159 protein-coding genes, 2 rRNA genes, 2 other RNA genes, 3 pseudogenes and 1 riboswitch (1 of these 167 cut by a window edge) are annotated in these 169,840 nt (G+C 46.2%); of the genes and pseudogenes, 61 read left to right on the plus strand and 105 right to left on the minus strand.

The features are described from left to right. From nhaD to tkt, 6 genes are all read right to left on the minus strand, one after another. Positions 1–3: the 5' end (the start) of a sodium:proton antiporter NhaD gene (nhaD, locus tag L5M40_RS08950; RefSeq protein WP_173246601.1), read on the minus strand. The gene continues 1,467 nt to the left of window position 1, outside the view; the window shows 3 of its 1,470 coding nt (coding positions 1–3); the start codon lies at positions 1–3; its stop codon lies beyond the left edge, outside the window. A 231-nt stretch (positions 4–234) separates the two neighbouring features. Next, positions 235–972 carry a YdiY family protein gene (locus L5M40_RS08955; RefSeq protein WP_028761626.1) on the minus strand — a complete coding sequence of 246 codons (738 nt, stop codon included), beginning with the start codon at positions 970–972 and terminating at the stop codon, positions 235–237. Between the two features lie 205 nt (positions 973–1,177). Beyond that, positions 1,178–2,245, minus strand: a complete 1,068-nt coding sequence (gene fba / locus L5M40_RS08960) for a class II fructose-bisphosphate aldolase (protein WP_028761627.1) — start codon at positions 2,243–2,245, stop codon at positions 1,178–1,180. Positions 2,246–2,466: 221 nt separating this feature from the next. Then, complete coding sequence (locus L5M40_RS08965) at positions 2,467–3,642, minus strand: phosphoglycerate kinase (RefSeq protein ID WP_219254533.1); 1,176 nt, start codon at positions 3,640–3,642, stop codon at positions 2,467–2,469. A gap of 134 nt (positions 3,643–3,776) precedes the next feature. After that, a complete protein-coding gene (epd, locus tag L5M40_RS08970) occupies positions 3,777–4,793 on the minus strand; it encodes an erythrose-4-phosphate dehydrogenase (RefSeq protein WP_105250098.1) in 1,017 nt (338 codons plus the stop codon). A gap of 116 nt (positions 4,794–4,909) precedes the next feature. Then, complete coding sequence (gene tkt, locus L5M40_RS08975) at positions 4,910–6,904, minus strand: transketolase (protein WP_212599761.1); 1,995 nt, start codon at positions 6,902–6,904, stop codon at positions 4,910–4,912. Positions 6,905–7,349: 445 nt separating this feature from the next. Here tkt and metK point away from each other — a divergent pair, with 445 nt between their 5' ends. The 3 genes and pseudogenes from metK to L5M40_RS08990 form a co-directional block, all read left to right on the plus strand. Next, positions 7,350–8,501 carry a methionine adenosyltransferase gene (gene metK / locus L5M40_RS08980; protein WP_028761631.1) on the plus strand — a complete coding sequence of 384 codons (1,152 nt, stop codon included), beginning with the start codon at positions 7,350–7,352 and terminating at the stop codon, positions 8,499–8,501. A 155-nt stretch (positions 8,502–8,656) separates the two neighbouring features. Next, positions 8,657–9,142: a hypothetical protein gene (locus L5M40_RS08985; protein WP_219254527.1), complete on the plus strand. Its 486-nt coding sequence runs from the start codon at positions 8,657–8,659 to the stop codon at positions 9,140–9,142. Positions 9,143–9,219: 77 nt separating this feature from the next. Beyond that, positions 9,220–9,548, plus strand: a pseudogene (locus L5M40_RS08990) (transposase); the annotation flags it as partial. Positions 9,549–9,654: 106 nt separating this feature from the next. Here L5M40_RS08990 and L5M40_RS08995 read toward each other — a convergent pair. After that, entirely contained in the window at positions 9,655–12,069 is a 2,415-nt protein-coding gene (locus L5M40_RS08995; protein WP_263256523.1) for a TonB-dependent receptor domain-containing protein, read from the minus strand. Positions 12,070–12,227: 158 nt separating this feature from the next. Between L5M40_RS08995 and L5M40_RS09000 the strand changes: the two are divergent. Together L5M40_RS09000 and L5M40_RS09005 are read left to right on the plus strand one after the other, a co-directional pair. Then, a pseudogene (locus L5M40_RS09000) lies at positions 12,228–12,632 on the plus strand (GNAT family N-acetyltransferase). A gap of 97 nt (positions 12,633–12,729) precedes the next feature. Continuing rightward, positions 12,730–13,842 (plus strand): hypothetical protein, encoded by a 1,113-nt coding sequence (locus tag L5M40_RS09005; RefSeq protein ID WP_263145247.1) that lies wholly within the window; start codon positions 12,730–12,732, stop codon positions 13,840–13,842. Positions 13,843–14,103: 261 nt separating this feature from the next. On the opposite strand, the gene L5M40_RS09010 is transcribed toward L5M40_RS09005, so the two are convergent. Together L5M40_RS09010 and L5M40_RS09015 are read right to left on the minus strand one after the other, a co-directional pair. Continuing rightward, complete coding sequence (locus L5M40_RS09010; RefSeq protein ID WP_263256524.1) at positions 14,104–14,454, minus strand: hypothetical protein; 351 nt, start codon at positions 14,452–14,454, stop codon at positions 14,104–14,106. Between the two features lie 80 nt (positions 14,455–14,534). After that, the gene (locus L5M40_RS09015) at positions 14,535–15,077 is read right to left on the minus strand and encodes a GNAT family N-acetyltransferase (protein ID WP_263145251.1); all 543 of its coding nucleotides are present in this window, start codon (positions 15,075–15,077) and stop codon (positions 14,535–14,537) included. Positions 15,078–15,245: 168 nt separating this feature from the next. Here L5M40_RS09015 and L5M40_RS09020 point away from each other — a divergent pair, with 168 nt between their 5' ends. Continuing rightward, entirely contained in the window at positions 15,246–16,262 is a 1,017-nt protein-coding gene (locus tag L5M40_RS09020) for a GGDEF domain-containing protein (protein WP_263256525.1), read from the plus strand. A 36-nt stretch (positions 16,263–16,298) separates the two neighbouring features. Here the strand turns inward: L5M40_RS09020 and L5M40_RS09025 are convergent, their stop codons facing one another. Beyond that, positions 16,299–16,529, minus strand: coding sequence for a hypothetical protein (locus L5M40_RS09025; protein WP_028759411.1), 231 nt, complete (start codon positions 16,527–16,529; stop codon positions 16,299–16,301). 71 nt (positions 16,530–16,600) lie between these two features. Between L5M40_RS09025 and L5M40_RS09030 the strand changes: the two genes are divergently transcribed. Beyond that, complete coding sequence (locus L5M40_RS09030; RefSeq protein WP_113939802.1) at positions 16,601–17,017, plus strand: META domain-containing protein; 417 nt, start codon at positions 16,601–16,603, stop codon at positions 17,015–17,017. A gap of 73 nt (positions 17,018–17,090) precedes the next feature. Here the strand turns inward: L5M40_RS09030 and L5M40_RS09035 are convergent, their stop codons facing one another. Together L5M40_RS09035 and L5M40_RS09040 are read right to left on the minus strand one after the other, a co-directional pair. After that, positions 17,091–18,425, minus strand: a complete 1,335-nt coding sequence (locus L5M40_RS09035) for a dicarboxylate/amino acid:cation symporter (protein ID WP_105250105.1) — start codon at positions 18,423–18,425, stop codon at positions 17,091–17,093. Between the two features lie 209 nt (positions 18,426–18,634). After that, on the minus strand, positions 18,635–18,931 hold the full coding sequence (locus L5M40_RS09040) for a hypothetical protein (RefSeq protein ID WP_113939800.1): 297 nt from the start codon (positions 18,929–18,931) through the stop codon (positions 18,635–18,637). A 213-nt stretch (positions 18,932–19,144) separates the two neighbouring features. Here L5M40_RS09040 and L5M40_RS09045 point away from each other — a divergent pair, with 213 nt between their 5' ends. Further along, positions 19,145–19,588, plus strand: a complete 444-nt coding sequence (locus tag L5M40_RS09045; protein WP_105250107.1) for a GNAT family N-acetyltransferase — start codon at positions 19,145–19,147, stop codon at positions 19,586–19,588. A gap of 109 nt (positions 19,589–19,697) precedes the next feature. Here L5M40_RS09045 and L5M40_RS09050 read toward each other — a convergent pair whose 3' ends face one another. Together L5M40_RS09050 and L5M40_RS09055 are read right to left on the minus strand one after the other, a co-directional pair. Further along, positions 19,698–20,993 carry an aromatic amino acid transport family protein gene (locus L5M40_RS09050; RefSeq protein ID WP_028761640.1) on the minus strand — a complete coding sequence of 432 codons (1,296 nt, stop codon included), beginning with the start codon at positions 20,991–20,993 and terminating at the stop codon, positions 19,698–19,700. A 451-nt stretch (positions 20,994–21,444) separates the two neighbouring features. Then, positions 21,445–24,009 carry an acylase gene (locus L5M40_RS09055; RefSeq protein ID WP_263256527.1) on the minus strand — a complete coding sequence of 855 codons (2,565 nt, stop codon included), beginning with the start codon at positions 24,007–24,009 and terminating at the stop codon, positions 21,445–21,447. A gap of 258 nt (positions 24,010–24,267) precedes the next feature. Between L5M40_RS09055 and yjjX the strand changes: the two genes are divergently transcribed. The 4 genes from yjjX (at position 24,268) to L5M40_RS09075 (ending at position 29,167) form a co-directional block, all read left to right on the plus strand. Further along, entirely contained in the window at positions 24,268–24,831 is a 564-nt protein-coding gene (yjjX, locus tag L5M40_RS09060) for an inosine/xanthosine triphosphatase (RefSeq protein WP_168824836.1), read from the plus strand. Position 24,832: 1 nt separating this feature from the next. Next, the gene (locus L5M40_RS09065) at positions 24,833–25,882 is read left to right on the plus strand and encodes a bifunctional helix-turn-helix transcriptional regulator/GNAT family N-acetyltransferase (RefSeq protein ID WP_263256529.1); all 1,050 of its coding nucleotides are present in this window, start codon (positions 24,833–24,835) and stop codon (positions 25,880–25,882) included. A gap of 241 nt (positions 25,883–26,123) precedes the next feature. Further along, the gene (locus L5M40_RS09070) at positions 26,124–28,586 is read left to right on the plus strand and encodes an ankyrin repeat domain-containing protein (protein ID WP_263256531.1); all 2,463 of its coding nucleotides are present in this window, start codon (positions 26,124–26,126) and stop codon (positions 28,584–28,586) included. A gap of 161 nt (positions 28,587–28,747) precedes the next feature. Next, positions 28,748–29,167: a hypothetical protein gene (locus L5M40_RS09075; RefSeq protein WP_263145267.1), complete on the plus strand. Its 420-nt coding sequence runs from the start codon at positions 28,748–28,750 to the stop codon at positions 29,165–29,167. A gap of 140 nt (positions 29,168–29,307) precedes the next feature. Here the strand turns inward: L5M40_RS09075 and L5M40_RS09080 are convergent, their stop codons facing one another. Beyond that, complete coding sequence (locus L5M40_RS09080; RefSeq protein WP_263145269.1) at positions 29,308–30,513, minus strand: serine hydrolase domain-containing protein; 1,206 nt, start codon at positions 30,511–30,513, stop codon at positions 29,308–29,310. Positions 30,514–30,765: 252 nt separating this feature from the next. Beyond that, a complete protein-coding gene (locus L5M40_RS09085) occupies positions 30,766–31,083 on the minus strand; it encodes a hypothetical protein (RefSeq protein WP_263176497.1) in 318 nt (105 codons plus the stop codon). Positions 31,084–31,249: 166 nt separating this feature from the next. Between L5M40_RS09085 and L5M40_RS09090 the strand changes: the two genes are divergently transcribed. Next, positions 31,250–31,567 (plus strand): ankyrin repeat domain-containing protein, encoded by a 318-nt coding sequence (locus L5M40_RS09090; RefSeq protein ID WP_263176494.1) that lies wholly within the window; start codon positions 31,250–31,252, stop codon positions 31,565–31,567. Between the two features lie 119 nt (positions 31,568–31,686). Here the strand turns inward: L5M40_RS09090 and nqrF are convergent, their stop codons facing one another. The 6 genes from nqrF to L5M40_RS09120 form a co-directional block, all read right to left on the minus strand. Then, on the minus strand, positions 31,687–32,904 hold the full coding sequence (gene nqrF / locus L5M40_RS09095) for an NADH:ubiquinone reductase (Na(+)-transporting) subunit F (RefSeq protein WP_105250115.1): 1,218 nt from the start codon (positions 32,902–32,904) through the stop codon (positions 31,687–31,689). A 77-nt stretch (positions 32,905–32,981) separates the two neighbouring features. Continuing rightward, the gene (nqrE, locus tag L5M40_RS09100; RefSeq protein ID WP_105250116.1) at positions 32,982–33,590 is read right to left on the minus strand and encodes an NADH:ubiquinone reductase (Na(+)-transporting) subunit E; all 609 of its coding nucleotides are present in this window, start codon (positions 33,588–33,590) and stop codon (positions 32,982–32,984) included. Positions 33,591–33,599: 9 nt separating this feature from the next. Next, complete coding sequence (locus L5M40_RS09105) at positions 33,600–34,220, minus strand: NADH:ubiquinone reductase (Na(+)-transporting) subunit D (protein ID WP_028761892.1); 621 nt, start codon at positions 34,218–34,220, stop codon at positions 33,600–33,602. After that, positions 34,217–35,023: a Na(+)-translocating NADH-quinone reductase subunit C gene (locus L5M40_RS09110; protein ID WP_105250117.1), complete on the minus strand. Its 807-nt coding sequence runs from the start codon at positions 35,021–35,023 to the stop codon at positions 34,217–34,219. Before L5M40_RS09110 ends, L5M40_RS09105 begins: the two co-directional genes overlap by 4 nt. Next, the gene (locus tag L5M40_RS09115; protein ID WP_263256533.1) at positions 35,013–36,245 is read right to left on the minus strand and encodes an NADH:ubiquinone reductase (Na(+)-transporting) subunit B; all 1,233 of its coding nucleotides are present in this window, start codon (positions 36,243–36,245) and stop codon (positions 35,013–35,015) included. Before L5M40_RS09115 ends, L5M40_RS09110 begins: the two co-directional genes overlap by 11 nt. After that, a complete protein-coding gene (locus tag L5M40_RS09120) occupies positions 36,245–37,618 on the minus strand; it encodes a Na(+)-translocating NADH-quinone reductase subunit A (RefSeq protein ID WP_105250119.1) in 1,374 nt (457 codons plus the stop codon). Before L5M40_RS09120 ends, L5M40_RS09115 begins: the two co-directional genes overlap by 1 nt. A 454-nt stretch (positions 37,619–38,072) precedes the next feature. Here L5M40_RS09120 and L5M40_RS09125 point away from each other — a divergent pair, with 454 nt between their 5' ends. The 4 genes from L5M40_RS09125 (at position 38,073) to L5M40_RS09140 (ending at position 41,135) form a co-directional block, all read left to right on the plus strand. Further along, positions 38,073–39,113: an NADP(H)-dependent aldo-keto reductase gene (locus L5M40_RS09125; protein ID WP_105250120.1), complete on the plus strand. Its 1,041-nt coding sequence runs from the start codon at positions 38,073–38,075 to the stop codon at positions 39,111–39,113. A 107-nt stretch (positions 39,114–39,220) separates the two neighbouring features. Further along, positions 39,221–39,649 carry a hypothetical protein gene (locus tag L5M40_RS09130; RefSeq protein WP_173246641.1) on the plus strand — a complete coding sequence of 143 codons (429 nt, stop codon included), beginning with the start codon at positions 39,221–39,223 and terminating at the stop codon, positions 39,647–39,649. A gap of 232 nt (positions 39,650–39,881) precedes the next feature. Beyond that, positions 39,882–40,655: an outer membrane protein OmpV gene (gene ompV / locus L5M40_RS09135; RefSeq protein ID WP_317629585.1), complete on the plus strand. Its 774-nt coding sequence runs from the start codon at positions 39,882–39,884 to the stop codon at positions 40,653–40,655. 21 nt (positions 40,656–40,676) lie between these two features. Then, positions 40,677–41,135: a CC0125/CC1285 family lipoprotein gene (locus tag L5M40_RS09140; protein ID WP_028761861.1), complete on the plus strand. Its 459-nt coding sequence runs from the start codon at positions 40,677–40,679 to the stop codon at positions 41,133–41,135. A gap of 258 nt (positions 41,136–41,393) precedes the next feature. Here L5M40_RS09140 and L5M40_RS09145 read toward each other — a convergent pair whose 3' ends face one another. From L5M40_RS09145 to L5M40_RS09165, 5 genes are all read right to left on the minus strand, one after another. Next, a complete protein-coding gene (locus L5M40_RS09145; protein WP_263176490.1) occupies positions 41,394–42,686 on the minus strand; it encodes an ATP-binding protein in 1,293 nt (430 codons plus the stop codon). Next, positions 42,683–43,387 carry a response regulator transcription factor gene (locus tag L5M40_RS09150; RefSeq protein WP_105250123.1) on the minus strand — a complete coding sequence of 235 codons (705 nt, stop codon included), beginning with the start codon at positions 43,385–43,387 and terminating at the stop codon, positions 42,683–42,685. Before L5M40_RS09150 ends, L5M40_RS09145 begins: the two co-directional genes overlap by 4 nt. Before the next feature lies 1 nt (position 43,388). Then, complete coding sequence (locus L5M40_RS09155; protein ID WP_219254491.1) at positions 43,389–43,778, minus strand: DUF3019 domain-containing protein; 390 nt, start codon at positions 43,776–43,778, stop codon at positions 43,389–43,391. 9 nt (positions 43,779–43,787) lie between these two features. Further along, the gene (locus tag L5M40_RS09160; RefSeq protein WP_317629670.1) at positions 43,788–44,627 is read right to left on the minus strand and encodes a MipA/OmpV family protein; all 840 of its coding nucleotides are present in this window, start codon (positions 44,625–44,627) and stop codon (positions 43,788–43,790) included. A gap of 280 nt (positions 44,628–44,907) precedes the next feature. Continuing rightward, entirely contained in the window at positions 44,908–46,608 is a 1,701-nt protein-coding gene (locus tag L5M40_RS09165; RefSeq protein ID WP_263176486.1) for a methyl-accepting chemotaxis protein, read from the minus strand. A gap of 346 nt (positions 46,609–46,954) precedes the next feature. On the opposite strand from L5M40_RS09165, the gene L5M40_RS09170 reads away from it, so the two are divergent. The 4 genes from L5M40_RS09170 to L5M40_RS09185 all read left to right on the plus strand — a co-directional run bounded on the left by L5M40_RS09170 (position 46,955) and on the right by L5M40_RS09185 (position 51,413). Beyond that, positions 46,955–48,304 carry an aminotransferase class V-fold PLP-dependent enzyme gene (locus tag L5M40_RS09170; RefSeq protein WP_219254487.1) on the plus strand — a complete coding sequence of 450 codons (1,350 nt, stop codon included), beginning with the start codon at positions 46,955–46,957 and terminating at the stop codon, positions 48,302–48,304. Between the two features lie 69 nt (positions 48,305–48,373). After that, positions 48,374–48,814, plus strand: coding sequence for a SufE family protein (locus tag L5M40_RS09175; protein ID WP_219234442.1), 441 nt, complete (start codon positions 48,374–48,376; stop codon positions 48,812–48,814). A gap of 176 nt (positions 48,815–48,990) precedes the next feature. Beyond that, positions 48,991–50,157 (plus strand): dipeptidase, encoded by a 1,167-nt coding sequence (locus L5M40_RS09180; protein ID WP_263176484.1) that lies wholly within the window; start codon positions 48,991–48,993, stop codon positions 50,155–50,157. Positions 50,158–50,240: 83 nt separating this feature from the next. After that, positions 50,241–51,413, plus strand: coding sequence for an AAA family ATPase (locus tag L5M40_RS09185; RefSeq protein ID WP_263176483.1), 1,173 nt, complete (start codon positions 50,241–50,243; stop codon positions 51,411–51,413). A gap of 19 nt (positions 51,414–51,432) precedes the next feature. Here L5M40_RS09185 and L5M40_RS09190 read toward each other — a convergent pair whose 3' ends face one another. Together L5M40_RS09190 and L5M40_RS09195 are read right to left on the minus strand one after the other, a co-directional pair. Continuing rightward, entirely contained in the window at positions 51,433–51,675 is a 243-nt protein-coding gene (locus L5M40_RS09190) for a cupin domain-containing protein (protein ID WP_317629671.1), read from the minus strand. 207 nt (positions 51,676–51,882) lie between these two features. Continuing rightward, on the minus strand, positions 51,883–52,011 hold the full coding sequence (locus tag L5M40_RS09195; RefSeq protein ID WP_263256535.1) for a cupin: 129 nt from the start codon (positions 52,009–52,011) through the stop codon (positions 51,883–51,885). A 180-nt stretch (positions 52,012–52,191) separates the two neighbouring features. On the opposite strand from L5M40_RS09195, the gene L5M40_RS09200 reads away from it, so the two are divergent. Continuing rightward, entirely contained in the window at positions 52,192–54,588 is a 2,397-nt protein-coding gene (locus L5M40_RS09200) for a toxin-antitoxin system YwqK family antitoxin (protein WP_263256537.1), read from the plus strand. 179 nt (positions 54,589–54,767) lie between these two features. On the opposite strand, the gene L5M40_RS09205 is transcribed toward L5M40_RS09200, so the two are convergent. Continuing rightward, positions 54,768–55,142, minus strand: a complete 375-nt coding sequence (locus L5M40_RS09205; RefSeq protein WP_105250128.1) for a PH domain-containing protein — start codon at positions 55,140–55,142, stop codon at positions 54,768–54,770. A 200-nt stretch (positions 55,143–55,342) separates the two neighbouring features. Further along, positions 55,343–57,259, minus strand: coding sequence for a peptidase U32 family protein (locus L5M40_RS09210; RefSeq protein ID WP_263256539.1), 1,917 nt, complete (start codon positions 57,257–57,259; stop codon positions 55,343–55,345). Between the two features lie 203 nt (positions 57,260–57,462). On the opposite strand from L5M40_RS09210, the gene rluA reads away from it, so the two are divergent. From rluA to L5M40_RS09225, 3 genes are all read left to right on the plus strand, one after another. Further along, a complete protein-coding gene (gene rluA, locus L5M40_RS09215) occupies positions 57,463–58,140 on the plus strand; it encodes a bifunctional tRNA pseudouridine(32) synthase/23S rRNA pseudouridine(746) synthase RluA (protein ID WP_113939779.1) in 678 nt (225 codons plus the stop codon). 95 nt (positions 58,141–58,235) lie between these two features. Beyond that, positions 58,236–58,697: a transcriptional regulator AsnC gene (asnC, locus tag L5M40_RS09220; RefSeq protein ID WP_006080290.1), complete on the plus strand. Its 462-nt coding sequence runs from the start codon at positions 58,236–58,238 to the stop codon at positions 58,695–58,697. Positions 58,698–58,903: 206 nt separating this feature from the next. Next, positions 58,904–62,767: a S8 family serine peptidase gene (locus L5M40_RS09225; protein ID WP_263176476.1), complete on the plus strand. Its 3,864-nt coding sequence runs from the start codon at positions 58,904–58,906 to the stop codon at positions 62,765–62,767. Positions 62,768–62,835: 68 nt separating this feature from the next. Here the strand turns inward: L5M40_RS09225 and L5M40_RS09230 are convergent, their stop codons facing one another. The 9 genes from L5M40_RS09230 to L5M40_RS09270 form a co-directional block, all read right to left on the minus strand. Next, positions 62,836–63,606, minus strand: a complete 771-nt coding sequence (locus L5M40_RS09230; RefSeq protein ID WP_006080287.1) for an ABC transporter permease — start codon at positions 63,604–63,606, stop codon at positions 62,836–62,838. After that, on the minus strand, positions 63,603–64,541 hold the full coding sequence (locus L5M40_RS09235) for an ABC transporter ATP-binding protein (protein ID WP_028761727.1): 939 nt from the start codon (positions 64,539–64,541) through the stop codon (positions 63,603–63,605). The genes L5M40_RS09230 and L5M40_RS09235 overlap by 4 nt, the downstream gene beginning before the upstream one ends. 202 nt (positions 64,542–64,743) lie before the next feature. Continuing rightward, positions 64,744–65,274, minus strand: a complete 531-nt coding sequence (gene hpt, locus L5M40_RS09240) for a hypoxanthine phosphoribosyltransferase (RefSeq protein ID WP_028761726.1) — start codon at positions 65,272–65,274, stop codon at positions 64,744–64,746. 7 nt (positions 65,275–65,281) lie between these two features. Next, on the minus strand, positions 65,282–65,941 hold the full coding sequence (locus tag L5M40_RS09245) for a flavin prenyltransferase UbiX (RefSeq protein ID WP_028761725.1): 660 nt from the start codon (positions 65,939–65,941) through the stop codon (positions 65,282–65,284). A gap of 1 nt (position 65,942) precedes the next feature. Next, on the minus strand, positions 65,943–67,337 hold the full coding sequence (gene mpl, locus L5M40_RS09250) for a UDP-N-acetylmuramate:L-alanyl-gamma-D-glutamyl-meso-diaminopimelate ligase (RefSeq protein ID WP_263176475.1): 1,395 nt from the start codon (positions 67,335–67,337) through the stop codon (positions 65,943–65,945). 447 nt (positions 67,338–67,784) lie between these two features. Further along, complete coding sequence (locus L5M40_RS09255) at positions 67,785–68,423, minus strand: hypothetical protein (RefSeq protein ID WP_263176474.1); 639 nt, start codon at positions 68,421–68,423, stop codon at positions 67,785–67,787. Between the two features lie 169 nt (positions 68,424–68,592). Continuing rightward, positions 68,593–69,459 (minus strand): sterol desaturase family protein, encoded by an 867-nt coding sequence (locus tag L5M40_RS09260; RefSeq protein ID WP_212599734.1) that lies wholly within the window; start codon positions 69,457–69,459, stop codon positions 68,593–68,595. 131 nt (positions 69,460–69,590) lie between these two features. After that, positions 69,591–70,622 (minus strand): DUF2804 domain-containing protein, encoded by a 1,032-nt coding sequence (locus L5M40_RS09265; RefSeq protein ID WP_263176473.1) that lies wholly within the window; start codon positions 70,620–70,622, stop codon positions 69,591–69,593. A 215-nt stretch (positions 70,623–70,837) separates the two neighbouring features. Beyond that, complete coding sequence (locus L5M40_RS09270) at positions 70,838–71,362, minus strand: porin family protein (RefSeq protein ID WP_411569010.1); 525 nt, start codon at positions 71,360–71,362, stop codon at positions 70,838–70,840. Between the two features lie 227 nt (positions 71,363–71,589). On the opposite strand from L5M40_RS09270, the gene L5M40_RS09275 reads away from it, so the two are divergent. The 4 genes from L5M40_RS09275 (at position 71,590) to L5M40_RS09290 (ending at position 74,863) form a co-directional block, all read left to right on the plus strand. Further along, on the plus strand, positions 71,590–72,156 hold the full coding sequence (locus L5M40_RS09275; RefSeq protein ID WP_105250136.1) for a YajG family lipoprotein: 567 nt from the start codon (positions 71,590–71,592) through the stop codon (positions 72,154–72,156). A gap of 29 nt (positions 72,157–72,185) precedes the next feature. Next, on the plus strand, positions 72,186–72,770 hold the full coding sequence (locus L5M40_RS09280) for a peptidylprolyl isomerase (protein WP_028761870.1): 585 nt from the start codon (positions 72,186–72,188) through the stop codon (positions 72,768–72,770). A 73-nt stretch (positions 72,771–72,843) separates the two neighbouring features. Continuing rightward, positions 72,844–73,164 (plus strand): hypothetical protein, encoded by a 321-nt coding sequence (locus L5M40_RS09285; protein WP_028761869.1) that lies wholly within the window; start codon positions 72,844–72,846, stop codon positions 73,162–73,164. Between the two features lie 283 nt (positions 73,165–73,447). After that, entirely contained in the window at positions 73,448–74,863 is a 1,416-nt protein-coding gene (locus L5M40_RS09290; RefSeq protein ID WP_263176471.1) for an AmpG family muropeptide MFS transporter, read from the plus strand. 121 nt (positions 74,864–74,984) lie between these two features. Here the strand turns inward: L5M40_RS09290 and L5M40_RS09295 are convergent, their stop codons facing one another. Beyond that, positions 74,985–75,470 carry a YajQ family cyclic di-GMP-binding protein gene (locus L5M40_RS09295; RefSeq protein ID WP_006080274.1) on the minus strand — a complete coding sequence of 162 codons (486 nt, stop codon included), beginning with the start codon at positions 75,468–75,470 and terminating at the stop codon, positions 74,985–74,987. A 155-nt stretch (positions 75,471–75,625) separates the two neighbouring features. Between L5M40_RS09295 and L5M40_RS09300 the strand changes: the two genes are divergently transcribed. From L5M40_RS09300 to L5M40_RS09315, 4 genes are all read left to right on the plus strand, one after another. Beyond that, positions 75,626–75,988 (plus strand): VanZ family protein, encoded by a 363-nt coding sequence (locus L5M40_RS09300; protein WP_105250138.1) that lies wholly within the window; start codon positions 75,626–75,628, stop codon positions 75,986–75,988. 50 nt (positions 75,989–76,038) lie between these two features. Then, entirely contained in the window at positions 76,039–76,995 is a 957-nt protein-coding gene (locus L5M40_RS09305) for a ketopantoate reductase family protein (RefSeq protein WP_263139571.1), read from the plus strand. A 350-nt stretch (positions 76,996–77,345) separates the two neighbouring features. Continuing rightward, positions 77,346–77,684, plus strand: a complete 339-nt coding sequence (locus L5M40_RS09310; RefSeq protein ID WP_105250140.1) for a P-II family nitrogen regulator — start codon at positions 77,346–77,348, stop codon at positions 77,682–77,684. Further along, the gene (locus L5M40_RS09315) at positions 77,681–78,994 is read left to right on the plus strand and encodes an ammonium transporter (RefSeq protein WP_263176470.1); all 1,314 of its coding nucleotides are present in this window, start codon (positions 77,681–77,683) and stop codon (positions 78,992–78,994) included. The genes L5M40_RS09310 and L5M40_RS09315 overlap by 4 nt, the downstream gene beginning before the upstream one ends. Before the next feature lie 89 nt (positions 78,995–79,083). Here L5M40_RS09315 and L5M40_RS09320 read toward each other — a convergent pair whose 3' ends face one another. From L5M40_RS09320 to L5M40_RS09345, 6 genes are all read right to left on the minus strand, one after another. Next, a complete protein-coding gene (locus L5M40_RS09320) occupies positions 79,084–80,604 on the minus strand; it encodes an EAL domain-containing protein (RefSeq protein WP_263176469.1) in 1,521 nt (506 codons plus the stop codon). A 160-nt stretch (positions 80,605–80,764) separates the two neighbouring features. Then, a complete protein-coding gene (locus L5M40_RS09325; protein ID WP_263176466.1) occupies positions 80,765–81,637 on the minus strand; it encodes a DMT family transporter in 873 nt (290 codons plus the stop codon). Between the two features lie 188 nt (positions 81,638–81,825). After that, on the minus strand, positions 81,826–82,674 hold the full coding sequence (gene kdsA, locus L5M40_RS09330) for a 3-deoxy-8-phosphooctulonate synthase (protein WP_105250144.1): 849 nt from the start codon (positions 82,672–82,674) through the stop codon (positions 81,826–81,828). Between the two features lie 58 nt (positions 82,675–82,732). Next, the gene (locus tag L5M40_RS09335; protein WP_105250145.1) at positions 82,733–83,980 is read right to left on the minus strand and encodes a DUF819 domain-containing protein; all 1,248 of its coding nucleotides are present in this window, start codon (positions 83,978–83,980) and stop codon (positions 82,733–82,735) included. A gap of 156 nt (positions 83,981–84,136) precedes the next feature. Further along, complete coding sequence (locus tag L5M40_RS09340; RefSeq protein ID WP_168824767.1) at positions 84,137–84,925, minus strand: SirB1 family protein; 789 nt, start codon at positions 84,923–84,925, stop codon at positions 84,137–84,139. Then, entirely contained in the window at positions 84,925–85,320 is a 396-nt protein-coding gene (locus L5M40_RS09345) for a SirB2 family protein (protein ID WP_006080263.1), read from the minus strand. The genes L5M40_RS09340 and L5M40_RS09345 overlap by 1 nt, the downstream gene beginning before the upstream one ends. Before the next feature lie 119 nt (positions 85,321–85,439). On the opposite strand from L5M40_RS09345, the gene L5M40_RS09350 reads away from it, so the two are divergent. After that, positions 85,440–85,853, plus strand: coding sequence for a GNAT family N-acetyltransferase (locus tag L5M40_RS09350; RefSeq protein ID WP_113939757.1), 414 nt, complete (start codon positions 85,440–85,442; stop codon positions 85,851–85,853). 203 nt (positions 85,854–86,056) lie between these two features. Here L5M40_RS09350 and L5M40_RS09355 read toward each other — a convergent pair whose 3' ends face one another. Continuing rightward, positions 86,057–86,260: a YheV family putative zinc ribbon protein gene (locus L5M40_RS09355; RefSeq protein ID WP_012088350.1), complete on the minus strand. Its 204-nt coding sequence runs from the start codon at positions 86,258–86,260 to the stop codon at positions 86,057–86,059. 253 nt (positions 86,261–86,513) lie between these two features. Between L5M40_RS09355 and L5M40_RS09360 the strand changes: the two genes are divergently transcribed. After that, entirely contained in the window at positions 86,514–88,427 is a 1,914-nt protein-coding gene (locus tag L5M40_RS09360) for an ABC transporter ATP-binding protein (protein ID WP_263143086.1), read from the plus strand. A 54-nt stretch (positions 88,428–88,481) separates the two neighbouring features. After that, positions 88,482–88,943, plus strand: a complete 462-nt coding sequence (locus L5M40_RS09365; protein WP_212600455.1) for a TIGR02444 family protein — start codon at positions 88,482–88,484, stop codon at positions 88,941–88,943. A gap of 79 nt (positions 88,944–89,022) precedes the next feature. Here L5M40_RS09365 and L5M40_RS09370 read toward each other — a convergent pair whose 3' ends face one another. The 3 genes from L5M40_RS09370 to L5M40_RS09380 all read right to left on the minus strand — a co-directional run bounded on the left by L5M40_RS09370 (position 89,023) and on the right by L5M40_RS09380 (position 91,656). After that, positions 89,023–89,433: a GFA family protein gene (locus tag L5M40_RS09370; protein WP_263143085.1), complete on the minus strand. Its 411-nt coding sequence runs from the start codon at positions 89,431–89,433 to the stop codon at positions 89,023–89,025. 51 nt (positions 89,434–89,484) lie between these two features. Further along, positions 89,485–91,080 carry a GMC family oxidoreductase gene (locus L5M40_RS09375; RefSeq protein WP_263143083.1) on the minus strand — a complete coding sequence of 532 codons (1,596 nt, stop codon included), beginning with the start codon at positions 91,078–91,080 and terminating at the stop codon, positions 89,485–89,487. 69 nt (positions 91,081–91,149) lie between these two features. Continuing rightward, complete coding sequence (locus L5M40_RS09380; protein WP_105251529.1) at positions 91,150–91,656, minus strand: TAT leader-containing periplasmic protein; 507 nt, start codon at positions 91,654–91,656, stop codon at positions 91,150–91,152. Between the two features lie 188 nt (positions 91,657–91,844). Here L5M40_RS09380 and L5M40_RS09385 point away from each other — a divergent pair, with 188 nt between their 5' ends. From L5M40_RS09385 to L5M40_RS09395, 3 genes are all read left to right on the plus strand, one after another. Continuing rightward, the gene (locus tag L5M40_RS09385) at positions 91,845–92,888 is read left to right on the plus strand and encodes a hydrolase (protein ID WP_263198122.1); all 1,044 of its coding nucleotides are present in this window, start codon (positions 91,845–91,847) and stop codon (positions 92,886–92,888) included. Beyond that, on the plus strand, positions 92,872–93,117 hold the full coding sequence (locus L5M40_RS09390) for a YheU family protein (RefSeq protein WP_263256540.1): 246 nt from the start codon (positions 92,872–92,874) through the stop codon (positions 93,115–93,117). The genes L5M40_RS09385 and L5M40_RS09390 overlap by 17 nt, the downstream gene beginning before the upstream one ends. Before the next feature lie 90 nt (positions 93,118–93,207). Next, positions 93,208–94,095: a phosphoribulokinase gene (locus L5M40_RS09395; protein WP_011847692.1), complete on the plus strand. Its 888-nt coding sequence runs from the start codon at positions 93,208–93,210 to the stop codon at positions 94,093–94,095. Positions 94,096–94,598: 503 nt separating this feature from the next. On the opposite strand, the gene L5M40_RS09400 is transcribed toward L5M40_RS09395, so the two are convergent. Further along, positions 94,599–95,108, minus strand: coding sequence for a GNAT family N-acetyltransferase (locus L5M40_RS09400; protein ID WP_263176515.1), 510 nt, complete (start codon positions 95,106–95,108; stop codon positions 94,599–94,601). A 177-nt stretch (positions 95,109–95,285) separates the two neighbouring features. Further along, positions 95,286–96,578: an aminopeptidase PepB gene (pepB, locus tag L5M40_RS09405; protein ID WP_198572876.1), complete on the minus strand. Its 1,293-nt coding sequence runs from the start codon at positions 96,576–96,578 to the stop codon at positions 95,286–95,288. A 201-nt stretch (positions 96,579–96,779) separates the two neighbouring features. On the opposite strand from pepB, the gene sfsA reads away from it, so the two are divergent. The 10 genes and pseudogenes from sfsA (at position 96,780) to L5M40_RS09455 (ending at position 106,352) form a co-directional block, all read left to right on the plus strand. Further along, complete coding sequence (gene sfsA / locus L5M40_RS09410) at positions 96,780–97,484, plus strand: DNA/RNA nuclease SfsA (protein ID WP_263176453.1); 705 nt, start codon at positions 96,780–96,782, stop codon at positions 97,482–97,484. A gap of 163 nt (positions 97,485–97,647) precedes the next feature. Continuing rightward, the gene (dksA, locus tag L5M40_RS09415) at positions 97,648–98,091 is read left to right on the plus strand and encodes an RNA polymerase-binding protein DksA (protein ID WP_006082967.1); all 444 of its coding nucleotides are present in this window, start codon (positions 97,648–97,650) and stop codon (positions 98,089–98,091) included. Between the two features lie 169 nt (positions 98,092–98,260). Then, positions 98,261–99,175 carry a tRNA glutamyl-Q(34) synthetase GluQRS gene (gene gluQRS, locus L5M40_RS09420; RefSeq protein WP_263256542.1) on the plus strand — a complete coding sequence of 305 codons (915 nt, stop codon included), beginning with the start codon at positions 98,261–98,263 and terminating at the stop codon, positions 99,173–99,175. Between the two features lie 19 nt (positions 99,176–99,194). Next, positions 99,195–100,736 (plus strand): polynucleotide adenylyltransferase PcnB, encoded by a 1,542-nt coding sequence (locus tag L5M40_RS09425; RefSeq protein WP_263176451.1) that lies wholly within the window; start codon positions 99,195–99,197, stop codon positions 100,734–100,736. Continuing rightward, positions 100,736–101,218: a 2-amino-4-hydroxy-6-hydroxymethyldihydropteridine diphosphokinase gene (folK, locus tag L5M40_RS09430; protein WP_263176450.1), complete on the plus strand. Its 483-nt coding sequence runs from the start codon at positions 100,736–100,738 to the stop codon at positions 101,216–101,218. Before L5M40_RS09425 ends, folK begins: the two co-directional genes overlap by 1 nt. Before the next feature lie 56 nt (positions 101,219–101,274). Further along, complete coding sequence (gene panB / locus L5M40_RS09435; RefSeq protein WP_028761774.1) at positions 101,275–102,072, plus strand: 3-methyl-2-oxobutanoate hydroxymethyltransferase; 798 nt, start codon at positions 101,275–101,277, stop codon at positions 102,070–102,072. 24 nt (positions 102,073–102,096) lie between these two features. Next, a complete protein-coding gene (gene panC, locus L5M40_RS09440; protein WP_173246722.1) occupies positions 102,097–102,942 on the plus strand; it encodes a pantoate--beta-alanine ligase in 846 nt (281 codons plus the stop codon). Between the two features lie 389 nt (positions 102,943–103,331). Then, positions 103,332–103,859, plus strand: a pseudogene (locus L5M40_RS09445) (DUF4124 domain-containing protein). Positions 103,860–104,412: 553 nt separating this feature from the next. After that, a complete protein-coding gene (locus tag L5M40_RS09450) occupies positions 104,413–104,832 on the plus strand; it encodes a curlin (protein WP_105251518.1) in 420 nt (139 codons plus the stop codon). Between the two features lie 14 nt (positions 104,833–104,846). Beyond that, positions 104,847–106,352: a curlin gene (locus tag L5M40_RS09455; RefSeq protein WP_263176449.1), complete on the plus strand. Its 1,506-nt coding sequence runs from the start codon at positions 104,847–104,849 to the stop codon at positions 106,350–106,352. A 174-nt stretch (positions 106,353–106,526) separates the two neighbouring features. Here the strand turns inward: L5M40_RS09455 and L5M40_RS09460 are convergent, their stop codons facing one another. Both L5M40_RS09460 and L5M40_RS09465 read right to left on the minus strand, forming a co-directional pair. Next, positions 106,527–107,192, minus strand: coding sequence for a helix-turn-helix transcriptional regulator (locus L5M40_RS09460; protein WP_014611267.1), 666 nt, complete (start codon positions 107,190–107,192; stop codon positions 106,527–106,529). Positions 107,193–107,586: 394 nt separating this feature from the next. Then, positions 107,587–108,195, minus strand: a complete 609-nt coding sequence (locus tag L5M40_RS09465) for a DUF2238 domain-containing protein (protein ID WP_105251516.1) — start codon at positions 108,193–108,195, stop codon at positions 107,587–107,589. A gap of 154 nt (positions 108,196–108,349) precedes the next feature. Between L5M40_RS09465 and serA the strand changes: the two genes are divergently transcribed. Then, the gene (gene serA, locus L5M40_RS09470; RefSeq protein ID WP_105251515.1) at positions 108,350–109,579 is read left to right on the plus strand and encodes a phosphoglycerate dehydrogenase; all 1,230 of its coding nucleotides are present in this window, start codon (positions 108,350–108,352) and stop codon (positions 109,577–109,579) included. A 154-nt stretch (positions 109,580–109,733) separates the two neighbouring features. Beyond that, entirely contained in the window at positions 109,734–110,696 is a 963-nt protein-coding gene (gene ygfZ, locus L5M40_RS09475) for a tRNA-modifying protein YgfZ (RefSeq protein ID WP_263256544.1), read from the plus strand. A 754-nt stretch (positions 110,697–111,450) separates the two neighbouring features. Here the strand turns inward: ygfZ and L5M40_RS09480 are convergent. The 14 genes from L5M40_RS09480 to L5M40_RS09545 form a co-directional block, all read right to left on the minus strand. Then, the gene (locus tag L5M40_RS09480; protein WP_076500504.1) at positions 111,451–111,672 is read right to left on the minus strand and encodes a hypothetical protein; all 222 of its coding nucleotides are present in this window, start codon (positions 111,670–111,672) and stop codon (positions 111,451–111,453) included. Then, positions 111,669–113,459 (minus strand): hypothetical protein, encoded by a 1,791-nt coding sequence (locus tag L5M40_RS09485; protein ID WP_263256546.1) that lies wholly within the window; start codon positions 113,457–113,459, stop codon positions 111,669–111,671. Before L5M40_RS09485 ends, L5M40_RS09480 begins: the two co-directional genes overlap by 4 nt. Next, positions 113,459–113,758, minus strand: a complete 300-nt coding sequence (locus tag L5M40_RS09490) for a hypothetical protein (protein ID WP_263256549.1) — start codon at positions 113,756–113,758, stop codon at positions 113,459–113,461. The genes L5M40_RS09485 and L5M40_RS09490 overlap by 1 nt, the downstream gene beginning before the upstream one ends. Further along, positions 113,751–114,698, minus strand: a complete 948-nt coding sequence (locus L5M40_RS09495; protein ID WP_263256551.1) for a hypothetical protein — start codon at positions 114,696–114,698, stop codon at positions 113,751–113,753. The genes L5M40_RS09490 and L5M40_RS09495 overlap by 8 nt, the downstream gene beginning before the upstream one ends. An 11-nt stretch (positions 114,699–114,709) precedes the next feature. Then, on the minus strand, positions 114,710–117,184 hold the full coding sequence (locus tag L5M40_RS09500) for a hypothetical protein (protein WP_263256552.1): 2,475 nt from the start codon (positions 117,182–117,184) through the stop codon (positions 114,710–114,712). 12 nt (positions 117,185–117,196) lie between these two features. Further along, positions 117,197–117,562 (minus strand): hypothetical protein, encoded by a 366-nt coding sequence (locus L5M40_RS09505; RefSeq protein ID WP_263256554.1) that lies wholly within the window; start codon positions 117,560–117,562, stop codon positions 117,197–117,199. Then, positions 117,559–121,593 carry a tape measure protein gene (locus L5M40_RS09510; protein ID WP_263256556.1) on the minus strand — a complete coding sequence of 1,345 codons (4,035 nt, stop codon included), beginning with the start codon at positions 121,591–121,593 and terminating at the stop codon, positions 117,559–117,561. The genes L5M40_RS09505 and L5M40_RS09510 overlap by 4 nt, the downstream gene beginning before the upstream one ends. Before the next feature lie 119 nt (positions 121,594–121,712). After that, entirely contained in the window at positions 121,713–122,459 is a 747-nt protein-coding gene (locus L5M40_RS09515) for a hypothetical protein (protein WP_263256557.1), read from the minus strand. Between the two features lie 28 nt (positions 122,460–122,487). Then, positions 122,488–122,931 (minus strand): hypothetical protein, encoded by a 444-nt coding sequence (locus L5M40_RS09520; protein ID WP_263256558.1) that lies wholly within the window; start codon positions 122,929–122,931, stop codon positions 122,488–122,490. Then, positions 122,931–123,371: a gp436 family protein gene (locus L5M40_RS09525; RefSeq protein WP_263256559.1), complete on the minus strand. Its 441-nt coding sequence runs from the start codon at positions 123,369–123,371 to the stop codon at positions 122,931–122,933. The genes L5M40_RS09520 and L5M40_RS09525 overlap by 1 nt, the downstream gene beginning before the upstream one ends. Before the next feature lie 2 nt (positions 123,372–123,373). Continuing rightward, positions 123,374–123,868, minus strand: coding sequence for an HI1506-related protein (locus L5M40_RS09530; RefSeq protein WP_263256560.1), 495 nt, complete (start codon positions 123,866–123,868; stop codon positions 123,374–123,376). Between the two features lie 82 nt (positions 123,869–123,950). Further along, positions 123,951–124,871 carry a Mu-like prophage major head subunit gpT family protein gene (locus tag L5M40_RS09535; protein WP_063884385.1) on the minus strand — a complete coding sequence of 307 codons (921 nt, stop codon included), beginning with the start codon at positions 124,869–124,871 and terminating at the stop codon, positions 123,951–123,953. Then, positions 124,871–126,037: a phage protease gene (locus tag L5M40_RS09540; RefSeq protein ID WP_263256562.1), complete on the minus strand. Its 1,167-nt coding sequence runs from the start codon at positions 126,035–126,037 to the stop codon at positions 124,871–124,873. The genes L5M40_RS09535 and L5M40_RS09540 overlap by 1 nt, the downstream gene beginning before the upstream one ends. 79 nt (positions 126,038–126,116) lie before the next feature. After that, entirely contained in the window at positions 126,117–127,133 is a 1,017-nt protein-coding gene (locus L5M40_RS09545; protein ID WP_263256564.1) for a hypothetical protein, read from the minus strand. A 221-nt stretch (positions 127,134–127,354) separates the two neighbouring features. Between L5M40_RS09545 and L5M40_RS09550 the strand changes: the two genes are divergently transcribed. Next, positions 127,355–128,215, plus strand: a complete 861-nt coding sequence (locus tag L5M40_RS09550) for a hypothetical protein (RefSeq protein WP_263256566.1) — start codon at positions 127,355–127,357, stop codon at positions 128,213–128,215. Here the strand turns inward: L5M40_RS09550 and L5M40_RS09555 are convergent, their stop codons facing one another. The 18 genes from L5M40_RS09555 to L5M40_RS09640 all read right to left on the minus strand — a co-directional run bounded on the left by L5M40_RS09555 (position 128,216) and on the right by L5M40_RS09640 (position 138,939). Next, a complete protein-coding gene (locus L5M40_RS09555; protein ID WP_263256568.1) occupies positions 128,216–128,671 on the minus strand; it encodes a phage virion morphogenesis protein in 456 nt (151 codons plus the stop codon). A gap of 9 nt (positions 128,672–128,680) precedes the next feature. Further along, entirely contained in the window at positions 128,681–129,985 is a 1,305-nt protein-coding gene (locus tag L5M40_RS09560) for a phage minor head protein (protein WP_263256570.1), read from the minus strand. Beyond that, the gene (locus tag L5M40_RS09565; RefSeq protein WP_263256572.1) at positions 129,978–131,594 is read right to left on the minus strand and encodes a DUF935 domain-containing protein; all 1,617 of its coding nucleotides are present in this window, start codon (positions 131,592–131,594) and stop codon (positions 129,978–129,980) included. Before L5M40_RS09565 ends, L5M40_RS09560 begins: the two co-directional genes overlap by 8 nt. Beyond that, positions 131,594–133,234 carry a hypothetical protein gene (locus L5M40_RS09570; RefSeq protein WP_263256574.1) on the minus strand — a complete coding sequence of 547 codons (1,641 nt, stop codon included), beginning with the start codon at positions 133,232–133,234 and terminating at the stop codon, positions 131,594–131,596. Before L5M40_RS09570 ends, L5M40_RS09565 begins: the two co-directional genes overlap by 1 nt. Continuing rightward, complete coding sequence (locus L5M40_RS09575) at positions 133,234–133,803, minus strand: DUF3486 family protein (protein ID WP_006087223.1); 570 nt, start codon at positions 133,801–133,803, stop codon at positions 133,234–133,236. The genes L5M40_RS09570 and L5M40_RS09575 overlap by 1 nt, the downstream gene beginning before the upstream one ends. Further along, a complete protein-coding gene (locus tag L5M40_RS09580) occupies positions 133,793–134,047 on the minus strand; it encodes a hypothetical protein (RefSeq protein ID WP_263256575.1) in 255 nt (84 codons plus the stop codon). Before L5M40_RS09580 ends, L5M40_RS09575 begins: the two co-directional genes overlap by 11 nt. A 2-nt stretch (positions 134,048–134,049) precedes the next feature. Then, positions 134,050–134,346, minus strand: a complete 297-nt coding sequence (locus L5M40_RS09585; protein ID WP_006087224.1) for a hypothetical protein — start codon at positions 134,344–134,346, stop codon at positions 134,050–134,052. Then, entirely contained in the window at positions 134,346–134,681 is a 336-nt protein-coding gene (locus tag L5M40_RS09590) for a DUF2730 domain-containing protein (protein WP_263174116.1), read from the minus strand. Before L5M40_RS09590 ends, L5M40_RS09585 begins: the two co-directional genes overlap by 1 nt. Beyond that, positions 134,678–134,902 (minus strand): hypothetical protein, encoded by a 225-nt coding sequence (locus L5M40_RS09595; protein WP_263256576.1) that lies wholly within the window; start codon positions 134,900–134,902, stop codon positions 134,678–134,680. Before L5M40_RS09595 ends, L5M40_RS09590 begins: the two co-directional genes overlap by 4 nt. A gap of 96 nt (positions 134,903–134,998) precedes the next feature. Next, positions 134,999–135,568: a hypothetical protein gene (locus L5M40_RS09600; RefSeq protein WP_263256578.1), complete on the minus strand. Its 570-nt coding sequence runs from the start codon at positions 135,566–135,568 to the stop codon at positions 134,999–135,001. Beyond that, entirely contained in the window at positions 135,565–136,134 is a 570-nt protein-coding gene (locus tag L5M40_RS09605; RefSeq protein WP_263256579.1) for a lysozyme, read from the minus strand. The genes L5M40_RS09600 and L5M40_RS09605 overlap by 4 nt, the downstream gene beginning before the upstream one ends. Next, a complete protein-coding gene (locus L5M40_RS09610; RefSeq protein ID WP_263256581.1) occupies positions 136,124–136,432 on the minus strand; it encodes a hypothetical protein in 309 nt (102 codons plus the stop codon). The genes L5M40_RS09605 and L5M40_RS09610 overlap by 11 nt, the downstream gene beginning before the upstream one ends. A gap of 79 nt (positions 136,433–136,511) precedes the next feature. Next, on the minus strand, positions 136,512–136,955 hold the full coding sequence (locus tag L5M40_RS09615; RefSeq protein WP_263178258.1) for a hypothetical protein: 444 nt from the start codon (positions 136,953–136,955) through the stop codon (positions 136,512–136,514). 114 nt (positions 136,956–137,069) lie between these two features. Further along, positions 137,070–137,504 carry a Mor transcription activator family protein gene (locus L5M40_RS09620; RefSeq protein ID WP_063884370.1) on the minus strand — a complete coding sequence of 145 codons (435 nt, stop codon included), beginning with the start codon at positions 137,502–137,504 and terminating at the stop codon, positions 137,070–137,072. Further along, entirely contained in the window at positions 137,494–138,024 is a 531-nt protein-coding gene (locus L5M40_RS09625) for a hypothetical protein (protein WP_263256583.1), read from the minus strand. Before L5M40_RS09625 ends, L5M40_RS09620 begins: the two co-directional genes overlap by 11 nt. Next, entirely contained in the window at positions 138,021–138,635 is a 615-nt protein-coding gene (locus L5M40_RS09630; protein WP_263256584.1) for a gp16 family protein, read from the minus strand. Before L5M40_RS09630 ends, L5M40_RS09625 begins: the two co-directional genes overlap by 4 nt. Further along, entirely contained in the window at positions 138,629–138,850 is a 222-nt protein-coding gene (locus L5M40_RS09635) for a hypothetical protein (protein ID WP_131524992.1), read from the minus strand. The genes L5M40_RS09630 and L5M40_RS09635 overlap by 7 nt, the downstream gene beginning before the upstream one ends. A gap of 28 nt (positions 138,851–138,878) precedes the next feature. Next, positions 138,879–138,939: hammerhead ribozyme type II (locus tag L5M40_RS09640), an RNA gene on the minus strand. A gap of 76 nt (positions 138,940–139,015) precedes the next feature. Here L5M40_RS09640 and L5M40_RS09645 point away from each other — a divergent pair. Continuing rightward, positions 139,016–139,375, plus strand: a complete 360-nt coding sequence (locus tag L5M40_RS09645) for a hypothetical protein (protein WP_263256586.1) — start codon at positions 139,016–139,018, stop codon at positions 139,373–139,375. A gap of 7 nt (positions 139,376–139,382) precedes the next feature. Here L5M40_RS09645 and L5M40_RS09650 read toward each other — a convergent pair. The 10 genes from L5M40_RS09650 to L5M40_RS09695 all read right to left on the minus strand — a co-directional run bounded on the left by L5M40_RS09650 (position 139,383) and on the right by L5M40_RS09695 (position 145,157). Next, positions 139,383–139,455: hammerhead ribozyme type II (locus tag L5M40_RS09650), an RNA gene on the minus strand. Between the two features lie 11 nt (positions 139,456–139,466). Beyond that, complete coding sequence (locus L5M40_RS09655; RefSeq protein ID WP_131525304.1) at positions 139,467–139,766, minus strand: hypothetical protein; 300 nt, start codon at positions 139,764–139,766, stop codon at positions 139,467–139,469. A 19-nt stretch (positions 139,767–139,785) separates the two neighbouring features. Next, positions 139,786–140,424: a DUF3164 family protein gene (locus L5M40_RS09660; RefSeq protein WP_263256587.1), complete on the minus strand. Its 639-nt coding sequence runs from the start codon at positions 140,422–140,424 to the stop codon at positions 139,786–139,788. A 13-nt stretch (positions 140,425–140,437) separates the two neighbouring features. Then, on the minus strand, positions 140,438–140,716 hold the full coding sequence (locus L5M40_RS09665; RefSeq protein WP_173247647.1) for a hypothetical protein: 279 nt from the start codon (positions 140,714–140,716) through the stop codon (positions 140,438–140,440). 11 nt (positions 140,717–140,727) lie between these two features. Then, positions 140,728–140,973, minus strand: coding sequence for a hypothetical protein (locus L5M40_RS09670; protein ID WP_263256590.1), 246 nt, complete (start codon positions 140,971–140,973; stop codon positions 140,728–140,730). A gap of 2 nt (positions 140,974–140,975) precedes the next feature. Beyond that, positions 140,976–141,188, minus strand: a complete 213-nt coding sequence (locus L5M40_RS09675; RefSeq protein ID WP_131525301.1) for a hypothetical protein — start codon at positions 141,186–141,188, stop codon at positions 140,976–140,978. Positions 141,189–141,230: 42 nt separating this feature from the next. Further along, positions 141,231–142,196 (minus strand): AAA family ATPase, encoded by a 966-nt coding sequence (locus L5M40_RS09680; protein ID WP_263256592.1) that lies wholly within the window; start codon positions 142,194–142,196, stop codon positions 141,231–141,233. Between the two features lie 58 nt (positions 142,197–142,254). After that, positions 142,255–144,252 (minus strand): transposase domain-containing protein, encoded by a 1,998-nt coding sequence (locus tag L5M40_RS09685; RefSeq protein WP_263256593.1) that lies wholly within the window; start codon positions 144,250–144,252, stop codon positions 142,255–142,257. Then, on the minus strand, positions 144,249–144,734 hold the full coding sequence (locus tag L5M40_RS09690; protein WP_131525295.1) for a hypothetical protein: 486 nt from the start codon (positions 144,732–144,734) through the stop codon (positions 144,249–144,251). The genes L5M40_RS09685 and L5M40_RS09690 overlap by 4 nt, the downstream gene beginning before the upstream one ends. A 120-nt stretch (positions 144,735–144,854) precedes the next feature. Then, a complete protein-coding gene (locus L5M40_RS09695) occupies positions 144,855–145,157 on the minus strand; it encodes a transcriptional regulator (RefSeq protein ID WP_263256595.1) in 303 nt (100 codons plus the stop codon). 160 nt (positions 145,158–145,317) lie between these two features. Between L5M40_RS09695 and L5M40_RS09700 the strand changes: the two genes are divergently transcribed. Further along, positions 145,318–146,079: an XRE family transcriptional regulator gene (locus tag L5M40_RS09700; RefSeq protein WP_263256597.1), complete on the plus strand. Its 762-nt coding sequence runs from the start codon at positions 145,318–145,320 to the stop codon at positions 146,077–146,079. 242 nt (positions 146,080–146,321) lie between these two features. Here the strand turns inward: L5M40_RS09700 and L5M40_RS09705 are convergent, their stop codons facing one another. From L5M40_RS09705 to L5M40_RS09715, 3 genes are all read right to left on the minus strand, one after another. After that, positions 146,322–147,305 carry a two-component system response regulator gene (locus L5M40_RS09705; RefSeq protein ID WP_263256599.1) on the minus strand — a complete coding sequence of 328 codons (984 nt, stop codon included), beginning with the start codon at positions 147,303–147,305 and terminating at the stop codon, positions 146,322–146,324. Between the two features lie 48 nt (positions 147,306–147,353). After that, positions 147,354–152,681 (minus strand): PAS domain S-box protein, encoded by a 5,328-nt coding sequence (locus L5M40_RS09710; protein ID WP_263256601.1) that lies wholly within the window; start codon positions 152,679–152,681, stop codon positions 147,354–147,356. A gap of 144 nt (positions 152,682–152,825) precedes the next feature. Beyond that, positions 152,826–154,184 (minus strand): alanine/glycine:cation symporter family protein, encoded by a 1,359-nt coding sequence (locus L5M40_RS09715; RefSeq protein WP_263256603.1) that lies wholly within the window; start codon positions 154,182–154,184, stop codon positions 152,826–152,828. A gap of 250 nt (positions 154,185–154,434) precedes the next feature. After that, positions 154,435–154,564, minus strand: a riboswitch (glycine riboswitch). A 448-nt stretch (positions 154,565–155,012) separates the two neighbouring features. On the opposite strand from L5M40_RS09715, the gene L5M40_RS09720 reads away from it, so the two are divergent. From L5M40_RS09720 to napB, 6 genes are all read left to right on the plus strand, one after another. Then, positions 155,013–155,687, plus strand: a complete 675-nt coding sequence (locus L5M40_RS09720) for an ABC transporter ATP-binding protein (RefSeq protein ID WP_168822486.1) — start codon at positions 155,013–155,015, stop codon at positions 155,685–155,687. Beyond that, complete coding sequence (locus L5M40_RS09725; protein WP_263256605.1) at positions 155,677–158,331, plus strand: ABC transporter permease; 2,655 nt, start codon at positions 155,677–155,679, stop codon at positions 158,329–158,331. Before L5M40_RS09720 ends, L5M40_RS09725 begins: the two co-directional genes overlap by 11 nt. Beyond that, positions 158,331–159,530, plus strand: a complete 1,200-nt coding sequence (locus L5M40_RS09730; RefSeq protein ID WP_263177511.1) for a lipocalin-like domain-containing protein — start codon at positions 158,331–158,333, stop codon at positions 159,528–159,530. Before L5M40_RS09725 ends, L5M40_RS09730 begins: the two co-directional genes overlap by 1 nt. 438 nt (positions 159,531–159,968) lie before the next feature. After that, positions 159,969–160,238, plus strand: coding sequence for a chaperone NapD (locus L5M40_RS09735; RefSeq protein ID WP_198572888.1), 270 nt, complete (start codon positions 159,969–159,971; stop codon positions 160,236–160,238). Continuing rightward, entirely contained in the window at positions 160,235–162,730 is a 2,496-nt protein-coding gene (gene napA, locus L5M40_RS09740) for a nitrate reductase catalytic subunit NapA (protein ID WP_263177512.1), read from the plus strand. The genes L5M40_RS09735 and napA overlap by 4 nt, the downstream gene beginning before the upstream one ends. After that, positions 162,727–163,158 (plus strand): nitrate reductase cytochrome c-type subunit NapB, encoded by a 432-nt coding sequence (napB, locus tag L5M40_RS09745; protein ID WP_263172570.1) that lies wholly within the window; start codon positions 162,727–162,729, stop codon positions 163,156–163,158. Before napA ends, napB begins: the two co-directional genes overlap by 4 nt. 268 nt (positions 163,159–163,426) lie before the next feature. Here the strand turns inward: napB and L5M40_RS09750 are convergent, their stop codons facing one another. Next, positions 163,427–163,579 carry a hypothetical protein gene (locus tag L5M40_RS09750; RefSeq protein WP_081729124.1) on the minus strand — a complete coding sequence of 51 codons (153 nt, stop codon included), beginning with the start codon at positions 163,577–163,579 and terminating at the stop codon, positions 163,427–163,429. Positions 163,580–163,672: 93 nt separating this feature from the next. Here L5M40_RS09750 and L5M40_RS09755 point away from each other — a divergent pair, with 93 nt between their 5' ends. Next, complete coding sequence (locus L5M40_RS09755) at positions 163,673–164,560, plus strand: LysR family transcriptional regulator (RefSeq protein ID WP_105251505.1); 888 nt, start codon at positions 163,673–163,675, stop codon at positions 164,558–164,560. Between the two features lie 145 nt (positions 164,561–164,705). Here L5M40_RS09755 and fusA read toward each other — a convergent pair whose 3' ends face one another. The 4 genes from fusA to L5M40_RS09775 all read right to left on the minus strand — a co-directional run. After that, positions 164,706–166,799 carry an elongation factor G gene (gene fusA, locus L5M40_RS09760; RefSeq protein ID WP_107402610.1) on the minus strand — a complete coding sequence of 698 codons (2,094 nt, stop codon included), beginning with the start codon at positions 166,797–166,799 and terminating at the stop codon, positions 164,706–164,708. A 440-nt stretch (positions 166,800–167,239) separates the two neighbouring features. Further along, a complete protein-coding gene (locus tag L5M40_RS09765) occupies positions 167,240–168,694 on the minus strand; it encodes a diguanylate cyclase (protein ID WP_263165007.1) in 1,455 nt (484 codons plus the stop codon). A 703-nt stretch (positions 168,695–169,397) separates the two neighbouring features. Continuing rightward, positions 169,398–169,513 (minus strand): 5S ribosomal RNA (rrf, locus tag L5M40_RS09770). Positions 169,514–169,701: 188 nt separating this feature from the next. After that, a 23S ribosomal RNA gene (locus L5M40_RS09775) occupies positions 169,702–169,840 on the minus strand; the annotation flags it as partial.

Below are 169,840 nucleotides of genomic sequence, written 5' to 3' on the forward strand. Positions count from 1 at the left end.
CATTAAAGTTCATCTCTACGTAGGAAATTAGTCGAAAATTACCATAGCTTCGGCATAGTAAATGTTGATAAAACGCAACTTTCTATGCATTACCCTATAACCAAAGGCGTTTAAAACATTAATTTTTGTATAACTACAGCGATAACTAATAAAGAAACATTTAACTTAGTCTAAAAAGAGCCAATAAAAAAGCACCTCAAAGGTGCTTTTTAGTTTCTAATCAGCGTCACTGCATTAGAAGGAATATAACAAGGTCATATTGGTTTCTGTATCTGTACTTTTCTTATTATCCAACGGCTCGCTGTTGTAACGCACAATAATGGCAAACTTCATTGCTAATGCGCCGATAATATTCGCCGTTAACGAAGTTTCAGAACGGGCATCGAGCTTATCACCGTAATCGGCAACGAAACGTTGTTGGAATTTAGAGGTGTCAGTGATTTCGGTTTCAAAGTTGATCACACCGTGAGCAACGACGCTGTCATTGGTATCATGGCCTTCAATAAGTGCTTGCTCTGTATCAAGACGCTGATAGATATAACCTGGACCGACTTCGACATCTAAAAAGGTCTTACTAGTATCATAGAATCTATAACCATAACCCGCTGCGCCAGATAGTGTGTAATCATAACCTGTGAACGGATCAACTTCATAATTACCGTTAGCAAACAAGTAGCTACGATCTGTCATCTTGTAGTTACCTTGTGCGCCCGCTAAATAGCGTTTCGCGGTAACAGAACCTGTATCCTCTTTATATAAACCTTCGAGTAAGTACTGATTCTCCCAATCGCCAAGCTCATGCTTAAGATTTAAGCGCCCTTTGAATGATGAGGTTTCAGTGTTACCTGTGGTTAAGGTTGCACCAAGCTCAGCTTCACCTGCGAATGTCTCATCGCCTTTTACAAAATCGGCCCCAGCTGTCGCCATAAAAGGTGCAGTCATTAATAGTGCTGCGGTCAGTACTTTCTTCATGTTTATCCGTTCCTGTTCCGTTAAATCCAATCCCTATAAATATCTGTTCGTCCCAGCGATGCTGAATAAGCACATATTAATAAGGGTTAGTATTTTCCCCTGAAAATCTGCGCGATATTAACATTTACGATTAAAAAATGAAAATTGCAGCTATTTTAAGTATAAAAAAACCCGCTTTAGCGGGTTTTTATCTCAGCGATAACGCTTACATATTGATCTTAGGATCTAACGCGCCAGACTGATACGCTTTATACATTGCTTGTAAAGACAATGGCTTAATCTTAGATGCTTGACCTGCACAGCCGAAAGCTTCATAGCGAACCGTACAGATATCGGCCATGGCTTCCATTGATGCTTTCAGGAATTTACGTGGATCAAATTCACTTGGGTGTTCAGCTAAGAATTTACGAACGGCACCCGTTGATGCTAAACGTAAGTCGGTATCAATGTTGACTTTACGTACACCATGTTTGATACCTTCTACGATTTCTTCTAATGGTACGCCGTAGGTTTCTGGGATCTGACCACCATATTGATTGATGATCTTTAGCCACTCTTGTGGCACAGAAGATGACCCGTGCATCACTAAGTGAGTGTTAGGAATACGCGCATGAATTTCTTTGATGCGGTCGATACGCAGTACATCGCCTGTCGGTTTACGACTGAACTTATATGCACCATGGCTAGTACCGATAGCAATCGCGAGTGCATCAACATGGGTATCGGCAACGAAACGCGCCGCTTCTTCAGGGCTAGTCAGCATTTGATCGTGACTTAAAATACCTGATGCACCAACACCATCTTCTTCGCCAGCTTGGCCAGTTTCTAAGCTGCCTAAACAGCCGATTTCACCTTCAACTGACACACCACACGCATGGGCAAATGCCACTGTACGACGGGTAACATCAACGTTGTACTCGTACGATGCAGGCGTTTTGCCGTCAGCCATCAAAGAGCCGTCCATCATGACTGATGACATGCCTAATTGGATAGAACGCTGACAAATATCAGGATCGGTACCGTGGTCTTGGTGAATACACACCGGAATATCTGGATACTGCTCAAGAGCTGCTGCCATCAAATATTTTAAGAACTGTGGGCGAGCGTATTTACGTGCGCCAGCAGAAGCTTGCACTATCACAGGGCTGTCTGTTGCTTCAGCGGCCTGCATGATGGCACGCATCTGCTCTAAGTTGTTAACGTTAAACGCAGGCACACCGTATCCATGTTCTGCTGCGTGATCAAGTAGTTGTCGTAGGGAAATTAACGCCATTTTTTAACTCCAATAATAGGGTGATATCTATCACCGAGGTCGCTATCGTTTGGATGGATTTTTATACCCGCATTCAACTCTGTACCTTAAATAAACAACTTAAATTAAGTACCTTAGATGAATACGGGCGGTTTTTTTATAATTTTTTACTTTTATCAAAGCTTTGATGTTATCAGAGCTTATCGCGGCGTCTTATGCGCCGCGTTTTTTAAAACTTAATATTAAGCGCCGCGCTTTTCTAACATAGCCACAGCCGGTAATTCTTTACCTTCGAGGAACTCGAGGAAAGCACCGCCGCCAGTCGAAATGTAAGACACTTTATCGGCAATGCCGTACTTATCAACCGCAGCCAAAGTGTCACCACCGCCTGCGATAGAGAACGCTTTTGAATCAGCAATCGCTTGGGCGATACGCTTAGTACCTTCACCAAATTGGTCGAATTCGAACACGCCCACAGGGCCGTTCCATACGATAGTGCCTGCAGATTCGATGATTTTAGCCAGTGCTTCAGCGCTATCTGGACCAATATCGAAAATCATTTCGCCATCAGCGACTTCGCTAACCGATTTTAACGTTGCCGCTGCTGTTGGACTAAACTCGCCCGCAACGACCACATCGGTCGGCACAGGAATATCGGCGCCACGGCTCTTAGCATTAGCCACTAAACGCTTAGCTTCGTCGATCAAATCCGCCTCATACAGCGATTTACCGACATTGTAGCCCGCCGCCGCAATGAAAGTATTGGCAATACCGCCGCCAACCACTAACTGATCGACTATGCCTGAAAGACTTTCTAGCACGGTTAGCTTAGTCGACACTTTAGAGCCACCGACAATCGCCACCATAGGACGCGCAGGATTATCTAATGCCTTGCCTAAGGCATCTAATTCTTGTGCCAGTAATGGACCGGCACAGGCGATTGGGGCAAACATGCCCACGCCATGGGTCGATGCTTGGGCACGATGTGCTGTACCGAAGGCGTCCATCACATAGACATCACACAGCGCCGCCATTTTTTTCGATAAGGCTTCGTTGTTCTTACCTTCACCCACGTTGAAACGCACGTTTTCGAACACAACCACTTCACCCACGGCAACGTCAACGCCATCTAAATAGTCGGTCGCTAAACGCACAGGACAAGACAGGGCTTTTGCCAAATAATCGACCACAGGTTGCATAGAATATTCGGGATTGTATTCGCCTTCGGTCGGACGACCTAAATGCGACATCACCATCACAGCCGCACCTTTTTCAAGGGCCAACTCGATAGTCGGTAGAGAGGCGCGCAGACGTGCGTCACTGGTGACGACGCCGTTGCTGACAGGGACATTGAGATCTTCGCGGATAAGCACGCGCTTACCTTGTAGATCCAGATCTGACATATTGATAATTGCCATGGTAACGCTTCCTTTTATAATCAAAAAACAAACTGTTTCACACATAGCCGGTATGAATTGACTGCCGCTCGGCGCTCGACATCCCGTCGAATTGACATAAATTCAGTGACCCACAAGTGAATAATCTACTTTTATCAGCCTCGCTTGGCCGCAATCATCGCCAAACTCGTATCTAACATACGATTGGCAAAACCCCACTCGTTATCGCACCACAGGAGTAACTTCACCAACTGACCGGCGCTCACGCGGGTCTGGGTACCATCGACAATACTGGAGCGCGGATCATGGTTGAAATCACATGAGACTAAGGGCTCATCAGTATAGCCTAAGATGCCGTTAAATCGCCCATTGGCGGCTGATTCAAGCACCTGATTGACTGTGGCAATATCGACGGTTTTTTCTAAGGTCACGGACAAATCGATGGCGGTCACGTTGATGGTGGGCACGCGCACCGAAATCGCTTCAAACTTATTTTTCATGTGCGGCAAGATCCGCTCAATACCGCGGGCAAGCTTAGTGTCGACAGGGATAATCGATTGGCCAGCGGCGCGGGTACGACGCAAATCATCATGATAAGCATCAATCACTTGCTGATCGTTCATCGCCGAATGGATAGTGGTAATGGCACCGCTTTTAACGCCAAAGTGGCGATCGAGCACATCGATCACAGGCACGATACAGTTTGTGGTGCAAGAAGCGTTGGAAACCACTGTGTGTTCGGCGCGGAGTAAATCGTGATTCACACCATAGACAATCGTGCCATCGACATCCGCTGAGGATGGATGGCTTATCAGCACTTGTTTAGCGCCAGCATGAATATGGGCTTCGCAGCTTTGACGATCAACTAATACGCCTGTGGCCTCATAGACAATGTCTATGTCCATCTCGTGCCAAGGGAGTTTTGCCGGATCGGGCTCGTGGAGAATTTTTATCGCATCGTCGCCAATCAGCATATGATCATCAACAAGCTTCACTTTATGCGCAAACCGACCGTGGGTTGTGTCGTACTGGGTCAGATGAATAATGGCTTCAGGTTTAGCTAATTCATTAATCGCGACAATCTGCATTTGCTGCCGTTTTCCAGACTCATATAAAGCTCGGAGAATAGAGCGGCCGATACGGCCATAACCATTGATAGCGACTCGGATCATTGAGGTCTCAATTTCCTCTTAATACAAAAACGGCCTGCAAACGATTGCAGGCCGCATTATACAGATTAACACTTAAAAAGTTTAACCTTTTGTATTGAATCTAATCCCTTGAGCCATTAGCCCAATGATTTTGCAGCATTCAGCACATTTTCAACGGTGAAACCGAAGTGATTCAATAGCACGTTACCCGGTGCAGACTCACCAAATGTGGTCATGCCTACAACTGTGCCTTCAAACCCGACGTACTTGTACCAGAAATCGGTATGCGCCGCTTCAATAGCCACACGTTTAGTCACAGCACGTGGTAATACAGATTCTTTATAAGCAGCATCTTGCTTATCGAACTCAGTTGTCGATGGCATAGAGACTACGCGAACGTGTTTGCCTTGCTCAGTCAGTGCAGCGGCTGCATCCATTGCCAATTGTACTTCGCTACCAGTTGCGATCAGGATCAGTTCTGGTGTACCCGCACAGTCTTGCAGTACATAAGCACCTTTAGCCACGTTGGCTAATTGCTCAGCGGTACGCGCTTGCGCTTTCAGGTTTTGACGGCTGAAGATCAGTGACGTAGGTGCATTACGGCGCTCAATCGCAGCTTTCCAAGAAACTGCCGTTTCTGCCGCATCACATGGACGCCATACGGCCATATTTGGCGTCATACGCAGGTTAGCTAATTGCTCAACTGGTTGATGCGTTGGGCCATCTTCACCTTGACCGATAGAGTCATGGGTATAAACGAAGATGTTTTGAATACCCATCAGCGCCGACATACGGACTGCGTTACGAGCATATTCCATGAACATCATGAAAGTTGCGCCGTAGTTGATGAAACCACCATGCAGCGAAGCACCGTTCATAATGCCGCTCATGCCGAATTCACGCACGCCGTAGTAAATGTAGTTACCAGCTGGGTCGTCTTGAATACCTTTAGAACCTGACCACAGTGTCAAGTTAGAACCCGCTAAGTCAGCAGAGCCGCCTAACAGTTCAGGCAACATAGCGCCAAATGCACCGATAGCATTTTGTGAGGCTTTACGGCTCGCAATGCCTTCGGCTTTGTCCTGTGATGCTTGCACGAATGCCTGCGCTTTTTCTTCGAAATCAGCCGGTAATTCACCTTTCAGAACGCGACGCTCATATTCAGCAGCCAGTTCTGGGTGAGCAGCGCGATATGCTGCAAACTTCTCGTTCCACGCTGCTTCACGGGCCGCACCAGCTTCTTTGGCATCCCAACCGGCATAAACATCGCTTGGGATTTCAAATGGTGCATGTGGCCAGCCAAGGAATTCACGGGCGGCTGCGATTTCTGCATCGCCTAGTGGCGCGCCGTGACAATCGTGGCTGCCAGATTTGTTGGGGGAACCAAAACCGATAATGGTTTTGCAGCAAATCATTGTTGGTTTATCGGTAACGGCTTTAGCCGCTTCGATAGCAGCACGGATTGCCGCGCTATCGTGACCGTCAACACCGGCAATCACATGCCAGCCGTAAGCTTCAAAACGTTTTGGCGTATCATCGGTGAACCAGCCTTCAACATGGCCATCGATAGAAATACCGTTATCATCCCAAAATGCGACCAGTTTACCTAAACCTAAAGTACCGGCTAATGAACAGGCTTCGTGGGAAATACCTTCCATCAAACAGCCATCGCCGAGGAAGCAGTAAGTGTAGTGATCAACGATATCGTGACCATCACGGTTAAACTGTGCCGCTAAGGTTTTCTCAGCAATCGCCATACCGACAGCGTTGCTGATGCCCGCACCGAGTGGACCCGTTGTGGTTTCAACACCTGGGGTGTAACCGTATTCTGGGTGACCCGGTGTTTTAGAATGCAATTGACGGAACTGTTTTAGCTCTTCAATTGGTAATTCATAACCAGTCAGGTGAAGTAAAGAGTAAATCAGCATTGAACCGTGACCGTTGGAGAGGATAAAACGATCTCTATCTACCCATTTCGGATTGTTCGGGTTGTGCTTAAGGAAATCATTCCACAGCACTTCAGCAATATCTGCCATACCCATTGGGGCGCCGGGATGGCCTGAATTTGCTTTTTGAACTGCATCCATACTTAACGCACGGATTGCGTTTGCGAGTACTTTACGGGAAGACATGCTCTCTCCTGCTTGTTTGTGGGGTCTAGCGGGCAATTTGGATGCATATTTTCCCCTACATGCCAGTGTGACGCAAACTAAAATTGCCATTCACTCAGCAAAAGATGGCCGAATATGTACCCAAACAACCTGAAGATGCAGGATTCAGGTAGCTTGAGTATATAAGTCGCAGAAACAACCCTGTCACTTTGCTGGCGTTTACTTGAGAGGACATAGCAAGGATCACTTGTAATGGAGAAATAAATTTCTCAAAAACATAGCAAACTTAATACAATGAAATATAAGAAAAATAACCTATTTATGACTGAGCGTAGTCGTTTTCAGGTCACAATCTGAGAGGATTTTTTATTATCGGGGGTGATCGGCAATCGGATTTAAACTAAAATAGCCGTCTAGATGTAGATGCTTCTACACGTTTGAATGCTAACGACGAGATTTTCCTACTATGGCAAAGCACTTGTTTACTTCTGAGTCGGTCTCAGAAGGTCATCCCGATAAGATTGCAGATCAGATTTCTGATGCTGTGCTAGATGCAATTCTGGCTCAAGATCCAAAAGCACGCGTAGCGTGTGAAACTTATGTCAAAACCGGCATGGTATTAGTCGGTGGCGAAGTCACTACCTCTGCCTGGGTTGATATTGAAGAAATCACCCGTAAAACGGTGCGTGAAATTGGTTATACCCATTCAGATATGGGATTTGATGCAGACTCGTGCGCAGTATTAAACGCCATTGGTAAGCAATCACCCGACATCAATCAAGGTGTAGACCGCGCAGACCCTGCAGAGCAAGGTGCTGGCGATCAAGGGTTAATGTTTGGTTATGCCAACAACGAAACTGACATTCTGATGCCTGCACCTATCACCTATGCTCACGCATTAGTGAAACGTCAGTCTGAAGTGCGTAAAAATGGCACGCTACCTTGGTTACGCCCAGATGCGAAAAGCCAAGTCACTTTTGCCTATGATGATGGCAAAATTGTCGGTATCGATGCAGTTGTGTTATCGACTCAACACAGAGATGACGTTTCACAAGCCGACTTAATTGAAGGCGTGATGGAAACCATCATCAAGCCTGTATTACCGGCTCAATGGTTAAACAAAGACACTAAGTTCTTTATCAACCCAACTGGCCGTTTTGTTATCGGTGGTCCAGTAGGCGATTGCGGCTTAACGGGTCGTAAGATCATCGTTGACACCTACGGCGGCATGGCCCGTCATGGTGGTGGCGCATTCTCTGGTAAAGATCCATCAAAAGTGGATCGTAGCGCGGCATATGCTGCACGTTATGTGGCAAAAAACATAGTTGCAGCAGGTCTTGCTGATCGCTGTGAAATCCAAGTGTCTTACGCAATTGGTGTGGCAGAGCCGACCTCTATCAGCATCGAGACCTTCGGTACCGGTAAAGTATCTGAAGAAGTGCTGATCAAGTTAGTACGTCAACACTTTGAACTGCGCCCATACGGTTTAACGGCCATGCTAGATTTAGCACGTCCAATTTATCAAGCGACCGCCGCTTATGGCCACTTTGGTCGCAGCGAATTCCCATGGGAAGCTACTGATAAAGCCGAAATATTGCGCGCTGACGCGGGTCTATAGTCTTAATTCATTTCAATTTTTACACTTAAGACCCATAAAAAACCGCTACCCAGCGGTTTTTTTATGCCTGACATTTGGTTAGATTAATAGTGCTAAGACAAATATGGCAAGATAAAAAGCAGCATATACACAGACCATTAGAGTGCACTGATCCCATGACCGATAACGCCATCTTATTACAGCAACTTCAATCTTGTGCATGGGCAGCCAACGTAGGTCTGCCAGAGGAAACAGCAAAGACATACGGTACATTAGAGGAGATCGCCGCTTTTCTTGAATCCGATCCTGAAGCCTTTTTTGAAACACCTTACGAAATCCACTATGAAAGCCTGTGTGTAACTGATCATGACTTGGCAAATTCGTTAAAAACAAAGGCAGTAGTAAATGATGTGCATGCTTGGATTTCTGACAGCGAAGTCGATGAAATTTCTAAGTCAGCTTACCTCTCCACTTGGAAAATTATTCCCGTTGCAGAAATATGCGCGCTGACATCCGATGACGCTAATACGCTCGCAACACTGCTACTAGCTGACGTTAAACTTTCAGCCTTTACGAGTGAACGCCTATTTTGGTATCTCTGTGGAAGAATACCCTTTGGTTATATTGGTACTTACCCAAACGGGCAATGGCTGATACTTTAGACTTATACGCTAGCACCTTTAATGTTTCTGACTTCATCTAGGATCTATTGAGCTTTCGAGAATGATTTTTAGAGAGCATGCCAAGATTGATACTAACCAATGCACGCAGGGAAACGCTATTTCATTTAATGAACAGCACAGGCCATGTTTATGATAAACCTGAACATAGACAAACATTCGAAGGCATTCTTTACCGCCTTCTAGCAGGCCCCCCTTAGCAAGATTGACCCAAAGAGTTGGGCCATTGGAGTACGGTTTTTAGAGGGTTTCATTTATGGTCTAAAAAGACATTCAGGCCTATTTACTCAAAGCTTTAGTGAAAATGGCCGACACAGAATGGGTCTTTATTGATGGCTCGATAGTGCGGACTCACCAGCACAGTGCAGGTGCACTGAGTAATGAGAGTTACCCTATTGTTTAATTGATAGTGGATACCTTTATCAAACGGGTAACTCTCAGTTTTATCTATCGCCCATGAATATCAAATAATGGCTAATGCACAGGGTATTCGTTTAGAAACGTACATTCATACCAACCCAGAAGTTACGGGCCTTATCTTTGTTATTAAAATCATCAACGTAAGATGCTGTGTATCCGTTTTGGCCATTGTCGTCAGAGACACAAGTGGTGCTAGTGTCACTACATTCGGTGAAGACAATATCGTATGAAGTAAAATCTTTATCAAACAAGTTATTTACTCGCATGTTGAAGGTGACAAACTCACTCGCCTGATAAGAACCACCAAGATGGAACACGTTATAACCTTTATAGTAGAGTGCAGCATCATTAATGATATCCCAAGAGCGATAACGTTTAGCACGGTATTCTGAGGTCAAGAATACGTTAAATGAGTCGGTCAACTCCCATTTTAATGTCGCGTTTGCCATATGCTTGGCACTGTTCCCGAGTGGACGGCCTTGCTCTGCACCGCTTTTCTGCTCGCTATCTGTGTAGGTATAATTAGCATTTAACGTTAAGGCATCTAGAATTTCCCAACGTCCCGCGAGCTCAGCACCTTGAATAGTAACTTTATCTATGTTGACTGTTTTGCTACTGACTGCATAACCTAAATCAGCATATTCACCCGCATCGGAACATTCTATGCTCGTACCTTTACCACAGGGTTGTGAAGCAATCTTATCGTCAAAGTCATTTTTAAAGATAGTGACGTTAAAATTATGGCCATCTGGATGGGACCAATACAGGGCGACTTCGCTGGACACACTGGTTTCAGCTTCGAGATCTGGGTTACCAAATTGCGGTGAGGTTCCTTGGCCACCAAAGCCAACGACACCATCATACAATTGTGTGGTTTTAGGTGTTTTAAAACCTGTGCTCACCCCACCCTTTACAGTCCACTCATTATTAATGGTGTAAACGCCGTATAGGCGTGGGCTGAGTTGGTTGCCAAATATTTCATGATCATCATGACGTAAACCCGCAGTAACAGATAAATCAGAAGTCATGCTCCATGTATCTTCAGCAAAAACAGACCACATATTATGTTCTTGTACTGCGCCCGGCGTACCTTCTTCCATACCAAATACACCGTCTTTCAACTCACCACGAATCACCTGCGCACCCGTCACTGCGACATGATTTCCTGCAGCTTCAAATGGAATATCGAGTTTCATATCAAGCGTATATTGATTACTTGCCATTTCGCGTTTAGGTCTAGGCAGGAAAGTGGATTCAGCAATCGCTTTACGTTCGGCTTCAGTCATGCCGATGTAATCCCCTTTACCATCAATCATCTGCAGTAGTAATACTCGCTCAGCAGTGGTAAATGGCAGTGTGCGGCCATTATTTTGTGTGTCGACATAGGATAGTGACACAAAGCTTGTACCAAAATCCCAAGCACCTTCATGGGTTAACGCCCAAGCATCACGGGTAAATTTTTGAGTCTCGCTGTAACCCGCTCGCGGATTTGATCGTCTTGCCCATTCACCACCGCTGGCTAGACAAGCAGCCTCACGGGAACCTACGCCGCCTTTACAGAAGTTACTGGCAATCCAGAGACTATCGATATTATCAACAGTGCCAAGCGGATACTCGCGTTCACCGTTATCATTGATCAGTGGCGTATTATCATAATCTTGAGATGAGGAATCTAAATCAAACCAAATTTTGTGATGTTCATTTAACGTCCAATTTAAACTACCACCTAACATATGATTTTCGTTATCGACGGTTTTACCGCCACCACCAAAACCGAGTGAACGAGTGCGTACTTCTCCATTAGGATAATCTACTGGTGCGTACTCTGGTGTAGACCCCATTCGATCATAGATACTGCCATTAATAGATAACCCAAGAACGCCTTTAATGAGGGGACCCATCACGCTGAAATCGGTAGTGATATCTTCACCATAGGCATCATTGGTTTGATGAGTTCGGCTGTGAGTGATAGAGCCAGACCATTCGTCGCCCACTTTTTTAGTGATGATGTTCACTACACCACCTAGAGCATCTGCACCGTATAACGTTGATGCTGGCCCACGAATAACTTCAATTCGATCAATAGCATCAAGTGGTGGTACATGACCAAATTGATTGCCACCAAAACTGTTTGGATAAATATCACCATGGTTATTCTGACGCTTACCATCGACAAGGATTAAGGTATAGTCAGATCCCATACCGCGTAGACTGATGGTACCTTGCCCTGTTTTATCACGGGTTTCACCAATATCAACCCCTTCCAAGTCACGCACTGCATCTAGGAGAGTGGTATAAGGTTTTATCATCAAATCTTCTTGGGTGATAACAGAAATACTGGCAGGTGCATCAACCAATTTCTGTTCATATCCAGAGGCAGTAACAACCATAACTTCCATTTTTCTGTCGGGAGCCTCTTCGGCTTGGACAAAATTACCCGTAAATACAGCGGTAATGGCAACTGCCAAGCAAGTTTGACGAAATAACATAAACCTCTCCTGTTTAGTAAACTTAGTTTACAAATGTAACCCATAAATGATTTCGCGAATGATAATGATTAACATTAGTGAGATCAATCAAAAGTTGAATACAACAGAAATAACATTTACGTTTATAAAGTAATCACATTCCAGAAAGAGTTTTTGACATGAACTTTGAAGTTATGAGTGAAGAAAATATCGCGATTGTGGATGCGCTGGTAGACGGCGTTCGGCAATATAATGCTGGGCTCTTAGGACCCGAGAAATCAGTACCTTTGACTGTCATTGCACGTGATGAAGCTGGCAAGTTGATTGGTGGTGTGGGTGGTCGAACTATCTATAAAAACTTCTTAATCAATGTCGTCTGAGTTGATGAGCAAACCAGAGGCACAGGGCTTGGGCGTAAACTGATGGCACTTGCAGAAGCAGAGGCGAAACAACGCAGTTGCCTAGTAGCCCAAGTGGATACCTTATCGATTCAAGCCCCAGTATTCTATGAGAAACAAGGTTTTGAGATCATAGGCACAGTCACCACGACACCTGAGCGCTACTTTATGGTGAAAAAGTATTGATAATTGGTAAAAGTACTATTGATAAAAATGCACAAATAATATCAATGACTATAAACAGACGAATAAAATAGATTTACTCTATAAAAAAGGAAATTAAATGAAGTTATTTCTTTCCACAATAATATCTTTTCTTATGTTTGGCTGCATGTCTTATACTTCATCGATACCAGAAGGGTATACAGGAGAGCTTGCTACAATTGATGATAGTTTTCAAAGACTAAGTCGAAGTAAAGCAAGTTTTTATTATATAAAGCTAATCGATGGAGAACCTATCCATAATAGCTTAACAGCATCTTCAGCGGCTTCTAATGGAAAAGGCTCGCAATTGATTGCAATGGGCGCATCAAGGTCGATTCCAATCAAACCCATAAACTTATATCTCATCGGCCAAGTCCATCACTCCGCTCCAATCGGATATATTTTTAGCTCAACCTCAAACTATATCATTGAGGGAGAAGTTAATTTTACACCGAAGAAAAACGAAAAATATCTTATTAATGGGAGTTTAAGTGAAGATTACTCTGCGGTATGGATAGAGGATATTAACGGAAATGTTGTATCAAAAGTTATTGAGAAAAGAGGCCTATCTCATGTTTCAATAATTGACTCAGGTCTTCAACCCAAAAAGATAGAACTTTCAAAAAAAGAATTATTCCTCAAATTGGCTAGCGGAGAAAGTGAAAACTTGGTTGTTTCAAAACTAGGCAAGCCGGACAAGATTACCAAATATGGTGGAAATTTCCTGATAGAAAAACCACCTAGCGTAACCTATCAGTATGAAGGCCTTGGAAGTATCCAGTTTAGTGCACAAAAGTCAGCAGCTCTCTTTATCGAACGAGTGACCCCAAACATTGAATGGTCAGATGATATATCATCAATAAAAATGCAGTTAAACAGCACAGGAGCAACATTACAGAGTTTAGCCAAAGGCTATTATCAACAAGATCATATCAAAATAGAGGTGCTAGATTTATTTGCTGAAAAAATCTGGACTGAGAAAAAGAATGAAGATCCCTACGTGATCGATGCTGTTTCTTGGCTTTGTAAAGTGTTAGCCAAAAGCAATAACTCACGCTACAGGTCAATATTACAAAACATTGCAACTGAGGCAAACGAAAATAAACTACGAAAACATGCCAAAAATAGCTTAGACCTATTACCAGTCACGGATGTTGATCAATTCATTCCAACGGAAAATAAATTTTACTGAAAATGAATTAAAACGTGTTTGTGCCTAGTGTTAACTAGGCTTTTATATTAAAAATTGTAAATACTAAACCTTATTTTAGTACAATCTCACTTCAATTTTATATTGAGTTAATTGGCAGTGATTCTATGTAGTTTAATTATGTCGTCAGCAAACATAGACTTACCACAGACTTCTTTGGGGGGAATGTTAAAAGTAGCAATCCAAGACAAGCTGCTGAAAACCTGTTCACCTTTAGTGGCGACCTGAAGGTCAAGTATGAATTTAGCAATGATCGAAATGGGCATTTTGCATGCAGAGTAGACCGATCTGCTCTTGGGATAAAATAGCGCATTCTAACGCGCTTTTGGAGTTTACACGGCTAAGTTCCTTATCGGTCAGTCGCGTAATCACCGTCGAATAGGCATTGGTTCGACCACAATCGAGCCAAATATTCCCCACTTGTACCCAATAATGCTGCACTTGCCCTGAATCGGAGATAAACTCGACTTCAAATCCCCTCGCCTCACATTCATGGTGAGCGCACTCAGATAGGACCAATCTCAAGTTGTCCCAAGCCGATAAATTGACTTCGGCATAGGCCGTTAATAGTGACTCAACAAATTGTACATGCATGTATTTATCTCCGTTATTTAACCTGAACTCGGGTTATTTACACAGTAGAGATTGAATCCTTAATTTCTATCATCGAACAACTAAGCTTGGGTCTTTGCCGCCATTAAATAATAATCTCTTGCCGAAACGGTGAAAAAATCCACAACCTGCATGTGCGCTTTACCCGAGTGAGCGGCAAAGGAACGTTCATTATCTTCAGCAATAAAGGTCAACATATAGCTAAAATGCGGAGCAACTTGGCGACGAATTTCATGGACTAATGCCTCGAAAATCCCTTGCCCACGGTAGGCTTGCTGCACCCATATCGGCCCGTATTGGCAAGAATTGACCTTAGTTAATTTAGGTCCATCCCAATCGAGTTGCCCCAAACGATTCAACAAAGTGCGGTAAATGGGCCAATGTTCGAAAAAAACCCAACGGCCTGCAATCACGTAACCGACGATCTGCTGCTCAACCTGCGCCACTACAATCCAATGGTGCTGCACTAATTCGCTCAATTCACTGTGGGAAAAAGCTTGCCCTTGTAACCCCATACTGGCGGAAGCTAATTCATCATTAAGATGTTTTTTCTCTAGCATCGCTAATAAATCAACATCTTGAGGTAAGGCTAGTCTAATTTTCACAGTGTTCTCACAGCATTATTTCGGCTTTGGGCCCAATTTCAGCCCACCAGTATACTCGGTTGGGTTAATAGGCACAGCAAGAACAAGGCAATATTTAGGGCTTTGATTTGCTAAATATCCTTTTATTTCCCAAACTTAATGGATATTTAGCCATAGTTAGGCGTTTGTATGTTGCCAGAAACCATTAATCCCAACTTGAGTTTACTTGATACCGATAATCAACAAGTCAATCTCACACGCTGGATGCACCAATGTGAGCTCATCAAAAGCTATTACAACGCCAACACGGTTTTCATATTCCAAAAAATCAGTGCAGGGTTTGAAATCATCGTCAGTTCAATCACTGAAACACCGCAATTTACCGCAGGCACTTTATATCCCCCAGCACTCGAACTCTTCAAACAGATACAAAACAGCCAACCTGATGGTTTATATCAAAACCTCGGCAGCTTTATGTTAGAGGATTTACCAAGGGATTTTGATGGTATTCAGCATATTCTCTCACGTCCTATCGCTTGGCCGGATGGTAGCCAATTTGGTGCCCTGTGTGTACTCAACCCGCATATAACAGAGCCACTAGTCAATGCCGCTATGCTCGAACCATTTCAGATTTTACTGCAACAGGAATTATCTCTGCTGTGTCAGAACCATAGAATTGAATCCCTTTCGATGCGCGACCAAGAAACCGGCATGCTCAATCATTATGGTTTTTTGATGATGGCGCCAAGACAGCTCAATTTAGGCCGCCGCTTTGGTGCCCATGCAGGCATCATCTTCTTTGAATTACTGAGTCCGGATAACACGCCCATCCCCCTCGAAGATAATCACCACAGGCTGTTAGGCAAGTTGATCCAAGATACGATACGGACCGCCGACGTTGCCGCCCACTACAACACCACTCAATTTGTGGTACTGGCCTTTGTGGATGGTGAACGAGATATTCAACATATTATGAAGCGGGTAGAAAAACAGTTAGAACAGCAAAACCACCAGCTTAAACTCGATGCGAGTTACAGTTTCTTCACTCCAGAATCCAGCGCTAAGCTTGCACCTATGATGGAACTCGCGCGGGGCAAACTCGATTCAATGCGCCCACCTGTACCACAAGCCGCAGACACGCCAGTAGAACCCGCCATTGACTCAAGCTTGTACGATAATCCCGCCGCAGATTCGGCAGAGCTTTGATTTAATGAAATTTAGGCTTAATTAGGCAGTACAAAATTACTTGGAATGCTCATCTTGGCGCTTCGCCCATTGGATAAACAGCACCACAGGATAGGGCGACATTAAGACCAACCCTAAACCAATCAGACTTGAGATCAATAACATGCCGCTTATCTCTAGACTCCATTGCGTCAACATATAAAACCCAAGTCCACAAACTAGCATCAATACACCTAACCAATGTAAAAACTTCAACAAATTCAGAGTACTTTTAAATGAGCCTGTCATATAAACCCCTTTAGATCTTACGAAAAACTTGTCACACTATGGCCATAATCATGGAAAAAGGAACCGCAACGATGTTAAAACAAACATTCATCTTAGGTGCATTACTCTTAGGCATCACAGCCTGCCAAAGTGCCGATATAGCTCCAAATGATACCATTCCATTAGAAGGCCGCTGGCACATTGAAATGGTCCAAGGCCAACCGACTATCGATTACAGCCCAGCGCAAATCACCTTTGAGGCCGAAGGTAAATTACATGGCAACAACAGCTGCAATAACTTTTTCGGTCAATATACTCAGCAAGGCGAAGAGCTTAAGCTATCTCCTGCCGGTAGCACAATGAAAGCCTGTGTGGATGCCCTAATGCAGCAAGAGCACAAAGTGATGCAAGCTATGCCATTAGTTACCAAAGCAAAATTAGTGCAAGGCCGACTTACCTTACTTAACAGCGACGACAAGCCAGTGTTAGTGTTAAGCCAAATGAAGTAACCATAAAACTTGTCAGCATAAAAAAACCGCCAATGGCGGTTTTTTTAGTTAACGAACCAGCAATAAAAGCTCCCTATGCTTTGACACTCTTAGCCGCTGCAATTTCGAGGGCGATATTCTGTTCGGCGATTACGGCGCTTTGATCTATGTCGGCATTATAATGCGCCATATCCAACTCATCTTCAGACTTTGCAATGACAGTCGTCGCCACTAAGTCACCGGAGACGTTTACCACAGTACGCACCATATCTAAAATACGGTCAATTCCCGCAATCAATGCCACCCCTTCTAAGGGAAGCCCTACGGTTGTGAGTACTAACGTCAACATCACTAAACCCGCACCGGGCACACCCGCAGTACCAATAGAGGCCAACGTCGCCGTTAAAATAATGGTGAGATAATCGACGACAGTCAGGTCGATACCAAACGCCTGTGCCACAAACAGTACTGTGACCCCTTGGTATAATGCTGTGCCATCCATATTGATTGTGGTGCCTAGCGGTAATACGAAGCTAGAGATCTTCTTATGAACCCCCAAATTTTCACTCGCACACTTCATACTCACAGGGAGCGTGCCCGCAGAGCTCGATGTGGTAAACGCCACTAACATGGCATTGCTAATCCCTTTAAAAAACTGCAGCGGGCTTAACTTTGCAAATCCGCGCAGTAAAAAACTATAGAATCCAAGCACATGAATAATACAGCCAAGATACACAGCAATAATAACTTTGATCAGTGGCCAGAGCATATCAATCCCATACTCCCCCGCTACCCAAGCCATTAGACCAAATACACCGTAGGGTGCGAGCTTCATCACCATGTCGGCCATTTTATACATGGCCTCAGCTAAACTTTCGAACACTTTAATTGCAGGTTTTCCATGCTCGCCAATCAGCACTAAGGCGATACCTAAAACAATCGCAAATACTATAACTTGCAAAATTTGCCCGCTTGCTAAAGCCGCAATAGGGTTCGTCGGCACTATGTCGATCAAAGTATCGACTAAAGAAGGTATTTCTTTGGCAGTTTGAGTCGCGCCTTCTGCCAATGACAAACCTAAACCAGCACCAGGTTGAAGAACATAACCGACAATTAAACCGATAGTGATCGCGATAGCCGTGGTAAAGAGATAAAACGCAAAAGATTTAAAACCAATACGCCCCATCTTGTTCGTATCTTGCATCGAAGTGACGCCCACAATCAGTGAGCAAAACACCAATGGCACAATCAGCATCTTAATGGAATTAACAAACAAGGTGCCTATCGGCTTTAAGTGAGTCGCTTGCTCGCCGAAGATGATGCCCACTAAAATACCTAGCACCATACCGATAACAATTTGCAGCCACAGCGGCACTGACATCCAGCGAGACCAAACACGGCCTAATGCTGACGACTTTTGTTTTGTCATATTGATAACCTTGAATTCGAAACTATGATGGGGCAAAGACCAAAACTAACGCGCTAGTTTCTCAGTCTAAATGGGGCAATCGCCGAGTCTAGCAGAGGGGTTTTAATCGAGGGATGATCTGGGTCACGTTGAGCTAAACCGCCTTAAAAACAGTAATATTAACCAAACCAACTTTGTTAAATTGGCCGCTGAGATGTTAGTTTTCCTGCTTAAGCATCAAAATATTCTGTGACTTTTTTTGGTGCTATTTGCTGACGATAAAGCGACGCAGGCGGTTGCTCACGCTCAATCAAATAACTCCAATAATCGTCATCAAAACCACTGAAAATAAAGTCGGACTTACCGTTAGCTTTTAAGACCAACCACCACCAAACTAAACCCCATAAACCGAAGCTCAACAGCGTTAAAATAAAATGCAGACGATGATTTATCTGTTCATCAGCAGCAATATCATAGACGGGTAAAATCTTAAGTTTATAGCGGCGAGTAGACTTAATAAATCCCATCATTAACTCACTTAGTTCAGCGAAAGGACACTAGAGATAAGCCTAGCAGATAAGACTTTAGTCGTACAAATATCCACAGTAATAAATAATATCAGTGCCTAACCTGCCACTGCCAAACTCGTTATCCCTCGTCGTTCCATGATAAAGTGAATCACAAAATGTTGTTTACTAAACAAGAGCGGTATTGCCAAATAACCGCCTAGGAGTTGTAGTATGTTGATTCGTAAAGCTAAGGCTCAAGACCTAATCGCCTTAGTGCAGTTTAATCAGGCCATGGCCCAAGAAACCGAAGGCCTAGCCTTAGATGAAGCGACACTGACTCGAGGTGTGGGCACGCTACTTGAGAGCCCGCAAAAAGGGTTTTACCTGGTCGCTGAAATCGCAGGTGAGCTAGTCGGCTCGCTCATGGTGACATTTGAATGGAGCGATTGGCGTGCGAAGGATTATTACTGGATCCAGAGTGTGTATATTCGCCCGAAAAATCGTCGCCAAGGCATCTATGCCAAACTCTACAGCGAAGTCAAACAACTGGCCGAAGCCAATGGTGGTGCCGCAAGCTTCCGTTTATATGTCGAGCAAGAAAATCTCGCCGCACAGCAGACCTATCAAGCGTTAGGGATGAAGCAGAGTTACTACTTAATGTACGAAGAAAAATAAGCGATTCAAATCTTATACGTAATAAAAAAGGATCGGGCCAATGGCACGATCCTTTTCTTTTTACGACTCACGATTCACATTCAAACCGCATTCCTACTAAGATTAAAACTTAACGAAAGAAGCCAAACAGAATAGCCGTCATTGCCAATAAACCCGCTATAACCACGAAGATATTGCTGATGCGACCACGGTGCGCTTTTAATGCTGGCACTTTGTATACAGCATACATAGGCATCAAGTACAGGATAGCCGCGATAATTGGGCCACCTAAAGCTTCAATCATATTCAAAATACTTGGGTTTTTGATTGCCACGGCCCAAATCGTCACAAACATAAACACCAGAATAAATTTGTTGATTTTTTGCTCTGAAATGCCTTTTTTATTCGTGTCTAACTGCTTAACAATAATCCCCTTCATGCCTTCTGTCGCGCCCATGTAATGGCCAAAGAAAGAAGACACAATCGCGATAAAGGCGATTAATGGACCAAAGTAGCTCACAAAACCACTTGAATGCACGTTGGCAAGATAAGACAAAATCGGTAGATTCTGAGCTTTCGCTTCGGCCAATTGTGCTGGCGATAATGACAACACACAAGAGAACACAAACAACATCACAAAGCCCACTAACATCATGGAAGTATTACGTAAAATAACATCAGCTTTGCGAGAAGCATTCGCGCCATGGTCACGTTTCAATGACACAGAAAACTGTGAAATCGCTGGAGAATGGTTAAAGGCAAACACTAAAACTGGAATCGTTAACCAAACTGTGCCTAAAAATGCACCCGCTTCTGGTACAACGAGTAAAGCATCCATTTTCCATTCAGGGATCAGGTAGATAGACATAAAGGCCAAAATACCCACCAGCGGATACACCAGCAATTGTGTCACTTTGAGCATGAATTTCTCACCTGCGACCATTACAGCCATCATACCGAGGATCAATACACCCGATAGAATGAAGCGTGGTGGCGATGCCATGCCTAACTGATTGACGATAAAACTATCGACAGTGTTGGTAATACCCACACCGTAAATTAATACAATCGGGTAGATAGCAAAGAAATACAGTACGGTAATGGCTTTACCCGCGCCAACACCAAAATGCTCTTCAACTACTTGAGTAATGTCGCTACCAGGAATGCTTGATGAACAAACAAAACGAGATAAACCACGGTGGGCAAGATAGGTCATAGGACCGATGATCACAGCCATTAACACAAGAGGCCAAAAGCCGCCCATGCCCGCATTGATAGGTAAAAATAAAATTCCAGCGCCAACGGCAGTGCCGAACAAACTCAACATCCAAGTCGTGTCTTGGCGAGTCCAAGGTAAGTGTTTCGTTGAATCTAGATTCTGTGTGCTTTGAGGTGTTCCAAGAACACTGGTCGCATCTTTTTGCATATAAAAGTTACCTTACGGTGTGACTAGCATAATAAATTCGCGCTAAGGATAACCAAAAAAAGCCCATAAAAGTTGATCTGACACGGCTTTATGTAAGGGAATTTCATAATAAACTGATATTGAGATCTAGATCGCTGATTTAATGTAATAAGTTTTCAATGCAGCATCAAAACATATACATAAAAAGCCACTTAAAAATACAAGATATTCACCTCAAGCTAAATCCAGTGACATTGCATAAGCGCCGAGAAAAACAGCTAACCGGGCATATGTCACAAAAATCAACAAAACGAGACGCACCACTACACACTCGCACCTAAGGTAGATCGAGATCACAGTCGTTAATGTTAAATTTTTACAAATCGCTATCAGTCGCAAACACGCATAAAAAACGGCTCATCCGGATTCAACTCCGAAGTGAGCCGCTAACGATTAAAGCGCAAAATCTGACTTATGGTTTTTGTAGTGTCAGCTCAGTCGTCGACACTACAGCAGGGGCTATGTCAGCCTCTTTGAACAACAAAGGACGGAAGCTTTTAGCACTCGAGTACAAGATACTTTGATCGGCAAACGCAGGCGTTAAGATATTACTCGACTCAGAGTAAGTTAAAATCCCCCGCGCCACAGGCCCCTCATCGGTAAAGTTCACCGCCATCATCCAACTTGAACCATAACGCACTTGGTATCCTTTCGCCGTTAAGCCAGAACTCATCGCCTTGCCTGTGACTACATCCATCACAGCAGCGTATTTGTGCTGCGGGATCAAAGTGTCATCACCCGACAAACTGGTTGAAAACACGTTGAATCCACCTTCAGCATTATGGCTACCCGGCCAAGGTAAACGCGACCCACTTGGCGTTCCATCTGGCAGCGATTTCTCCACAAATTGCACATCCCCTAATGGCGCATCTAAGGCAAAGCCTGCGGCCTCAAGGTTAAGCGCACTGTGCGCCAAGGCCTTTAAGGCACTGCCATCCGTAGTCAAGGTTTTAGGTGTCGTTGCCGCATTAGCGGGATCGAATCCTTGGGTCAACATGGTTTTTTGGCTGAATAGATGGGCAAATTCACGTAGTAAAGCACCACCTTTACTGTCGTTATCTTGCTTACCGTTCCACGCCTTTAATGCCGCACAAGCCAAAGAGACATCCTTAGATAAACTTGCCGACACCACCACAGGTGTACTGCCTTGGGCATCACACTGGGCAATCAAGTCAGGCAGCACTAACTCGGCGAGATAACTGCGATTCGACAGCACAGCCGCTTCGAGTTCTTCCAAGCTGAACTTGCCATCAGCCCCCGCGGCGTCCTGCATTAAGCTCAAGCCCATCCGTGTACGTAGTGATAGCTGTCCAGCCTCTGCGCCGTACATAGGCGAGAAGTAAGTCAGCGGTTCATTCAAGTTGGTCGACCAAAAGGAGTCATTGGAGTTTTGCACAAAGTCGCTGCGCTCAAGCTTGGGCGCACGCTCATAGGGCGTAGGAGCATCGAAGCTAAACAGTGAAGTGTTACCGGGTAAAATCGTAAATCCGGCTTTTGCCTTAGCCGCTTTAATATCCGGTGAGGTTTTTAACAACACGACTGCCGATTCGGATAATCCTGGCACAGTTGAGTCGTCGATATAGAAAGCATTGCCCTCTTTATCGGCGTACATAGTGTTATTGAAGATGACACCATCGTAGTCCTTAAATGCCTGTTGGAACTCTTCTTTGTTCGTCGCCATGTTCATGGCTAACCAATGGTCAACAGGGTCCATAGTCCCCATATTGGCATCTTGGATCATAAAGGCACTGCCATCATCCCAACCGAAAGGCGCTAAAGCGGGAGGAGCTTCGACCATAGGGCCTTTGGCCGTAGTATAAATATCTTTCTCGGCGACCAGCATGCCCGCAGGACCTGCATTCACTAGAACCGATACTGTCTCTTTGGTGATAGGCATAGGTTTACCATCAAACAAATACTGCATCCGATCACCTGAGACTAACTCAAGGTTATACATCACAAAATGCTCAGCGGTAGAGAAGGTATGAGTCCAAGCGAGATCTTTATTGAAACCAATATTAATCGGTCCAGGCATACCCACTAACGAGCCGCCCATCATATCTAAATGCCCTGGGATCGTAATATGGGATTGCCAAAAACGCAGGTTACCCGTATGCGGGAAATGCGGATTACCTAGCACCATGCCCTTACCATTTTCAGTTTTATCCTTGCCTAAACCCCAACCATTTGAACCTAAATCGCGGGGATTAGTCTCTGGTGTCGTGATACGAGCCGCGCGGGCAATCAACTTAGACTGCATATCGGCCACAAACGCAGTTTGGTCTTGGCTAGGCGCAGGCCCAACGATACGCGGCATGTATTCCTGTGCATCTCCTGGGTTAGCGTAAAAAATCAGATCGAGAAAGTTAGCTGCGCCCGGTAATAAGGCGATAGAAAACAAATAAGTCACCACATCTTCTGGCACTATGGGTTTCACCCAAGGCTGACCGCCACAGAAAGGTTCTGCCGTTTGTGTGCCCGCTTCGACATCAGCAAGATATTGGTTATAACCAGAGGTAAAACCTTGGATAAGTGCCCGAGAGTTTTCACTAAATTTCGGCCATTTTTCTTCGGCTTGCGCTCTGATCTTTAACGCTTTATAGGCAAAATCTGAGATAAGGTTACCATTATCTTCCGCCGTAGGTTGACCCGTAGTGAAGTCAATCGACGCATGGGGGCCAAAGTACATAGAACGCTGTGAGTTCGCCTTGATAAAACCATCGGCTAATACACATAAGTTGTCCTGTGCCTGCGCATAACCGCTACCAAAACCTAAACTTTCTAAGTTGTCAGCTTGGATATGCGGCACGCCATAGGTCGTACGGCGAATACTGGCTTTGAGTAAACCATTGGGGGCAAAAGCTTGCAGTTGAGTTTCAGGTTCGGTAGGCGTAGTGCTATCTTCGCTATCGTTACAGCCAGTCAGTATTACACCGCAGGCCATTCCCATAGCAATCACGAGTTTGTTGAATTTCATTATTATTATCTCTTGGTTTTGGTTCCTTCAATGACATAGCCTTACTGCCTATTCCAGCCCAAATTACTGAAGGAGCAATAGTTGCATGTCGCTTCCTAGTCCCTAAGGCTGGCTATTGCCTCCCCTACTGTTGGCTTTTTTACTGAGCTTCGCCGACGACTGTGGCAGAATAGAAAACCCAAACGCTTAGACACCTCAGACCATTTAAGCAATGATTCAAACGAGCGTCCACATTAAAATCCAAAATAAATAACTTATATGCAACAAAACATTATTAAGATAAAAGTGGGTTCTAAAAACCCTGTAAAAATCAACGCGGCAACTAATGCCATGGCACAACTGTTCCCTGACAGCATTATAGAAGCCTGCGGTATGGATGCGCCTTCAGGTGTTGCGGCGCAGCCAATGACAGATCTCGACACTCGCCAAGGGGCGATCAATCGGGTGCGCTATTGTCAACAGCAGGACCCGCAAGAGACTAAAGCCGACTACTATTTTGCGATGGAAGGCGGTGTCGATTGTTTCGACTTTGGCCCAGCCACATTCGCCTATATCGCTATTGGCCATAAAGACCAGCTTGCCATTGGCCGCAGTGCAATTTTACCTTTACCAATGCAAGTTTATCGGGCATTAGAAGCGGGAGAAGAACTCGGGGATGTCATGGATAGGTTGTTCAATACAATCAATATTAAGCAAAAAGGCGGTGCCATAGGTTTACTAACCCACGGCCATGCGACCCGTGAAAGTAATTACACCCAAGCGATTATTCTCGCCATGGCGCCATTATTGAATCCTGATATTTACACAGCAGATTGTTATTAATATGTTGCAAGAGGAGTTAAAGCCCGCTAACTTAGTTGTGACATGCAACCAAACCTATTCGACTATGGCTCAAACAGACGCACCATTGGCTCAAGATCCCGCGAAGCCTGTGACTCAAACTAAGCAAACGACTGAGTCAGGCTCATCCGCCCAACTCAGGCATTTGTCTCGCTATCTGGTGAGAAATTTAGGCATGCTCAACGCCGCCTTTGGGGATTTACCCCTTTCTCCCGTGCAAGCCCATGCCCTGTTTGAGATAGGCAAGCAGCCCCTGACCATCAAAGAGCTTGCCTGCAAACTCAGCATAGATAAGTCCAATGCGAGCCGCGCTATCAAGCATTTGATCGATAAACATCTTGCCCAGAGTCAGGTACATCCACGGGACAGTCGCTGCTTAGTTGTGCAACTGACACCTGCGGGTAAGAAGTTACTCGTTAAATTGGATACTCAGCAGAATCAATTATTCCAAGGGATCTTAGCCCAACTGACTCCATTGCAAACTTCACAAATCGAAGAGGCCCTCGTGTTATATAACCAAGCCGTACATAACGCCAAGCAGCAAAGTGGTTGCCACATTCGCCAAGCCACAGCCCAAGATGATGCCGCAATTGCCAAAGTCATCCGCGATGTTTCGGCCGAATACGGCTTAACCGCGGATAAAGGCTATAGCGTGGCAGACCCGACCTTAGATTGCCTAAGCCAGATTTACTCCCAAGCGGGCGCCAACTATTGGATTATTGAATTAGAGGGCCGCATTTTAGGCGGCGCCGGTATTGCGCCTTTAGCTAACAATGATGGCGTCTGCGAACTGCAAAAAATGTACTTTATGCCAGAAATCCGCGGCAAAGGACTCGCAAAACGCGTAGCGTTAATGGCACTCGATTTCGCCCGCGAAACGGGTTATCAAAGCTGCTATTTAGAAACCACCGCTGTACTAAATGAAGCCGTAAAACTCTATGAGAAATTGGGCTTTGTGCATCTGTCGGCTCCCCTAGGGAACACAGGCCACGACGCCTGCGAAATGCCGATGATGCTAGATCTTAATCAATAGGATATGAAGCAGAATTCCAATCAAAGTAACAATGCCAAACATGTCATCATGCAACTTGTTTGGCATTATCAATTTGTATCAAAAAATGTTATTCAAACAGGATCATTTTAATTATCAGTCTTAGGGCATAGTTTTTCTTAACTTAAATGCATTAAAATATGTCAATTTTACCCCACTCAATTTTTAATAAATTGAAAGGTGTTTGATACCATTTTGTTAACGGCATTAAATAGGGAACATTATGCTCAGTTGGATTTTTAGTGATAAGAAAATCACACTTCGGGAAATATGCCTAGATAACACGCTTTCGACCTCGGCTAAAATAAAGAAAGTTGATCAATTTCTTGCCGATAGTGGAGATCTCAACTTTATTGATCTCAATATTTCGCCCTGCAATATATTAGTTCCACTATCTTGCAGCCCTCAGTCCGATTTAGTGCTTATAAAATACTTGCTCAGCAAAGGCGCTAAAATAGAATGTAATGGTTTCAGTGCCTTGCATTCGGCTATTGAATATAACAACTCAGAACTCGTTACCCTATACCTAGACTCTAGTGCCAATCTTTACTTTCAAAATCAATATAATAATTGCTGGCTCAACTACCTATTTCATCCTAATCCGCAATATATCTATCAAGACCATCAACGTAGAGACATGATCGACCTTCTACTTGCAGCTAACTTAGATATCAATAAACCGGTGAGCTTTTGGACTAATGGTGAATTAAATAATCCACTAGAAATATTATATGATGAACGTAATAAAGATCTGTTCCTGCATATCATTAATAAAGATATCCCATTAGACATTGGCAAATTAAGCCTGATTGAAAACATTATTTCTTCGAGCGAATTTTGGGGAGTAGAAACATTTTCTCCCTTAGTTAAACGCTTCCCTGCATTTAAAAAGTCACGCTATATTATGGCCAACGATAGCAGCTTCTGGGATGATGCCAATTTACTCGAACTATGCGTTTACGCCAAAGCGCAAGACTACACTGAATACCTGTTAGACCATTATCCGCAGCTCAAAGCCGACTCCCACGCTAAAAGTTTGGTCTATGCAGCATTGACCTCAGAATTTGACCTTAGGATTATCGAAAAACTGATTAAGGCCACCGTCGATATCAATCGCATCTATAGGATGACACCGCCTGATGCCGACCATTCACCTTTACTCAACCAATATATTAATAATGCCCAATTTACCGATCCGAATAAACGGAGCTACATCTACCAAGCCCTTGAACTGTTGCTCAAATATGGCGCTAATCCAAATGCCGAATTTGTGAATACGGGTAAACCCTATGAGATGTTAGTCTGGTCGAATTTACGACTATTGGTTTATCCAATGGTCGAAAAGAAAACCTTTCTGCCCGAGTTTTTCGATCTGTTCCTGCAATATGGTATGGATATCAATAAAAAATTTGGTGCGGTGGATGAACCGACCTTACTGACTATCTGCCAGCGTGGTTCAGGGAAAGAAGATCAAGCAACGCTTATCCAAGTGATGGAATATCTGCTCACCAAGGGGCTGGATTTAAGCCTCACCAATATCTATAACACTAACTATGTGTCTGCGGCGGCCATCTCCTGTCGAAGCCAACTACTTGAATGGCTCATTCACCAAGGCGGGGATATTTTTACCCATTGTGGCCACGATAATTCGCCCATTCTACACAAGGCGATTTCGACCTACTGGTGGGATGAAATTACCGGCCATATGCGGCGAAAAACCGTAGAACTATTACTGCGCCATGGAGCAAAGTTAGAAGAATTCTCGGTGGATGAGCAATTTACGCCATTAATGTGCGCCAGTTACTACGGCGCGCAGTCCTGCGTAGAGGCGCTACTCGAACATGGCGCCAACCCCAATGCCATCAATGGTGAAGACACCACTCCTGCCCTTTGCGCTGTGATAGGCGGCAGTTCAATCGAGTTCCCCCGCTTTGAATCAACGGCGGTGCGGATCTTAAGACTTTTGCAGCAATATGGCGCCGACTTAACCGTGACCAATAGCTTAGGCAATAGCCCGCTAATAGCGGCTATTGAGCAAGAATATAAAGAGATTTTCGAAGCGCTGCTGCAAATAGCCTCCTACAGTGAAACTCAGCTTGAGCAAGCACTCAGCAAAGCCCTGCCGCAAAGCTATTTCCAGCGCCGCCTGCTACAAACACTGGGGCGCGAGATACCGCCAGCCCCCACAACCATAGCCCACAATCGCGCAATACCAGCAACAGCTTCGAGCAATGCCGATCCTATGACGGCCAATCCGCAAGCATCTGAGGTGAATGTGACACCTGCGCCCGTCAAGCAAACCAAATTAGAGGTGAGTAATGCGGCGGCAAATCGAGATCAAATCCCAACGCTATTCGATCTCAAAACCAAAGTGCAGAGCTTTTTTAAACTGATCGCCACCGATCCGACGATCACAGTTGAACAACTCAATTCGGTGAGAGTCCTTATTGATCAATTGATAGAAAAACTCGACAACTTTAGCTTTTTCCGCAATCAAGCGACAAAGGCCGAATTTGAGGAAGGTGTTCAGGAATATATCGATGAAACCGTCGAAGAAATTAACGGAATTATCGAGGATGATTATCCAGCGCTTACCGAAGCCTTAGTCGATTCAGTTTGGACGATTTTGCAGTACTTTAGGGTTGATATTGATATCGAGACCGCACTTAGAAAGCGCTTTTGGTAACTGTAAGTCACAGATTAACGTCTCTTTGTTAGGGACGTTAATCATTAAAATAGAGTTTGAATTCTCTGTTAGCTAACAAACTTACACCCTTAACTAAAGAAAATGGCTCTTTAAAAGACACAAGTGCCGATAAAATCTATTCAATGAGGAGATTCAACCATATGAAACATCAAGTACTATTTGGTATAAAATCAACAAGTAAAGATGAAAAAACAATTCATAATAAACTCAAAGAATTTCTAGCATTAATAGATAGAAAAACATCTACAGCTAAGAACCCTACTATGCTTGAGAGTTTTTTACCATTCAGGATAAAACATTACCATTGGAATCTAAATAAAGAGACAGGCACATTCATTAAATTATTTCCCAATGTAGATCTTGATGCAAATACTTTCGCACCATCAAAACCAGAATGCAGCTGGTTATTGAGTATCATTTTCCACCAAGATTTTCCTGGATACGAAAGAATTAAATCCGAAGATTATATAATTAGCTTGTTAGACTCATTGAACTATGAATATGAAATGATATATGAAACAGATAGTCGTGATTCAATTAAATATGGCGACATTAAGTAGTAAAAGACTATATTTATTCCCTTAACGCGGGAGATAGTAGCCATTATCTCCCGCAGAAACTATATCTTAGAAATCTTTTAAGTACTAAAGTACCATGCTTAATATCAGCATAAGGGCACTTATGTCAGTAGTCAGTTTACTCAAATCACTGGTGCAAGTGATGTTTTAACAAGCAGTAACTGGCTACGAATGATTTGACGTATCTGATTATGCAGTTCAAATACTCGAGCGCGATCATTAAGATTTAGCGATAGATTTTCCAGCATCACCAGATCCAAATTAAATTCAGGATAATGAAGTGTCATCGACATATAGCCAGATAAATAGCCCGTATGACTGTATTCGACGAGACCATCGTCCTTATTGATCCTCACCCCATAGCCATAGCGCATATTCGGCCATAAGAATTGGATCTCGGTATACGCCGTTGTCATCCGTTGATAACTCTTTGCACTCATCAACTTGCCAGAGTGTAATAGATGCTGAAAGGCGGCATAAGCTGGCACTGAAGCAATCAATCCCCCGGCAGGTAACAAAGCTTCATCAAGCACTAAGTCAGCAGGGGCAATCACCTTGCTTTCCTGTAAACCTACGGCGAGTGAAGGCACTTTGGCGTGAATCGCCTCAATACTGCCAAGCTCAGCGCTCAAGCCATTAAGCTGGTATCGCGTTGCAAACTGCGCCACTTGCTCGGCAAAGGATTGGTGATTGACCTTCTCAAGCACTTGCCCTAAAAGTGAATAACCGAAGTTGGAGTATTCAAATTGGCTACCCGGCTCGAATCGATTAGCCTTACCCAGTTTATCGACACCCGATGTATGCGTCAGCAGTTGGTGCAGCGTAATCCGCTCGTCATATCGACTGGTATTCAATGCATCCGCACTTAGATTTGCCCACGCCACAGTGCCTTTTAGCGCCTTATTCCTCCCATCTGCATCACCAAAAAGATAATGATTAAGCGATAGGTTTAAGTCGAGTTTCCCCGCATCGACCGCCTGCAATATCAAGGTTGCGGTGATTTGTTTAGAAAGTGATGCCATCACAAAGCGCGAATCTTGACTAATACCTTCCCCCTTTTGCAGTTCAAGCTGCGGCTTGCCCTCCTCAAGCAGGATAACACTGCCACTAAATGGCTGCGGCGAATCCTTTATCGCGGCTTGGATTAAGGTCTTAATCTCCGCCACCTTCGATACTGAAGATGCGGTTTGGCTTTCAACGGCAATAGAGTTACTGCCTTGCCCGATTTGCTCTTGTTCAGCACCTGTTTCTAATAACAAACCAAAACTATTGGCACTTGGGAATAATAAAAAACCAGTCAACAGGGTACTGATAACACTCAAACGCATGGGTTATCCTTAACGTAATTAACAAATAATGCTGCCTGCTAGAAAAAAGCAAGCTTATCACAAGCGCTTTTTATGGATAATACAATTTAATCTTTACAATTGAATTATAAAGGAAATATTCCATATAAAAATGACACAACAAAGTGATACCTAGGGCGACGAAGCTAATCCGAACAGTATAAACCAAGTGGCAGTCTTCCCCAGTTTGTAGACTGAATATCTCAAGTTGCAGCGAATACACATTCAAAATGGCTATAAAACGACAATAGTAATAATTATCGCACCTAACATATATAAGCCTGCAGAAAGTGATATCGATTTTAGTGGGCTAAACTCCTCAACTTCCAACGTCTGTATATCTTCAATTTTGACTAGTTGCCCTTCTCCCTCGATATGCTGTTCCGTTGCACTTTCGACTTGAAATTCCATTTGTTCGCCAGATATTGTGGTGACTTTGACCTTTTCACCTATGTAGCTGGATACCGATTGAGAATCCAATTTAACTTCATTGAGTGAAGAGCATGCGCAGAGGGAGAAACAGATAAGTGATACTACTGCTAACTTTTTCAAACAAGCCTCCTATCCTACAACTATAACATCCATGATAAGTTGTACCTGTAGACATAAGCATTTAGGTATAAGCTACTCAGCTTACAGAGTTTCGCCTACAAGTTACAGAAACCTAGACTAAATCCACTTAAATTAAATCCTTTGGATGAGGTTAAATAGCTATCAAATGAGCACTGAACTCATCGATGCGGTTAAAGCCAAAGATACGCTTGCTGTTAAGCGCATTATTGCAAATGACGCTAATCTTGAAGGCGTGGACAATGGCGGGATGACGGCACTCTTGCATGCCTGTGAGTTGCAGTCTTTTGAACTGCTCAAATTATTGGTGGATGCGGGGGCCAATGTGAATCATCCAAACTCGCAGGGGTATCATCCGCTCGATATTGCTTACTGGCAGGGTGAGTTCCGCATGGGATGCTATACCGCTGAGAGTGAGCGCATGGTGAGCTATTTAACCCACCACGGCGGCAAATCTTTTAGCTAGGTGAGGTGCTAAATAGCATCAAGATGCGAAAGCTAAAAACTGCAAAATGATAAAAAGCCCTATAAACAAAAATCGCGTTAAGCTGGGCCTAACGCGATTTTTTATTACTCACTTACAACCTAATCACCAAAGTCATCGAGTAGGATATTTTCTGGTTCAACGCCTAGGCTTTCAAGCATCTTAATCACTGAAGAGTTCATGATTGGAGGACCACACATGTAGTACTCGCAGTCTTCTGGTGCCTTATGATTTTTAAGATAATTCTCATAAATCACATTATGAATAAAGCCAGTGTAGCCAGTCCAATTATCCTCAGGCAATGGCTCAGATAACGCCACATGCCAAACGAAGTTGTCATTCTCGGCCGCTAGAGCATCGAAATCCGCTTGATAAAACACTTCACGGGTCGAACGAGCACCGTACCAGAAGCTCATTTTACGTGTGGTTTTCTTACTCTTAAGCTGATCGAAAATGTGTGAACGCATAGGTGCCATGCCGGCACCGCCACCGATAAACACCATTTCCGCATCGGTTTCCTTCACAAAGAACTCACCGAATGGCCCTGAAATGGTCACTGTATCGCCCGCTTTCAGGTTGAAGATGTAAGATGACATCTTGCCCGCTGGCACATTGGCCGATGGCGGCGTCGCAATCCGCACGTTCAGCATAATGCGGCCCTTTTCATCGGGATAGTTGGCCATAGAGTAAGCGCGCAACACTTCTTCATTAACGGTAGAGACAATGTCAAACAGGCCGTATTTGTCCCAATCGCCACGGTATTTTTCAGGAATATCAAAGTCAGCGTATTTCACCACATGGGCTGGTGCTTCAATTTGAATATAACCCCCCGCTTTAAAGCGAACATCTTCACCTTCGGGTAACTCAAGCAATAGCTCTTTGATAAAAGTTGCCTTGTTATCATTAGAGATCACCTGACATTGCCACTTCTTCACCCCAAAGATTTCTTCGTCGAGCTCAAGTTCCATATCGGTTTTCACTGAGACTTGGCAGGCGAGACGACAACCTTCTTTAGCCTCTTTCTTGGTGATATGGCCCATTTCAGTCGGCAGAATGTCACCGCCGCCCGATTTGATTTTCACTCGGCACTGACCACAGGTTCCGCCGCCACCACAGGCAGACGGAATAAAAATACTCTGACTCGCCAAAGCGCCGAGTAACTTGTCACCCGCGGCAACTTGAATGCTTTTTTCGGCATCTTCGTTGATGCTGATCGTCACTTCACCCGTAGCCACTAATTTCTTTTTGGCGATTAGAATCACTATCACCAATAGACAGACCACTAGCGTGAACATGCCTATGCCAATTGCCATTTCCATCGTATTACCCTTTTCTAGCTCTTTTCTAAAAAGAATCTGGTTTCACTTTCTCAATTCTTGGCTCGCCTACTGTAGCGTTACAGCGAGATCCCTGAGAAAGACATAAAGCCCAGCGCCATCAAGCCTGTAGTAATAAAGGTGATACCAATACCTTGTAAGCCTTCGGGAATCGCGTTGAATTTCATTCTTTCGCGCAGTCCCGCCAGCAGTACAATCGCCACTGCCCAACCAAGACCCGAGCCCATCGCAAACACCACTGACTCACCGAAGTTGTAATCACGGTTCGCCATAAAGATCACCCCAGCAAAAATCGCGCAGTTCACTGTGAGCAAAGGTAAGAAGATCCCAAGGGAGTCATACAGACTAGGAATGTACTTATCCAAAAACATTTCAAGGATTTGCACTAACGCCGCAATCACACCAATGAAAGTGATCAGTTGCAGGTAACTTAAATCGATACCGGGTAATCCCGCCCAAGACAGAGCGCCAGGTGCGAGCACTTTGACGTAAATCAGCTGGTTTAACGGCACGGCTAAGGTCATCACCACAATCACGGCAACGCCTAAACCAAAGGCGGTTGACACCTTTTTAGACACGGCCAAGAAAGTACACATACCCAAGAAGAACGACAGCGCCATGTTGTCGATAAAAGTGGCCTGCAAAAATAGATTTATATAGTGTTCCATATCTGCTCCTTAACCCCGTTTCCGCTGGATCACATTGATAGTCCAGATCAACACACCAATCAGGAAGAAGGCGCTCGGTGGTAACTTGAACATCTCGTTTGGCAAGTACCAGCCACCATTTTCGATGGTGGTGAACACAGGGTGACCGAATAAATTACCCGTCCCTAACAGCTCGCGTACAAAGGCGACACTGATCAAAATCAAACCATAGCCTGTCGCATTACCGAGCGCATCGACGACCGCTAAATGCGGTGGATACTTCATGGCGAAAGCTTCTGCACGGCCCATGATGATACAGTTAGTGATAATTAACCCAACGAATACAGAAAGTTGCTTAGATAACTCATAGGCTACATCCTGCAGAACCATGTCGACGATAATCACTAAGGAGGCGATAACCGTCATCTGCGCGATAATCCGCACACTGGTCGGGATAAAGTTACGGATGGCAGAGATAATCAGGTTAGAAAACACCAACACAAAGGTCACTGCCAGTGTCATCACCACAGCGGTTTGCATTGAGTTACTGACCGCCAGTGCCGAACATACGCCCAGCACTTGCATCGCGACGGGGTTATTGGCAAACACTGGCCCCGTTAACATGTCACGCATGGATAAAGTGTTGCTCATTTTGCCTCTCCCAACTCACCTTGCAATTCACCCTGCGTGGCCGTCGCTTTCAGCTGATTGAAGAAGGTTTGAAAGCCCTCAACGCCAAACCAAAACTCCATTGCGCGCTGCACGCCGCGGCCCGTCATGGTCGCGCCACTCACCGCATCGACACCATGAATATCGCCTTCTTTAGCGCCGCCTTTCACAAGACGTATCGAAAACTTGCCTTTTTCATCAAACAATTGCTTACCCTTCCATAGTGACACCCACTTAGGATCAGTTAAAAAATCGCCGATACCTGGGGTTTCACCGTGTTCGTACACGACGAGCCCTTTAATGGTGTTGAAATCGGGTTCAACCGCCACATAACCGTAGATCATCGACCACAGACCTTTGCCATAGAAAGGCACAACCACGCTGTCTAACTTGCCGTTGGCATCGAGCACTTTAAACACGCGGGCATCGTTCGCACGGGTTTTAATCTTGGCAATATCTTTTTTCGGCGCACTTGAAGTCTCAGGATTAATTGCCGCCATACGCTCATCGAAATCGAGGACGTTAGCGTCTGAGTCCACCTTGCCTGTATCTAAGTTGATCAATAATGGCTTAACGGATTTAGCGAAAATTTCTCTAAACTCATTGCCCTGACCTAAGTTCACATCGGCGGCCATCAACACATAGCGCTGTACTTCGTCACGTTTTTTGGCAACTTTACGTTCTTTCAATATGCCTGCAGTGCCTGTGATCATAAAAGAGCACAGGAGGCAGAGCGTGATGGTGAAGATCATGGTCCCCACCACAGTATCTTTCTTAAATACCATGACGTTTTAATCTCCGTTTGATGTTGGCGCGGGCCACCAGATAATCGAACAGCGGCGCCCAAAGGTTGGCGAACAGAATGGCTAACATCACGCCCTCAGGCATTTTGGGGTTAGCGACACGGATAAGCACAGTCATAAAACCAATCAAAGCACCGTAGGCAAACTTGCCTTGGCGAGTGTACGAAGTGGTTACAGGATCGGTGGCCATAAACATCATTGCTAGCGCAAAACCGCCAGTGACAAGATGCCAAGTCCACGGCATTGCCATCATTTGATTGCTGCTAGAACCGATGTAATTACACAGCGTTGCTGTCGCTATCATGCCCAGCAATACACCGAGCACAATGCGCCAATCCGCTAAGCGGCTGATCAGCAATAATGAACCGCCGATCAAAATCGCTAAGGTACTGGTTTCGCCAATCGCGCCCACGGTAAAGCCAAAAAAGTTGTTCCACCAGTTAGGATCGCTAAAGGCGCTAAACCAAGAGTAATCAGCAAAACTCAACTTGCCCGCTGCGGTTTGTGCCAGCGCCGTTGCACCAGAGAAACCATCAACGGCAACGAGCTGTTTAATGGTTGAAACTTCAGATGGATAGGCGAAGTAGATAAAAGCCAAGCCCGCCAGCGCAGGGTTAAGGAAGTTATATCCCATGCCGCCAAACAGCTCTTTAGCCACAACCACACCAAAGGAAATCCCCATGGCCACCAGCCACAACGGTGTCGATACTGGCAAGATTAAGGTAAACAGCAGGGCCGTCACGAAGAAGCCTTCGTGCAACTCTTGACCACGAACCCGCGCAAACACCACTTCCCAAAACAAACTGGTGAGCAGTGCTGTCAGGTAAATCGGCAGATAAAAACTAAGACCATAGAGGAATAAACCTAATATCCCAGTGTCTTGGCTAAGGCTGACAAACAGGGTATTAAAGATTTCTAACTTCCAAATATCTGGTGTCGATAATCCTCCCGCGAGCGCAAGCTGTGCCTGTAGGCCAATGTTATATAGACCGAATAAAATGGCGGGCAGTAAACACAAACCGACTAGCGTCATGGTACGTTTCACGTCAATCGCGTCACGCACATGCACTTGGCCCTTAGTGCTACGACCATTGGCAATGACGAGTGAGCGCAAAAAGCCCTTCATCGACTTACCCGTTGCGTAGTACTCTTGTTGTAAATCAGAGGCGTCCTGTAAATCAGGTTTTTTCACTTGTTTGGTCATTAACCTTCCCTCTCAATAACATCTAGACAGGCACGTAATTCTTTACCAAAGTCATATTTGCCGGGACATACGAAGGTACACAGCGCCAGATCTTCTTCATCTAACTCCAATGCACCTAAGGCTTGCGCCTCGTCGGTATCACGCACCACTAAGTCTCGAACGAGTAAGGTGGGTAAAATATCCAGGGGCATCACGCGATCTAACTGACCAAAAGCCATCATGGCGCGAGCTGAACCGCCCTGATGAGTCGTAAACTCGAACAATTTAGTCGCACCAAACAGACGTGATGTTACGGCACGAGTGATGGAGAATTTGTCAGAACCACCGCGCACCCAAGGGAGAACATGGTGCTGCGAATCTTCGCTCAACACTGATACTTGGTTGTGGAATCGGCCTAAAAAGTCATGTACGCCCGCCGCGGTATGGCCAGATAACACAGATCCCGATACCACGCGGTTATGGCCAGGTTTGATTTCATCACTCACTAAGGCACTTAGCTCAGCGCCCAACTGAGTGCGCAGTAAACGCGGGTTCAGCACGCTCGGGCCACCTAAGGCGACGATGCGGTCGGTATACAACTCACCAGTTTGGAATAACTTGCCATAGGCAATCACATCTTGATAACCGATATGCCATACCTGACGTTCTAAACTCACTGGCAAAGTAAAGTGAATATGAGTGCCCACTAAACCCGCAGGATGAACACCATCAAAACGGCGCACCTCAAGTTGTGGTAATGCTTCTTTAACAATCGCTTCGCCCTTATCCTGGCACAGGTAAACCTTGCCTTCGGTTAAACGGCTCAACACCAGCAAGCCAGCTTTAAAAGCCTCAGTTTGCTCGGCGATAATCAAACGGGGATCAGCGGCCAGTGGATTAGTATCGATAGCGGTGACGAAAATACCTGCTGGCGTGCTATCGAGCGCAGGCACGCGCGAGAAAGGCCGAGTACGCAGGGCAGTCCATAGACCACTCTTCACCAACTGGTCTTGAACGGTTGGCCGAGGGAGAGCGGCGATGTCTTGATGGATATCGAAAGAAATCTGCCCATCGCGGTTTTCACCGTCATCGCAACGAATGACGACTGATTGTAGAATTCGACGCTCGCCGCGGTTAATCGCTACGACTTGGCCACTAGCGGGTGCAGTGAACAAGACTCCTGGCGTTTTTTTGTCTTCAAATAGGGCTTGGCCCTTTTGAACAAAATCACCCTCTTCGACCAACATCGTCGGCTTAAGCCCAACGAACTCTTCTCCCAGAACAGCCACTTGGGATGGCTTAGCACCGAGTTCAATGACCTGTCGCGGCTCACCAACAATCGGCAAGTCGAGGCCTTTTTTGATCGTTACAATTTGGTTTGAAAAATCTGCCATCACAAATATCAACCATGAAAAATTTTTAGATAAATTTAGGGTAGAGATTTGTTAACGCAGATTCCGATATTGGCGTCACATTCCGCTGCAAATTCGTAAGTTAGATACGTAAATTTACGCAATTTTGTGACACAGATTCACATCCTTACTTACTGTAATCTGCAAATGTAGTTTTATAACAATTTATTCATAAATACGTCATTACTGATTTAGTAGTACCTAAGGTTTACAAAAATAAGCCAAAATCTCCATTTCAGTGCAGTAAAGCGCTAAAACCGTTAAAAGAGCAACTCAGCGAACAAACTTCAGCCAATGGCATGCCTCAAAATGGGGCAGGATGGCTAAACTTGCTGGCTATTTTTAGCGCACTAACATTTCAACCTATGGTTTAACCTTTGCTTTACAGCAAAAGCTTGGTAGCCTCAAACTAAGAGAGTTTCCGTAGGAGAAATAGATGGAATACAGACGCATACCGCATTCTAATCTTGAGGTCAGTAAAATTTGTTTGGGCACTATGACTTGGGGCGAACAAAATACCCAAGCCGAAGCGTTTGCACAGCTGGACTACGCCATAGGCAATGGCATCAACTTTATCGATACGGCGGAAATGTATCCCGTACCACCTAAGCCGGAAACCCAAGGGGAAACCGAGCGTATCCTAGGGCAATATATTAAGGCCCGCGGTAACCGAGACGACTTAGTGATCGCCACTAAAATTGCCGCACCGGGGGGTAAAAGTGATTACATTCGCAAAAATATGGCGCTGGACTGGAACAACATCCACCAAGCGGTCGATGCATCTTTAGCACGCCTCCAAATAGACACTATCGACCTTTATCAAATCCATTGGCCTGACCGTAATACCAACTTCTTTGGTGAACTGTTTTACGATCAACAAGAGCATGAACATCAAACACCGATACTTGAAACCCTAGAAGCGCTCGCCGAAGTGATCCGCCAAGGTAAAGTGCGCTATATCGGTGTGTCGAACGAAACGCCTTGGGGCTTGATGAAGTACCTGCAACTCGCCGAAAAACATGGCTTGCCGCGTATTGTGAGTGTGCAAAATCCCTATAACTTGCTTAATCGCAGTTTCGAAGTCGGCATGAGCGAAATCAGTCACCGCGAAAACTTGCCATTACTGGCCTATTCGCCACTGGCCTTTGGCGCCTTGACGGGAAAATATTGCAACGACCAATGGCCTGAAGGCGCGCGCCTGACCTTGTTTAAGCGTTTCGCCCGCTATACAGGTTCGCAAATGGCTCTGGAGGCGACAAAAGCCTATGTCGATTTGGCCCGCGAGTTCAAACTCACGCCCGCACAAATGGCGTTAGCTTTTGTTAACTCACGTAAGTTTGTCGGCTCCAATATCATAGGCGCCACCGACTTATATCAACTGAAAGAAAACATCGACAGTTTAAAAGTCACCTTATCACCAGAGCTATTAGTGCGATTAAACCAACTGTCCGATCAATTTAGATTACCTTGCCCTTAGTCGATAATCGGGTTAAATAGTGGAACTATGGCATCAGGTAAATGCACCTGATGCTATAGGCTTTTCAGCGGTAGAATCACACCTCAATTGATTAAATGGACCTTATCATGTTCTATATACTTTTTTGGCTAATGCTATGTTTTGTCACTGCAATTATAGCTTCCAGTAAAAACAGATCAGCCGTTTTATGGTTCTTCATCTCATTTATTGTGAGTCCATTGATTGGCATTATTTGCGTTGCTTGTATGCCTGCAATCACGAAAAATGAGGCTCAAGCACACACAAATGAAAATGTTCAAGAAGATAAATCACTTTATCGTGACTGCCCAGAATGCGCTGAAGAAATAAAATGCGCAGCCCGAAGGTGTAAACATTGTGGCTCAGAGGTAGTTCCGCAGGAAATCCCCCAAGTAGAACATGCTGCAATCTTAGATGAAAATGCTGACGGTCAGCCATGCAGTATCTGTAAAAGTAGAAGAACGCATGACCTATATAACGGTGTCGCTATTTGTAATCAGTGTAAAGTTTGGAATTAGTCTGCTACTTGGTTAATTCGATGACCTAATAGCATCAAGAAACGCTCTTGATGCTATCAATTTTAAAAATTAATAATCTTAAAACCTTATTACAAACCTAATCCCTCCTCGTTTAATAAGAGATTCCCCTCCTTTCAAACCTTATCTAGGTTACATTCGGATACAGAGTCCTTTTAAGAAGTGAAATATAGTGGCATCACAGTCACTAGACAGATGTCTTAAGGATAAAAAAATGAAAAAACTTTGCTTTGTAATCACAAGTGTTTTGATGTCAAGCCACGCTCTTGCTGAAAGCAATACCTACATTCGTAACGGTAATATCTATAGTCATCAAGATCAGTTCTTTGCTGGCGCAGGTGTTGCTACTGGTAGTCAGTTTTATAAGGGTCAAGATCACCAGACAGGTGCCTACCTCAATGGCGGCTACCACGGTGAAGACTTCAACGCCGATCTGTCCGGCATCAACTACCGCTTTTTAGGCACGAACGATAGTGCCGTTAATTTCAGTATCTTTGCCGTTGCCAATCCTGGCTTTGATGCCGATGATGCGGATATTTTAACGGGCATGAAGGATCGCAAATTCAGTGGCGATCTGGGTTTAAACGCCGACATTAATTTAGGAAATGGCACGTTATCGACCAAATTCCAACACGATGTCACCAATATTTATGATGGTTTTCAGGCTGATATCACCTATTACCATCCAATAAATGTAGGCTTCGGTGATCTGGTGCCTTATGCGGGTGTGCACTACTTCAGTAAAGACTTCGCAAACTACTACACAGGTGTGACGTCATCTGAAGCTACGGCGCAGCGCCCTGCCTATCAAGCCGACGGCACCTTTGCCTATAAGCTAGGCTACGCTTTGGTTATTCCAGTCACTAAGCATTTAGATATTACTCAAGCCACAGGTTACTCGCACATAGGTGCCAACATGGCAGACTCTCCGCTAATAGACAGTAACAACCAGTGGGTTACTACCCTTGGCGTGAACTATAGCTTCTAAACAACCTGACGAGACAAGACCATGACACTTATCAGAAAAACGTTTTTATGTGCTGGATTAGCTCTGATGCTTTCAGCTTGTGCCACTTCCTACGATACCGAAAAGCAATTTTGGTCTTTCGGTAAAGGATTTGAAACCGCACAGATTGCACCCGATAGCTGGCAGATAAGCTTTGTTGGCAATACCAACACTGACCGCGCATTGGCCCGAAAGTACGTCATGCGTAAGTCAGCAGAGTTATGCAAACAAGCGGGTTATAACTACTTCACTTTTACTCACGAACAAACCGATCGTGATGCAATTGGTCAGTTTGGAGTAGGAGCGAGCGCGAGTAAGGATATCTTATGGGGGAGTTCGACGATGAATCAAGAAACCTCTGTCATGGTCGAAGTCACAGGTTTACATAGCAAGCCAGAAAATGCGAGTTCCCGCATCTATGAAACAGATTACATACTTAACAATGTCAATGTGAAAAGTTAATTGCTCATCAAAAATGCACCAGTCTAGATCCTCGTTAGGTATCAAGGCTGGTGCGTTTTATTTAAAATCCCCCTGTTCAGCACCAATTCGTTAGGTACTCATTCGTATAGTGAGTTGAGTCATTCTGCCTCTATCTCTAAATCAACACCGCAGTTAGATGACGCAGATTTAGCCGCATTGCTCGCTTCAGCTCATGTTAAAGAAACAGACAAAAACGACTCAAACCTCGCATTACACCAATCGTATTAAACCCCAACTTTAAGCTTCAGCCTTGAATTTTAGTGACATGCGAGCCCCACCCAAGTCAGGAGCACGGCCAATACGTAATGGGGACCCCATCCAACAACCAATTCTATCGACAATCGCCAGCCCCATGCCATGGCCGGAATTTCCGCGGCTGTGCTGACCACGCACAAAAGGTTTAATCACTTGAGCAGATTCCTGTTCATCTATGCCAGGGCCATCATCGTCAACGTGTAACCACGCAATCCCATCTTCCAATGCCAACATCAACCGGATATTGGCACGGCCAAAACGCAGCGCATTACTGAGCAAGTTATTCACCTGCATTGACAAGTACTTAGGATCTGTTTTGATGATCAACGGTATTGGGCAGGTGATGAGTTCCACTGAAAACCCTGAGTATACTTGGCCTTGATACTTTTCCAGCAACCAAGTATTAAGCTCAATAGGTTGCCAATCAGGTTGGATATTCGCCTCATCGAGGCGGGCATAGCTGAGCAGTGTCATGACCAACTCTTCCATAGTGTCCAGATCGCGGTTCAATCGCTGAAAATACTTCACCCTAAGTTGTTCGCTTTGGGTTTCTTCTAACGCCGCGATACCAAATCGCAGCCGCGCAATCGGAGTTTTTAAATCATGGGAAACTGCCCGACTAAGCAATTTATTGTCATCGATTAATTGCTGGATGCGATCTGCCATACGATTGAATTCACTTTCTATTGTGCCTATGTAGGACGCTTTACTGACCACAATTCGCTGCTGTAATTCTCCCATACCAAATGCTTGAGTCACCTTACTGAGATTAACCAATTGGCGGATTAAAGGAGACACCCACACCAACAAAATCACCACCACACCGCCATAAAAAAGCATGGTATACAGCTTATTCGCGTTAAAACTCACATCGGCTGGCGTCACTATCTGGGTATTGATATTCAGCACCTGACCCGTTTTAGGCAATAAATAGTGCAAAGAGATGCCATCATCGGACTCCAACAGTAATGATTCCCCTGAATAAAACTCTGTTTTTAGGGCTGAGGGTAAGACAAAATCCGCTTCATTCACCAAAGACAATTGATCTGCATTTCGCTGATTCCAGTTGTCTATAAACGCATGATTGGGGGCGGGATCGTTATCTAACGTTTGCGCCAGTGAACCGCCCAGCAGTTTTAATGCCGCGAGGTGAGTTGCTGGGCTAGGCGTTTCATTATCAGGATCAATAAGTGTTGCAAACTCACTTATCGACCAGCCTAGGCTGGCAATGGCCACCAGCACGACCAGCACCAGAGAAGTCATTAACTTCTTCATAAAGCTTGCTCGGCCTCATCGCGGCAAAACAAATATCCCTTGCCACGAATGGTTTTGACTTTATAGGGCTGACTCAACGCTTCCTGCAACTTCTTGCGTAAGCGCGATATGCGAATATCCACCGAGCGGTCTAGGCCATCGTATTCAATGCCCCGCAGTTGAGCCACCAATTCATTGCGGCTCACTATCGTACCCGCCTTCAATGCCAGCAGCCACAAGACATCAAACTCATTGGCATTCAAATCCAGCGGCTGTTTATCAATGGTGACTGATTTTGCCGTCGCATTTAACACTAAAGAATCAAACACTAATTGCTGCTTTTGCTCCTCATCACTCACTCGGCGTAACAGGGCCTTTATCCGCGCTAACAGCACCTGTGGTCGAATCGGCTTAGTGAGGTAATCATCAGCCCCAGCATCTAACCCGCGGATTTCATCGCCGTCCTCAACGCAAGCCGTCATAAATAAAATGGGCCCAGTATAAAATGCCCTGGCCTCCTTACACACATCGAAGCCATTCTTAACGGGCATCATCACGTCGAGTAGCACTAAGTCAGGCATCTCATCGGCTATCATCTCTAAGGCAAAATCACCTTGGCTAGCCACTGTGACTCCGTAACCGTGATCCAGTAAATAATCACTGATCCACTCTGCCAGTGAGGTATCGTCCTCTACGACTAAGATATGCTTTGCAACTGACATATTAGAATAACCTCCAACCGGACTGACTCTGTTTAGGGGCCTTATAAACCCATGTCACGACCACTTTAACTTGCGCGAGCGGTTGCACATCATCATTACGGATAAGACTAAAAGTCGCCGTTTTATCCCCTTCAAAACTATATTGATATTCTTGCAAAGCTTTGCCAGTCCAACAGGTTAACTGGTGCTGACGGTCAGTCAGTATGAGGCAGTATTCGCCGCTCGCGGGTGTCTGCCATCGGAACAATACATCTTGATAGCAAGTCTGCCCTTTATGCAGTGCAATGCAGCGTTCTGGGGTTGCGGTAAAAATAACGGCATCATCCTGACTCCAAGCCAAAAAAGGCGCGCTCAGCATCACTACCGCTAACAATTGATAGAATCGGTTCATGCCCTCCTCCTAAAACACATAGCTAAGAGAAGCATTAAAATACGATGTATAACTCGCTTGATTGAAGGGACTCTCGGTCACTTCTTGGGATAACACATTGAAGCGATACATGGCCCGAAAGACAAAATTTTCACTCAGCGGATAGGCAACTCCTAACTCCATGCCGTAACTGAAAGAGCTATCTGGCCGATACTCAGGAAAGCGTTCAGTGGCTTCTTCCTTACTGATCCCAAAAAGATAGCGATTCAAGGTGGCAGATGAGTAACCTACGCTCCCCAATACGTGAAAATTCCAATTACGAACCTGCCAGGACTTACCCAATCTGGCAGAACTTTGAATACCTTGATCATCATAATAATCAGATACTAACCTATACTGAAAAACATAGTTATCGCCCCAATAACGTGTGGCACGAAAACCGGCACCAACATAGAGAGAATCTTCCGATAGTAGATAGGCATTGCGGCCAGCTTCATCCAGCGTACTGGGATCCACATCAGGACGGGACCAAGAACCTTGTAAGTTAGCCAATAGCAGTTCTAATGACCAATCCTCTGAGCTCCAAAGATTAAACCCCAGATTAATGCCATCTTGAGATTGATGGATCATCTCAACAAACAGCCCTTTGTACTGGTACATGCCACTGACTAACAGCGACAACTGTGCAGAACCAGAATCCGTTTGCCGAACATCGACTTGATTAATCCCGTAAACACTCATGCCCAGCTCAAAATCACCGCCGTCTGCAAGGCGATTAGCTCCTCCAGTAACACTGCTCGCAATATCTGATGCTACAGCGGTTCTAGGAAGAATGCTCAGCGTTAACACAAGAAGCCAAAGAATACGCATGCCCATTTAATTCACATTTTTAGTCGTTATTTAGCGCTACATATTACAACAGTTTGTTGCAAGTCACTGCACAACCAGTATCATTTTTACGGCAATGGTGTGTCGGATAACAAGAGAGACCTATATCCCAAACAACTTGAATCCTGCATCTTCAAATTGTTTGGGGATATACACACCTCACATTGAGTTAAGGCACAAATGAGGCTCAAGCTAAGATGAAGTGGTGCAGTTAAGTTAACCGCTGTCAGTCGTTGGCACACTGAATTATGGGCTAATGCATTTAAACAACTCGCACCTTAAACTGCTGCATCGTTTCCCTCAATGAATTCGCCTGCTTAGACAGTGACTCGCTGGCTTTAGCTGTTTCGTTAGCGCTGCTGAGTACCAACTCACCCGAATCACGAATCGCATTAATGCGCTCACTAATATCTTCGGCGGTCACGGCTTGCTCCTCACTGGCGGTCGCGACTTGAGTATTAGCCTGAGTCAGTTCAGTCAACGCATCTAAAATCTCAAATAAGTGCTGCTTGGCTTGATTAACGAGCAGTGATGACTCACTGATTTGCTTATCGTTATTGGCGAAGGATTCGACTGAGGATTTGGCATCTTTCACGAGTGTTTGGATAAGATCGCTGATCTCCTGCGTGGCCGTTTGACTGCGCGTTGCCAATGCCCGCACTTCTTCGGCAACGACAGCAAAACCACGACCTTGATCTCCCGCCCGCGCCGCTTCAATCGATGCATTCAAAGCTAATAAGTTCGTCTGCCCAGCTATCGCATCGACCACAGAAACAAAGTTGAGGATTTTTCCCGTACTCGCCTGAACCTGTTGAATAAGTTGATTCGAATACTGGGCGCTGGCAACCAACTGCTTCGAGATTTTTTCGCTCGCATCGACAACCTCACAACTTTCTTTCACTTTATGCTCAGCTTGTCCCGCTGAATACGAAGCAGTTTCTGCACTACTCGCCACTTCAGTGATCGTTGCTGCCATTTGGGTCATAGAGGCGGCGACTTGGTCAGTGTTATCCTGCTGCCTCAACATGGCCTCACGATTATTCTCGGCCACCGCATTAAGCTCAGTCACCATAGAGGCAATTTCTTCACTTCGAGCAATCACTTGGCCAACAGTTTTACTTAAAGTCCACGCCATTTGATTCATACTGACGGTAAGTTCGCCTAATTCATCCTTGGAATCGACGCGCAGCTCTTGGTTAAAGTTGCCCTTTTCCATCATGGCGGCAGAATTACGTAACCGATTGATAGATTTGACCATGTATTGACTGCAAGCGATGCCAATTAATAATCCTATGACTAAAGACACTATCGAAATAATCGTTAAGCCATAAATGGCCCTAAGCTCTTCTTCCTCTGTTACAGAAACTGCAGCTTGAGTCATCAACGCTAAACGTTCTACGAATTGACTTAGCTCAGCATTAAACACATTTTGCGCTTCCTCTAAAGATTCAACCCGCTTAGCTAAAGCGGTATGGTCTTCTTTTTGCTGAATTCCCGAAATAACGGTGCCAAGCAGGACTTTATAATCTGCAAAATGTTGAATGATCGTGTCAATATCTTGATTTAGCTGCTGTGTTTTCTCACGTACTTGAGGAGTTTTAGCGTTTTTTAATGCCTCTCCAAGCATGGTTTGAGTCGAGAGCAACTCCTGGCTAATGTCTTCATTGTGCTGAACAACATCCGCAATAAAAGCCGCTAGAATGAGTGGGCTGGATACGGCGTCAACATCCGCGGCACGAAACGCTTTTTCTAGAATGACAGAGCTTTCAAGCTGCTTAATGGTGATGTCAGTCGATAGCCTGACTAATGGAATATTCTCTTCTGCAATGCCATGAATTTCCTCCGATACACGCTGCATCTTCAACAGACTAAATCCAGACAAAATCAAGATCAGTACTAACATCACCCCAACGAGGGCGATCATCTTATGTTTAATCCGTAAGTCTTTTAAAAACTTCACCATAAAACTACTCTCCAGCAAACACTGACAACGAAGGACGTCCAATTTAGGATAGTCGGAGTTTTAACTTTAGGTGGATGAATTGAGCCTAAAGTATTAGCTGAATTTAAAAGAGAAACTTAAACATTAGAAAAATCGCATCATAGCTAAGCTCAATGATACGTTAGAGTCTAAAACCGTTTAAGGCGTGCGAAATATCTATTAGGCAACAGTTTGAACAGACCTTGGTGAAATTAGGCGTTCAATAACACTGTCCGATACCAACGCCTCAACAAACCGCTAAAACTTGCATTCACATGGCAGATCACAGAAGATCCCTTGGCCTTTTTCATTGCCCTTAGCCTCACCCATGACTCAACCTGCATCGCCTACGCCAAATACTGTGACTAACACAGCGACGAATACAATGGCAGACATTGAAACATCCCATGCCTCGGCGAGTGCTATGCCTGATACCACAGTGACACTTTGCTCATCAGAGGCATATCAGCTAAATGCTCAGATCCGGTCGCAATTCCCAGCGTTAAATCAAATGCTTGATGGTTATCCCCTATGTTATCTCGACACAGCAGCCACCAGCCAGAAGCCGCAAATGGTGTTAGATGCCATGGCGCAGTTTTACGCTAATGACAATGCGAATGTACACCGTGCTGCACATCAGTTATCAGCGCGTTCGACCTTAAGCTATGAAAACGTGCGCGATCAGTTGCAACAATTTTTGAAGGCAAAACGCCGCGAAGAAATCATTTTTACCCACGGCACCACAGAATCAATCAACTTAGTCGCCTTTGGACTGACTGCCCAATTAAGCGCTGGCGATGTGATATTAATCGACGCAGCCGCTCACCACGCCAATATCGTGCCTTGGCAGGAACTGGCGAAACGCACAGGGGCAATGATTAAACCAATCCCGCTCTGTCAGGATTGCCGCTTAGATATCAACGCATATAAAACCTTGCTCGAGTTAAAGCCTAAAATCGTCGCCCTATGCCATGTTTCCAACGCCCTAGGTACAGTCAATCCCGTGGCTCAGCTAGTGCAGTTAGCGAAAAAACATGGTGCTATCACCTTAGTTGATGGCGCACAGGCAGTGGCGCATTTAACGCTGGATGTGACTGAAATCGATTGTGATTTTTACGTCTTCTCGGGGCATAAAATGTATGGTCCCACTGGTGTGGGTATACTTTACGGCCGTTTCGACGCGTTAGATAATCTCGCGCCACTATTAACTGGCGGCGAGATGATTAAACACGTGAGTTTTGAAGCGACAGAATTTGGCAACTTGCCGAATCGCTTAGAGGCGGGCACACCGCCGATTGCTGAAGTCATAGGTTTGGGTGCGGCCATTACATTTTTACAAACCGAACTCATGCCGCAGGTTCAAGCTTATGAAGCTGAACTAGTTAACTATTTACAAAGCCAATTGCGCGCGCTCGGTGAAGTGCATTTATACGGCGCCTTTGATGACAATATCGGTGTAGTCGCGTTTAATCTTGCCGGTGAACATCACCAAGATGTAGGCATTTTGCTGGACCAACAAGGGGTTGCCGTTCGTTGTGGCCATCATTGTGCCATGCCATTAATGCAGAGCCTGAATCTTAAGGGCTGTTGCCGTGCCTCTATCGGTATCTACACCAATAAAGACGATATCGACCGCTTTATTGCCGCGTTAGCCTCGGTAAAAGACTTGCTGCTGTAATCCAGCATTTAGCCACTGATCTACGCCACTCATACGATGCTCAAAATAAGTTAGACAGGATTTAGCCCTATGACAGATTCAATCATGCCAAATGAGGCCGATTTTCACTATTTAGTGCAAGATGCCGAAACCTTACTGGCGCGTTTTACCAATGCCCCTAACTGGCAGGAAAGATATCGCCAAATTATGTTGCTAGGGAAAGACTTACCAAGTTTAAGCCCTGAGCTTCGCATCGAGGCCGCTCAAGTAAAAGGCTGCGAGAGTGATGCGTGGATTTACCATCTAAAACAGGCTGGCAAACACTATTATTTAGCCGACAGCGATGCCCGCATCGTTAAGGGATTGATTGGATTATTGCTTGGCGCCTGCCATGGTAAAAGCCGCGCTGAAATCCAAGCATTTGATCCTACAGCTTACTTCAAACAATTGGGCCTAGAAGGTCAGCTCAGCCCATCGCGCACCAACGGCCTTAACTCACTGGCAAAAGCAATGGTTGAAGCCACTCGATAATCATAACCCGAGGGTTTTCATTTACTGCGACAAGCGATAATTGAAACCACTAGGCAACAACAAATAATCACAACTCTAGCTCAGGGGCAAAGGCCAAAAAAGGGATTTAATCAAAGACTTCTACGCCCTAAAAAGGTATAAAGAAGTTACATTTGCGTTATTGATAGGAACCGAGCATGCCCATCAAGGCAGTCAATCACTACCGTCGTACACTCCTTAAAGGTCTTGGCGCAGCAACTCTGTTAAGTCCACTCGCCAGTTTACCTAGCTTTGCCGCCGCACAGAGGCGGATATATGTCGATGGTTTATCTTTCCTTCCCGATGACTTAAGTGATGTAACTGCCGCTAAGCTCGATGCCTATCTTTGCGATATTTCGGCTATTGAGACCATAGAACAAGCCGATGGCACTCAAAACTACAAACGCACCTATAAAGCTTGCATGGAAAGCATTAAGCAGGCCGCTAAACGGGTGAGCGATCATCCCGATATTTTACTGCAAGGTCTGAGGGGGCGAGATATTCAACGTGCCCGCGACAGCCAGCGCACTGCGGTATACTTTCAAATCCAAGGCGCAGATTGTGTCGAAGAAGACAGCGAAGCTAACCAGTGGGCGCGGGTAGATGAGTTTCATCAACAAGGGCTACGCGTATTGCAACTCACCCACCATTACGGCAATACCTTTGCTGGTGGCGCCTTAGATAATGATGCCAGTGGCGGACTCAATAAACCACTCACGGCCCACGGGCACGAGCTTATCGCCAAACTCAATCACGCCAATATCTTAGTCGATGTGAGTCACTCCAGCGCTCAAACCGCTTTAGATGTCGCAAAAATCACTAAATCACCCATAGTGCAAAGCCACGGCGCAGCGCGCGGTATAGTAAACCATGCCCGTTGTTCCCCCGATGAAGTGATCCGCGCCATCGGCGATAGCGGCGGCGTATTCGGCGTATTTATGATGAGTTTCTGGCTTACCAATAATGCCGTGCCCACGATTGATGATTATATTCGACAACTGGAATACGTTATGCGTGTTGGTGGAGTGGACTGCGTGGCAATCGCGAATGACTTCCCGCTCCGTGGCCAAGAAAACCTACTGGCACGGGGTAATGACAACGCCAAAGGCATTAAAGAATATCAAGAATGGTGGTACAGCCTGAGGGCGAAAGGCGTGCTAGGTTTTGATGCAGAGCCAAGGCATGTAGTGATCCCCGAGCTGAATCATATCGACCGCATGAGCCGTATCGACGATGCCTTAGCCAAGGCGCGCTTTAAATCTACTGACCGCGACCGTTTTATGGGTGGTAACTGGCAAAGAGTGCTCAACAAAGTACTACTGTAAATGCCATTGTTTTATCGTCATGTTTAATTTACTTTGTCGATAAATTTACTGGCTTATCAGCTTGTTTCAGTCTTGGATATTCTATGCTGACCACACTCGCTATTTTCAATTATCGCTCTCTGCGTGAAATCGTCTTGCCCCTAGGACAACTCAATTTGATCACTGGGGCGAATGGCAGTGGTAAATCGAATCTATACAAGGCACTACGTTTACTCGCACAAACGGCGCAAGGCGGCGTTGTCAATGCTTTAGCCCAAGAAGGCGGACTCGATTCCAGCTTTTGGGCGGGACCAGAAAACCCCACCAAAAGTATGCTAGCAGGCGACACCGCCATTGAAGCCACCGTCAGGCAAGCGCCAAAACGCCTAAAGCTTGGATTTGCTGGCGAAGATTTTAGCTATCTTATTGAACTCGGTTTACCCAAACCCGACGCCACTACGCTGTTTGGCTTAGATCCACAAATCAAGCGCGAAGCCATTTGGAACGGGCCTAAGTATCGACCCTCAACAGTATTGGTTGAGCGCCGTGGTCCTATGGTGAAGAGTCGCAGTGCTGACGGACAAGGCTGGATAACCTTAGGCGCACACCTGCAAACCGGCGACAGTATTTTTACGGAACTTGCCGATCCAGAGCGCAGCCCTGAAGTGCTAAAACTTCGCGACAGTATCCGCGCATGGCGCTTTTACGATCACTTCAGAACCGATGCAGAAGCGCCAGCCCGTCGTCCACAATTAGGTACAGCCACGCCAGTATTGCACCACGATGGGCGCGACCTTGCATCAGCAATTCAAACCATTTTTGAGATAGGTGATAAAACGGCTTTTGATCATGCGGTGAGCGATGCGTTTCCCGGTGCTGAGGTTCGCATTGAACCCCAAGCGGGCGGCATTTTAGTGCTCGCATTTCATCAGCATGGTTTATTAAGGCCACTCAATGCCAGTGAATTGTCGGATGGCACTCTGCGCTATTTGCTGTTAATCGCCGCCCTACTGACCCCAAGACCGCCAGAGCTTATGGTGTTAAATGAGCCAGAAACTAGCCTACATCCCGACTTATTACCTGCGCTTGCACGCTTAATCGCTAAGGTGTCGGAAGAGTGCCAGTTGTGGGTGGTTTCCCATGCTAATCGGCTTATTAATGCCTTAAGCCAATTTGAACACTGCAATACCTTGGCCTTAGACAAAGCCTTAGGCCAAACGCAGATCCAAGGCCAAGACTTACTCAATACGCCCAGTTGGCTATGGCAGAATCGTTAACCTGTAGCCTTAACCCTAATCAATCGTAAAATACCGCAAGCCATAGGGTTTCTGAACTTATAGAAGTCGAAGCGACTCGATGTTTTTGATGGGGCGAAATAGTTAAATAGTCACCTGGAGTTAGCGTAACGGGTTCACCTTGTTCAAATTCGAGTGTCGCCTCGCCTTTGAGCAGCATCACCCATTCATGTTGAGTTTGATCGTACCATTGAGCTTCGGGTAGATACCCAAACCACCTGAAGATGCAGGATTCAGCGGGAATTTAACGCACTTTAGGCAAGGCGGCTATTTGCAGACCTAGTGGACTAAGTTAAAAATAGCCAACACGGCATAAAGTGCGTTAAAACCCGCCGGGACGGAGCGCTTAGGGCACTCCACTTCCGTGTTGCATCAATTCAGAAGGTGACCGACATTCTGTCATTGATGCGCCTTGAATTGAAGCACCCTAAGCGCTCTGAAACTCGTATCTTCAGGTAGCTTGGGTATATTGCCCATTGGAAACGATGCGTTCTATGGTCACAGTGTCATTACCCGCCAGTTTTTCAAACACTTCGGCCGATAAATCTGTGGGTAATTTTGTAAAAAAGTTATCAAGCATTTTGTCTTTATTCCTCTGCTTTTATTAATGTGCCACTCTGATTAAACGGTATTTTGAGCAATCAAGCATTGAGAAACGAATCCATAAACCGCTATGATATGCGCACAAAAATACTCAGTTACCATGAGTATTCCTCAGATAAGCTTATTGTTTTACATATGGATATGGAGATTTTCCCCAATGTCGTTGTTTCGCGCACTCAAAGCCAAGTTATTTCCCTCAAACCAAACTAGCCGCGATCCAAAAGACATTCATCTTCAAACTGAATCACAAACACTCAGCCAAGAACAAGATTTAACGCAGGAACCGTCAGTTGCTGCGCCGCTATTCCAGCGTCATTTCAGCTTAAAAATTCATGCGACAAAGGCAGACGCGACTTCTTGCGAAGAAAATGCCGACCACGGCTTAACTCTCTATCACTACGATACGCCCCAAGTCATAGAACTCTTGGGCTGGGAAAACGCCAATGAATGCTGCGACTTCCACCATACCGAATTCGACCGCCTCGAAATCAGCAATCAATTCCCTTTCCCCGAGCAGCACTTTTGGCTCGACAAGGTAAAAGTGTGCAGTATCACCCCCAAAAAGAACAGCCAAATAAAGGCGTTGTGGCAAGTTGAGCTTAACAATCTCGATGCATTATTGATAAGCCACTTTACCCTCGATGCAGACAATATAGTGCAAGGCGATATTCAAGATTACGCCAGCCTAACAGGCCAACTGCACCGCACTTTTCACCAACTCAATACCGAATATGGTGCGGGTATACTTAGAATCATCACCCAAAGCCCAGGGCTTACCCAAGCCGTCGATTCAAACTATTTTGGCGAACGTAATGGCGTGACCCGCCAATTCAATGCCCTAGGTACCCTGTTATTTGAAGGCAACTTTATTAATGATCAGCAACTTGGAACACAAACGTGGTACGACCATGAGGGCAAGATCAATCAAATAGAAGATCGCCATCCCCAAGGTCAATTTATTCAATACTTTTATGGCAATGGTCAGCTTAAAGAAACCGCCGAACAAGATAGCAATGGATATTATATCAATACGTTAACTCGCTACTATGAATCTGGACAAATACAGCTGATCCGGCCCTTAGTGCAAGATGTTATCCACGGAATTGAAAAACAATATTACCCTGATGGTTCACTAGAAGCTGAAAGATATTACAACCAAGGCTATGAATATGAAGCCGTTTGGTATCATCCCAATGGAGCGATTAAACAAAAAGTGTTTAACGATGTGACGGGCAAAGTCATTGAAGAGTTTTACGACTCAGGTAAGCCTGCATGGCGTGAACCCTTCAATACCGAAGGCCAATTACATGGCGAACATGTAAAATGGTATCCCAATGGTCAACTTGAAGAAAAAATCTATTTTGAGGATGGTAAAGAACAAGGCATGGCCCTTTGGTATCATGACAATGGTCAACTCGCCCTTGAGATCTATCTTGAAAAGGGACTCAGGGAAGGTCTATTTAGAAGCTATTATAAAAGTGGCGTGCTTTCGGCCGAAGGCCAATATAAAAATAACCTCTCGGTAGCCCCTTTTATTGAATACCACGAAAACCAGCAAATTCAGATGTACTTACCGCACACAGAGGGCAACCGTGATGGCACTGCTCGCTGGTTTTATGAAGATGGCACGATACGTACAATTTCTGAATATGAAGTTAGTGATGGCCAAGGCTACCTCAAAGAGTCCAGCTTTTATAATAACAAAGGGATCCTCGAATCCTATCAGAGTCACTCGAATACCCGCTGCGGCTATAATCTTGATAATAATCAAAGGGAATACTATCAAGAAGGTATCGCCGATACTCGCATCGAATACTATGAAGATGGCGCCATTCGCTGGTTACTCACCCGTACGCAAGGGGATTTATTTAGCTCTAAATCCTTATCCCCTCAAGGTTTAATTTTAGAAACTGGCACAATCCAAATTACTAATGGTCGTTACCTCGATATCGGCCATTGGCAACGTTTTACGCCCCAAGGAAAAGTGTACCGCGAAGCCTGGCTAGATGAACAAGGCCAACTGATAGAAAGCCGTCACTACTTTGATTTTCATGAAAATATAGCAACTCAGGAAGATGAAGAACCTGAATGGGATAGCCCAGAAAATCCTAGTTATGATTATGATGAAGACGATGCTGATGGGCAAAGTAACGGACCAAATAACCGTACGGATAACAGCGAACATCATGCTCGCAATAGTAGCAATAACGCATATTTATCTCGTCAGAAGTATCACGCACCCAATGGCAATACCGCGACAAAACAGCGAGAAGATAAAACAATAGCAGATGTCGCCACTCACACCGAAGAACCCATATTGGCTTATCATTTAAAATTTGATGATGAAAGCAAACTTTATGTAATGAAACGCTATCATCCCAATCGCCAGATTGCCGAAGAAGGTAATTTACAAATTCAGGGACAAGAGCAATTCTGGGTCGGCATCCACAATCAATACGATGAGCAAGGCAAACTCAAGCTTTCCGAAACCTATACTATGGCGGGCGAACCGATAGAGCACTCCACTAGCACAAGTAGGATAGTGTTAAATTAATCAAGCAGATTTGAATCACACTCGATAGCGAGGATAGGTAAGCCCAGATAAAACTTGGCTTACCTTACTCACATTAACCGTCAGCTTGCGATAACAATTCCAAGCTTGATAGCACTAAATGAATCTAAGTCGCAGCACTAAAACTTAAGCCACGGCACTAAAACTAAAGTGCAAAAAAACTAAAGTGCAAAAGTGGCGATGGTCTTTTGAATACCCACGACATCCGTGCCACGCTTGAGTTCTTTGACTAAAGGTTCACTCTGGCCTGAGATCCAAATTTTAAGCTCTGCATCCATATCAAAATGCCCTGTCGTTTCCACTTCAAAATGGGTAATAGATTTATAAGGTATTGAATGGTAAGTAACCTTCTTGCCTGTAAGTCCCTGCTTATCAATTAAGATCAGGCGTTTATTGGTGAAAATAAACAAATCACGGATCACTTTGTAGGCGAGTTTTAATTCTTCTTGAATGCCCATGATAGGCCTTAATTCCTCGGCTAATTCCTGCAAATCAACCTCAGCAGCATTACCGAGTAAACCGTCTAACAATCCCATTTTAACATCCCTTATTATTGATATTATTTTCAATAAGATATCTGCTCATTACCGCATGTGCAATATAAGGCTTTGATGAAAATATGAGAGTGACGCTGGTGAGAGCAACATCAATGAGAGGTAGGCTGGTGTAGGTGCGTGGATGTAGCTGAATAGGTGCTAGGAGCATTGCACTCGGGCAATGCTCCTAATGACAAATATTAAAGGTGCTTCTGGCCTCGCACTTGACGGTTTTCGCCGACTACCATCATTTCGCATTTAGGGCAGTCGAATACCAACTTGAGCACATCATTGCCGATTTCAAGCACCATAGGATCGGCCTTGATCCCTGGCACTTCCTTCGGACACAGATTGAAGTTAAAGCGTAGGCAATGCTTAGTGATCATCAATGGCACATCTTCGGTAACGCCATTTTTCTCATAGGTATCTTGAATTTCAATCACGCCGTGGCGTTGATAAAAATCCTTGGCCTTTTCGTTGGCAACGTTGCCTAAGTAACTCAAATGCTTGACGGGATAGACTGCATCTTGATTATGCTTCCACGGCAGTGGACGCACATAGCCTTGCACACGGGCAGCCTCTAAGGCGGCCACACCATCACGGCGCAGACCATTGAGCACAGATGCGGGCAAGAACCAAGCTTGGGCCGTATCGATACTGATGCTACGGGCAACAAAGTCGGTACTGCCTAGCTTACCCAGTTGAGTACGGGTATTTTGTAAGGTCTTATCGACATCAGTCGCAGGCGTCTTCTCGACCACTAAATTCACTGTGGCTGTAAGGCCATAGATATCGGTCAATGTCAGTGCGAGTCCGTCTTGGGTGTCACTCAACCGTAAATCGACGCCGATAATCCGTTTAGAAGATTCTTTAGATAACAGGGCTTCGAAGGCTTGGTTATGGTTACGGTACAAAGTCATGCCGACTTTTAAATCCTTTGGTACCTGCAATATATGCAGTTTTAACCCTTCGGCACGGTTAACCCGCAGGCCTTGCAGCTTGTCATCGGACTGCTTTGCCATGGCAAAATTCGCGGGGAAAAACGCTAAGCCATCGCCGTTATTAAACTCATGGGTCGAACTCACTTGGATAAAGTCTTTACCTATGCTGACCACTTTACCGACTTCTTCGCCTATGTATTTGGGCGAGCGAAAATCTTTAATTCCTTGGCTACGTTCGTTAACAAAGTAATCTGTGCTGCCACGGTTAAAGGTCTTTTCTGGATCGGGGATAAAAGAATGTTCACAGCGGCCGTGGGACGAAGCCTTAAACTCAGGGCGACGCGCCATAATCGCATCCAGCTTTTGGCGATAATGCGCGGTGACGTTTTTAACATAACTTAAATCTTTTAGGCGACCTTCTATCTTAAACGAGCGAATGCCCGCATCGATTAGCGCTTCGAGGTTTTCGGTTTGGTTATTGTCTTTTAAAGACAATAAGTGTTCATTCTGCGCTAACACATCGCCTTGACGGGTTTTAAGATTGCCCGGCAGACGGCACATTTGCGAGCATTCACCGCGGTTAGCACTGCGGTTACTAAAGGAATGGCTCAAATTACACAAACCACTGTAAGCCACGCACAAAGCACCGTGGATAAAGAATTCGAGCTGCATATTAGTATGCGCGGCGACATCACGGATTTGGCTTAAGCCTAATTCACGGGCGAGCACCACCTGAGAAAAACCAACTTGCTCTAAGAACGCCACTTTTTCTGGACTGCGATTATCCATTTGGGTACTGGCATGCAGGGCAATCGGCGGCAAATTGAGCTGCAATACACCCATGTCCTGCACAATCAGCGCGTCAGCACCCGCTTCGTACAATTGCCAAATGAGTTTTTCGGCGTCGGCCAGTTCGTTATCCATCAAAATGGTATTGAGGGCGACGAATACCTGAGCATGATATTGATGAGCATAAGTACACAGGCGCGCGATATCTTCAACACTGTTACCCGCCGTTGCCCGCGCACCAAATGCAGGACCACCTATGTATACCGCATCGGCACCATGGCGTATGGCTTCGATACCGTAGTCAGCATTTTTTGCAGGCGCCAATAACTCAAGACGGTTATGGACGTGAGAAAGATTCTCGGGAGTGTATATCTCTGGCTGGCTCATGGCTTCACAGACTCAAAATGATCATTAACGAAAAGGACGGGAGTATAACAAAAACTCAAATACAGCTCTATCAGCAAATCATCAACTAATCCGCTTTACTTTTGTCAGCGAGGATAATGGCCCAGCCGATCTTTGGGCCTCACACTTGCACCCTCAAGCCGGGCAGAGTATCTTTGCCCCGCATTGACGAATAGGCACTATTTATGACTGATTTTATTTACCAACCACCGACCACTCCTTGGCTCGATATTCTTTATCAAGATAAAGACATTATCGTCATCAACAAACCTTCAGGATTGTTGTCTGTGCCTGGTCGCGACCCCGCCCATTACGACAGTGTCTATGCTCGAGTAAAAGCTGAGCATCCCCATTGCCAAATCGTCCATCGCCTCGATATGGCGACCTCAGGCGTGATAGTTGTCGCCCTGATTCGTAGCGCAGAGCGGGAATTAAAACGTCAGTTCCACGATAGAGAAACCAGCAAGACCTATTATGCAAGGGTCGCAGGCCATGTCAAAAATGACACTGGCAGCGTTGATTATCCACTGATCTGCGACTGGCCAAATCGCCCTAAACAGAAAGTCGATCATCTTGTTGGCAAACCGTCTTTGACTCACTACCAAGTAATGAGCCGCGCCAAACGCTCAACGCTGGTTAAACTGACGCCAATCACAGGCCGCTCACACCAATTACGGGTGCATATGATGGCGCTAGGTCATCCGATCTTAGGCGATGGTTTTTATGCCGACTCACTGGCAAAATCCTTAGCGCCTCGACTATTACTACATGCAGCAGAGCTCACCATCAAACATCCCTACTCGGGTGTCAGTATGACTTTTAGCGCAAAAGTCCCTTTTTGTGAGCCTTTGGGCGAACAATGATCACTAAAATCAAATAATACGGGCAAAATCGGTAGCAATTCCCCATAAAAAAACGTAACTTTATGACAATTCACTACGTTATAGAGAGTTTATTTATGGATACCGCATTTCAGCGCGATCAACTCGATAATCATATCCTCGAAGCCCTAATGCAGGATGCCCGCACACCCTTTGCCGAACTCGCTAAACGCTTTAGCGTGAGCGCCGGCACTATCCATGTTCGGGTAGAAAAAATGAAGCAAGCGGGGATCATTACAGGTGCGCAGATCACGGTAAACCCTAAAGCCTTAGGCTATGACGTTTGCTGTTTTATCGGTATCAACCTTAAAAGTGCTGGCGATTACCCCGCAGCTATCGCCAAACTCAACGCTCTCGAAGAAGTCGTCGAAGCCTATTACACCACAGGCAACTACAGTATTTTCGTCAAGGTCATGTGCCAATCCATCGACGGCTTGCAACACGTGCTCATCAATCGCATCCAATCTATCGATGAAATCCAGTCGACGGAAACCTTGATCAGCCTACAAAACCCAATCGTCAGAGCGGTTAAACCTTAAACAGGAAAAACAGCAAACACCTACAAACAACATAACAAATACCAAAGTGTGATTAACATCTTTTTTACCGCAAAAGTGTTAACCATACGATACTTTTGTGTTACAACTTCATTGCTACCGCCAAAGAGCGCAGCAGAAACTATAACAATTCAGCTACAGGCACGTTTAATAAAGTGCTGAAAGCATTAATTGACAAGGAAGAAGTTGTGAAGACAAAACTATCGATCGCTATCTCCGCTGCACTACTCTCAAGCGCAGCTATTGCTAACAGTGAATTTACATTTAAACCTTACTCTCCAGAAATAAGCGCGCATGATAAATATACTAAACCGCAAACATCAGCCACTAACCTCGATGCTCCACAACGTTTTATTGTTGAGATGGAATCTCCTGCACTAGCTAAGTATAGAGGCGGCATCGGCAACTTCGCAGCAACAGCTTTAAATTCGAAAAAAGAAAAACTAGATATTCAATCTACTAATGTCAAAAGCTATTCAAGTCACCTAGCTAAAGAGCAAAACGCTTTTGCTAGCAATTTAGCTAAAATTGCGCCAAATGCAAAAGTGGAACGTCATTTCCAAACACTTTTTAACGGTATAACAGTTGTTGGCCAAGGACTAAGTGTTGAAAAAATAGCCAAAATGCCTGGAGTGAAAGCAGTATACCCAGAGGCTATATATGAAACTAACATGGATGCATCACACCAAGTGATTAATACCCCAGCTATGTGGGAAGCCGTTTCCGGCATGGCTAATGCGGGCAAAGGAATGAAAGTTGCTATTATTGATGGCGGCATTCGTCCGGAAAACCCCATGTTTACCGATGCAGGCTTCACAGCACCCAGCGGTAGTCGACCATCGGATGACTACTGCTCGACTGTCGATGCTTCATTCTGTAACAACAAGCTGATCGTTGCGCGTTGGTCACAGCCAACATCACCTGTGTGTCCTAATGAATACATGAGTCCACTTAGCTATGGTGGTCACGGAACTCACGTTGCAGGTACCGCTGTCGGTAACAAGATATCAACTACTTATAAAGATATTCCCGTTCAACTATCTGGTGTAGCACCAGCAGCTTACCTTATGGTCTACAAGGCTCTTTACAGTAAGCCTGATTGCACAGGCGGAACCGGCTCTAACATCATGTTAATGGAAGCCTTAGAGCATGCTGTTAATGATGGTGCAGATGTAATCAACAACTCATGGGGGGGGAGTGCTGGTAGTGATCCAGCTAGCAGCCCATACAAAACCATGTTTGAAGCTGCAGAAGCTGCGGGGGTTGTTGTAGTTAGCGCTGCCGGTAACGATGGTAATGGTCCTCAAACTATCGGCTGCCCTGCTTGTATTGAATCAGGAATAACTGTTGCTAACACTACAACAGGGCGTTTTTTCGCTAATAGCTTTAATACCGGTGGTGATGATTTACTTGCTATCCCAAGTTCTGATGCAGTGCTTTCAGAAGATATTACCGCTCCAGTGATTGCGGCCGTTAATTTAGATGCTGAAAATGCCAATGGTTGTGATGCCTTTGCTGCGGATTCGTTCAAAGATGGCATTGCATTGATTTCTCGCGGAACATGTAACTTCTCATTAAAAGCCACAAACGCAAAAGCTGCAGGCGCTAAAGCCCTTGTAGTTTATAACAATGCGGCAGGTGCACCAACGACTATGTCTATGCCTGGTGAACCATTCCCTGCTGTCATGATTACGAAAGATGCAGGTTTAGCCGTAATTGAAGCCATGGGAGATGCTGCAACAACAGGTACGATAGTTGCAAAAACTAAACGTATCATGGTTTCTGAACTTGCTGATAACCTAAATAGCACCAGTTCACGCGGTCCTGATGGCAACCAAAATATTCTTAAACCGGATATTGCAGCACCTGGTACCAACATTCTGTCAGCTTTTTCTCCTGATGATGGTGGTGAAGACTTTAATATGATCTCTGGCACCAGTATGGCAAGCCCGCACGTAGCAGGTGCTGCAGCTATGATGCGTCAATTACATCCAGATTGGTCTGCAAACGATATTAAAACTGCTTTAACATCAACAGCTAAATTTGATGATATTTTAGATGATGATGCAACAACACCAGCCACACCATTTGGTATGGGTGCTGGACGCATGGATTTAGATGCTGCAGCCAAAGCTATATTAACGTTCGACAAACCATCCATCGCATCAGACTCTTGTGTTGGTCCATGTACTTTCACTCGAACGGTATATAACAAGAGTGACGCAAAAACATCTTGGAACTTATCAACTTCATCCGATAGTACAGGTATAACAGTATCACCTTCTAGCTTAGAACTTGCCGCAGGAGCCTCTGCCACGTTTACTGTAACCGTTGACTCAACTTTCGCAGAATATGGTGAGTGGATTTTTGGTAATGTAATGATAAGCAGCACCGAAGGACTGCAAGATGCTCACTTACCTTTGGCTGTGTTAGCTAAAGAGTCAAGTGATGCCTCACTGATTTCGACTATGAGCAAGAAAACCGAACTTAACGCAACCGATGCGATTCCAATATCAGTTGTGATTAACAATAACTCATTTGACAGTACAGTGACTATTACAGCGCAAGCACCAGAAGGCACGAAACTAACATCGAAAGATGATGTAAAAGTTAGCTTAGCTGGCGCGACGCAAAATGGTTTACAAATCAACGAAGATATAGGCAACATTACTTGGGTTGGGTCACTGAATCTTCCTAAAATGACGACAACTAAGGGCTCAGCTGGTTTCCCAAGCATAGTGAGTCTAGGGGTCAAACCAATTACTTGTCCAGAAGGTTGTGATGAACAAGCGTTCACCTTTACTGTGCCTAGCTTTAAATACAATGGGGTTAGCTATTCCAGCATCACTATGTCTGACAATGGTCTAGCGATTGTTGGAGGTGGAAGTGCAAGTGGTACATTTGCGAACAAAAAGCTACCTGATGGCAGCAACCCAAATAACATTTTAGCGCCCTTCTGGTCAGATTTTGATTTATCAGATAAATCTGCTGGCGATACTGGAGGTGGTGACTTAGCCGTTGGTGTATTCACAGATGATGATGGAGTTAAATGGTTAGCTTTAGAGTGGAATAAAGGCCAACTCTATGGTGATACATCAAATACACCTTATACGTTTAGCATTTGGATTAAGACAGGTAATACTGAAGAGGTTGTATTCAATTACATAAATATTCCAAATATGCCTTCAAACGTCACTATCGGCGCTGAAAATATAGGCGGAACAATTGGAACAACTTACCACTTTAATGGTGAAGGTGATTCGGTTGTAACAGGTAATACATTGACGCTGAAAAACACAACGGCAGGTAATGTTACTATCGACTATCTGGCTAAAGCGACAGAATTCTCCTTTGGCACTGGCGATATGGCAGAAGCTACAGAAGAAACCTCAATAGAAATTGATTTGCTCGCAAATGATATCAATCCAGATCAAAAAGTTGCTCGCGCATCAATCACAGGCAATGGCATAACCGCCAATGCACAACGTGTTTTGGATATTGCTCCTGTAGGTACATTGTCTAAAGCAACTGTAGTAGACGCACCTGCCAATGGTGCTGTCACTATCAGTGAAGCTGGCATTGCGACTTATCAGCCTAAGAAAGACTTCTTTGGCACCGATAGCTTCACTTACAGCGTCGAAGATGCCGATGGCAACGTATCAAAAGCGACTAAAGTGACTGTGACAGTTGCTAATGTCAATGATGCACCAACTGTCGCCCCAACAGGAGAAACCTTGCCTACAGGCCAAAAAATCACCGTCATGTCAAATGCTAAAGATGTCGATGGCGATGCACTCACCTATATTTGGACACAGACATCAGGTCCTACAGTGACTTTTGATCCTGCAGCAAAAAATATTAGCTTTACCCCAAAAGAGCAGGGAACCTATACATTTACTGTTATTGCGAATGATGGCACATTAAACAGTAATACTGGTGAAGTGACTGCGGTTGCTGCACCAAATAAAAATACAGACAATGGAGGAGGTTCACTCGGTTGGTTAACCGCCTTATTGTTACCACTTGCGGCAATGCGTCGTCGTATGAAGTAACGAGTTGTTGACAGTAAAAAGGGAGCCTTAATGGCTCCCTTTTTCTATTACGCTCTAAAGAAATATGTCTAGGAACGCAGGCCTATTCCGCGCGAGACTAAGTAATACGCTAAGGTCCAAAGTGCGACACAGAAACCGATCATAATGGCGATGGATAATGGCACGCTGATATCGGCAAAGCCTAAAAAGCCGTAGCGGAACACGTTGATCATATAGACCACAGGGTTAAGTGCCGACACGCCTTGCCAAAATGGGGGCAAGAGTGACAGGGAATAAAATACGCCGCCAAGGTAAGTTAATGGGGTAAGCACAAAGGTGGGGATGATACTGATATCGTCGAAGCTTTTGGCAAAAACAGCGTTAATTAAGCCACCCAATGAGAATAGCACTGAGGTTAAAAATACCGTCATCACCACTAAACCTGCGTGATGTAAGCTAATGTCGACAAAGAACATGGCCACTAACGTCACTATCAGGCCAACACACAAACCGCGCGCCACGCCGCCGCCTACGTAGCCAGCAATCAGCACATAATGGGGCACAGGTGCCACCATCAGCTCTTCTAAATTACGTTGAAACTTGGCACTGTAAAATGAGCTAGCAACATTCGAGTAAGAGTTAGTGATCACCGACATCATGATCAAACCAGGGGCGATAAACTCCATATAAGATACGCCGCCCATTTCTCCAATCCGGCTGCCGACTAAGTTACCAAAAATCAAAAAATACAAGGTCATGGTAATCGCTGGCGGGACTAAGGTCTGGATCCAAATTCGCGTAAAGCGATTGATCTCTTTACTTAAAATACTTTTAAAGGCAATAAAGTAGAGCTGATTCATGCGGAGGCTCCCTGAGTTTTCTTCACGAGTTCGACGAAGAGTTCTTCTAACCGATTAGACTTGTTACGCATCGATAGCACTTCAATATTAGCTGCGCTCAATTGGCTAAAAACATCGTTAAGATTATGCTCTTTCGCTACATCCACCTCTAAGGTATGAGAGTCGGTTAAGCGACAAGCCATGCCATCGAGCACGGGGGCCGTTTCAGTATCGCGACGAAGATCGAGAATAAACGTCTCCATATTCAGCTTACTCAGCAACGCCTTCATGCTAGTGCATTCCACTAAAATACCTTTATCAATAATGCCGATATTACGGCAAAGCATTTCCGCTTCTTCAAGGTAATGAGTGGTCAGGATGATCGTCACGCCCTGCTGGTTTATTTGTTTGAGAAACTCCCACATAGAGCGGCGCAGTTCAATATCCACACCTGCGGTAGGTTCATCTAAAATCAATAATTTAGGTTCGTGCATCAGCGCGCGCGCAATCATTAACCGTCGCTTCATGCCGCCGGATAATTCCCGCGAAGGGCTATTGCGCTTTTCCCACAGATCCAGTTGACTTAAGTATTTTTTGGCACGCTCAAGGGCGATAGGTTTTGGCACACCATAGTAACCCGCTTGATTCACCACAATTTGCAGCACGGTTTCAAACTGGTTGAAGTTAAACTCTTGTGGCACTAAACCAATGCAGAGTTTGGCGTGTTCTAGCTGCTTATCGATATCATAATCAAAGACTTTGACCGTACCTGAACTCTTCTGCACTAAGGAGCTAATAATACCAATCGTGGTGGATTTACCAGCACCATTGGGGCCGAGCAAGGCAAAGAAATCCCCTTGATTGACGGTAAGGCTGATGCCTTTAACCGCTTCTACGCCGCCTTTATAGGTTTTTTTAAGCCCTTCGAGTACTAGAGCATGGGTAATATTCGCCATATTTGTACCGATCCTTACACATTAGAAAGTAATAAGATGGTGCTAAAAAACACAATTACAATGATGGGTTGCAGAACTAAAGCAAAAAAATAGCTAATTGATTGAAAAAAAATCTTTAATGATTCTATCATTTATATTTTTTATATAGCCGCAAAAAGCAAAACTCCCGCCTGCTGCGGGAGTTTTAAACTGTATCGGACACTTAATCGAGTGGTACGACTTTGGCGATATAAGGTAGATTGCGATACTGCTCGGCATAATCAATACCATAACCTACGATAAACTCATCAGGGATAGTAAAACCGATAAAATCGACCTTCACATCCACTTCACGACGCTCAGGTTTATCCAACAGGGTGCACAGTGCAAGACTCTTAGGCTCCCGCAGTAACAACATCTCGCGCACTTTGCTTAAGGTGTTACCTGAGTCAATCAAGTCTTCCACAATCAGCACATCGCGACCGGCGATATCTGATTGCACATCTTTCAGCACTTTCACATCCCGTGAGCTGGTCATAGTATTGCCATAACTGGAAACCGACATAAAATCGATTTCAACATGGCCTTTAATGCGGCGACACAGGTCTGCCATAAAGACCACTGAGCCTTTTAACAAGCCGACCATCAGCAGACGTTCACTGTGGGCATAATGGGCATTGATTAGCTCGGCCATTTGATCCAATTTCTGGCTTATCTCTTCAGCAGAGATCATCACTTCGGTGGTGTGTTTCATATAAGTCTCAATTGTCGAGGTCGCGGTTAGACTGTTTGTCATAACCCCAGCGACTCGTTAATGCATGGTCAACGCCCAAATGATCGAGAATTCGAGCGACCATGAAGTCTACCAGATCTTCTACCGATTTGGGATTGTGATAAAAGCCGGGTGCAGCGGGCATAATGGTCGCGCCGAGGCGAGAAAGGCTTAACATATGCTCTAAGTGTATGGCACTAAAAGGAGTTTCCCTCGGTACTAGGATAAGCTGACCGCGCTCTTTAATCACCACATCGGCGGCGCGTTCGAGTAAATTATTACTCATTCCGGTAGCAACTGCCGCTAACGTCCCCGTTGAGCAAGGACAAATCACCATTTGTTTAGGTGCAGCGCTACCCGATGCAGGCGGCGAAAACCACTCATCTTTGCCTAATACCACTAACTCGCCAGCAATAATCACGCCTTTTTCGTGCAGCAAAGCCAACAGCTGGGCATGGGCTTTGTCACTGTTGGCGCTTAACTGTAAGCCGTGTTCCGTCGCCAATACCACTCGAGCGGCACTGGAGATCATCAAAAACACTTGATAACCCGATACCAACAGACACTCGAGTAGCTTAAGTCCATAGGGAGCACCAGAGGCGCCCGTCCAAGCTAAGCTAATCGCCTTAGTCGACTTTGCGTAGGCCATCTTAGCTAACCTGCTCTACAGTTGAAGCCTGTTCTAATGCGGCCAGCAGCTTCTTATGTAACCCACCAAAACCACCGTTACTCATCACCACTATGGTGTCGCCTGCTTTGGCGGTTGCTGCGACTTTGGCGACCACATCATCAATTTGATGTAACACAGTCACAGGGATCACCGCCGCTTCCATAGCTTCTTTCATATTCCAGTCAATGGTATCGGCTTGATATAAAAAGGCTTCGTCGGCTTGCATCATAGAAAAAGCTAAAGTGTCTTTATGGACACCGCTCTTCATGGTATTTGAGCGCGGCTCAAGTACCACAGTAATCTTGCTCTGCCCAACCTTAGCCCGCATGCCTTTTAACGTGGTCGCAATAGCCGTCGGATGATGGGCAAAATCGTCATATACGCTCACACCGTTAACGGTTCCGAGTAATTCGAGTCGACGCTTAGGTGGCATAAACTTAGCTAAAGCTTCAATTGCAGCACTCGGCTTAACGCCAACGTGACGCGCGGCAGCAATGGCCATCATGGCGTTTTCAATATTGTGCTGACCAATCAAATCCCATTCGAGAATACCTTGAGACTCGCCATCAAAAAATACTTCAAAGCGATGGCAATCATCACTTAACGCTTTGCCATACCAACCGCTGGTCGATTCGGTTAAATGATAGGTTTCTTGCTCACTCCAACAACCCATATCAATCGTTTGCTTAACGGCATGGGAATCGGCGGGCCAAATGATCTTGCCTTCACCAGGAACGGTGCGAACTAAGTGGTTAAACTGTTTTTGAATCGCAGCCAGATCGGCAAAAATATCGGCATGATCGAACTCAAGATTGTTGATCACTAAGGTACGCGGATGATAATGCACGAATTTCGAACGTTTATCGAAGAAGGCACTGTCGTATTCGTCGGCCTCAACGACAAAGAAAGCGGTCTTGCCTAAACGTGCCGACACACCAAAGTTTTGCGGTACGCCACCGATTAGGAACCCAGGCTCATAACCACAATCATCTAAAATCCAAGCTAACATGCTAGAAGTCGAGGTTTTACCGTGAGTGCCAGACACTGCCAGCACCCAACGCTCTGGCAAAATATGATCGGCTAAAAACTGCGGGCCAGAGGTATAAGGGATGCCAATGTTCAACACAGCTTCCACACAAGGATTACCCCGGCTCATGGCATTACCAATGACAACTAAGTCAGGATAGTGCCCAGCGTCACCCAGCTGGCTAGGATCAAAACCTTGAATAAGCTCAATGCCTTGGTCCTCTAGTTGCGTGCTCATTGGAGGATAGACATTGGCATCCGAGCCCGTCACTCTGTGCCCTTTGGCCCTAGCCAATAACGCTAGACCACCCATGAAGGTTCCACAAATTCCTAAAATATGTACGTGCATACCGCTCGCTCTGATGTGTTGAATTCACCGCCATTCTAATCCATCGGGCGACAGATTGGCAGGTAACAATCGGTGAAAAGCACTGCAATCGCAAATGACAGTTTTTAAATCCGTGGATTTCACATTCAAGTTGCAGAACTGAGATTTTTAGATAACAGGTCAACTAACACAAGGCCGAAAACTGTCGCAATGCAGGGTACTATACCCAAACAACCTGAAGATGCAGGATTCAGCGGGAGTTTAACGCACTTTAGGCAAGGCGGTTATTTGCAGACCTAGCGAGCTAAGTTAAAAATAACCAACGCAGCATAAAGTGCGTTAAAACCCGCCGGAACGGAGCGCCTAGGGCACTTCACTTCCGTGTTGCATCAATTCAAAAGGTGGCCGACATTCTGTCATTGATGCGCCTTGAATTGAAGCACCCTAGGCGCTCTGAAACTCGTATCTTCAGGTTGCTTGGGTATAGCGTAAGTCACGGTAGAGCTGAGCGTGCTGGCTACGGTGCCGACTAAATAAGAATTGACGTAACGCTTCACGCTCTTCAGTTTCGGCCTGAAACTTAACGAAAGCCAGACCTTTCTCGCTACGAATAGGCTCGATATCGACGCGCATAGTCTCGCCATTGGGCAATTGTAATTGCAGATCTTTACTGCCTAACAATTGCTTAAATTGCTGCTGTGATTTAGCACGGATGGCCATGCCAGAACTGGATAACGAGGCAACAGACCATTGCTCACCTTGATCGTGGTCGAATATCCACACATCATCGGCTTGAGTTAACCGCCAACTGCGCTCCACTCCCGAGGCATCGAGAACCTCAGGCACACCTAAAGTGGGTTGAAACTGACCAAAGTCATCCACTTTCATCAGTAGCGGAAACCAGAGTTTATAGGGCCCGACTTCGGCCAATAAAGTGAGTTTTGCCTTACCGAGAATCGAGGCGATAACTTGCGGTACTTCAGTTGTGACTGTGAGCACTGCCTTGACTAGGGGATCGTTAGTCAAGGCAGTGCCCACACGAGTCGGCGAAAAAAGTTCGCTAAAACAAGCAAGCTCCTCCGCGGATAATCGAGGTTCATCCATCATGATAAGTCCTCCCGAGTTAAATTCCTTACCCCAAAAAGTACCACCAAAGTATGGGATTGTACATTTTTACACCAAAACAGTGGCAAAAAACGGAATATAGGCTAGCAAGGCTAAATTCAAGACTCTATTAGCCATTTGCGCTATTTAACTTGGAAAATGCAGTGAATTGTTATTCCTCGCTTTTTAAACTGCTGGAAGGTGGAGCAAACAAGATACGTAGTCGTTGTTTAACACTCAAACCTGTCGCGGTAACCTCTGCAAACATGTCTCGCCATTCACTAAAAGTCACTTTAAAGGGATTAAAACTATTCACTGGCTTAGTAATGCCGTAAATCACAGTCTCTACCTCGGGCTCAAAAGTGCCAAACAGCTTGTCCCAAATAATCAGCACACCCGCATAGTTTTTATCTATATATTGGGGATTACGACCGTGGTGCACCCTGTGATGTGATGGAGTATTGAAGACCCATTCCAGCGGTCCGAGTGATTTAATCGCTTGGGTATGCACAAAAAATTGTAATCCCAGATTGAGTAATACCACAAACACCACCCAGTTTGGATCGAAACCTATAACCACCAGCGGTAGCCAAAATACCCACATGCCTGCAAAGGGATACATTAAACTCTGACGAAACGCAGTGCTAAAATTCATATTCTCAGAGCTATGGTGCACCACGTGAGCCGCCCACATCCAGCGGACTCTGTGGCTCGCCCTGTGGAACCAGTAATAACAAAAGTCCTGCGCGACCATCAAGGCAATAAAGCTCAATGGGCCCATTTCAATATCGAATAACTTCCAACCAAACATCGCCAGATACAGCTTAGCGATCAGCAAACCAGTGAGTAAATCAGCACCTTGATGCATGGCCGCGAGGCTGAAATTACACAGCACTTCTTGGCCGCGATAACGTGCACTTAACGGTAGCCTTTGTCTTTTATCGCCAAAGTACCATTCCAGCAAAATACACGCGAAAAACAAAGGTGCGAGCACTAGCAGTAACAGCTCTGGGTGCTGGATCAGCGAGGAGATATCCATATAAGATCATCCTGTTCTATTTTTATTTTATGGTTATTTTTATTGTTACTTTTATAAAAATTCTGACTGCATTCTATAAACCGCATTCAACGCCACAACGCAGGCAGCTGCGGTCCGTTAGTCGCCGTTAGCTACCAACGGGCATAATGATCTTCGGCGAGTCCTAGAACATTATTTAACTGGTAACTGTGCCCTTGATTATCGGTAATCGTGCCACTGAAATGACCGATGAATTGGCGGAAATTACTCTTAAGCAAGAGCAAATTACGCTTTTCACTGCGACAATTGCGCGCCGCAAACTGCAAATCCACTTGGCCATTTTGACTGTAGACTCGCCAAACCTCGGCGCCGAGCGTGGCATGGCGATCAAACTCAAATTGCACTGGCCCAAGCAAATGACGCTCACCATTAATCCAAAAGACATTTTCAGTAGCCCCAGTTTCATTGACACCCGCCGCTAAATTAAGTCCCATAATGCCCTCATGGATCCGCGCGTTAATTGACGCCCAGCGCCAACTGGTATCACGGCGCATGTAACCCGCCGAAAAGTCATAACCTGCTAAAGCTTGATTCAGCGGCTGCGGCTCATGACCCACAGTCAAACTACCTTTAACGGTCAAACCATTATGCTTTTGTGTGTAAGTCCAGCCGTTGTATCCAGTAGGACTACACATGGCCATAGGCAAACTTGAGGGGGCTGAGTGTAAAGTCACATCGGCTTGAATGTTTTTAGTATCAATTATTAACCGCCAACCGCCCTCTACAATCTCAAAGCTTAACTGCGCCCCTTTACGGCCAATACTACTTCGGCCCTCGGCTGGCGATGGCGTAATTTGATAGCCAAACCTCAAAGGTTTTAACCAATCAAGCTGGGTGAGTGTGTTGGTTTTTATATCGTATAAATAACAAAAAGCACTGCCGACGTAGGTAATATCGGCAAGCGCGATGCCGAGGACATAACGCGGCGTGACCAAAGAGACGAACTGAAATTGTTTATAATCGAAATGCTTAGCCCACGCTGAAGCAGGTTTATCCATGGTATCGAAATAGGCAAAGTCCGCTAAACCTAAGGTTTTGACTATGCCATCGAAATGACCAAAATGGGGTAACCCCTTCGGATTGATCAAGTTATCTGGGGCGATTTGCGTTGCTATCGTTAACATGACTAAGCCTTACAAAAAAGACGCGGGAGCATCTATGCTCTCTCATTCTAAACATCGAATTTTTACTCTAACCTGTCCCCCATTGCATTAAAAGAGTGCAAGGACAAAATGTTGTCATTTTGTTGCCAGCCAGTATTCGGTTTAATGTTTTAAATTCCTTGTTTGTAAAACGATTAAAGCGCCTAAAGGCGCTTTAATCGTTGGATAAGGAGAGATTAGAATCGGTAACTAATACCAAAGTTGATCCCCTGTAATTCAAGCTCTTTCATCGGGATATATTGGTATTCCAAATTCAAACCAAATCCTGACTTAAATCGATATTGCCAGCCTGCAGCGCCATAAAAACCGACATCATCCGAGTCCATATCTTGTTTATCTATCTCATAGCTGACTTGAGTGTAAGCAGCGCCTAATTTGGCATACAGGCTGTTACCACGAGACAAAGCATATTCAGCGTAAGCGGCGGTTCTAACACCTTGGTAACGTAAATCTTTTATCTCACTGATGACGCTAACAAGCGCACTCGCCATCCCACCTGAACCCGCTAAATAACCCGCCTCAAACCCAAAATGCTCGTTGAGCATATAGCGGTAATATAAGTCGCTGGTTAAGGTGTCACCCGCATCATATTTACCGTTCTTAGTTTCAAATTCTTGGGTACCGTAACCTAAACTACCACCCAGTATATGGACAGAATCGCCCGCGAGCGCATTGGAGCTCATCATGCCTGACGCCAGCATCAGGCCAACAAATAACGAAGTGAATGATATTTTTTCCATATTTAACCTGCCTTCCATGCCTTGTAACTATGCGAATAAATGATGTGAATGCACAGAAAACACGGATGTGAATAATGAGCACAAGATATTAGCAATAAAAGCTGTACCTCAACTGAATCACGGTGTTCTGTGGCATCAAAAGTGATTTCTGGTATGCTGTAGCCACTTTTACTTGTACGAGAGATCCCATGAAACGGCTATTACTGACCTTGACTTTCCCCCTGCTGTTCGCGGGCTGTGCCAGCCAAAATCCGACTCATATGGCTTTCAGCCCTCAAGTGCCCAATATCAGCCAACAAACGGCGCAACTTGTACCTATAGCTCTTGAAACGGTAGATACACGCACAGTCGATTATGTTGCTCGTTTTATTGAAGAAGGGACAAAAACACGTTTAGTTGGCCCGAGCGAACCGCCTAAACTGTTACTTGATGAAGTATTCCGCGCAGGTTTTGCTCAAGCGGGCTACCAAATCGACCCAAGCGCAACTAATTCAGTGCAAATTCAATTAGAAGAATTGCAAATGGATATCACTAAAAAGACCTTTGGCTATGAGGCAAAACACAGTGTGTTAATCGCAGTTCAAGCCAAAAACTCCACCCAAGAGCTGGTTAAACGCTATAAAGCCAAAGGCACTTTAAAAGGTCCTTTAACACCCGATTTTGCAACTTTAGAACTGGATATGAACAAATTGCTCGGCCAACTTACCGGCGAGATTCTAAACGATCCTGAGCTTAATCAGTTTCTACAAAAATAACAGCGTCAGTTTATTATAAGGAAATCAATATGCTCCGTTGGATATCAGCCCTCTTACTCATCTTTATGAGTCATCATAGCCTCGCACTCGACATTCAGGCCGATACCTTGTATCCCAGAGTCGAATTTGATACTAGCTTAGGCAAAATAGTGGTCGAGCTAGATAGAACTCGTGCACCAATCACTGTCGATAACTTTTTAACTCATGTCGTTAAAGGCGAATACGACAACACAATATTTCACCGCGTGATCAGTGACTTTGTGGTGCAAGGCGGCGGACTCACCCCCAAGTATGAAGAGCTCCCCGAGGGTAAGCCGATAGTCAACGAATCAGGAAATGGCCTAACAAATAGCATGGGCACTATCGCCATGGCACGTGAAAACGAGCCGCACTCAGCCACTCGTCAGTTCTACTTTAACGTAGCCGACAACACTAAACTCGATCCCTCTAAACGTCGTTGGGGTTATGCCGTATTTGGTGAAGTGATTGAAGGTAAAACCGTCCTCGAAGCTATGGCTGTCGTTGAGACAGGAACTAACACTAAGCTCAATTGGCCCGATGTTCCTGTTACCCCTATCATATTGAAAAAAGCCAAATTATTACCAAAACAGTAATCAAAATATAATTTCGAGCAAAAGCGCTAATTTTGCATCTATACTGTGATAGTAAACAGAAAGGAGGCAAACGATGACGGCAACTGAGTTCATCGATAATAAAGCGCCCCAACTCGCCTTCTATGGAAAAGCGTTTTTGAGTGAAGAACTCGACTTCCATGAAGTGCAACTTTACTTATGGGACACGTTAGAAGAATGGCAGCAACTGAATTCGACTGGCGAAGCGCAAACTGAAACTGAAAAAGTGTTTTGGCACTTGCTCCACAGCTTTAACAGGTGGCCTGACTGTGTGATCCGCGGTAATCAATATCTGCGTAAGCAAGTAAATGATTGCTGTGACTACCTGAGTTTAGGCGGCCGAGTGCCGCAGGGATGCATCGGGATAAGACCTTAAGTTCAGCATTCCTATCGATAAAAAATGGCCCTGTAATAGGGCCTTTTTATTTCGTAAACCAATTCCTCGTGTGTACATTATTACGCTCTCCTTACTATCAAGATCAATGCTAGCGATAAAGATAAGCGATAAACTTTTAGCTACAAGCAGTTAACTCTCGAGCCATATTCAACCATCTTATAGTGCTAAACGGGACTCCAAAGTAAAAGGAATACCATTAGCCCTTGAACCCTATGGCACCTTACCCGTAAGCTAAGCGGATTAAACACTTAGACTCATGCCTATGTCCGCAACAGGTTTTATTCAACGTACACTCGATGCCCTCAGTGTCTATTATCACAAGCGGGTTTTGATCCTGTTATTACTGGGTTTTTCTGCTGGTCTACCATTAATGCTGGTATTTTCAACGTTATCCTTTTGGTTGCGTGAAGCTGGTGTTGATCGCACTTCAATCGGTTATTTCAGCTGGATAGCCTTAGCCTATGCGTTTAAATGGGCTTGGTCACCCTTAGTCGATCGGCTTTCATTGCCGCTGCTAACTCGATTTCTAGGCCGCCGCCGTAGCTGGATGCTGTTCGCTCAGTTGTTATTGGTTGGTGCCATCTTAGGCATGTCTTTTAGTGACCCTCTCAAAGATCTCGAGCGCTTGGCACTGTTCGCATTAATGGTCGCCTTTGCCTCAGCCACTCAAGATATTGTTATTGATGCCTTTCGGATTGAATCAGCCCCAGAAAAGATGCAAGCCGCACTAGCAGCGGCCTATCAAGTGGGTTATCGCAGCGCCATGATTATCGCCACCGCAGGCGCACTCACCATAGCGGCTTGGGTTGAACCCGGTAACACGGCATACAACTTAGTGGCATGGCAAACGTCTTACCTGATTATGGCAGGATTGATGTCTGTTGGGATTTTGACCACACTTTTTAGCCGCGAACCCGAAGTCGATACCCGCGCCGCCGATGCCACTGAATTAGCGCTAAAACAACGCTTAAGTGCCCGTTATCCAAGAATTATCGCAGCGGGCATATCTTGGGTATATACGGCCAGTATTTTACCCTTTATCGACTTTTTCAAACGCTATGGCCGCAGCGCTATCCTCATCTTATTACTGATTTCTTGCTACCGGATCTCGGATATTGTGATGGGGATTATGGCGAACGTCTTTTATGTGGACATGGGATTCACTAAGGAAGAAATTGCCTATTTGAGTAAAATCTATGGCCTGATCATGACCTTAGTCGGCGCAGCCTTCGGCGGTGTTTTGTTAGCCCGCTTCGGAACTATGAAAATCCTTTTCCTCGGTGCCTTACTGGTTGCCGTAACCAATCTGCTATTTGCGTGGCAGGCAGTGATTGGCTACAACGTGCCCTTTTTAACCTTTGCTATTTCCGTGGATAACTTCAGCGCTGGGATAGCCACGGCGGCATTTATTGCCTATCTCTCGAGTCTCACCAGCAACGGCTACAGTGCAACGCAATATGCCTTACTGTCTTCGATTATGTTGCTTTTCCCTAAATTTATCGCGGGCTTCTCGGGGGCTTATGTCGACGCATTTGGCTATGTGAACTTCTTTGTCGCCGCCAGTGTTATTGGCTTTCCGGTGTTGTTTTTGGTTATCTTAGTCAACAAGTATGCGCCGCACCCAAGCACATCATTAATGGATGATTCGTCAAAAAGTGCACCAACAAAATCGGATTAAGGTCTCATAGCACTTATGTCATCAATATAAAAAAGCCCTCACACCTTAGTGTGAGGGCTTTTACATTTAAAGACGAAATGGCAAACGCGATACTGCATCACGTTAAACCAATTCTGCTCGATTAATCTTTAAAGTTATCAAATTGGAAAGGCTGGCCTAACTCAGACTCACGTGCCAACGCCATGACAGCTTGTAAATCGTCACGTTTTTTACCTGTAACTCGTACTTTCTCGCCCTGAATAGACGCTTGCACTTTAAGTTTGCTGTCTTTAATTAGCTTGACCAGTTTTTTAGCAATTAAGGTTTCTATACCTTCTTTAAACTTCACTTTTAGGGAGAAGGTTTTACCGCTGTGGATGGCTTTCTCATCGACTTCCATCGAAGACGGATCCACATTACGTTTGCTCAGTTGCATACGTAAAATGTCCACTAATTGTTGGCATTGGAAGTCATCTTCAGCGGTTAACGTGACCACATGGTCCTTATATTCCACGTCAGCCGTTTTACCGCGAAAATCGAAACGTGTCGCCAGCTCACGCTTAGTATTATCAACCGCATTACGCAGTTCAACTTCATTCACTTCTGACACAATATCCATTGAAGGCATAGTTTTTATGTCCCATATCAAATTAATATGCAGCTAGTTTACCCACACACAGGCCTAAGTTGAAGGTAAAGCCTAGAATAAAAGCGTAATCATGGGTGACTTTAGCCACACATTTTCCTATCATTGCCCCACTCTAAGCTAATACAAACATATTTGTGATAACTAAAAATACCCTATTTAAGCTGGCTTTAGCCGTAGCCTTTGTCGTGATCAGTTATCTGGTATTTTCCAGACCAACCTATTCGCAAAGTATTCCGAATATCGACAAGGTAGGCCATCTTGGGAGCTTTTTTTGCCTCTCCTATCTCACCTATCTTGCTTTCAAACCTAAGTGGTATTGGTTATCTCTCACACTGGCAAGCTACGCCATTTTAATTGAGTTGGTGCAATCACGTTTGCCCTACCGTAGCGCTTCTGTGGGTGACGTTATTGCCGACTTTTCGGGTATTGCACTGTTTTACTTTTGCAATTGGGCCTATGGCAAATACTTCCGCGCAGCGCAATTGCGAGAAGATTAACTCAGGTGCTTCAAACTGGTACTGATGACCGATACCTTAAGGCTACAGATATGACTCATGCTGTGAACATAAATCGCGTGGTGGATATTGCGATTTTAGGTGCTGGTGCCGTTGGGCAGCTTATTTGCCACCAACTGACTACAGCAGGCATGAGTGTTGGTCTTATCGGCCGCGATTCAATTGCATCTATACAGCAGACACTTAGCGTCACTCCATTAGCGCCGGCCAATGATAATCAACAGAAAACACAAGCACTCCAGTATTCTGTGCCTATCTTAGCGGCCAATGCGCTCGATAATATTCGCCTCGTGATTGTCTGCGTCAAAGCCTATCAAGTGCTCGATGCACTTTTGCCCTTACTTAACCAACTGCCCAGACAATGCCACATTTTGTTGTTACACAATGGCATGGGACCTCATTTAGCCCTAGCGCCGCTAATTGATGCGCAAGCTGATGGCAGAGGGCTAAGCCTAGGGACAACTTCCCAAGGGGTGTTACGTCAAGCCAGTTGGCAAATTAGGCAAACGGGACAAGGGCTAACTCAATTTGGGCATTTTACAGGTACAGAGCTCACTGAGCATTATCGCAATGCTTTACTGACGGCTATCCCCAACAGTGAATGGGTGGATGCCATTGTGCCTTGTCTATGGCAGAAACTCGCCGTTAATGCCGCAATTAATCCGCTTACAGCACTATATCAATGTCCTAATGGCACACTCGCCGAGCCAGATTTTAGTGACATGATTAAAGGCATTCTCGACGAGTTAGTCACGGTTGCCACACTCGAGGGTGTGCCTCTAGATAAACAATTGTTACACGACAGGGTCTATCAGGTGATCCGACTCACTGCGAGGAATTTCTCATCGATGCACCAAGATATTGCACACCAAAGACGAACTGAAATAGATCAAATTAATGGTTATATCTGTGAGCGTGCACAAGCGCACGGTTTAAGTGCACCAGTTAATGCTGACCTCTGGGCGCGCGTCAAACAGCTAGAAGCTTAAGCAAGAAAACTCACATCACAAAACTAAATATAACATTATGTTTAATTTATATAATTTTTAATTTTTTGCTAAATCCCCACTTTTTATTTACCGTATTAAAACGCGAATTCCCCTAGTGCCATACTCACTCGGCTTTTGCCGCACTCATGCTAGTCAAGCAAATTTACCTTGCACCAACAATACGCACCAAATCAGGGCAGATTAACTTTGCCTTGCACTGTTTTGCACCAAAATTTTAAGCTATTTCGGTGCATTTTAATGTTAACGCAATGATAATAAATGCTTTGTCTATATGGCCTAATTCCTGCTTTACTCCAATAAATTGAGTCTGCAGCTTGTTGGAGAGAAAATTGAAACTGGTCACCGCAATCATTAAACCGTTCAAATTAGACGATGTACGTGAAGCCTTAACTCAGCTCAGCGTCCATGGCATGACAGTCACTGAAGTACGCGGTTTTGGCCGCCAAAAGGGCCATACGGAATTGTATCGTGGAGCTGAATATGCAGTGGACTTTTTACCTAAGATTAAACTCGAAGTTGCCATTCATTCCGATCAAGAAGATGCCGTTATTGATGCCATTATTGCTGCAGCCCATACGGGCAAAGTGGGTGATGGCAAAATCTTTGTGACTTCGTTAGAACAAGTGGTGCGCATTCGCACTTCGGAAGAAGGAGTTGATGCCCTATGATGCTAGTGAGCTTCAGACTCAGTATTAAATACCTATTGATATTATTCAGTATATTGGCGACGAATGCCGTCGCCGATGATGGTCAATTTAGCGCTGCAAATACAGCGTGGATCTTAAGCTCATCCGCATTAGTGTTGTTGATGACCCTGCCAGGATTAGCCTTGTTTTACGGCGGTTTAGTTCGCAGTAAAAACGTGCTTTCAATATTGATGCAATGCTTCTCTATTGCCGCCCTAGTGTCAGTTTTATGGTTCGGGCTAGGTTATTCACTCGCATTCGACACAGGTAACAGTTTCATCGGTGGCTTAGACAAAGCACTACTGTCAGGTATTGGTCGCGATAGTCTTAGCGGGGATATTCCCGAGCCGCTGTTTATGCTATTTCAAATGACCTTTGCCATCATAACGCCAGCTTTAATCATCGGTGGTTTTGCCGAGCGAATGAAGTTTTCAGCTGTGCTTATCTTTTCAGGTGCTTGGTTATTACTGGTTTATGCGCCGATCACCCACTGGGTTTGGGGCGGTGGCTGGTTAGCACAGCTAGGACTGTATGATTTCGCGGGCGGAACCGTGGTGCATATCACCGCAGGGGTTGCTGCGCTCGTGGCCGCTAAAGTGCTAGGTCCACGCAAAGGATTTTTAAACTCGGCGATTATGCCGCACAACCTGACGATGACAGTCACAGGTGCGGGCATGCTGTGGGTGGGTTGGTTCGGTTTTAACGGCGGCAGTGCGCTAGGCGCTAACGGCACCGCAGCCATGGCGATTCTAGCCACTCATCTCGCCGCTTCTATGGGCGCGATGACATGGGCGGCAATTGAGTGGATTAAGTTTGGCAAACCCAGCGCCCTTGGCATAGTCACAGGCATGGTAGCGGGCTTAGGCACTATCACTCCCGCCTCTGGTTATGTTGGCCCAGCAGGCGCCTTAGTCATAGGTTTACTCGGTGGAATCGTGTGTTTTTACTCAACGGTTTATATCAAACAGAAACTTAAAATCGATGACTCCTTAGACGTTTTCCCCGTGCACGGTGTCGGCGGTATTCTCGGTACCCTTTTGGCAGGAGTCTTTAGCTCGACCCAATTCGGCGTCTTTAGCGGCTACGGTTTTGCGGCAGTGAACGACACTATGATAGACCAACTTGGGGTACAGATTATCGGGGTTGCGGCGACATTCACTTATACTGCAGTGGTCACTTGGTTGCTGTTTGTGATCATCCGTAAGCTACTTGGCGGCCTTCGCGTCAGCACAGAACAAGAGGTTAACGGCTTAGATTTATCGGAACACGAAGAAACGGGTTATAGCCTTTAATCAGAACCTCGAGCCAGAACCTTTAGTTAAGACAGTTGAATAGCCATAAGGGTACCAAGGCGCCCTTATGGCTGACTTACATCATGATGCTACTTTTTGAAATGTTCGACTAACCATAACTTTAAATCCCCCAACTTCATCGGCTTAGCAAAGAGATAACCTTGTAAAAAATGGACTTGGCGACTGGTCAAATAATCTGCCTGCTCCTGGGTTTCAACCCCTTCAGCCACCACCACATAATTCATCTTATGAGAGAGCTCAATAATGGTATCGAGCACGTGGGAAGTCACGGAATCCTGCCCTATGGTATCGATGAAGCATTTATCGATTTTCAAGTAATCTAATGGCATGGTTTGTAACAAAGATAAGGTTGTTTGCCCAGTACCAAAGTCATCGATAGCCACTAAAATCCCCAACTGGCGTAAGCTTTCAATGCGCTGGCAAATATCCGGCGTTAATAATTGCCGTTCGGTGATTTCGATTAAAGGCTTAACGCCAATACGATCCAAAGAATCCCGCAGATGAATAAATTTCGACTCGATATCATTTTGGGTAAAATGCTCTGGCGCCACGTTGAACGCGACTCTAAAGCCCGATTCAACCTTCATATTAGCAAAATCTTTTAATGCCTTTTCGAAGATATAATTGGTCAATGGAACAATCAGCTTGCTCTCTTCGGCGATAGGAATAAACAAATCAGGCCGCACTAAGCCCATTTGTGGGTGCTGCCAACGCACTAATGCCTCGACTCCTTTGGCCTTGCCGTCCTCAGTACAGATCACAGGTTGATAAACCAAAAAGAACTCTTCGTTCTCTATCCCGCTACGAATATCATCAGCAAGGGAGTGACGAGATAACCGTGAATAGAGCACAAACAAGATAGAACCCGTAATCAAAATAATGCTAAAGGGTAATGAGATGGCAAAAAATATCCAAAAAAAATGCCTAAAAAAAGCAGGTGACATTTCTAGTAACACCGAAAAACGATGATCCTCAGAATCTAAAGTCATTACCTCATTTTTGATAAACTCGAGTGATTCAGGAATCGTTTTACCATTGATGGATAAAGCGACATTGATAACTGCGCTAGGAAACACATCGGGCTGTACAAAGGAATCTAATAAATATTGTCCTTCAATAATGACAGCAGCGCCGTGTTTAGATTTAGGGTCCCATTTAGATGACACTATCGCGGGCACCTCAGGCATAAAAGGCGTGCCCGTAATAATAAACTGGTTAGATATTTCAAGATTTTCGGTAGCACTAACAATGCTCAGGGGAGTATCAATATCACCGGTTTTAGAAGAGCAATAAACATGTTGTGAATCATATATTAAAGCCGAGCGAAAGTAGGGTTGGAACAACATATAGTTGTATAACTCTTGACACTCAGAATCCTTCAATGCCAATGCATAATGGCTGATTTCATTAGCATGGGACACCAAAGTATCAATATGACTCACATAAATAGCCCCCACACCTTTGACTTTATCTTCAACAAAATACTGTGCAGAGAGATAACTTGCGACAGCAGCAATTCCAATTGGAAACAATATGACTGCCAGCCATTGCCATAATGACAGATTTAATTTTGCTAACTTTTTTCGCATATATCCTTAACTCGCACAGCGCTCGGTTAAAAATGGTATCAAAATCTATGGAGCAAGACGTGTGTATATTTGTATCTCAGCGAATGTTTGCTTGATATAAACACACTGAATCGAGTTCTATTTTAGTCTAAAAAACCATCACACCTTCTATTAATTTAGTCTATTCCCACATCACCAAAATAGCGGCGATAGCGATCAAGACTAACCCTAGCATATCTTTTATCTTTACTTTTTCCTTCAGCCAAAAGGTGGCAATCAAGATCATAAAGAAAACTTCAACTTGACCTAAGGTTTTAACATAGGGCACAGCCTGCAACGACATAGCACTAAACCAACCGATAGAACCTAAACAACTGGCGGTGCTTGTCAGTAAAGTCAACTTAGGTCGTTGCCATAATGCTATCAGCGTAAATTTATCCTTAAGCAACAAATAACTGACTAACAGCAAAGTTTGTAGGCCTATCACAAATAGCAACACCCAAGCTGCGCTATGGGGGAAACCAATATTCAAACATAAACTCGCTTCTCGTACCCAAAGCGATGTCAGCGCAAACGAAGTACCACAGGCTAAACCAATCAATACCGTATTGAGCGACAGACTTCGCAGGCCTTGTTTGGCACTCATGAGAAAAATTGCCACACCACCCAACAACACTCCCGACCAACCTAAAAGGGATAAATGCGTCCCAAAAAACACTGTGCCTAAGATCGCCGCGACCACAGCTTCACTCTTGGCTAGCCCAGCACCAACGGCAAAGTTCTGTTGCTTGAACAATTTCACCATCAAGCCCGTCGCGAGGATTTGCATCGCCGATGCTCCGAGAATAAAACCGATAAAACGATCGCTAAAATCGGGGATTCCGACATCCTGCCAAAGATATAAGCTCGCCAGATACACGGCGGCAATCGGCCCAGCCCAAATAAAACGCGCTAAGGTCACGCCCGCAACACTCACTTCTTTACTCAGCTGGCTTTGAAACGCATTACGCCAAGCCTGCATAAATGCCGCCAGCAAAGTGAGTAAGATCCACATAAAGGTATTCCGTAAAGAATCTGGTCGGCTATAAAAACAAGATTGTTAGGCAAAGCCCATCATAAAACATTAATGTTTCAGATAGCTACGGGGCTATACCAATCACATTCCTCGACTGAAAAACAAAAGCCCCGAACGAGTCGAGGCTTTAGGATTAAGTCACTAATTCATTAAATCTTAGCTTGCGATTACTTACTGGTATCGATTGGCTCGAAGGATTTAACCAAATCGTCGATCGCTTTCATTTGCTTCAGATAATTTTCTAACTGATGCAAAGGCAGCGCACATGGGCCATCACACTTAGCGTTATCAGGATCGGGGTGCGCCTCAATGAATAGACCCGCTAAACCCAGCGCCATACCACTGCGCGCTAACTCGGTCGCCTGTGCACGACGTCCACCCGCTGAATCTGCACGACCACCAGGGCGCTGCAGCGCATGAGTCGCATCGAAAATCACCGGATAGCCAGATTGCTTCATCTCGTCCATACCCAACATATCAACGACTAAGTTGTTATATCCAAAGCTTGAACCACGTTCACACAGGATGATCTCGTCATTACCCGCTTCGTTAAACTTAGTGATGATATGGCGCATTTCATGTGGTGCTAAAAACTGTGGCTTTTTCACATTGATGATAGCGCCAGTTTTTGCCATCGCGACAACCAAATCAGTCTGGCGTGCTAGAAATGCAGGTAACTGAATAATATCAACTACTTCTGCCACTGGCGCACACTGATGCACTTCATGCACATCGGTGATCAAAGGTAAATTAAAGGTCTTTTTAATCTCTTCAAAAATCTTTAAGCCTTCCTCCATACCTGGACCGCGGTAAGAGTTGATCGAAGAACGATTCGCCTTATCAAAAGACGCCTTAAATATATAAGGGATCCCCAACTTTTGAGTCACTTCGGCGTAGGTTTCAGCAATCGACATAGCGAGATCGCGAGACTCAAGCACGTTCATGCCACCAAACAACACGAAAGGTTTATCGTTGGCAATCTCGATTGAACCTAGGTTTATGATTTTATTACTCATCGCAACTTCTCTCTAAAATGCTGGAACCTTTCCCAGCGGTGAATAGGAGCTAAGGCGGTTATACCGCAACTAACTGTAAAATTTGACCACAAATCCATGCCATATAGGTTCCTAACGCATAACCTAATACGGCTAACAGTACGCCCACGGGTGCTAAAGCGGGGTGAAATGCCGCCGCAACTACAGGGGCTGACGCAGCGCCACCCACATTCGCTTGGCTGCCTACGGCCATATAAAATAACGGGGCTTTAATCAGCTTAGCCACCAATAACATAAAGCTTGCGTGAACTATCATCCACACAATACCAATTAAAAAGTACAATGGCGTATCGAGCACCTTACTCACATCCATATGTAGACCAATGGTCGCAACTAAGATGTAAAGGAAGGCTGAAGCCACTTTTGATGCCCCCGCCGCCTCTAAATGACGCACTGGGCTGAATGACATCGCCAAACCAATCGTTGTGACTATCACCACTAACCAGAAGAATTTAGAGGTTAAACTGTAATCTGCGGTCCAAGGATAGTTCACTTCAAAAAATGGCCCCAGAAAATCAGCGGCAATATGAGCAATACCTGTGATACCAAAGCCTACAGCGACAATCAGCATAAGATCGCGCAGATTAGGAATGCGTGCATTTTCAGCGTGATACTTTTCAACTTTATCTTTTAACGCTTCAATAGCAGAAGTATCCGCACCGGTTTTAGCATCGATCTCTTTCGCTTTTGAGGCCAGAAACAGCAGTACTGCCATCCAAATATTGGCGACTATCACATCGACTGTCACCATCACAGAGAAAATATTACCGCCCACGTCATAAATCTCTTTCATTGCAGCTTGGTTTGCGCCGCCACCAATCCAGCTCCCCGCTAAGGTCGTCATACCACGCCATACCGCATCGGGGCCATCGACCCCAATTAAAGAAGGTTCAATAACCGACACCAGCAACAAGGCGATAGGGCCGCCGATAACGATACCGACAGTGCCAGTTAAAAACATGATCAAAGCTTTCGGCCCTAAACTTAAAATAGCTTTTAAATCAACGCTTAAAATCAATAAGACTAAACAAGCTGGCAGCAAATAACGGGATGCTACAAAATACAGTTGTGAGGTATTACCATCGATTACCCCAAAGGTATTCAATAACGATGGCAAGAAATAGCACAATAAAAGGGCGGGAATAAAACGATAAAACTTCTGCCAAAAAGGATGACTACTGCTACTGGTATAAAATACAAAACCTAGAATTGTCGCGAGTATTCCTAACGCCGTGGCATCGTTCGTCACTAAAGCCGTGCTTGTCATGCTAATTTCTCCCTGTTGATACAGTTATTATTTTTATTAGAGACTTAACTTTTAAGTCCCTGGGTCAAACTTCCATCTGCCCAGTGTTATTATTTTTGCGGATTGAATTCGTTAATAAAAGTTGAATAAATAAGAAGAGCCCCGAAAGGCTCTGCTTTAGTGATAAACCTCGGCGTGTTCGTTTAATTCTTTGAGCTGCATCTTCACTATCTCGATCACGGGATCGTGAGGACTATTATCAACAAAATGCTGCAGATCGGCGGCGGCCACATTAATACAACCCAACTGCTGTGCAATAAATGCCCGCTCACGATTCAAATGTACATCGTCAACATGCCATTGCAACAGCAGACTGCAACACTCCATCGCTGCCTCAAATTGATGCGACACTATGCAACCCGCCTTAAGCTCATGCAGCATACGCGTCAGCAGTTTTTTCACCGTTGCAGGCTTTAAGTAACTTGCCTTAAGCTCAGCAGCATTACCTAACTCGCCGCGCACTAACACGTGCAACTGGTGACGGGTGAGTTCCTTGCCCGTTAAAGGATCCAAATAACTCACTTCACCGCCAATCTTACAACGCAGCACCGTATTGCCAGGTAGCAATATGGGTTCGAATTCAAGATCTAACTGCTTCGCAAGCAACATCAATACCGTCGCCAGCGTAGTACTATTACCTTGGCGACTAATTAAGCAAGTACCTAAATCTGCCGCCTCGGTACTGAAGTAGTTCTCACGAACACAAAAACCTAAATCCTCGTAAAACCAATGCAACAGCGCATTAAAACGCTGTTGTTGATCAACCAAGTAATGAGTTAATACGGCTCCCGCCATTTCAAACCAAGCCCATTTAGCGGCTTCAAGTTTAGAAAATCCAAGGTGCGCACCTACATCCAATGCCGACTCGGGCAATGAAATGCCATCTTGCAGAGTGTAGTTACCCATTAACCCAATAATACCGCTTGTTTAAAATGAGCCAATTTAGCAGCATAAACCAACCAACCTATCGCGCCTAAGTAAGCAAACACTTTGAACAATTTGTTTCTGTTCGCTTTTATGGCAATGGCGCCTAGGACAATGTAAGCAACTACAGCACCGATTTTTTCGGTCATCCAAGGATCCACAAAAGGAAATTGCTGGATCATAAAACACAAAGTTAAGCCCGACAGCAGTAGGAAAGTGTCGATAACATGGGGCGCTATCTTGAGCAGCTTCTTCTCCATCAGAGCCGATTGGCGCAGATGCAGGACAAAGCGCACGGTAAGCAGTAACACGCTCAACGCGATAAAGGTAAAATGCAGATGTTTAACCGCAGGATATAGACTGTAAAAAGTTTCCATTACGATACTTATGGCCAGTGACAAAGGCGCTAGTTTACCCTAATCCTTGGCGGCATACCAATGCCTATCAGCCTAGATATTCAGAGCTAACATCATAAAAAATCAAACGAGAAGTGACGATGAATTTAAGCTTAATTAACGATGAATCAACCGAGTTCGCCGACGCTATAAAACAAAAAATTGTCGAGTTCAACCAAGTCCAATGGCAGGGGCTTAGCCGTAAAAATCTCGGCCTCAAATTACAAGATACCGAAGGTAAACTGTTAGCGGGAATAAGCGGCAAAACCTTCGGCAATTGGTTGTTAATCGATTATCTGTGGGTCGATGATTCTTTAAGACTCCAAAGTATAGGCACGCACTTATTGTTAGCCGCAGAAAGCCAAGCAAAAGAACGCGGCTGCCAATTTGCCCTACTCGATACCTTAGATTTTCAAGCTAAGCCCTTTTATGAGCGCCACGACTATCGCGTGCAGTGGATACAACAAGCCTACCCAGAAACCGGCAGTAAATTCTTTATGGTAAAAGTCTTGTGATGTTTAAGGTAAGCGGTCATAACCGTACCCAATGCTTAGGCTACCATTTCTGATATCTAACTCAGACCGTTTCAATGAACTTGAGCTAATTGCGAGTGGTTAATGATTTGCGCACCTTTTACTCGCAAAGCTACAAACGGAAAAATAAGACATAGGACAGGGCGTCCTCAGCCGAAGCAACCCAATTGAATTAAATCTTCAACCTAATCCGGTTTAAACACGCCGATCACAGCACCGGTGGCTTTTTCTGTGACCTTTTCATCGGTTTGCTGTTCACGGTAATCACACTCTGTGCATTCAACGGTTTCGATGCCGTTTTCCTTGTAGAGTAAAATGCTGTCTTTGGCGCTACATTTTGGGCACTTAGCACCGGCTACGAAACGCTTTTTGATTTTAGTGTTTGTCATAATAGATAAAGGACCAGATAGCAGGGCCAAGGGACTCGGCCGAAGAAATTGCCGCTATTTTGCCACACTGATGATTGAATACCAGTGTTACCTGAAAGTATGAGGTCTTAGGTCGATGTGATGCGATTCGCTAAAGATCATCCTGAAAAGTCGAATAATTGTCCGAGTTATCGGGTCAGGCTGTGGTTTGATACAGGGTTGTACGCTATTATCTGTGCCCTGACGAATTCACGTTCTAACCAAGTTGTAGTCAATGATCAGCATCAACCAAGCGCAATTAATCCGTGGCAGCAAAACCCTGCTAGATGAGACCTCTCTCACGATTTATCCCGGCCATAAGGTCGGTTTAGTCGGTGCTAACGGCACAGGCAAATCTTCACTGCTCGCATTAATTTTAGGTCACTTAAGCCTAGATAAAGGTGAATTTAGTCTGCCTTCTGGCTGGCAAATTGCCACTGTGGCCCAAGAAACCCCTGCGCTCGACGTCTCGGCACTGGAATATGTGATCGATGGCGATAGCGAATATCGTCAATTAGAAGCCCTATTACACAAGGCCCAAGAAGATAACGACGGCAATGCCATCGCACTCTTACACGGCAAAATCGACGCTATCGGTGGTTATGCGATTCATTCGCGCGCGGGTTCATTGTTAGCGGGTCTGGGCTTTAGTGAAGCCGAGCAAAGCAATCCAGTAAAAAGCTTTTCGGGTGGTTGGCGTATGCGCCTCAACTTAGCCCAAGCGCTGCTGTGCCGCTCTGACTTATTGCTCCTCGACGAACCGACCAACCACTTGGACTTAGATACCATGTACTGGCTCGAAGGTTGGATTAAGTCCTATCAAGGCACGCTGATTTTAATCAGCCATGATAGGGACTTTATCGATGAAATCGTTGATGAAATCGTCCACGTTGAAAATCAAAAACTCAATTTCTACAAAGGCAATTACAGTGCCTTTGAGCGCATTCGTGCCGAACGTATGTCGCAACAACAGGTTGCCTTCGAACGCCAACAAAAAGAACGTGCGCACATGCAGTCCTTCGTTGACCGTTTCCGTTACAAGGCAAGTAAAGCCAAACAAGCGCAGAGCCGCTTAAAGGCACTAGAGCGCATGACTGAGTTGTTGCCGTCTCAAGCCGATAGCCCCTTTTATATGGAGTTTCGTGCTCCAGAAGCCCTACCCAATCCGCTGATTAAGATGGAGCAAGTCGCTATCGGTTATAGCGATAAGCCAATCCTGAGCAAGGTGCATTTAAACTTAGTACCGGGTGCGCGCATTGGTTTACTCGGCCGTAACGGCGCGGGTAAATCGACATTAATTAAGCTGTTATCGGGTCAATTATCGCCAATGACAGGTTTGTATGAACCTAACCCTGGCGTCAATATCGGTTACTTTGCCCAGCATCAAATCGAATTTTTGCGCCTCGACGATACGCCGATGCAGCATTTAGTACGTCTGGCACCCAATGCCAGAGAGCAAGAGCTACGCAACTTCTTAGGCGGTTTTGGTTTTAACGGCGATATGGCGCTTTCACCTGTGCGCCCCTTTTCTGGCGGCGAGAAAGCCCGTTTAGTGTTAGCGCTATTAGTTTGGCAACGCCCTAACCTATTGCTGCTCGATGAACCCACCAACCATTTAGACTTAGAGATGCGCCACGCCCTGACAATGGCATTGCAAACCTTTGAAGGCGCTATGGTTGTCGTCTCGCATGATAGGCATTTACTGCGTTTAACCTGTAGTGATTATTATCTGGTCGATCAAGGTGAAGTACGTGCCTTCGACGGTGACTTAGACGATTATCACCAATGGTTGCTCGATGCGGCGAAAGCCAACTCGAATCAAAACAGCACCAGCGACGAGATCAAACCTGCCGCCGATAAAAAACAGCAAAAACGCCTCGAGGCCGAGATCCGCCAAAAGGTATCGCCGCTCAAGCGCAAACAAACTAAGTTAGAAACCGAGCAACAAAAGCTGAGCGAACGCCTCGCCGAGCTAGAGCACTTGCTGGCCGATAGCGAATTGTATGATCAAGATAACAAAGCCAAGCTAACCTCGGTATTAACCGAGCGAACGAGCTTGACGCAAACCTTAGAAGACAGTGAAATGCAATGGCTCGAGTTGCAAGAAGAGATAGATGCAATGGAGCAAGAGGTCATGGAGCAACAATAACTCCAGCGTTCTTTTACATAAAAGTCAGTAGCAGCGGCAATACAAGGAAATAGTATGGCGGTTTTAACCCAGTTCGACAGTCAACTCTGGCAATGGTGTGATATGAGCTATGCGCAAAACAAAGCGCTCTGTCTCGAATTGCAAAATAGCTGTCAGGTGAACGTCAATCTACTGCTACTGGCACAATATTTAGATATCACTATGGATGTGTCTGGGCCGCAGCAATACAGCACGGACCAATGGCAAGCACTGATGACTGCCGTAGGTGAATGGGATGAAAGGTTTCTCACGCCCTATCGCAAATTACGTAAACTCGCTAAATCCAGCCTGAATGAGCAAGAGTATCAGCAGATGCTCGCCGTTGAGCTGATGATGGAACGTAAAGCGCAGCGAACCATCTTAAATAAACTCAATGAACTCAGCCCAAACGGCCAAGCGACAAATCTAGTGAGCTACTTAAGCCTGTTTGGACTCAGTGACATTGACGCCAACGAAATCGGCCTCATTGCGCCCTGATCTAAGTTAATCAAGTTAAAACAAGCTCAACCATGTTAGCTCAAACTCAATCAAATTAACGCTATGATCATCTGAGCCGCTAACAGCTGCGGCCTTGCGGATAGCGTTCACAGTCATCCTCGATCACCAACCAGTTCAGCTGACTCTCAGTATAAATATGGTACTTAGGCTGAACTTGATTAGCATCGTCCAGACTCGCTATGCTCAAGGTCAAATAATCGGGATATTGAGTATGTCGGTAAGTTAACGATGTACCGCATTGGTCACAAAATCCACGGCGAATAAACTCAGACGATGCAAACTCAGTCACCTGACCTTTAAGCCAAATCACTTGGCTGAGTTTAAAATCCATCCAAGCCCCAAATGCAGAGCCCGTGCTTTTTTGGCACGAACGGCAGTGGCAATAATCCGCATCAAAGGGTTCACCTTCAATCTGATAACGAATCGCGCCGCATAAGCAACCACCTTCCCGTAATATGTTTTCAGACATTCACACCCCATCAAGCTTTATCAAGCTAAGCTGCATTTTGATAAGATAACATCAGGCTTTACCGTCAGTGAGCTTCTGTGCGAGTGCGGTGGCATTACGCGCCGTGATGCCATAAATCGACAGCTGCGGGTTAGCGCCAAGGCTGGTCGGGAAGATAGACCCATCCATTACAGATAAATTCTCTAAATAGTGCGACTGACCATAACTGTTGACCATAGAAAGCTTTTCATCTTCGCCGAAGGGACAACCGCCCATCACGTGCGCCGATGCGACGATAGTGCGCAGTGGCGCGAGTGACATCTGCGCAATGCTCTCTTTAGCGTCTTTCCACGAAGATAAGTAAGGCATACCATCGCTGATCGGCAACACTTTTAAGGCGCCCGCCGAGAATTGTAACTCCGCCATGCTGGCAAAAGCGCGTCTCGCGGCCCGCCAAAAGGCATCGGTCAGCGGATAATCTAAAGCAAAACCCTTATCCGTTAAGTGTACTTCACCGCCTTGACTGTCGGTATGATAGCCATCGCGAATCAAAGCGATAGTCACTTGTAACTGATTGAATTGTGACATTAATTCAGCATGGATCGTACCATAACCTAAGGTTTTAGAGGCAATTAAAATCGGGTGCACCGGCGGCACTTCGAGTTTATAACCCAGCTCACCATCGGCGCCATTGTTCCATACAAATTCATCGGAATAGATAGATTGCGGCGCACCGCTATGGCCATTGATCGAATCGGCAAATACGCCGCCAGATAACAAAGTAGGATGTAAAAAGGTGCGTTTACCCAAAAGTTGGTGGGGATCGGGCACTTGCGAACGCATCAAAATCGTCGGTGTATGGATAGCACCCGCACTCAAAATATAATGTTTAGCCTTAAATAACAGCTCAACGTCAGTGGGTCGTAAATTCACATCCAACGCCTGCGCCTTTAACGCAAACACTTGACCATTATGGTGCTCAATCTTAGTCACTTTAGCGCGACTGATCAGCTGCGCACCTTTCTCAAGTGCCGCGGGAATCGTGGTGACTAGCATAGATTGCTTCGCATTGACCGGACAACCCATGCCGCAATAGCCGGTATTCCAACAACCCGCCACATTGCGTTTAATCACTGTGTATTCCCAGCCAAGATTGATACAACCTTGCTTCAGGGCGGCATTATTGCGATTAGGCTCATAATTCCATTCATGAATGTTGAGCCGTTGTTCCATTTGCTCAAACCAAGGATCTAAACTCTCGCGATTAAGCCCAACAACCGATTTATGTTGCGCCCAAAAGGCTAACGCCTCGGTCGGAGTGCGAATAGAAGTGGTCCAGTTAACTGTGGTTGAGCCACCGACTGCGCGGCCTTGAAAAATGCCAATCGCCTTATCGGCGGTTTTCATCGCCGCAGCTTGTTGATACAAGTTGGGGTAAGCGACCCGCTCTTCCATATTAAAATCGCTGGAGGATTTTAGCGGTCCCGCCTCAATCATGATCACGCTCAGCCCTGCTTGGGTAAGGATTTCAGCCGCCACACCGCCGCCAGCACCTGTGCCGACAATAATCACATCGGCTTCAAACTGCTGGTTTTCTTGCAATTGGCTCGCATCAGTGTGCAACCAACCAGAGTTTAAACCATTCACTATAGGATCTATGATTGCCAACTTGAGTGCTCCACTGTCGCGGGTAAGATGCTTATTATTCGGCGTTTGATTAGGTTAAAAATGGACTCGCTATTTGAACAGTTCAGGCTTGGCATAATGCAGGCGGCTCCAGTGCTCAGGACAAGCGTAGTAACTTGCCATTACTAATTCCCGCAATCCAAGATAAGCCGTTTGTAACAAAGCAAAATAACTGTGGCGCCAGGTTTCTAACATATCAGTTAACTCGGCGGGAGAGCGCATCAATAGCGGCGTCATGCTCGAGGTGAGTACCAGTAAACCAAGACGATTTTCGAGCATATCGAGCAGTTCAAATAACTCGGTTTGCTGCTCATCGGGTAACACAGCAATCGACTGTTTGATGGCATCTAAAGTGCGGTTTTGCGCCGCCAACTTATGGATGGCCACATCAGGCAAGGCGCCGTCGAGCATCACAGGCAAAAGCACGCTAAACAACAAACGATAATCTTTGCCTTCGCTATCCTCGGGCAAACTAAACTCAGGAGAATAGAGATTAACCCCTAAGGCTAACGCCGCCGTACCGGCAAACGCACCCATTATAAAGGTTCGTCGCTTCATCTCTATCTCCTAATTATCAACCTAAATGTCGGCCTAAATATCAGCATAAAAAACAATTGTGCTACAATGGCCGCGAGTTTATACCCAAGCGACCTCAAAATACGAATTTCAGCATTTTGAGTTGGTTTGGGTATAAATTAAACACACGTTTTAATTTTCAGCAATAGCCGATACCAAGATAAACATCTATGCCAAATTCCTTTATGCCACCTTGGTGGGCCAAGAGTCCCCATATACAAACGATTTTACCCGTATTCACTAAAGTGGCCAAACCAGCATTACAGCGGCAGCGCTTAGAGTTACCTGATGGCGATTTTATCGATTTAGATTGGCAGGATGTTCCACAGTCTGGCAAACCGATCGTGGTGATCATCCACGGCTTAGAAGGAAGTGCTCAGTCCCATTATGCGCGGCGGATACTGCAAGCCTGTAAGGAACAGCAACTCGCTGCCGTCGTGCATCATCACAGAAGTTGTTCGGGTGAGGCCAATCGCCTCGCCCGCAGTTATCACAGTGGCGATACGGACGATTTACAGTTTAGTCTATCGACACTGAAAAGCGCGTATCCGCAATCGCCCTTATTAGCCGTAGGTTACAGTTTAGGCGGCAATGTGCTGACTAAGTATCAAGGCGAATATCAGGATGATAGTTTATTAGCCCGCGCTGTGGTTGTCTCTGCGCCGCTGCAATTGTCAGCCTGTGCTAAACGCTTGGAAAATGGCTTTTCAAAGGTGTATCAAAGTTATTTAATCAAACAGTTGCAACAGAAGATAAGCCATAAACTGAATGATCCCGACTTAGCCATCTCTATGCCGCTAAGCCAGTTGCAGGTCGACCGTTTAAATACCTTCTATGATTTTGACGATAAAGTCACAGCGCCATTACACGGCTTTGACGGCGTCGACGATTACTATACGCGTGCAAGTGGCTTACCCTTTGTCAGCCGTATAACTAAACCGACGCTCATCATACATGCTAAGGACGATCCCTTTATGACCGATGAAGTGATCCCCCAATCGAGTCAATTGTCGGGCTATGTGGAATACGAACTGCATCCCTATGGCGGTCATGTTGGCTTTATCGAAGGCGGTACACCTTGGAAACCGCGCTTCTATCTTGAGCGACGGATTTTACACTTTTTACTCGGCGATCAAAGTGTTGACCCACTTAGCGTAGACCCCATCAACGGCGACAATATTCTCCAAGGAAGCACCGATGCTCATTCCCTATGAAACCCTGTTACAACTCCCGCAGGAAACGCTGGCCAATCTGATCCGCGAATATCTCTTCGGTCAAGTGGAGGATGGCAGCTTTGCCAGTCTCGATGAGCAGGAACTTGCTCAAGCTATAATCCAATGTCAACAAGCACTTAAGCAAGGTAAGCTGAAATTAGAGTACAGTGAAGACGATGAATCCTTCGCCATACGTTCAGCGGAACAAATAGCACAGCAGCAAGATTGACCAGTCCTACCTCTGTACCGTATAAATAGTACTCGCGTTTTTATCGCTTACCCATAAGCGGCTCTTTTGGTTCCTAGCTAGGTAGAAAAAATGTCAGCAAAACATCCCATTATTGCAGTTACAGGCTCATCAGGCGCGGGAACCACCACCACCACCACCGCCTTTAGCCATATTTTTCGCCAACTCGGGATCAACGCCGCCTTTGTCGAAGGCGACAGTTTTCATCATTTTACCCGCGCCGAAATGGAAGTCATGATCCGCAAATCCCAAGCTGAAAACCGCAATCTTAGCTATTTTGGCCCAGAGGCTAATAACTTTGCTCGTTTAGAACAATGCTTTCGCGATTACAGCACCACAGGCCAAGGTGAAACCCGCAGCTATTTACACACCTTCGATGAGGCAGTGCCTTTTAACCAGATGCCCGGCACTTTTACTCAATGGCGACCACTACCTGAAAATACCGATATGCTCTACTACGAAGGCTTACATGGCGGTGTGGTTACTGGTGATGCCAATGTCGCCCAGCATGTGGACTTGCTGATCGGCATGGTGCCCATAGTCAACTTAGAATGGATCCAAAAAATTATCCGCGATACTTCGGAACGTGGCCACAGCCGTGAAAAAGTCATGGGATCAATTGTGCGCAGTATGGACGACTATATTAAGCACATGACGCCACAGTTCTCCCGTACTCACATTAACTTTCAGCGAGTACCGACGGTCGATACCTCTAACCCATTTAGTGCCAAAGATATTCCGAGCTTAGACGAGAGCTTTGTGGTGATCCGCTTCCGCGGTATCAATAATGTCGACTTCCCCTATTACCTCAATATGATCCAAGGTTCATTTATGTCACGGGTCAACACACTCGTCGTCCCCGGCGGCAAAATGTCGCTGGCGATGGAGCTGATCCTCACGCCTTTGATTAAAGATTTGATGGAAAAACGTCAACAACTTAATACCCCAGAAGCGAACTGAAACCTTGAGGATTTGTGGGCAAGTTTGACTAAAGGCTAAGGAAATAAAGTCTTTTTTGGCAATGGATTAAGTTTTATTTAAGCCACTAGCGCTAATCTTGTCGGCATCGGGATTTCAGGCGAAAGAACGATAGTTGGCATACTCTTGGGAGTTAATTCCCCCATCTTGATCTGTTGATTTCCTTGAGTATGTCAGCAACCTTTTAACGTAACTTTAAGTCTTCAGAGTTAATTCCACATCTATGCTTGATCTGTTGATTCCCTCGAATATGTCAGCAACCTCTCAGAAAATAGGCTCTAGATTCTAGGAAAACAGAACGTTCGTAAACTCACTCACAGAACGCTGCACTTACCGAAAGGGCAAAGCCTGTTCCGTAAATCGTGAGTCACAAAGTGACGTTCTGTAGCAGTTTGCTGCATGCCGTTATCCGTAGCCGCAACGCGACGTTCTAGCAGTTGCGAAGCAACGCCTTAGATTCTAGCAGCAGCGTTTTTTGCGGCGCCCTAGCAGACCAAAGACCGTCCTAGATTTTTATACATCACCATGCACTCTAAGGCTATTCCTCTGGGCGAACAGTAGATAGATTCCTCCTCTAAACCCTCACCACCAAAACCACAGTGGCGATAGAAATCCACCGCATTTAAAGTTGATTCTAATCTGAGCTGGGCAATCCCCTGATTAAAAGCCATAGTTTCAATAAATTGCAGCAGCACTTTACCAACTCCTAACCCCATAGCATCGGGGGAAACAAACAAGGCTTCTAACTGGGCATAGGGTTCATCCAACATGGCAGTGCCGACCACAGTCTTAAGCTGCGACTCGTTAGAGGACAACTCTGCCACATAAAAATGTGCATCGACGATACGACTAAATTGCTCGGTCAGTTCGCCCTCGGTCCAAATCACCAGATCGCCCGCATCATAAAATCCGGCGCAGCCTTTATTAATGGCAGCATTGCGGATATCCCAGCAGGCCTGAGCATCCACTTTCGTTGCTTTTCGTATAGTTATCATCATGTTTTCCAATTAAAAATGCTCAGCCATAACATGCCATGAAGCCGCTAAAACGCCAAGTAAACGAGTGTTCTAATCTTTCAACCAATAAAAAACCGCCCGTAGGCGGTTTTAATCAAAGCTACAGAATCTTAATGGATCTTAGCTAACATATCTGATTTAGTCTTAGCGCTAGGCTTAGCCTTTAATCAATTCACTAATAGTCAATACGCCGTGAGTCGTTGCACCCGCGCCCCACATGGCAGAAGCTGAATCTTCAAAAGCGCCAGCTAAATCAACGTGTAACCATTTAGCTTCGGGTGACACAAAACGCCATAAGAAACCAGCGGCATTGGAAGCACCACCTGCACCGCCGCCTTTCATTGCGCGGCTGTTTGCGGTGTCAGCATAGGCAGATGGACACATTTCTTTGTGCCAAGGATCCAGCGGCAGCGGCCATACGCGCTCGGCAACGCTAGTGGCTTTTTGCTGTGCCAGTTGTAACACATCCGCCTGTGGCGAGAAAATCGCGTTGTAGTTAGAACCCACCGCCATCACAGCGGCGCCTGTAAGGGTCGCTGCATCGATAATAAAAGGTGCGCCTGTAGCAGAAGCAGCTTGTAGGCCATCGGCCAACACTAGACGCCCTTCCGCATCTGTGTTCACCACTTCAACTGTTACACCATTTTTGTAGGTCAGAATATCACCTAACTTATAGGCGCGACCGCTGATCAAGTTTTCAGCACAACATAAGAAGAGTTTAACGCGTTTGTTGAGGCCAGACTTGATCGCTAAACCAAGTGCTGCAGTCACAGTCGCCGCGCCGCCCATATCGCATTTCATGCCTAACATGCCTTCAGAAGCTTTGATACTGTAGCCGCCAGAATCAAAGGTAATCCCTTTACCCACAAGCGCCACAGACACGGGTGCATCGGCGGCTAATGGGTTGAAGTCTAACTCTAACATTGCCGGTGGACGCTCACTGCCGCGACCGACGGCATGGATACCAATCCACTGTTCTTCAAGCAGCGCTTCGCCTTCGATAATCCGATAACTCACCTTGTCGCCACCAACGTCAGCCAACCATTTTGCTGCTTGTTGGGCAAGCTTCACTGGCGACAGGTTCTCAGGCGTATCGTTGATCAGTTGACGGGCAAAGGTCGCCACATCGAGTCGACGTTGCAATTCTGCTTGCACAGACTCATCACCACACCAATGGATTTGATAGCCTGGTTTTGCCGTCGCAAAACCTTGGGCAAACACCCATTGGCTATTGAGATCCCAAAACTGGCCAGCTAATTCCACACTGCTAATGCCTTGACTGCGCAGTTTACGGGCCGCCATTTGAATTTGACGCAGCTCATCGCCACCCGCTAAATGAATTTGCGCACCGTCGGCAGTATAAGTCACATCAGCCTTGCCCCAGTGGGCTGCCGGTGCTTCTTTGGTTAATTGCACTTTCATCAATTCAGTTACTTTTAGTTCACTCATTAGGGATCCTTATTTTTCGATTCGTTTTAGAATAATCAATCAGAACAATCAATCAGCAATCAGAACAAACTTTATGGCGGCAGTTTACTGCTAGCAGGCGATGACGCAAAGTGATTGGCTGAAGTTACTCAGGTAAAATCTGTAAACATTTGCGAAATTTGCTAGGCTTTGCGACCTAGAACAGCCGAGATAGGTCTACCTATGGAATTTACACCGCCACTACAACAGGGCATTTTATTGCGCCGCTATAAGCGTTTTCTGGCCGATGTGCAGCTAAGCGATGGCAGTGAGATCACCCTACATTGCCCCAATACCGGCTCTATGCGTAATTGCTTGTATCCCGGTGAAACCGTGTGGTTTTCTACCTCTGATAATCCTAAACGTAAATATGCCCATACGTGGGAACTGATGACCACGCCAAATGCTGGCTTGATCGGTATCCACTCAGGTCAGGCGAACACCTTAGCCGAAGAAGCCATCAATAAAGGTATCATCAAGGAGCTCACGGGTTATGACAGCCTCAGCCGTGAAGTTAAATATGGTGATGAAAATAGTCGCATCGATATCCTGCTACAGGGTGCTCAAAAACCCGCCTGTTATATAGAAGTCAAAAGTTGTACTTTGCTCGAAGATGGCCAAGGTTATTTTCCCGATGCTGTGAGCCTACGCGGTCAAAAACATTTACGTGAATTGATGCACATGGTGAGTCAAGGCCATAGAGCAGTATTGCTATTTGTGGTGCAGCATAGTGAAATATTCAGTGTTGCCCCAGCAGCACATATCGACCCTGAATATGCTAAGTTACTGAAAATGGCTGTGTTAGCCGGCGTTGAAGTGCTAGCCTATCGCTGTAAAATCTCCCCGACTGAGATTCACCTAGCCCAAGCCTGCGATGTACGAGTATGATGTTAAGGCTGAGTTAAATTTGATTTCATTTGAATTAGCGAACATAGTCAAAAAATTCAATCAAAGCAGAATGAAAAGTTTGCCTCGATGTGAAGATTCTGCTATAGATAGCGGCCGTTCTTAAGGACGCCCTACAAACGCAAATGATTACAGGAGATGCGTTATGCCTGAAGGCACCAAAAAACTTGGCGTACTCGCTATCGCAGGTGTAAATCCTTACCAGGAAAAGCCGGGTGAGGAGTATATGAACGCTAAGCAACTGGGTCACTTCAAGACAATTCTTGAAGCTTGGCGCAATCAGTTGCGTGAAGAGGTCGACCGTACTCTTAGCCACATGCAGGACGAAGCCGCAAACTTTCCCGATCCTGTTGACCGTGCAGCACAAGAAGAAGAGTTCAGCCTCGAACTTCGTGCTCGCGATAGAGAACGTAAGCTGATCAAAAAAATCGAAAAAACACTGCAAAAAATTGAAGAAGACGACTTCGGCTTCTGTGATTCTTGCGGTATCGAAATCGGCATCCGCCGTCTCGAAGCGCGTCCAACAGCCGATCAATGCATCGACTGTAAAACGCTTGCAGAGATCAAAGAGAAACAAATGGCTGGTTAATCAAGCATACTGGGCGGGGATTTCCCCGCCTATTTGTTTCTAGCAACTCGTAAACTCGACGAGTTTAAGCCAAGCTCACTCCAATTTACCCCGATTCGCTTTTCTCTTAGCATCCCTCTAAAATACATCCACTTTTACCGTCGCGACTTTAAAACGCCATCTAGTTGTTATGTCAAAGCTATTACATTTCGATTTATCCAGCCAGCCCTATGTCGGCCGCTTTGCGCCTTCGCCTTCGGGTGCCTTGCACTTTGGCTCGCTTATCGCCGCCCTTGGCAGCTATCTGCGCGCCCGCTCGCAACAGGGTAAATGGCTAATTCGCATCGAAGATATAGATCCACCGCGGGAAGTCAAAGGCGCCGCCGATAATATCTTACGCACCTTAGAAGCCTATGGGTTTGAGTGGGATGATGTGCCTCTGTATCAAAGCCAGCGCACAGCGGCTTATCAAGCGCAAATTGACTCGCTGCTCGCCCAAGATAAAGCCTATTTCTGCCAATGTAGTCGCAAGCAAATTCAAGCCATGGGCGGCGTCTACGATGGCCGCTGTCACAGATTGCCACAAACCCAGTCTGCAAATCTTGTTAGGTCGGGTGCGGTGCGAATCGTCAACACGGCGCAAGTGCAAGAATTTTATGACAATCTAATGGGCCATATTTGCGTAGATAGCCATTTTGCCGCAGAGGATTTCATCATCAAACGCAGTGATGGTCTGTACGCCTATCAACTAGCCGTGGTACTCGACGATGCTTATCAAGGGGTCACCGAAGTGGTTAGAGGCTGCGATTTAATCGAAGCCAGTTGTCGCCAACTGAGTTTGTATCAAAGCTTTGGTTTAGCCGCACCGCAATGGCTGCACTTGCCACTCGCCTGCTTAAGTAAAGGCTTTAAGCTCTCAAAACAGAATCATGCACAGGCAATTGATACACTTAATCCACAGGCGAGCCTCAATGCGGCGCTGGCATTTTTAGGCCAAACACCAGTCGAAACCCGCGGCTCTGTGGCACAAATGCTCGCTCAAGCCGTGGATCAGTTTCAATTATCCACTATACCGCAACAATCTGAGATACTGATCGAGCCCTGATATACTCATTAGGCCGCATTTGGTATATGATAGCCGCCAGATTTTTAATCAAATAACAGATCATATTTCGAGGTGTCCCATTTTTCGCCGTATCAGCCAATTCTGCAAACAGCTATTTGAAGACGCGCCTAAAACGACCGCTCCGACTCCAGCTCAGATTGAACCAACAACACCTGAACAAAGTTCCGGTGCTTTGAGTTTAGAGTTAGTACCAAGAGATGCCCATACCATCTCGCGCAAACAAATCAGCGAGAATGCCCTTAAGGTATTATACAGACTGAATAAATCTGGCTTTAAAGCCTATTTAGTCGGCGGCGGTGTACGCGATTTACTCTTAGGGATTGAACCGAAAGATTTCGACATAGTGACCAATGCAACACCGGAAGAAATCAAAAAATTATTCCGTAATTGCCGTGTTGTCGGTCGCCGTTTCCGCTTAGCGCACATTGTTTTCGGTCGCGATGTGATTGAAGTCGCCACCTTCCGTGGTCACCATGGCGAAAGCAATGAGAAAGTCTCGAAAGCCAATGCCGAAGGGCGTTTGCTGCGCGATAACGTCTATGGCGAAATCGATGAAGATGCCGAGCGCCGCGACTTTACTGTCAATGCCCTCTATTACGATATCAGCGATTACTCGATTCGCAGCTACGGCGGCGGTATGGCCGATCTCAAAGCTGGCACGCTGAGATTAATCGGCGATCCAGAAACCCGTTACCGTGAAGATCCCGTGCGTATGTTAAGGGCGGTGCGTTTCGCCACTAAACTCAACATGGGTATCGAAACAGTAACAGCAGCGCCGATTAAACAATTAGCGCCGCTGCTCAAAGATATTCCGGCAGCGCGTATGTACGAAGAAGTGTTAAAACTCTTCTTTGCAGGTAAAGCCTTAGCCAACTTCGAACTGATGCAAGAATACAAGCTATTCGTACCGCTGTTTCCGCAAGTGGCAGCACTGCTGAAAGATGATCCTAAAGGTACGACCATGAAAATGGTGCAAGCCATCATGAAGAGCACAGATCAAAGAGTTAACGAAGATAAGCCGGTCACACCTTCATTCTTCTATGCTGCGCTTCTCTGGTATCCACTGCGTCAACGCGCCGAAGATATCGCGGTTGAAAGTGGCCTGACGTTATACGATGCCTTCTTTGCCGCCATGGGCGATGTGATGGAGCAGCAATGCCAAACCATTAGTATTCCGCGCCGTTTTAGTACGCCGGCAAAAGACATTTGGCAGTTGCAGTTACGCTTTGATCGTAGCCAAGGCACCCGCGCCTTTAAACTGATGGAGCATCCTAAGTTTAGAGCCGCATACGATTTACTCTTACTCAGGGGCGAAGTCGAAGCGGGTAATATCGCTAAAAGTGCCGCTTGGTGGCAACAATTTGTCGAAGCCGATGAAACAGAACGTTTAGCTATAGCGCGTAGCGGCAGTAAATCGCCAAACCGCAACCGTAATGCCACCCAACGTCGTCGCCGTCCTCGTGCACCTAATGCCGATGGTTCAGCGCCGACGAACGCACCTAAAGCGAGTGGCACACCTAAAGTTAAAACGGCTGAATAATGCCCCGCGTCTACGTCGCATTAGGCGCAAATCTTAAAGATCCCAAGGCTCAATTGGACAATGCCGTGACGGCATTGTCCGCCTTAGGCAACAGTCTCATCGTTTCTCCCTATTACCATTCGACGCCTATGGGCGATGTCGTGCAACCCGATTATGTAAATGCGGTGGCGAGTTTCGATACTGATCTTGCGCCATTAGCTTTACTCGATGCACTGCAGCATATTGAAAACACCCAAGGTCGAGTCCGCCTAGAGCGTTGGGGGCCTAGAACCTTAGATCTCGATTTACTCTTGTATGGTAATGAGAACATTGACATTCCTAGACTCAAAGTGCCCCACTACGGCATGAAAACGCGCAGCTTTGTGCTCGTGCCTTTAGCCGCAATTGCACCGGATCTGATTCTGCCGTGCAACACTGCCATCGACAGTCTTATCGATACAAAAATGTTGGCCGAGTTACAACAACTGGGCATTGATCATTGAAGTCCGTCCTCAGTTAGCTTATAACACCACTTCTATTTGGTTTGAAGATCATCCATATGTCTAAAATTACTAGCTCAACCCTGTTGAAATACAAACAGGAAGGTAGAAAATTCACGGCACTGACAGCCTATGATGCCAGTTTTGCCAGCGCGTTCGATAGCGAAGGTGTCGATGTGCTGCTGGTCGGCGATTCTTTGGGAATGGTTCTCCAAGGCCATGACGATACCCTGCCCGTCACTACAGCAGAAATCGCTTACCATACTCGCTGTGTTCGTCGCGGTATCGAACGTGCGCTGCTGATCGCCGATATGCCCTTTATGAGTTACGCCACGCCAGAACAAGCCATGGTCAACGCCACTGAGTTAATGCAAGCTGGCGCAAACATGGTCAAAGTCGAAGGTGGCCACTGGTTACTCGAAACCGTCACTAAGCTCACCGAACGCGGTATTCCTGTATGTGCCCACTTAGGCTTAACGCCTCAGTCGGTTCATGTGTTTGGTGGTTTTAAAGTGCAAGGCCGCGATGCCGAAAATGCCCAGCGCATCCTCGACGAAGCTAAAGCTTTAGAAGCTGCAGGGGCTCAACTACTCGTAGTGGAATGTATCCCTGCACCTCTCGCTGCGGCGATCACTCAAGCCTTAACGATTCCAGTCATTGGAATTGGCGCAGGCGCATCGACCGACGGTCAAATCTTGGTGATGCATGATGTGTTAGGTATTTCAAGTGGTTACATTCCACGTTTCTCGAAAAACTACCTAAAACAAACCGGTGAAATTCGTTCTGCGGTACGTGCTTATATCGACGAAGTTGCCCAAGGAACTTTTCCTGGCGAAGAACACACTTTTAACAAATAACAGATTTATGCAAGGTAAGGCTCAATGATCACTAGCGCCCATATTGATGATATTCGCACTCAAGTGCGTGCATGGCGTGCCAAGGGCGAAACTGTCGCCTTCGTGCCGACCATGGGCAATCTCCATCGGGGACACATCACCTTAGTGAAAGAAGCGGCTAAACGTTGTGATCATGTGGTGGTATCGATTTTCGTCAATCCAATGCAATTTGGCCAGAATGAAGATCTCGATGCCTACCCACGCACACTTGCCGCCGACAGTGAAGCCCTCACCGCCGCTGGCGCTGAGTTGCTGTTTACCCCAACACCAGCCGTGATGTATCCCAAGGGCTTAGCGCAACAAACCTATGTTGAAGTGCCAGGTATTTCAGATCTGCTCTGCGGCGCTAGCCGTCCGGGGCATTTTCGAGGCGTTGCGACTATCGTCTGTAAACTATTCAACATAGTACAGCCCGATGTGGCACTCTTTGGCAATAAAGACTATCAACAGCTATTAGTCATTGAAACTATGGTTGAAGACTTGTCATTACCGATTGAGATTATCGGTGTTGATACCATACGTGAGGACTCAGGTTTAGCCATGAGTTCGCGCAATGGTTATCTCACCGCCGCAGAAAAAGCCGCGGCACCAGCGTTAAAACAGGCAATAGATGCTATGGCTGCAGGGATCAAACAAGGTCAGAGTGTTGATGCTGTCACCGAGCAAGCGAAAATCAGTTTAGTGGCGGCGGGCTTTACGCCGGATTATCTGGAAATTCGTCATGCTCACACGCTTGAGAAAGCGCAGAGCCAAGACCAAACCTTAGTCATTTTGGCCGCTGCCTATATAGGTAAAGCGCGACTTATCGACAACTTAAGGTTCGATCGCTAATCTCTTAAGCGTTATCAATAAATAAAAAGGAGCAGTCGCTCCTTTTTATTTACCTAATGACCGACCAGAAGCTATTTTCTTCTTTAGAATCAATCCCAGCGCTAAAAATTTGAAGCGTCAAAAAACTGGTTTTATCCCTAAATTTACGCCATAGTATGATGCAGATGTTAATTTAAGGTAAATGATTAGCGGCAGACATTGACGAGTGAATTTGACCTTCTAATGATGCATGGCTAATCCTTTAATTTATTGGACTTAACAGCCGGTTAAGCCTAATAAAAACGGTTATAAAGGCATAATAATGTAAACGTCATAATCATTATTTATCATGCTTAATCAAACAATTAAATCATAATAGCTATGCAAGTGTACAAAGGATTTGTGGCCTCATGGCAAGACTGATACTCACCCTAATTTGTGTTATTTTGCCCACTGCAATACAGGCAAATACTATTTATAAATGCCGTAAAGATGACAAAATTGTCTTTAGCCAAACCGCTTGTCCGCAGGAATTTAGCCAACATAAAATCGAATACCAGTTAGGGATAACGACTGAAGTAGACTCTGATAAAAGGGACATTCCTGTCGATCCCTTACACACTCTACTGAATAGTCGAACCATTTCTAAAGAAAAATTATTGCAGTTACTCGACGGCGAGATATATCGTCTTAAGCAGGAAAATAGCTATTTTGAAATTCTGCGCGCCAGTGAATTGCAGAAATGAGAACGTAAGCGTTATTGGCAAAATAAAGAGAAAACCGATCCTGAATACATTAACGAAATGGACGATATCAATACTCGCTTCAATGCGTTAACTGTGAGTAATAACAGTGCGATGCAGCAACTAGAAGACCGTAAAAGCCAAATCAGTACCGAAGCATTCCATGAAGAGTTAAAAGAACCAGAAAAGCACTGATCTCGCATAAAACAGTAGTATTAATCTTCTCTCTACCCCATTAAGGAATTTAATCATAATAATGGTTACTCTTCCGCTCACAGTAATGTCCCTTTGTTTAACCTAGAATTCATTACTGCAAGGACAAGAAGCCTGTTGTTGCACACAGGGTAAATGACATAGGTTGCTACAGTTAATTAAACTCCACAGCAGTTTCTCACTGGCACAAACGCGTGCTTTTTTATCAAGAAAATGCAAACGCGATAGTCGATGTATTTCCCTTCACTTGTTATTGCATTGTTTAAAAATCAAATACTCGCTTCACAACAAATACGACTTAACTACTAGGACAACTAGACTAGACCCCTTAAATAAAAACACGTCAATAAACATATAAAATCTATTTAATCAATACGATATAAATACAGCTATCATTTACCTTCCGTTAATCCTTTCTAGAATAAATACCCGTTTGGCCAATTGCGACATATTAACGGGACTCGTATCTTCAGGTCTGAATTTGGGATGCAAGTTGCTTTAAGCAGCCCAAGATATTTGATGCAAGGAGTCACCCGTGCCAAATACCTCTATACGCTTTTTGGTGCCGCTGATCTTGCTCTGTAGTTGTATGACTTCAGCACAAGAGCTGAATGTCAACGAGTTACCCGTAACCCTTCAGGCATTACTGGAACGTTCCGGTCGCGATAACCTTATCGAGCTGGTTCAACAAGGCACTGCCAACCAAGGATTACTGTTCCAGTCTGGCAGCGATAACAAGGCCGATGTAACACAAGTGGGCAATGATAACGATGCGCTAATCACACAGATTGGTTCAAACAATGAAGTCCAACTACTGCAAGTCGGCAGTCAAAATACGGCTTCAGTGACACAAATTGGCAATGACAATCTCGTGCAACTGAACCAACTAGGAAGCGGCAACTTTTCGATTCAACAGATTGCGGATGGTGCTGCAATCTCAATAACTCAATATTAAACAGGGAGCGTCACATGAAATCACAAGCTAAAAAATCACTTATTGCTTTGGCCATTGCAACAGGTTTAAGCGGTCAAGCTTTTGCTGCCAGTACAGTGAGTGAAATTAGCGTAGTACAGTCAGGCCAAGCCCAAGACACTTTAGTCTCACAAACGGGTGGCCTTAACGCCGCTGCGGTTGTACAAACAGGTAGAGATCAAACCGCAACCGTCATCCAAGACGGTGTGTGGCATGAAGCGGCTATTAATTCAACGGGTGATGATAACAAGGTCCAAATAACGCAACAAGTTGACTGGCATGTGGCAAGTGCAAATGTTGTAGGTGACAACAACAATGTAAATGTGTCGCAAGATGGTTTCTTTAACCAAAGCAGTAGCGATGTTACTGGCAACGATAACACAGTATTCGTTAACCAATTAGGCGAAGTCAACGAAAGCCAAGTTGAAATCACTGGCGCTGAAAACAGCGTGTTTGTTGAGCAAGAAGGCGACGCAAACTTTGCAGTTTTTCGCGTTGAAGGCAGCAACAACGACGGTAAAATCACACAAATCGGTGACAACAACCAAGCAGGTTTAATCGCTCTCGACTTAACCGCTAACGTGGGTAACAACAACGACGTTTCTGTTAATCAAGCGGGTAACAATAACTTTGGCGCAGCGAAAGGTATTGCAGGTAATGACAACACAGTAGACATGGTCCAAAAAGGTGATAACCATGTTGGCTTCGTTTACGCACTGGCCGGCAGCGACAACGATATTTCAATGGATCAAAAAGGTAACGGCAACACGGCTTATCTTGCGATGACTACGGGTGATGACAACAGTGTCGATATTACCCAAAATGGCAGCGGCAACACTATCGGTGATACTTTAGTGGCCGATATCCAAGGTGATGATAACGATATTACTATCACTCAAAAAGGCGATGTCAACGGTGCGGAGTTCCAAGTATGGGGCGATAGCAACGATGTTGACTTGAAACAAAAAGGCGATGCGAACTTCGCGACCTTTGGTGCATACGGTACAGATAATGACTTCGATTTATCTTCTAAAGGCGATAACAACGAAATCATTGCCTTCGCTGATGGTGAAGATAACAGTATTGAAGTCAGCCAAGAAGGCGATGAGAACTTTGCTTATGTAGATACCGTGGGTAGCGATAACGAAGTTGATGTTGAGCAAGATGGCGCTGAGAACGAAACATTGATTTCTGTTGCTGGCAACAACAATGCCGATGTCAGCGCACTTCAAAGTGGCGATCTTAACGTTATTGACCTGATTATTGAAGGTGATGAAAACACCGCGCAAATTACTCAATCAGGTAACGGTAACTGGGTAGGCGGCGATAACGACACTTCATTTGCTTCAAATTCATTTGGCGTTAGCGGTGACAATAACAGCCTGTCAATCACTCAAACGGGTAATGACAACTTAGTGTTAGGTTCTCAAGCAGGCACTAACAACAGCATCAACGTGAACCAATCAGGCAATATGAACGTTGCCACTGTAGTGCAATACTAGTCAATACTGTTAAACCACCACAGCTAAACTCTTTAGTGGTGGTTTATAAAAAGGGTATTAAACAAAAAGCGGGAATGTTTAAATAAACATTCCCGCTTTTCTATGTTGATATGCTAGTAATCATTAACATTAACCACTCACAGCGAAAAGCTAACGACCAATATCTTTAACTGACTAACTGCACAGCTCAAAGTGAGTTTGATAGGTTTGCGCCCAACGTAAAAGCTCAACCCGATTACGAGACTGTGTCTTGCGGAAAATAGAAGAAATATGCGCCTTCACTGTATGTTCGCTGATACATAACCTATGAGCGATTTCTTTATTTCTCGCACCACTCGATACGAATTGAATGATAGTGCGTTCACGGGATGTCAGCATCTGCAGCATAGCCACAGTATCAGAGGGCATTTCATTATTACCTTCTAACTTTTGTACGACACGGCGGAACATTTTGCTTAGCAAAGTTCTATCGTACCAAAGTTCCTCTGCCACCATTTTACGTAAACCCGTTAACATCAGATCCATACGTTGATCGGCAAATAAAATACCTCGAATGCCGAGCAACATTGCAGATTCTTGGTCTAAGGAGTCTCGCTCAACTTGATACAGCGCCACAGGAAAATGTGACACTAATCGCGAAGCTAACAGAGGTATCCCTTTGTTATCTAATGCAGAACCTTTTTGGGTGATCAGATAAAAACTACGGCGACTCTTGTCTAAATCCAGTTCTGCCGCATGCTTTACTATACGCGTTTTCAAACCTATGGATTCAGCGAGTAACGCTAAATGACATGGCGCGGCCATTTGGTGTAAAAAAACCAATTCATTAATTGTGCTCAATGACTCTCCTCCCTGAAAAGTATTCTCTATTGCAAAATGGTATGTTTGACTCGTCTTTTTAGTTAGATTTTTCAACATTCCATTAACCTAGTTAATTCTGACTAGTTAACGATTGAAAAACATCACCCAAATGTACTATTCCCTGTTTAATGCTAGTAGGTTCGACTAACTCACCACAATAAAATGGAATAACAGTCAAAAATACCGTTTTACTTGGCCAACGCCCAGCACCTAATACTTTCCAACTATGACGTTATCAATCCAAAGTTGCAACACAAAGAAAACACAATAACAACACTAAAGTATGACAACTCAATGTCATCACACTCACACCATACATTTCAGGGAAGAAAGTCTTACAACTCGAACAGAGAGCATCACCCACTTTTAGCCGCTAAATCCTCTGCTTGAGTCTCGCGATTTGTTTATCTTGAAAACGAGACAGTAAAGCTAACGCGACAATTGCACCAATGAGGGCAAGAAACATGTCAGATTGGGTATCCCATACATAGCCTTGAGTCCCTAAAAAGGCTTCCGCCCCTTCGCCGGTTGCCACAGCAACCCACCATTCGATCAGTTCATAAAACGCCGAAAAAGCGAGCACAAAACAAGTGGCAAGAAACGCACACCAAGCCCCAGGTTTAACAGCTTGATTACGCAACATAATTTCACGGGCAAGCATAGCTGGGATAAAACCTTGCGCAAAATGACCCACTTTATCGTAATTATTACGTTCTGAACCCATCCAATCGGCAATCGTGTCGAATAACGGCACTTCAGCGTAAGTATAATGAGCGCCTACAAACAACACACAGCAGTGTATTAAGACGAGAAAATATACTAAAGGTGTTAGTGGAAAACGTTTACGAGTAAAGAATAAAATCGGTACAGCAATCAATGCAGGCAAGGCTTCGAGCCACCATGTGAAAGGATCTGCGGGTTTTATCGCCGACCACACCAAAACTGAGAGGTAAATACCGCACCATGCGATTTTGTTATTCAATGTTTCTTCCTCTTATGCGATATTGTTCTAAATTTAGAATATTAACTTTAGCCATCTAGCCCTCCACACTGAGCAAAAAAAGTGCTACTTTGGTGGGTGAAGGTTGTGAGCATATCATAAGAAACATTTCTATTAATTAGAGGGTACCCATATCATGGCGAAACATTCGCTGGACAAGGATAAGATCAAGATCCTGCTGTTGGAAGGCGTCCACCAATCTGCGGTCGATGTATTTGAACGTGCGGGATACACCAATATCGAATACCACAAAGCTTCCTTAAGCGATGAAGCCTTACTTGAGTCCATTAAAGATGCGCATTTTGTGGGACTTCGTTCGCGTACCCAATTAACTGCAGAGGTGCTGAAACGTGCCGAGAAGTTAATCGCGATAGGATGTTTCTGTATTGGAACCAACCAAGTTGACCTTGCCACCGCCGAATCCCTTGGTATCCCAGTATTTAACGCTCCCTTCTCAAACACTCGCAGTGTTGCAGAACTCGTGATTGGCGAAATCATTATGTTGATGCGGGGTATCCCTGAACGCAACGCTATCGCTCACCGTGGCGGCTGGATGAAAACCGCAGCGGGCAGCTATGAAGTGCGTGGTAAAACCTTAGGTGTGATTGGTTACGGCCATATTGGTACTCAACTTGGCATTCTGGCGGAAACCTTAGGTATGCGCGTCGTGTTCTTCGATATCGAAGACAAACTGCCACTAGGTAACGCACAACAAGTCCATTCGTTGGAACTCCTATTAGCACAAGCTGATGTAGTAAGCTTACATGTCCCTGAAACTCCACAAACAAAAGACATGATAGGCGCTGCCGAGTTTGCAGCAATGAAAAAGGGCAGCATCTTTATCAACGCATCACGCGGTACTGTAGTCGATATTGAAGCTTTAACCGTTGCGTTAAAAGAACGTCACCTCGCAGGTGCCGCAATCGATGTGTTCCCCGTTGAACCACAATCGAATGACGATGAATTTATCAGTCCTCTACGCGGTTTAGACAATGTTCTACTCACGCCGCATGTCGGCGGTAGCACGGCCGAAGCCCAAGAAAACATTGGTATCGAAGTCGCGGGTAAGCTCGCTAAATACTCAGACAACGGCTCAACCGTTTCTGCGGTTAACTTCCCTGAAGTGTCATTACCAACGCATAAAGGCACCTCGCGCTTGCTGCATATTCACCAAAACCGTCCGGGCGTGTTGATCAAGATCAACCAAGCCTTCTCGGAAAAAGGCATCAACATCGCCGCCCAATATTTGCAGACCACCGCAGAAATTGGTTATGTCGTGATGGAAGTCGACACAACTCAAGCGGAAGAAGCCTTAGTTGAACTCAAAGCGATTGAAGGTACATTGCGTACCCGCGTGCTGTTTTAAACTTTAAACTCCACTCGCTTTAAGCCTATCGACTAAAGCACACATATTAAGGCGCACAGATCATTCACAGATATGTGCGCCTTATGCTTTTGAGCTAACTGGAATTCCGTTACAATCTAGCCTCTCACATCGTCTTCATTTTCAGGATCTCGCTATGACTATTTCAGTTTCTACGCCCCATTGGGATCTGGACGCTACCTTGCCTCCACTTATGCTTGCCAACTTATCTCATTTGGGCCTCATCAAAGTCGTTGGAGAACAAGGCCGCAGTTTTATCCATGGCCAAGTGACCACAGATATCAGCTCATTGGCCACGGATCAATGGCGCTGGGGCGCCCATTGCGATCCTAAAGGTAAAATGCTGGCAAGTTTCAGAACCTTTGCCATTCAAGATGCACTCTTTATGTTGATGCCAAAGGATGCCATCGAAGTCGATTTACCCCAGTTACAAAAATATGCCGTGTTTAGTAAAGCCACCCTAAGCAATGCATCCGCTGAATGGACTCTGCTCGGGGTTGCCGGTGAACAGGCAAGCCAATTCGTGAACAAACATTTTGGTGACATTCAGCAAGAGCTCACTCTCATTGAAAAGGGTGCGATTTTAAAAGACGCTGAACGTTTTATTTTAGTATTAACACCAAATGCCGCAGCGGCTTTAGTTGCGCAATCGGAACTGAGTGTATTTGACGCCAGTGCATGGCAAGCGTTAGAGATTGCAGCGGGTTACCCCAACCTTGCCGCCAGCCATGCCAGTCAGTACGTACCGCAGATGTGTAATCTACAAGCGGTTAACGGTATCAGCTTCAATAAGGGCTGTTACATGGGACAAGAAACCATAGCGCGAATGAAATATCGCGGTGGTAATAAACGCGCCCTGTATATTTTGCGCGGTCACACCAATCTTCAAATCACCCTAGCATCAGGCCTCGAAATCGCGATGGAAGACAGTTTTCGCCGTGGCGGTCAAATCATTGAGTTTGTACAGCGCGGCAACCAAGTCTTGTTAACCGCCGTACTTCCTAATGACACGGCTAATGATACTCAGCTACGTTTTGCCGACGATGAACAATCACATTTAACGCTCCAAGCCCTGCCCTACTCATTAGATGAAGCGTAATACTTTGATTTAATATGATTAGTATAAAATATTGAAGCAGAATAAAGGCGCCAATGGCGCCTTTCTCTTAGTCAATGCACTTCGAGCATCAATTTTCTAAATAAGTATCTCGAATGGCAATTGCTTCTGGCAGTGTAGCGCGGCGCGAATTGTGATCACTTGTCGCGCTAATGTTGATCACACTATATCAGCTAATCGCCTCACTTTTTACCCATCCCAATTAAACCGCTTTAAAGGTGGTATAAACCACCTTTAAACACCTCGTAAACTCTCCCTACTAACACACTTCCTAGATCACGCAACTGTATTTCATTTTGAATTTCGAAAGAAAACCTATGGTGTTTTCTGTGGTTAAATCTCTTTAACCGATAAAAAGGGTCTGAATATGCCATTGCGCGTTTTAGGAACTATTTTATTCTGAGATTCATAACCAGATACAGATCGGCATGATCCTGAAGGAGTAAGACTAACTGAACATAAAACACACAGTTAAAGCTTGTAACCATAAAAATTAGTAACTGTTGACGCAATAAATGAAAGGAGATTATATGCACGTTGTGAGTACCGACCCATTTCAAAGCTTAGAAAGCAAGTTAGTGATAATGCTTGATTGCGTTGAAAGTAAGCGAGATGAGCTAGGACAGATGAGCCACTCGGCATGGACGGAACACATTAGCTCGATCATTAATGATGTCAGAACATTGAGATCAAAAGACAAAAAGTAGTATGACTAGCCCCTCGATGAGGGGCTTTTTTATATCTCTAATTCTACATACGTCAGGTCGGCAGCTTGGCCTTGGATCTGGCCATCAACGATATACACTTTTCCGCTGGCAACTGAGTCACCCAAAACAGTCTGATAACTGCCATCGGCGTGCTGCACTGTCGTGGTGCCATTCGTCACGTTAATCACAGTGGCAACACTGCGCTGAGGCTTAGGGTTTAGGTTCGCTAAGCGTTGATAGATGTTGCTCATGCCATGGCCTCATTACGCAATAGCGTGACGGTCTGATTCACTGTAACTATCCCCGTTGACTCATTAACGCTGCCGCTTATGCTGAAGCTTTCACACACTGACTTAAACACCTCGGCACCTTTGCGAACCCCAATTAACATGCCTGGTCGCATGGGCGGTAAATCCGCCATGACCTTAGCGCGAATGCTGTTTTGCACCTTATTACCTGCGTTGGCTAATTCGGCCGTTGCGCGCATTCTCGCGGCTTGATTATCAGTGATTAACTTATCCACTATATCAGCAGCAAAGTTGTCTCCAGCGGTCCCGAAACGTTTCACTTTCGCCGCCACACCTTGCTGTTCACCACGCACAAACACCGCATTAGCATCGGGACGAATGTCGATACGCTCGTTAAATTCGAGGATCACTCCATCGTGCAAAATCACATCGGGAATTGCGCTTGCGGTATTCCAAGGCACGACTGGCCACTGAGGGATCACCGTTATAGTCTGAGTTTCATCGTTCACATCGAGCATGGCCCCAATGCTGTTTGCCATCATATTAATGGCTTCTGCGGGAGTTTTTGCGGCATAGCTAAAAGCATTTGCGGGTACTGGGTAATCGGTGATCTGGCTGGCGACGGTCCACCCAGTATTGGCCACAATATCGACCATCAAACCAATAAAGCTGCGGGATACCACATTCACATAATTGATGGCCTTTCGGTTCGGGCTGGCGAGAGTTGCTAAACGGCCTCGACCTGTCGCGCTATAACTGGTTTTACCGAAGGCTTTAGACTCGCTGGGAGACTCACAAAGCAGGTAAAAGTCATAGCCGTTAATGCTTATTTTCAGCAATTCATTTGCGGCACGCTCGGCATCAATACGAGATGAAAACGTTAAACTGCCGCTACTGGCCCATTGCGAACGGGACTGGGAAATAGATACAGATTTGAGCACCACAGCAACGCCGTCACTCACACGAACACAACTGATTTGAGGCTGCATGAGGTAACTCCTTCTGATTTGCGGTTCGATGGGGATCTTAAAATCAATGGTGGGTAAAGATGGATTTGTGCCTATCAGGCCGCCGCCATCGTCCCAGTAGCACACGTTCGGTGAGGCCGTAAATCTAAGCCGTGTTGGTCTGGTTGAGTTAATCCAAGGTTCGCTAAAGCGCAGCGTGACCTTACCCACTGGAGGTACGTATTTACTGGAACATACCCAACGCGCCGCATGGGGAGCCCATGCAACAGTCTTATTATCACCTTGGCTTTGAATGTTGGTATAGCTAAGCGCTATCTCTGTCGCGAGTTGCTCGCCGACATGCAATTTAACGGTAATTTGCTGGCTCTTGGCGGCTGCTTGTGACCACTGCATTCCAAGCACTGTCTGCTGCAGCTCTGGCACTATCCAATTGCTCATTGCTTGCTGACTATGAGCCTCTGGTACCAACCAATTCATATCAAGTTGAAAAGGTATCAACGTATTCCACTGCCACTCAATGGCGAACGCTTCTCCCGCTAATGGTGGCGAGGCATTCCATAACAAGCTGATTTGCTGCTTTAGAAGAATACTTTCCCATGCAAAAAGTGCATGAGTGCCGTGTGATTGGCTACGTGTAATGAGGCTAATTTTCTGCTCAACACTTTGACCTGTATCCATTACCAAACCGCAAAGCATACCTATGCTGCCAACACGGATAGGTAGATCGGGTAACTCAGGAATAGAGTCATCACCAAACCGGATTTTTATCGGTGAAGTTTTATTAGGCCAAGGCTTAGTAAATCTTAAAATGATGGCTGTCATTAGCGTACATTCACAATGTTGCCATTAATTAATTCGGCCTTAACTCCATCAACTATTTCAGAGTTATAAACGTTATCATCATCTAATATTCCAACCAGTAAGGAGTGAGTATTACTGTGTTGGATTGGAACAATAAATTTCATCACTTTATTGTTTTGCAATTTGAAATTTTGATATGTTTCACCACTTAAACGATTAATAATCAATACTCGCTCAGCGTCAATATCGGCATCAACTTCAACCATAGCCTGAGCGAATGCCCTATCTTTTGCTGCAGAAACATTGATAATTTTAGTCATACCATTGTTCCGTATTGATCCAAAGATGAGGTACAAAGTTCGATCTTAACAGCGTATGCATGACACCATTCATCGGCACATCAATCGGCCAATCGTCATCCCTGTATCCAATAAAGCATGAGGAATACATACCGGGTACTTTGGCTCTCACCATTGGGCTAATCATACTGCTTGCCGAAACAGTACCGTTACGATCTGTTGAGTTATAAGTAATAGTCAGTAGTAATGGTGATAATATGTGCTGAACACCTAAGGTTTCTGCATTTTGGTTATAACTTGCTGTATTGTTATTGCCTGTAAATGGATCGTTAGCGGTGTATTCTTTTACCCCACCATTCCCACCATCGGTATCATAAAATCGTGCATATTTAACGCTATGGTTTACACCAAAATTATTTGTTGTATTACCACCACCAGTACCGCTAATTAAGGTGAAGGTACTTTGATCATTTGCATAAAACGACTCAGCGTCACCAATGAAATACATTTGAAAATATGAATAGCTGCTAGTGCTGTTCCCGTCTGACATTGTCATCTTATTGGTTTGATGTAAAATTAAATAAAACCCTCTCGATGTACCAATAATTTCCCAACCTCTATGAGTCGATTGATTCATCAAAGCTCGGTATGGCACTTCTTTGATGAATGCATCGAGATCACTCATGCCTGCACTGGCCCACATGTAGCAAGTAGCATTATTCGAGTTCGCACCACTAAATTGAAAATAACCGCCACTCCCCCCGTCAGTTGTGGTGTTGCGAAACGCAACTTTCAAAGCGGCTGCATTTTCAAATTCCAATGTCCAGCCTAGTGGGGCTTTACCCCCATAACCTTCGACCAAAACCTTTTTGAGAATGTTAATCCACTCTGACGCATTAGCATTAACCAACTGCGGGGCACCCGCATCGGTATAACGATAAACAGTAACTGGTAATCCCATTGCAATTTCTCCTATGACTCGTTGCCGAAAAATGACAACACGGCTTTATCTGTGGTGATTTGACTGTGACCAACCTGCACATTGCGCAGCAACATAATCGGATTTGAGGCCGCGAACGTGGCGAAACGAATCGCTTCGCCTTGTTGCCAACCTCCGCCAAATGCGCCTGAGCGAATAATGAAATACGGGGCATTTGTCAGTGGGTTAATGGGCGCAAAATCATTCAGCGTATCGCCTGCGGCAATTTGGCCAAGACGGCGGCCAACACAGCGAAATGCGGTAGCTGAGGTCATAATCAATACCCAATCTTCATTCACTGCAGTGGTGTTTTTGACTTCAAACGGATAGTCAACCGCATTCACGTTGCCCGTTGCTGGGTCGCCATCGAGGTCCCAATTGTTAGCCCATGCCGTCATATCGCGCACTCTGCCAACGCGCGCCTGCAGGTCGCCAAGGATTTGCACACTGGCTAATGTGGTACCTACCGGATATTCACGGGCTAAGGGCTTGGCCAACACAAGGCTATTGCCTGAAAACGATGAAACTAGACCGAGTTCCATAATGGTATCGCTTAGCACAAACGGCGCAGTAAACCCCGTAAAATCACTGTTAATCGTGACCGTTCCTGCCACCTTGTTTACGGTGAAATGGTCATTATTAGGGGTCCATAGGCTTGCGCCATTGGCATCGGCAATATCAACAAACTGGGCATTTTCACGGATCGTAAACACAGTGCCGACAGAGCCTGTGACTTGCTGCACTTGAGTATGAGACAGCGCGACAGTGCCCCAGCGTCTGAACATATCGACAATGCCATCATTGGGGATACGCAGTGGGTTTAGCCCATAAATCTCGGCGGGGGGTAACTGGCGCAATTGTTCGGTAATGTCATAGCGCAGCGTGGTTAAATCCACCGGATTGGTAAATAACAGTTCAACCAAACCATCTACGATAGTGCCGCTAATGCCACTGCCCGTTATCACGCCTTGGTTGTCAGATGAGGCGCTGATAATGGCATGGTCGGATATCCGTTCAACCTGCACGTAAAAGCTCTCTAACAATGGGTTAGCCACACTCAAGGCAAATTTAGCCGTAGTATCGCCTGCAGCCGCTGCAGTGGTTGATTCAACTAAACCTGAATAGGTCAGTGTAAAATCACCACGGCTTACCGTTTGCTTAGTTACCACCCCAGTAAAATAATCAATGGTCGCCAGCAACTCAGTGGTGTCATACAACTTACCGATACCGCTATTCACATTTTCAAATACATCCTGAGGAACATAGTTACTATCGGCAAACACAGCGCGACCTTTGATACTGCCAACCGTTAGCTGCTTATTCGCTGGGAATGCACTAGCGCTTGAGTAAATGCTGTATTTGTAAGCAGAAACATAATAGAGCGAGACAGTGGGATTATAGGCAAAGCGCACATCAGGCCGTAGCGTAACGGTCACGTTCCCTGTCCCGACAGTAATCGACTGAACTAAAGCACTACTCCCTCCGAAAACGCCATAAGGATCTGTTGATACTGCAGTGACAACATCAGTGTCTATCAGTAAATCCGCTGTGGTGAAGGTATAGCTGTACGTCCCTTGGGCACTTGGCTGACTAATTACTTTGCGGATCACTTGGCTAACAGTGGCATCGCCGTTATCACTGCCACCCGTGATGGTATTGCCGGGCTTTGGCGCTAAAGTGGTGATCGCAGGCAGTAACGATAATTGAGTCGCGCCCACAGCTAAACTTACCCCGCTGGCGGCGGCAGTCAGCTTAGTTACCCCGTGGAATTTCAATGGTGATGCAGTGTTAGATAATCGCAAGCGAGTGCACTTACTCTGGCCATTGATTTGCAAACCGGGTTCTGGTGTCGCAAAAGGGATCGGCGGGTCGAATACTACGGTACCCACAGCACCGTTCACGATGCTGGTACGCGTGACTTTGCCGAAATGGGTTTTGCGTGGCCATGCCACGTTTTCAATACCAGGATATTCCACGGTAATACAGATCACTTGGCCAACCTGCAGATAAGTGGTTTTCCAATAGTCGCGGTCATTAAAGTGATAGGACGACTGCAGGTAATCTGAGGAAAACGAGTTTTGGTTCACAAGGAAGCCTGGACCACCTTCACGGATCAATTCCCCTGCAGTGACTGACGACTCAATGATCTCTTTCATATCTGTCATGCGAGACTCATCATCCAGCGCGGCAGACTCGATCATGAATACGTTAACTAATGGGTCTATCGGTGGCTCACTGATAAACACATGGGCATCAATCAAAGTGCTGGTGTCTGGCGTATCTAGTGCAGGGAACGCTTTTACAATGTCGATACTGGATTGGGCATGGTCGATATCGGATATCGCTGAAAATAGCTCATTAAGCTGGCCTGACTGCACAGCGTTCTTAGTCCGTTGGCCGCCAGCCTCATTACTTGAACCCAGTAACTCAGGTTTAAATACTTTTAAATCTAAACGGGAAATAGTCATATTAAACGGCCTTTAAACGGTGATTAACTTCAAGGTAATAGCCTCGATTTCGTCGGGGTCGGTATCGCTGTAATTGATCGCTGGCGTGCCGCTAATGGGCTGTTCTCTGTAGTCCCACATCACAGTTAATGCAGTGCCATTGATATCCAGGTTAAAGCTGTTCGCGCCCTTTGAATTGGCGTGGGCCTCAAGGGCGTTAAACACAGATAAGGCTTCTGCATCGCTAAATAACACCACAGGGCGGCCCGCTTGTTTGGCGGCCACTTCAACATGCTGCGAGCCATCGAGCGCAAACTCAGTGCTACTCACAAAGGGCGTATAACCAAAGCGGTTAAGCCAAATAAAATGCGGTAATTGAAGCGTGTCTAAGGTGATCATGAGGTGGCCTTAATCTGTTCTAGTTCGCGCAAAAACAGCTGCTTAAACTCATCAAGCAAATCGGCTTTCACCACATTGCCCGACGGCATTACCAGCTCTAGCCGATAAATTTGTACACTGCCGCCTGTGTTCTGATTGCTCACCGATGGCGAAGTGGTTTGGCTTGCAGTACTGCGAGTGGAATTCGTCGCGGTGCTTGCACTGCTTGATGCACGCTCGATCGCCTGTGCGTTACGTTCTGCCGATTCGGCCTCGATTTGTTTCAGCTTAGTGCTGTAGATTTGCTGACTCAGTTGCAGTGCTTCTTGGGCACTGACAATGGACTCTTTATCCTGAGCCGTGCGAGCAGCATCGAGCTGCGCCTTAAGCTCATCCTGTTGCTGTTCATAGCGACGCTTCTCGATAGCGGCTTGGTTATTGTTGAGCTGATCCATCTCATCTTTGAGACTGTCCAAGGTCGCGTTGATATCGTCACGCAGGCCTAGAATACGATCGCGGGTAGCATCAATGGCCGCTTGCAGTGGCTTAAGATCTTCGTCGCCTAGCTCGCGTATATTCCACTTTGCCTCGCGGCTAATTTGATTGACGCGATCGAGGCTAATGCTTGAGCTTTCAAGTTCTTCAGTCCATTTACGGGTCAGCAAGGTTTCATTGATGATCTGCTTTTCGCGGATAAAGGCTTGGTTACTGAGCTGCGCCAGCACACCCCAAAAACCGGTATTCACCCGCATATTATTCATGATGCTGTTAGTCAGCTGATCGACGCGGGCGTTGAGTTTTTCGGTACTATCTTCGTTAAAGTTGAACTGTTTATTTAAGTGGGCATAGGCACCCGCGAACAGGTTGACATACTCAGTGGCGCGGCCAGTGCTCTTCTCTAATGCCTCAAGTTCTTCACGTTGTTCCATTAACGTTTTAGTCGTTCTGCCCGCCTCAATGCCAGCGTCTTTTTCGCTGTCAGTTAAGTCGTCCATGCCATCTGGAACATCGCCCATAAGGTCGCGTAGTACGTTTAGGATTTCGACTAAGCGCTCTTTCTGGCGGGCATATTCTTCCGCTGATAATGCACCATCAATATAACTTTTATCTAAGCGCAGCATTTCCTCATTCACTGCAGCATATTTGCCTTTTAGCTCTTGATAATTAGCTGCCTCAAGCGCCTTAACTTCATTCAGTTTTTCTTGCTGATCTTTAAGTTTTTCGGTGTTCTTTTTAAGTTCCACCAAAGCTTCGCTGTTACTGGTATTGGCCGCAGTACTACCCGCTAATGCAGTGCGATTTTTACCTAACGCGGTTGTGGTATCGGCAATATCTTTTACTAATCGTTGATGTGCAGGGGTTACACCATTCTGCAGTCCATCACTATAGTTCTTCGATTTATCGATCAACTTTTGATATTCGTCGCTTAACTGCAGGGCAGCGGCTTGCGCCTTAAGTCCCGCAGGGACTGTCTTGCCAGATGCTTCCGCCGCAACAATCGCCGCCTTAGCCCAGTTAATAAAAGCATCACGGACTTGATCAATAGGCTCTTTGTTGTCGCGTATAAGCTCAAACGCAGCTTTAGATTTATCAGCTGTATCCTGTAATGACTTGGTACTGGTCAGCCCTAAGTCCTTATAGGCTTGCTCTAGTGCCTCTGTCCCTTTGGCAGTGGCATTAAGGTACTTTTGTTGCTCCTCATACTTAAGCTTAAGCTGATTAAGCACCTCAACATGGCCCGCATATTCTTTACCTGCGGCTTGAAAGGTGAGAATGACTGAATCTAACTGGCGAATAAATCCGCCCATATAACCAGTATAAGTATCGAGTGATGTCGCTTGTTCAGTTAACTGCTGAGTCAGCTTGATGGCTTGGTCGATCGTTAACTTAATCGGTTCAACGGTCGCTTTAGTTGCTGAACCTAAAGCAGTAGTCGCATCAGTTTGATCTTTAGTGGCTTCGGTTGCTGCACGAGCTGCTGCCTCTTGGGCGAGTACTTCGGCATTTTGAATCGCCAATTCAGCGCTATAAGCTTTGTATGATCTGGCTTTCAGATCATAAATAATCAGTCCATCTTTCTCTGCTTGCAGTACTTCAGCCATATTGCGGAATTGTATTCCAGTGGCTTCATTGAATTCTTTTAAACGATTATTTTTTTCTTCTTCTGTTTTAGCTGCAAACTTTCTACTTTCTTCAAGGGCGGCTTCCGCTTTAATCAATGCCCAAATCGCTTCGCCCAGAGCATATATTTCAGTAACACCCCACGCCGCAGCGCCTGCTAAGCCGAGTTTACCTAATAGTTTTGCGGTATTTTTAAGGCCACCATCCAGCACGACTCCCGCAGCAGATGCAGCTTTCTGAGTAGCTTCGAATTTAACTAACCACTCGATAGCCTCCTTAGTCCCTTTGGCCATGTCGATAAAATAACTACCAACTTTAAAGGCTGCCCAAGCGCCTGCTACTGTTGCAATGGTATCGCGATATTCATACAGGAATTGAGCCGTACTCTTAACGCCTTCACCGATGCTAATAATGGCATTACTGATTTCGGTCGCCCATTTCTTTAAGCGGCCATCAGCGGCCATAGTGGCGAACTCGGTGTTAAGCGCTGTTAATTGGCCCTTTAGCCAATCCATAGCACCAGCATTAGATACCTCGGCATAGAACGCGCTTAAATTATCTTTGGCGTTAGATATCAAACCGGACAACAAAGCCATGTTGGCAGCGGCAGAACCAGCCGCTCCCTTTGCCATTTCATCCATTAATGCTTTAATGACATCGCGGCCAAGCTTGCCTTGTTCGCTAAGCTTTTGTAGTTCAGCTGTGTTTTTACCTGTAGCCTTTTCAAGCAGTTCCCAGACGGGTACACCGCGCTCAATCAATTGCAGGATTTCCTCTCCCTGCAATTTCTGCTTTGCCCAGGCTTGCCCTAAAGCAAGTGAGATGCCTTCGACTTCTTGGAATGAACCACCTAACTTAAAGGCTTGATCTACAATGGCCTGCATAGAGCCATTCATAGGATCAAGACCAAACGCTTTAAGTTTTACAAAAACCTGACTGACTTCATCGAGCTGCAACGGGGTATTTTTAGCAAAGTCCTTCACCCATGCCGTCGCTTGCTCTCCTCCTGCGATAGATCCCATCAAGGCATTAAATTGCACACCTAAGCGCTCAAACTTATCGCCCGTGGCAAAAATATCTTTCACCGCTTGGGCCACGCGGTCAAAGCCCAAATAGGCCCCCGCTAAGGCGGTCACTTGGCCGATCACGCCACGCAGGGAACTGGCATGATCACGGGCGCTGGCATTGCCCTTATCTAACTGATTAGCAAACTTATCGACATTGCGGCCAGTGCCGTCAAATTCGGCGCTTAACTTGCGCTGCGCTGTGGTCAGGTTGTTGTAGTCAATGCCCGATTTCGACAGAGCATTTTGCAGCTTAGTGTGGCTGGATGATTGCTGCGCTAACTCGCGCTGCATTTGCTCCAGCTCTTTTTCTGCCACATCAATAGAGCGTGCCAGCTGCACAAAAGGCGCATCTGTTTGGCTGGCACGTTGCTTTAAGTCCTGCAGTGCTAAGGCAGCGGCAGTGACAGCAAGCTCTTGTTGTTCAAGCTCATTACGTGACCGCTTAAAGGTGTTGATCAGGTCTTGCTGGTTAGCCAGCTCATCGAGCTTATTGGCTAAGGTATTGGCCTTTTGGCTGGTCGATTGGCTGCTATCGCCTACGTCATTAAGCCCTGTCGCTAGGGGCTTAAGGTCATTAGTGAGCTGCTCTGTTTGGTTGCTGGTGTTGCGGCCGCTTTGGGCCACTTGATCTAGCTGGTCGCTTAACGGATCAAGGCTGTTTTTGAGTTCATCAACTTGATTCGCACCCGCTTTGCTGGCATCACTCACACCATCGAGTTCATCAGCGAGCGCCTGCGTCTTAGGATTCGCCGCATCCGACTCGGTGCCGATGCGCTTAAGCTCATCGACTAAAGCCGCAATGTGTTGCTTGCCCGTGGCTTCTGCCACGATCCGCAGGGCGAGTTCTAAGGTTTTATCAGCCATGGCTATCTCGTTAATGCTCTCGTTAGTATCTAAATAAACGGTGTTTAAACGGCGGTTAAATGGGGATTAAAGGGCATGGCAATTGAGTACGGCCATACCCTTGGGTTAAGCAAAACCGCTTACGCATCCAGCTCTAGGTACTCGAACGGATGATCCTTACCCGCGACTAACTGGGCTTTACCCGCAAGGGTGGCGCTCACAAACTCACTGGCGGCAAAATCGATCGCAGCCGTAGGCGATAAGCTGGCGTCGAAAACATCGAGCTTAATCGGCTTGCCTGTTTCTAAGTTGGTACCTTCACCGAAGATCCGCGCACGGGTTTGGGCGTTAATGCCACCGCGAATGAGGGTGCCGCTAATGGCGTTATGTTGGCCTGTCACTGTCACCGCGCCGCCCGCTTCTATGTCGCCGCCTTTTACGGCGCGCACTAGCCCTAGGGCATAGTTCACCTCATAGTCAGTGCCCAGCACTAAGGTGGCAGCGTCTTTCTTCACCACAAAACCGAGGGCAGCAAAGTTACTTTTAGGTAGCTGTATCCAACGCTGATTATCAGGCAAGGTCACGGCCTCATCAGTTAAGGTGCCGCTGCCCGTGTTCAGCACTTGGGTATCACCCAGCAGTGCCATAGCAATCAGTTCGGCGGGTTGATCGTCAAACGACCATTCCACCTCAACAGGTTTTGCAATTTTCACCACGCTTAAAGCTTGGCCATAGCTGTCTTTCTTTTTACTGCCACGTACCTTTTCGTCGGCGTCGGTTTTAATGGCGAGCTTAGTGGTGTTAATGGGACCAATGATCCCCGTTGATTGCCCTTGGGCATTTAAGCGGTCAACAAAAAAGTTGCCTGCGACTAATAATCCATTCATAGGATTTTCCTCATCTTAAGTTGTTGGGTTAGCTGGGTTTGAATCTCAGTTGCACACTCACGGCCACGGGGTAATAACCGTGGCTTTTAGTGAAACGGGGTTTAATCGGGCTGTTCACTCGCACAAAGGGGCCAAGCATCTGACCATCCACCGCAATGGACTTACCCACAATCGCGTTTAACAGGCTGACTAATCGCTCACCTGCTTGGCCTTCGTGAATAGATAAACGGCAAGCCAATACCACAAGCCAAGTCTGCTTAATTTGGCTGGTGTTGCCGCCTTGTGCGGTATCCGCCAGCGTATCGCCCAGATACAACACATGGGCGGCGGGGGTGATTTGGCTGCGCTCATCCACTTCGCTTAGCTCATTGGCTTGATAGACCTTTTTCAGCTTCTGGCTCGTCACTAATGGCTCAAGCAGTTGAGTCAGCGCATCATCTGCAGCAAGGTAGTTATCTTTAATTTCAAACATCAGATAAACCCCTTAGACGATGCACGGCCAAACACGCTGCCTGCACTGTCGATACTGACCACTAACTCACTTTGGCTAGCGACTTCACCCGTATCAGCTAGCCCCAAACTGATATCGCCTTTGCTCACTGCGGTTAAAAACTTCACCACAGCGGTATAGCGTTTCTCGACTTGTTCAGGGGCTTTATCGCCATACAAGAAGTAACGGGCGATATCGCAGCAGTTACGCTCCAATACGGCGGGAACAGTGGTTAACGGCAAGGTGTAACGGCCCACGATATAGCCATCAATCTCGGCAGACGCATCGCGCAATGCTTGCTCAAGCAAGGCGAAATTGATTTCCCCTGGCACACTGTCTTCACGCTCGGTAAGCAGCATTAAGTCCTGTGCACCAAAGCGACTCAGCATGTTGTCAGGGGTGGCGTACATCAATTGGGCCATGGCTATTCACCTGCTTCGTTGGTGGTGCCAGATGGTTCAGTGCTTTCCGTTTCAGCGCTTGGATTAGCCGTTTCGTTTTCACCTGGCACAGTGACTTTTACTGCCTGAATCGCACTAACTAAGTCAGTTTTATTCATCGAGTTAACACCCGTTATCGCCAAGTCTTTTGCCAGTTCTTTCAGCTCTTTTGCTGTCAGTTCACCCAAGGCTTTCTCTTCACCATTGGGCTCTTTCACACCAGTGAGCGTGCCTGTGATATCGGTGCCTAATGTCTGATCACCGTCTGGAATGTCCACACTCCCCGACGCTGGTGCCATATCACGCACGGATACCTTAAGGCGCTGGTCAGCTTCAAACGCTGCGACTTGCTCATCCGACAACTCGGCCAGCGGTATAAGGTTTTCGCCTTTGGTAAGCGCCATGCCCGCACGGCGATAGCCAGTGTGCGCAAGACAGACAACCAACAGGACTTGAATGTTCTTAGAAGGATTCGCCATTTCATTGTTACCTCACTCGATGTTGGGGTGCAGGCGCATCCTTGTGCCTGCGATTCGCTGCTCAAACTTAAGGGGTGAACACCTAAAGCTGTGGCACCACTAAGATTTCAAACTTGCCCTTAAGCTCGTTGTTCACGGTGGTTCCGCCTTCATCAATCAGCTCACGCTCAAGTAGCTTGCGGGCAGCTTGTTCGAGTGATGCGGGCACCACCAACAAGTTCGGGCGAATTTTGAGCTTCTTACCGCCATCACGGGTGAAGGCCGTCATCTTCTCGTAGCTGTCCCACAGGTTGGTTGCGTTAAGGGCACGCTTGTTAGCAAAGGCCATCTGCCAGAAACCAAAGCCCGCTTCACAGCGCATATCGGTACCGAACTGGAACTCGTTATTGGTCCATACCGCTGGATCGGTTGGATTAAACAGGGTGTTTAAATCCAGCTTGCGACGCTCTTGGAAGATGAGTGGCTTTAATGGGCGCGTGGTATCGAGCAAGAACCATGGCTCACCCGTATAGGCACCATCTGCCACCATGTTGGCCACAGAAACATCAGCACCCGTGCCATCGTGCTTGGCATTCACAGGGTGGTCGGTGTCGAAGAAGTTTTGGCTGTCATAACAGGCAGTGGTAAAACCATCAGCTAACAGAGCAAACACCAGATCATCGGGGAACTCTTCACCTTCCTGCGCCAATGCCTGCACCATAGGTTTGTAAGTGCCAATGGTGTCGTCCTCAACATCATCACGACTAATGCCAATCGTGGTTTCAAACGTCTTGTTGGTGATTGAGTAACCATGCTCTTTGATGGAGTTGATCACCCGCGCACCAATCCATTCGCGCATAGTCGGCATTGAGCCTAACCAGCCGTAGGTATTGGACTTAGTATTGCTTGGTACGACTGAGGCAATTTTTAAATACAGTGGATCAGTCTTAGCTAAAGCATTTTGAAACTCGCTACGCACCATAGTGCGCAAGGCTTGTAATACTGGGGCGTTAATAGCAGCCATTATTTGTGCTCCTGATCAGCGGCGATAGCTTTAGCAAAGTCAGCGTGCGACATGCCCCAAGAATCGGCCATTTTGATTTCGTCGGCAGTCAGTGCCGCGACCTTAGATTTATCAGCGGGCTTATCAACCGTGGTGGTTTGGGTGGTCGTTAACGCGCTAATAGGCTTACGGCCCGCCAAGTGCGCAGACAGCGCCGCAAAGCCTTGCTGTTTACCCAATTGCTCCAAGTAGTCCTTCTCACAAGCCAGCACGCTGCCTTCATCCAGCGCTTGCTTAACCGCTTGCTCAATGGTTAGCTGACCGTTTTGCGCACTGAGCGCCACCAACTGCTCACGCATGGCGTTCACTGTGGCAACGGGCACATATTGAGTCAGATCAACTTGGCCAGCGGGTGCGTTAGTTTGTGTTGTGACCTTAGCCGATAGCGCAGCCATGTCTTTCTTAAGCCCATCGACACTGCCAGCAGCTTTGACTAAATCATCTAAGCGCTTCATGGCCTCGGCTTGTTGCTCCTCGGTCAGTTGTGCACCTTCCGCCATCTCGATACCGAGCGCGGCTAATAGCTTTTTCAATAGTGGATTCACATGGAGTCCCTCCGGTTGGGTTGGATTAGATTCATTTGCAGATAATTGAGTGAGTGCCAATGCTGACAGCTGCGCTAATGGCAACATGCCATCGACACCAGGGCGGTTAGTTAACGCTGCTGAATGGATAAATTGGGGGCGGCCTGTGGCTTTGTCATAGCCAAACACCAACGAGAAATACTTGTATTCCTTGGCGCTTAAAAAGGCGGTGGCGTTATCGGTAAAGCGCGGCTTAATGAACAAACCGTGGCCCTCACGATATTGCACGTCAGTGATGTTGAACCAACCTGCAGCGGGTGCAGGTTGGCCGTTGACTTCTTTGTTTAAGGTTTGGTGTTCGTAGTCAATGACCAGATCACCGGCTTTATGGGGGGTATTTGCTTGCAGGGCCGCGAACGCAATGCTATCCATCAACCACTTGCCACCAGCTACATCATCAGGGCGACCATCGACGGCGGCGAAGTGGCCATCAGGCAGCGCCTGAATGTAGCCATCTTCACCCACCACATCGCTGGCTTCTGAATTGACGTTTAACTGGCTGCTTAAGGCGGCAAAGCCCAAAGCTGTGGTGGTTGCAGGCATAAAAAAGGCACTCTCAATAACATTGGAGTGCCTATGATGATCTCGCTCGGCTCGCTAGCGGATTGGAAAGGTTTCGGGATTATGCATCGTCAACTGGTTGTGCTTGGGCATTGATGACAACTGCATCTTTTATTTGGCCATCTAAATCTTTTGCGTTTATTTGCAACTTCACCGGTACCCTTTGCCATTCAGCGTTTTTGAGTACTTCAATGTGCCGTCCTTCTAATGTACGGTCTTGAACTTTAGCTACAAACTCTGCTCCAGAGCTAAGGCATCTGAGTTTCACTTTGAATTCATCTGGATTGCTTGAGTCAACATTGAGAATTCTATATTGCCCGTCTAGCCGAATTTCTTCTGATTTACGACGTGCATTTTTTGACAATTCATCAGCTTCATCACCCGTTAATTTAACGCCTTGAACTTCAACAGTAGTGGCATCTTTCGCGCGTTTTAACATTTCAGCTCTAGTATCGTCTGCTAGATCTGCTACGTTTGCGACTTTTGGATTTTCTGCAATGATTTCCTTAATAATTTTTAAGCGTTCAGTTTCTTGCTCAGTTGAGAATTTTAAGTTCTCGATCAACGCCTTCTGTTCTTCCGTCTTGCTCTCTGTTTGGCGAATTTGAACACGGTTATCCAAGTAGCTTTTGTATGAGGATACGCCTCCCCAAACTACAGCAATACCTAAAATGGTTACTATTAGATGTTTTGGTTCCATTTTTCCCACCAAATCGCCAGAAACTTTTTCAAGTATGGCTTGAAGATCGACACCAAGTAGCGAACTACCCTGTTCGACGGTAACAATAATTTCTAGTTCACTTCTTTCTGCAGCCGTCAAATTTCGAACATTAGGAGAGTTATATCTTGTAAGCGCATAAGAACGATAAATATTGGCCTGTAATTCCAAAAACGCTTTCATTATAGGAGGTGTTATACTTGAATTGTAAGCCTCCCCCTGTAACCTTATAGAGAACTTGGGCCATCCCTCAAATTTATATTCCAAACCTTCAAGATCAATCGCTCCATTTCTCACCGCTTCAAGTAAATTGAAGGCATCATCTTCAGAGGAAATTGTTATTGGTGGGTGTGTTGTCATGTTCGCGTCCCTGGACAAATTTATAATTTTGTTATTATCACGACAAGAGTCTAACCCAGTTTAAAACCTGTTTAAATCCTTGTTAAAGCGTTTAAATGGTTTTTAGATAAGCCGTTGTACCAAGTTGAGAACTAAGACGCTTAAATCGCGTTTAAGAGCTTTGCGCTAAAAGCGCCTTCCACTTAGAATGATGGCCTCATTTTTACCTCCAAGGACGGCGTATGATCACCAATCCCTCTAAACTCCCACAAGCGGAGCGTACACAAACTCAATTTTCTGAGAAATTTTTAATGTGGCCAATTATTTTATTGAGCGCATTGTTCTTTATCGCGTGTTGTTTGCTTATATTTTACTTCGCAAATTTTAATGAAGGTGTACCCAATCAAGAAAAATTTGGTCAGTTTGGGGATTATTTAGGTGGGGTGTTAAACCCTGTCCTAGGCTTTGCAACTGTCGGGTTACTGATCTGGTCATTGAGGATGCAAAGGGAAGAACTAGTCCTTACTCGCAAAGAACTAGAAGAGACTAAAAAAGAAACAGCATTGAGTCGCCGAGCTATGGAAGCACAGGTCACTCACTTAGAAAAAGAGGCAAAATTAAATGAAGCGTTAAGAATTATTGCGGATTTAAGGACACATATTTCAATTATTTCTAACTATAAATCCGTTCTTTCACGAGATGTGGCTCATGAAATCGTCAGTGCATTGTCGACCTATGGTACAACAGCTGATGACGTACGCAGCATGACCGCTACCACAATGAATGCGTTAATTTATGGCGAGCGAAAAAGTTTATTCGAAAACAATGAAAACATAAGAGCTGCATTTAAAGAACAATTTGACTCTGCAATTCAAAACAATGAGCCTAGTCCACTGGTAGAATTTGAAAAACTTTTACTGCAATTCTCTACAGTTGCTATGTATTATCATCAAGAATCCCATAGTAAAAAGTTAACCTTAGTTTATTTGCTTGAAGCAGAAAGATTGCTAAAACCATTTCAAGGTGTTGTTAGTTCTAAAATCTTGCAGTCTTCGATAGATAAATTAAATTTATTCATCAAATTAGCTATAAATAATGATTGATTAACCTTCAAAATATTCACCTAAAATCCCTAGCATAGACTGTTCATCCTCACGGCTTACACCTAGGTATGTCCGTGCTGGAATTCCCGCTGGGCCAGCGGGCATATCGTCGGTACCACCGAACTGGTGAATAGCGGCATAAATTTTATTGCTACCAATGGTCGCCCAAAAGTCGCCGCTGTCGGCAGTTACACTGGCAGCTAGCCCGCCAGCACTGGCCTGTAATATCTTACCGCCCTGGCGTTTAGGGTTTGCCTTAAGGTAGGCATCACTTAAGGATGCCCAGGTTTGACCTGTGGTGGGATCGGCCTCAGCTTCAAACGCTGATTCTGTGGCTGACTCTAGCACGGCAGCAATATCGTTCATCGGCTCGCTTAAGTCATCGAGCTTATCCAGCAAACTATCAAGCACCTGCAATACAGTGCTGTTGGTAAACTGAATATCCACTTTATTCATAGTGCATCCCTACCCTTTTAACTGACCTTCAAGCACTTGGTATTGGGCTTGCTGCAATTGTGCCAACGATAACTTAAGCAACTGCACTTCACCCTCATTAGGCTGGCGCGTTAGCTGCCATTCGATATTGATGATCACTTTGCCATCGCTCTCACCCGCAGCAGGATACACATACAGCAAGTGTTGATTTTCGCTGTCCCATATTACTGCCTCAGGTGTTGTCAACATCAAAGGTAATCGCTTTACCACACTAGGTTGAAGCCCGTTTTTTGCTGTCAGCTCATGCGCCCTTATCGCAAGTAAGGCCGTCGGCTCTCGTCCTAAACGCGCCTTGACTGCAGCTTGGATCGAGGGCGTCATAAAACCTAACGCCTGTACGCCTAAGCCTGGTCGTCGTTTCTGCCCTGGATTGGCGGCAAGGACTTCATCGGTCCATTGGGCAAACTGGGCGTGGCGCAGCGAGCTATTATTGAGAGCCTGAATAAACTGCGCGCGGGTGTCTAACGATTGAATAGTGCCAAGCTTTTTAGCGACGGCCACGTCGGTACCAAAGGCGGCTTCGCCTGGACTATAGGCCCAGCCTAAATCGGGGCTCATGCTGCTGCCATCGGGCAGATCGATACGCGCATGGGGCACGGTTAACACTTCACCCGTTCCGCGCGCGACTGTCTCAGTGTCAAAGCGCTGGATATAACCTTCGCCATTTTCCACAGTGATCCCCATCGCCTTCACTTGCGCCTCGGTGAGCGCCCGAACGCGGCAACGACAGCCCCAGCCATTGGGAGGATAAATGATGTCCCATATTGGATCGTCAAAGCGGAACACTTTACCCCTAAGCCGCGCATGGGCTGGCCGTGTTTGGCCGTCATCTATCGCCACATACTGCCAATAGGGGTGGGTTTTAGTGCGCGATAACATGCGCCGATAGCGCCCAGCCATGTAAGCGGTTTGCAGGTTTTGACGATAGATAGTGTTTAAGCGGTAGGGACTCCCCAGCTGTACCTCGCGGCCATCGACTTCCTTTTTGCCCCACCACCCGAGCTTTTCAAGCTGCGGTTTAAGGTTTGCCTGAAACTGCTTAGCGGTTAACCCTTGGCTTAGGGCTGCATCCACTTCATTACGGATCGCCGTGAGCACATCCATCTGTGCCGCCTTGGCCACCGTAAAGGCACGGGCGTGGGCGCGGGTCCACACGTCTTGCCAATCGTCACTGATGGCAAAGCCTTTGGCACGAAAATAAGCCACCGCATCGGCGGGGTCTTGGTTAATGGCAATGCTTAAATCAACGGTTTTAGGCACTCTTGGTTTAGGCATTGGCCATGCCCCACAGTTCGGCCACAAACATTAACCGCGCGAGCATTTCGGTAAGCTGCTCGGTATCCATGGCGGGATAGTCCTTTTCCAGTTGCGCCCGCAGCTGCTCCGGCTCGCTCTGCAGTTGTACCAGTAATGGCTCTACCATCGCCATATAGGCTTCGCTCATTTGACCTTGAGTGAGTGCATCCAAGGCTTTATCTAAGGCGGTTTGGCTCGGTTCTCTCAACGGGGCATCTGACTGCTTAGCGGCCCCCTCTGTCGCAGAGAGTGCGGCCAATGCCGTCTGCTGATTGTCATTACCGCCTGCAGCGCTGGCATTGGGATCTTCTTGCTGGATAACCAGCACGGCTTCGCCATTAGCGGGCTTAGGGATACGGGTCTTTTCATGCAGCCAGTTTTGTGGGATCTGCATACCCATGCTGACGAACGCCCGCAGCGGATAAGCTAAGGCGCGTAAATCTTCGGCCTCTGTGGTATCAAAGACTAAACGAGGATGACGACGGTGGCTTTGATAACTCTTGCAGTTAAGCGCATATAAAGGGGCCACTAAGTCGCGGGTTAAGGTTTCGGCAATCAGGCTAAGGTCTGCATCGCGCAGCTCTTGGCGTACTTCGTTATGCACGTTACCGAGCGCATTGGTTGAGCTTTTACCATCAGCTTGGCTGGTCAAGGTGCCGCCTAAAATCACCTTGCTCATGGTCTTTTCAGCCCAGCTAATCATCAAATCAAAGGGATCAGCTTGACCTGTGGCGGCACTCTCGAAATCCATCACCATGCCCTTGGGCATAATGCCACCCGCGTTATGGCCAATGCTCATCACTGCATTTAACAGGGCGCGCTTTTCCTCATCGCTGGCACCCGCTGGATACTGACCAATACGCAGCGGCAAACCGTAGATCTCAAGGAACTCGGCTAAGTCGCGCACACTGTAGTTTTTAAAAATAAAGGGCCAGATTAACTGACGCACTAAACCACTGCGGCTAACATAGCCCGACTTGGCGGGATGAATATGTTTGATCCAACCAAAGGGCCACAGGTCAGCGCCATTGACCGTGGCATCACGCAGGCGCAGTTCGTTGCGTCGCTCAGGGTGAGTCATAAACCAAGACGGATCGCGATACTCTGGCACTTCAATAAACCATTCACCTAGCTCTCGCGTCCAGGCTAACTCGTGCATGCTAAAGCCCTTGAGAATGGCATCACTCATTGACTTAATCAGCGTCTTTATCCAGTTACCTTCTTCGAGCATTTCTTGCAGATATTCAGTGTCGGCCTTTTCCTGTGGCGTCGGATTACGGGGTGGCACTAAGTAATAGTCCACGCCGATCAACGCCCGTTTGCGCTTGTCTAACTCGGCATAAAGGTGGCCGTCTTTCTCTTCGATATCTTCGGCGAGTTCACATTGGGCAATGAGATCGCCTTGCTCGGCGGCCTGCAAAATATTGGCTGCACTGGCGGGCGTTAAGCCACTACTCGGGTGCTGGCTAAAGGTACGTTGCAAGCCAATTAAACGCACATCGTCGGTCTGCAGTGCTTTGGCTTCACGCTGTTTAAACGGCCGACCACTGGCGTCCAAAATACGTGATTCAGTTGTTTTTTCTTGCATTACCAGCAACCTCGCTGCGTTTGATGATCATCATCCTCATGGGCACTTGCATGGGCATTCGGATTGCAGTGATCACTTCTAGGAATGGGGGTGAACTCTATGGGGGCACCGTCTAAGGTGGAGGCGTATACCATCAAGAACAGGCTGATCGCGGCATCACCATGGCGTTCTTTTTCTTGGCCTGTCCGCACATCGCCAAGGCATGGCGTACCTCGACGGTTAATGCTTAAGGCCCGCAGGTCAGTGCTGGTGTCGTCATCCCTTGGGATAGTGATAAGCCCGTCTTCAAAGTGGCTTTTAAAGCGTGGCATTTGTTCGCGGTAAAAGGACTCAGATAGCATCACACAGGCGATCACTTCACTGCCGTATTTATCCTGGGCGTATTCGGCTAAGGCTTGGCCATTACCGCGTGCATCCATCGCGCCGCCCCTCAGCCGTGGTAAGCGGTCCACAATGTAAAACAGGATCTGCTCTTGTTGGCGAAAGGGAATGTTTTTAAGCTCGACCTGTAACTTGGTTTTGATGTGGAGATCTTGGGCGATTTCCCCCACGTCAATCACGGTTAAGTCACCACTACGGGCAAAGTCTTCGCCAAAGCAATGGGGGCGTGCAGGGTCTAAGCTATCGAGAACCGGCTTTAGTTCATCCTCACACCACTTAAGGATCTCCGCTGCCCGTAAACCCTCTGGCCATTGTCCAAAAGCATCGTCTTTTTTAAGGCGAACAACGGGGCCGCTATCTGTCACGCTGGCCATACGCGCTTCGATTAACGCGCGGTTAAGATAGGCACCACCGCCCGATTTAGGCACGCAGAAGTATTCTTCTAGTGCGTCCTCTTCGGTAGCTGTGGCTTTGAGTAATTTCGCTTTCCAGTCATCCTCGGCCGCTTGGCTCCATTCGATGCCGCGCACTTGGCAAATACGCTTATACAGCCCCTCATTACAGGCATCATCCAAGGTGACGCGGTGAATGGAGTAATCTTTTTTACCCGCACGGGAATCATTAATCAGCTCATTGAACTGGTTATCAATGCCATTATGGGTGGAGATCAAGCGTACCTTCGCGCCCCACATGGTCAGCGCCAATGCCGCTTTTAGCACTTCGGCCAAGCGTTCGTGAAACGCGGCCTCATCTATAGTCACATTGCCTTGCATACCGCGCAGGTTCGAGGGATTACTCGATAGCGCCTGCACCTTAAAACCTGAGGCAAAGTAAATGGCAAAGGTCAGGATCTCTTTACCGTCTTGGCCTTCATCAACAAACACTTCTTCTTGGATTTCACCTGCGGCCTTATCAAATACTTTGGCCCACATGGCCGCAGCGTCGATAAATTCCCGCGCCATCTCCTTGTTACTGCCCACATAAAAATGGTTAGTCCCCCCTTGGCCACGGGCAGCGCCTGCGGTAAGAGAAGCATCGGCAGCCTCAGCCCAAGTGAGTCCAGTTCGGCGCGACTTTTCGGCAATTTTCAGCGGTGACTCGTCGGCTATCCAGCGTTTCTGATAACCGAGTAGCACTTCTTTAGGATCAAAGCGACTTAGGCAACTTGCCTCATACGTGGGATCAAAGCTGCTTGCCGTTGGCGTGATGGCTAGCGCTACCGCAGTCGCGGCCGCTAACACCTTTTTCTTAATGGTCATCAGGCAATCCCCAGTATTTCGCGCTTAAGCAAGGCCACGGCATCACTGGTTAAGCCTGCGGTTTTCGCGACCTTCTCTGCTGCATTAGCCGCTTCGGCCGCGAACGCAGTGCGGATCTCTTTCTCGCGCTTATGGCTGGCCATGGCAGCAGACTCCAAACGCTGCACCGCTAACATGGCATCTTTAATCATGCCCACGTCGGCACCTTCGCCCGTTTCATCTTGGTTTAATAGGGCTTTAAACAGCTGCGAACGCGCCATTTCGAGAATGAGTTTAGTCACTTCACCCGTGGGCTTGTCACCCAGCTCTGCCGTCCACACTTGGGTGATCTCACGCATTTCGCGCAGGGATTTACCCACGGCCTCCATCTTGGTGGCATAGCGGTTAATGCCTGCGCGGGAAAGCTGCTGTTCTTCTGGTAGCCCTGCGGCTTTAATCAGCGCATTGATTTCATCGAGCAAATCAATCTGCTGAATCGAACCATTACGCAGCCCCGCATCGAGCTTTTTGCGGATAGGATCGGGCAGCAAATCGACTTTAGAGCGTCGGCCTCGGGTTTCACTCGCCATCGTCTAACCCCTCCCATTCTCGCAGCCATTTCGTACGAACTAAGTGGACTTGCTTCTGTAGTTCGGCTTCTGCCGCAAACACCTTGGGAACCGCCTTTTTAAGGCGCAGGTCTAGCGCTTTGATGTGCGGCTTAACGTGCTCGTTTTTAGCAAGCACGTTCTTTTCGAGTTCACGGATAACAAACAAATCCGCCACTAAGCGGATGCCTGCAAGCTCACCACTATTTAGGATTGCTCTTGCCATGGCTACTCTCCCGCCCGTGGACGTTTAACCCCTGGCACTACCGCGCGACCTGTCGCCACATCTTGGCCGCGACCTGTTAGCGTAGCCGTGGTCACTTTGCCCACTAACTCGGTTTTAATCAGCCCTTGCTCGTTAAGCCAAGCGAGCTGCACCAGCAAGGCATCGCGGCTAATGTCGAGGCCGTAAGCATTTAAGCCATCTTGTAAGATGGACTCATTGAGTGCGAAGGCTCCCGCCTCGGTCAGTAATCGAAGCACCACAAGGCGTTGGTGCTCATTGATAATTTGCTGCATCGCCATTAATGGCCTCCTTTCAGTTCGTTTTCGAGAAGCATGTCGGTCTTGGTTTCTAAGCGCCTAATGCCTTGTTCCATTGCGCCAAAGCGCTCACCTAAACCTGTGAGGGTTTTATCGAGCGCATGCAGTTCGTCACGGGTCGGCATGTACTCCAATTGCATTTCAGTTTCGCTAAGGCGCTTGTCGATTTCAGCCACCTTTTGGATCACCTTTTCATGCTCAATCCGTGGGGTAAATCGCGTGCTAAACCACGCCATCAGCAGTGCACATAAAACGCTAATGACGCTGCCAATGAAGCCCCAATACTTACCGAAATATTCAAATAGCGATTCGATCATAAACGCTTCCCATAGCGCATCTTCTGGCGCTTATCTTCATCCTGTTGGCAACTAATACAGCGCAACTCGTTAAGCCGCTGTGGCTCATTTGGCTCTAAGCAATCAATACAGATGCCATTGCCTTGGCGGTGTTGTTTGTGCCTGGCGGCATCCCGAACTGCATCAACACAGGCAGCTCGCTCGCGGGTTTCCATATTGCTAGCCCAATCGTTTTCGTCCATGCCTATCCCTTATTTTTGGCTTATTTTGTTTGGTCAGTTTGATGGCGTTGCCGCCAATCGTGCAGGGCTTGCCAGTCGAGGTTGCATTGCCCAAGATCAGTGAGTAGCGAGAGCATTAGCCCCGCTGACTTTAGGTTGGATAGGCACTGTTCCTTCTGGGTTTGCAGGCACTGCAATACCTGTAGTGGAACCTGAGTGACGTTGCACTCGCGCATCAGTACTTCGGGCGGCAACACATATTGGGTCTTGTAAATAGGCACGTAACGCACAGCGGGCGGCGTTGTCGAACACGCGCACAACATCGTTAGGCACACTAGCCACACGCCATGCTTGTGTTTGTTCATCTTGGGCGTCCTCAAGTAACTGGGTGAGTTGATGGTTAAGATCTTGATTGCGGTTGGCTAACGCGGCCTTTTGCTGCTCAACGGTTTGCACCTGTAGGGCGAGGGTTTCGCCTTCGTCTTTTAGGGCAATGCGTTCAACGTTGGCGTCTTGTAGCCATACCGCTAGCGTGTCGGCACTCTGTTTCAGGGTGGCATTGTCAGCTAACGCTTGGGTGAGCTGGCTCTTAGTGCTCTGCTGTTGGTGATACATCAGCCCGATGGTGACTAATGCCAGTGACAAAAATAGCCACTGCACAGTGCTAATGATTTGAGAGGGATTCATTGCGCGCCCCCCTTTGATTGCAAGAGGCCCAGTTCGCTTAGGCAAATGGTTTGCTCTTCGGCACGGCGCTTGATGAGGCCATTTAGGCGCACCTTGTTACCGAATAGGTCGGTGCCATACGTCCAGCCATTACAGACACGCTCACCCGTTTGCTTATTGGTTGAACAGGCTTGGGTTAGCTCTTTGCACGCGCCCACTCTGTCGCCCGCTAGCAGCTTTTTACGCAAGGTTGAGCTGGCAAAGTTGCCGTATCCCGCCCAGTGCAAAAACGATAAATAGGCGGCGTGCTCGCTGTGGGTGAGCGTTACGGGCGCGGTGAGGCTGAGCAGCTGCTTATCTTCCTTGGCGATATCCTTGGCAAAGATCTCCATGCATTGCTGCTCGGTGAAGATTTGATCAAGCTTTAAGTCTTTGCTCGTATGGCCACGACAGGCGGTCAGTACACCCACCGCATCGACATAGACGCTCAGGCTATTGCCTTCCCATTTATCGGTAAGCTGTGCGCCAGTGATGGCCGCCGAACTTAAGCCTACGGCAACTAAAATTGCCCTGAGTTTACTGTTCATTAGGCACCGCCATAGCTTGCGCTTTAGCTCGTTTACGCGCTTTTAAAATGTCCAGATGGGTGACGGCTTGCCAGCCTTGATCAAAGTAGCTTTGGCGGGTGAGGCTGTGACTGTACAAAGGCAGGGTAGCAGGCCCATTGCCAGTGAGGTCAGCCGCTAACTCTGCACGGATGCGGGCATTAAAACCGTCCTTAGCGCACTGGCGATAGACTCGGCTTTGTATGCGTTTGGGCTGCGTATTCGCAATCGGCATACTGTTAACGCCGCTACGAAAGTTGTTGTGGGTGACAAAGGCCATAAAAAAACCGAGACAGTGAACATGGGTTCATTGTCTCGGCTTAAGGGTTTGGAGCGGATTGGAAAGGTTTCGGGATTAGTTATGGCTGAATGACTCGCTCAGGAATACTTTGCTGAAATGGGCTAAGTTTCTTACCTGTATGATTTAAAAAACAACGATAGTCATCTGTTCCGGCATAAGCCCCATAACTGTTTCTAGCATTAATACTGAGAATAAGCACCTTTCTCAAACCGCTCCCATCTTCAATAATATCAGTTCGATGCGATTCAACTCGTAAAGACTGGCGGTCTTTCCATTGATATTCTGTTTTAAGTAACTCAACACATTCTTGCACAAGGTCATAAGTATCAAACGGTTTAGGTTCATTTTGTGAAGGCTTAACTTCAACTACCTCGGCATCGTCAGCACAAGGCATTTGGCTATAAGTCTCAACGCCATCAATAGTACATTTAAAAATTTCAGCTTTTACAGCAAAGCTGTTGATACCTAGTACTAATGCGGTCAGTAATGTCCATTTCACCATGATTCAACGTCCTATTAATTCTCAATACTTCGCGTTACTTTTTGCTGAGTTTATCGCCAAAATAGACGAATAAAAAGGGCTACCTATTGGTAGCCCTGTGATATAGATTCGATTTCAAAACAACCGCCTTTGCTTTCTTGCGACAAATGCCGCGCGCTGTTCGGCCACAATCTCGCTCACTCTTCGCTCGGTTAAGCCATAATCGCGGCTTAATTGCTCAAGGTTGTTGCCCTTAAACTCGCGCCAAATTCGAATATCGCGCAGGGCATTTTTAAGACGTTCTCCGTTGGGAATATATACGTCACGGCCACCTAAATACGCACTCAAACTGGTCGCTAAGGCTTCGCTCACATTATCTGCATCGACAATATTATGTTGCTTAAGCGTCACTCGCATCACATCGCATAAGCTTTGCAGGGTCGATGGCCAGCGGCGAATAAAATCTTCACGTTCATCTGGCTTGAGTGTGGCTAATGTCGCCAATGCTTGCTCAAGTTCAGCGGCACTGGTCGAAAGCAAATCCAGCTGTTCACCTTGTTCATTCAGCATTGGTGCCTCCTTGTTCTGTTGCCTTGGTCTTCTTAGCTTTTGCCTTAAATTGCGCCATCTGTGCATCAAACTTGGCTTTAGTTTCAGCCAAGCTTTCAGGACGGCCATAGCTGGTGATCTCATAGCTTGGCTTTGCGTTTGCAGCGGGCGCAGCGACAGGGGTAATTGAGTGCTGGCTAATGCTTTCTAGCACTTTTTTTAAGTAATTGTGGTTGGTTAGTGGTCTTGCATTGCCTTCGGTTCTGGCAGCGCGAAGCTTGATCACCGTCTCTTCTAACGCCGCACGTAACCAGTCTCGGTTTGAGGTTAGCGCCAGTGTGTCGTTCACCAGTGTGAGCGCACGGTTAAAACTCAAGTCGCTTTTTACGGGGCGGAATAAGCCGATGTAGTTCATTAGAATCCGCCCAGTGGCACCGTCCATCGGTGCAAGTGTGGCGAGCAGCTCGCGCGCCGCATCGTCATTCACTAAGGCATCTAAGTGGATATTACTGTGGCATACAGGGCAACGGCAGAGTTTCATAGGTGGCCCTCATACTGGGCAACAATCACTTCATAACTTGCAGGGCGAGTGCCGTTTTCATTCATTTTTAAACGCTCACCACGGGCAATAATGCGCTCGATAAGTACGCGCTTATGCCAGTTTTTCAGACTTTCAAGTACCTTGTAGGCTTGCGGTTCTGTCATCCATGGGGTGGCATCAACGCCCTCATTTTTACTGCGTAGCGTCATGCGACGCACATAGGCATCAAGCGCCGATTCACTGTTATCCTGGATAACTAAGTGGTGGCCCATGGTGATCCAAATGGCACGTATTTTATCTATGCTGGCCAATTTGCTTTTACCCGCCGCAGGACTTAAACGGCGTTTAACCGCTGTTTTATTGTTGGTTACAGTAGGTTTAAAGCCCTTTTGTTTAAACACTTCTAGCGCCTGTTCAAGCTCTGGCAAGTTCATTGCCCGCAAGGAGTCTTTACCCGTGGCATTTTTCAGCATGGCGCGGTAGATGGCTTCATCGAGCTGTAATGATCCCTTAGCCACATTGATTAAAGTGATCAGGCGCTTCTTGTGTTGAGCGACTGGGTGCGCCTGCGCATTAGCATGCACAGGGGCTTTTTGATTAGTTTCTAACATTCGTCATCCTCATCGGTTGTCGCACTGGATACTATCTTGATGGCTTTAGGCTGACTCTTAAGCTGCTGCCAATTCGGTGTTGCTGCATTTAAAAAGTTAACAGCCCAAAGCTCACGATCGGCGAGCAGTTCTGCCTTAGTTTTCCCCTTACGAACGGGCCTAACTGGGCAGTTCGCAATGGCATATTTGAGTAAGCGTTTAGCATAGGGTGTCATTTCATTCGCTCTTAAAATGAGTTCATTTTGTTAGCTGCTCATCAGTACCCGATCACTACATCGGATAGACGCCTATCGGCGTTTCGCAAAAGGTGGCGGGGTTGCCCCCGCCTAATTTCTCAGTCATGGTTAAGGCGCCAACCAATAATCACAACGGAGAAAAAAATGCTGACCGAAAATGATCATGAAACCATCATTCAAGTAATGTACGAGATGATGAATGAACAACTCACTCAGCCTTTAACAGGTCTACTGGATAGCCTTTACTTCAACCTCTTAAGCCAAAACGCGATTGAACCAGGATTACTAGAACGGCAGCTATCTAGTCTGATCGATTCACTTGAAGATCATCAGATAGGAAACATGGGGCATCGCTTGCTTGAACGTTACCGCTTGCTGTCACAAAAGGCTGAATCTGGCGCTTTACTTGAATTGTTTCAAAAAGCGCAAGATAGCGAGATAACGCCGAAGCCGACATGGTTTCAGGGCGTGATCCAAGGCGGATTAGAGGAACACGATTCATAACAATACTCCTTAGCTGCTCATCAGTACCCAGCCACTACGCTGGATAGACACTAGCGACCTAGGCCGCCAGTGTTTCGCTGGGTCTTGGGCTCTAGCCCGCTGTTGCTAGTAGCCCTAAGTTGTTGAGTGACTTTTCCATAAAGAAACCGATCACAGCGCGGCGTTCGCCTGCAAACTCTTGGCTTAACTCCTTGAGCGCATTGAGCAGCGCGGCGCACATCATCAAACAGTAATGCGGCCTTTCAGCGGCTAGGCCACTGAGCTCGCTGCGCAGATTGTCAAAGCTGGCTTCAAGTAAGGTCGCTTGGCGTAATTGAAACGCCACCCGATCGAGTGCGGCTTGGTTGTCATCGAATAGGTGTTGAATGCCCGATTGTGTGCTGAGTGTCATGATGTGCTCCTTGCCCACCCTAAAGGGTGCTGATATCCAGTGGTAGTTGGGTGTATTTGCCATTAGGCTGACGCTCATATAAGCGCAGGTACTGGCTAGTGCCTGTGATTTGAATCGCATCGGCTATAGCGTCCATGGCCCGTTTCCAGTTGGCATCGTCGATATCCAGCTGGCGCAGACTGAGCACTTGGTTAACGTCGATACGACCTTGTTGGTTTACCCGAAAGGCATGCTCAACCATGGCCATCAGACGGGTATCCGCGCCACCGCTCCAACTTTTAATGCAATCATCAATCAAGGTTTTAGCGGTTTGAATGCGCTCATCAAATACGCGGTGTTCACCCACTGCACGGCGCACTTGGTACTTGCCATCAAAGCTAGTAAGTAAAATATTGCCCTTACTGCCACCGACCTTAACGCCATATTCACTGGCCGATAGTTCGGCAAAGCCATCAATTTTCGCCATCGTCATCAGTTTGAAATTAAGCATCTGTTCACGCAGTTCTTTGGCTGAACCGACAATAGCCAGCACCACTTCATCGCGCAGTTTGTCCACGGCCTTAATACGATCTTCATGAACCAAATCGCCTACAGCGTTTTTGCGGTAGCCCTGCGGAATAGCGGCTTGGTTGTGGTTTGAAATATCTTGGGTGTTCATATTCATTCCTTAATTAATGTGCTTTTCTAGATGCGGTGTGTTCGTCTAGCATCTGAGATAAAGACTGGCCCTGAACCACTTCGGTACTCATTACTTTGCGACCAGCGTTTTGTTCAACTAATGCCTTGGTGATTTCTGGCAATATATTTTTCATTGTTTTTGCGAGAACTAAGACGGTGGCATCAGAAAGTTTTCGTTCACTTTCAGGTGCAGCTTCTATCTTCATGCTGCATTCGATGCCGCAAACGTCATCAATCGCCGCATCGTTAATTTCAATAATCAGCTTGGCCATGTGCTTATCCCTTATGAATTAATTGATATTACTGAACCGTCATTTGGTTCGATTAATTGGAACGAATCATCAACCTTTACTCGGCAATATCCATAGCGAGCGATGGTTCTAGCTATAGAGTTAATGGCGCGCCACTGCGCTCTATTGGTGAAGTAAAAGGTCATCTCATTCGGCTCACTTGTATCACCCCACCAAAGGAACATCCCTGCTTGGCCGTCAAACTCTCTATCAACCTCTAAACAAATAAAGTCATCCATATCTACTCTTCCCAACGCACGGTGACGCCGTGAAATTGCACCGCCATACAACGGCGACGAATGCCTTTAATGTTCTCGATAATGTCCACAGCCATGCGGCGAAAATCAGCGGTTGGCTTGTCGATTTGCACGACTTTCACGCCACTGTGGATTACCTTCATACCGCGCAGTCTTAGGGCGCTAATCACATCGAATTTAGGGTTTTGGTGTCTCATGTCTTGCTCCTTGCTTATGCTTAAACGGGTTAGGTAACGGGCTTATTCCACGCCTTCGAGGTCTTTAAAGGCGGCACGTAAATGGTTAACGCCAATGGCGCTATTGCTGCCGCTGGCCATCATGGCGGCGAGGCGTAGGGTTTGATTGAGCAGACGCAGCGCACCAGGCTTTTCAGATATCACGGTCATCAGGGCGCGTTCGCTGTCGCCGTGAATCCCCCAAGCGGTGGCAATGGCGGTCACATCGTTTTTCTTGGCTTTATGAATGCCGACTTTTTTGGCGATACGGCTAAACAAGCGGGCAAAATCTTCATTGCGGCGGCCACCCGTTAGCTGTGCATAAACGCGGTTATTACCGACCAGCACCATGCCGACTTGGGTTTGTTCCTGCAAAATGCGCAGTTCTTCGAGGGTGGCGTAATCCAAATGATCCGCCTCATCGATGATCACGAGTCCTCCTGTACCCATGAGACGGCGCTTAATGGCACGAGCCAATGGGCCTTTGCGGCGCGGTGCATCGTCCATACCGAGTTCTAATGCCAGTTCATACAAGCATTCGCTGAGGCTGGATGCGCTGGGTGAAGCGGTGATCATCCACACGTTAGGGTTATCGTTGGCGTAGTGTTTAGCCGCTGTGGTTTTACCTACGCCCGAGGCACCAAATACCACGCTGATACACTCAGCTGCATGGGCATAGGCTAGTGCGGTATGGATTTGGTTTGCAGTTTGAGTTTGTACAAACTTAGGTGCGACAGGGTTTGTGGCGCGGTTCGTCTGCAGGGCTAACCAAGCGCTGAGCTTTTCAGCCACACCCGCAGCATCGCCACCGACGCCATCATATTTACCGTTGAGGTACTGGCTGATCACGCTAGTGCTCATATCTATCTCTTTTGCCAGTTTCGTCTGGGTGACTTTTTTGCTATCGATCATCCCTTTAATGGTGTCGATAACCTGCTGCTGTTGGTCTGGTTTCACTTCTGATTGAGAAATACTGACAACCTTGTTCATGATATTTTTTCCTTTTCCATTTCGGGTAAGAGCTGATTAAGTTGGGTTTAAACGGGTGTTAAAGTCGGTTTTTATTTTTCTCGGCAAACAATGCCGATACGCCGAGTGCAAAGGCCTCTTCAAAGTTTTCAGCCTCTGGCTGGGCGGCGACAGTGCGCACGGTATTGCCGTGACGGATATGCACCATCTCGGTGGCTGCTGGCGTTAATGGCGGCTCAGGTTCAACACCGCGCATTAACTCAGCGGCTTCAAGGTTGCTCATGCGCTTATGTGCTTTGGCAGCTAACTTATTAGCCTTGGTGAATTGGGTACGGTGGCGAGTGTGTTCGCGGGCGGCATCGGTATCACCAAAGCCAGTCGCTTGAATACAGTTGGCCTCACAGATCAGCAGACCAGACAGCGTGTAACACACCACCATGCCGTGCAGGTTATCGGGGTCGAAACGCGCGACGATCTTCTGGCCGACATAGCTATATAAAGCCTCGTGGTGATAACGGTTTTTACGGCTGGCAACCGCGCCGCCCGCATCGAGCACTATCGTTGCTTGGCTGCTAACACGTACTGCTTCGGCGCTGAGTAACAGCATGCGTTTTTGTTCCGCAGTGGCTTTACGCACCGTTGCATTTTGATAACTGGCAGCAAAGGCTTCGTCGAATGACATTACGCCGCGACACACTTCAGTTTCACGGTTTGGCCTTTGGTTAAAAGTCTGAACGCCTTCGGCTAACACCCGCATAAACACCTCAGCAGCAACGGCTTTGCTGCCATAGTTGTCGGGTTTTGCCGTTGGGTTTGCGCCAGTGTATGCACCCTCAAAGGCAATGTTTTTATCTACAAATTCGCCCAAACCACCCACGCCAAAAGCGCGTTCTATTGGCTTAGCTTGGCCATGGCCTTTGCCGTGGATCACGCTCGACCAATGCAGTTGAATACCGAGCATGGGGATCAAACCCATAGGGTCGTCAGGCTTCACTTTAAAGCGATATCGGTTAGGTACGCCGCCCGTCATCCACTTGTTGGCGGCTGCACGGGTGTTATCCAGCGTAAGTTGCTTAGGAATACCGTATTGATTGACCACATCCATTAGCGACAGGCGAATAGTGTCGGTATTTTCAGACACACCAACGCGCCAAGCGAGGATCTTGCGGGTGCGAATATCCGCCCAAAACCACGTTTTGGGTCGCAGGATTTCACCGTTATGCCAGCGCACAAATACGTTATGTTGATAGCCGTCACCATTGATCCACTCCATCGCCTCGATATCCAGCACGGTACGTTGTTGCGCGGGGTAGAGTTGCATCAGTGCATGTTCGCCTTGGCGTAACATCACTTGCTGCTCATGCGGCACTTCTATATCTAAGCGGCGTTTTAGGCTATCTAGCGAGGGGACTTGCCAGCCGTGCTTTTTAGCTGCCTTCTTCAAATTAATGTAGCTAGTTGCATAGTTAGGTTGTTCTAACCGCAGGAAGTCAGTTTTAAAGCATTCCCACGCTTCATCACTCACGGGGGCTAAACGGTTAGCGGCATTATTCATCGCCGCGATTTTGTTTTTAGTGAGCAGCTGCGGTGCCCAATCGGCTTTATCAAAGCCTTCGACCTTTTTACAGTCACGGCGCAGGGTTGGCACAGCAAGTCCAAACTCAACGGCGATATGTTCATACGCAGCCATCTTGTTGGTACCGGATTCAACTAGCGCATAAAAGGCACTCACATAAGCCAGTTTGGCTTTGGCAACAGACTGGGCGTGTTCGCCCGCACGTTCCCACAATTGCCAAAGGCTAGCGGCATCGTAACGCTCACGCGCTGCTTTAGGTTTTGGGGCATTCAGCACAGTACCGTTAAGCTCAATCTTGCCTTGCTGTGCAAGCAACTTGGCTTTAGCGGCAGGCGGTAAACTGTTGAGGTGATATTCAAAACCACCGCCACGGCCTTCACGTTTGCGGCATGTCCAACCTTCGCGCTTGGCTTTAGCGTTAATGTTTTGTGTCGTGCCAGGCATGTCAGGTAAACCGATTAATTCAGCAGCACTAAACCATTGTTTTTGTGATGTGCTCATTCATTTTCTCCATCGAACATCGCCAGCTCTGGTTCTTGGCTTTTACTGACGTTTTCGCTATGCCAGGCAATGCCACCCATCACATTGTTAAGTGCAGTGATGGTGTCTTCGGCTGCGCTTTGTCCTTGGTAAAAACGGATCAGCAATCCCATAGCTTCACTAAACGAGCCTTGCAGTTCGTTGACTTCGGTATTAGTGGCTTTACGGCCGCTGGGAATATCGATAACGAGGCGGTTGCTAGATGCAGCGATATACAAGGTCATGTAATCCGCACCACAGGCGTGCTCAAATGGGCGGATCAATACGGCAGGAATGCGACCATTCTCAAGCCATTTATATAGCGTCCACTTGCTAGGCAAACCCATCAGATCGGCAACGCGGTCTACTGAAAGGTTTTGTTTTTCGCGGGCAAACTCTAAGCACAACTCCATCGAGTGGCGCAGATTATTTGCTCGTACCTTTTTCCAGTTGCGTCTACTCATTGGGTTATGCCTTTAAAGAGGTGTTCCAAACAAAGCCAGATCTTGCAGATATGAAAATTGCGATCGCCTGACTACCATTGATCAAGTGCAGATATGAAAGAGAAGTGAACACAAATGAAATCATGCGACCTCCTTTTGTGCGTTTACACAATCATTTGTGCTAACATTGCTTTTGGTGCTTTTGTTAGGATGTAAATAGCGGCTTGGCCAAATTACGTTTGGTTCAACACCAATCGCAGTGGCGATAATGCGTTCGCCTTTAGGCCACTTTCTTGCTAAGGCATTCCACAATGTACCCGCATTACTGTACCCAGCAGCCTTTGCTACTTGGGTTAAGTTGGTACCTTGTTTTTTGAGGGCGGCAATAATGTCTGCGTGATGCCAATCATTTTTTGGGTTTGGGATAGGTTTTTGCTTATCCATTTTTTTGCCCTTTTGTTTGTGAGATTTACTAAAAAGATAACACAAATATATTCATGAACACGTTTGATTTCAAGTTAAATTCAAACATTCATGTTCATTTTTGTGATTTTTATCCATCAGGTAAACACGTTTGTTTTTAAATCAACGGTTTAGAGAAAACATGAACGAAGAAAATAAACATGAACGATCGCATTCAAGTTTTAATGATAAACATGAACGTTTTTGCGATAGGTTAAGTCTTGTTATTGGCGATGAAAGTATTCGTTCATTTGCATTGAGAGCGAATTTGTCACCACCAGTAATAAAGAAATATGTCGAGAACGATTCAACGCCGAACGTTGAAAGACTTGTGGCAATAGCTGAGGCTGCTGGAGTGACCGTTGAATGGCTTGCTACAGGTAAAGGGCCAAAGTATCCAAATGGAATTATTGAGTCTGGCCATCAAGAACAAATCATGGAGGGAAGGTGTGGGGCTTATAAAGCTAACAATGACTTTCTATCTGAGTTTGCCTTGATACCAGGCTATAGCATTCAAGTATCTGCTGGCTGGGGAAGTGAAGGTTCGGATGACATTGAGCCTAGTCGCCATCTGGCTTTTAGAAAGCGATGGCTTAAATGGCGTGGCTTTACTGAAAAGGACTTAGTCGTAGTGTGGGCCAAGGGCGATAGCATGGAGCCCATCATTAGCAACAACAACACCTTGCTAATTAACATGCAGCGCACCGAACTCACCGACGGTAATATCTTTGTCATCCGCAATGAGAACCAACTATGGGTAAAACGCGTGCAGGTTATGCCTAACGCCTGGCGCTTACTAAGTGATAATAAGTTGTATGACCCTATAGAAGTCCCAATGGATGAGCAGCACGGCTTTCAAGTTGTTGGGCAGGTTGTTCACATCTCGAAGGATATTGGGGATTAAAATTTAAACCTCTTTTAAACGTCACATAGGTTTAAATCACAGTGATCACTTTTTTAGCGGCATTTGCCTAAATTGGATCGCCATTGATCAAAATTGAGATCGCACCAATCAGATACAAAAACGGCGCGGTAGCCTGGACAACTCGCCCAGCAAACCCGCGCCGCTCCTCAATCGATCTCATTTATTCAGGCCAAATTTTATCTAATCTCGATTTAATTGGTTTCTGATCATTATTTAAGAGTCTATACAGGCAGGATTTGCTTGAACTCCTCCACCAGCTTAGGATCGAAATGTTTTCCCGCTTGATTTTCAAATAGCTCCATAGTTGCTTCAATCGTCCAAGCCTGCTTGTAAGGCCGTTGCGAAGTTAGCGCATCGAACACATCCGCAATCGCGGTGATACGCCCTTCAAGGGGAATTTCTTCGCCTACCAAGCCATTGGGGTAACCTGAACCATCCCACTTCTCATGGTGAGTTAAGGCGATACGACGGGCCATTTGCAATAACGGATCGCTATGTTCACCAATAATCTCTGCACCTATGGCAGCGTGCTGCTGCATAATTTCCCATTCCTGCGCATCAAGTTTCCCTGGCTTTTTCAGCACTGCATCGGGCGTACCGATTTTACCAATATCGTGCATAGGCGCCGCATTAAAAATCAAGTCACAAAAGGTCGTCGGTAAGCCGAGCTTTATCGCTAATATGCGAGCGTAATGACTCATGCGCACAACATGCAAACCCGTCTCGTTGTCCTTGTATTCAGCGGCACGGCCAAGACGACGGATAATCTCGAAACGGGTTTCTTCTAATTCGTGAGTACGAACTTTAACTTGTTGTTCAAGTAGACGTTTTTGATCATAGAGCGCAAGATGCGTTTTAACCCGCGCTTTAACGACAGGCGCACTGACAGGCTTAGTAATGTAATCCACCGCGCCCAATGCAAAACCTTGGGCTTCATCAGCAATTTCAGATAAGGCGGTCACGAAGATCACCGGAATATGGCTGGTCAGCGGCTCTTGCTTTAGCAGCTTGCAGACCTCATAGCCATTCATACCTGGCATCATGACATCGAGTAGAATCAAGTCAGGCCGCGATTTTGTCACTAACGCTAATGCCCTTGGCCCATCGATCGCCACTTTGACTTTGTAATCATCACCTAGAATACCAATCAAAATATCAATATTCTCAGGTGTATCATCGACGACTAATATTGTTGCTTTTTCCATTAACAACTCCACTCAATGTCACGCATTATAAATTCGCGCTACCGCTTTCTATCCTAACTGTGTAATCACATCGTCAATTAAGTCGATTGCCTCATCAAACTGATACTGGTTAATCATAGATAAAGCGGGGCTTAATGTTTGCCACATCGCACTACTTACCTGCGGCTTTAACGCATCAATTTTTGCCACAGCGCTGGCATCGGCTTCATCTAGATTCTGACGTAAGACCCGTAATGCGGCTCTCAAGTCCTCATCTGATAGCAAGTCCACCGCTTGAGGCTCGGCTTGATTCACTATCACAGGCTTAGCCTGTTCAATCGCATCGCAGATAGAGGCCACTAGCGGTTGAATTTGAACTAACTCATCTTCATAGGGCGCTTTCTCTGTTAAATGCAACTCAAGCAAACGCGCTAATTCCACCAATTTTGCCGAACTTAAATTACCCGCTAAGCCTTTAAGGGTGTGGGCGATACGCACCGCATCTTCGACTTGATTCGCCGCGATGGCTTTGCGAACCTGCTCCACGACATTACGTTGACTGCTCACAAAACGATCAAAGATTCGTTGATAAAGACGCGTCGAATGCTGCACCAGTTGCAAACCTCTATCGATATCCAGCTCAGGGTGTTCTGGCCATTTGAGCAATACCGTTTGATCAGCGCCATTGCTGACTTCACCCTGTGCGCTGGACGAAGTTAACCGAGTTGAGGCTTCCGCCCTTATCGCAGCAGAAATTCCAGAAGAAGATCCGAGGTATTTCAATAGGGTTTGATAGAGCACATTCACTTCTATGGGCTTGGCAATATGGTCATTCATCCCAGCCCGAAGACACATATCTCTATCACCAGCCATCGCATTCGCAGTCATAGCGACGACAGGTAAATTTGCCAACTCAGGCCTTTTCCTTATCGCTTTAGTGGCTTGATAACCATCCATCACCGGCATTTGACAGTCCATTAACACTAGATCGAAATGCTGTTGGGATAGCTTATCTAAGGCAATTTGTCCATTGGTCGCTATGGATAAAATAATCCCCACTTGCTCTAAAAACTCGCTGGCGACTTCGAGATTCATCTCGTTATCTTCCACTAATAAGATACGCTTCCCTTGAAGTGGTAATAATAACTGCGGCGCCAGGTCTTCGGTACGGCGTCTGACTGGCAATATGCCTTCACGGCCAATCGCATTCATTATGCCATCGAGCATGCGTGAGGCGCTGATGGGTTTACTGATGTACCCCGCCAGTGCTAATTGCTCAATTTGAGTGATAAATTCATGATTCGCATGGGCGGATACCATCAAGATCTTAGGCTGAGACTTAGCCTGTAGTTGGATCTGACGGGCGGTTTCTAACCCGTCCATACTGGGCATTTTCCAATCGATTAATGCCACTTCATAGGTCTGCAGTAAACAGCGGCTTATTGCTTCTTCACCTGAACGAACCGTATCGACTCTAAAGCCCATACTTTCGAGCGTTGTACGCATTATGTCCCTAGCGGTCGCGTTATCATCTACCACCAGCACAGACATGCCCTCAAGCTCTTGCTCAAGCACTAATTTTTGGCCCTCGGAAATTTGTAACTTCACAGTGAAATAGAAGGTGCTGCCATGACCAAATTGACTTTCGACACCAATATTGCCCCCCATGAGTTCAACGAGTTGCTTGCAAATAGCCAAGCCTAAGCCTGTACCACCGTATTTACGGGTGGTTGAAGTATCCGCTTGGGTAAAGGATTTAAATAATTTTGCTTGCTGCTGCTCAGTTAAGCCTATGCCGCTATCACGCACACTAAAACGCAGCACGACATCATCATCTTGCTGTTCAACAAGATTTAACGACAGTAATACTTCACCCCGCTCGGTGAATTTAATGTCGTTATTCATCAAGTTAATCAACACTTGACCTAAGCGTAGCGAATCACCATATAAATAACGCGGCACGTTAGGGGCGACTGCAAATAACAATTCAATCTGCTTATGTGCGGCTTTCTCAGAGAACATATCGCTGAGATCTTCCAGCATAGTATCGAGCTGAAATGGCACAGATTCGATGTCGAGCTTACCCGCTTCAATCTTAGAGAAATCCAGAATGTCATTGATAATAGACAGTAAAGACTGCGATGCCCTCTCAATCTTCTCCACATAGTTTTTCTGTTTTTTATCTAATTCGGTCTGTAAGCACAGCTGGGACATGCCAATAATGGCATTCATTGGGGTGCGTATTTCGTGGGACATATTCGCCAAGAAGTCACCCTTTGCTTTACTGGCGGCATCGGCTTGCTCTTTGGCAAGTAACAGTTCATCGGAGAGCAATTTAAGCTCTGTCATATCGACCATGCTGATCACAGCCGATTCAAATTGTCCTTGGGCATCTAACAATGCCGACACATTGACCGTCATCCATAAAGGCGCACCGGAAGGACGAATAAAACTCCTCTCGCCACGATAATGGTCAATTTTTCCACCGACCAATTCCTTAAATTGCGCCTTGGCAATATGCTTATCTTGCGCGCTAAGGACCTCAAAAATTGCGGTATTGCGTAAACTCTCCCGTGACCGCGCCATATCGGCACAGAATTGGTCATTACAATCTAAGATAACGCCTTTAACATCCACATTGACGATACCAATGGTCGCACCATCGAACAGTGCCTTAAAGTGCGCTTCACTGAGGGCTAACTCTTGTTCTATGCTCTTGCGTTGGGTAATGTCCATTACATACCCATTCCAAGTAATGGCGCCATCCTCTTCTACATGGCCGCTCGCACCCGCCTCCATCCAACGTATGCTGCCATTGGGATGGCGATAACGAAACTCGCGTATCCATTGCAGTCTGTCTTCACTCTGACCCGACAATGCCCGCACGACATCGGGCCTTTCTTCATCAAAAATCCGCTCAGCTATGATGTCAAAATTACTCATTAGATCATCGCGATGCAGCCCCAGCATTTTCATTGCCGCACCAGAGAGAAAGGTAAATCTGCGATCAGTAGGCGAGTGCCACAACAATTGGTACACGGTACAAGGAATAGACTCTGTAATATTGGTCAATTGCAGGCGCGAAGCCTCCAACTGCCCTATAGCAAGTTTACTCTCTGTGATGTCATCAATACTGCCGTCGAACCAAAGTGGAACGCCCTCTTCGGTATAACTTGCCTTACCTTTCTCATGCACCCAGCGCACACTGCCATCGCGATGGCGGATACGATATTCCACTTCAAAGGTTTCTTGCTGCGCGAGTGCCCTATCAATATGCAAATGACATGTAGGCCGATCCTCTTCTAAAATCAGCGAAGCAAAAGTACGTTGGCGATTTTCAATAAACTGACTCGCTGCATAACCCGTAATCTCAGCAATATTGTCACTGATATATTCCATGAACCATACATCCGCGATACGAGTCCGATAAACGGCGCCGGGAATATTAGTCACTAAGCCACGAAAACGCTGTTCGCTATCACGAATCTTCTGCTCAACGGCCAGTTTTTGTGTCATATCGCGTATTGAAGCCGCCACTTGCCTTTGTCCATCAAAGGCAGGGGGAAGAATACTCAGCGCTATTTCCGCAATAAATTCATTACCATCGGCTTTTAACGCCCGTACATGACGGGCATTTGCCATGCCTCTATCGCGGCCTTCGCGCAGGAATGTTTGTCGCTCAAGTACATGCCCGTTTCCTAACTCTTGCGGCAATAACGCCTCAACCTGCAAACCCAGCATAGCGCCCGTTTCGTATCCAAAGAGCTGCTGACAGCGACTGTTAGTAAAGACGATTTTCCCAAGTTCGTCGACAATGAGCATGGCCTCTGGAGCGGCTTCTAGTACGGCATTTGACCAGACTGCCGCTGAAAACTGCTCAGTAACATCGGTAAATAACATCTCCACCGACATTAACTCACCAGTATCTGATAACAACGGCTGCATAAACACATCGAGCCTTCTCAAATGCCCTTTTTCATCCAGCATTTCAACTTGATGCGAAGGCACATTTTGGCCCTTTAAGGCTAAATCGGTATATTCCCAGTTCTTCTCATTGAGAGGATTAGCCGAGAAGAGCCTTTGATATTTGCGCTTAAGCAAATCAGGGGTAATCCCCAACACCTTAGTTACCCCCTCACTAACCTGGGCGAGTTGACCATTGGGTTCGAGGGAGCAGTAGAAAGACTTTTCACTCATGCCATCAATTAGGCGCGCAAAGCGATTACCGCGGGAATCAAGAATGGCTTGTTCACGTTCTGCGAGTAATTCCGCCATTTGATTGAAGGTAGTACTCAGCGTCACAATTTCACTCACGGCACCTTTAGGTACAATGAGCTGCTGAGTTTTACCCTGTCCAAAGGACAAGATACCCGACTCGAGTAGCTCTAGCGGCCGAGTTAACCGTTTCGCCGCGAGATAACAGGTCAGCAATAATAAGAGGGTTAATAAACTTAAATTGAGGATGATAGATGCTAGATCATCAAGCAGGGAGTTGAATAAATCTTGTTCTGGCGCTAATACAATCACACGCCACTTTAATTGCGGTACAGTCGCAATACTCGCAAGATAAACAACATCTTGGTTATCAACAAACCTTGTTTGACCATCAAGCCTTTTATCCTGTAGCGTCCAAAAATCGGCATTTTTATTCTTATCGAGCCACTGGGCTGAAGTCGTTGCCAGCACTTTTTCTTTATCTACATGATAAATAAGCCGCCCTTGATCGTCTAAAACCACCAGACGATTTGGTGCAATCCCCAATTGTTTTGGCAATCCATCTAAGGCTAAATCAACCGTGGCGACTCCAAAATAATTGCCTACCTCACCAAAAGAAGCCGAATAGGTCAACATCAGAATATTCCCAGCCCCCTCATCAAAATATGCCTTTGACCAATAACCGTTCGCTTGATTGATAGCCTTGCTCCACCAATCCCAAGTGCCATCGGTATAGTCGTAGCCTTCGGCGCCAATATCGAGGTAGTGTAAATCGTTACCACCACTTGTATCGCGGTAAACATAGGGGGAAAAGAGCTTTCGATTGGGGAAGGTATTAGGTTTAAACGCGACTGCGGAGCCAAAAAAATCAGGGTTACGTTTGACTCGATTCATCAAGACACTTTTAACACTCTCAGTGTCATTCATGTCTTCTTTACTTGACAAAAAACCAATAAAATCAGCAAGACCTTGGGTGTTGGCCTGCGCATGCTCGAGCAGAAACTGCAGACGAGAAGCTGAATGACTCGCCTCTTGTGTCAGGCTATGGTAAAGCCGATTCTCTGAGGAGATATAACTAAACCAAGCGTTTACACCATAAACACTCGCCATAATTAAAATGAGAGGCAAGGCTATGTGGGATAAAATCCTACTGCGAAAAGTACGAAGTTTACTTTTTTCCATGGCGTCGCCCTAAAGCCCTCGATTTTATAAACACTGCATTTAAAAATAGCACTTATAAAGTAAACGAAGAATTTAGTGGCGACAATGTTAAAGTTAAAATAATGTGAAGTAATTTGTTGTTTTAAAAACACTAATAAGCCGTCTCTAAGAAGCCGTCTCTAAGGTTTGATTAGGTAAAATACGAGCAAAATAGCTTTGGGTTTCGGCGATAATGATATGCCTCAATCCCACAATAGCGATCAAGTTAGGGATAGCCATCAAACCATTAACCGTATCAGCCAACAACCAAATCACATCCAGTTTGATAAAAGCACCACCCGCAATCAGCACCAAAAACACCACTTGATACATGCGTAATCCGCGCTCACCGACTAAGTAATACCAACAGCGTTCACCATAATAATGCCAGCCCAAAATCGTGGTAAACGCAAAACACACTAGCGCAATCGTCACCAAATACTGACCCACAAGCGCTGAGCCTCCCAGAGCAAAAGCTGCACTCGTCATCGCAGCTCCTGCCGTCTCACCACTCCATACCCCAGTGATGATCAGCACTAACCCCGTCATAGTGCAAATGATAATAGTATCGAAGAAAGTACCCGTCATACTGACGAGACCTTGCTCAACGGGTTCATTGGTTTTAGCAGCAGCGGCGGCAATGGGTGCACTACCTAATCCAGATTCGTTCGAGAACACACCTCGGGCAATACCGATTTGAATCGCCTGCGCGACTGTCGCCCCTAAAAATCCCCCCGCAGCTGAGAGTGGCGTAAAGGCAGATTCAATCACTAAAGCTAAGGCGGGTAAAATCTGCTCGGAGAAACCGACTAAGATCCACACGCAGGCCAGTACATAACCAATCGACATCGCAGGCACAAGTTTTTGCGCCACATTTGAAATGCGCTTTACGCCACCCAAAGTGACTGCGGCAACTAACACAGTCAACACGGTCGCGGTCAACAAAGTCGGCACCTCAAAGGCAATCGTCAGTGCATCGCTGATGGCGTTAACCTGTGCAAAAGTACCGATACCGAAAAAGGCCACACCAACCCCAAAGAGAGCGAACAATTTCGCCATCCAAGGTAGACCAAGGCCGCGCTCGATATAATACATAGGGCCACCCGCAATCTGCCCACGAGCATCGGTGGTACGGTACTTTACCGCCAACATACACTCGGCATATTTAGTCGCCATGCCGAAAAATGCCGCCAGCCACATCCAAAATAACGCCCCAGGGCCACCCATTTTTATTGCCGTCGCCACGCCAACAATATTACCGGTACCGATAGTGGCGGACAGCGCAGTACAAAGCGCGGCAAAGGAAGATAAATCCCCATGACCTTTGGCGGGTTTAAACAACAATCCCATCGCCATCGGCAGACGAAATACTTGGATAAGCTTGAGGCGCACAGTGAGGTAAACCCCTGTACCCACCAGCAAACAAAGGGTAATTGGGCCCCAGACGATGCCATTAATACTGGCAAGTAAAGCTTGAAAAATCATGATATTCCTCGAATATTAAACAACAAAATTAATAAACGGAGGAGGAAAAGAAATGGCTGTGACGCGCCGCAGTCGGACGCTATTGCAAACTATTTTGACCTAATCTCGGCCGAGAATCGCCTAAGCTGAACGCTAAAAGCGTAGCAAGCGAGAGCTCTACACGAGTGCTTTCAATAAGAGCAAAAGTGCTCCATCTCAAGCAAAAGAGTAAAAATAGCCCACGACGACAAACGACAGGGACTGTGCAGTCATCCTCTCCTCTGTCCTTTTGCCTGAGCGTTTCGCGTCGCAGGTTATACAATAACACCACGACACTTTCGCCTTCGGCGCCACCTGATTGCACAATGAGTGCAACTGGTAGTCTCTCCAGAGGCTCGTCCAGTAACAGTCCACGCCTATCGGCACCTGAAAGAGTGCTTTGTTTTTTATAAGAAGACTCGCTTCTGTAAAACCAAAGTTGCCTCGTCGGTGTGGGGTCAATTCCCCACTCTCCTGCTACCTTCATCCGAACGGATTGCTAGATTGAGACATACTCCCAAGCTAACAGGACGCACAGAATGCAACAAATGCGGCGTCAGCTCAAGCCGTTTGCTCACAGTTCGCAGAGGATTTAATCCAGTTGACTATTTTTACACCAAATGACGATTTATGTTTTGTTACCCCGTGGATGATCCTATTACAAGAAAAATCAGTATCTATCTGAATAGAAAATGCTTTATCTTGAACATAGAATGGCAATGCTAAATTACGGCCACTAAATAAGTTGCCACCGCAGTTTGAAACACTGCTTACCACACCCGCCGCCAATGGATATAAAGGAGTTGCTCAATGGCCGACGTCGCTAAGCTTAACCAAGTCACCAAAGGCTTTCGCGATGGTGAGCAATATCATCAAGTACTGCAAGCGGTTAATCTACAGATCCACAGAGGTGAAACCGTGGCGCTTACAGGTCCCAGCGGCAGCGGCAAAAGCACCTTACTCAACCTGATTGCCGGCTTTGAAACGCCAGACTCGGGTGAAATCTTGCTAGAACAAGCGTCCACCTCAACTTGGCAAGACAAAGATTGGAGCCGTTTCAGACGTAATTCCTTAGGTGTCGTGTTTCAGCAATTTAACTTACTCACGCCACTCAACGTGAAAGACAATATCGCCTTCTCCTTAAGTTTAACCGCGCAGCCATGGTCGCCTTGGTGTGACTATCTGGTTGAAAAACTAGGGCTCTTGCCATTACTTCACCGCCAAGTTGAAGCCCTGTCAGGCGGTCAACAACAGCGCGTCGCCATCGCCCGCGCCTTAGCCCATAAACCGACCTTGCTACTGGCCGACGAACCTACGGGTAACTTAGATGATGTATCAGGTAAGCAAGTCATGGCATTACTGTGTGAACTGGCACGGGAAAGCCAAACCAGTATCTTAATGGTCACCCACAGCGAAGAGTGCGCCGCCTTTATGCAAAAACGTTGGCACTTATCCCAAGGTGCAGTCGCTATCTATGAACAATAAACGACTCACTAAGGCGACTCCCACAGCGCTTAAGCAAACAGAACTTAAACAGACTGGACTTAAGCAAACTTGGCTTAGGCTGACGTGGCTCAGCCTAAAAGTGTTTATCGCCCATTATCGCCATGTGCCCATACAAGCAGGTGCCATTCTGCTCGGTATCGCATTAGCTGTGACTCTGCTGATTGGGGTTAAAGCAACCAACGACAATGCCGTGCGCAGCTATAGCGAGGCGACTGAGTTACTGAGCCAACGCGCCGATGTGCTACTCACGCCGCCCCTAGGACAAAACACTTTAGATGAATCTGTCTATTTCGCCTTGAGACGAGCCGGATTAAGTCAGAGTCTCGCCGTCATGAGTGGCAAAATCTCCGGTAAAAACGGTCAGTTCTGGCAACTGGAAGGCAGCGATTTGGTCGCCGCATTAACACTACAAAAATCGAGACGTAACGCCTCGACCGACACACCATCAGCTACCTCGCCACAGATGAATGACTTACCGCTTGCCGATCTCCTCAACGGCGCAGCCACAGTAATCATGAGCCGCAGCCTAGCTGCCAAAGTGGCACCAGAAGGTAAACTTGTTTTAGAAAATAGCACCTTAGATGTCATTGCAATTGATGACAGTTTTGGTCTCGGCAGCGCCATCTTAGCCGATATGTCCCTCGCCCAGCGATTACTAAACATGCAAGGCAGATTGAGCTATATCGCCATGTTCAGTGAACGAGAAAACCTACCTAAACTAAAATCCCAACTCGACACTCTTGGCATTACGCCGCAAAAGGCCAGCTTTAGCCAGCAAGATCAAGGCCAAGCGCTAATAGCGCTGACCCGCAGTTTTCATCTTAATCTTAATGCCATGAGCATGTTAGCCTTCGTTGTCGGCCTCTTTATTGCCTATAACGGTGTGCGCTACAGCCTAATGAAGCGGCAAAAATTGTTAGTACAGTTATTACAACAGGGAATTGAGCGCCGCGCCTTGATGACGGCACTGATGTTCGAATTAATTTTGTTAGTTGTCATAGGCTCAAGTCTGGGCTTTATCAGTGGTTTGCAACTCAGCCACTGGCTGCAACCTATGGTCGCCTTGACCTTAGAGCAAATGTATGGCGCCCACTTACTCCCCGGTATTTGGCAATGGACTTGGCTTTTTGAGGCAATTGCCCTCACTTTAATTGCCGCGCTCGCCGCTTGCTTGCCCTTGTATTTAGATCTTACGCGCCAAGCATTGGCACAAGGGGCGAATCGTTATCAGCAAATGCAGGCACACCGCAAAACCCATAGCATTCAATTTGCCTTAGCCTGTGGCTTATTGACCTTAGCGGCATTGCTGTTTCCCTTCAGCCAAAGCTATAACATCAGCTTAGTGTTGCTCGGTATCGTCGCTATCGCTATTCCCTTATTGTTGCCGCAATTATTGCATTGGGGCGTCAGTGCGTTAATGCCCTTGGCACGTCCCGGATTATGGCAATATCTGCTCGCCGAAACCCGTGAGCTTATTGCACCGCTTTCCCTTGCAATGATGGCGATCTTACTGGCGCTCAGTGCCAATGTGTCGATGAATACCCTCGTTGGAAGCTTCGAGCAAACCCTGCGGACTTGGCTAGAAACCCGCTTGCATGCCGATCTCTATATCCGCCCACCGAGCCAGCATATCGACACTATTCAAACCCAATTGATGCACGATCCTAGAGTCAGCGGTCTTTATCAGCAGTGGCAGATTGAAGCCCAGCTTTCACTGCCAGTTTCGACGGATAATCCGAGCGAGCAGACGATTCCGGTGAGCCTACTCAGCCGCGATGAATTTTCGACTCGGCACACCAGTGCGCTTAAGGAAAGCCTGCCCACATTGTGGCAATCCTACTTTAATGCACCCGTTGTATTGGTGAGCGAACCTCTTGCCATCAAATACCAATTACAGCTTGGTGATACTGTGTCATTGGATGTGCTCGAGAAAACAGGTAACAGCAAAGCCATTATCGGCGGCATTTATTATGATCACGGCAATACCCGAAACGAGGTCATTATCAGCCAGCCACTTTGGCAACGGGCCCAGTTACCTGTACTGCCGGTGAGTTTAGCGGCAAGTTTTCACGGTAAAGAGCAAGGCAGTAGGATAAGTGAAGCGCAGCTTGATCAACTACAAGTCCAACTGGCGACTGAGTTAGGTTTATCCCAAGCGCAAATCTACAGCCAAACTAAGATTAAAACCCAAGCTATCGCTATGTTTAAACGCACTTTTTCCATTACCTTAGTGCTGAATAGTTTAACCTTGATTGTCGCCGCGATTGGCCTCTTTAGTGCCTGCTTAATGTTGACTCAGGCAAGGCAAGCGCCACTGGCACGACTGTATTCCCTCGGCGTCAGTCGTAATGCTCTGCGCGGTATGGTGTTTATGCAAATGTTGATTGTGGTACTGATCACTTGCCTGCTCGCTATGCCAACGGGCGCGCTATTAGGTTACCTACTTATTAATAAGATCACCTTGCAAGCCTTTGGCTGGACGATAAAAATGATTTGGGATTGGCAAGCTTACGGCCATGCAATACTGATTGCCTTAACCACCTGCACCTTAGCCGTACTCTTACCGCTGTATTGGCAAACCCGCAAGCCACTGGTCGCCAGTCTGCAGCAGGAGACACTGTAATGAAAACACTCAGTATTGTATGGGCAGTAGTTGGGTTAATGCTTATCGGCGGCTGTGATAAAACGCCATCGACGCAAAACACTCAGTCCAAATCCATGGCCAATGTGGTGGGGAAAACCTCGACTAATCAAGATGATTTAGCTTTTACGCCTGTTGTTCCCGGCTATAGATTTGAATTTCCGCGGGATCACTTAGCACATAACAGTTTTCGCCAAGAATGGTGGTATCTAACCGCGAATTTGACCACAGAGAAAGGTGAGCAACTCGGCGCCCAGTGGACGCAGTTTAGAGTCGCCCTGAAACCCACAACTCTGCAAACAATCGCTCCACAAACAACAGTTCCGCAAGTAACAGATGCAACGCCCAAAAGTGAATCCACTTGGGAGACTCAGCAGCTTTATTTAGCCCACAGTGCATTAACCTCGAGTAATGCTCACTTGGCCAACGAAAAGTGGTCACGCCGTCATAGCGAGTTTGCCGAGGTAAAATTGGATCCTTATCAAATCCGCCTCGATAACTGGCACTGGCAGAGCGAAACCAATGCACTCTTTCCCGCGACCTTAACGGTGGAGAATTCTGATTTTAGCTATCGACTTCAGCTTAATAGCCAAGCACCACTGCAATACCAAGGCGTTAACGGCTATAGCCTTAAAAGCCGCGACGGCCAAGTAGCCTCTTACTATTACAGCCAACCCTTTATTGAAATTTCAGGTGAAATTAACCGCAATGGCAAAGTGGAGCAAGTCACAGGCCAAGGTTGGCTCGACAGGGAATGGAGCTCGCAATTCCTCACTAAAACGCAACAGGGCTGGGATTGGTTCGCGCTCAGGTTAAATGATGGCTCGACGCTGATGTTGTTTCAGTTACGGGATCAGTCTCCAGCAGAGTCCGCAAAGAATGCACCTATCTCGGCATTTTATAGCGCCAGAAGAATGTTTGCCGATGGCACAGGGCGCAACATCAATTCCACTGACAATCCCAATGACATTCAGATGACGCCACTCAAATGGCAACACACAGTCAATGGCGACTATCCCGTTAGCTGGCAAGTCAAAATCCCCAGCGAAAATATCGATCTCACTATCACCCCGCTCAATGCCAACAGCGCTATGCCATTATCAACGCCCTACTGGGAAGGCCCAGTGCAACTCTCTGGCAGCCATACAGGTACGGGTTATATGGAGCTAACGGGCTATTAACGTCTTATATATACTAAACAATGTGAATATAACTAATTGTTCCTAAATATGTTCTATCGCAGGATTTCGCAAGCATGCACGTCAGCTATTGCTCTTACCCAGAAATTTTATAAACACCTGTAATTGGTAAAAAGTATAGGATTCCTATCTACACACTTGTGCTTCCGTTAATGTTCACGGGTTCCAGATATGCACAATAGTATTCTCCATAAATGTACTCCTCACTATGTCCTAGTGAGGACAGTGCTAACCGCTTAAATATCAAACTGGGAGTTAGATCACTCGCAAAACTTTGATCCGGATCGACTATCGCTTTCAATACCTCTTGTGAGGTATACCCACATTTTTTATCAGGTCTAGACTCGCCAGTATCAGCACTCGGTTACCCTCCTTTTTAATCTTAAGTAACCGAGTTTACGCTACTACAGGTCATCCAATATGAGTCAGGAATACCACGTCACCAGCCTTGTGGTGCATGCCACGCCTAAAGCCTTACAGCAGGTTGAAGCCAATATCCGCGCATTAGTGGGTACTGATATTCATGCAATTACACCCGAAGGAAAATTGGTCGTTACCCTAGAAGGGAGTAGCCAAAGAGCGATTCTTGACAATATTGAAGCCATCAATGCCCTGTCCGGCGTGTTATCTGCCAGCTTGATTTACCACCAAGTAGAACCCTTAGTACAAGAGAGTGAGGAAATATTATGAGCATAAGCCGCCGCGAGTTTCTCAAGGCCAACGCAGCGGTTGCCGCTGCGACGGCCGTTGGCGTCACACTTCCCATTAAGATGGTCGAAGCCGCCGAACAAGCTGACAGTATCAAGTGGGATAAAGCTCCCTGCCGTTTCTGCGGTGTGGGGTGTAGCGTATTAGTGGGCACCCAAGCGGGCAAAGTGGTCGCAACTAAGGGCGATCCTGAAAGTCCAGTCAACCGTGGCCTTAACTGTATTAAAGGTTATTTCCTATCAAAAATCATGTACGGCAAGGACAGATTAACCACGCCATTGCTGCGGATGAAAGACGGCAAATACCATAAAGAAGGTGAGTTCACCCCAGTCAGCTGGGATGTGGCCTTCGATACTATGGCCGCGAAATGGAAACACAGTCTCGCCACCAAAGGCCCGACGTCGGTAGGTATGTTTGGCTCTGGTCAATGGACTATTTGGGAAGGTTATGCCGCCTCTAAACTTCATAAAGCAGGCTTCCTTACCAACAATATAGATCCTAATGCGCGCCACTGCATGGCCTCAGCCGTAGGCGGCTTTATGCGCACCTTCGGTATCGATGAGCCCATGGGTTGTTATGACGATTTAGAAGCCGCCGATCAGTTTGTGCTCTGGGGCGCAAACATGGCTGAGATGCACCCAATTCTGTGGGCAAGAATATCCGATAGACGTTTAAGCAGTCCAACGTGCCGAGTGCATGTGCTGTCAACCTTTGAGAATCGCAGCTTCGATTTGGCCGATAACCCTATGGTGTTCCGCCCACAGTCGGACTTAGTGATCCTCAACTATATCGCCAATTACATTATTGAAAATAAAGCAGTTAATACCGACTTTGTTACCAAACACACTAAGTTTGCCCTTGGGGTAGATGATATCGGCTATGGCCTGCGTCCAGACCATCCATTAGAGAAAAAAGCTAAAAATCCAGGCAATGGTAAATCAACGCCCATTAGCTTTGACGAGTATGCCAAGTTTGTCAGCACTTATACGCTGGAATATGCCGCCAAGATGAGTGGCGTCGAGCCAGAGAAGCTGGAGATTTTAGCCAAAGCCTATGCCGACCCTAAGGTTAAAGTCATGAGTCTGTGGACCATGGGCATTAACCAACACGTTCGCGGCGTGTGGGCGAACAACATGCTTTACAACATCCATTTGCTCACGGGCAAAATTGCCACACCGGGTAACAGTCCTTTCTCATTAACAGGTCAACCTTCGGCTTGCGGTACTGCACGTGAAGTCGGTACTTTCGCCCACCGTTTACCCGCCGATATGGAGGTCACTAACGACAAACACCGCGCCATTACCGAAAAACTATGGCAGGTGCCTGAAGGGACCATTCCCGCCAAACCTGGCTACCATGCCGTACTCCAGAGCCGTATGCTAAAAGATGGCAAGCTCAACTGCTACTGGACCATGTGTACCAATAATATGCAGGCTGGCCCCAACATCAACGATGAGATTTACCCTGGCTTTCGTAACCCAGAAAACTTTATCGTGGTTTCAGATCCTTACCCAACCATCACAGCTATGGCGGCAGATTTAATTTTGCCAACTGCAATGTGGGTTGAAAAAGAAGGAGCTTACGGCAATGCCGAGCGCCGTACTCATATGTGGCATCAGCAAGTAAAAGCCCCAGAAGGCGCAACCTCAGATCTGTGGCAACTAGTCGAATTTTCGAAACGATTCAAAGTCTCCGAAGTCTGGCCAGCCGAACTGATAGCCAAACAACCGGAATACGCGGATAAAACCTTATATGAAGTGCTATTTGCCAATGGCGTGATCGACAAGTTCCCAACTTCCGATTGCAAAGCCGAATTAAACGATGAGAGCGAACACTTCGGTTTCTACCTGCAAAAAGGTATTTTCGAAGAATATGCAGCTTTCGGTCGTGGCCATGGCCATGATTTAGCCGACTTTGACCGTTACCACGAAACCCGCGGCCTACGCTGGCCAGTCGTTAATGGCAAAGAAACGCTGCGCCGTTTCGTTGAGGGGAGCGATCCTTATGTCAAAGCGGGTGAAGGCTTTAAATTCTATGGCAAGCCAGATGGCAAAGCGGTGATTTTCGCCCTGCCCTATGAACCCGCCGCCGAAGAGCCGAATGAAGAATACGATTTGTGGATGTCGACTGGCCGCGTGCTGGAACATTGGCACACAGGCTCGATGACCGCACGCGTACCAGAGCTTTACCGTGCCTACCCCGACGCGCAGATTTTCATGCATCCAGAAGATGCGAAAGCTCGCGGCGTACAACGTGGTGACGAAGTCATAGTGGCCTCACCGCGCGGTGAAGTGAAAACCCGAGTTGAAACCAAAGGCCGTAACAAACCGCCACGCGGCGTAGTATTTATGCCTTTCTTCGATGCGCGCCAGTTAGTCAACAAACTGATATTGGATGCGACCGATCCCCTGTCAAAAGAAACTGACTTTAAAAAATGCCCAGTGAAAGTCTTCAAGGCGGAGAATAACCAATGAGAAAAATACTCACCTTAACTGCGTTACTCGTCGCCATTACCGGCTGTTCAGGCCAGCAAACCGACACCAACGTAGCACCAGTTAATATTCAATCCCTCGCAGGAAACATGGCGATCACCGACATTCGCCCAGCCGATGCTATGGCGATTTATCCTAGTCGCGGCTCCGCCATTGAGCGCAGTTTTAGCGAGCAACCACCGCTCATCCCACATAAGGACGATTACAAGATCACCTTAGATAAAAATGGCTGTTTAAGCTGCCATAGTTGGGACAAGGCAAAACGCATGAAAGCCACACCAGTAGCTAAGTCCCACGTGATTGATGATAAAGGCACAGTTAACGGACATAACTATGCCTGTACTCAATGCCATGTCGCTCAGGCCGAAAACAAGCAACCACTCGTCGAGAATCAATTCTCCGGCAAGTAAATCTCCATCCCCTGCAAAGCCAAGCCACCCGAATTGATTAGGGTGGCTTTTTTGCTATTTAAGCATCCAATCCTAATGAGTTAGCTTAGAGCCAGTAATAAGTATTCAAGTAAATATAAGACTAAACGTCTATCGCTGGTTCAGTGTCCGTTGCTGAACAGTGCTTTCACCAAGGAAGGGATTGAGCAGAAGTTAAAAAGGCAAAGTGAGAATCGAGGGAAATAAAAATAAGAGCAGAATCTAAAACACAGAAAAGTAAAAACCCAGCCTAGGCTGGGTTTACTTGTTGTTTTGCTTTATGCAAATCACCCGCTGGAGCCGTTTTAGTTACTTGCGCCGCTTTAGCGTTTTGCACATCTTTTGCCACAGGCATAGCCGCCTGCCACAAAGCACCTACCCACAGACTTGAACTTGATTTCATCAGTATTCCCCTGTTTTGTTAACAAGGTCAAAGTAATACTTAGGCTATCATTAGTAAAATGAATAAATTCCATAATATGGATTCCATTTGAGCATGAACATCCCAATCAAGACCTTACAGTGTTTTCTGACCTTAGTGGAAACTGAAAACTTTACCCGCGCCGCGCAGAAATGTTTTATCACCCAGCCGACACTAAGCAAAATAATCCAGAGACTTGAAGAAAGCCTTGGTGAAACCTTGCTGATCCGAAATAACCAAAAGGTTGAGTTAACTCAAGCTGGTCAGCTCTTTGAGCACAGTGCACGGGAAATCCTCGGCCAATGGCATAGACTGCAGGAGGACATGAGTAACCTTAGCGGTCTTAAATCGGGGCGGTTGCGACTGGGTGTATGTCCTATGATGAGCAGTCTTATTATTGGTTTGCTCACTAGCTATCGTAAGCGTTATCCGGGAGTTGAACTACACATGTATGAGTACGGTGGATTCGGCTGCGAACAAGCATTGCTCAATAACAGTCTCGATATCGCCTTTACCGCGCTCCCCACGACCCATGAGACAGAACTCGTCAACCAACCCCTGACTAAGTACCCTTTACTCGCATGCCTGCCCGAGGGACATCCCTTAGCCGAGAAAGACCACTTAAAATGGCAGGACTTCCAGCCCTATCCTTTTATCCTCTATAACGAAGACTTCTCCCTCGCTAAACTGATTAATCGCCTCAGTCGCAAAGCAGGTGTTCAACTCAATATTGCCTTTCGCAGCGGCCAGTGGGATTTCCTTGCCGCCATGGTCGAAGCCGATATGGGCGTCGCTATTTTACCTGAGCCTATCTGCAATCGATTAAGCACCAGCAAACTGGTCTTTAAACCTATGCAGCCCGCAATGACATGGGATCTGGCGCTTATTTGGCGCCAAAGTTTACCTTTAACACCGGCGGCCAAGGCCTTGCTCGAATTGAGTAAACAAAAAACTGAACGCTGAGAAAATAAAGCGAGAACTGACATTTTTTAAACAACGGGATACGAAACTTCGTCAGCCGTAGCGGGTGATTACAGTTGGATCTCGCCCATAAAAAAACCGCTGCGAGCCTAGAGGCCGACAGCGGTTTTATTAGCTAAGTTAAGAATTACTTCTTAGCTTCAGCAGCCTTACGTTCTTTAACTTGAGCAACAACTTTCTCAGCTACGCTAGCTGGACATTGGCTGTAGTGTGAGAACTCCATAGAGAACTGACCACGACCAGAAGTCATTGTACGTAAAGTACCGATATAACCGAACATTTCTGATAACGGTACGTCAGCTTTAACGCGAACACCTGTTACACCAGCAACTTGGTCTTTGATCATGCCGCGACGACGGTTTAAGTCACCGATCACGTCACCCACGTTGTCATCTGGGCTGAACACGTCAACTTTCATGATTGGCTCAAGAAGTTGTGGTTTAGCTTTAGCGATAGACTGACGGAAAGCGCCTTTAGCAGCGATTTCGAACGCGATTGCTGATGAGTCAACTGCGTGGAATGCACCGTCAGTTAATTCGAACTCAACGTCTAACACTGGGAAGCCAGCGATAGTACCTGTGTTCATCATGCTCGCGAAACCTTTCTCAACTGCTGGCCAGAATTCCTTCGGAACGCTACCACCAACAACTGAAGATTTGAACACGAAACCAGTGTTTGGCTCACCTGGGCGGATGATATATTCGATCTTACCGAATTGACCAGAACCACCTGATTGTTTCTTGTGAGTGTATTGATCTTCAACCATTTGAGTAATGGTTTCACGGTAAGCAACTTGTGGCTCACCTACGATCAATTCAACACCATAAGTACGCTTCAGAATGTCTACTTTGATATCTAAGTGAAGTTCGCCCATACCTTTAAGGATGGTTTCACCTGAATCTTCGTCAGTTTCTACGCGGAATGATGGATCTTCAGCGATCATCTTACCGATTGCGATACCCATTTTCTCAGAACCGCCTTTATCTTTTGGCGCTACTGCGATAGAGATAACTGGCTCTGGGAACACCATAGCTTCTAAGGTAACTGGGTGTTTCACGTCACATAAAGTGTGACCAGTTTGAACGTTCTTCATACCCACGATAGCGATAATGTCGCCAGCTTGAGCAGATTCAATTTCAATACGGTCATCAGCTAGCATTTCACACATACGGCCGATACGTTCAGTCTTGCCAGTCGCGCTGTTCAGGATGGTATCACCCTTCTTCAGACGGCCTGAGTAGATACGTACGAAAGTCAGGGCACCGAAACGGTCATCCATGATTTTGAACGCTAACGCTTTTAATGGCTCATCAGCAGAAACGATAGCGAATTCGCCAGTTTCGTTGCCTTCTTCGTCAGTTAATGGCTGTGGTTCAACTTCGTCTGGTGCTGGTAAATAATCAACAACAGCATCAAGAACCAGTTGCATACCTTTGTTCTTGAACGCAGAACCACAGTATGTTGGGAAGAAAGCCATAGTACGAGTACCTTTGCGGATACAACGCTTGATATCTTCGATAGATGGCTCTTCGCCTTCCATGTACGCTTCCATCACAGCATCGTCTTGCTCAACGGCAGTTTCGATCAGCATTTCACGGTATTCTTCAACCATGTCAACCATGTCAGCAGGTACATCTTGGATATTAAAGTTTTCTGGTAAACCAGACTCATCCCACACGTATGCTTTACGAGATAACAGATCAACAACACCAGTGAATTCGTCTTCAACACCGATTGGCAGAACCATAACCAGTGGAGTAGCAGCTAATACGTCTTTAGTTTGCTTAACTACGCGTAAGAAGTCAGCACCCATACGGTCTAACTTGTTTACGAAGATAATACGCGCAACTTCAGATTCGTTCGCATAGCGCCAGTTAGTTTCTGATTGAGGCTCAACACCGCCTGAACCACAGAATACACCGATACCACCATCAAGCACTTTCAGAGAACGATAAACTTCAACGGTGAAGTCAACGTGTCCTGGAGTGTCGATAACGTTGAAACGGTGATCTCTCCAGAAGCAACTTACAGCAGCAGACTGAATAGTAATACCGCGCTCAGCTTCCTGTACCATGAAGTCAGTGGTAGATTCGCCATCGTGAGTCTCACCGGCTTTATGGATTCTTCCTGTTAACTTAAGGATACGCTCGGTGGTCGTGGTTTTACCCGCGTCAACGTGAGCGAAGATACCAATGTTTCTGTATTTGGATAATTCGGTCATGATTCAACTTTAATGAGTAGTTTAAGAAGTAGACGGAGTATGCGACAAACACCGACACACCGCACATCAGATTATTTTAGGCGCATATTGTAAATTGGAACCCTGCTCGGCGCAAATGGCTAGAGTACTTTTTCACGATAAAGTCGCGTAATAATTTAGATAAATAGCCATAAACACGAACTAAAACAGATAAGTAAAACACTTTAGCTTATTTTTCACTCAATCAATAAAAACCGTTAAATAAACCTCATTTTAATGGGATAAGGCGATTTTCAAGGGATTTCGATCATATCGTCAGTACAAACATCAAACATTAACCTGCAAGCATGGATGCTAGAACAATCATGTTATACCTATCTCCAAAATAGAGATGACATCCGCGACTCACTTCAATCGCAGTCTTTTAGCCAAATAACCACAAATCAGTCTTGAGTAAACCCTTACGTGTCGATGCACATTTGATTACGCCCTTGTGTTTTAGCACGATAAAGGGCTCGATCTGCCCGCTCAAAACACAATTGTATAGGTTCGTTTTCTGCGAGCTTAGCGACACCAAAACTACAAGTTAAGTGAACATTGTCAGTAAATTGATAATTATTAATCCTCTGCGCAATCCGCACACACAAGCTTTCAACTAATGGCAATGATGACTGTTGGCAGAGGATAACAAATTCTTCGCCACCCCAACGTGCGACCACATCAGAATCACGCACACAGTGCTGTAATACCTGTGACACTTGCTCAAGAATGCGATCGCCGACGTTATGCCCTAGCGTGTCATTAATCTCTTTAAAGTAGTCGATATCAATCATTACAAGGCACATGCCTGCCCCAGCAGATTTATCATGCTGCTCGTTATTAATAAAAAAGCGATTAAAGTAATGTCGGTTATACAATTTAGTTAAGGGGTCGTGGGTAGATAAAAATTCGAGTTCGGCATTTGACGCTTCAAGCTGTTCGCGTAAAGCTTCCAACTGCTTATTCTTATCGGTTAATCTTCGATTATATTGACTCATAAAGTAAGTTCTCGCCCCCAACATTAGGAGCAACAGACACGTCGCGCAGATAATTTGATACACAAGCGAATAGTTAGTCTCATCTATCACAGTCACATTATTCCACTTCTGATAAATCGTGATCCGCTCTTGCTCACTCACAGTGTTTAAGGCTTTATTTATCACGGGTAACAAGGACTCTTGACCATAAGCGACCCCCATCCGTAACTCATCTTCCGGCCCGCCCCAACCCGCAATTTTTAAATGATCAAATCCCATTTGTTGAATGTAAGCGTTAACCGAAAACATTGACCCAACAAACAGATCTGCACGTTTATCCAGAACCGACTGCAATCCCGCAGGTTCACTGGCAACAGTAAGCATTTCTATCTGAGGATAATAATGCTGAATATACTCGGCTAAACGATAACCTTTGGGCACGGCTAAAATACGCGTATTGATATTCTCCAATCCTTGCAGAAAAGGCTGTTCTTTAAGTGAAACGAGCACATTGGGTGAGCGGAAATAGACATCACTGAAGTGCAGATAAGTCTCGCGTATTAGCGTTTTATTCAACATAGGGGTTAAATCGCACTGACCACTTTGCAAAAAAGATAAAGTTTCGGTCCAAGAAGATGTCGGCACTAGCTGAAACTTAAGGGAAGAATGTGACTCAACATAACGAATATAATCCGATGAAATCCCCAGATGTTTACCTTCTCGTATTCCTTCATAGGGCAGCCAATCAGGATCAACGCAATAACGGACTATCACAGCAGACTTGACGCTAACATCTTGATCCGCAAGTTTAGTACTAGACACCATGAAACGATCAGCATTCACCAGTAATGGCATACACAGCAATAGCGACAATAACCTCAATAAGCCACGCAATTCCATTGAAATTTCAACCTAAAAGCTGATGCTAGATGGGGAATGTAAAAAAAGTGTATACGTGAAAACCACACAATACCAATTCCCATCATTGCTTATACGAAACGCTCGTTTGTCCATTGTGTCTTAACGCCTTCGTACATCAGCAAAACTTATCTTCATAAGGTAATCAGTTGATGGGAAAGAACGTTGCTAAGTTCACTCAGTCCTAAGTTCACTCAGTCTGAGTTTGGTATCACATTTAAAAAGCCAATATTTATCGCTTGCTTCATCAGGGCTATCCTAAATAACCCCCCTTACTCGCCATCCAAAGCCATCATAACGCCTTTTGCAAACTACGATTATTGCAGCTGCACCTCGCCTTAACTTCTGCAGCTACGTTCTTTGGCCGCTATACCGCGATCATGATGGACTGTGCGGGGACATCAAACAAAGATGGCAGAAGATTTTATAATCTGAGATAAAACTGCAGCCTTATTCTCCGGAACTGAATCTGATAGAACCGTTATCGCGGATATTAATAGAATTGATATAAAGCCAAATGGTGCAAATTATTCGTATCGTGGAAGGTAAAAAAGGGATTATCGAGAGAAAAATAGGAGGAAAACTGACTAATTAAATAGACACTAGGCTGGATTTAACAAATTGCGAATGCAAAAAAGCCAGCTTATTCAGCTGGCTTCATTACATCTCAATGAGATAATTAGGCGCTTGGCGATGACCTACTCTCACATGGGGAGACCCCACACTACCATCGGCGCGTTTGCGTTTCACTTCTGAGTTCGGGATGGGATCAGGTGGTTCCACAAGGCTATTGTCACCAAGCAAATTCTGTTTATTACCGTGTCCATCTCTGGACCACGTTAATAATAATTCGGAAAGCTGATTTTCTGTTGAGTCTTTAACTTTATCAAGTATCTGTATTCTGTCTAAGGCTTTTCGTACGACCTCCATGGAAGGAGGAAGTGCTAGAAAATGTCTGGAACATTTTCAGTAAAACCCATCTGGGTTGTATGGTTAAGCCTCTCGAGTCATTAGTACATGTTAGCTCAACGCCTCACAACGCTTACACACCATGCCTATCAACGTCCTAGTCTCGAACGGCTCTTTAGAGGAATTAAATTCCTAGGGATGACTCATCTTAGGGCTCGC

This window comes from Shewanella sp. SM68 (assembly GCF_025653925.1).
Classification (GTDB): Bacteria; Pseudomonadota; Gammaproteobacteria; order Enterobacterales; family Shewanellaceae; genus Shewanella; species Shewanella oncorhynchi.

Excerpts from the sequence above, each read along its gene's own strand:
- L5M40_RS09585 (WP_006087224.1), bottom strand. The coding sequence starts at position 134,346 with ATGGCGATGCAGCAAATTATCAATGAGCACCAACGCCTTGTGGTGCTT.
- L5M40_RS09645 (WP_263256586.1), top strand. The coding sequence starts at position 139,016 with ATGCTGACCGAAAATGATCATGAAACCATCATTCAAGTAATGTACGAG.
- L5M40_RS09355 (WP_012088350.1), bottom strand. The coding sequence starts at position 86,260 with ATGACAAACACTAAAATCAAAAAGCGTTTCGTAGCCGGTGCTAAGTGC.
- L5M40_RS09285 (WP_028761869.1), top strand. The coding sequence starts at position 72,844 with ATGACGGCAACTGAGTTCATCGATAATAAAGCGCCCCAACTCGCCTTC.
- gluQRS (WP_263256542.1), top strand. The coding sequence starts at position 98,261 with ATGTCAAAGCTATTACATTTCGATTTATCCAGCCAGCCCTATGTCGGC.
- hpt (WP_028761726.1), bottom strand. The coding sequence starts at position 65,274 with ATGAAACACACCACCGAAGTGATGATCTCTGCTGAAGAGATAAGCCAG.
- L5M40_RS09685 (WP_263256593.1), bottom strand. The coding sequence starts at position 144,252 with ATGAGCACATCACAAAAACAATGGTTTAGTGCTGCTGAATTAATCGGT.
- L5M40_RS09150 (WP_105250123.1), bottom strand. The coding sequence starts at position 43,387 with ATGTCAGTTGCAAAGCATATCTTAGTCGTAGAGGACGATACCTCACTG.
- rluA (WP_113939779.1), top strand. The coding sequence starts at position 57,463 with ATGACTGATTTTATTTACCAACCACCGACCACTCCTTGGCTCGATATT.
- napB (WP_263172570.1), top strand. The coding sequence starts at position 162,727 with ATGAGAAAAATACTCACCTTAACTGCGTTACTCGTCGCCATTACCGGC.
- L5M40_RS09625 (WP_263256583.1), bottom strand. The coding sequence starts at position 138,024 with ATGAAACTCTGCCGTTGCCCTGTATGCCACAGTAATATCCACTTAGAT.
- L5M40_RS09610 (WP_263256581.1), bottom strand. The coding sequence starts at position 136,432 with ATGGCCTTTGTCACCCACAACAACTTTCGTAGCGGCGTTAACAGTATG.
- L5M40_RS09690 (WP_131525295.1), bottom strand. The coding sequence starts at position 144,734 with ATGAGTAGACGCAACTGGAAAAAGGTACGAGCAAATAATCTGCGCCAC.
- L5M40_RS09140 (WP_028761861.1), top strand. The coding sequence starts at position 40,677 with ATGACACTTATCAGAAAAACGTTTTTATGTGCTGGATTAGCTCTGATG.
- L5M40_RS09555 (WP_263256568.1), bottom strand. The coding sequence starts at position 128,671 with ATGAATAAAGTGGATATTCAGTTTACCAACAGCACTGTATTGCAGGTG.
- L5M40_RS09080 (WP_263145269.1), bottom strand. The coding sequence starts at position 30,513 with ATGCGTTTGAGTGTTATCAGTACCCTGTTGACTGGTTTTTTATTATTC.
- L5M40_RS09245 (WP_028761725.1), bottom strand. The coding sequence starts at position 65,941 with ATGGCCTACGCAAAGTCGACTAAGGCGATTAGCTTAGCTTGGACGGGC.
- L5M40_RS09600 (WP_263256578.1), bottom strand. The coding sequence starts at position 135,568 with ATGAATCCCTCTCAAATCATTAGCACTGTGCAGTGGCTATTTTTGTCA.
- L5M40_RS09765 (WP_263165007.1), bottom strand. The coding sequence starts at position 168,694 with ATGGAATTGCGTGGCTTATTGAGGTTATTGTCGCTATTGCTGTGTATG.
- L5M40_RS09665 (WP_173247647.1), bottom strand. The coding sequence starts at position 140,716 with ATGGCCAAGCTGATTATTGAAATTAACGATGCGGCGATTGATGACGTT.
- L5M40_RS09265 (WP_263176473.1), bottom strand. The coding sequence starts at position 70,622 with ATGTTAACGATAGCAACGCAAATCGCCCCAGATAACTTGATCAATCCG.
- L5M40_RS09295 (WP_006080274.1), bottom strand. The coding sequence starts at position 75,470 with ATGCCTTCAATGGATATTGTGTCAGAAGTGAATGAAGTTGAACTGCGT.
- L5M40_RS09595 (WP_263256576.1), bottom strand. The coding sequence starts at position 134,902 with ATGGACGAAAACGATTGGGCTAGCAATATGGAAACCCGCGAGCGAGCT.
- L5M40_RS09485 (WP_263256546.1), bottom strand. The coding sequence starts at position 113,459 with ATGACAGCCATCATTTTAAGATTTACTAAGCCTTGGCCTAATAAAACT.
- L5M40_RS09030 (WP_113939802.1), top strand. The coding sequence starts at position 16,601 with ATGTTAAAACAAACATTCATCTTAGGTGCATTACTCTTAGGCATCACA.
- L5M40_RS09570 (WP_263256574.1), bottom strand. The coding sequence starts at position 133,234 with ATGACCATTAAGAAAAAGGTGTTAGCGGCCGCGACTGCGGTAGCGCTA.
- L5M40_RS09655 (WP_131525304.1), bottom strand. The coding sequence starts at position 139,766 with ATGACACTCAGCACACAATCGGGCATTCAACACCTATTCGATGACAAC.
- L5M40_RS09370 (WP_263143085.1), bottom strand. The coding sequence starts at position 89,433 with ATGTCTGAAAACATATTACGGGAAGGTGGTTGCTTATGCGGCGCGATT.
- mpl (WP_263176475.1), bottom strand. The coding sequence starts at position 67,337 with ATGCACGTACATATTTTAGGAATTTGTGGAACCTTCATGGGTGGTCTA.
- nqrE (WP_105250116.1), bottom strand. The coding sequence starts at position 33,590 with ATGGAACACTATATAAATCTATTTTTGCAGGCCACTTTTATCGACAAC.
- L5M40_RS09480 (WP_076500504.1), bottom strand. The coding sequence starts at position 111,672 with ATGAGCAACATCTATCAACGCTTAGCGAACCTAAACCCTAAGCCTCAG.
- L5M40_RS09210 (WP_263256539.1), bottom strand. The coding sequence starts at position 57,259 with ATGAGCCAGCCAGAGATATACACTCCCGAGAATCTTTCTCACGTCCAT.
- sfsA (WP_263176453.1), top strand. The coding sequence starts at position 96,780 with ATGGAATTTACACCGCCACTACAACAGGGCATTTTATTGCGCCGCTAT.
- L5M40_RS09620 (WP_063884370.1), bottom strand. The coding sequence starts at position 137,504 with ATGCTGAATGAACAAGGTGAACAGCTGGATTTGCTTTCGACCAGTGCC.
- L5M40_RS09045 (WP_105250107.1), top strand. The coding sequence starts at position 19,145 with ATGTTGATTCGTAAAGCTAAGGCTCAAGACCTAATCGCCTTAGTGCAG.
- L5M40_RS09040 (WP_113939800.1), bottom strand. The coding sequence starts at position 18,931 with ATGGGATTTATTAAGTCTACTCGCCGCTATAAACTTAAGATTTTACCC.
- L5M40_RS09490 (WP_263256549.1), bottom strand. The coding sequence starts at position 113,758 with ATGACTAAAATTATCAATGTTTCTGCAGCAAAAGATAGGGCATTCGCT.
- L5M40_RS09515 (WP_263256557.1), bottom strand. The coding sequence starts at position 122,459 with ATGAATGGATTATTAGTCGCAGGCAACTTTTTTGTTGACCGCTTAAAT.
- L5M40_RS09360 (WP_263143086.1), top strand. The coding sequence starts at position 86,514 with ATGATCAGCATCAACCAAGCGCAATTAATCCGTGGCAGCAAAACCCTG.
- L5M40_RS09260 (WP_212599734.1), bottom strand. The coding sequence starts at position 69,459 with ATGGATATCTCCTCGCTGATCCAGCACCCAGAGCTGTTACTGCTAGTG.
- L5M40_RS08965 (WP_219254533.1), bottom strand. The coding sequence starts at position 3,642 with ATGGCAATTATCAATATGTCAGATCTGGATCTACAAGGTAAGCGCGTG.
- L5M40_RS09525 (WP_263256559.1), bottom strand. The coding sequence starts at position 123,371 with ATGGCCCAATTGATGTACGCCACCCCTGACAACATGCTGAGTCGCTTT.
- L5M40_RS09125 (WP_105250120.1), top strand. The coding sequence starts at position 38,073 with ATGGAATACAGACGCATACCGCATTCTAATCTTGAGGTCAGTAAAATT.
- L5M40_RS09710 (WP_263256601.1), bottom strand. The coding sequence starts at position 152,681 with ATGGAAAAAAGTAAACTTCGTACTTTTCGCAGTAGGATTTTATCCCAC.
- L5M40_RS09090 (WP_263176494.1), top strand. The coding sequence starts at position 31,250 with ATGAGCACTGAACTCATCGATGCGGTTAAAGCCAAAGATACGCTTGCT.
- L5M40_RS09035 (WP_105250105.1), bottom strand. The coding sequence starts at position 18,425 with ATGACAAAACAAAAGTCGTCAGCATTAGGCCGTGTTTGGTCTCGCTGG.
- epd (WP_105250098.1), bottom strand. The coding sequence starts at position 4,793 with ATGATCCGAGTCGCTATCAATGGTTATGGCCGTATCGGCCGCTCTATT.
- L5M40_RS08955 (WP_028761626.1), bottom strand. The coding sequence starts at position 972 with ATGAAGAAAGTACTGACCGCAGCACTATTAATGACTGCACCTTTTATG.
- ygfZ (WP_263256544.1), top strand. The coding sequence starts at position 109,734 with ATGACTATTTCAGTTTCTACGCCCCATTGGGATCTGGACGCTACCTTG.
- L5M40_RS09305 (WP_263139571.1), top strand. The coding sequence starts at position 76,039 with ATGACTCATGCTGTGAACATAAATCGCGTGGTGGATATTGCGATTTTA.
- L5M40_RS09325 (WP_263176466.1), bottom strand. The coding sequence starts at position 81,637 with ATGTGGATCTTACTCACTTTGCTGGCGGCATTTATGCAGGCTTGGCGT.
- L5M40_RS09510 (WP_263256556.1), bottom strand. The coding sequence starts at position 121,593 with ATGGCTGATAAAACCTTAGAACTCGCCCTGCGGATCGTGGCAGAAGCC.
- L5M40_RS09680 (WP_263256592.1), bottom strand. The coding sequence starts at position 142,196 with ATGAACAAGGTTGTCAGTATTTCTCAATCAGAAGTGAAACCAGACCAA.
- L5M40_RS09365 (WP_212600455.1), top strand. The coding sequence starts at position 88,482 with ATGGCGGTTTTAACCCAGTTCGACAGTCAACTCTGGCAATGGTGTGAT.
- napA (WP_263177512.1), top strand. The coding sequence starts at position 160,235 with ATGAGCATAAGCCGCCGCGAGTTTCTCAAGGCCAACGCAGCGGTTGCC.
- L5M40_RS09590 (WP_263174116.1), bottom strand. The coding sequence starts at position 134,681 with ATGATCGAATCGCTATTTGAATATTTCGGTAAGTATTGGGGCTTCATT.
- L5M40_RS09270 (WP_411569010.1), bottom strand. The coding sequence starts at position 71,362 with ATGCTGGCGTCAGGCATGATGAGCTCCAATGCGCTCGCGGGCGATTCT.
- L5M40_RS09345 (WP_006080263.1), bottom strand. The coding sequence starts at position 85,320 with ATGGAAACTTTTTACAGTCTATATCCTGCGGTTAAACATCTGCATTTT.
- L5M40_RS09205 (WP_105250128.1), bottom strand. The coding sequence starts at position 55,142 with ATGGGATTGTTAGACGGTTTACTCGGTAATGCTGCTGAGGTTGATTTG.
- kdsA (WP_105250144.1), bottom strand. The coding sequence starts at position 82,674 with ATGAGTAATAAAATCATAAACCTAGGTTCAATCGAGATTGCCAACGAT.
- L5M40_RS09075 (WP_263145267.1), top strand. The coding sequence starts at position 28,748 with ATGAAACATCAAGTACTATTTGGTATAAAATCAACAAGTAAAGATGAA.
- nqrF (WP_105250115.1), bottom strand. The coding sequence starts at position 32,904 with ATGGAAATGGCAATTGGCATAGGCATGTTCACGCTAGTGGTCTGTCTA.
- L5M40_RS09255 (WP_263176474.1), bottom strand. The coding sequence starts at position 68,423 with ATGATGGATGAACCTCGATTATCCGCGGAGGAGCTTGCTTGTTTTAGC.
- L5M40_RS09070 (WP_263256531.1), top strand. The coding sequence starts at position 26,124 with ATGCTCAGTTGGATTTTTAGTGATAAGAAAATCACACTTCGGGAAATA.
- L5M40_RS09160 (WP_317629670.1), bottom strand. The coding sequence starts at position 44,627 with ATGCGTATTCTTTGGCTTCTTGTGTTAACGCTGAGCATTCTTCCTAGA.
- L5M40_RS09340 (WP_168824767.1), bottom strand. The coding sequence starts at position 84,925 with ATGGGTAACTACACTCTGCAAGATGGCATTTCATTGCCCGAGTCGGCA.
- L5M40_RS09390 (WP_263256540.1), top strand. The coding sequence starts at position 92,872 with ATGCTCATTCCCTATGAAACCCTGTTACAACTCCCGCAGGAAACGCTG.
- L5M40_RS09315 (WP_263176470.1), top strand. The coding sequence starts at position 77,681 with ATGATGCTAGTGAGCTTCAGACTCAGTATTAAATACCTATTGATATTA.
- L5M40_RS09025 (WP_028759411.1), bottom strand. The coding sequence starts at position 16,529 with ATGACAGGCTCATTTAAAAGTACTCTGAATTTGTTGAAGTTTTTACAT.
- L5M40_RS09055 (WP_263256527.1), bottom strand. The coding sequence starts at position 24,009 with ATGAAATTCAACAAACTCGTGATTGCTATGGGAATGGCCTGCGGTGTA.
- yjjX (WP_168824836.1), top strand. The coding sequence starts at position 24,268 with ATGCAACAAAACATTATTAAGATAAAAGTGGGTTCTAAAAACCCTGTA.
- L5M40_RS09195 (WP_263256535.1), bottom strand. The coding sequence starts at position 52,011 with ATGCTTGATAACTTTTTTACAAAATTACCCACAGATTTATCGGCCGAA.
- L5M40_RS09505 (WP_263256554.1), bottom strand. The coding sequence starts at position 117,562 with ATGATCACCTTAGACACGCTTCAATTACCGCATTTTATTTGGCTTAAC.
- L5M40_RS09010 (WP_263256524.1), bottom strand. The coding sequence starts at position 14,454 with ATGCATGTACAATTTGTTGAGTCACTATTAACGGCCTATGCCGAAGTC.
- L5M40_RS09230 (WP_006080287.1), bottom strand. The coding sequence starts at position 63,606 with ATGAATCAGCTCTACTTTATTGCCTTTAAAAGTATTTTAAGTAAAGAG.
- asnC (WP_006080290.1), top strand. The coding sequence starts at position 58,236 with ATGGATACCGCATTTCAGCGCGATCAACTCGATAATCATATCCTCGAA.
- L5M40_RS09200 (WP_263256537.1), top strand. The coding sequence starts at position 52,192 with ATGTCGTTGTTTCGCGCACTCAAAGCCAAGTTATTTCCCTCAAACCAA.
- L5M40_RS09605 (WP_263256579.1), bottom strand. The coding sequence starts at position 136,134 with ATGAACAGTAAACTCAGGGCAATTTTAGTTGCCGTAGGCTTAAGTTCG.
- L5M40_RS09165 (WP_263176486.1), bottom strand. The coding sequence starts at position 46,608 with ATGGTGAAGTTTTTAAAAGACTTACGGATTAAACATAAGATGATCGCC.
- L5M40_RS09755 (WP_105251505.1), top strand. The coding sequence starts at position 163,673 with ATGAACATCCCAATCAAGACCTTACAGTGTTTTCTGACCTTAGTGGAA.
- L5M40_RS09495 (WP_263256551.1), bottom strand. The coding sequence starts at position 114,698 with ATGGGATTACCAGTTACTGTTTATCGTTATACCGATGCGGGTGCCCCG.
- serA (WP_105251515.1), top strand. The coding sequence starts at position 108,350 with ATGGCGAAACATTCGCTGGACAAGGATAAGATCAAGATCCTGCTGTTG.
- L5M40_RS09105 (WP_028761892.1), bottom strand. The coding sequence starts at position 34,220 with ATGAGCAACACTTTATCCATGCGTGACATGTTAACGGGGCCAGTGTTT.
- L5M40_RS09280 (WP_028761870.1), top strand. The coding sequence starts at position 72,186 with ATGCTCCGTTGGATATCAGCCCTCTTACTCATCTTTATGAGTCATCAT.
- folK (WP_263176450.1), top strand. The coding sequence starts at position 100,736 with ATGCCCCGCGTCTACGTCGCATTAGGCGCAAATCTTAAAGATCCCAAG.
- L5M40_RS09155 (WP_219254491.1), bottom strand. The coding sequence starts at position 43,778 with ATGAACCGATTCTATCAATTGTTAGCGGTAGTGATGCTGAGCGCGCCT.
- L5M40_RS09395 (WP_011847692.1), top strand. The coding sequence starts at position 93,208 with ATGTCAGCAAAACATCCCATTATTGCAGTTACAGGCTCATCAGGCGCG.
- L5M40_RS09630 (WP_263256584.1), bottom strand. The coding sequence starts at position 138,635 with ATGTTAGAAACTAATCAAAAAGCCCCTGTGCATGCTAATGCGCAGGCG.
- panC (WP_173246722.1), top strand. The coding sequence starts at position 102,097 with ATGATCACTAGCGCCCATATTGATGATATTCGCACTCAAGTGCGTGCA.
- L5M40_RS09170 (WP_219254487.1), top strand. The coding sequence starts at position 46,955 with ATGACTCAACCTGCATCGCCTACGCCAAATACTGTGACTAACACAGCG.
- ompV (WP_317629585.1), top strand. The coding sequence starts at position 39,882 with ATGAAAAAACTTTGCTTTGTAATCACAAGTGTTTTGATGTCAAGCCAC.
- L5M40_RS09735 (WP_198572888.1), top strand. The coding sequence starts at position 159,969 with ATGAGTCAGGAATACCACGTCACCAGCCTTGTGGTGCATGCCACGCCT.
- L5M40_RS09290 (WP_263176471.1), top strand. The coding sequence starts at position 73,448 with ATGTCCGCAACAGGTTTTATTCAACGTACACTCGATGCCCTCAGTGTC.
- L5M40_RS09235 (WP_028761727.1), bottom strand. The coding sequence starts at position 64,541 with ATGGCGAATATTACCCATGCTCTAGTACTCGAAGGGCTTAAAAAAACC.
- L5M40_RS09580 (WP_263256575.1), bottom strand. The coding sequence starts at position 134,047 with ATGGCAAGAGCAATCCTAAATAGTGGTGAGCTTGCAGGCATCCGCTTA.
- fba (WP_028761627.1), bottom strand. The coding sequence starts at position 2,245 with ATGGCGTTAATTTCCCTACGACAACTACTTGATCACGCAGCAGAACAT.
- L5M40_RS09065 (WP_263256529.1), top strand. The coding sequence starts at position 24,833 with ATGTTGCAAGAGGAGTTAAAGCCCGCTAACTTAGTTGTGACATGCAAC.
- L5M40_RS09615 (WP_263178258.1), bottom strand. The coding sequence starts at position 136,955 with ATGGTGAAATGGACATTACTGACCGCATTAGTACTAGGTATCAACAGC.
- L5M40_RS09670 (WP_263256590.1), bottom strand. The coding sequence starts at position 140,973 with ATGGATGACTTTATTTGTTTAGAGGTTGATAGAGAGTTTGACGGCCAA.
- dksA (WP_006082967.1), top strand. The coding sequence starts at position 97,648 with ATGCCTGAAGGCACCAAAAAACTTGGCGTACTCGCTATCGCAGGTGTA.
- L5M40_RS09720 (WP_168822486.1), top strand. The coding sequence starts at position 155,013 with ATGGCCGACGTCGCTAAGCTTAACCAAGTCACCAAAGGCTTTCGCGAT.
- L5M40_RS09545 (WP_263256564.1), bottom strand. The coding sequence starts at position 127,133 with ATGACAACACACCCACCAATAACAATTTCCTCTGAAGATGATGCCTTC.
- L5M40_RS09675 (WP_131525301.1), bottom strand. The coding sequence starts at position 141,188 with ATGAGACACCAAAACCCTAAATTCGATGTGATTAGCGCCCTAAGACTG.
- L5M40_RS09400 (WP_263176515.1), bottom strand. The coding sequence starts at position 95,108 with ATGATAACTATACGAAAAGCAACGAAAGTGGATGCTCAGGCCTGCTGG.
- L5M40_RS09180 (WP_263176484.1), top strand. The coding sequence starts at position 48,991 with ATGCCCATCAAGGCAGTCAATCACTACCGTCGTACACTCCTTAAAGGT.
- L5M40_RS09115 (WP_263256533.1), bottom strand. The coding sequence starts at position 36,245 with ATGACCAAACAAGTGAAAAAACCTGATTTACAGGACGCCTCTGATTTA.
- L5M40_RS09700 (WP_263256597.1), top strand. The coding sequence starts at position 145,318 with ATGAACGAAGAAAATAAACATGAACGATCGCATTCAAGTTTTAATGAT.
- L5M40_RS09550 (WP_263256566.1), top strand. The coding sequence starts at position 127,355 with ATGATCACCAATCCCTCTAAACTCCCACAAGCGGAGCGTACACAAACT.
- L5M40_RS09660 (WP_263256587.1), bottom strand. The coding sequence starts at position 140,424 with ATGAACACCCAAGATATTTCAAACCACAACCAAGCCGCTATTCCGCAG.
- L5M40_RS09320 (WP_263176469.1), bottom strand. The coding sequence starts at position 80,604 with ATGCGAAAAAAGTTAGCAAAATTAAATCTGTCATTATGGCAATGGCTG.
- L5M40_RS09020 (WP_263256525.1), top strand. The coding sequence starts at position 15,246 with ATGTTGCCAGAAACCATTAATCCCAACTTGAGTTTACTTGATACCGAT.
- panB (WP_028761774.1), top strand. The coding sequence starts at position 101,275 with ATGTCTAAAATTACTAGCTCAACCCTGTTGAAATACAAACAGGAAGGT.
- L5M40_RS09705 (WP_263256599.1), bottom strand. The coding sequence starts at position 147,305 with ATGGAAAAAGCAACAATATTAGTCGTCGATGATACACCTGAGAATATT.
- L5M40_RS09120 (WP_105250119.1), bottom strand. The coding sequence starts at position 37,618 with ATGGCAGATTTTTCAAACCAAATTGTAACGATCAAAAAAGGCCTCGAC.
- fusA (WP_107402610.1), bottom strand. The coding sequence starts at position 166,799 with ATGACCGAATTATCCAAATACAGAAACATTGGTATCTTCGCTCACGTT.
- L5M40_RS09520 (WP_263256558.1), bottom strand. The coding sequence starts at position 122,931 with ATGTTTGAAATTAAAGATAACTACCTTGCTGCAGATGATGCGCTGACT.
- L5M40_RS09725 (WP_263256605.1), top strand. The coding sequence starts at position 155,677 with ATGAACAATAAACGACTCACTAAGGCGACTCCCACAGCGCTTAAGCAA.
- L5M40_RS09385 (WP_263198122.1), top strand. The coding sequence starts at position 91,845 with ATGCCAAATTCCTTTATGCCACCTTGGTGGGCCAAGAGTCCCCATATA.
- L5M40_RS09175 (WP_219234442.1), top strand. The coding sequence starts at position 48,374 with ATGACAGATTCAATCATGCCAAATGAGGCCGATTTTCACTATTTAGTG.
- L5M40_RS09540 (WP_263256562.1), bottom strand. The coding sequence starts at position 126,037 with ATGCCTGCAACCACCACAGCTTTGGGCTTTGCCGCCTTAAGCAGCCAG.
- L5M40_RS09730 (WP_263177511.1), top strand. The coding sequence starts at position 158,331 with ATGAAAACACTCAGTATTGTATGGGCAGTAGTTGGGTTAATGCTTATC.
- L5M40_RS09750 (WP_081729124.1), bottom strand. The coding sequence starts at position 163,579 with ATGAAATCAAGTTCAAGTCTGTGGGTAGGTGCTTTGTGGCAGGCGGCT.
- L5M40_RS09380 (WP_105251529.1), bottom strand. The coding sequence starts at position 91,656 with ATGAAGCGACGAACCTTTATAATGGGTGCGTTTGCCGGTACGGCGGCG.
- L5M40_RS08985 (WP_219254527.1), top strand. The coding sequence starts at position 8,657 with ATGACCGATAACGCCATCTTATTACAGCAACTTCAATCTTGTGCATGG.
- L5M40_RS09530 (WP_263256560.1), bottom strand. The coding sequence starts at position 123,868 with ATGGCGAATCCTTCTAAGAACATTCAAGTCCTGTTGGTTGTCTGTCTT.
- L5M40_RS09560 (WP_263256570.1), bottom strand. The coding sequence starts at position 129,985 with ATGCCTAAACCAAGAGTGCCTAAAACCGTTGATTTAAGCATTGCCATT.
- L5M40_RS09110 (WP_105250117.1), bottom strand. The coding sequence starts at position 35,023 with ATGGTATTTAAGAAAGATACTGTGGTGGGGACCATGATCTTCACCATC.
- L5M40_RS09350 (WP_113939757.1), top strand. The coding sequence starts at position 85,440 with ATGAATTTAAGCTTAATTAACGATGAATCAACCGAGTTCGCCGACGCT.
- L5M40_RS09130 (WP_173246641.1), top strand. The coding sequence starts at position 39,221 with ATGTTCTATATACTTTTTTGGCTAATGCTATGTTTTGTCACTGCAATT.
- L5M40_RS09005 (WP_263145247.1), top strand. The coding sequence starts at position 12,730 with ATGAAGTTATTTCTTTCCACAATAATATCTTTTCTTATGTTTGGCTGC.
- L5M40_RS09145 (WP_263176490.1), bottom strand. The coding sequence starts at position 42,686 with ATGAAGAAGTTAATGACTTCTCTGGTGCTGGTCGTGCTGGTGGCCATT.
- L5M40_RS09715 (WP_263256603.1), bottom strand. The coding sequence starts at position 154,184 with ATGATTTTTCAAGCTTTACTTGCCAGTATTAATGGCATCGTCTGGGGC.
- L5M40_RS08995 (WP_263256523.1), bottom strand. The coding sequence starts at position 12,069 with ATGTTATTTCGTCAAACTTGCTTGGCAGTTGCCATTACCGCTGTATTT.
- L5M40_RS09635 (WP_131524992.1), bottom strand. The coding sequence starts at position 138,850 with ATGACACCCTATGCTAAACGCTTACTCAAATATGCCATTGCGAACTGC.
- L5M40_RS09275 (WP_105250136.1), top strand. The coding sequence starts at position 71,590 with ATGAAACGGCTATTACTGACCTTGACTTTCCCCCTGCTGTTCGCGGGC.
- pepB (WP_198572876.1), bottom strand. The coding sequence starts at position 96,578 with ATGAGTGAACTAAAAGTAACTGAATTGATGAAAGTGCAATTAACCAAA.
- L5M40_RS09695 (WP_263256595.1), bottom strand. The coding sequence starts at position 145,157 with ATGGATAAGCAAAAACCTATCCCAAACCCAAAAAATGATTGGCATCAC.
- metK (WP_028761631.1), top strand. The coding sequence starts at position 7,350 with ATGGCAAAGCACTTGTTTACTTCTGAGTCGGTCTCAGAAGGTCATCCC.
- L5M40_RS09050 (WP_028761640.1), bottom strand. The coding sequence starts at position 20,993 with ATGCAAAAAGATGCGACCAGTGTTCTTGGAACACCTCAAAGCACACAG.
- L5M40_RS09500 (WP_263256552.1), bottom strand. The coding sequence starts at position 117,184 with ATGACTATTTCCCGTTTAGATTTAAAAGTATTTAAACCTGAGTTACTG.
- L5M40_RS09535 (WP_063884385.1), bottom strand. The coding sequence starts at position 124,871 with ATGGCTGCTATTAACGCCCCAGTATTACAAGCCTTGCGCACTATGGTG.
- tkt (WP_212599761.1), bottom strand. The coding sequence starts at position 6,904 with ATGTCTTCCCGTAAAGTACTCGCAAACGCAATCCGTGCGTTAAGTATG.
- L5M40_RS09565 (WP_263256572.1), bottom strand. The coding sequence starts at position 131,594 with ATGCAAGAAAAAACAACTGAATCACGTATTTTGGACGCCAGTGGTCGG.
- L5M40_RS09185 (WP_263176483.1), top strand. The coding sequence starts at position 50,241 with ATGCTGACCACACTCGCTATTTTCAATTATCGCTCTCTGCGTGAAATC.
- L5M40_RS09335 (WP_105250145.1), bottom strand. The coding sequence starts at position 83,980 with ATGACAAGCACGGCTTTAGTGACGAACGATGCCACGGCGTTAGGAATA.
- L5M40_RS09575 (WP_006087223.1), bottom strand. The coding sequence starts at position 133,803 with ATGGCGAGTGAAACCCGAGGCCGACGCTCTAAAGTCGATTTGCTGCCC.
- L5M40_RS09455 (WP_263176449.1), top strand. The coding sequence starts at position 104,847 with ATGAAATCACAAGCTAAAAAATCACTTATTGCTTTGGCCATTGCAACA.